We start from the raw sequence: 229,962 nt of genomic DNA on the forward strand, positions 1-229,962 counted from the left end.
CCGCTGTAGTGGCCGTAGTAGCGCGGCACATGGATATGCAGCATCGTCGGGCCGCCGCCCGCGCGAGCCCGCTCCACCGCCTCGCCCGCCGCGCTGTAGACGGCAAACACATCCGTTCCGTCCACCTCGATGCTGGGGATGTCGTAGCTTTCGGCGCGCCGGGTGAAGCTGCCGGCCGAGACAAGCGCATTCGCCGTCGCCTCGCCAAAGCCATTGTCCTCGATCGCGAAGACGATCGGCAGGTTCCAGATCTTGGCCAGGTTGAAGCTCTCCGACATCACCCCTTCGTTCATGGCGCCGTCACCGGCAAAGGCCACCGCAACCTGCCGGGAGCCAAGCAGCTTCATGCTCAGCGCCGCACCGCAGGTGATCGGTGCGCCCGCCGCAACAATCCCGTTCGCCCCAAGCATCCCTTTGCGAAGATCGGCAATGTGTTGAGATCCACCCTTGCCGCCGCAGGTGCCGCTGGCGCGGCCAAACAGCTCCGCCATCATGCCGTCGATGTCGACGCCCTTGGCGATGCAGTGACCATGACCACGGTGCGTCGAGGAGATGTAGTCCTCATCCTTGAGGTGGAAACAGACGCCGACCGCACTCGCTTCCTGGCCGGCATAAAGATGGGTGCTGCCCGGAATGTCGCCGGTCCCCATCTCCTCCATCACCCGTTCCTCGAACCGGCGGATCGTCCGCATCGTTCGATAGACCTTTAGAAGTTCGTCATGCGACAACTGCAACGCTGACATGGGTTCCTCGCCGATATTGTTTCGGTATAAGTGAGTTCAGGCCTTGGTTTTTCGCGAGCGTCGATATTGATCGACGGCGACCGCAAGCACGATGATGGTTCCCTTGATGACCTCCTGGTAATAGGAGCCCACCTTCAGGAAGGTGAAGCCAGACATCATGACGCCAAGGATGATCGTGCCGATCACCGTGCCGGTGATGCGTCCAACGCCCCCCGCTAGCGATGTGCCGCCGATCACCGCGGCTGCGATGGCATCAAGTTCATAGCTCGTTCCCATTGCAGCCTGAGCCGAGGCCGCGCGTGCTGCGGTCACTACTCCAGCAAGTCCCGACAGCAACCCGCAGACGACGTAGACCTTGATGAGATGGGCACCGATATTGATGCCCGATACGCGCGCCGCCTGCGGATTGGAACCGATCGCGTACGTGAACTTGCCGTATCGTGTGTATCGAAGCGCGATGTGGCCCAAGAAGGCGACGACAAGAAAAATTATCACCGGCAGCGGCAAGGGGAAGCCCAGGATACTGAAGCTGCGACCGAGCCAGGTGAACTCGGGACTAAGCAATGCGATCGGCTGTCCGTTTGTGTACCACTTAGCCAGGCCCCGAGCCGCAACCATGGTACCGAGCGTTGCGATGAACGGCGGAATGTTCGTTTTAGCGATGAGCGCTCCGTTGATGACGCCGATAAGCAATCCCACGAAAAGCCCGGCTAGGATCGGCCAAATTGGCCACAGGTCCGTAAGAGCCGGGTAAACGGCACGCATGTCCGTGGAGCTTTGTGCCAGAGACGCCGACGCCATCGCCGCAAGCCCAACTACCGAACCCGCCGACAGGTCGATGCCACTGGTGATAATCACCTGTGTCATTCCGACCGCAATAATCCCAATCACCGAAACCTGTAGGATGATGATCGACAGCCTTTGTTGGTTGGCAAGAAACGACGATCCAACGAAAATCCAGCCCAATACCTCAAAGATAAGGGCGATCCCGGCAAGCACGCCCAGGATGGACAGCTCGCTTGAAAGCTTTCGCCTTTTTGAAGCTTTGGCCACCGAGGTGGCGCTCTGGAGCAAAGTCATTGTGCTGCCATCTCCATAATTTTGACCTGGTTGGCCTCGGCCCGATCGAGAATGCCTGACATGCGGCCCTGACGAATTGTCATGACCCGATCGCTCATCCCGAGGATCTCGGGCATCTCTGAAGAGATCATGATCACCGCCACGCCTTGCCCGGCGAGGTCGGAGATCATTCGATGGATCTCCGCCTTGGCGCCCACATCAATGCCGCGTGTGGGCTCATCGAGGATGAGAATACGGGGCTTCGTCAGAAGCCAACGGGCGATCAACACCTTCTGTTGGTTGCCTCCCGAAAGGTTCAAAATAGGCTCGCCCATATCAGGCGTCTTGACGCGCAACGCATCCGTCATTGCCTCGCAATCGCGAGAAAGCCGCTCTTCTTCCACGAAACCGTGTCGAACATAGCCGCTGCTTAGCGCGGCCACTTGAGCATTCTCCTGGATATCCAGAAGCAGGAAGCAGCCCGTTTCCTTGCGATCCTCGGTCAGAAAAGCCATGCCATGCTGCATGGCGATGGCTGGAGAGGTCACGCAAACTGACTTGCCTTGAATTTCGATAGTGCCCGATGTAGCTGGAGTGACGCCAAAGACGGTTTCGGCGATATTGGACCGGCCTGCGCCTACCAGACCTGCTATTCCAAGTATCTCCCCGGCCCTCAGGTCGAAACTGATGCCTTCGAAAACCCCCTTCAAAGCAAGATCGCGCACGCTCAGAAGGACCTCGCCAATCGGCACCGTCTTCTTGGGAAACATCTGCGAAATCTCGCGACCGACCATCATACGAATGATTTCGTCGCGTGTCAGTTCGGCCGCAGGCTTCGTCGCGATATACTTGCCGTCTCGGAATACCGAAACCTCGTCGGCAATCTCGAAGAGCTCATTCATTTTATGGGTGATGTAGATAATGCCCTTGCCCTGGGCTTTGAGGGACCGGATGATTTTGAACAGATGCTCGACTTCGCGCTCCGTGAGCGCTGATGTCGGCTCGTCCATGATCAAAACATCGGACTCATAAGAAACCGCCTTGGCGATTTCCACCATCTGGCGATTGGCTACGCTAAGCTTCCCGACTTCGATCTCGGGATCGATTGGAATATTCAGTTGCTCGAACAGTGCGTCGGTCCGGCGCTTCAGCTCACGATGATCGATGAACCCGAAAGCAGTCTTCGGCTCGCGGCGGATCCAGATGTTTTCGGCAACTGTCATCGAATTCATCAGGTTGAGTTCCTGATGGATCATGGCAATTCCATTCTCCAGCGCATCGAGTGGCGATGAGAGGCTGACCTCCTGATTGCGCAATTTGAACGAGCCCGAGTCAGGCGTGTAGATTCCAGCAATGATCTTCATCAGAGTGGACTTGCCGGCTCCATTTTCACCCATCAGGGCGTGAACCGTGCCAGGCCTCAAACGCAACTCGACGTTGTCGAGAGCAAGCACCCCAGGAAATTCCTTGCGCACGCCCGTGACGTCGAGGAGGTATTCCGAAACGGGAACTGAGCCGCTTTCGCGCACCACCTGAGCTGTGGATGGACTGGGCATGGTTTTGGCCTTTTTTATCTCTGGCAGAGACAAGGATGATCCGCCACCCGACGGGGCATTCCCCGGGGTAGCTAGTTCTTACCCAAATAGTTCTCGGCGTTCAGAAGCATTGTCGGAGTCTGCGACTCCGTTCGGCCTTCTCTGACAGTGGCTAGAAAAAGAACTTTCTTCATATTCCATCCTCCTCCCATCTAATCTCTTCCTACTGCTTGGATGTCTCGATCCTGTGCATCACGACTCCTCGCTAGGCGGAGAGACGGACCTGCAGCTTAAAAGGCAAGATTATTTGCTGCTCCCGTTCATTCTCGTTCGGTTTGTCGATCAATGCCGCAACTGCCGGCCCGAAATCGAAAGCCGGTACCTTGACGGTCGTCAGCCAAGGGGCGAGCCATTCATTCAGTCGATTGTCGTCAAATCCGAAGATGACTAGATCCTCGGGGACACGGATGTTCAGCTCAGCTGCAGCGCGAAAGACGCCGTAGGCGATCATGTCATTGCCGCAGAACACTGAGTATCGGCGGCTGCGGTCAGAAAGAAAATTCAAGGCCTGATGATACCCGGCCTCCATTTTGTATGAACTTTCAAACTGGAGAACACTCGGACTTCCCAGACCTGCGAGGAACCCTTGCAAACGCTCTATGCTGCCCGAGAACGGCCGAGGGCCATGGATCGCAACGTAGTTCTGGTAGCCTCGCTCCGAGAAATAGCGGCCGACGGCAACGCCTGCGGCGTAGTTGTCAATTCCAACATATGGCGCGGAAATGCCTTCAGCCGGCCGGCGGTTGACAAAGATCAGGTTGTCATGGCGCGCAGCCATCTCGCGCAGTCGCGGCGTGTCAATTGCGCCTTGGAGTATGATGGCTCGAACACGAAGCCCCTCGGCATCGGCCAGCAGGCGATCCTGTAGATCGGCATTCTCCGAGGCATTGGCGAGCACCATCGAAAGTCCAAGACCATTGAGCGACTGCTCAACGGACGCCGCCACATCAGCCGTAAAGGGATTGGTCGCATCCGGCACCAGCATCATCACGACGTTGCTACGCGCCAGGCGCAAAGAACGCCCGATCTCTGAAGGCGTGTAACCCAGCGCCTGCGCAGCATTACGCACGCTCTCGCCAGTCTCTGGGGCAATCACGCTTTCCTTGCCAGAAAAGAAGCGCGACACGGTAGCTGTCGACACACCAGACAGGCGTGCCACATCGCGGATGGTAGGAGGCTTTTTGCTCATCTCGATCCACTCGTCCCCAGAGCAACTCCGAAAAGCGTTGAACGTTTTATCGAGAAGCAAAGCCATTGCGGCAGAGAGCCAATGTCAACGATTACACATGACGTGACGAAACGGTGTCGTTGCCAGGGACCGGCGATCTGTTAGCAGCATCGACGAGTGGCTTGAGATACTCGAGCGATACGCGCGCTACCCAATCGGGTTCGATGCCCCGCTGATGGAATCCACATTCCATCGACAGATACCCATCGAAGCCTGTTTCATGCAGCGCCTGGATCAGCGCAGGGAAATCGCCTCGTCCCTTGCCCGGCGGCAGACGGTTGTTGTCCGAGGCATGGATGTGGACCAGGTCCTTGCCCATGGCATAGACGTAGTCGCTCATCACTTCGTTTTCGGTGATGACGTGATGGCTATCAAACATCAAGCGCACGTTGGGTTCGCCGACGTCCTTCATCATGTCGATCGTGTTGTCGCACGTGTTGACGATGTTGCTGTCTTCCGGTGTGGGCTCGATGACGATTTCGACCCCAAGGTCCTTTGAAAACCTGGCTATCTCGCGGATTGCCTGCGCGGCCCAGTCCCACGCTTGCCGGTACGTCGTGCCGAAGATGTACCATCCCGGCAGGCAGATCAGCCGCTTGCCGCCCCAATCGGCCGTGAGCTGCGCCATTTCCTTGTAGTGGTCGATCGCCCAGCGACGTTCCTCAGGAATGGGGGACGCAACGTTATTGCCTGGCCCGCCGCCGTGCGCCGGCAGCATTGCTGCCAGGGCCATGTCGTAGTCCTTCAGCATCTGCCCGATATCCTTGCGGCGCTGCTTGCTCAGCGTCGGCGGGAAAACGTGGGGACTGGCGGCGCCGATCTCGATGGCGTCATAGCCGATCTTCTTGACGCGCTTGATGGTCTCTTCGAGCGTGTAGGCCGGCAACCAGGTCGGATTGCTCGCATAAGGCCAGGTATGCATTGCAAGCTTGATCGTCATAAATCGTCTCCAATCTTTGAAGCCGCCGCGCATTGCTGCACAAGGCGAAGCTTCGCTGAATCGCAAGGACTAGGCTGCTGGCTGCGGCACCTTTTCCCAGACGCCGCTTTCCCCCGAAATCAGGATTGCCTCCGCCACGCGCTCGATTTGCAAACCATCTTCGAAGTTCGGCGCAGCCGGCTTCTTTTCCGCAATTGCCTTGAGGAAATTGTACCATTCGATCGACTTGATATCGATGTAGCCTTGACCCATCCCTGCAACCGGCCAGAGCAGGTCGCCATACGGCTGGTTGGGCCCAGAATAGATGGTCCGAAAGCCAAAGGTATCGGGAGCGTCATCGGCGAAAGCAACCCGAAGCTCATTCAGACGCTGATAGTCGAATGCGATCGTACCGCGTGTGCCGACAATTTCGAATCCCAGCTGATTGTGATGACCGTAGGCGTTGCGCGTGACTTCGATGGTGCCAAACACGCCATTGGTGAACTTGATCATGGTGAGCGCATGATCATCGACGTCCACCTTACCCATTTCCTTTGACGCTTCGCCGCGCTGACCAAAGAAGTGCCCTGCAGGCAGCGGTCGCTCGGAAATGAAGGTCTTCACGATCGCGTTGACGGCCTCGACTTCGCCGACCAAGAGGCGGGCCGCGTCAATCACGTGCGTACCGATGTCTCCCAGTGTACCCGAGCCGGCCTTGGCCTTGTTGAAACGCCAAGAAAGCGGGGCCTTGGGATCCGCACCCCAGTCCTGAAGATAGTAGCCGCGGAAAGTCAGGAGTTTGCCAATGCGGCCTTCGTCGATCAATCGTTTGGCCATCTGGAGCGCTGGCGTATGCCGGTAGTTGTAAGAAACCATCGTGACGACGCCGGTTTTTTTGGCCTCGGCAAGCATCTCCTCAGCTTCGGCTACACTCATCGCCATCGGCTTCTCGCACATAACGTGCTTGCCAGCCTTGGCCGCGGCAATCGCTATCGCTGCATGCGTGTCGTTCGGCGTGCAGATGTCCACGATGTCGATATCAGGGCGCGCTATCACCTCGCGCCAGTCGGTGCTGTGCTCGGCGTATCCGTACTGCTTGGCGGCGTTCCGAGCGAGTGTCTCCTCGACGTCGACAACCACGCGGCGTTCGACCTCCACTGGCGCACCAAACAACATAGGCACCACCGCAGTCGCGATGGAATGGGCCTTGCCCATGAACCCTGTACCGATCAAAGCGATGTTTAGCTTTTCCAACGCATTTCCCCTGTCTGTCCGGGTGCAGTCCGCCTGCAGCGACCCATTTTGAACAACGCGCCTCCACAACAGCCTGCGCCGTGAGAGCCGTGTAAACGTGTACATCATATCAAAACGGCAATGTCAACGATTACATTTCCCACTCGGGGACTCTAGCTCCAACTCGCAAATCGCCATCGCCAGCGCCAGCCACAGCGAGGCGACGCATCATCGATAGCTGATCTCGATGCGACTCTTCTTCGCCAGAGACTGCCGTGCGGCATCCAAAATAACCGCCGAGTCATAGGCGTCATCCAGCGTGGACAAAGGTTGCTGGTTCTTTCCCAAACATTCGTTCAGGAAATAACTCTGTACTTGCAGGAAGCTATCCCAATACGTGGCGTCATCCCAAAATGGCAATACAGGTTCACCGAACTTCGTAACATCCCATGGAACGACCCCACTTCCTTCCATGCCGATGATCTTGAAGTAGCAGGACCACGGCTCCCGGCTTCGATCATCCGCAGAGAAGCTACCCCACAGATTTGCAATTTTGCCGTCTGCGTATTCGGCGGTTATCATGAGCTGGTCGTGAGCAGACGGGTCTTCGAAATGAACACTGGTTCCGGTCGCATAAACGTGGGAGGGCCGCCCGAGGAAGTAAAGCATACAATACACATGATGGATCATGAGCTCGCGCATCGTCAGGTCGGGCGCCCCGATCGAGGCATCATGCCGTTTGTTGTAGATCGCCCAGAAATTCACGATCTTGCCGAGCCGGCCATTTTTGATATGGGCATGCAAACGCCGCATGGTTTCCGCATAGATGTAATTGTGCGAAGGCATGCAAACGCGGGAATTGGCCCTGGCAATCTCGGCCAGTTCGCGAATCTGCGCGGGCGTTTCGCAAAGCGGCTTTTCCAGCAGAACATGCTTGCCTGCCTCCAATGCTCGCTTTGCATATTCAAAGTGCGAAGCGGTGCTTGTCGCAACCAGCACCGCATCAACTCCGTTGTCGGCCAACAAGGCGTCGACGCTCGCGTAGGCAAGGCCGCCAAAGCGCCTGCAGAACTCTTCTGCACGGGCAGATGAGCGATTCCATCCACCCACAAATGTTTCAGGGGCTGCCTGCTCCAATGCCTGAACATGCAGCTCGGCGACTCGCCCGAGCCCTACGATCCCCATTTTCATCTGACAGTCCCTTGATTTGAATAATGCTCGTAGTTGAGCAGCCGGCAAAACTAGGCCGGGATCTCGATCGGCCGGCCTTCTGTCCGAGATTGCGTCGCCGCATCGGCGATCAACTGGGCTCTCAGCCCATCATGGGCGCCAGGTATTGGTTTTTGTCCTTTAAGGACTGCATCGACAAAATGCTGCAATTCAGCAAGATACGCAGCACCGAACCGCTCGAGGAAAAAGGCCTCTGCCTTCGCGACAGTGAACCCTCCGCTTGTAGCGCTCTCGACCGAATTTTCTAAGATATTCATGGCACGCAGCATGCCCTTCGAGCCATGAACCTCAAGCCGTTTGTCATATCCGTACGTCGCCCTACGGGAATTGCTGATCTGGCAAATCCGGCCCGAAGCGGTCGTGAGAATGACTGCAGCGGTGTCAACATCCCCAACTGCCTCGATCGCAGGATCGACCAGGGTGGACCCGACGGCAAACACCTTTGTAGGCTCTTCTCCCAGCACAAAACGCGCCATATCAAGGTCATGGATCATCATGTCACGAAAGAGACCTCCAGATCCTTTCAAATAGGAAATCGGAGGAGGAGCCGGATCACGGGAAACGATCGAAACTATTTCGACATCGCCGATTTCGCCCTCGGCGACGCGACGCTGGAGGGCGCCAAAATGGGGATCAAAGCGTTGGTTGAACGCTGTCATGAAGGGAACACCGGCGTCCTCCACCGTCTTGATGCAAATGCGCACCTTTTCGGATGAGAGATCTATGGGCTTCTCGCAAAAGATCGCCTTCCGCTCGGCCGCTGCCAAGTGGATCATGTCGTAATGGGTGTTTGTAGACGTGGCTATTACAATGGCATCGATATCGGCCGCAGAAACGAGGTCCGATACCCCACGAACCTCTGCGCCGAAGCGCTCGGCACATGCCTGAGCTGCTTCGGATGAGGCATCTGCGACCGCAACAAGTTTGGCGTTGACGATGTGCTGGATGGAACTGGCATGGACCTGCCCAATTCTCCCACACCCGAGAATTCCAAATCGAACCATTTAACAAATGCCTCCAATGTCAGCCAAACGCCTTGCGAGCCCTCGCTCTACAAGAAATCCGCAGGTCTGGTGCCCACAGACCATTGCCAATACGGTGTGCCGGCGCGCGCAGTCTCCCTTCGCCCGCGCCCTGTCATCTCGCGATGTTAACGTTTACTATTGGCATGTCAACGTTTGCATTCTCACTCCGGTAGCCTGAAGCTCAACAAAAACACGAAGAAATATTCGTCGTCCTTTGATGTCGGCAAGCGCGCGGGCGTTTCACGCTGCGGTGTGTATCCGGACGCGCCCGCTTCGCGCCGCCGTGCGTCAGGATCGGTGCGGCAACTTTGAGCTGTCCGCTGCAACGACCAATCGCGGCCGCCTATCAGGGGCCCGCTCCGCAACATGCCCATTTGTAACAATGTTAACGTTTACTAGGGTCGTGTCTACGTTTTCATAAGTTTGGCGCCTTGATATGAATCGGATCGTTGACGTCATCGCGCAGGCGTTGAAATATGGGTTGGCCTAGGAGATTCCCGCGGTGGTGCAAATTGATTTCCGAAGGCAGCCGCCTCTCCGATGCTTGATCTCGTGAGGCTGCAGCCGGCAATTGAGAAGTCAAACCAGATCGATACCCGGAGAACGTCCTGTGTCAAAACCACCCACCGTTCACGACGTCGCGCGACTCTCGGGGGTTTCCACGGCAACCGTATCTCGTTACTTTGGAGGTAAGGCCAAGGCCCTGGCGCCTGAAACACTGGCTAACGTACGCAGGGCGGCGGAGACTCTCGGGTATACGCCGTCCGAAATCGGACGTTCGCTCCGGCTGGCTCGAAGTCGTGTTGTGGTAATGTTGGTCCCAGACGCAACGAACACGTTTACGACCGATGTTGCTACGTCAGTCGAGGAGGCACTGAATGGATACGAATTGTCCATGGTGCTTGCCAATTCCGCTGAAGACCCGGATCGGCAGGACCGCCTTCTGATGGATGCGCATGGGCTTCGAGCACGGGCAATCATTTTGCAGGGAGCCATCGATACGCCCCAGCTTCGTATTATGGCTGCGCGGCAGGAGAACATGATATTCGTCAACCGCCGGCCGGCGCCTGGCATTGTTGCACCCTATGTCGGCGTCGACAACTTCGCGGCCGGCCTGGCTGTTGGCCGCTACTTCATCGAGCGAGGGTATGAAAATGTCGTAGCTATTTCGGGCCCCCATCAATCCTCCGGCAGCAGCGAGCGTCTCGAGGGTTTTCTGGCAGGCCTCGGGAAGAAAAAGCCGGTGTTCCAGTTCGAAAGCCAGTTCACGATGGAAGGTGGTTATCAGATTGGTCGGAAGCTGCTCGCTGGCCGTCGACGCTACACTGTCTTTTGCGGCAACGATATGATTGCGTACGGCTTACATCGAGCCGCTACGGAGCGTGGCCTCAATGTGCCTGAAGACCTGCTCATTTTTGGATTTGACGACAACAGGATGAACGACTGGTTGGCTCCATGGCTGTCCACCGTCCAAGTGTCGGCTGCCGATTTTGGACCCGCGATCGCCAAACTGATTGGCTCGCCCTCACAAGAAGACAAGGGGGCGAGTTTTATATTGCCATTTCAATTGAAGCTACGAAAATCCGCATAGTATGCACAGATCCGCTTGCCTCAAGACCCAAGCGTGCCCTTTTGCGAGCAACCGCCAGAGGTCTGTAAAGTCAATGCGTAGCTCTTGACGGAATGAGCCGCAAAGACGGAAGGGGTGCTGCGTGCGGTCCCTATGGAGCCACACGCACCACTCACTAGCCATCTCTCAGGCGAGTTTCGAGCGGCAGTTTTGTGCTGTTAGAATAGGCAATGACCGACTGCCGCACTCCTCCACCTAGTTCTTGCCCAGATACTTCTCAACGTTGGTGGGAACCACCAACTCAAAAGGGATCCATACGGGGGACGAGACTTTCTCACCTTTGGCAAGCTTCATGGCCGCATCCACCGAGCCGGCCCCTTGCCCAATGGCATCCTGGAAAACGCTGACGTCTAGATCGCCACTCTGCATGTAGTGCATGGCTTCCTGCGTAGCGTCGATCCCGCCCACAACTACGTCCTTCATGTCCCATCCGGCGGCCTTCATCGAATTGATAGCGCCCAAAGCCATTTCGTCGTTGTTGGCGATAACCGCCGCTGGTTTGTATCCAGCCGTAATCCAATTGCTCATCAGGTCCTGGGCCTTGACCGGATCCCAATTCGCAGTCTGCTCATCGATAACCTTCATGAAATTGCAATCAGGCGTCGCAATAACATCGTGAATGGCTTTGCTGCGCATCACTGCGCTGTGCTGAGCCAAAATTCCCTGGATAATAAGAATTCCTGCGTCTTTAGTCTTTCCCTCATCTTTCAGGATGCGACAAATTTCCTTGGTTTCGATCGTTCCTGCCTCGATTTCGGCCGACCCAATAAATGCCGCCTTCGGGCCAAGGGCTTCAATATCGTCAGGGGTATTGTTCACGTAGATCAATGGGATTCCGGCTTCGGCTGCCATTTTTGTGATCGCCGGTGAAGAAGAGCTCTCGACGACATTGACAATGATCGCATCAACTTTTGAGGCAATGAAATTCTGAACCTGGGACAGCTGCTTGTTAACGTCAGCTTCTGCGAATTCGATCTGGAGTGCCTGATTGGTCTTGGCTGCTTCGCTTTTCATTCCCTCGACCATAACGGCCAGAAAAGAGTCAGTGTGAGAAATAGTCACGCCTATATCGCCAGCCAGTGCAGGCGACGCCGCTAACACCATCGCAGCACCAATGATCATTTGCTTCATTAGTTTCTCCCCTTCTTCACGGGTGTCCGGTGGCACCCGAGGTTTAGATCCGGACAGTCCTCTTGGTGGAGGACATCTGCATTCGGATAACCAAAAGCCCCTGTCTCGCCGGCCGGTTTTAGCGGGTCTCGAGAGGATGTTAACGTATACAACACAAGTTTGTGATCGATGTCAACGATTACATCATTGAGGAGGACGACCTGACCGACGCTGCACGGAGAGTCATGAGTTCGAACGCAATGGCCGGATTCGGCAGCCGGCGGTAAGTGCTATGAGAAGGCGCTCAGGCAAGTGTCCGCCCTTCATTCGGTCAATGGCCGGTGATCTCCTCGGCAACAGGTTTTCTGGCGGGGCTCGTCCCGGCCCAGAGAATGAACCGCTGGCAATGGTATTCCAATTCCTGTGCGCTGTTGCGGGCCATGACCGTGCACCGCTGAGCAGGATTCTGTGCTAAAGCGCGCAGAGGATCGAAACCCGTCCCGAGCCACATTAGGCGTCGAAACCGTTCCTCCAACAAAGTATTCGTTTGGTCGAGCGGATCAGTTATTGCTGGCAGGAACATTTCCGAGATGTGCTCTCCAAGGGATCGGTAAGCCTCGAATTGGTCCACGGTCGAATGATGGGGAAACGCCGGGTCATCGAGCTTAGAGCGCTTGAGATATTCGCCCTCGTTTCCGGTCAACGAAAGCTCATGTACCACAGGTGGCCGACCTCACGTGGTGAATCGTCTGGGCCGTGCGGGTAGAGAATTCGGCCGAGCTAGAAATGCGACCAGCTGTAGCCAACTTCTCCAACCAGATCCGCAGGCTCATGAAGGCCCTTAGTATGCGGTTTCCTTCTGCTGCGAGGCCCCTCTGGCGAAGTGTGTTCTAAACTTGGCGACGCTCGCACCAGCCGAAGTGGACAGCAGTCTCACATCACTGGCCACCGTCGTCATATCAAATCCCCATTCGATAGCGCGCTGAGCGTACTCTACTGCGCCGCAGTGGAGGCCAGCCCGAATGCCGCTTCTTTTACAAACCAACGCTATTTCCTGGAGGATACTGATCATCTCGGGTTCCTCCCTATCGAATCCCGGTGGGAGGCGGCCTTTCGTGAGGCTTAATGTGAGGTCCGCCGGTCCGACATAGATGCCATCGAGGCCGGGCGTGGCGGCAATTTCCTTGAGTTCAGCCATTCCCTGTGCTGTCTCAATCATCGCGAAAGCAAGGATTTCTTCGTTCGCCTCGCTGGCGTAGTTGCTCCCGGCCGAGAACGAGACGCGTGTTGGCCCGTAGCTCCTCTGACCAAGGGGCGGGTAACGCATGTAGCTGACAAATTCCGCTGCCTGAGCAGCGGTACTAATCATTGGGCAGATGATGCCATAGGCACCGGCGTCCAAAGCCTTCATGATGATTCCGGGTTCCATCCAGGGGACACGAACCATTGGAAAGGTGCCCGAGGCGAGCATTGCCTGAAGCATGGGAAGCATGTGAGAATAATCGAGCGCGCCATGCTGCGCGTCGATTGTTATAGAGTCATACTCTTGGTTCGCCATGATCTCGGCAACAAACGAGTTGCCGATCGAGCACCAGCCGTTGATGGTAGGCTTGCCTTCGGACCAGAGTTTCTTCAGTCGGTTCCGGATCATGGGATTAAACCTTGGATTAGCGAAAAAGTTCACAAAGGGCACTTTTGGCGGGCAATGTGCGCCGCCCGTGCGACGTGTCGACTTTTGGGCCGCCACCTCTCATCACGGACGAGGGAGGAGACCGCCTTTATCTGGCAAGCGACACCGACTTCATTCGACCTCGGCTTGCAGCACGATGATGCAGGGCGATTTGAACACGATCTCCGGTACGGGATACAGCATGCGGGTATGAAGACCCCGGTCGCCGAAAATGCCCTTCACCACTGCGGAAGCGCCATCCAGGGCCTTCGCCGTTTCGTTGATAAAGCCGGGTGCATAGCTGATTGTGCCTTCCAGACGCACAATGCAGCGCACGCGCTCCAGATCGCCGACCGCATCCTTGATCTGCGCAATGGAGTTCAGCGTAGCTTGCCTGCACGCTTCCGCCGCCTGCTCCACAGTAATTCCCGCGCCGATCGCACCTTCGTGGATCAGGGTCTTAGCGTCCTTCCATGGCAATTGCCCGGAAACGAGGATTGTGTTCCCGGTCCGTACCCAAGGGACATAGCCTGAAGTCACGGCTTTGGGCGGCTTCGGCAGTTCGAGTCCGAGTTCGGTGATGCGTTGCTCTGGGGTTGTCATTAGTACCGCTCCTTGGGTGAGATTATGCTCGGCGCCGGCGCTGGTCGACGACTACCGCGCCCACGATGATGGCGCCCTTGATGATGTCCTGGTAATAGGTGCCTACACCAAGAAACGTGAAACCTGAGGTCACGACACCCAGGATAAGCGTGCCGATGACGGTACCAACGATGCTGCCGGTTCCTCCGGCCAAGGACGCCCCGCCAATGACGGCGCCAGCGATAGCGTCCAATTCATAGCCGGAGCCCATGCCAGGTTGACCAGATGCAGCGCGGGCCGCTGTCACAACGCCCGCCAGGCCGGAAAGGACGCCGGCTACGGCATAGACTTTGATCAGGTGGCTGCTGATGTTGATACCCGAAACGCGAGCGGCCATCGCGTTAGCGCCAATGGCATATGTGAACTTGCCGTAGCGCGTATAAACAAGTGCAATATGGCAAATCACGGCCAGAGTTAAAAAGATGATGACCGGCATCGGTAGAGGGAAGCCGACGATATTGAAGCTTCTCGCCAGCCAGGTGAATTGAGGGGTCAGCATAGCAACGGGCACACCGTCCGTGTACCACTGGGTTACCCCCCGGACCGACACCATCATTCCCAGCGTGACGATGAAGGCGGGGATCTTCTCCTTGGCTATGATAATCCCGTTAATCGCTCCGGCCATCAGACCGACTGCCAGACCGACCAGAATCGGTATGAATGCCGGTAGGTCTGTCAGCGCAGGATAGACCGCCGCATCGTTGAATGACGCTTGTGCCAAGGAGGCTGCCACCATAGCGACCAGGCCCACGATCGAGCCTGAAGACAGGTCGATTCCGCCGGCGATGATGACTTGTGTCACGCCGATGGCAATGATGCCAACGACGGAGACCTGCAGGACAATGATGGAAAGTCTTGGCTTGTTGGCCAGAAAGGACTGGCCCATGTAAATCCAGCCCAGAACTTCAAACACCAGCGCGATGCCCAGCAGGACAGCCAGCATCGAGAATTCAACTGACAGCTCGCGCTTTTTCATGCCGATGCCAGCTCCATGATTTTATGCTGATCAGCTTCCTGCCGACCGAGAGTACCTGTCACGCGACCCTCGTGGACGACCATTATCCTGTCGCTCATTCCAAGGACCTCCGGGAGTTCGGAGGAAATCATAACGACGGCCGTGCCTGAACCAGCGAGCTTGGAGATGAGGCGGTGGATCTCGGCCTTCGCACCGACATCGATGCCGCGAGTGGGCTCGTCAAGAATAAGGATTCGAGGTTTCGTTAGCAGCCAGCGACCGAGAAGAACCTTCTGCTGGTTCCCCCCTGATAGGTAGACGATGGGCTGACGCATGCCTGGGGTCTTGACGCGAAGCGTTTGGACCATTGAGGCCGCGGCTTGCGACAGCTTCCGCTGTTGCACGAAACCGTACTTCACATAGGCGCCCTGGAGGGCGGCCATTTGGGTATTCTCCTGAATTCCCAAAACAAGAAAACATCCTGACGCCTTACGGTCCTCGGTCAAAAGGGCCATTCCATTCTTCATGGCCTCCTGGGGAGAACTGATCCTGACCGACTTCCCGGCTATTTCGATCGATCCCGAGGTGGCCGGCGAGATACCGAAAATCGTTTCAGCGATGTTCGACCGACCAGACCCCACCAAACCGGCGATGCCGAGGATTTCTCCGGCTCGGAGTTCGAACGAGATGTTTTTGAGGACGCCCGCGAGGCAGAGATCTTTCACGCGTAGAACGACATTGCCGATCGGTGCGGCCTCCTTGGGGAACATCTGCGTGAGTTCACGCCCGATCATCATGCGGATCACGTCATCCCCTGTGACGGCGGTGGAAGGCTTGGTGTCGATGTATTTGCCGTCGCGGAAGATGGACACTTCGTCTGCGATTTCGAAGAGTTCTTCCATTTTATGCGTGATGTAGACGATGCCTTTGCCCGTCGCCCTCAGCATACGGATGATCCGGAAGAGCTGAGCCACCTCACGTTCGGCTAAAGCGGAGGTTGGCTCGTCCATGATGAGGACATCGGAGTCGTATGAGACCGCTTTGGCGATCTCGACCATCTGCCGGCTTGCTATCGACAGCTTGCCGACCCGGACATCCGGGTCGATGTCGACTTCAAGCTGCCTGAACGCCCGAGCTGTCCTACGACGCATTTCGCCATGATCGATTAAGCCCAGCCGGTTCTTTGGCTCGCGGCGTATCCATATGTTTTCAGCAACCGTCATCGACTCCATCAAGTTCAGCTCTTGATGGATCATCGCGATGCCGCTCTCGAGCGCCTGGAGCGGTGTGGAGAGGCGAATGTCCCGACCCTTTAGACGAAGGGCGCCGGCGTCGGGCTGGATGATGCCAGCAGCGATTTTCATCATCGTGGATTTGCCGGCGCCGTTCTCGCCCATCAGGGCGTGTACTGTTCCGGGCCTTATCCGAAGCGAGACCCCGTCAAGCGCCAGCACGCCGGGAAATGATTTGCTAACATTGTCGATTTCCAGAATGTAATCCGACTGGCAGTGATCAGATGCCAAGGTCGCCATGCGGTATCTCCTCCCCGGCTCCGGCCTTGAGAGCATCGCCATCAAGAGCGTGCCTACCAAATCGCGCTCCGGGGTTGGCAGGTGCTATTTCTGAACGAAGGCACCCATGTTCGTCGGGGTAACCAGCTGAAACGGAATCCAGACCTTCGCGTCGACTTTTTCGCCCGTGGCGAGCTTCATCGCGGTGTCGACTGCAGCGCGACCTTGTCCTGCCGCATCCTGGTAGATCGTCACGTCCAGGTCGCCCTGCTTCATGTAGGAGAGCGCCTCGGCGGTTGCGTCGATGCCAGCAACGACCACATCCTTGGGATCCCATCCAGCCGCGGCCATCGCGCGAATGGCGCCAACGGCCTGGTCGTCATTGTTTGCAATCACCGCATCAGGCTTTACCCCCGCTGCAATCCAGTTTGTCATGAGATCCTGCGCCTTGACGGGATCCCAGCCGGGAGCCTGCTGCTGGATGACCTTCATGAAGTTGCATCCGTCCGTTGCAATGACATCGTGAATATCCTTTGTGCGCTGGATGGCTGCCTGGTTTCTGAGATCGCCCTGAATGATTGCTACCGTCGACTTGCCGCTTTCCTTGAGGAGGCGACAGACCTCCTTCGTCTCAAGCGTTCCGGATTCAGTCTCGTTGGAGCCAACAAATGCGCCCTTTGGCCCTAACTGGTCGATGTCGATGGGCTGGCTGTTGACGTAAACGATCGGAATCCCCGCATCCTGGGCAATCTTGGTCATCGACGCTGTTGTCGACGTGTCGATCGCGTAGACGATGATGGCGTCAACCTTTGCGGCGACGAAATTCTGGATCTGCGAGATCTGAGTGTTGACGTCGGAATTGGCAATCTCGACCGTCAGGGGTTGGTTTTTGGTTTTCGCCTCTTCTTCCATCGCCTTACGCATCTTTGTCAGGTACGTGTTCGTGAAGGCGATTGATACGCCGATGGTCCCCGCGTTTGCCGCCGAGGCAGCCAGCACGGAAAGCGCCACGCCAAGCAATAGTCTCTTCATTTCAAACCTCCCTTGTTGCTTGGGCACCACGCCGTTGGAATTGACCTCTGGCGTTTCAGAGGCGTCCCCTGAACTCCAAGCCCATTTCCGGTCTTTTGAAGCGCGTCTGCGGCATACCGGCTCTCATTTGCCGATTGCCCATTGCCCACTGTCGACAATGGTTACGAACGACGCCCTATTGTGTCAAGGCGAAAATTGCTTCTGCATGCGCCTCATAGCGTGGATCATTTCTTTGATCATCACACTTGACATGTTGTACATCACCGCTCTATGTCGGTTGTCGACAGTCGCCATACGGCAAAAAGTCTTTTGCGGCTTTTTTCAATGCTTCGGAGGAAGGCCATGTCCATTCACAGCTCAGCGGCGGCCAAAGACACGCTGCCGTTCAACACGGCGCGGCTCGACGCTCTAATGGACAATGCCGGCCTTGACGTACTCCTCGTCTGCTCCAAGCATAACGTGCAGTACTTACTAGGTGGATACAGATTCTTCTTCTTCGAATATATGGATGCAATAGGTATTAGCCGCTATTTGTCATTTTTCATTTATGAGAAGGGCCGTCCGGAACACGCCGGCTACATCGGAAATCCGATGGAGCGCGACGAGAAGGAGCGTTTCTCCCATTTGGTACATGAGAGCGACCTTGCTTCCTGGAAGAGCGTGGACGCAATGAACCGGGCCCTCGCCTTCATACGGAGAAACGGGGTTGCTGCCGGGCGCATCGGCGTGGAAACTGCTTTTCTGCCGGCAGACGCTTATAATGCGCTCCGTTCCGGACTCCCGAACAGCGAGGTCGTGGATGCGACGATTGTTCTGGAACGACTTCGGGCGATCAAGACCCCGGAAGAGCTTGACATGCTCCGCAACGCCTCGGAAAAAGTCGTGGATTCGATGGCAGCTGTCATCAAAAGCCATGGCGAAGGAGCCACCAAGAATGATTTGGTGCATGCTCTCCATCGCGAGGAAGTAGCGCGCGGACTGACGTGGCAGTTTTGCCTTATATCAATGGGACAAAGCTTCAACCGCGCGCCGTCGGAACAAATATGGCAGCCCGGCGATGTGTTGTGCCTCGATTCGGGAGGCAACTATAATGGCTGGGTTGGCGACATGGCGCGGATGGCCATCCTTGGCAAGCCGGATCCCGAGTTGCAGGATTTGCTGGGCGTGATCGATGAAATTCAGCAGGCCTGTCGGCGTTTGATACGAGCCGGTACGCTCGGACGGGACCTTTTCCCCGAAGCGCAGGCATTGGTCGATGTTTCGCCTCACAAGGGCTATTTGGGATTTGTCATACATGGCATGGGCCTCATTACACACGAGGCGCCTCGGCTGACCCCGAACGGATCCGTGCCTTATGAGGCCTCGGATGCGACTTTGCCTCTGGAGGAAGGAATGGTGCTGTCGGTCGAGACGACGATGCTCCACCCGCGGCGGGGCTTTATCAAATTAGAAGACACGATTGCGGTGAAGTCGGACGGTTACGAACCGTTTGGCGATGGGTATCGTGGATGGAACCAAGCCGGCGGCTGATATACGATCCTTCGTGTGAAGGGGAGACAGGTAAGATGACTGCAAACTTGGATGAAGAGTGGGGGCAGATCGAGAGAGGACAGTCCCTCTCGGAGAAGACCTACTCTCGGGTGAAAAACCTAATCTTGGCCTGCGACCTCAAGCCCAGGCAGGATATCAACGAATTCGAATTGGCTCGGCGGCTGGGGATAAGCCGGTCGCCATTGCGTGAAGCGCTTAGCAAATTAGCTGAAGAAAGTCTCGTAGAGCCTTTGGGACGCGGTATGCGCGTTACCCCCGTGACGCGCCTCAATGTGCTCGAGCTCTATCAGTTTCGTATGGTGCTTGAATCCTTTGCAGCGCGCAATGCGGTCGGCCGCATCACCTGGCAGGAAATCGAAGCCGCCCAGTCCGATCTGGAGTCAACTTTGCCGTCCCTGGAAGCAGGTGACCCTTGGCCGTTTAGCAACCTCGATTTCCAGTTTCACGATCTTTATGTCCGCAATTGCGGCAATAGTCTGATTGTTGACCGGCTGGCTCGTCTCCGAGATCAGCTGCGTCGGATATGGAAGCATGTCGGTATCTCTGCGGATGACACACTGTTGAGCTATCGCGAGCATGTGGAAATCCTCGAGGCCATCCGGCGGGGCGATCGTGATCAGCTACAGAGTGCGGTCGAGCGACACATCACGAATGTGGGCAATCGGGTTGCCAGCACGGTCAGGGAAACCGAGAGCGCTTAGGCGCCCGAGGACTTCCAGATAGGTCCGTACACTTACAAATACCCGCCGAACTGAAGTGGAAGGCCCCGGGCGACACGTCCATGGGGCATGACGTTAGAATATCGACGCAATTTACTCCGGCAAACGGAGGGCGTCCTTATTGAAAGGGTGAAAAAATGGAAACTTTGAATGCGGCTGTCATAGGGACCGGCTTCATGGGAAAGGCACACTCCGTTGCGATGGCGGTAGTCCCGATCATCTTTGAACCTTCAGTTGGAATTGATCGGACTGTTATCGTCGACATCGATGAGGCCGCCGTCAAAAAAGCGCAGGTCCAGTATGGCTTTCGCGAGTACGCGACCGATTGGCACCAAGTCGTCAATCGTCCGGACATCGACGTTATCGTCATCTGCACGCCCAATGATTCCCACGCCGAGATCGCCATCGCTGCCGCGAAAGCAGGCAAGCATATAATGTGCGAAAAGCCGATGGCATTGACCTCGCAGGACGGCGAGAAAATGCTGGCGGCGGCCAACGAGGCGGGCGTCGTTCATCAGCTCGCGTTCAATTTCCGCCACAGCCCGGCGCTGCAGATGGCACGGCGCCTTGTCGAGCAGGGCCGCATCGGCAAGATTCTGGCGTTCCGTGGCTATTATCTTCAGGATTGGAGCGCGGATCCAAGCACGCCGCTGTCCTGGCGCTTCAGCAAAGCCAAAGCCGGTTCTGGTGCGTTGGGAGACATCGGCAGCCACATCATCGACGCGGCTCGACTACTTGTGGGAGAGTTTGAGGCTGTCACCTCGGTCATGAAGACGTTTATTCCGGAGCGCCCGCTGCCGGAGGGCCGGTTCTTTGGGCACAAGGGCGCTGCGTCAGCCGAAATGGGTGTGGTCGATGTCGATGACACGGCCATCACTATGGTCAAATTCGCCAACGGCGTGCACGGAACCATCGAGGTTACCCGCAATGCCTATGGTCACCACAATCAGATGGGCTTCGAGATCAATGGAACGCGGGGAACTATAGCCTTCGACTATCAGCGCTTGAACGAGCTGCGCGTTGCTTTTGCCGACGATCCAGCAGATGCGTTCGGCTTTCGGACAATCTATTCCGGCCCCAACCAACCCTATGGCGACAAGCTGTGGCCGGTTGCCGGAATGGGGCAGGGTTATATCGATGTGAAGTCAATCGAATGGTACAACTTCCTGCAGGCGATCGCCGAAAACAGGTCCGCGTCGCCGAATTTTGAGGATGGCGTTAAGATTGAGCGCATCATCGATGCCATCCAGGCGTCCGCGAAGAGCACCGTCTGGGAACGCGTTGGTTGATAGGGCAGTGCTATGAAACTCAAAGACACATCCCGTGATTTCGGCCGGATGACGGAGGCACTCATGGCTATGGTTTTGAGGGTGGCATTCTACGACCGTCTCTATCGCGGCATCATAAATCGCGAAATCATCAAAAGACCACCTGGCCGGCGTAGTGACAGTGCTAGCAAAAGCCGAGAACGAAGCTCTTGAAGGACCCCTGTTTCCGCGGTGAGAACCGAGCCCGGATGCGTGCAAAACGACCCTCCCATTCCAGGACCGACTAGGAGGATCCCTCCAAAGGCTGGCGGGCACCTTGATTGAATTGGCTTTTGATGTCGCGGAGCTAAGGTAAATGCGATGACGAAACGGTGGCAGATTCGGCCCCCCAACTCGAACTGGGGCGAGTTCGGTGACGATGATCAGATCGGCCGTCTCAACTTGATTACACAAGAGTGCCGAAAAATGGCCCTCAAGGAGGCTGTTGAAGGCCTGGTGTTCTGTCTAAGCATTCCGCTTGATCTTCCTGGCGGCAACAAACTCGTCGAAAGTCGCCATCCGCCTCTGCGTACGGCCGCAAGAAAACGCGGTGGGCCAGTGGTGAATTACCCGTATTGCTGCGAGAACCCTTCTTGGAACGATGTTGTCTGCGACGATGCAGTGACGATTTACATGCAATATTCGACGCAGTGGGACGCGTTGAGCCATATTGGCTACGAATTCGATGCCGACAATGATGGGATCGCCGAGGTCGTGTATTATAACGGCTACCGCGGCGGCCGTGACATCGCGGGGCCAGACGCCGAAGGCGGCGCCGGCGCACGCAAGCTTGGCATTGAAAATATGGCCGAAACTTGCGTCCAGGGTCGCGGCGTGATGGTGGACCTGTTTTCACGTTTCGGCATGGAACGCAAATTCGTCGGTTACGACGACTTGATGCGGACAATGGATGAAGACAAGGTCGAGATCGAGACCGGTGATATGCTCTGTTTGCACACGGGCTGGGTGAAAGCGGTCGTCGACCGCAAAGACAATCTCGACCGTCAGCTTCTACATGGTAGCTACAGTGTGCTCGATGGTGCTGACGAGCAGCTTCTCAAGTGGATCGACACCAGCGGGTTGTCCGTAATCATTGCGGACAACTTTGCGGTAGAGGGCGTTCAGACCAGTGGCCCAGACGGCGATCAAAGCTTTCCGTCATTGCCGCTCCATCGCCGCTGCATCACGGAACTCGGTATCCATTTGGGAGAGCTTTGGAGCCTGACCCCGTTGAACAACTGGCTAAAACAAAACCGTCGCCATCGGTTTTTGCTTACCGCCCCTCCTCTAAGGATGCCCGGATCGTTCGGATCCCCTGTAACGCCGGTCGCCACGGTATAAGCGCGCCGGCTCGCATTAACGGCCAGCGGAAGGACAGGCTCCTAAGTGGCTCGCGTTTTATCTGAATCAGGATTCCCAAGAATGAGCAAATCAGTTTCGATGTTCTGACCGTTGGAGGTCGGGACTGATGGCGAAGCCTTATTCGATGGATCTGTCGGTGCGGCACTGGCCCGGCTTGAAGAGGGCGAGACGAGCCGCGAGGTGGCTGCGGCTCTGAAGGTGGCAGTGTCGAGCGTGATCAAGTGGGCCGCGCGCAAGCGTCGCCTTGGAAGTGCGGCACCTGGCAAGATGGGCGGTCACCGGCCCTATCTGAACGACAGGGAGCATCGTGCTATCGTCTTGGACGAGGTCGAGCCCAACGTGACACTTCATCAATTGACGGCGGCACTGGCTGAACGTGGTCTTACCATCCACCCTGCGAGGGTCGGTCGCTTTCTGCATTGCGAGGGCAAGAGTTTTAAATGGAACCATTCTGCCGGCCGAGCAACTGAAGCCAAAGCTGATGCGCCGGCGAGCGCAATGGATGCGCTACCAGACTCGCATTGACCCTACGCACCTAGTCTTCCTGGATGAAACAGGGGACCAAGATGGCGCTATTGCGCGGCTCGGCGTGCGCGGCAGGCGGCTGATGGCCCACACGCCATATTGTCATTGGAAGACGATGACCTTCGTCGCAGCGCTACGGCATGATCGGGTCAAAAGCGCCTTGGATCGTCGACGGACCCATCAATGCGCGAGGCTTAAGCGCCTATGTCGAAACCGAACTCATCGAAAGACTGAAGCCGGGGGACGTCCGTCGCGGACGGCTTGGCTCTTGTGAGAACCGAGATTGTCGAGAATGACGTCGTCAGGGCTGCTGGATCGCGTCTCTTTTCCTGCCGCCCTACAGTCCAGATCTCAATCCAATCGAGAAGCTGTTTGCCAAGCTCAAGCCCTCCATGCGACGTCACACCAAACGAATGCAACAGCTACATCGAAAGCGCTGGCTACAAGTCAACCTAGATGCCAACCGCCGCTCTAAAAGTTACGAACCGCAGTTTTTCGCGTGGGAGCACCGCGAATGGTGCTCCCACTCTTGAACATTTACTGCTTGCAAGGCCCGACCTGCGGCATGCCTTTACACACGGCTTCCTTGGTTACGGCACCGTCGTCGATGACCAGGTTCATGTTGTCGAGCGTGATAACATTGGGGGTGACCTGCGCCCATGGCACGTCAACCATCTCATTGTTCATCGTTGCCCCCTCGAAAAGATCGGCCGAAGGGGGCTCTCCCTTCAGGAGCGCCGCGACGATATCGGCAGTCTTGTTCGATTCGTCCTTAAGCGATCGCCATACCGTCATTGACTGCTTACCCTGAAGGATCAGCTGCAAGCTATTGAGCGTTCCGTCCAGGCCGGTCACCGGGACTTTTCCTGCGAGTTGCTGCCCGTCAAGCGCAGCTATGATGCCTCCCGCCATGCCGTCATTGGGCGATAGCACGGCGTCGACCCCATTGTTCGCCGCAGTCAGAATCTGTTCCATTTGAGCCTGAGCCTTCGACGGATCCCAAAGTGGCACCCAGGGGTCTGCAACCAGCACGCGACTTTTTTTGTCGAAGAGAGGTTGCAACACGCCCATGTAACCTTTTCTGAAGAGAAACGCGTTGTCGTCCAGTTTCGAACCGTTGACGATCGCGATCCGTCCACCTTCCTTGGTATTGTCAGCAATGAACTGCCCTTGGAGTTGGCCGATCTTCACGCCATCCACTGAAACGTAGTACGCGACCGGCGCGTTGTGAATGAGGCGGTCGTATGCGATGACCGGGACGCCCTGTCTTTTGGCGTCGTTCACGATGACGGCAGCGCCCTTCTGGTCGATTGCAGTAACCACCAAAACCTTTGCGCCGCTGGCGAGCGCTGCCTCAGCCTGTGCTTGCTGCTTCGATGGATCGTTGAGCGCATTTTCGACCTTCACCTTGGCGCTCGGATAAGCGCGCTTCATCGCCTCGGTGAACAGCGGCTTGTCTTGGCCTTCCCAGCGAGCCGTCACATTCTCGGGCAAAAGCATCACCACGAGCGGTGCGTCTTCAGATCGTGCAGGAACCGTTCCCACGGCGCCGGCGATGGCAAGAGCGGCCAAGCCCACATGGGCCCAGCGATTGATCAGTTTCATGTAAAACCTCCCAGACTGGCGATATTCGCCGTTGAACACCCCGACAAAGCTTGCCGGTGGCTTGCATAGCGCAGGCACATACAGTCGAGCAGTATCCTCTACTGCAGCGGCTCTTATGTCGTCAGGCCTATTAGCACCATCTATTCTAGTCTATATGCACGCTACACAACTATGATATACGTAATATTCGCGCTTTGTCAATAATATACTTATGAACACGCGTAAACTGTGATGGTCACGATCAAAACGAGCAGCATTATTGCACTATAGCATAATCTATAGCGCCTCGTTTATCGTAGTATACCTATCAATATATTCTCGGAAAACCTGTGGCACTGGTATATTCTTCTAGAGCATTTCTTTCCGCAGACGTTTCGCTCAATCCATCCGCGCCTGCCACGTCGCCTCAGCCAACATGACCCTTGACAAGGCGCCGGAGAGAAAGCCGACGACGAGAGCTTGAGTCCAACGTGACGGCGAGCAGCAGGATGGCACCCTCGACCATGTATTTGACGTCCGCGGGCTCACCGATCAGGTCAAGTCCGTTCGACACGCTGCCTATGACCAGCGCGCCGAGCAAAGCGGCCCAAACCCTGCCTCGCCCTCCGAATAGACTTGTCCCGCCGATAACCGCCGCCGCGATCGCTTCGAGCAGCAAAGTACCGCCGCCGGTTTGCGTGCTCGCCGCCTGAAGGCGCGCCGTCGATATCAAGCCTCCAGCCGCAGCAAGGAAGCCGGCGATCGCGAAGACACTTATTCGGATGCGTGCAACAGAGATGCCAGCCCGGCGTGCAGCCTCGGCGTGGCCGCCCACGGCATAGATGTGACGTCCAAAGGTGGTGCGGCGTGATATCCAGTCGAACACGGCAACGAGGACGAAAAGGAGCACACCCGCTGTCGGAACTCCGTAGGCGGCGTTAAGCATGGCCACAGCACCGAACAGGGCCACTGCGGTCGCGATTGCCTGCACAAGAAGGACTGAGGCCGACTTAGAAGTCATGCCTGCCCGTTGACGAAGCCCATTCTCCCTGAGCCGGGTGCCGCCGAACCAGAGGACTGCGAGCACCGCGAACACCCAGCCCCAGAGAGGCGGCAGGAATGTGGACGCGATGGCTGTGATGTGAGGATCGAACACGTTCAACGTGCCGGCATCACCAAGAACATGAAGCTGAACCCCGAGCCATATAAGAAGACCCGCTAACGTGACCACGAATGAGGGAACACCCAGAAGGGCATACCACGCACCTTGGATGATGCCGGTCAAGGTTCCGACGGCCAACATGACGATGATAGCCGCCCACCAGGGCCAGTCCTGATTGACCATCAGTACGCCGAGGACGGCTGCTGACGCACCCGCAACTGAACCGACCGACAGGTCGATTTCGCCCAGTAGCAGGACAAAGACCACCCCGATCGCGATCGTCCCCGACACTGAGATCTGGAGGACAAGGTTCGACATATTGCGGGGCGTCAGGAAATGCGCGTCCTGGAATTGAAAAAACAGCCAGATCAGCACAAGCCCAACCATGACGGGCGCAGCGCCAAGCTCGCCCCCGCGCAGGCTCTGTCGCAGGTCTGCCAAGAGGCCGTAACGGCCGGCTTTTAGGTTGTTCGGCACGGTGTCAACGATCGTTTGGTCTTTCACCCGACTTCCTCCTCCTGAAGCGTTCCGTCAGTTTGCCACCGAAGCGCCGGTAATAGCTGCAACCACCTCTTCAGGCGTGCTGGTTTCCGGCCGGAAGGTGGTGAGGCGTTTTCCAAGCCGCAATACAATGATCCTGTCAGACACTTCGAACACATCGCGCAGGTTGTGAGAGATCAGAACCACCCCCAGCCCCTGATCTCGCAGACGCTTGATGAGTTCGAGCACCTGATGGGTCTGTGCCACGCCCAAGGCCGCTGTCGGCTCGTCAAGCAGCACGACTTTTGAGTTCCACATTACGGCGCGCGAGATTGCGACGGACTGGCGTTGACCACCTGAAAGCGTAGCCACTGGGGCGCGGACGCTCCGAATTGTTGTCACGTTGAGACGCTTCAGCACTGAGAGCGCGCGTCGTTCCATTTCAAGTTCCGATAGTCGCCGAAGCGCGCGGGGTGGCGAAACGGATTCACGACCCAGAAACATGTTCGCCACGACGTCCAGGTTGTCGCATAGGGCGAGATCCTGATAGACGGTCTCAATACCAAGGTGCGTTGCGTGCCAAGGAGAGCGGAACTGGACTTCAGCGCCGTCAAAGTGAATGGTCCCGGTGTCAGGGGCGTGGGTGCCGGCAATGATCTTGACAAGGGTGGACTTGCCCGCCCCGTTGTCGCCGACAAGCGATACGACCTCGGATGGATAGACCTCAAAGTCCACCCCCGAGAGTGCGTCGACCGCGCCGAAACGTTTCCCGATCCCCCTCATTTCGAGGACAGGATTAACGCTCGCTGCCCTGTGAGCCACATCCGCTGGAGACGGGCCTGGGGCGGATGATCTGCCGGCGGCCGCGCTCATTGTGCGCCTCGGCAGCATGCTGCAACGGCTACCAGAACCAATTCGTGATAAAGATCGCGGTCCATCGTATCCTCCCAGTGGTGAAGTAAGGCGGCAACTGGCCGCCCCCCCGGGCCAGCGCCTTTCAATCGCGGCGTCAGGCCGCCTAGTCCTCGACGCTCAGCGGCGTGTCGGTCGATCCGTAAACGATCTGATCGAAGTCGATATTGGCGCCGGTCATCAAACCCGACTCGTCAGAGGCCAGGTATAGACACGCTCTCGCGATCTCGTCGGGCATTATGAGGCGGCCGAAGGGCTTGGCTTTTATGACCTGATCATACCAGTCCTTGGGAAGGCCATGATGTTCACGCTGAATGCGATCTTCACCGGGCGTGAGCGTCCAACCGACATTGATGCCGTTAACGCGTATACGATGGCTGAGCAGTGCGTTGGCGAGATTCAGCGTCAGGGTCAACAAGGCGCCTTTGGACGAAGAATATGCCGAGAGATAAGGTTGGCCGCCATGCACACAGATGGACTGGATATTGACGATCGACCCGTGGATGCGCTCCCGCCTCATGACCTTGACAGCCTCTTGGATCAAAAAGAACGGTGCACGCACATTCACGGCGAATATCTCGTCGAAACGCTCTTCAGTCGTGTCCAGAATGGTCCCGCGATTGGTTGAGCCGGCTGCGTTGATGAGGACGTCTACCCGTTTGAATCTCTCGTCGGCCGCCTTGATGACTTTGCGAGCGTCACTGACCTTTTGAAGGTCGGCGGTCACGAAGTGGGTAGGGCAACCGAGAGCATTAATCGCGTCGGCCACCTGCCGACCCTTTTGCTCATCCCTGCCGCAAATGACGACGCCCGCGGCTCCAGAAGAAGCGAACCTGCGCGCGATCGCCTCGCCCAGTCCCTGCGAGCCCCCCGTAACAACTGCAACTTTTCCCTCAAGCGTTCCTAAAGCCACGTCCTGGTCCTCCCTATGTTTGACCGCGCTAAGTATCCAAGAAGGTATTGGGGGGCGGTCTACATACCCTTCCCGATGGAGTAGCCCTGATCGACGACCATCAAGTGGGCATTCATCCCAGACGAAGCGTCGGACAAGAGGAAAGCAATCGAGTGGGCAACCTCGTCGGGACGTATGAAACGGCCAGACGGAATGTCTGCCAACCACAGGTCCCGAACCTCCGGCTTTTCACGACCGACCTGCGCCAGCATTTCCGTGTCAGTGTAACCAGGGGCAACGGCGTTTACCCGCACCCCTCGCTTGGCCCATTCGACGCCAAGCGATCGCGCCATATGCGCTACCGCAGCTTTTGAGACGTCATAGGCAACGTGGCGTTCGGGCCTGGCCACGATCAGAGCTGACATCGACGCGATGAGAACGATCGAACCGGACTTGCGCGACAGCATCGGCGCTGCAAAGGCCTGGGTCGAGAAGAACACCGAGTCGACGTTCAGATCCATCACCCGACGCCAGTCTTCGACGGTGTAATCTTCGGCGAATCGATCGCCCGCGATGCCGGCGTTTGCAACGAAGGCATCGACCTGTCCGTATTTGCGCAGTACAGCATCGACGGCGGCTTGGACTGCGGAATTGTTTTTCACGTCGAAGACGAGGTGATCAGCTCTAAGGCCTTCGGCGGCGAGGCTCAGGGCCGTCGCTTCTACGTTCGGATTTAGGTCTGTGAGGACAACCGTCGCCCCTAGCTCAGCTAGACAGCGAGCCGTGGCGGCTCCGATTCCACGTGCAGCCCCTGTCACCACAGCGACGCGGCCATTGAGGCTGAAACGATTACCAGACGGAACCATAGGGGTTAGTCCTTCCTGTTTGAGTGCAGGTTGTTCGGGTCACAGCGGCACGACGACAATGGCCTCAGGTCATGCATGACATCATCCTCCCAAACTCCCCCGGCAACAGCTATGCAAGGCTTACTTGACGAATGCCGGCTGTCGACAATCGACTATAAAAGCGCAAAACCCGCTGTCAAGGCCTATAAACGCTGAAACTCAACCCAGATTTTTGTCATTTTTGTCGACAGTCGTCGGCATACAATGCGCTTTGCCGCATTAGTAGAAACCAGAAATGTCCAACCCATCTCGAAAGCGTGTCGGTCTGCATCCCGGATGCGGCGCACCTCGATCGCCAGGACAAGGTCCTCCGAGATCCTCCCTGGAGCCCGTTCAAGGATCATAATAGGTATTAACGTATTTACAATAGTTGAGTTTGCGATTCACCTCAGGGGCTGCGATTCGTTACCAGCGGGCTGGCGAATTGCCCAGGAGTCAGTGCGATACAGGCGCGGTCGGCCGCTTGAAGAAGAGTTGGTCCGGCGCAAGTTCACCGTGGAAGATGTGGCCGGATGGCAAGTTTGCGAGGTTCGATCTCATCGGGCGTCAGCACGGCCATGGCTATCGCGTCGCTTGAGAACCCGGGGGCAAAGCAGTCAATGGTTGACATCACGTTCTTGACGAGGGTCGGTCGCTCGACTTCCTAGTTCGACGATTTCATGTCGCATGCGGCGTGCCCGCCGAAGATGTTGAGGACGTGCTTCCCAGCGAGTGCCAACTTGTCGTCGACGCGTCCAAAGGCGAGTTCGACGACAAATCGTGGTTCGACTCGGAACAGTGATTGGCACCACCGAACGAAAGAGCCCCTGCCTGGACCCCTTTCGACAATCATTTTACCGTGATGCGAGCCGCTTTGGCCGGAGAAGGCATCGCGCTACGATAGATCGGCACGGCAACGGAGTTCGTGCGCGCGGGACATCTGATCGAGCTGTTTGATGATAAGATTCAAGCCGATGGAGCCATCTACCTCGTTTCGCGGAAAACGTCACATTTTCCGCCGCGTCCAAGGCATTCAACTGGATAATTGCGGTGAGACACACCTGGCGTTGAGCTGAACTTTGAACCAAGGCACCAGGCTGCCCCAAGGTGGCCTGGCTGCGCACTTTCAAGTTCTGCAGGTGCTACCAGGGGCTCGAACTGGAGCTCGAGCGAGTAGCGTTTTCATCACAATCTCAACGTCCCACACGGCAATTGGCGAGCCAATCCTTGGTCACGCCCTCGGCCTGCGAGACCTGGCGGTGACCTTCTTACACCGTCGCCACCGGAGTTAGCGGAGAACCAAAGGAACCCGGCATCCTCAGGGGAGGAGCCGTCAACAAGAACCGAAACCGGTTATGCGCTTTAAGCCAAGCGCTCAGCGGCGACAGAAGCCACAGCTCGCCTAGATGAATGCCAAGTTCCGCGATGCAACGCCGGTGGAGCGGCAGCGCAGGGAAGCGCTTGCTTCCATCAGCACTGCTCGTCTGGAAGCCTTCAACGGCGAAATTGTCGGCGATGATTGCCGAAACGCCGCTAGAATCAATCCAGCGCAAGAGCCGTTCGTCGGAGCCATCGAGCACACTGTGGGATTCGTGCAGCAACTGAGCATCGAGATTGTCCTTGCGTTCCACCACGGCAGTGCTCCAGCCCGTATGAATGCAAAGCATGTCGCCTGGCTCCACAAAGACCTTGTCCTGATCCATGATCCGCATCAGATCATCGTAACCGACGAACTTGCGACCCGACCCGAAACGGGAAAACACGTCCACCATCACACCGCGGCCCTGAACGCAGGTCTCCGCCATGTTTTCGATGCCCAGCCGACGAGCACCTGCGCCGCCCTCCGCGTCCGGCCCAACTATATCATGACCGCCTCGGTATCCATTGTAGTATACGACCTCGGCGACGCCATCATCATCGGCATCGAACTCGTAGCCGATATGCCCTAGCGCATCCCACTGCGTCGAATATTGGGTATAGAGTGTCACCGCATCATCGCTGCCGATATCGTTCCAGTCGGGATTATCGCAGCAGAATGGGAAATTGACGAAGGGTCGTCCTTCCTTGTTGGCGATGGTGCGCTTTGGAGGAAGCCTGTTGGAGACCAGCAGGTTTCCCCCTGGCAGATCAAGTGGAACACTCAGGCAAAATGCCAGACCTTCGACCACTTCCTTGGCCGCGTTGCGCCTGCATTCGGGTGTGATGAGGTTGAGCCTACCAATCTGGTCGTCCTCACCGAAATCGCCCCAGGTCGAATTCTGAGGACGCACCTTCCACCGTTTTGTCATAGTAGCCTCCATTATTGTCGATCCAAGCTCGGTAGACTGTCAGGTTCCAACGCCCAGATTCCCGATCAGCTCGATTTGCCAGGCAAAGGCCGTATCAGGCACAGTTCGACTTCCGCATTCGCATTCCTCAATCGCTCTAGCTAGGCCATGTGGTGGAGGGCTTGGAGCAGGATATCGTCTTGCCCGTGCTTGCCGGGCTTGAGAAACAGCGAAATGGGATCGGGACCGGCGGTCACACAAAAACCCGTCCCAATCGGCCCTTCGGCAAACGCACGCACCGCGCTAATGCCAAGCGCCTTGACGACTGCGCCGGACGTTTCTCCGCCGGCTACGACGAACCGTCGGATGCCTCGGTCCCGCAGCGCGCGGGCGATCGAGGCGAGAACGTATTCTGCTTTGCGAGCGGCCCCGGTCGGCCCCAAAGCCGCCTGAGCCCGTTCGGCTGCACCTGCATCATTGGCTGTCGATATTGCAAATGGCCGGTCGCCGATATGCTGGTCGGCCCAGGCAAGCGCGTCCGCGATGACTGCATCGCCTTCGCGCGGGTCAAGAAGATCGAGCGAAAGCACTGGATAGACTTCGGCGAAGGCTTCTAGCTGCCGCAAGATGACCGGTCCCACAGTGCCCGCGAGAACCGCCGCTGGCCCATTTGCGTGGTGAGGGGCTGGCTTTTGTGGCCCTCGATTTGAAATCAGCATTTTGGTGTATTCCACAGCGAAAGGATCGCTAGCCACCACTACCAACTGGCGCTCGATCGCAAAGCGGGCGGCGATTTCGATGTCCAGGTCGTCGCTCATGTCGAAGAAGATGTGCCCGTTTCCGGCGCCCACCAGACCATCCGCAGCCAATGCGATCGCCTGCTGCCCCTCGCGCATCTGAATATGATTGATCAAGCCCACGCCGTGCCTGGTCTGACGAGATAGGAAGCGAACGAGATCCGGATCCGACATTGGCGTTAGGGGATCGAACCTCTTTATCGATTCCGATACCAGACGACCCCGGTAAAAAAGATAGCCTTGATGCGTCGTGATGTTAAATTTGGGAAATCCGGCCGCCATGACCACCGGACGAATCCCCTGACGATCTGCAAGATAATCCGCGGCTGGACCTATGTTACCATGCTCAGTAGAATCAAAACCGGCCGAGGTTTTGTAGACAAGCCGCGAACAGCCGGCCCGGCTCAAAGCGTCGGCCATCGCCTTGATGTCCGCCAAAGCAGCCTCGACCGTCGCCAACCTTGTGCGAGTGCCCGCCACGATTACCCGGGCCCCCGCGACTGTCGCTTCTGCATCAAATACAAGCGGAGCGTATATGCCGGATGCCTCAAGGTAGCATGCGACCATGAGCGCACCGGTGTAGTCGTCGGCAATTATACCAATCGAAGGTTCCAGGGCCGCATCAGACGAATTCGAGATTGGCATTGCGATAGGCCCAAAGGATTGAGGCAGCATCATCCCCTAACCAGCGTGAACTCAAACGCGTAAAGATCGGGCCGGTAACAATGATTGCCGGTCTCCGAAGCCTTCCCCAACGCATCGAAGGCCGTTCGTTTGGAGGTCAACAAGGCAGCGTGCGCTGGGAGGTCAAGCAGATCGGATTCCGCTGACGTAGCAAGGCGAGCCGTGACCGACTGGTGAGCGACCTGGATGGTTATACCGCGGCGCCCCAGAATCTGGTATAGACCGCGACTTGTCAGATCCTCCGCGGAGATGTCGGCATACTGGCCTGGCAGAAAGTTCTCCATGATCACCAGGGGAACGCCATTGGCGAGACGTAGCCGGCGCAAGTGAAGGACATCCTCCCCTGGTGCGATTCCCAGTTCGGCGGCGACATATGCGTCTGCCGGTATGACCTCGCGCTTCAGCAACTTGGTCGACGGGTTCTGGCCCATCTTAAGCAAATCGTCCCAGAGGCTGACCAGTTCCATTTTTCGCGACAGTGCGGGCGGAACCACGACTGTACCAATCCCTTGCCTGCGGACTACAAGACCCATCGCCACGAGCTCTTCGATCACCCGACGGATCGTGGGACGTGAAATTCCCAGTCGTTCACTGAGCGATGTTTCGTTTTCTAGACGCGCTCCGGGCGGCAATTTTCCCGACGTGATTGCTTCGGCGATCCGTGAGGCCAATTCACGATAGATCGGCACCGGCGAGGCTCGGTCGATCTCGAAAATCGAATCGGGAAGGTCGGCTACCGCTGGTCTATGCATAAAGGGGTCTCGGAAAGGTGACGATCAAGGAGCCTGCGTCCGCTCCGCCTGATCAAGCAGCCGCTGAATGTATAAGGCGCGCTTGATGTCTATCTCATGTGAGACGCCCGCAGCAACGGCTGCTGCGAACTCGGCCCTGATGGTCCCTGGTGCGCTCGGGTCGCCGTCCTTCCCAACGAAGTCCATGGTCAACTCTCCCTGGTCAGTAAAGAGCCGCACCCCGGTAATCTCCCTATCAGTGGGAGTGGTCAATGACAGAGTAGCTTGGCTGAGTGCGCCGTTCTGGTGGCGGGCCGTCAATGTGAACCAGCGTGTAGGGTTGCCTTGTCCCCAGACATTGACGATGGGGCCGAGGGCGGCATCGAAGATATCCAATACATGCGGTCCCAAATCCAGGAGTGCCCCTTTCTCGACTCGCCACGGTGTCGCGAAGTAGCCGCCTGGCAGACATGCTCCATTTATGTACGTCGCGATCGCGCCGAGTGCGGTCCGCTTTTGCGCCTCCTCAAGGAACGAGCGGACGATGCCGCTGAAGCGGTTGGTCAGCATGACCTGCGTGACGACACCCGTATCCAGGATGACGCCGGCAACCCGTTCTGCCTCGCCAAGCGACAGTCCCAGGGGTTTTTCCAACAGCAGCGCCTTCCCGGCCTTTGCGGCAACAGGGGCATACTCGGCCTGCACATTTGGCGGAACGGCAAAAACGACAGCATCACACCTATCAAGCAATGCCTCGAGTGAACCGACCGCAGTCGATTTATAGGCGACCGCCAACTCCCTGGCTGCCTCAGGTCTGCGCGCCCAGATGCAGGCCAACTCCGTCTGTGGACCCGCAGCTATCATCGGTGCGTGGAACGAATGAGCCCACGGACCCGCTCCAACAAGACCAACCTTCAACGCTGACATTTCAGATCACTTCCCTTCCCTGAAAAACATGGTTCTTGACGTCATTCCCTACCAATCCCGCCCTGAAACGATCGAGCAAACCGCAGGCGCGCCAGACCGCTTTCTGTTGCACGTGCGACCACCGCCGCTGTAGCGCGTTGACGAGCCCAATGGATCGAAGGTCCCCATGCTGGCCTAGCGCCCGCAAGGTCGGGACGGCTGGTGCAACCCGAAAAAACGCCACTTCCTTTTGTTCCTCCCGATAATTAGGCCGAGCAATCTTTCTGGCTTACGGCGCGCGGATTGCGTCAACCGACGACACCACGCTCGCTTGTCTGGGGCACGCTTAGCTGCTTCAAGCCCGAGACTTATAATATGTATTTACGTATTTACAATACCTGAAATTGGGGTAGATCTCGAGAGACAGTTTTCGCTCTCGGGCTGAATCCGACGGGACAAGTTCGGCCAAACCGTGAAAGTGACAAGCCCACTTGCGGTGCCGAAACCCGAACTAGGAAGGTCAGGTGAATGATGAAGAACCAAAGCGTCGACTTATCGGTGCTGAAGCGGCCGTCCGGGGCTTTCGCAATGCTTGCTCTCGATCAGCGCGAGACGATGCGAGCTATGTTCGCACAACGGCAGCAGGCACCTGTGACCAATGAGCAGATTGTCGCGTTCAAACTGTTGGCGCTCAGGACACTTTCTCCACTGGCGTCTGCCGTTCTCATCGACCGGGAATTCGCCTGGAGCCAAGCGATTCAAGAGGGTGCGGCCGCGCCAAATTGCAGCCTGATAGCTGCTGCCGACCGGTTCTACGCCAGCGACGATGAAATCGTGGCAGGAGTGGAGATCGATGACAGGATTGCGCCGGCTGAATTGCGTGAACAGGGTGCCAAGGCTCTCAAGCTCCTAGTGATATGGCGCCCTGATGAGAGCTCCGAAACGCGCGTGGCAATGGTGGACCAGTTTGTCAGCTGTTGCCGGCAGGCAGGTCTGATCAGCATTATCGAGCCTGTGTCACGTAAAGCGCGCGACGGACGCGCCACCGACACGCAAAAAGGTATCCTCGCAGCAGCACGCGAGCTCGGCAACCGAGGGCAGGACCTCTACAAGTCAGAGGTTCCGCTTCATGCGGAGGGTGAGGAAAATGATATCCGTCGCCAATGCGCGGAGCTCACTCGGCTGATCCGATCGCCGTGGGTCGTTTTGTCGTCAGGTGTGTTGCCTGATCGCTTTCCTATCGCTGTTCAATGGGCCTGCAAGGAAGGTGCCCGAGGCTTCCTGGCAGGGCGGGCAATCTGGAAGAACGCAATTGGAACCACTGACCCGCTGACCGCACTTCAAACTGAATCCTGCGAACGCCTGAAGCGGCTATGCGATGTCGTTGACGAAGCATGCTGATGCGCGGACCGTTGGTCGGGCTCATAGGCTTGGTCAGTCGTCTTGATGAACAACTCCTTGACGAGGTCGTGCTTGATGGCAGTCAGTTGGCTAAGCTCAAGCGCGCGGTGTTCTTTCACGAGCGCGGAGAAATCCGTGACCGGTCATTCGAGAGCCAAGCATTCCGCGCTTCCGGTCTCAATCTCGTCGTCAGCGCCATCGTCCATTGGAATACCGTCTACCTTGACCGCGCAGCCCCGCATCTGCGCTTGGCGGATCGGATTATCCCGCATGACCTGCTCAAACACGTCTCGCCGCTCCGTTGGGAACACATCAACTTCACAGGCATCTACACCTGGGATTCTGAGCCCCAGATGCCCGAAGGCTTTAAGATCGCTTCGCTTGCCAGCACCAATCCGACGAGCGGCATAATGTTCATGTTCCGATCGACCTTAGCGTACGATTTGGAGCAGCTGTTGTTCTGACCCCTTGTTGCAAGAACTCGCCAAGCTGGCGGAGCTCGACCTGAGCTGCGCCAGCCTGGCACTGTCGGTCAAAGTGCCGGCACGATCTGTGGGGAAGGCTCGCGAGCTTCGCGATACCCGCCAATGCCTGATGGGATGACGATTGCGCGCATTGCGACATAGTATACGACCGCTGCCAGGATCATGGTCGGAATGCCGGCACCCAGATAACCTGCATAGGCATTCATAGAGGCGGCCACCGGATCGTACATCCAAAGATAAAGCGCAATAGAACCCAGCGAAATGACAATCGCCACCCAGTTCACGCCACCCCAGAACCAGTAGATGTTACGTGGGTCACGCGAAAACAGATGCTCCGGTTCGAGCCGCTCCTTACGCAGAAGGAAGTAGTCGACAAGGGTAATCCCCGTGATGCCCACGAACATCACTCCGTTGATCGACAGCCAACTCATCACGGAGGCAATGACCCACTCCGTGTGAAACGCGACATAGACGCCAGGCAGCAGGATCAAAGCAAGAAGAAGGTCCCAGCGCAATCTTGTCAGAGGCCGGATCTGCTGGATGGAAACGCCGGAAAGATAGATCATGATGATCATGGTCGCGACATTGGCCAGCAGCACGAATGACATAATCGCCGTTCCAAATATCGGACCGCCGAGCTTGATCATCCATATGGTTGGATCAGGGGTTCCGGCCGACACGGCCGCCAGCGCCGCGACCATCGAGATGACGGCAGCGCCCAAAACTCCGACACCCACGACGGATGGGCCCATAATGTGGCGGCGCCTGCCGACAAGACGTGTCAGCCCGCCCATGACGGGCCACCAGGTCAAGGAATTTGATACGCCAAACTCGACCGCGAGCGCGAACCCTTGCGTCTTCGTCTTGACCAACGCCTGATCGATTGGAACATCAATGGCGAAAACGGCAGGCCCAAACTGATATAGAAGGATGCCCAGCATGATGATGGTCACAATCATGTGGCCGGGTGCGATGTAATTGCTCAGACGCTCGAAAAGCCAAGGCCCGCGGCTTGCAATTAGCCAAACCAGGAAAAGCGAGGCCAGTGCCAGTACTATCACCATGCCCTCGACAGGCCGATCGGTGGATTGCTCAAGGGTCTGGACAACATTGGCTGCACCACGGGCGGTAAGGGCAACCACGACGTAAGTCCAACCGACGAGCGTGGCCAGAAGGCCGAACAAGGGCAGCAGCACACCGTATGTGCCGAATGACGACTTGGCCGCGTCGATCGTGTCCACGCCGTATTTATAAGAAGGGACTGCGGAAGCCAGCGTCACCGCGGCCATTCCGATCAGCAATCCGGCCAGGTAGCCCAGAATACCGATGCGCGTGTCCCCAACGTAGGGAAGATAGCCTCCGATCAGGAACGCCCAAGTAGCGGCACTGAAAGCACAGCACGTCCAGGTGAACGACGAGTAGTTGTTGTAGATGCGCTCATGGCTACGAAGCGGGAGCCTCCCTGCCAGAGCCTCGCCTACAACCCGAGCCTGTACCCCTTTGACATCGCCGCTCATAGCGCACCTCTACCGATGACGATCAACGTGCCAACCCAGATCGCTGCACCAAGGGCGGCCCAGAGCAATCCTTCAATGATAATTGGCCTTGATGTGGCGAAGCAGTCCGATGATGCATGCGGCTCCATCCGGAGGCTCTGAAGTCGCAGCGCCAATTCCTTGTCGAGTTCGCGGGAGAGGTCCCCCGACGTTCCACCAGCACCAGCGCCGACGAGACCTGATAGCTCGGTCATAGTTGTGTTCCCCATTGCTGCACCAATTTGTTTTGCACGGAACGCTGGGTGCGTGGCTCCGCAACTTACTAAAAATCTACCATCAAGATTTCACTTTTGTCCACATAATTTGTAGCTTCTTTTTTCAAAACTTCACATTCGAACGCGGCGTGTTTGACAGGTCGGCACCGAAAAATCCGCGTCGGACGGTCCCTGCACAGGTTTGAGGTGATCGACGCCAGTCTGACTGCTGATGACCCGAGCGGCGTTGCATGTCGCCACCAACTCGATTGCCGCGCCGTGCTCGGCAAGGCCTTTTCAAGCCCTGAGATTTTGCCTGGATGGACAGCTCCCATCCGATCCGGTTGCCATATCGCTGTTGCTGCACCGTGGAGATGCAGTCATTAGATTTCACATTCGCAAATAGTCGCCGCGAGGCAGAACCTTTTGGTCCCACCAAAGTCAGAGAACGCTGCTTCCTTCCACCATGATTGAAGCATTCAGATCTGCAATCGTGGCTCTCGCCCAGGCCAGCAGGTGTCTTCGGGCATGACGGTCGGTCCATGCAAAATTCATTGGGGTGACGGAGGCGCGCCCCTCCGACAATGCCCGAACATCGGTACCGGCTTCCCCCTCGAAGACCGGATCTCGCTCAGTATGGGTAGCAAACAGAAGCCATCCGCGACCGTCCTCGGTCTCCACGACGGGTATTGTCGAGCGTTGCCAAACCCGCCGATCTAGTGAAGCCAGGACAAGGGATCTCGCTGGTTTGGCGGGCGCATTGAAGTTGAGGACTGAGCGCCCGGGAAGACGGTCGCGATCTTCCACCATTCGCTTGACCAACCGAGCCATCAGAGCCCCGCCAGGTTCGAAATCGTAGCCATCAAGATCAACCAACCGAAAACGGCCGTCACGCGATTGCTGGGAGGCGGCAAGTGACGGAAAGCCCAACATGGCGCCCTCAATTGCAGAGCCTAGCGTACTCGAATATGTCGCGTCGTCCCCAAGATTGGCCCCCTCGTTTATCCCGGAGACCACCGCATCGACGTCGTCGGTTAGCCCAGAGAAAACGGCCACCCGCACGCAATCCGTCGGCGTACCATTTGTTGAATAGACGGGGTTTGCATCGTCACCACCCACACGGTTCAAAACGATAGGTTTGCGGAATGAAGCAGATCTGGCCGTTCCGCTGCGCGGTCCGTCAGGCGCAACCGTGACCACTGACATGCCCGCAGCGATAAGTGCGTCGCGTGCGGCGGCTACCCCTGGGGAAAGATAGCCGTCGTCATTCGTGAGCAGGATTTTCACGTCAAGTTTTCCTTTGCTGGGAGAGGACTTTACGCTGCCTCCGGCAGCAGGGATGAGCGGTCCGGCAGGCATACCTCGGCCTGCGGCACCGTGACCGGCTTTCCAAGCAGCGCCCACTCAGCCGCAAGCGCGCCCAGGACAACGCCGCTGGTGATACCGACACCGCCAAGCCCCGCGACGACAAGCACGGAAGGATCCGCCTTATATGGTCCGACCTGGAACAGCCCATCGGCGCTCAACGGGTAGAGCCCGAACCATCCCGGGCGAAATCCCAAATCATCGACCTTCAGCCGCTCGCTGACCATCTGGGCAACCTTGAGAAAATTGTCGTCGCCGTCCGGGGGACTGAAATTGTCGGGATCATTGACCGTCAGACCCGGCACTGAATCATATGTATGGAGGCCGGCGATGAGCGAGTCTGGGCCGTCCTGGCGGAAATAGATTCCTTCGGCCGCCTGTCCTGGCATATAGAAATTGCACATCGGCACCGCGTAGCCGAGATCGCGCGGGAGCTTGACCCGTACCACCTCGTGAACCTCAGGATTCACGGCCACAGGGTGACCTAAAGTCCTGCCGACCTGTGGCGCCCAAGCTCCGGCGGCATTGATGATAATGTCAGCTTCGATCTCGCCGCTGCTGGTTGACAGGACGTGCACAGAGCCATCCTTGCGGTAGGAATTGAGTTGGGTGTTCAGAAGAAAACGAGCACCCTTCTCGCGCGCCTCCTCGACCATGACCGAGCATAGCAGATGGCCATCAAGATGGCCGTCATTGGGGCCGTAGAGAGCGGCGGTAACGTCGTCGATAGCGAGATCCGGGACCAGCTTTTGTATCTCGGCCCGGGAAAGGATTTGCGCATCAGTTGCCCCCAGGCTCCTTTGAAAGTTCAACGAATGTTCGAAGGCGCCCACATCCGCATCCTGTGTTGCAAACCGCAGGTTGCCGATGCGGGCAAGCGGCAGCCCGCGCTCGCGCTCGAAGCGAAACAGCAATTCGCGCTCGCGAACTCTGATCTCGATGTCCAGTGGACGAAGAGTCTGGGCGTTGAAGACGCCCGCTGATCGTCCAGAGGAGCCGGATGCCGGTGTGGACTTGTCGATGACGACAACATTTTTCGCGCCCAGTTCGGCTGCGCGGCGTGCAGCCCCGCAGCCGGCAACTCCAGCACCAATGATTGCGATGCGCGGACTCATGCTGGCTTTCCTCCAGTTTCCAGATTTGCAGCTTCCCTCGCTCGCCAGTCGACCGGCGCAATGGATATGAAGACCATTGCTGCGTCGCCCTGGTATTCGAGCTCGGTCCCTTCAGGAATCCACAGGACGTCGCCTGGCCCCAACTCGTGCACTTCGCCGGCGGACTTCAGCCGAAATTTGCCTGAGATTCCCGCGATCAGCTCATCGTAGTGGATGGTCCACCGCACGGAACGCCCGTCAAAGCGTGCCAAGTAGGCGCCCATTGTGGTCGAGTCCCCCGGCCCTACAAGCCGACTGATGGACGCCGCGCCCGGACCTTCACCGTAAGGGGCGAAGGTGACCTTGCCTGCTTCGAATTTGCGAATCCCGCCCATGGCCATTTCTAAATCTCATCCGTCAACCACCGAACTGATCGGCAAGTCCGCTAGTTGCCTTTGGTCGCTCCACCGGCCTTCATTCTCAATTGGCCAATCGAAACCCGCAGCGGCGAATTTGGTATCGCCACCGGGCATTTGGCTTTCGGACGTCATCGCCGTTGAGACTGTACAGCTAAATCCTGAGTGCTATGTCGCAGCTGGATTTGGCAGGCCGCACATCTAAGGTCACGCTTGTTCCTGTACTTTGGAAGAATTTGCACGACGAATGCGAGGTTGCGACTTTTCAGCCGTTCCAGGTCCATCCGCATTGATGAATTCGATTTTGTTGGCAGCAAAACTGGCGGCCAAAGCCGCATCGGGGGACCTATCGGCGACGATCGTATCGATTGCTTCGAACGAAGCGCACTTGAAAAGACAGCGCTTCCCGAACTTGCTGGAATCGATAAGCGCGATCGCCTGGCTGCCAGCTTCGATCATAGCCTGCCAGCAGGCCACTTCGTCGGCCGTGTCGCTTGTCAGTCCAATCGAGGCGTCGACGGCACCAACCGAGAAGAATATCTTTTCAGCTGAGTAACGTCTGATGTTTTCAACCGCGACGACGCCGACCGTCGATCCAAGATAGTCGTCCAGTCTGCCACCGACGGCATGAACTTCGTTCTCGCCTCGCGAACCCAAAATCCGTGCGGCATCCACGGAATTGGTGATGACCCTCAGGTTGCGATGGTCCCGCAGCGCCAAAGCGAAATAGCACGTGGTGCTTCCCCCTCCGATCATGATCGTATCGCCGTTGTTGACCAAGGCGGCCGCCGCCGCCGCTATTTTCCGCTTCAGGTCGGCATTGAGATTGAGGCAGTGCTGGAACGCCGCCTCGCGCAGAACATCAGGAAGCGTTGCACCGCCCCGTACGATTTCTACCACGCCCTCGTCAGCCATTCGCTTGAGGTCACGGCGAACGGTCTCGCTGGATATCTCGAGTTCGTCTGCTAGATCGAGCAAATTGACCCGCCCGGAGACCCGCAGGATGTCGAAAATGCGGTTTCGCCTGAGTTCGCTCATGATTTCGTCTCTGTACCTGAGGTGCCTCGAATATCGCTCAAACTAACAACGACACGCACTCCCCGCCACATTATTTATCAAATTTCGAGGAATCACTCCGCCACCTGCAGACGATGCCTCAATCAGGCTGCGCTGCGAGACCATCCGGCAACGGCCTTGATTTCGAGATACTCTTCGATGCCCCAGCGTCCGCCCTCGCGGCCAATCCCCGAATGCTTGTATCCGCCGAATGGGCTGCCGGGTCCGCGCGAAGCGCCATTCAATCGGACCACCCCGGTACGGATTTTGCGGGCAACCCGCTGTGCACGCAGGGGATCCCCTGTCTGAACGTAGGAGCTCAGGCCATAGACGGTGTCGTTGGCGATGCGAATTGCCTCCTCCTCATTGTCGAAAGGCATGACTGCGAGGACTGGTCCGAAGACTTCTTCGCGAGCAATTCGCATGTCGTTTGTGACATCGGCAAAGATGGTCGGCCGCGCGAAGTAGCCGTTGTCAAAACCTGCGGGTCTGCCGGCTCCTCCCGCGACCAGGCGCGCGCCTTCGCCAAGTGCAGCCAAAATCAGCTCCTGAACTTTATCGAACTGGGTCTTGGAGACGAGCGGTCCGATATGGCCACCTTCTTTTCGTGGGTCGTCAGGCTGCATTTCGGCTGCGACGGCGCGCGCTGCTTCGATGGCCTGCTCATAGGCCGATCTCTCGACCAACATGCGGGTCGGCGCATCGCAGGATTGCCCGGTGTTGGTGAAGCAACTGCGAGCGCAGCGCGCCGCGGCAGCAGCGACATCAAGGTCGTCGAAAATAATGTAGGGACTTTTGCCTCCGAGTTCGAGCGCAACGCGTTTGAAGTTGTCGGCAGCAGCACGAGAGACGGCGGCACCAGCTCGGGACGAACCGGTGAAGGAAATCATGTCGACATCACCATGCCGGGCCAGCGCCTCACCGGCTGTTGAACCATCACCATTGACCAGATTGAAGACACCCGCTGGATAGCCGGCCCGATCGACGAATTCAGCAAACAGCATTGAGGATAGCGGGGCGATTTCCGACGGCTTCAGGATCACGGTGCACCCAGCAGTCATGGCTGGCGCGGCCTTGAGACAAACCTGGTTCATTGGCCAGTTCCAAGGCGTAATCAAGCCGCAAACCCCAATAGGTTCGCGTATGATATGATCGTCGGGCGCCTGGCTGCTGAGCACATGCTCGAACTGAAAATCCTCGAACTCGGTGAGGAAAATCTTCAAATGTGATAGGCCTGAAGCCGCCTGTGCCGTTCTTGCGAGCGTGCGGGGCGCGCCCATCTCCGAAGAGATGGCCGCAGCCATTTCATCAATTCTGGCGGTGTAGATTTCGATTAACCGCTTGAGCAGTTCAATGCGATCTTGAAGTGCGATGTCGCTCCACAGAGGGAAGGCGCGGCGTGCGGCAGCAACGGCCCGATCTATATCTGCTGCGCTGCCCAGCGAAATCTGCGCCACGGCGAGTTCGCTGGAAGGGTCAATAACATCAAGCAGTCGCCTTTCCTGTGGCTCCACCCAACTGCCATCGATATAAAACTGTGTGCTTTGCATGATCAAATCCAGTTGCGGAGCTATATGCATCTCGAAATTGAGACAGCGGCCTTAGACGGGCAGCGATTCGTAGACGTGCAATGTCGCAAGCGTCCCGCAGTCGACCGGCACGTCGATGCCGGTGATGCCCGACGCCCGGCTTGAAGCGAGAAAACCCACGGCTTCCGCGACTTCCTTGACCTTGACCAGACGACGCATGGGCACTCGCTCAAAGCGGGTGAGCATGTAGTTCAGTGCCTCGGCGGAGACGAACTCTTCGATCATTTTTGTGTGGGTCCAGCCGGGACTGACCGAGTTGACCCTGATGTTGTGCGCAGCAAGATCCTTCGCAGCATTTTTTGTGAATCCCACAACGCCAGCCTTGGCAGCCACGTAGGACGACTGCGGTCCGTCCCAGCCATTGGCATCGATCGAAGCGATGTTGATGACGGCGCCGCCGCCGGTGTCCTTCATTCGTCGCGCGACGCGCTGCGTCATCAAGAATGTGCCGTTGAGATCAGTCCCGATCACCTCCAGCCACCTTTCGTATCGCACATCGAGAAATTCGGCCTGATCAACGATGCCGGCGTTGTTGACCAGAACATCGATCTTGCCATGTCGGGTCGCGATCTCGCTCAGCACCCGCTCGACATCGGCCTCGTCGGAAACACTGCCAAGATGGACTGAAACTGCCGGAGCTCCAACGGCTTCAACCCTTGCAACCGTCTCCTTCAAGGATTTGTCGGTCCGCCCCATGAGGGCAAGCGAGGCACCTTCGGTTGCCAGATGCTCGGCGATGCCTTGACCAATCCCCTGCCCCGCGCCAGTGACGACTGCCAGCAATCCATTCAGCATTCCCATCGTGCAACAATCCTTCGAGCTGAAACAATCGGGTCTAGAACAGAGCACCAGGCCGTACGGCAGCGGCGCGCACTGCCACCTCATCAAGCGGCGTGGCGGCAAGAAATCCTTTGGCCAATTCCATGTTTACCTCGCTATGGTGCCTGTAGCTCCAACCCGTGAGAAGCGTCGCTCGCTCGCTCATGCGCGGTTCGGCCATGGCAGCCCACGACGCCTCGCGCAGTGCATTTACGAAGCGCAGGATGCCGACACGGGCTCGCTGGCCGTCGTCAAGATCAGGGTCATAGAGCTGAAGAAAGTGCTCAGTTTCGTCCACGGTCATCTCGGCCTGGGATGTTGCTCCAGCCAGGTCAAGAGCCGTCAGCGAGTAGCCGCAGTAGTCGAAATCGACGAACTTGATCCCCTGCTCGCACATCAGGAAGTTTTGGGGAACCAGATCGCCATGGATGAAGCCCATCGGTGGATTTGAACGCACAAGCACGGCCTCCAACGCCTGAGCGGCCGTCCAACATTCATCAAAACCTTCTGGAAGCGACCCCTTGACGGCTTCGGCCCCGCGCAGGAACACGCGAACATCTTCAAAAACATCGAACCGCCGACGGCCAGGATCAGCTTTGTGCAATTTGCGCATGGCCTCGACCATTCGTGCCGCGTAAGCCTTTTCGCGGATCGCCGCCGGCCTCAGCGTTTCGCCTACGATGAACTCGGAAATGAAATCGCCGGTTGGGGAATAGGCATAAATCGACGGGGCGACGCCCAACCGCGATGCTTCGACCTGGCCGTGGATTGCATCGACCAACGCAGCATTGTTGAAGTGCTCGGCGCCGGGGTCACGAAGCTTTACGGCCCATTGCTTTCGACCGTCCGCGACCACCAGGTTTATGTTGTTTGCACCACCAGCAAGCGGATAGACCTCAAGCACCTTATCTTTGCCTATGCAGTCCCACTCTTCCAGACAGGCGACCGCCTTTTGGCGTATGGCATCAGGGACGTCATTCGAGAACTTGTAGCTATTCACCAAAAACTCCCTCTCGCGACCGGTTCCCTCGGTCTTCAGCCGCAGCCTACTCGTTGTCCGAGCCAGGAAATGCAACGCCAACAGCCTTAGTGACTTTTTGGTGGCAGCGACTATTTCGCATGTGATATTTTGACTGTCAATTCCCATCTTTTTGACAACTCTTGCCATTTTTGGATTTCGGCAGCGCCGGGCAACGCGCATGGCCTTATGCTCTGCTGGGTTTGTCCACGGATGATCGGCAGCCAAGGGTTCGACCGTGAAGACATCAAGAGCCGCGCCGTCTACGTCGCAGTCATTCTCGAAGCCTGGTCGCGCATGATCGTCGGCTACGCCATTGGCCGATCGATCGATGCGCGCTTGACGGTGGCGGCATTGAGAGCAGCGATTGAGCGGAGGACCCCGCCGCCAGGCTGCATCCACCATTCCGATCGCGGCCCCCGCCGCGCAGCTCTATCGGGAGACACTCGGTGCCAGCGGTTTGAACGGCTCGATGGGCCACAGAGGCAGTCCTTACGACAACGCCAAGGCGGAGAGCTTCATGAAGACGCTGAAGGTCGAGGCGGTCTACCCGATGGCCTTCGAAACCTTCGATGACGTCATTGATCACCTTCCCCACTTCATCGAGGACGTCTACAACACACGCAGGCTCCATTCGGCGCTTGGATATCTGAGCCCACAACAGTTCGAGGATCTACACATCCGGCAGACTGGCAAATCAGCAGCCTGATATCTGTCCACCCTCAGGGGCGCACTCCATTATGGGGTCAATTTTGCACGCCGATTCACAGCTGTCAGCCAAATGCGGGGCGATGGACCTCAAACAGGCCGGCCGCCCCCATTCCGCCGCCTACGCACATGGTCGCGACCACATACTTGGCATTGCGTCGTCGGCCCTCGATCAGGGCGTGTCCGACCAGGCGAGCCCCCGACATGCCGTAGGGGTGACCGATCGAGATGGCGCCGCCGTTGACGTTCAGCCGGTCATTAGGAATACCCAGCCGGTCGCGGCAGTACACGACTTGGACCGCAAAGGCTTCATTGAGCTCCCATAGTCCGATGTCGTCCATCGTCAGTCCATGCTGCTTGAGGAGCTTTGGCACGGCGAACACCGGCCCGATCCCCATCTCGTCGGGCGAACAGCCGGCAACGGCGATCCCACGATAGATGCCAAGCGGCTCCAATCCTCGGCGCTCGGCCTCACGCGCCTCCATGAGCACGCTGGCGGACGCGCCGTCAGAAAGCTGCGACGCATTGCCGGCTGTGATTACGTTGCCGGGATCCTTCAACCGCCGGCCTCCCGGGAACGCCGGTTTGAGGGCGGCCAGGCTTTCCAGCGATGTATCGGGGCGGTTGCCCTCGTCGCGCTCCAGCATCACCCGAACGTGCGTGGCCTCCCCGCTCGCCTTGTCGAGCTCGAGCTTGGTTGAGGTCAGCGGCACGATCTCGTCGTCGAACTTGCCGGCGGCTTGGGCCGCCGCGGTCCGTTGCTGGCTCTGCAGGGCGTATTCGTCCTGGGCTGCTCGCGAAACCTGGTAGCGGGAGGCCACGATCTCCGCGGTTTCAAGCATTCCCATATAGATGTCGTCGTGGTGCGCGACGAGCCATGGATCTTCCCAGCGATGGAGGTTCATGAACTGGTTTTGCACCAGGGAAATGGACTCCAGCCCTCCGCCCACCACTACCTGCATTCCGTCCACGACGACCTGCTTGGCCGCCACAGCGATCGCCATCATCCCCGAGGCGCATTGCCGGTCCAGCGTCATGCCGGCAACAGTCGGCGGCAGGCCGCCGCGTAACAGCGACGACCGGGCGACGTTCATGTAGGTGCTCCCCTGTTGGAGTGCCGCCCCCATCACGACGTCGTCGACGTCGACGGCATCGATCTTCGCCCGGTCGATGGCGGCCGCTATCACATGACCGCCCAATGATTGGGCTTGGGTTTCGTTGAAGGCGCCGCGGTATGCGCGACCGATCGGCGTACGCGCCGTGGAAACGATAACGGCTTCACGCATTGGCCACCTGTCCGAGCGAGAGTCCCAGGGCGTCCGATGCTAAGCGGGCAAACCTCTCTGTCTGCGCGAAGGCATTCGCCAGCGGTTGGCTGCCGGCAATATCGCTCAGCTCGGAAAATCGGCTGGCGATGTTTTCCGGGGTTCGCTCCGCCTCCGAGAAAAAGCATCCCGCCGATTCCACGATATGGGTGACTGCGAATGTGCCGCCGCCGGCACCGAGGATGACCTTGGAGGGCGACTGCTTGCTGACGAGAAAAAGGAGCCCTGGCGTGACGGCTTCCGGAGTGAGAAGAGCGATAGCCTCGGGCGAGAACAGATCTCTGGTCATCGCGGTTGCGGCGGCGGGGGCAAGGCAGTTGACCCGGCCTTCCAGGTGCAGCACGTTCATCAACCCGACCATTGCCGCCTTCGCGGCCCCGTAATTGGACTGGCCGAAATTGCCGTATATGCCAGACGACGAGGATGTCAGGACGATCCGGCCGTACTTCTGTTCGCGCATGAGCGGCCAGACCGCCTTGGTGCAATTGACGCTGCCCATCAAGTGGAGTCGCAGGACCAACTCGAAATCGGCAGGGTCCATCTTGGCGAAACTCTTGTCGCGAAGGATGCCAGCATTGTTGACGAGGATGTCAACTCGACCCCACTTTGCCATCGTCTTTTCGACCATCGCCTTTACTTCGATGAACGAGGTAACGTCAGCCGCAACACCCAGGGCTTCGCCACCGGCGGCTTCGATCTCGCCTACCACAGACTGCGTGGCAGCCGACGGTAGGCCGCCAATACCGATATCGCTCACCACCACCTTCGCGCCCCTTGCGGCCAGTCCGAGCGCGTGAGACCGCCCGAGCCCGGCAGCTGCGCCCGTCACTATGGCCACGCGGCCGTCAAATCTGATCTTCATGTCTTCTTCCATTCCCGCTAGCTAGCCATATGGAGACCGAGCCACTCTGCGCTGAGCGCAGGTCGCTCGACATTCTCGATTTCGATGGTTGCAACGTATTTTACGAGCGTGCCGCCGTCCTTGCGCTTTTCGACGGAAGCAACATCGAACCTCCCGCGGACACGCGAGCCTGTTCTGACAGGGGAGACAAACCTCACCTTGTCGAAGCCGTAGTTCACCGAGATGGCGACATCCCCGAGCTTGCCTTGGACATCCTCGAGCATCGTCGTCAGCAGGGAAAGCAGCAAGAACCCGTGCGCTATGGTGCCGCCGAACGGCGTATCGCTGGCAGCACGTTGCTCATCCAAGTGAATGAATTGATGGTCGTTCGTTACGTCGGCGAAGGCTGTGACCGAGTCCTGCCCGATCTGGATCCACCGCGAGGTGCCTAGCGCCGTACCGACCGACGTTGAGAGTTCATCGAGTGTCATGAGGTCCTTTCCCGGATAGGCGGAAGGCTGCCACGATCTCACGAGCCACTTGTGGCTGCGTAGCGGAGCCTGCAGTAGGCGTCAGCTCACCATCAGGCCGCCGTCGACGATGAAGGTTTGTCCGGTGACATAGGAGCCTGCCGGCGCCGCTAGGAATACGGCGCAGCCGGCAATCTCATCGGGTTCGCCGAGACGCCCCATCGCCGTCATCGCCTCGTATTTTGCGCGCGTCTCGCGCTCCTCCCAGAGCGCCTTCGCGAAGTCGGTGCGGATCAGGCCCGGCGCGATGCAATTGGCGCGGATGTTGTGGACGCCCAATTCGACTGCAAGGTTGCGCGCGAGTTGGATGTCTGCGGCCTTGGAAATGCTGTAGGCGCCAATTGTCGCTGAGCCCCGCAGCCCCTCGACCGACGACACGATGATGATCGAGCCGCTGCCGGCGCGCTTGAGTTCCGGAAGGGCCGCCTGGACCAGCCAGTGGTTGGACAACACATTGTTGTCTAGGGTCTTGCGGAACAGTTCGTCGCTGATCTGCGTAAGGGGCCCGAAATACGGGCTGGTGGCGGCGTTGCATACGACACAGTCGAGCCTGCCAAAACTGTCGACCGCGGTGCGCACGAGCGCAGCCAAATCCTCCTTCGAAGAGATGTTGGCTGTCGTAGCCACGGCCCGCGCCTCACCGAGGCGGGCGTTGATCTCGCTGGCGACGGTCTGGCAGGCAGCCAGCTTCCTGGACGATATGACGACACTCGCCCCAACATCCGCCATTGCCACAGCGATCGACCGCCCGATCCCCCTTGACGAGCCCGTCACGACGACAACCTTACCCGAGAGATCAAACAGCATCATTTTCCTCCACAGGGCGGCGACCTACGCATCGAGACGGCGCGCGATATTCCAACCGACTTCCGCCAGCGGGCGTGCCTTGGTTCCCATAGCCACCGCGTTGCTGCTCGAAGCGGTACCATCGAGCGCGCGCTTGGCTATTCCCTGACAAATCGCGGCGATGCGGAAGATGGCGAAGGCCAGGTAGAAGTCCCAGTGCTTCAAGGGGCCAGTCTCGGCGTGCGCCTCATACCAGGACCGGTAGATCGCTTCGTTGGGAATGCCGAGCCCAGCAAGGTCTTCGCCCGCCAGGCCGCGCAGGAGCTGCGGCGTCAGCCGCCACGCCGACATGTGGTAGGCGAAGTCGGCCGCAGGACTGCCGAGTGTCGACAATTCCCAATCAAGTACGGCAACGACCTTCGGTTCCGTCGGATGTATGATCAGGTTGTCGAGACGGAAATCTCCATGCACCAGTCGAGCGCCGTCGTCTCCCGGAACATTGGCTTCCAGGAAGCCAATGAGTTGCTCCATCGGTTCAATGTGTTCGGTTTCCGATGCGCGGTACTGCTTGGACCAGCGCGCGATCTGTCTCTGCAGGAAATTCTCCGGCCGCCCGTAGTCCGCGAGGCCGAGAGCAACGGGATCGAGTGAATGCAGCATCGCGATCGTATCATTGACCGAACGGAACAGCGTTGCGCGGTCCTCGATGGGTACTTGAGGCAAGAGCGGATCCCAAAACACCCTGCCCTCGACAAGTTCCATGACATAGAACGCAGTGCCGAGCACATGCGTGTCGCTACAATACGCGATGACCTTGGGAACAGGGAACCCGACGCGGGCAAGGGCTTCCATCACCCTGTACTCGCGGTCAATCGCGTGTGCGCTGGGAAGGGTGGCGCCGGCCGGCTTTCTTCTGAGCACGTAGGACCTCTTCCCGGTATCCACCCGGAAGGTCGGGTTGGATTGCCCACCCTCGAACTTGGTCAGCGCCAGCGTGCCCACGTCCCCGACATGGTCGGAAAACCAACGTTCGAGCCGTGGTGTATCCATCGATTCAGTTGCCGGCATGGCGCTGCAGTTCCATGCGAGCGATCTGGTTGCGGTGGACCTCGTCTGGACCGTCGGCCAGCCGCAGGACGCGAGAAATCGCATAGGCCATGGCAAGACCGAAGTCGTCACTTGTGCCGCCACCGCCATGCGCCTGGATCGCCCAGTCGATCACGCGGCAGGCCATGTTCGGCACAGCAACCTTGATCATCGCGATTTCGGTGCGGGCCGCTTTATTACCAACCCTGTCCATGGCGTGGGCGGCGTTGAAGGTCAGCAGCCGGGCCTGGTCGATGAGGATGCGCGACTCCGCGATGCGTTCCTGCGTCACCGTCTGTTCAGAAATGAGCCGTCCAAACGTGGCTCTCGACGATGTTCTGAGGCACATGCGTTCAAGTGCGCGCTCAGCAAGGCCGATCTGCCGCATGCAGTGGTGGATGCGTCCTGGGCCCAGCCGCCCCTGGGCGATCTCAAAGCCGCGCCCTTCTCCCAGCAGGATGTTGCCAACGGGCACGCGCACATTTGTAAACGTGACCTCCGAGGCCCGGTCGGGAACGCCCTCATATCCGAAGATGGGGATGGCGCGGACCACCTCGATCCCCGGCGCATCCATAGGGACGAGGATCATGGAATGCTGCCGATGCCGATTGTCGCTGCCGTCGCTTAGCCGGCCCATGAAGATAATGATTCTGCAGCGCGGGTCGGTGGCGCCGGTGGTGTACCATTTGTGGCCGTTGATCACGTAGCTGGCGCCGTCACGCACGATGGTGCTCTGGATGTTCGTCGCATCGGAAGAGGCAACGGCGGGCTCGGTCATTGCAAAACACGATCGGATCTCCCCGGCGAGGAGAGGCTTTAGCCAGGAGTCCTGCTGTTCGGACGTCCCGTAACGCGCCAGAACCTCCATATTCCCGGTATCGGGTGCGTTGCAGTTGAATATCTCTGGTGCGAGCAGCGACCGCCCCATCAGTTCGCAGAGCGGTGCGTAATCGAGATTGGTGAGCCTCGCGCCGCCCTCGTGCTCAGGCAAGAAGAGGTTCCATAGCCCCCGCTTTCGGGCTTCCGCCTTTAATTCCTCAACGACGGGATATACTTGCCAGGGACCATGATGTTTCGCCTCTGCAAAGTAGCGAGCCTCATTGGGGTAGATATGCTGCTCCATGAAGTCCGCGATCTCGGCATGGAGCTGCCGCGCGCGCTCGGAGATGTCGAACAGGAATTGGGACACTCTTTCAGCCACACTCAGCTCGTCTGGTCCAGTTTGGGCATGCTTTCCAGCACGTAGAGATTGGCCAGCAGTCCTCCGTCCACGGTTAGCCCGGTTCCAGTGATGCCGGAGGCGGCATCGGACGCAAGGAAGACAACGGCGTCGGCGACCTCCCGTCCCGTCACCACCCGGCGCATCGGCACTCTCTCGAAGTTCCCTTCCAGATAGGCACGAAGCTTCGGCGGCTTGGGAGACATTTCCGTATGCACATAGCCCGGATTGACCGCGTTGACCCGGATACCGAAGGGGGCAAGCTCTAGTGCCGCGCTGCGTACCAGTCCCATCAGGCCGGTCTTCGACACATGATAGCTGCTGTATCCGATCTCTGCGCCGTATGAGTCGATGGACGCGATGTGAACGATCGACCCACCCGATTGCTTGCGCTGCTGGAGCGCCACATGCCGTGTCGCGAGGTATGCTCCGCGCAGGTTGACGTCGAGTGTCGCGTCCCAGTCCGCCGCGGTCATCTCGATGAATGGCTTGTTTTTGGCTACGCCGGCGCTGTTGGCGAGCACGTCGATGCGCCCGCTCCTCGCGACGACAGTTTCGACCAGGCGGACAACATCCTCCTCGACGCTGACGTCACCCTGGCAGCACCAGGCATTGCCGCCCGCCGCCGCGATATGGTCCGCTTGCTGCTGGAGGCGGTCGGCACGGCGACCGAACAGCACAACCTCATAGCCTCCTTGTGCCAGTCGCTCCGTGATCGCGGCGCCGATGCCGGTAGCACCACCCGTTACGATGGCGACGTTCATGTCTTCAGACGTCATGACTACTCCTTGCGTCCCGCCGGGTCGCGATAGGCCCGCTCAAGCACGATCTGGCCATCGCGAAATTCGTCGAACAGGCTGCTTCTAATACGCTGTTGTCCAGAGCCGTCCCGGGCCGTCAGCAAAAGCTCTACTTCCGCAGCCACTCGCTGATCCTGCGCGACCAGGTTAACGATCGTAATGTCATCGATGCGCCAAGCCTTGAAGTAGCTGTCGAGGAAGCTCCGGAGACCTTGATGGCCCACGAAAGGATTGTCCGGTTCCGCCATATCGACAAGCCGGCAGTCCGCCGCAAAATGCTGAAGCACCGCCTCGATGTCGTTTGCCAGCAGAGCTGCCATCTGGCTTCTGAATATCATCTTGGTCTCCACGGTGACCCTCCATTTCCGGCCAGCATCAACCGACGAACCGTGCAGCGTTCTCGGCCGCAAAATCCGCGAACGAGATGGGCCGACGGCCGGTGACACGTTGCACCATGTCTGTCATCACCCCGTTCCGCCCTTCGGCTATATCGCTGCACAGGCCGACGATGAACTCGGCCGATGCTTCGCTACCGCCCCGCCCAAGGACACGTCTGCGGACTTCGTCGAGAGGCACTTCCGTCACCGTGATCGGCCTTTTGCAGACCGCGCCGATCATGGCGGCGACCTGCAGGCTCGTGAGCGCCTCCCCACCCGTCAAAGCGACATGGGATGGCATTGCCCGATCGCCCAACAGGGCGCCGACGGCGACCTCGGCCACATCGCGGGTGTCGATGTAACTCACAGGCTGCCTCGTCGAGGCCGTTTCGAGCTCGTCGCGCTCACGTATCTTTTGCGCGTATGAGCCCACCGTATAGTTCTGAAAGAACCAGTTCGGCCTGAGAATGGTGAAAGGGATCCCAGACCGTTCAACCGCAATCTCCGAGGCCCGCTGAGGCTCCGTGTCACTGTGCAACTCGCAGTTCAGCTCGGAGAGCATGACAACCCTCTTCAGATGCTGGTTCTCGTCGAGCAGTTCGGCAATCAGCGGCGCAGGCTCGTCGACTGGGGCTTTAACGAGAAAGAGCGCCTGGATGCCGCGCAACGCGGGGACCCATGTGGCGCGGTCGCTCCAGTCAAACCGCCTTTGGTCTACAAGAGACCGGCCCTCGACGGGAGTGCTTCGGATCCCGACCGCATGGGCATGGCCTCGATCTTGGAGAATGGACGAGATGTGGGCACCAACCTTTCCGGCTGCACCTGTAACCAGGAGATGAGATGTCATTTCGAATTCCAAACTGGCGGAAGCGTTGGCGGCGCGCGAACGCCCCGCCAGCGCAGACGACTATTCGATGAGGTAGATGGGGTCGGGAAGCTTCGTCAGTTCTTCAGGGAAGTGGTACTTCTCGAAGATGGCCTTGAGTTCACCGGAGGCGCGCAGCTTGTCCAAGCCATCGTTGATCACTTTGACCAGAGCGGCGTTGCCTTTTTTGATCGGGAAAGTGTTGAGGGCCGGCTTGATGCTCTGTTTGACGCGCTCGTCCGGCGGCGGGACCGTAACCTTGGCGTCGATGCTCATAAGCTTCAGTTGCGCAGGCGCCGACGCCGCGGCGTCGATCACGGCGTCCAGCCGTTCGTTCTTCAGATCGGTATAGACGCTCTGCTGAGATTGATACAACGTGAACGTCGAACCTATCAGCTTCTGCAGATCATCGTTCCACATGTTGCCCTGCAGCGTGCCCACGCGCTTGCCGACGAGGTCGCCGAGCGTCTTGAAACCCTCCCGCGAGACGATCGAAAGGTTGTCGACGTAAGCGGGATTGGTAACCTCCATCACCTTGGCCCGAGACTTCGACAGGTACCAATCGCCAGAGGCGACATCGGCCCGGCCACTCACCACGGACTGAATGACAGCGGCGATATCAAGGGCCATCGGGCGGGCTTCAAGACAGTTCATCTCCGCGATGCGCGTCAGGATTTCCCCATCGACGCCCACAAGCTTGCCTTCATCTATCCCAATGTAGGGAGGAGCCTGATAGGCGGCGACCGTCAGCGCGCCGTCGGAGACGGTTTGCAGTCCGGGGGTCGGCTTGCAGTTTGCGTTCTGGGCGGCGGCTATGCCGCAACTCGCCTGGACAAGCGCAAGGAACGTTCCGAGCAAGTAAAGCTTCTTCAATCGCATTTTCTCTCTCCCATTATTTGCATTGTTAAGTCGGAGTTACCCTCACTAATGCGGGTCGAGCCTGCGCTCGATGACCGCGACACCGGCGGATGCCGGGATGGCGATTGCTGCGTAGAAAATCCCCGCGAGGACGAAGACGGCGAGATATTCGAACGTCTTGCTGCCGTAGCCATAGGCCCGGCTCATGATCTCCGGCACAGTGACGACGAAAGCGAGAGACGTGGCGACGAAGACGGCAATGCCGATGCTCATGAGGGGCGGGATGGCGATGCGGATAGCCTGGGGAAGCATCACGTCTCGGAAGCTGTGCCAGCGCGACAGGCCGCACGCATCCGCGGCCTCCTTCTGGCCCTTCGGGATCGCCTCCAGGCTGGCCCTGAATACCTCGCTGCCATACGCTCCGGTTTGAAATGCCAGCGCCGCCGTTGCCGCTGCAAAGCCCCCCATGGTGATGCCTGCGTCGGGGAGGCCGTAGTAGAGAAGCTGAAGCAGAACCAACAGAGGCAATCCCCTGCCGAACTCGATCACACACAGTGCCAGCATCCGCGAGCCCTTGTGGGGCGTCATCACCCAGACAGCGAGCAGCAATGCCAGGAGATACCCGAAAAACAGCGCCACAGCTGTCAGCTTCATGCTGACCAGCAGACCGGCGAACAGGTCACCACTGGCGTTCTGGACGGTTTCGATGAAGCCATACCAATTCATGCCATCGAAAACCTTGCTCGCATGCGGCTGTCCATGTTCCGCGAGAGGTAGGCAAGCGGCAGGCTCAACAACAGATAGATGACACCTCCGAGGCTCAGAACCTCGATTGCATGCCCGGTGCGCTGGGCCTCCTGCAGTGCATTGAACGCGACCTCGGAAACACCAATGGTCGACGCGACAGCGGTGTCCTTCAGCAATCCGATCCCGTACGTGCCGGCGGGCGGAATGACGACGCGCGAAGCCTGAGGTGCAATCACATAGATGGCGCTGTCCACAGACCGGATGCCGAGCGCCTTGCAGGCGTCGAACTGACCTTTCGGGATGGCCAGCAGACCGGCACGGTAGGTTTCGGATAGGTAGGCGCCGGAGATGAGCGACAGGCCGATCAGAGCGGAGGGAAAGGCGTTCAGCGTCAAACCGAACTCCGGAAAGCCGAAGTAGATTAGGAACAGCCAGGTAATCGGGGGGATGGACCGCAGCAGATCGACCACGACGCGCGCCGTGAAGCGCGCGATGCCCAACGGAGCCATGCGGAGCAGCGTAATAGGAATCGCGAGCAAGGCGCCCAGGAGGAAGCTTAGCACTGTTAGAGCGACCGTGTACGGAATTCCGCTGACGATTGCGGTCAGGCTCTGATGTATCATCTGTCGAGCACCGCACGCAGGAACTGCCGAGTGCGTTCCTCCTGGGGATTGCGCATGATCCTGTCGGGAGGCCCCTTCTCGAGTATCTTGCCATCGACCATCACGACCACCTGATCCGACACGTCCTGCGCAAAATGCATCTCGTGAGTGACGACCATCATCGTCATGCCCTCGTTGGCGAGCTGGCGCATCACGGCCAGCACCTCCAAGCCGAGTTCCGGATCGAGAGCGGACGTAGGCTCGTCGAAGAGAATCACTTTCGGGCTCAAGGCCAAGGATCGGGCGATGGCCACGCGCTGCTGCTGGCCGCCCGAACACTGGGCCGGAAAACTCTCCAGTTTCGCGCCCACGCCCAGCCGCTCGAGCAGTTGGCGCGAGATCTCGTCAGCTTCCTGACGTGATCGTCCGAGCACACGCTCCTGAGGCAGCGAGACGTTGCGTAGTACCGAAAGATGCGGGAACAGGTTTATCGACTGGAACACCATCCCCACCTGGCCGCGGTATCGCGACAGCTGAGCCTTGGACGGCCACGCTTTACCAGCCGAGAACATGGTCTCCCCACCGAATACGATCTCCCCTCCCGTCGGCACCTCAAGCAGATTCACACATCGAAGAAGAGTGCTTTTGCCCGCGCCGCTTGGGCCGATCAGTGACACTACAGCCCCGCGCTCAATCGTCAGCGATACGTCGTGGAGAACCCGCAGCGCTCCGAACGATTTGGAGATATTCCGAAGCTCAAGCATGGGCGCGGCATGGGCCGGCTCCGTTTGACCCGCCTGGATTGGCTTGAGACTGCCTAGACTCACTCTGCCCTTGCTCCCATCGCTCGGCCTAACGCCCTCCCTCATCCTGCGGGATGGGAGCGGTCAGTCCTGCCAACTGGGGCGCACGCCCCAAAGCTTCCCCGACCGGGACGCAAGGACCCGGCATGCGCTTAGGCCACCCTTAGTCGCGCTTGCGCGTTCGGGTCGCTTCTCGTTTTTTGATCGCTGTGTTGGCCGGCATGGCTTTGACGGCCACCGGTTCGCGTCCGCGCAACATATCGAGCACGAAATCGGCATAAACCTGAGCGATATGCTCAGAACTTTGCGCTCCGTCCTTCGCGTACCACTTGGAGACCGAGGTGCACATCTCAATGGCCGCAAAGCTGGCAAGCTTGACATCGGCGACATGAAACTTTCCTTGCGCAACACCCTCCGAGATCGTGTCTCTCCACAGAGCGGCATACTGGTCGCGCAAGGCCACTATCTCATCGCGATTTTCGCCAGCCAGGGAGCGAACCTCGTTTTCGGTGACGAGGGCCTCCAGCTTGCGATCCGCCGTCAGCCGTACATGGCTGATGGCCAGCGCTTTGATGCGGGCCTCCGGCGTATCGGCGCTTTCGAACGCGGCACGCGAGACCTCGAACTGGTCCTGCATCGAGTCGTACATGAGCTCGAACAGAAGGTCCTGCTTGGAATTCAAGTAGTGGTACATTGCAGCTGAAGACAGCCCGGTTCGCCGCGCAATCTCCCTGATCCCGGTGGCCGCATAGCCAAGCTCTGCAAAAAGGGCGATGGCAGCCTCCCGCAATTCCGCCGGGAGAGGCGGGCGTATCTTTTTCGCAGTGGTCTGAAATCTCGCCATCGCATCCTTCTTTCTATCGAACGATCGATTAGCTACCAATAATTGATCGATCGATCGGTTGTCAATCAGCAAATTCGCTTTGCAAGGTGACTTCGCCTGTTTTTAACGCCAGAATGGCCGCTTCCGCTGACTTCACCGCCTGCCGACATGCCCAACGAGCCAAGCGAAAGGCGCTGAACAAGCGTCTAGGATTGCGCCGCGAGCTTCAGCGTTCGGTGGAGAGCGGTCGCACATCTTCCGAACATCACGATGCGTAGTCCGGCGACGACAGATCCAGACGCCGCTTCATCTCGTCGAAATGCGCGAACGCGTAGTCGCGCCCGTCCTCCTGCCAGCCGATCGCCGTCTTTTCGGCCACCGCATCGGAGAGAACATTGAGTGGCTCGCCCATGGAAAGTGCAAGCACCATGGTCTGGCATGCGCGCTCCAGGTGGTACATGCAGTCATAGGCTTCAGCGATGGTCTGCGCTGCGACGAGGACACCGTGGTTGCCCATCATCATTACGGAACGGTTGCCGAGCACCCGTGCAAGGCGTTCCCCTTCGGCAAGGCTGTTTGCCAATCCCTCGTAGTTGTTGTCGATGGCGAGGCGATTGAAGAACCGCGCCGTCGTTTGGTCGATAGGCCTGATCTCTGGTCGTGCCAGCGTTGCGACGGCCGTCGCATAGGGAGGGTGCAGATGCATGATGCAGCGTGCATGCGGCGCCCGCGCATGCAATCTGCCGTGGATGCACCAGGCGGTTATGTCCGGAGCGTCAGGACGCTCCATCGTGGAATCGTCTTCGCTGTCCAGCAACAGCAAGTCGCATGCGCGCAGTCCTGCAAAATGCTTCCAGCGCGGGTTCATGATGAACTGCCTGCCATCGTTCGATACGGCGAGCGAAAAGTGGTTCCCAACACCCTCCTGCCAGTTGAGCTTGTCCGCAAGGCGGAACGCCGCAGCGAGGTCAACGCGTTGTTGCCAGTGCTCGATATCGCCCTGGCTGGCCGGTGAACGTGTGGCAGTCCTGCTCATGTGAGTACCTCCAGACATCGTTGGCAAATTTACCGCCACATGGCGTGTAACGAGCTACTCCGGAACCAACATTGGCTTGCGAACATCGGCGTCAGGCATTCCCAGACTTCTCCGCGTCGAAGATCTCACCGGTCAGGTCGATCTGTCTGACCTTGTGGCGTTCCACGCGCTGGCTTGCCGTACGCGGGAGCTCTCCGATCCAGACATAGCGGGGAACCATGAACTTCGGCAGTTTCGCGCGCCCCCAGTCGAGAAGGTCCAAAGGACGGACGACGGCACCTTCGACGGGCTCGACCGCGAGCAGGATCTCCTCATCGCCCAATTCTGACGGCACCCCAACCACAGCAGCAAGCTGCACCTGAGGATGGGTGGCGAAAACGCCCTCGACATGAAAGCAGCTGACGTTCTCTCCGCGCCGCCGGACCACATGGCCAAGCCGCTCGATGAAGTAGAAAAAGCCGTCAGCGTCGCGTTTGACGAGGTCACGGGTTGCAAACCATTCGCCGACAAATGCCTCTCGGGTCTGTTCGACATCCCGCCAGTATCCGCGGAAGAGGCCATGCGGGTGACGGGATCTCAGTAGCAATTGACCCGAGACATCCGCCGGAACTTCCTCGCCAGCTTCATCCACGACTTTGGCGTCGAAATAGGCCGATGGACGGCCTATCGAGCCGTGCCGTTCGTCGGCAAGCGTCTGATAGATGGGCTGACAACACTCCGTCAGCCCATAGCCCTCCAGTACCTTGCAAGCGAAACGGCGTTCAAACTGCTCGATGTCATCCACCCGGACACCGCCACCAAGGCAGGCTCGCAGCTGATTGTCAGCGGGCCTGTTTCCGGGCGAGCGCAGAAGGATCGCGATAATCGCCCCGACATAGTCGAAGACGGTCGCTCCGACCTCGCTTGAACGCTGCCAGAAGGTGGATGCCGAGAACTTCTTTTCAAAGGCGTGTGGGGTTCCGTTGACGACGCTGCCGGCAAATGCCCAGAACGCATTCACATGATAGAGCGCCGTAACGCAGAACACCCTATCCACGGGACCGAGATTGGCCATGTGCGCGAACTCCCGGCCATAAAAGGCCAGGTAGCCGTGAGACAGGATGCACCCTTTCGATTTTCCAGTGGTGCCAGAGCTGAAAATAATCAGCGCGTTCGTAACGGGAAGGGGAAGCTTGCCCGCCACCTTCCCTTGCTGTTTCGATCGTCGAAGTCCCCTGAGCGAAGTAAATCGCCGATCGGCGACCGCTGGAATAATGTCGACCAGGACAATTCGGGGTTCTGTGCGCTCGATGGCATCGTCCAGCAATTCCTGGCCCAGCCCTGGATTAAGCGGTGCCACCGTGGCCCCAAGGCGCCACGAAGCAACGATTGCCGCGAAGAGATCGACATTGTTTTCCGCGATGGTGACAACACGATCGTCCTCGCCGATGCCGAGGTCCATGAGGGCTTCGGCGGTTTCCATTACAGCCGCCCAGAATTGGCCGTATGTGCTGCTTTCGTTATCCGGACCGATCAGCATCAACGCATCAGGCCGCTCCCTGGCATGCGTCTCAAGGATGGAAACGAGAGTCTCGTCAGCTCTTGCTTGCGGCATTGTTGCTTCGCGGTTGAGTGTATTCGGGAGCACGACCTGCGCCGAAAGCAGCCATGGCTTCACGGGGATCGTGAGTAGAAGCCAGCAGATAAGCGGTCATGATCTCAATTTCCCGGCTGTCATCCAGGGACATCGATGGAAGAATGTCGAGAAGCTTCTTCTGGAACTGGAGCGCCAACGGAGATGACTTCCGCAACTTCTTGAATAGCTTCACCGCTTCCGCGCGCACGTTGCCATCCGCGGCGAGCACGCTCACCAGACCAAGTTCCTCGGCCCGCTTGGCGGGCAGTTTCTCGTTCAACAGCAGCATGCGCCTCGCCCACCCCAGACCCAGCTTGTGGGTCAACAAATAGGTAGCGCCCATTCCGACATTCCATCCGTGCTGGGTCTCGGGCAGCCAGAAGGTGGCATCCGGTGCCGCGACGATGTAGTCGCATGCGATTGCGATCTCCAGCCCTTGCCCAATGCACCAACCGTTGACCGCTGCAACGGAATTAATGTGGGGGTGCCGGAAAATCCGCGCCAACTCGGTCAGGCCACGTTCGGATGCGATCAAGTCGTACATGCCGGAATCCCGGCCGGAACTCACCGACTCGACAAGCGCCTGATAACCATCGAGCGATGCTCCCGACGAGAAGTTATCTCCCTTGCCGTGTAGCACGATCCATCGGTAACCTGAACGCGACGCCTGATCCGCGGCTTCCACGATCCCCGTCACCATGATCGGGTCCATGGCGTTCAGCGACCTTGGCGAATTAAGGCCGATGAACACGATCTCGTCTTCGACCTCGCAGATTACCTGCCCGTCGCCGTAGGACTCTTGCATATCTTTCTCCATTCAACCCAGTGAATATCCGAAATCGTAAGTAAGACTTGAGCGGTCGATGCCGAGTTGCGCGATCATGGGGGATACCGGCCGGCCGGCCGCGAGATCGGCGATACCTTCGGCAGCGACGAGCGCCGAACTGTTCCCAAACGAGAAGCCGGCGGCGACGATCAGGCCTTGAGCGGCAGGATGCCTGTCGATGATCGGGAGATTATCCGACGTGAAGGGAATGCGACCGGCCCAAGTTTCCTTGAAGCCGCTGTTGGCGAGCCCGGGAAACAGGCGCGAGAACCGCCTAAGCAGCCTGCCAAGACCGTCGGCCTCGGCTTCCCAACTGAATCCAGCCTCGTCGACCGGACCACCGAAGATGTAGGATCCATCGCTCCTCTGGGAGATCGCGTCCATCATGGATTCACCAGACTTGGTGTCCCGCCAGTCGAAAAGGTTCGGCGAATAGCTCGGGAGTTCCCTGACGATCGGCGTGTAACTCGCCAGGCAGATGGCCCCGTAGAGCACGCACTTTAGTCGAGGAGGCTGAGGCGTAGTCGCAAAAAGCTGGTTGCGCATGCTCTTGACAGGAAGTTCCAGCGGGCCAGCGGTCGTGGTGATCCTCTGCCAAGGCCCGGTCGCCCAGACCACGATCGGGGCCTCGTACCGGCCGGCATGCGTCCGGATGCCGGTTATGCGATTAGACGACACCATTACTTCCAGGACCTGATGGCCCTCGAGAATCACGGCGCCGGCTCGCCGAGCAGCGGCCACCAAAGCACGAACGACAGTGGCCGTGCCGATCTGGGCGTCATCCTTGCAAAAACTCGCTCCCTGAACATTGTCGTGGACGTCAGGCGCCAATTCGAGCACCGCCTGGCGATCGATGTATTCGACGTTCAGTCCGTCGCGCGCTCGCGCCTCAACGAACTCCTTGAGCAGCGGCACCTGCTCGGGGCTCTCCGCGAGGACGAGACCGCCGTTACGGCGGTACTCAAAATCGCCGCCCATCTCTTCATGAAAGCTGTCGAGCAACACTCTGTTCTTCCGAGCGATCTCGAGTGACAAGCCCTTGCGGCCATGCTGGAAAACAAAGCCGATATTCCGGGAAGAGGCTCCGAAGCCCAGTGCTGCCTGCTCAAAAACCGCGACCTTCAGGCCTTCGAGCGCGAGCTTCCTGGCCGCTGCCGCACCGACGATCCCTCCGCCGATGATGATCGCGTCAAATTTTGAGCCATGCGAAACGTCTACCACCGGATCGTTCCCATCGTGGGCCTGATTTCGATCGATCGATCGATCACAACTTATCGACTGTTCGATAAGTCGTCAATCGCATTTCCTCTCTGAATATGTGAGCAACACGGCGTGTTTCGTTGCGGTGAACAGGGGGATCAGAGTCGCTGACTCGTGCAAAGATCTCTCCCGCGCTAGACAGGCTGCAGAGGGCGTTCCACTGAAGACGCAGAGATGGAGGTGACGGGCCAGATTGGGCTCGTTGCAACTAGCGTCCCGTGAGGCGATCGGCGAAGGCAGCAAGGCGAGAACTGCGCTTGAGGCCACGATGCTCGCGATTGTCCGCAAGCCGGTAAAGGCGGTACATACCGTGCACGCCCAGCCAGCGAAGCGGTTCGGGCTCCCAGCGCCGAACGGCGCGATTCACCCAGGGCAGACGCGCGAGCTCCGTGTCGCGCCCAAGGACCAGATCGCGCAGTGTCCTGCCGAAAAGATTAGAGCTGGACACGCCCATCCCGACATAGCCACCGGCCCAACCGATGCCAGATTGGGGATCCAAACCGACGGTAGTGCACCAATCCCGCGGGACGGCGAGCACGCCGCACCAGGCGTGATTGATGCGCAAAGCGCTCGTCTGCGGGAGAAGCCGCACCAGCATAGCATGCAGTTGATCAATCGTAGCCTGTTGCGTCAGGCCGCGAATGTCAGTCCTCGAGCCGAAGCGGTATGGCACGCCACGGCCGCCTAGGGTGATGCAGCCCTCACGGGTGCGCTGGGCGTAGCAGTAGGTGTGAGCTTTGTCGCTAAGCAGTTCGTGTCCTTTCCAGCCGATCTCCTCCCAGAGAGCTTGCGGCAGCGGCTCCGTGACGATCTGAGCGCTGTTGAGAGGCAGCCAACTACGCTCTTGTCCCGGCAATTCAGCCGTGAACCCTTCCGTCGCGCGGATGATGATCGGGGCACGAACGGAGCCGCGGTCAGTCGTGACTTTGCCCTTTTCGATTCCCAACACCGTGGTCTGCTCGAAGATCTGCGCGCCCATACGTCGGGCAGCCACCGCGAGGCCGCGCACCAACTTGGCGGGCTGCACGCGCGCCGCGCCATGCAACACCATCGCGCCGAGCACGTTTCGCACGTTAATGCGAGCCCGCGCCGCATCTGCCCCGATCAGTTCGACCGGGGCCGAGGCATCCCATCGCCGGGCTTCCTCGTAAATCGCCTTCACGCGATGAAGCTGGGCTGCATTCGTCGCCGCGTAGATGTTATCAACGCGCAGGATATCGGCGTCGATGTTCTCGCGCTCGGCAACGGCGATTATCTCGTCGACAGTGCCGGCCATAGCGTCCTGCATCGCCAAGACCTCTCGCCGCGTCGACGTCGCGAGATATTTTTCACGTGACCACGCGAAGCCGCCAACAAGCTGGCCGCCGTTGCGGCCCGAGGCGCCGAACCCCGCGAACTCCTTCTCAAGCAGGACAACCCGGAGCGAAGGGGCCGCCTGTCTGAGGTAATAGGCGGTCCACAATCCGGTAAAGCCTGCGCCCACAATGGCTACGTCGGCTTCCATGTCACCCTGTAAAGGTGGACCCGGTGCGGGAGGGCCACCGATGTCGGCATACCAAAAAGATATGTCGCCGTTGACCTTGGCTTGCATAACATTCTCCAGAGCGTCAGTCAGGTGAAAGGCATTGGAGCCAAATACAATCATGCACAGCAGTAGTTTTGGTTCTGTCGCACGACACAAGTCGTTGCGAAGACTCAGGTTATTCAGGATTAATGGGATTGGAGCAGGGCTGTACCAGTTGTGGCAGCCCTGCTGGGTTTTACCGACGGCCGCCGCGACTAGCGCTGAAGCCAAGCGTTGAGGCGATCGGTCAGCTCAGGAAGATGCTCTTCGTAATAGGCCGTGTCTTCCGCTATCGCGTTCTTGAGGTTATCGCCCCCAACCAAGTACTGCCTAACCTCGGCGGGATAATCATCCAATGAAAGTGCCTTAATATTGGTGGCATAAGGCAAGCGGGAAACGTAGTCGATCTGCCCTCGTTTGTCGAGAATCCACATGGCGATCGCCGCCTGACCCGCCTTGCTGTTAGGAGCGCCTTTCGGAACCGCCAAGACGGCGCTGCTGTAGAGTGCTTGATTCCACGACAGGCCAATCGGCGCCTTGTCCTCCTTTATCGCACTCGCGATGCGCCCATTCCAACTAACCCCGAACTGGCATTCTCCACTGGTGAGATATTGAATTCCTTGGGCTCCACTCGTCCACCAGACTATCTGATCCTTGATAGTGTCCAGCTTCTTGAAGGCGCGATCCACGTCCAGTGGATAAAGCTGATCGGGCTTCACGCCATCGGCAAGCAACGCAGACTCCAGGGTCGCCCCAGTCTGTGCACTCTTGTACATGCAGCGTTTGCCCGGAAATTTTTCCAGATCATAAAAATCCGCCCAGCTTTGCGGCTTCGGCCCCGATTCCGGAAACGCTTCGGTATTCCAAATCATCTGGATGCTATAGTTCATGATCCTGATGCCATATTCATCGACCGCTCCGGGATCGAGTTTGTCGAGCGGCACCAATGCCGGATCCAACTTCTCCAGATATCCAGCAGCCTTCGCCCGATTGAGTTCCGACGTACCAGGAAGCTCGATCAGCGACCACGGTGGAGGGGTCCCGTTCTGCATCCAGGCATAAAATTTCGTCGGATCGGCGTAAAAATCTGAACGAAATTGGACGCCGGTGAGCTCTGTGAACCTTCTGAACAAGGTCGTATTGCGCGCCTCTGTGGTCGGGCCGCCGCTGGTGTCGTAAAACAGCACCTCCCCGCTCAATCCCCCAAAGATCTTCTCAGGAAATGTCGCCTCGGGAAACTCGGCGCTGATACTCTGAGCTACTGCGGAAGAGCCCAGGCCCGCAGAGGTAAGAACTAGAAGAGACACTAATGCCACTACGGAACTCTTTCTGGTGTACATTGCTGCTTTCCTCCCTATTATATTGATCAAATACCGACGGGATAGGCCCGAGCCGATCCATGTGCCCACGATATGTCGACGATACTTCCCTCTTCGAACTCCTCGTCACGCGAGCCATCGAGCTCGGCTTCAATCTCCACCTGACCCGCTTCGATTTTTAGTTTCAGTCGATTCCCCAAGAACGTACAGGACCGGACGACACCGCGAACAGAAGATCCCGGATCATCAGCCGGCGCCTTCACCGCATCCTGGCGCTTTACGGCAATATGCTCGGGTCTGGTTATAACGATTACTGGAGACCCTACCGAAGTCGCTTGTTCAAGAAGGACGTTTATTGTGATGCTTCCAATTGTCACACGAGCGTCTCTTCCTGATACTTGTTGCGCCACGCCTTTCATTTGGCATGTTTCACCCACGAAATTGGCCACAAACAGGCTCGCCGGGTCCCGGTAGATACCTCGGGGGCTGTCGATTTGAAGGATTCTACCCGCTTCCATCACGGCAACCCTGTCGGAGAGTAAGAATGCCTCGTCTTGATCGTGCGTTACGTAGATCGAGGTCACCTTCGTGTCGCGCTGTATGCGCTTTAGCTCCACACCCAGTTGCTGGCGGAGACGACGATCCAGAGCTCCCAGGGGCTCATCCAGCAACAACAACTTGGGCGACGGGGCCAGAGCACGCGCGATCGCAACACGCTGCTGTTGACCACCACTCAATTCACCTGGAAACCGAGAGCCCAACGACGAAAGGTGCACAAGCTCCATCATCTCTTCCGTGCGAGCCTTGAGCTGATCGCCAGGATACTTTCTTATCTTGAGGCCAAAACCTATGTTGTCTCTGACATTCAGATGCGGAAAGAGCGCGTAGTTCTGGAAGACGAAACCTATATCCCTCCTTTCAATCGGCAGGCGCGTCACATCGCGCCCGGCGATCGACACAGTTCCTTCTGTTGGCTCTGTTAGACCCGCGATAATGCGCAATAGCGTCGTCTTTCCAGAGCCGCTCGATCCCAATAGAGTGAGAAATTCGCCCTTGTTAACCTGAAGGCTGACCTCATGGAGCGCAGTGTGGTGCCCGTATCGCTTCATGACAGAGTTGACAGCCAAGGCTGCGGGGTCTGCTTTCACAGCCTGTTGATTCCTGATCGTCACGATCTAGTCCTTTGGCGTGTCATCGATCCCCTCTTCCTGCCGCGTACCAAACCCGCACGAGGACGCCGAGCATCACCAGAGCGATCAAGATCGTCGCGAGCGCGGGGACAACCGGCTCGACGCCGCTCTGAATGTACGAAAATATCAACAAGGGAAGCGTCTTATCGAAATTGGTCTGGAACAATGCGATTACCGCTTCGTCCCATGAGGCAACGAAGCTGATTACAAATGCTCCCAGCAGAGGCCCTTTGATATTCGGAATTGTAACACTCCAAAATGCGCGCGTGCGCGTGGAACCGAGTGCTCGGGCGGCCGATTCCATATCCGGATTGACACCGTCGAGCGCCGACGACAGGACAGCAAACGCAAGCGGGATCGCAACGACCGCGTGCAGCGGCACGAGTCCGGCCATCGTATCCAGAAGCCCAAGACGGGCTTCTACGTCAAACATGCCGATCGCCAGTAGAATGATTGGCACTATCAGCGGTGAGTAGACGATTGTCTGTACGACCGAACGCCCCAGACTGGAGCCAATTCCAGAGACCGCACGCGCCAAACTCAAGGCCGTCAGAGTCGAGACTATTGCTGTCAGCATACCGACTGTCAGACTCTTGCCCAGAGCGCGGATCCAATCGGGATCCTGAAAGACCTTCCAATACCAACCGAGCGTCCATCCTCTTGGTGGAAAATGGATAATGCGAGATGCGCCAAACGACGTGAAGACGGTGACAATCAAAGGAAGCAGCAAGAAGCCGATCGAAGCGATCGCAATGATCCACAACAATACTGATACGAGCGACAACCCTAGCCGTTCCGCCCCGCTGGTGCCTTTCACTCCCGCAGAGGATGCGCCCATGAGCTGAGATATTCCGACCAGCCGGACCACGAAGAAGTAGCCAAGCAGGGAGATGACGAGCAACATAACCCCAACCGCACTCGCTACGCCCCAGCGAAAGACGGAAATTTGCTGTTGGATATAAAGTGCGACAGTCATACCCTTACCGCCCCCAAGAACGGCAGGGGTAAGAAAAAAGCCAAGCGACAATACGAAAACAAGCGTGCAAGCGCTCACAATGACGGGCCTGATCAGGGGCAAAAACACGTAAAAGAAAGCTTGGCGTGGTGTAGCGCCGGTGCTTCGAGCAGCCATAATGATGGCTTGGTCTACTCGCGTCATACCGGAGTATAGAATGACGATCATGAAAGGGAGCAGGTAATTCGTCATACCGACGATCGTCGCCGTTGTGTTGAACAGCAGGTCCCAGCGGCCTATTCCCATCCACGCTAAAGCTGAGTTAATTAGCCCGTCTCGGCCTAGGATGATCGTGAAAGCGAAGAGGCGAACGAGGATCGATACCCAGAACGGCAGAAAGATCAGCGCCGTCATGATAAGGGCCGACACCCGCGAGAGCCTTGAAATCAAGTAAGCGGTAGGAAATCCCAGGATAAGGCACGATGCTGTGGTATATCCAGCTATCGCGAAGGTTCGGACTACTACTTCACGTAGAACGGGACTTGAAAACACTTCGACGTAGTTTTCAATGGTTATCCCCTCTGCTAGCCCTGGGCCATCCAGCTTCAGACTTCGAGCCACAACAAGGACGAGGGGCAATACAAAGAAAACGATCGTAAGCGCCATATACGGAGCTGCCAGCATGAGCTTCAATGCCGCAGGCGCCGAAAATCGCGCTCTGCTCAAGAAACTTCCCGAATCGAAGGTTTGCGGTGGCCCGGACACAATCCGTTTCCCTCCAATTGCATGAATCAATCCCGGAATGCCGAAGAAGCAGCTTTCCCGTTTATCGTTTCCAGCCGAATGCGAACCTGCAGGCGTGAGCGAAGCAGCGCTTGCCCAGGAAACCTGCGATGCCGGACACCTAACGACGCAATTCGGGTCTTCTCTGGCTTCTCGCATGGTGGCTCTTATGCATCCCTTGCTTACAAAGCCCGCGCCACGTTTTGCGCGAGCATCACCAGAGGTCGTCGCCGAACTGTCCAAACCATTCGTGGCCACTTCCCAGCATTGGTGGGCGGGACATATTGAGCGCTTGAGTTAGGGCATGCTCACATGGGTTGCTTGTTGACTCAATGTAAATTATGTATGCTGATAGCAGCTAGTTGACGCTCTTTGCACTAAAGGTAGCTTCGAACCTCGATGAGTGGAATTTTGGCGAGGCTCCGCCTTATGAGCCCTGACCGGCATCGCGAGTATTGCGCTAACCTTCAGTTCTGCTGCGATCATTATCGCTCCGTTTCCGAAATCTGCCGGAGGTTGAACATCAACCGGCAGCAATTTAATCGCTACCTTGGTGGGACAGCGACACCTTCGAGGCACAACCACAAGAAGATCAGTGATTTCTTTGGGCTTGAGGATGAGGAATTATTCACTGCCCATGATGCTTTCGTTGCATCGTTCAAACGACGCACGGCAGCATCCCCATCACCTTTCGCTTTCGAACGTTTGGAGCCGCTCATTCGATCGATTTCAGGGCGCCACGCGGCGGCGTTGGAAGAATACGAAGGATTCTATTTTAAGTATTTTTATAGTTTCCTTGGAAGGCCAATTATAAAGCGCGAGCTAGTGTACTGGCGCTACGAAAAAGGAATGTTTGTTTCATCGACCAAGCAACGCTATCTGGGCCAGGACGAGACGAACACGGTGTCAAACCGTTATCTGACGTTTCGCGGCGTGGTCGGAGCGTTAGACGACCGTTTGTTTGCTCTCGACTTCGATCCAAGACCTGGAAGCGAGGTTTCGATGATGCTGCTTTACCCAAAGCGTCGGGTGCTTGAGCGTCTTGACGGCATGGTGATCGGATTGGGACACAGCTGGGATCGTCCCATTACATCGGCACGACTCGTCATGGTATACTTGGGTAAGAGTATCGATGTTCGGGCAGCATTGAGAATGCTTGGCGCTTTCGATCCTGACGACGTGGCCATTCCCGCCGTGGTCAAGCGGGCCATCAAGAATGACATAGTCGCTGACGAAACGCTCTTCCGCGTTCGAAATCCACCTTAAAAGCGGACCTGGTATGCGAACATGCGCCCATCGATTATTGACCGCCTGATCGATGGGCGCCTACAGACTGCTTTCCGTTGTTTATCAGACGTCAGCCGTTCTTATGAGAGGCGGAGCATTCAGCGGGTCGCAGTGAACGAAATTTCGATTAGTTCGCCCGGCCCCAATTGGGCAACACCGATGGTTGCTCTCGCAGGCAAGTCTACGGGGTCTAGCCACTCAGCCCAGGCTTGGTTCATTTTCGGCTTTTGTGCGAAATCGGTGACGTAAATGGTTGCCGAAAGCAGCTGCCGCTTGCTGGAGCCAGCGCTGCTCAGGATTGCGTCAGCCCTTTCGAGCAGGTCCTTTGTCTGTGCGTACATATCACCGCTCGTGTTTTTGGCGGTGATGCCACCCAGATAAAGTGTGCCGCCCTTCTCTACGACATTATGCATAATTTCGGATGGGCCAATGCGCTCGATAGCCATGCTCATGATTTCCTTTTGGTTTGGGGGATCTAAAGATGGAAAGGTGCTAGAAGAGGTGAAGCAGGCTCACCCAGAACCTGGCTGGCCAGCAGGCCCGCTGAATAGGGAGCAAGCGTCAGGCCGTTCGCGCCCATGCCATTGGCAACGAAAAGGCCATCAATCCCTGGTGCAGGACCTAGCAGCGGATTGGAAGTGTCGCTTACTGGTCGAAAACCAACCCTCGTCTCGATCAGGGTGGCTCCGGCCAGCCCTGGTGCGATGCGCAACGATTCTTTAATGACGTCGTGAACTCCGCCGGCGGTTACGCGGCAATCGAAACCAGAACCTGACTCGCGCGTCGCGCCCACGACCACGCGGGAATCGTCGAACGTCACCAGATAACTTTCGGCATCGGCCGGGTGCAACACTGGCCAGCTGGCCGTGTCTACACCGGGCAAGCGCAGATGAACAATCTGCCCGCGCTGTGGCTTCACCGGTAAGGCCACACCAAATCGTTCCAGCAATTCAGTTGCCCATGCACCAGCTGCCACAACAACTGCGTCCGCATGTAAGGTCTCGCCATCGACGACGACTCCTGTAGCACGTCCACGCTCGACAGCAAGATTGGCATCGCCCCGTCGCCATTCGGCGCCTCGACGAATCGAGGCTCGTTCCAATGCTCCTGACAAAAGGCGACCGTTCAAACGAGCCCCCCCAGAAAGATGAAGCGCCGCAAATTGTCTGTCGAGCGCTGGAAACAACTCTTGTGCCTGCACTGGATCAAGCCGCGAGATTTGACCGACTTCAGGGGCGCTGTCAGCGCGGCTACGAACCAGCGCCTCAGGTCCGGCTAAGGCGCCAGGCTCGATGGCCAGCAGCATGGCGCCAGTTCGCCGAAAGCCGAGTTCAGCCTCACCTTCCTCGGCCAAAGCTGGAATGAGATAATCATAATAGGCAGCTGAACGATAGGCGAGCTCATAGAAGGCTTGGCTATTCTCCCTGTCCAACCAGGGACAGACGATGCCTGCACCCGCTGACGTTGCACGGCCTGCATCACCACGCTCGATAACTATGACTTCAGCGGCCTTGCAGGTTAGATGATAGGCGATACTCGCGCCCACTATGCCTCCGCCGACAACCACAATCCTCATGACAACTCCTTTGATGGCCGGACAACGCCTGACCCTGAAAACTCGATGGCGCCAGGTGAGAGAACGACGACGGCCGTCTCGACCATGAGGCCGAGGTTGCGCGAAAGATAATCGCTGGACCCAGTATTGCTCAACGTAAATAGTGTGACCCTGTTTTAGCGACTTGCTGCTTTTACCGCGAAAGATCGTCGGTAAAGTGATCTCTTTGGCACCAAGTTGTCTGGCGGGGCTCGTCGCGGCCCAGAGCGTGAACCGCTGGCAACGGTATTCCAGTCCTGTGCGCTGTTGCCGGCCCTGACCGTGCGCCGCAATCTCCTCCCTCGACATCGAGATCGCCGGGACGGCGAATACAACCGTCGCCGAGAGGGTCGCGTAGGTCGCCAGACTGTTGCAGATTGAAGCCCTGCCCGACCGCAAACCGGCCAGCTTTCCGGCGGCCAGCGCCAGCGCGTGGCGATCAGGTGTACGCTCCTGCTCGATCTGCCTGTTCGAAATCTACCGTCACCCACGACGGGTTCGAAGCCCTAACCATGGCCGATCGCATCGCCGTCCCACAAGGACGAGGTCGCGCAATTGCTCACCCGTATTGGAAACGGGAGGCTCCCAGGTGCGTCCGTCGCTTGTCTCACAGAAACGGCTGGTCACCGACGCGCTGGTCTGGGTCGACGCCCCGGCAGGCGCTTCAGAAGCTCGGTATCGAGGAGGTCCGCTCTATAAAAAGACGTCGCCCTTGCTTCACCAGCGTGTTGCCAGCGGCAAGAACCGGAACGGTGCTAGATGTTTGATCCCGGGCTTTGATGGGGCACCCTTATCTTCCGAATCAAAGGATGCGCTATGGGCCAAGTTCTGCATGGGAGCGCCACAACGACAGAGGCAGTCCGTCGAGCGATACAGCATAGTCAAGAGAGCCTGTGGACGCTGGCCAAGCGTTACGGGATCAACCAGAAGACGGTTGCGAAGTGGAAGAGGCGCGTTTCGGTCGCCGATCTACCGACTGGTCCGAAGGAACCGAGATCGACGGTGCTCTCGATTGAGGAGGAGGCGGTCATTGTCGCTTTCCGACGCTATACGCTGCTGCCGCTCGACGACTGCCTCTATGCGCTTCAAGCGACCATCCCGCACCTGACGCGGTCTTCATTGCATCGCTGCCTGCAACGCCATGGCACCGGCCGGCTTCCCGATGTCGAGGGCGACAAACCGGCGAAGAGGAAATTCAAGAGCTACCCGATCGGCTACTTCCACATCGACATTGCCGAGGTCAGAACCGAGCAGGGCAAGCTGCATATGTTCGTCGCTATCGACCGCACCTCGAAGTTCGCCTTCGTCGAGTTGCACGAGAAGGCCGCCACAGCCATATCAAGAGACTTTCTACTGCGGCTGATCGCGGCCGTGCCCTACAACGGACCGACGACGAATACCTCGGCGCGTTCGATAACATGGTCCTTCATGAAAATTTATCTCGGTTGTTCAAACTCAGCTGGGGACGGGCAAGCCCGCCCCCAGCCCGGATACGTCAGGTCGGCTCAAGCCAGACTTTGCCGTAGTCCGCTTCGAACGTTGGATGCATGCCGTGGTTTTTCACGGCAGGGACAGAGCTGTTGTAGAGTTTGCGCCAGTAGGGCTGGATGATAATGCCCGAGTCCCGGAGCATCGTCTGGATGTCCTTCATGACGACCTTACGCTTGTCGGCGTCGGCGATCGAGAGGGCCTCGTTGACCTTGGCGTCGAACTCGGGGTTCGAATACGCGGTTTCGTTCCAGGCTTCACCGGTGCGGTACGCAATGGCGATCACCTGGATGCCGAGGGGCCGCATGTTCCAATTCGTCATGGAATAAGGATACTTGGTCCAATCATTCCAGAATGTCGAACCTGGCAGAACCGTGCGTTTGACCTTGATCCCAGCCTCGCGCAACTGTGCCGCGACCGCGTCACCGGTGTTCTTGTGCCAGTCCTCCTCGACGCTGATAAGTTCATGCTCGAAATCCGCCTGGCCGGCTTCAGCCATCATGGCCTTTGCCTTTGCCGGATCACGGGCGATCTTAGGGATTTCAGCGTACTCGGGATGGATCGGACATACATGATGGTTTTCGGCGGGCCTTCCAGCATTGCCGTAGCCAAGCTGCAGCACCGCAGCATTGTCCACGGCAAGCTGCAACGCGTTGCGCACCCGCTGGTCGTCATAGGGCTTCTGCGTCACGTTGGTGCGTGCCACGATGGTGGAGGCGGTAACGACCTCGGAGGTAACCGTACCGACACCCTCGAGAATCGTGACGAAATCGGCCGTGGTCTCGAAATTGGTATGGACCTCGCCGGCCTCGAACGCGGAAACCATTGCCGAAGGGTCCGTGCCGTAGTCGATGAATTCGACACCGTCGAGGTAGACGTCACCGTTCCACCACTTGCCATCTTCGCGCTTCTTGTAGACGACCTTCTGACCGACATCCCACGAAACAAGCTGGAAAGGTCCGGTTCCGATGGGGTTCTTGACCAAGTCCTTGCCCGTTTCCTCAAACGAGCGATGAACGATGATGGCTGGATAATCCGTAAGGTTGGGGATCAGGGCGATGTCCGACTTGCTCAGCTTCAGCTTGACGGTCATATCATCGACCTTCTCGATCGAGCCTTCGCGCAGCTTATTTGTCTTCTCGTCAACCAGCGTGCCGATACGGCCGGGCATGGAATTGCCCTCAGCCGATTTCTCGGCCCAGCGCGTGAAATTGAAAATCACGTCGTCCGCGTTGAAGGTATCGCCGTTATGCCACACAACATTCGGACGGATGTGGAGCGTGTATTCGGTCGCATCCTCGTTGATATCCCAGCTTTCAAGCAGATATGGCTGGAACGTGAAGTCGCGCGTGTATTTCACCAGCGGCTCGAGCATCTGGCGCTCGGCGTTGGCAATTTCGGACCAATCTGCGGTCCGCGGGTCCTTGGCGTCCTTCACGAACATGGCGACTTTGAGCACGCCCCCCGACTTCGGGGTTTCTTCCGCAAGCGCCTCGGTCGGCGCCGCCAGACCCATCAGACCGTAAGCCATTGCCGCCGACGCACCGAACACGCTGGCCATGGCCAGGAATTCGCGCCGGTCGACTGTGCCGGCCTTGGCCTGCTCCGCCATCCTGAGGATGTGCTCCGGAACCCGATCGCCGTTACTTTTGAAGATGGTCATCGATATTCTCCCATTTTTGCCTTGTTATGTTCACGACTGTTCCGCCGGCGCTCGTTCGAAGCGCCGGGGCATGCTCCGCCAATCGCCGCCCGTAGGCAGTCGGGAGGCGGGATGGTGAGGGCCGGCCGCGCCATGCGTCGCCTCACCAAACTCGTTTGCAGAAGCAGGACAGAGCCCGCTCATTCAGGGTCACACCCAGGCCCGGCGCCGTTGGCACGAGCACAGTGCCATCGCCCTGTATGTCGAGGGTCTCTTCGGTCGCCTGTGCGAGCAAAGGTGACCGGCTGAGCGAATATTCCAGCATCTCTTCCTGCCAATGCTGGGACAGGAACCCGAGATTGGCGGCGTTGAGGATATTGGACTTATAGCCGTGGGGAACGACGCGGCGGCCGTGCTGTCTCGCCAGGTCCGCAATCTTGAGGACTTCGGTCAGTCCACCCGCCATGGAAAGGTCGGGCTGCACGATGTCCGCTTTGCCCTGCAGGATCATCTGGGCGAATTCATACCGGGTGGTCATACCGAGATCGCCGCCGGCGATCGGCGTGCCCAATCCCGTAATGCGGGCGTGGTCGTCGAGGTTTTCGAGCGGGAACGGCGCTTCCAGCCACACGAGGCCTACCTCCTGCAGCAGCGGCATCAGCGGCAGGATCTCGTCTGCGGAATGCCAGGCGCCCACCGCGTCAAGCATCAGTTTAATCTCGGGGCCGATGTGCGCCCTTGTTTCCCTCAGCACAGCAGCGGCCTTGTCGAGGTTGAAGCGCCAGTCCGTTTCCGCACAGATCTTCAACGCCCGGAGTCCCTTACCAAGAGCCGAATCCAGCGACCGCCGAATGGTATCCGGCTCGGTTCCAAGGGGATAAACCGTCCCGTAGGCCTGGATCCTCGGGCGTCGGAGCGTGCCGCCCAGCAGGTCCGCCACGGGTTTGCCTTCGGCTTTGCCGCGGATGTCCCAAAGTGCCAGGTCGATGGCGCTGATTGCGTGGATCACGGCGCCGCGGCGGCCGTACATATAGGTGGCATCGTACATGCGGTCCCATACGCCGGCCGGATCGCAGGGATCACAGCCCATAACGACCGCTTTCAAGCCCATGGCGCGGCTATGGTAGGACGGCGTCTCAATGATCGCGCGAACGACCTCCGGCACGCTGTCAGCCTCTCCGATGCCGATCAGTCCGTCATCCGTGTGAACGCGGACGATGCAGGCAAATATCAGGGTCGATTGTCTACCGGCACCTGCTCGCCTCGCCTGAGATCCCACTGATCGTGACCTAGAAAATCCACAGCAAAGGGCGGCGCGCTGACGTCAGAAAGGTCTCCAAGCCCAACGATGTTGTTGTAGTCGGCTATGAGCGCCGCCTCCGATGTTGACATCTGCAACAGCTTTCGTGCCCAGCGCGTTTGCGTCAGCGCCGCCGGGCGATCGAGCTTCAGCACGAAGCTCAGATTTGGATCGTTCGCGGCCGCAAAGACCAGTCTTCCCGCTCCGGCTTCCCCCTCATACTGCGCCTGCGCGACGGCGTTGATTGCATCGAACATATCGCATTCAGCGAACCCGCCCTCGATGAATGGCGTGCGCATGAAACTGGCAGCTGCTCGCCTGATCACCTCCCGTCCGGAACGCATCGCATCATCGCCAATTTGTCGTCCCGGATCCGGCCGCATGAGGCCACGCCGACCCTCTTCAAGAATTTGGTTGATGCAGGAGTGGACGAAGCTCGCCTCATAAGGCTCGCGGTTCCAAACCGCGTCGAATGCCGGATGCTGGCGGAACAAGTGCTCGGGGACCTGCAGGGCGCAAACGACATCATAGTCGCCGACGCGGTAAGGCGTGCTGCAGAACGTGCGCCGGCCCTGCTTGCGTCCCTCAACATCAAGCCGACGCTGGACCTGCTCTGCAATCGTCAGACGCCGGATATTGTCCGGCTTTTCTCGCATGGATATGTCATCGCCATAGGACATCTGCTGCATGGGATGATCGGGGATGGCGTCTTGCACCTCGTCCGCAATTCGGTCGAACAGTGCCAACGGCCATCCGCCGTCCTCGGGCTCGATGCAAACGGGGTGCCCGGTCGAAAGCTCCGTTCCCCTCAGGCCTACCAGCAACACCTTGAGCTCGATACCGGCACCAATCGACTCGAAGACGCGTTTGGCCAGATATTCGAGGCGGAACCGAAAATGTAATTGGTACCCCCACATGAACAAATTGATAGTGCGCTGCGTCACTGCTTCACCCTCAAGAACTAAGGCCACAGCTCGAGCAGACCGCGTTCCGGAAACCGTCAGTAGTTGTTCCAGAAAAGTCTGAGGCTGGTTCGGAATTTTTCATAGTTTGCGGTCGACCAGCAAACGTCCTGGTAGTCGCGCACAAGCCAATGAAGCTCGTTCGCGCACGTCAGGTCGTCCCTGTTCGAGTTCTGAATGAAGTTAAGGCAGTTGGTCACCGACGTCAGGTGGCTGTAGCCGTACTGATTGTTTGGGACGTTATAGAGAAGGCCTTCAATGAAGTATGAGGGCGCTACCCCGGCGTCCAGATAGCCTTCCTCGACCATGCGGTTTCGCATGTTCTTGAAGACACGGACTGTCCTCTTCATCCAAGAACCCGTCGCTTGGTTCTTATTCGACAGGTTCTCCCGGTGCTGGCGCGGGTAGTTGACGATGCGACGGCCGCTCGCGGTCTCGAATACGATGCCTTCGTGATACTGCGGCCCCATGACCCCCGAATATGACGTGTAGTGCCGGTGCTCGGCTGAAACGAGCACATCCGCATCCCGACGGCTGCCGTTCCCGGGAATGAAAATCGCCTTGTTGCCTACGGTGACACCGGCATAGTGCCGCCTCAACCAGGCGGCCACGTCTCTCTTGAAGTCTGACAGCTCGTAGTCAGCGGGAACGCGGTTACGCTGGTATGCCGCCTGCTCGCCCGGCTGAAGGTCATCGGTATTGTGGTAGAACGTCGAAGTGAGGCGGATAACGATGTCAACGTCGCTGTCTGCGTAGATGTTCGTGTCGTTCGCGTATGATCCCTGAAGAAAGTCGTCGAATGACTTCAGGTAATACGGCGACTCGGTGCTGTTCAGAACGGTTCTGATAGCCTCGTGGGTGGCTTTGGACTGCGTCACTGAACCCTGATGGGACCACGTTTGCAGCTGCTGGTCCGAAATAGGCATGGGTCTCCGCTAGAGCAGAAGGGCCCGGATCGCTGTTTCCTGCTTGCCGAATGAGTCCCGGCCGCGGGTATGAATCAGGTCGAGCTTGGACAGGTCGTATTCGAGAAGGTCGGTTTCCATTGACGGTTCGGTGAATGCCTCGCTGACGCGGACGGTCTCAATGTCGGGAAAGAGGATGCGGCGAAGCTGCTCCATCGATTGGGCGTTGATGTTGAAGGTTTTCTGGATCAGCTCGGCTTCCTCCGCCCAAGAGATGAGCCATGCCTTCGTGAATTTCTTCACGCGTGGAACAGGATAGTCGCCCACGCCGACGTTCAGGACCTTGATGCGTTCGTGGGGCATCTTATACGCACGGACGGCATCTGCGATCGCGTACAGTGTCGGGTTGTTCGCGCAGAACCCACCATCCAGCAGCAGAAGCTCGTCCCCGTTGATTTTGAGCTGCCGCCTCATGAAGAAGGGGTAGGCAGAACAGGACGCCTGCACCGCGTCGCTTAGGGTGCAGCCGAACCCTGGAACGAAGGTCGCCGCGCGGCCGTGAGCCTGCTTTGGATCAGACTTGAATATGATAGGTGTTTCCATCACCCACTTGGTCGCGACCACACCCAAACCGGTCTTTACTGCATCGAACTTCTGCTCCTTGAAAACCTCGTCGCCCAGCTTTTTCAATGCCGCCGATATACTCGCCTTGTCCTTGGGCCGCATGACGTCGGGCACGTGTTTCCGGTAAAGCTCATGGATTTTAGAGACCGGCGTGCCGATGGCTAGGAGTGTGCCGATGATGCCGCCAGTACTGGTTCCGAAAATGAGGTCGAACGCCTCATGAAGGGGCTTGCCGAGCATGGCCTCGACTTCGTGAAGCACGCCCAGGGTGTAGAAGCCCTTCGCTCCACCTCCATCCAAGGTCAGGACGCGAAAGGGTTTATCGACAGCTAGGTCCGCCACGGATGCCCTCAAAGAAAATGATCATTTGATGTAGGAGCTCACGCTCAATAACAAAAGGGTATCAGCTAAACTTGGTTTTCTTTATCACTGACATTCTGCTGCACTGCAGCGAGGGCAGCCTCAATAATAGGCGCTTCATTGCGACAAGGTTGACCTCCACCACAGACAAGAAGGTGCGGAGCGACTCATATTCGCGTGCTTCAGCCGAAAGATCGGCTTTAAGATCGCGGAACCACAGAGGCCAATTCACTTATAAACAGGTTTCGCCCATAGAGTTTGCACGCCGCGATATTTCACTCTTGAGCACGATATGTTCCTGCAATAAGGCAGGAAGATATGAAGATTCTAAATTTGGCCAGCATCTGCAGAATCAGCAGAAACAAGGTATGTAAAAAGGCAATGGAAGCTGCTGAAAATACACCCTCCCCGGCAAAACCGTTCAGGGTCCTGTGTCTCGACGGCGGCGGCATGCGCGGCATCTACACTGCTGCGTTTCTCGACCGTTTGCTCGACCAATATCGCAGGATACGCGAGGTGGAACATCTCGACCTGGGCCGAGGCTTCGATCTCATCGCCGGAACGAGCACGGGCGCCATCATCGCTTGCGGCGCGGCCATCGGCCGCCCTATGAGCGACCTCGTCAATCTCTACCGGGACTGGGGTGGTCGAATTTTCCCGGAACGCATCACCGAGAGCAAAGGGACGCTTTTTGCTCGCATCGCGAAGGGTGGCAACATCGTCAGAGCCGGCGACGCGGCGCTGCGAAAAGCCCTCAGTGCGGAACTCGGGGACATCACCATGCTCGATGTCTATAGAAAGCGCGGAATTTCGCTCTCGATCCCCACAGTGGCCATGAGCACGCACCGGGCGTGGGTCTTCAAGAAGACAAAGACGAGCGGCGTCCGGGACGACAATTATAAGCTTGCCGATGTTTGCCTGGCTTCGAGTGCGGCACCGATCTACCGGTCTTTGGCAGCAATAAAGAATCCCGACAGCAAGCACGAGCAGATCGAGGTCTTTGCCGACGGCGGACTGTGGGCGAACAACCCGGTCATGGTGGGGATGCTGGACGCGCTTATGAACGCGGAAAATGGGCAGCCAATCGAAATCTTCTCCCTGGGCACCTGCTCGCGGCCTGAAGGCGAGGAGATTTCGCCGACAAAGGTTCATAGGTCGATGCTTCAGTGGAAGCTCGGCGCCGATGTCGCGCCGCTCAGCATTACGGCCCAAGAGTTCGCTTTCGACAACATGGCCCGCATGTTCGCCAATGTGTTGAGCAAATGCGGCAGGGACGTCCACCACGTCCGCTTCCCGCAGCAGAAGATCCCGGCGTCGAAACTCGAGTATCTCGGTCTCGACGACAGTAGGCCCGAGGCGATGAATGCCCTCATGAGCCAAGCCTCGACAGACGCCGACATGGTCAAGAGCGCCTGTGACGACGCTCGGAACCCGCAAGGTCAACTAATCCACAATCTCATGATGTCTCTGCCCACGATGCCGGAGACGGGCATACCCAAGGAGCTTTTCCAATGAGAGACTGCCATCTCCAGGTAGCGAAATACCAGCGCGAAGAAGTGCGGCTGCCGAACGAAGCCCGCAAAGACATCTTTGCAAGGGCAAAGACCAACCGCAAACGCCTGAAGGACGGCCTCGCCGCGAACGAAGATCCGACCCCAATCGGCCAGCGGACGCAGGGCTCCTACGCCATGCGCACGATGATCGTCGAGAAAGACGAGGACTATGACATCGATGACGGCGTCTATTTCAAGAAGGACGACCTCGTTGGGCCGAAAGGAGGCGATATGACGCCTCTAGCGGCCCGCGATATGGTGTGGGATGCGCTCTATGACAAGCGTTTCACCATTCCCCCGGAAGTCCTCAAGAACTGCGTGCGGGTCTACTACAACGAGGGCTACCACATCGACGTACCCGTCTACCGCCACGTCATCGTGAAGGACGCCTGGACGGGAAAGGAAACGGACCATTACGAACTGGCCAGTTCCAACTGGAAACGCTCGGATGCACTGGCGGTAACGTCGTGGTTCCAGGGCTTCAACAAGGAAAAATGCGCCAACGCATCCAAGGACGGCGACAAGGGGCAGTTCGTTGAGGTCGTCAGGTTGCTCAAGGCCTTCGCGCGCAGCCGGCCAAGTTGGAAGGGCAAGATTTCGAACGGTTTCGTTATTTCCAAGCTCGTGGCCGATCATTGGGCCGGGGTCGCCGACCGCGATGACAAGACGCTGCGTAATGTCGCCAAGGCGATCAGGGACAAGCTTTCGTGGTCGCAAGCAGTTAAGCACCCGGTTCTCGACGAGAACATCATCGAGGACGGGAATGCGAAGGCCAAGTTCCTTCACGACAGGCTCGATGAGAAGCTGAAGCATCTCGACGTTCTTGACGAGTGGGACTGCGACCACGAAAAAGCGATGAGCGCCTGGGACAATTTCTTCAACACGGACTGGTTCTCCCAGCAACCCGATCCGGACGGGGCGAAGTCGCTTACCCAGAAAGTTGGCCCAGCGATCAAGCGGGGTGAGACCCGGTACGCCTGAAGGCGCGACTCATGCTGACCATCGCCCAGGCAGTTGATGCCGTCTCAGCACTTTTCGAGACTTATCGGCCGGAGTACATGGGTTGCCGGGCCTGCGAGGACGGCAAGGGGCGGCCGACAGGCGGTCACCTGTGGCTGTTCGAGGTTTGGGGCCACGTTCTGTCCATCGTGGCCGACACCGCGTTCCCGTATTCGCGGCCGAACGCCTATATCGTCGACTATGATGCCTCTCGAAACCTGCCGCATGTCGAGCTTGATGGTCGCTTTTGCCTAACGAAAATCGAATTTTCGACCGATCCCGCGGACGCCGCCCGACAGGTGCTGGCGGAAGCTCTCGAACTCCTTGACGCGCATCAGACCGGCGCCGAAGACCACGATCTCCAGGAAGACTTCACCAACTACTGGAACCAGCGCGCCGACGTCGCCGGCCCGGCGCTTTCGTTGCTCTACCAGGAACGTGCTTCGAGTGGTTCCTATGTCCTAGCTGGCAACGAGGTCTTCGCCTTTGCCAGCAAGGAATTGATGGTCCGGTGGTGGGACAATCGGAACGGGGCGCCTCCTAGGCACACGAATGCCGCCTTCTTCGTCGACCTCAAACAGTTTCCTTTACCTTCGGAGTTCCCCGCGGACTCTAAAAGCCTTCTCGAGTTCCTCCAGACACACGCCGTCGATGGGGGAGAAGCAATGTTAAAGGCTTTGAGCATGGTCCCGAACGGGGTCATCCTGGTCCTGGTCGGCAACGCGCCTTCCGGCCACCGCCAGTTTGCTGGCATCCGGCTGCTGAAAACCCTTCTCCCCCATAAGGCTGGTTCGCGACGCAAACCTCAACTCAAGCTTCGACCCGGGGCCAAGATCGCCGTTGGCGACCTTCTCGGACACTACAACATTCAACGCTTGCACACGTCACTGCTTGACAGTTCGGCGTCCCGCAGCATCATCGCCCTGACCGACCTCGCCAAGAAGAGAGTGGTCGTGGTCGGATGTGGCGCAATCGGCGCTGGTGTGGCGCGCCTGCTTGCGAAAGCGGGCGTCGGCCGTCTTGATCTCGTTGATCATGAGAACCTCGGCTGGGAGAACATTCGACGTCACGAACTCGGTGGCCGCAGCGTTCGGCATTCGAAGGCGCAGTCCCTGGCGTCGGACCTACGGCAAGACCTGCCGGAAATCGTCCAGGTGAGGGCTTTCTCGAAAACCGTTCAAGACCTCGTCGTGTCCGGGAGCGACATACTAAAAGGCGCGGACCTTATCGTGGCAACTACAGGGTCATTGCACGCCGACGTCTACATCGCCGATCTCGCACGGCAGGAAGCTCCACCGATCGCCGTCGTGTTAGGCTGGATGGAGGCGTGGGGCGTGGCCGGGCACGCTTTGCTGCTGTCGGGAAATGGCGCTCGGTTCATGGACGGGTTTGAGAATGGTGTTCCTCGGCGCCCTGCCTCGCGAAACGATCGTCAGCCACCCAAGGAATGCGGAAACTCCACGACACCGTTCGGAGCGGTTGAGGTCGTCGCGGTCCAGGCGATGATCGCTGAACTGTGCCTCGATCGATTGCTGGAGCCAGGGTTGGCAGACACATGGCGGACATGGTGGACGTCGGATCGGAATCTTGCCCGCGCCGAAGGGCAATGGACGGAGGGGTTCATGGCGACGAAGCCCGTGGCATCGGTATCAGGAGTGATGGAGCAACAGTGGCCGTAATACTTGAAGGCACTTCAGTCATCGCACAGTTCGATCGCGTTACGGTCCGGTTCTCATCAAACGTCCTCGCAGTCTTCGACGCCCGTCGACAGACGGGTTGGTTCAGCAAGGAGGCCGGGGGACAGCTGTTCGCCGATATCAAGGCCGACCTTTGGCATGTGCTAGCGGCGACCGGCCCAAGGTCGGCGGATCGCCGGGGCCGTTTCCACTTTTGGCCGGACCGCAAGGCTGAGCAGAGGGAGATCGACCGGCATTTCGCTGAGGGACTTCAGTACGTGGGAGACTGGCATACGCATCCGCAGAAGATCCCTGTTCCGTCTCAGAACGACATCGCCAGTATCGAGAACGTAGTCAGGGAATCGACCCTTTATACTCCGGGCCTGTTGCTTTGCATCGTAGGTCTGGCACCGTTTCCAGATGGGTTACACCTATCTTTCCACGCCTGACGGCGGCTGATCTCTGGGACGCAAGCGTCAACGCTTCATCGCCTAACCCAATCCTCATCCCGATCGGAAAATTCGGGCATGATGTCGCCCGCCAGCAGCCTCTCCTTCGACAGCAGCCCGGCGTCCTCGAGCGCTTCGAAATCCGGCAGCTGGCGCAACGTGTCGAGCCCGAACTGCGACAGAAAATTTCTGGTCGTCACATAGGTATAGGGCGCCCCCGGCTGCGGGCTACGCGGCCCCGAGGCGATCAGGTCTTGCGCGCGCAGCACGCCGATCAGGTCGCGCGACACCTCCTTGCCGAAGAAGGACGACAGCTCGCCACGGGTGATCGGCTGGAAATAGGCAATGCACATGAGGACGAGAGCCTCCGACTGCGACAGCTCCTTTGTCCCCTCGCCCGCCGCCGTGCCGAAGGCGGCGTGGATGACTTCGCCAAAATCTTTTTTGGTCCGGTGCTGCCAGCCGCCGGCGACCGCGACCAGCTCGTAGGGGCGGCCGGCGAGCTCGGCGCGGATGTCGTCGATGATCAGCTCGAGATTGCAATTCCTTCCCACCACGCGCGCGAGGACACTACGTGTCACCGGTTCGCTGGCGGAAAAAATCACCGCTTCGACGCGGCCCATCCATTCGCGCCACCGCAGTTCTGGCGGCAGGTGATCGAGCTCGGTGTCAAGCAGCGGCGGCTGAACGTTCGGCTTTTGACGGGCGGAGGCTTGGCTCATCGCTACAACCCAAACAGCCGAAAGGTGCTGCGGCCGGAGAGCTCGCGCACGGCATCCAATTGTTGCAGCCGGTTGAACAAGCGCCGCGCTGCAAAGCGGGACAGGTTTTTGGTCGTCAGCGATCCAGAGACGGCGTCTTCGTCGAGCAGTTTTTGGATCACCTCGCTGGCGCCCTTGGCGCGCAGTTTCGGAGCCACCGACAGGAGCTTTTCGGCACGACGCGACAACTCGGCGGCCAGCCGGCAGGAGTCTGCCGCCGCCGTAACCAGCGCCAGGCAAACCGCGCGCTCGAAACTTTTTTCGCCGGGTCGGATGCGCCTGCCGCCACCGACTCCGGCGCGGAAGGCTTGAGCAAAAACCTGCGCCGTCAGCAGCGGCAGCGGCCGCGGCCAGCGCAGGCTTTGCGCCAGCACCAAGTCGGCCAGCCACCACGCAAGAAGCTCGCAATCCGGTCGCACGGTGACCACGTAAGTGGCGATCGCCGCGGCGGCGAATGGCGCCGGCCGCTGCGACTCCGCTAGGGTATTGACCTCCACGCAAAGCGCTGCGAGCGCGGCACCGTCCCAATGGAGTCCGAGCAGCTCGACGATCTTGGCCAAACGATCGGCGGTGGCGACGGGCGGCTGCAGCGCCAACTGCCGCCAGGCGCCAAAAATAGCGCCGGCGGGACCGGGATCGGCGCCGGCCGGACGCAGGTACCAGGCGTCGCGAAGGGCGGCCTCGTCTTCTGAGCGACCGGCGAGCCGCATGCTGGCGGCGGCGCAGCGAAGCGCCAGCCGCTGCCGCCAGGCGTCGGCCCAGCTGGTTCGCGTGCGGGCGAGCACGTCGAGCGCACCCAGCGCGGCGCCGGCCTGGAAGGCGGCGTCGGTGTCGCTGAGGGTGTAGGTGGCGAGCGCCCAGGCTGGCACGGTCGGTGGCGCAGAGGAACTGGCGGTCGCGGGATCGAGGCGAATCATGATTTGGAGAGTAAAGTGCTGGTGCGCTTTTCGCCATGATTTTCACACCAAAACGCACAACCTGTCGCCGCCATACAACGAATGATAATCTTGCATTATCGTTCGTTTTGAGATCTAGTGGATAAATGGCCCCTATCGTCGACCAGAACCCGGAAACTCGTGCCGAGGAGAGCTCAGCGCCGCCCCACAGCACGCCAGCAATCGCCGATTCCTCCTCTGCCCCCCGGTCGGCCGACGATTTGCCCGATATCGTCGATGTCGTCATGGAAATGGGGCAGGCACCCGAGGAGCCGCGAAACGCCCCTCCCTTGCCCGCACATCTGGAAAAGCTCGCCGATCGCGCCCGCGAGTATGTCGAGGCGGCGAGTTCAGCCAACACCCGTCGTGCCTACGCATCTGACTGGAAGCATTTTTCGGCCTGGTGCAGGCGTCAGCATCTTGATCCCCTCCCCCCAGATCCGCAGGTTGTCGGCCTCTACATCACCGCCTGTGCATCCGGTACGGCAGCCGCGGACAAGACCGCAAACTCGGTGTCGACCATCGAACGCCGGCTTTCGTCGCTCACCTGGAATTTTGCCGGACGCGGCCAGCAGCTCGACCGAAAGGATCGACATATCGCCACCGTGCTTGCCGGCATTCGCAATACCCATGCAAAGCCGCCGTTGCAGAAGGAGGCGATCCTGCCTGAGGATCTTCTGGCCATGCTGGAGACGCTCCATCGCGGCTCCTTGCGCGGTCTGCGCGACCGCGCCATGCTGCTGCTTGGCTTCGCTGGCGGCCTGCGCCGCTCCGAACTCGTGGGCCTTGATGTTGGCCGCGACCAGACCGAAGATTCTTCGGGCTGGGTCGAGATTTTGGACCAAGGAATTTTGGTCAACATACACGGCAAAACCGGCTGGCGCGAGGTCGAGATCGGCCGCGGCTCGGCCGACACCACCTGCCCAGTTGTCGCTCTGCAGATCTGGCTGAAATTGGCGCGGATTGGCCACGGACCGGTGTTTCGGCGCGTCACCGGCCAAGGCAAAGCCGTTGGCGCCGAGCGCCTCAACCCCCAAGAGGTCGCACGACTGGTCAAGCGTGCAGCACTTGCTGGCGGTGTTCGCAGCTATCTGTCCGAGGGTGAGCGCGGGAAAAAATTCTCGGGCCATTCGCTGCGCGCCGGTCTTGCCTCATCGGCCGAGGTCGACGAGCGTTACGTTCAAAAGCAGCTTGGCCATACCTCGGCCGAAATGACCCGACGCTATCAGAGGCGCAGAGACCGGTTTCGCGTCAATCTCACCAAGGCCAGTGGACTGTAAGCTGCAAAGGCTCCCTCCCCTGCCCTTCGGATCCCGAGAGCACCCTAAAGCCAAGACAGCTGATCCTTCGGCAGCCTGCCGCTCGGATCGAATACTGCCACCTTGTGGGGGAGATCTGGACCCCAGTCCCATAGGATCAGGTTGCGATCCTCAATCTCGGCCCCGGGCGCGAAGCTCGGAACCACAATGCCTGCAACATTTCGAGGTCGCAACCGATCGTAGATGGACCAGGAGACTGGGCGCTCTCCGTCGCTGAGAGCAGTCGCCCAGGCACAGGCCATCTCTTCGGGCGTCACAGAAAACTCTTCCCTCCCCTCTTCCGTTGTCAGATCCGCGATGTCATCACAATCGATCTCATAGGAGCAAAGCACGCATGGATCGATCCGCTGTGCGAAGCCCTGGTTGGCTTCCTTGATCGCAGTCATGATGGTCAGCGCCAGATAAAGCGCCGGCACGCCTTTGGGATTGAATCGGGCTCCTCGGATCGCCGCTCCTTCGCCGGAAGTCGGCTTGAATGCCCAACGCGGATCGTGTGCGCGGTAGCAGGTTCTGACGAACCTCACGCAAAACCACCAACGGCCATATGATCGAGATAATCACGGACCGCTGCTGCCTTGCCATCCTTCACCAGCGCTTCAGCAGTGCGTCCGCCAAATGCTGGAAGCGGCTGAGCCCGATACCAGGCCATCGCCTGCTCTTTGCCGCCCGCCCACTCCGTCACGCGGCTGATGATCTCAAGCATCTCCCGAAGACGACCTTGTGTCTTTACCGCAGCGCTGCGCTCCGAGCGATAAAGGGTCTCGCGAGCAAGACCAGCGGTTTGGGCCAATTGGCCCTTGGACATGCCAAAACCATCCGCGACCTGCTGGATCGCAATCTTCCCGTTGCGATCCATATAGGACAAGATGAGAGGTCCATTCTGCTCGGGGGTCTTGAGTGCATGGGCCACAGAATTCATCCTACCATATTGAAAGTCATATTTCTTGTGCAAAACATATGGCAATTCTCGACGGCTTTCAATCCCAGGACCGAACCAATCTAAGCTGCATCCACTCGAGCGCCCGCGGAACAAACCGCCCCTGCCCCGCAAATCCCTGCACCCCACACTTCATCCGGCCATCCTCGCTGTTGCCCCATTAGCTTTAAGCGCGGCCATCAGCATGGGTCCGACAGAGAACTCCCCTGCCCTCGCCTTTTCGGTCAGCACCCGCAGATATCCGCCGGCCGAGTTGATATGCTGCGCCCGCTGAAGGATGCAGGCGATCACGATCGCGGCTACCTCCTGGCCCATCACATGGCAGGCCTCCTCATATGCCGACGGTGATACGCCAAGGTAGCCTCGCACCTGGGCGGCGGTCATCATCAGGTCCCGCCAGCTTCCGATCCCGCTGACCGCATAGTCCGCAATTTCGGGGCAGGCCCTCAGCACCAACCCAATCGGGTAGCCTTTCAGCTTCTCGGCCGGAGCGGAGACTGGCTCGACCGCGGCCCTGCTTTTCTCTAAAGCCGGTTCAAATACAAAAGTGGAATCTGTGTTTGAATCAGATTGCTGCCGCTCAGTTTGGGACTCATTGCCGCTAGGATTCTTGGAATTTGTGAAGCTTTCCAGCATCCTATCCACTTCATCATGAAGAGTGGTCAGCTCAGCAACGAGCCCCTCCAACTCCGGCAGCTCAGCCCTGCGCGGAATTGCATCCACGATGGCCCGAAAACGCCTCCAGATGGCTCCCCAGTCTCCAGGAACGGCCTCTTCGATCGCGGCGTCGACAAGCTTGTGGATGTCTCGGCGGTGGAGCGTGATCCGCTCGCGCATCAATTTGAGCGCCCGATTGTCGGCTCGGACCTGGTCGGCCGCCTGTTGAAACTCCGCGGCCCGTGTCAGCAATGGCGCCAACGAGAACCCGAACGCTTCCACGACAGCCCCGCCCTGCCCTTTGCGGGCGAACCTTTTGCCATTGGCACTGTCGCGGCGGATAATCAGACCGCAAGTCACCAGCTCCGCAAGGTTCCTCCGCAGTGTGGAATCGGCCATTCCGTGTGCGCGCAGCGATAGCTGTGCGTTCGACGGAAAGACCATCAGGCCATTTTCTTCGCTGATCTGGTCATCCGGGTAGAACGACAATAGGCCACTCAGCACGGCCAAGGCACGATCGCCTACGCCGAGAACCGACTTGCCCTCACAGAGCCAACGATAAACCTGCCACTTTTCAACGTGAGATCCCTCAGGAATCTCCCGCGATGCCGTGTTCGCCTGCACCAGGGCAAGCGTCATCGGCCGCCGCCCGAAGGGCGTCGTTGCGTATCCACTCTCCATTTCCCTCGCCTTTCAATTGGGCAAAAGAAACCTGCTCGCCGAAACGGCGCCACGACTCTTGACAGTGATTCGGGGAAATGCGATTCTCAGCTTGCTACAGACCGAGAAGGGCTTCCGCGACGGCGACGTTCGGGGGCCTTTTTCTTTTGCGGTTTCAGTCTCCTGTTTTCTTTGCCAGTTCCGACTCCCGGAAAGCCTCGAAAAGCTCGTCGAGCTTGCCGGCGATGAACGCACCGAAGGGCGATGCCTCCTTGGATTTCAAGGCAAGTGTAAACATCTTTCCCGTGTCGGTGATCTTGGCGCGCACTGACTTATCCTGTGGCGTCCAAGCCCTTTCTTGAGGCTTCGCCGGAGTGCGGGCGCGCTTCGGAACAGTGCTCAAAAAATCAAACAGGCGCGTGAAGCGGGTATCGCTATCGGACGCCGCAAAGTCGGTGCCTTTTACATAGTCCGCTGCTCTGGACCGGTTTTCAGGATGCTCCATCAGCTTGGCGAGTTGCCACCAGCGATCGCGGCCGATGCCCTTGGCTGCTCCGACTTCCAGAATAATCCCCTCGGGAACGTTAGAGGTGACCGAACGCATCTTCGAAAATGTCGTGTCGTCTAGCGCCAGCGCCGACTTAACCGTCTCTTGCGAATGGCCCTGCCTGAGGATGCGGTCGGCAAACAGCGTCCGCTCGATGAAGGACAAATTGGCCCTGGCTGCGTTCTCCTGCCCCTGGGCGATCAGATGGTCCTGATCGTCCATCTTCTTGACGACAGCGCGAACGAGGCTGCCCAAATGGCGAGCAACCTTCACGCGCCGGTGTCCAAAGACGGTCTGGTAGCGACCTGGCGCCGACGGGTGAGGCCTTACCAGGATGGGAGAATCTTGCCCGCGCTCACGGATTGCCGCCATTAGCTGGCGAAATTCATCATCATCGTCGTCAATACGATCTGAAACGAATGAGCTGTCGACGAGGCTGGGGTCTAGATCGACCACCGAACTCTTGGACAGCTCTTCGAACGACTGCATGATCGAGCGCGAAGCGCCTCGAACTGCGTAGTTGGCGACGTCTCTCACCTCCGTGGGCGGAGCTCCCGCCCCCATAACGCTCCCGAATACATCTTTACGTGCCATTCAATCGCTCCGATCTGCCGCTAGACGACTGATTCTGCAGAAAAAATCACCGGTTTTTACTGCCGTAAAGTGGTCATTGATCACGACCTGCCCCATGCGCGATGAATGAGTACGGTAATTTCCGAGTTCACGGCATCAAGCGACTCGACCGCCCGGTCATAGGTCGAGCGCGTAAAGGCCGATTTTTCGACCTCATAAAGGGTCTGCTTGGTCAAACCGGCGTCCGAAATTGCCGTCGACTTGAGCATCGGATTCTCAAGGATCTGACCGGCAAGCATGGACTGCATGAAGCCGACCATCTGCGCTTGCGGAATGTCCGTGGGCTCGTAGCGGGTAATCAGATAGCGAAACCAATCCAGCTCGATCGCCGCACCGGCAGCCTTAATGGTCTTCAATATGCCGCCGAGCATGAGCAGGAACTGGCTCATCGACATCAGGTCGAGCATCTGAGGGTGAACCGTGATCAGAACCGACGTCGCCGCCGACATCGCCGTCAAGGTCAGATAGCCAAGCTGCGGCGGACAGTCGACGACGACGACGTCATAGCGGCTATCCACTTCTGATAGCGCCTTCGCGATTCTCGTGAAGAACTGCCGGCCCTCATTGGACGATTTGTCCTGCATGGCAAGCGGCGTGTCGTACTCGTACTCTTGGAGCTCGAGATTAGCCGGGATGATGTCCAGGCCCGGGAAATTCGTCGGCACGATGACGTCGGATATCGGCTTGCGCTCGTCATCGTAACGGATCGCCTCGTACAAAGAGAGGTTTTGATCCAGTTCAGGCTGGAAGCCATGCAGTGCTGAAAGCGACGCTTGCGGATCAAGATCTATGGCGAGAACACGATGGCCTGTCAGGGCCAGGTGTTGGGCAAGGTGAGCAGCTGTAGTGGTCTTGCCGCTGCCGCCTTTGAAGTTAACGACCGCCACGATCTGGAGCTTGTCTCCCGGCTTGCGATGCGGGACGTATTTCTTCACCTCGGTCCGGCCGTGGCGGTCCAGGAAATGGCGCAGCTCGAGCATCTGTTCGGCCGTGTAAGAGCGCCGGCCGGAGGGGACCTGGTCGGGAATAGGTCCTTTGCCCTCGAGATGAAGGCGCTTCAGATTGTTTTGAGAGACGTCTAGGTAGTGGGCGACCTCTGCCATGGAAAACGAGCGCAGGGTCTTCGTCGCGTTGGGTGGAAATTTCTCCATGCGCAGCTGATTGAGGCGTCGCGATATCTCGGCACCTTGTTCGAGAATTTTGTCATCGAACTCGAAGCGTGGTAGCCGCATGGCGATGTTCATTCTCGTCTAAACCCGAATTGGCGCTTTTTGCGATGAAACTATTCAACAACCGCCATTAAGCTCCGATTCGGCCAACCCCGGCAAGAAGTTTTAGGTTAACAGAAGGTTAACGGCGCCAGCCGGCTTCTTTACTGCCGGTTGCCGCTATTCTCACCAACACTGCGGTCTCGTAGCAGCCTCCAACATTTTCCTCTTCCACCTAAATGCATGTTTTATCTGCCACAAGGGCGCTTTTTTACGGCAGTAAAGCGCCGCGCGTCAGCGGATAAGAATTGCAAGTCCGGGGGAGGGAAGGGCACCACTCTATCAGTTATCGACAAGCGCGGTCCTCCTCGGGCCCACGCCGGACGGGCGCCTATAGCAGTAGCAACGCAACCAGGGCGCCGACCCGCCCTTCAACGCTCAGCGTCGTGGTCGAAGATGACCCCAGGGAGTTGCGCACCCGGCGCTTCCTCTTCGCGGCAGGCGCATCCTGCACGCCTTCCGCCTACGAAATGAGCCACCCGCGTGGGATTGCCGACCCTATGCGGGCTCAAATAGCGGCGTGTTGTCGAAGAGTTTGGATCGCCGCGAGCTACCGCGGACGCAGTTTGGACGCTCGGTCGCGATAACAGCTGGTATCGGGAAGGGGAGGGGACAGATCTTCTGACGAAGCCGACGCGGACAAAATCGCAAACTACAAGGCGGAATTCGCATTTCTTGTCGCTTGGCACGGAATCCCGCTCGCCCAGGTGACCCGTGACGGCTTCGAATGGCGATAGCGACCCGTAGATCGGAAAGAGTAGCCCACCACTCATTCGCCAGACGATACCCGGCAGACTCTGCCGACGTTCATCGAGCCGCTCTTGCCGGATGGGTGGCTCGCTCAGGTCTTGCATCAGCGCGACGTGCTCAAATCGGGCAGGCGCGATATGTCGAACATCGCTTTCGTCAAGAATCGAGAGAACTAGCCGGGCTCCCCGCTGACATTCTGCAAGGGGAGCTCGCGGTTTTTGAAGCCGGCCAATTCAGCGGCCGTTATACAGGGCGGGCGCGGAGCGAGATCGAAGATACGTTTGAGCAGAGCCTGACTGGCTGTTTGCCAATAGCCAGACGCCACGCTATCGGGGAGTCCAGATCAACGCACTTATGTGTTTGATGCGGGCAGGTGCGCTGGTGCCAGCGGTGGAGCAGCCTTTCACTCATATTCTTAAGCCTTCGGGCACGGCGGGCTTCGAGACACTCCGCATCGTCGAGTGGCTTTGCCTGGACCTCGGCAGGGCCGCAGGATTTGAAGTCCCCCGCCGCGTTGATCGAGATGCTCGATTGGATGCTGCCGGCGCTCGTGGTCGAGCCCTTCGACATCCGACGTCGCGCTGGCGATCACCGGACGTTGGCGATGGAGGATTCCTGTTCACTCCTTAAGCTTCCGCCTCCGCCAAATATGACGGTGCGATCGAGCGCATGGCGCGGGGCTTCGGCCGCTGTCGACAGATCCATTGAATGATCTCGACATCCCGTTTCGAAGTGCCTTGTTTGCCTGGTTTAATGCCGACGGCGATAAGCATCTGCAAAAACTGGCGCTGCTAAAAATTGGCAGGGCCCGGATCGCATCAGTTCAAGACGATACGATTTGCATCGCTTTGCGTTCGGGCAGCGTCTTCGGGGGGTGGTGATAGAGCCCCCCGAAGACACTGCGGCACGCGCGAACTATAACCTTCGCGGTCCTTAGGTATTATCTTCAATTAGCGAGCAATGAAGCGCCAGATCGAGTATTGACAAAAAATAACAAGGAGTCCGTTGCGATCGAGATTGGGAGGTTACTCGATAAGGGCCCTCACTCCATCCCGGTAATTTATGGACTCACTGTGCTGGTTTGCCAGAGGGAACAGACCGGTTTACCCGATCACTCCCTCGAATAATTGACCATCAAGTGGCCACGACCCGCCAACTTTGCGAAGGCTTACCATCTGCCAGGCCAGGGAATGTGGTGCCCCTTCCTGCAAATCGATAAGCGGTGATAATGGCCAAGGGCATCTGCATTGCTCCTTCCCTCGCCACGGTGCTCCTGGAAGGATTGGGCGCACAAAGGCTGGGGCAAATGACACGAAGCTGACGCTGAGCAGGTAGGGCGGAGCCAGCAGCAAAGCCGCGGAAGGCACCGAAACTCGGCCCATCATGGCGACTGACGGCCGCTTTCACCATAGCTTGATAACTCTGGCAGGCGCGAGCGATCGTCGGCCGGGATTGAGCCGGACCGCTTGACCGTACCTTTCGCGTCGATCCTCGCTTAACCGGTGAGCGACCTTGCAATGCGGCCGGCGATGTCGGCCGACGCCTCGTCAAATCCGAGGTATCGGTTCTTTCGATAGGACAACCCCTGCCTTATCGACTTCTCATGCTCGACGATCGTCACTATTCGTAACAATCTTGGTAACTGCCGAGCATGCAGCCATGGACATCAGGAAACGTGCAATGCTGGAAAAAGTGGAAGCTGCTACAAAACTGAGGCTGGAAAGGCCCTCGCTGCTTCGAGAGGCTGCCTATGTTGCCGGCGAATGGGTGCAAGCAGCGGGGCAGGGCATTGCCGTCACCGATCCGTTCGACAATTCCACGCTTGGCTATGTGCCTGATCTGGACGCCGCCCACGCGCGCGCAGCGATCGACAAGGCTTACGATGTTCAGAAGGACTGGGCTCGCCGTACGGCCAAAGAACGGGCACGGATTCTCAGAAGTTGGTTCGACCTCGTCGTGGCGCATGCGGACGACTTGGCGAAGATCCTGACGGCTGAACAGGGCAAGCCGATCGCGGAGGCGAAGGCGGAAATCATTGGCAATGCCGGCTATCTCGAATGGTTTTCGGAAGAGGCCAAGCGCATCGAGGGGGATGTTTTGCCCGGCGCGTCGGCCAATCAGCGCATCGTGGTGTTAAAACAGCCGGTCGGCGTCTGCGCTGCCATCACACCGTGGAATTTTCCGAACGGCATGATCACACGCAAGGCTGGCCCGGCGCTGGCTGCTGGCTGCACGATTATCCTCAAGCCGGCAGCTCAGACGCCGTTCTCGGCAATCGCTCTTGCGGTGCTGGCTGAGGAAGCGGGGGTGCCAAAGGGGGCATTTTCGGTCATCACCGGCAACGCCCGACCGATCGGAGAGGAATTTTGCGACAACCAGAAGGTTGCCAAGATCACCTTCACCGGTTCCACGGCGGTGGGTCGCTGGCTGATGTCGCGTGCCGGCAACAGCATCAAGCGGCTCTCGCTGGAACTTGGCGGCAATTCTCCCTTCATCGTCTTCGATGACGCCGATCTCGACAACGCCGTGAAAGGCGCGATGGATTCAAAGTTTCGCAATACAGGTCAGACCTGCGTCTGCGCCAACCGCATCTTTGTCCAAGAAGGCGTGGCCGATGCATTTCTGACAAAGCTTGAGGCAGCTGTGGGACAGTTGCGTCTCGGCTGTGGTACCGAAAGTGAGACAAGCCAGGGGCCGCTCATCGACGAGAAGGCAGTGCTGAAGGTCGAAGAACATGTTTCCGACGCGCTCGCGAAGGGGGCACGCCTCATCATGGGCGGCAAACGTTCTTCCCTGGGCGGTACATTCTATGAACCGACGATCCTGGCGGATGTCACTGCCGAAATGCTTGTCACCAAGGAAGAGACCTTCGGTCCCCTGGCCCCCGTCATCACCTTCAAAGACGAGGCCGATGTGATAGCCATGGCCAACGATACCGAATATGGCCTTGCATCCTATTTCTTTTCTCGCGATGTCGGCAGGGTCTGGCGCGTCGCCGAGGCGCTGCAATGCGGCATTGTCGGCGTCAATACAGGACTTGTCTCGACCGAGATGGCGCCGTTCGGCGGCGTCAAGCAATCGGGGCTCGGACGTGAGGGTTCCAAATACGGAATCGGTGAATTTCTGGATATTAAATATGTCTGCCTTGGGGATGTCTGATGCGGTTCGATCCTCCAGCAATCCAGACCAGTGCAGGCTTCCGGGCGAAGTGCCCCGGGCGCGGTCTTGAGCCGAGGTGTGCATGACGCAAACCGGATTTGACGCGATAGTCATCGGGGCGGGCCACAACGGACTCGTCTGCGCCAACTACCTGGCACGAGCCGGGCTGAAGGTTCTGGTTCTGGAGGCGCGCAAGATCATCGGCGGCGCGTGCACGAGCGAGGAACTCGTTCCGGGCGGTCTCTTTTCTTCCTGCTCCTACATCCAGATGATGCTGCGAACCGAGGTCGTCCAGGACCTCGAACTCGCCAAATACGGACTGCATTCGACAGCGCCAGACATGCTCGAAATGGGCCTGTGGGAAGACGGCGACCATGTGATGATGTGGCGCGACGTGGACAGGACGCTGCGCTCGATCGAGCGGCACAACCGCAACGACGCCGCCAGTTTCATGCGTTTCGCCAGCCGGCTGCGCCGCTTCGGTGAACTCTCCGGCTCTTTGTGGATGAGCGATCCGCCAGCGGCGGACGAGATGCGCGAGATTTTCCGGAAGGCGGGAGAGGATGAACTTTTTGAGGAGTTCGTCCTCAAGTCGGCCGAGGACCTGCTGGCGCGCTATTTCGCAAGCGACCGCCTGCGCGGGTTCATGATGTTCATGGGCATGGTTTCGACCTGGGGTGGGCCCAAGACGCCAGGAACCGCCTATGTCTACGGCTATCACGCACAAGGGGAATTCGAGGGAAACTACGGGCAGTACGGGCTGCCGCGCGGCGGCATGGGAGCCATCGCCAGCGCAATGTCGAACGGGCTGCTGGAACATGGCGGCGAGGTTCGCACGTCCACGCCGGTGCGCCGCATCCTTGTCGAGGATGGCAAGACCCGCGGCGTCGAACTCGAAAGCGGTGAGACGATCAGGGCGCCGCTGGTCGTGTCCAATGCCGATCCCGTAAGGTCGCTGGTCAAGTTCTTGGGAAACGATCTGCCTACCCCAGCCCGAATGAATGCCTCAAAGATCGACACGCGCGGCTCGATGGCCCGCATTCACCTTCTGGTTGATGCGCTGCCCGACTATGTCGGTTTCGAGCCTGGCAAGATGGGTCCCCAACACCAGGGGCTTGTCATCATGGGCGCGGCACCAGCACTCTACGAGGCGGCTTGGGAAGCCCAACGCAACGGCACCTTCCCGGACGACTTCGTCATCGAGGCCCTCATTCCCTCTGTGACGCATCCTGATCTGGCCAGGCCGGGAACCCACACGCTTTCGCTGGGCGTTCAGCAATTGCCGTTTAAACTTGCCAATGGAGATTGGCATAGCCGCAAGGAGGAATGGGCCGACAAGGTGATGGAGGCCTACTTCCGTTATGCACCCAACATCCGCGATCATATCCTTGGCCGGCATGTCATAACGCCGCTTGACCTTGAGGAGACCTATAACATCACCGGCGGCAATATCTTTCATTCCTCCATGGTCGGCACCGAGAACAATTTCGATCACCGCCCCATTCCCGAGGCCGGCCACTATCGAACGCCGATTGCCGGCTACTATCTGTGCGGCTCGGGGAGCCATCCGGGGGGCGGGGTGTCCGGCGCACCAGGGCACAATGCGGCCCGTCGCATCCTTGCCGACCGCGCCGGCAAAGGCGATCTCAGAATGCTGCGCGCCGACGCGGCGCTAACCGCCTCGCCGTTTGTTAATGCCATGATGAAGCTGCCGTTCGGCGAAGCGATCAGCTACCGGGTCGCCCGCAGCCCGTTCTTCCGCGAACTGACACGCCGGCTGAACCGCACCGGAAAATAGGGATGGTGCGCCTGTTAGAATCGGCACTGCGGTTCACACAGATAGTCGGCAAGCACCAGCACGAGTCACGCCGGCGCGAAAAGGAAACAGGTTTCGGTGGCGACAAAAAGGAGCGATGATCAAATGCGCATTCTCACGATGTTGGTGGTCTTCTCGGGTAAGGGCGAGCAGATCGGGCATGCCGAAGGCTTCATCGCATCCGCAGCGGATGGCATCGTCGTCGAGCCCGCGAGGACGCTGAAGGGCGATGAGAGCCTCGAGGCGCCCTGCGGTACGGCTCGGTTCGAGACGGTCGTCATGGCCCGCAACGGACGCACCGTGGAAGCGGGCCGGGTGTTCTTTCCGGAGATAGACAGTTACCTCGACGTCCACACGCCGGAGACGGGTCTCGTCGTCGATCTCGGCGAAGGAAGGGAGATGGGTTCGATCACCTGGCATGTGCGCAAGGGCGGTGGCCGCTTCGAAGGCGCGCGCGGTGTGGTCACCGGCAACTTCACCGCCAGACCGGACGGCACATTCACCGATCACCAGGTCTTCAAGCTCGTGCTTGCCGATCACGGTCCCGAATGACACGTTCCTATCGCATCGCGGTCATTCCCGGAGACGGTATCGGCAAGGAGGTCATGGCTGAAGGCACGAAATGCCTCAACGCTGTCGGCCGGCTGTTCGACATTCGCTTCGAGCTCAACCATTTCGACTGGAGCTGCGAAACTTACCGAACGACGGGCCGAATGATGCCGGCTGACGGGATCGATCGCCTGCGCGACCACGATGCCATCCTTCTTGGCGCCGTCGGCTTTCCCGGTGTGCCCGACCACATCTCGCTCTGGGGGTTGCTGTTGCCGATCCGGCAACAGTTCGATCAGTATGTGAACCTGCGGCCGGTGAGGGCGCTTCCTGGCGTTCGCTCTCCCCTCCGGGACGAGATCGCGCGAAAGGTGGATTTCTGGGTGGTGCGGGAAAATACAGAAGGGGAATATTCGCAACTCGGCGGTCGTATGTACGAAGGCACCGAGCGCGAAGTCGTACTGCAAACGGCGCTTTTTTCACGACGCGGCACGGACCGGATTCTTCGCTACGCGTTCGAGCTGGCCCGCAAGATCGGTCGACCGCATGTAAGCTCCGCTACGAAGTCGAATGGCCTGTACCATTCGATGCCGTTTTGGGATGAGCGGTTCGCCGAGATGGCCAAAACCTATCCAGATGTTCGGGCGGACCAATATCATGTCGACATCCTGGCGGCACGCTTCGTCATGTCGCCGGAGCGGTTCGATGTCGTTGTCGGTTCCAATCTGTTTGGGGACATCCTGTCCGACCTGGGGCCGGGCTTGACAGGCACAATCGCCGTGGCGCCGTCGGCCAACATCAATCCGGAACGGGTCTGTCCATCGATGTTCGAGCCGGTCCATGGTTCGGCACCCGACATCGCCGGGCAAGGCATCGCCAATCCCGTCGGACAGATCTGGTCGGTCGCCATGATGCTCGACCATCTGGGCGAGGTGGAAGCTGGATCGGCACTGATGAAGGCTATCGAGAGGACACTTTCACGGGCCGATGCGCCGCTTACCCCAGATCTCGGTGGCAAGGCCGGCACGTCCGAACTCGGACAGGCAATTGCTAAGGCCGTTCTTCGGTCAGTCAACCCGGCATAGCCGCGCCACAGCTCCATCCTTTTGTATGGGTATCGGATTTTTGCAAAACCGGTTCCCACTTTCGGGTCCGATGCTTTAGCCTCGAACGAAAGCCTGCCGGCTTCGATACCTGCCCGATTTATCTCGTATCGGGACAAGTGATAGGTTCAGGTCGGTGGCATGCCGGTGGAGAGACGCCATGAACCTGACGCTCCGTCAGATTTCCTACTTCGTCCTGACTGCGGAGACTGGATCAGTGTCGGGCGCAGCAGCTGCGGCGCGCATATCGCAATCGGCAGTCACAGAGAGCATTCGCGCCCTCGAGGCCCAGGTCGGCGTCATCATGTTCGTGCGTCATGCCCGCGGTGTCGCCCTGACCTATGAGGGCCACCGGTTCCTGCGACACGCCAAGCTCATATTGTCCACGGTCGAGGACGCGGCCATCGCCTTCTCAAACCGCGACAAGCATTTTTCGGGCGTACTGAATTTGGGCGTTACAAGCCTGGTGGCTGGCTATTTTCTGGCTGACATGCTTGCGCGCTTCCGCCGCGTCTTCCCAGATGTCGAGGTCAAAGTTTTCGAGGATGACCGACGCTACATCGAACATCTGCTTATCAGCGGCGAACTCAACCTTGCGCTGATGCTGACGTCGAACCTGGAAGACGAAATGGCCCTTGCACACGAGACCCTCGTGCGCTCCCGCTACAGGCTCTGGCTATCGGCAAAGCATCCTCTGGTCGACAAGAGTCTGGTGCAGCCGGAAGATTTGCGCGCCGAGAACCTGATCGCTCTCGACATTGACGAGTTGCTGGAATCGATCACCAGTTGGCTGCACTCTGTAGATCTCAAGGATCGAGTGGTGCTGAAGACGACTTCGGTCGAGGCTGTACGCAGTCTCGTGGGTACGGGGGCCGGGGTGGCTATTCTTCCCGATATCGCGTTGCGTCCCTATACGCTCGAAGGCGATCGGCTGGAGGCGCGCCCCGTGAAAAGCCTTTCGCTCACACTCGACGTGGGCCTGGTCTGGCGCGCCGGATCCACCACCAGCGCACAGGTCGACGTCTTCCGGACACTGGCCCTGGACTTCAAGAGCAACCGCTAGGTCAAGCCATCGCCAGAACCGATACCCTTGGGCAAGTATTTCGTATTTTCCAACTCCAAGTGCGCCCGGCTACGATGCCAGAACTGAACGTCGCTGGGAAAAGGCGGCGTGGCAAGCATCCCGGAGGTATGAGACATGGACGCAAAAGCGACGCCTACATTTTCGACACAGCTTCTCATTGGCGGAAAATTTGTCGACGGCCAGGGACCTATCGAGAAGGTGCTGAACCCGGCGACCGGAGACGTGATCGCCGAGGTGCATGAGGCGTCGAGCGAACAGCTCAATCAGGCGGTCGATTCCGCAGCAAAAGCGTTCCGGTCGTGGAGTTTGAGAACGCCGCGCGAGCGTGCCGAGTTCCTGCTGCAGGTTGCCGATCATCTCCAGGCTGAGAAGGAGGGCTATGCGCGCATCGAATCGCTGAACGGCGGCAAGCCCTATCTCTCCATGCTCAATGACGAGATGCCGGCGATCATCGACGTGATACGGTTCTTCGCCGGCGCCTGCAGGGTTCTCTCCGGCAGCGCGGCAATGGAATACGTCCCGGATCATACGAGCATCATACGTCGTGACCCCCTGGGGGTGATCGGTTCAGTAGCGCCCTGGAATTTCCCATTGCAGATGGCGGCATGGAAGATTTTCGCTCCGATCTCGGTCGGCAATACTGTGGTCGTGAAGCCTTCCGAGCAGACGCCCCTCAGCCTGCTCAAACTCGCTCGTTTTCTTGCCGACCTGTTGCCGCCGGGCGTTGTCAACATCGTCACCGGGCGCGGGGAAACCGTCGGCTCGAACCTTGTTTCGCATCCCGACGTGGCCATGGTGTCGCTTACTGGCGATATCACGACCGGCCAGAAGGTTCTGCAATCTGCCGTCAAAACACTGAAGCGGACCCATCTCGAACTCGGCGGCAAGGCTCCAGTCATCGTTTTCGACGATGCCGATATCGATGCTGCGATCGCCTCCATAAGGGTCGCGGGTTTTGCCAATGCGGGCCAGGATTGCTGCGCCGCGTGCCGCATCTATGTGCAGGCGGGCATTTACGACAAATTCGTCGCCAAGCTTGAGACCGCGGTGAAATCGATCCGCTCCGGCGCGCCCGAGGATGAGACGACCGAACTTGGACCACTGATCAGCCAGCGGCAGCGAGAGCGGGTGGCCAGTTTCGTCGAGCGCGCTTCCATGGCCAAGCATATGGAAATCGTTACAGGCGGCAAAGCCGCTTCCGGTGGCGGATTCTACTATGAACCGACACTTATCGTCGGCGCCCAGCAGGAGGACGAGATTGTGCGCCGTGAAGTGTTCGGCCCGGTCGTTTCGGTCACGCGCTTCGAAGATAGCGACCAGGTTCTCGAATGGGCTAACGACAGCCGCTACGGGCTTGCCGCGTCGGTTTGGACGCGCGACAGCAAGACGGCACTCAAGACCGCCGCGCGCATGATGTATGGCACGGTCTGGGTGAACCAGCATTTCACCCTGATCAGCGAGATGCCACATGGCGGTCTGCGTTCGTCAGGCTATGGCAAGGACCAGTCCATCTACAGCCTCGAGGATTACACGGCAGTCCGCCATGTAATGCTGAATTTCTCCTGAAGTGAAAGCGCAGGTCGTCGACATACAGAAGCTGCAACCCGCTTTCCTAGCTGGATGACCGATGCTCGGCAACAGTCTCAATCCGTCGGAAGTGATGGCCCGGTTCGACGGCGGCATGGCGGGAAGTGTTTGTCCAACGCCCCGCGCGGAAGTGGACGCCATCTTGGCCCGGCATTACGGATTGGCGGGGGCGCTCCAACCGTTCGCCGCCGAACGTGACGAAATTTTCGGCGTTCGGACCGCCGAAGGGCAACGGTTTGTACTGAAGATCCACAATCCGCTCGAGAAATCCGCGCTGGCGGATCTGCGGCTGCAGGCAATGAAGCATGTCGAGAGGGTCGATCCGACCTTGCCGGTGCCCCGGATCATAACTTCCGGCGATGGCGATGCGCCGGTCGTGCACATCTCCGACGGCAGCGAGCGGATCGTTCACCTGATGACGTTCCTGGACGGAATGCCGCAACATACCCTGCCCAGGAGTCCCAGGCAGGCCTTCAACATCGGGGCGAAGCTGGCGCGAATGGCGGTTGCGCTCTCAGATTTCGCACATGTTGCCGACGAGAGGTATCTTGCATGGGATCTCGCCAATGCCGCAGATCTGCTTGCGCTCCTGCCGCACGATGCAAGCGGCAGATGGAACTTCGTGGCCCGAACGCTGCACAGGTTCGAGGATGAGACCCGCCATCGCCTCGCGATGCTTCCTCGCCAAGTGGTCCACAACGACTTCAATGCACACAACCTGCTGATGGGCGCGAACGAACCCGAACGCGTGATCGGTGTGCTCGACTTCGGCGATGTCGCTCGCACTCAACGCGTCAGCGATCTCGCCATTGCGGCCTGCTATCAGTTGCGATTTGATGAGAGCGGCCTGGCTGGGGCGACGGATGTCGTGGCCGGCTACCTTTCCGAAAATGCCCTGCGGGACGAAGAGACCGATATCCTGTTCGACTTGATGGCGGTTCGACTGTCTATCGCCGTTGCCATCACGAAATGGCGCGCGGCACTTAATCCGGACCGTGCCGAGGCTATTCTCAAGAACACTGGCTATGCTTGGCGTGGGCTCGATCGTCTTGCGGGTATCGACCGCGCGACTACCACCGGCATGCTGTGCAGCACCCGCAAAGGAGGTTCACCGAAATGAACAAGCCGCTCATGATCAACGCCTTCGATCCGAAGGCGGGCACCGGCCTCGACCACGAGACAGAAGCGCTTGTCGCCCGCCGGCAGAAGGTGCTTGGTCCGTCTTACAAGCTTTTCTACGAAACCCCTGTGCACGCCGTGCGGGCCGAAGGTGTCTGGATCCACGATGCACAGGGGCAGCGGTATCTTGACGTGTACAACAATGTTCCTTCGGTCGGGCATTGCCATCCAAAGGTCGTGGAAGCCGTTTCGCGGCAGATGGCGGTGCTGAACACGCACACCCGTTACCTTTATGATGCCGTGCTTACTTATGCGGAACGCCTTCTGGCGACGTTCCCCGCCGAACTGTCCAATGTGATGTTTACGTGCACCGGTAGCGAGTCCTCGGATCTTGCGATGCGTATAGCCAAGACGCATACCGGAGGTGCCGGGATCATCGTGACGGAAAATGCCTATCACGGCATAACCGAACAGATCGCGTCGATGTCCCCCTCACTTGGAGAGGGCGTCCCCCTCGCGCCGAACGTGCGCGTCGTGCCGGCGCCCGACGCGTATCGGCTGGGCGAGGCCAATGTCGCAGCCAAGTTTGCAGAATCCGTGAAAGGCGCCATCGCCGACCTTGAGCGACATGGCTTCCGCCTCGCGGCGATGATGGCGGACATGATCTTTTCCAGTGACGGTATCTTCTCGCATCCGGCCGGGTTCATTAAGCCCGCGGTAGAAGCTGTGCGCGCCGCCGGTGGTCTCTTCGTTGCCGACGAGGTGCAGCCGGGCTTCGGCCGCCTCGGCGACGGCATGTGGGGATTTGCCCGCCATGGCGTCGTCCCTGACATCGTGGTTATGGGAAAGCCGATGGGCAACGGCCTGCCGATCGGCGGTGTTGTCGCGCGCCCGCAAGTCCTTGGTGAATTCGCGGCCCGCGCTCGTTACTTCAACACGTTCGGTGGAAATCCCGTCTGCTGTGCGGCCGGGCTGGCGGTGCTCGACGTCGTTCAGGACGAGGGCCTGATCGAGAACGCCAGGCAGTCAGGTGAAAGGATCAAGAGCGGGCTGCGCGACATCGCGCGCACCGTGCCGTCCATCGGTGACATACGGGGAGCCGGGTTGTTCATCGGCGCGGATTTCATCACGCCCGGCCGGAACAAGGAGCCCGACGGCCGCCTTGGGCTCCATGTCGTCAACGCCTTGCGCGAGCGGCGCGTGCTGATCAGCGCCTGCGGCGTCGAGGGCAATGTGCTCAAAATCCGGCCCCCGTTGCCGTTCAAGGACGAGCACGTCGACCTCTTCCTTGATCACTTCGCGGCGGTGGTCGCCTCCGATGGCTTCAGGCGCCTCGCGGAGGCCGACAAAACTTGCTGATCGCGGCCATCGGAAATTTCGACAACTCTCGCCTCGGCGTCGCTCGACGGATCAAGCTTGGCTTTCGCGACTCCTGGTCCCGGGGCGTAGAAACGGCGACCAGAACTCAATTTCCGTCAATTGGCATCGGCCGCAGCTCCTTTGTAGCGCGCAATCGACCCCTCATTTTAGGGCCGTGGCGCATGGAACGGCGTTCTTCCGAAAGAATGCCTATTCGGCGGGCAGATCGGAAAACCCGATACCTCATCGAATGCAAATTGTATTTCTCATGGCTTCTCAGTCTCGATAGCATTTTCAATGCAAGGACTGAACGCGCTCTGATGACATTCGGAAATCGGATGGGCGCAGCGAAAAGTGCGAGGCACAGCTGATGGGCGCGGTCGAGATCCGTAATGTGACGAAGTCTTTTGGCGCCTTCTCGGTGGTGAAGGGCATCAGCCTCGAGGCGCGGGACGGTGAGTTTCTGGTTCTCCTCGGACCCTCCGGCTGTGGCAAGTCCACCTTGATGCGGATCATTGCCGGGATCGAGGCGCCCACCTCAGGAGAAATTTTCATCGATCGCCAGTGCGTTACCGATTTTTCGCCGCGCGCCCGAAACGTTGCCATGGTCTTTCAGACCTACGCACTCTACCCGCATTTGACGGTGCGACAGAACATTGAGTTCCCGCTGAAGAAAATGGGCACGTCGCGCGACAGGACTGCCCAGCAGATCCTGTGGGCCGCCAACATGTTCCGCATCGCGCATCTGCTCGACCGCAAGCCCAAGCAGCTTTCCGGAGGCGAGCGCCAACGTGTGGCCCTGGCGCGCGCTATGGTCCGAGAGCCATCCCTGTTCATGCTCGACGAGCCGCTTTCGAACCTAGACGCTAAACTGCGAACATCTGCGCGCGAAGAAATACAGCAGTTCCAGCGACAGACAGGCACCACCACGATCTATGTGACGCACGATCAGGTCGAGGCCATGGCGTTGGGAGATCGCATCGCGGTGCTGAGCGATGGCGTGGTGCGCCAGGTCGGTCGGCCGGAGGACATTTACAATAGCCCAGCCGATACGTTCGTTGCGACCTTCGTGGGTTCGCCGACCATGAATCTGGTCGAAACGGACAGCACCATCATCGGCTTCCGACCGGAGCAGTTCTTGCCCGCCGATTTTTTGCCGGGCAACGAAGCGCGCACTGACTTTCCTGTGGTGATCACCCGGATCGAAAAGCTCGGCTCCTCGCAACTCGTCTATGGCGAACTGCAGGCGCCACACCCGGCAACGAAGGTCGTTGCCGAAGTGCCCGCCATCGCGGCCATGACATTCAATGTAGGAGAGCAGCGGATATTTCAGGTCCGCAATACGCATGTGCTGCGCTTCGACAAGGAGACGAGAAAACTGATGGCAGCCTGAACTGCCCGCCTGACAAATCGCGAACAAAAAAGGGGAACTGCGATGAAATTGATCAAACAACTGAAGGCAGCGCTGGTCGTTGCAAGTGCATTGCTCCTCGCCGCGCCGGCTCACGCGCAGGAGGTTCTGACTCACTCCAATTGGCGCTCGACCGAAATGCCCGACATTTTCACGGGCGTATTTGAGCGCTATCGCAAGAGCCATCCCAACGTCGACCTCAAGGTCGAGGAGATCGGCTTCCTTGAATACATCAAGAAGATGGAGCTCTCGGGTCAGGCTGGGGCCTTGCCGGACACGTTCGAGCTCTGGGTGCCCACGCAACTAGCGCGCTTTGTCGAGGAAGGCTGGCTCATGCCTCTCGACGATCTCATCGCCGCCGACAAGGCCAAGGGCGACGATGTGATGGCCGCATTCGAGCCTTGGGCCGATACAAGCTACAAGGGACACACCTATGTCCTGCCTTCGCTCGGTCTGACGAACGTTCTGCTTTGGAACAAGACGGCCTTCAAGGCAGCCGGGCTGCCCGACCGTCCGCCGCAGACCATCGAGGAGATGGTGGAATTCGCGCGCAAGCTCAACAAACCGAACCAGATGTACGGCCTCGGCCTCGACGGCAATGGTTCCGAACTCTGGCTGACATTGGCCTGGCTCTTTTACGCCAACGATACTCGTATCGGCCGGGTCGGGGGAGACATTCAGATCAACAAGCCGAAGGCGGTCGAGACCGTCCAGCTCATCGCCGACCTGGTCAAGGAAGGGCTCGTTCCTTCATTCACATCCACCGACACTGAAAAGATGCGCAGCGAGTTCGCGGCCGGGCGCCTCGCGATGATGCCGGACTGGAACGGGGTTCCCGCCGTTATCGCCGGATTGAAGCCGAACTTCGAATGGGGCATCGCTCCGCTGCCGACCGGAAAGACCTCTGGCGCCATGCTGAGCGGCGGCGACTCGACCTATGCCATCAGTGCCAATGCCAAGGATCCGAAGGCCGCCTGGGAACTGATCAAATTCCTAACCGGTTACGAGACACAAAAAGCCATCGTCGATGCATGGCCCTTCTTCGTGACCCGAAAGCAAATCTGGAAGGAGGTCGAAGAGGGCAAGGTTGGCACGTCGGACAGTTTGAAGATTGCCTTGGAACAGTCGCGGCGTGCAAACTCCTACGACCCCTATACCGAGATGCCGCCGCAGCTCCTGCAGGCTGTTGATATCTTCCGCACCGAATTGCACGGCATCGTCGCCGGCCAACAGACGGCGCAACAAGGGATGGATAAAGTCGCCATCAAGTGGCAACAGCTCTACACCGACTGGGACGACCAGTATGGTGAACTGGGCGACCGCTACACCCGCTAGCAATAGCGAGTTCGAAGACGCCACCGGGCAGCATGCACGGTGGCGTATCGCACATCAGGCAGTGGGGTGTTACCTTGACCGCTTATTCGACATCGACCGACGACATGGCGGAAGCTGGAACGGCTACGGGAAGGCGCAAAGCACCGAAGCGCCGATGGCTGATCTACGGCGTCCTTACCCTTGCGATAGCCATCGTCCTGCTGCCGATCGCGTATATGGTCCTCATCGCGATAACGCCGAAGGAATTGCTGTTCCAGTCGATCATTCCCGGGCGGGTGACCTATGCCAACCTGCTGGAGGCCTTATCGACGCCAGATCTCGTGCTGCCGTTCCGCAACAGCGTGGGGATCTCCACGATAACCGCGTTCTTCACACTCCTGCTGGCCGCTCCGGCTGCCTATGGGCTTTCCCGCTATCGCGTCGGCTTCTCTGGCGTTCTGGTCGTGCTGCTTCTGTTTAGCCAAGTCATTCCGGTCGAAATCCTTGTCCTCAGCTACTTCCCCTTCATGCGCAGCGCCGGACTGATCGATACCTGGGTCGGACTGATCTTCCTCGATACCACGCTGACCGTTCCGTTCTGCACCCTGATCCTAAAGTCGATGTTCGACGGGATCCCGCGCGACATAGAAGAGGCAGCCCGCATTGATGGCTGCAACTCCTTCGAGTGCTTCTACAAGATCACGGTACGCCTGAGCTGGGGCGGCATCCTGGCTGCGTTCATCTTTGCTTTTCTGATGGCATGGCAGGACTTTCTTTATGGGTTGACCTTCACCGCCAGCCTCAATGCCCGACCGATCACCGTGGCGCTCAATCTGCTCATTGGCCACTACACGATCAGTTGGGAAGCCCTGATGGCGGCGAGCTTTCTCTCGGCTCTGCCCCTGCTTGTCGTGTTTGCCGTCTTCCAGGGCGTCTTCATCCGCGGGATGATCGCCGGAGGTGTCAAATGAGCATTGCCACTGCATCCGACACAAAAGGTCGGCGCCTCATATCTGCCCACCGGGCTTACCAGATCGAATGGGCCCTGTTCGTCATCCCAGCCTTTGCATTCCTTGTCATCACCGGCATCTTCCCGTTGCTGGCGAGCCTGTGGACCGGGTTCTTCCAAGTGCGAAGGGGTGACAGCGAATTCGTTGGAATGAAGCACTACCAGTGGGTGCTGCAAGACGACGTGTTCTGGAAGTCGACTCTCAACAGCTTCATCTTCACAGGCGGCACGGTCGTCGGCCACCTGCTTATCGGTCTCGGTTTCGCGCTGCTGCTCAATCAGAAGATACGCCACCTGTCGGTTTGGCGCGCCCTGCAGTTCATTCCGTGGTTGTTTCCGCCGGCTGCCGTCTCCATCCTCTGGATTCTGATCTACCAGGGCCAGTACGGCCTCATCAACTCTGGCCTCAGGGCAGTCGGCCTAGGCGGATGGGCGATGAATTGGCTCGGCGAGCCATCAACGGCGCTGGCGGCGGTGACAGTTGCAAGCATCTGGAACTGGTACCCATTTCTCACACTGACGCTGCTGGCAGCGATGCAAAATATCCCGAGCGAACTGTATGAGGCTATGGACGTGGATGGCGGTACGTCTTGGGACAAGTTCCGCAACGTTACGCTGCCTCACCTGACCCCCGTCATGCTGACAGTGTGTCTGCTCGATTTCTTCTGGACTTTCCGCTTCTTCGACATGACCTGGATCATGACCAAGGGCGGGCCGGGAAAATCGTCCGAGGTCTTGGCAACCTACCTCTACAAACTGGCCTTTCAGGAGTACCGTTTCGACAGGGCGGCTGCTGTGGGCGGTTACATCATGCTCATCATGGCGTTGCTGACGGTCGTTTATCTGTTCGCATATCGGCGAGCAGAACGTGCCAGCGGGCTGTGAGAGAGGCCCATCATCAGAAGGCCGGTGGCGGAACGGATGCCGGTCACTTTGCTGCTGGGGACCGGGCTTCAGTTCGGCGATCCCTTTCTCGATCCCGCTTTAAATAATTCACAAATGTTGCGGCCGAACGATACTTTTGAGATGACCCACCACCAGATGGACGCCTGTCAGCGTTCGAGAACGCCACCAGAATCCACGTCTAGCGGGCGAAAAGTAAGTCAGCTTTTACCCTAAGTGGACACTTCGCCTCTTAGGTCGAAGCCCACCATCATCGCTCTCCACGACCCAGCTGCCTACGACGCCGGGCGGATCGATAACATCCACCATGGGCAATTTTGTCGTCCTGAAGATCGCTGTGCAGAAAAGCAGCCAGGTCAGCATCTCCTCATAATTCATCGATTGAGCGAGGTGGTCGATTGCCATCAGCCCGGCATCGTTGCCGGCGTCGTCGACCGGTTCGAATTCGATCTCCCAGACTTTTGTCAGCTCGCTCCTGCCGTCGATGAAGTAGATCACGCCGCCTCCGACCCCGCGTATCGCCGGTATCGCCAGCTCATCGGGACCATGGCGTTGTTCAAAGGGCTCGGCGCCCAATGCACGAGCGCGGGCCACGGTTGCGGCCGCATCGTCGACCTTCAGTCCGAACGCATAGGCACAAGCGCCGTGAACGAGGTACGAGGAGTGCGCCAGCCCTTCTTTTTCGGTGTTGACGACAATGTTGATGCCCCCCTTGGCGAAGCAACCGCGTGGTGGTGTTCCCGACGCTGCTGCCGCCCTCCACTGCGCCTGCCCGCTGTTGCAAGGTTTGTCGAATGCAGCCAGTTGATTGCCAAGCTGGCTTGCATTACTAGACTTATCGAGGCGCGCCACAGCGGCGCGCCAGCGTCGGATGGTTCACGAGGTCCTCTTTGAAGGCAAGGATCGGCGAGATTGAGAATACGGCGGTTGCAGGTGAGGCGTTTCATGACGCGGCTGCGCGGCCCCTTCATTCGGAAAGGCACTGTTCGGTCAGAAAGACTGTTGAGATCGTGCTCGACAGTTGGACCTTCTTGATCATTCGAGAGGCCTTCTTCGGCGTGCGCAGCTTCGACAGATTTCAGCGTCGCCTCGGCATTCCGCGCCAAACGCTTTCGACGCGACTGACCATGCTCACGGAAAACCAAATACTGGTTGTCGGCACCAAGACGGGAGAACGCGGGAACAGCTACTTCCTCACGGAACGTGGCAAGGATCTCTTTTCGACGATGCTGTCGTTGATGGAGTTCGGCGACAAATGGCTGACGCGGGGCGAGGCGCCGCCGCTTAAGCTTTTCCACACCGCCTGCGGCTGCGAGTGCCACCCGACCACTGTTTGCTCCGAATGCAAAGAGCCGGTCACTGCGCACGACGTTTCATTCCGGGACGGTCCCGGCGCGGGCTATTCGCCCTACGAATTGAAGCTGAAAAGCCGCAGGAGTTCGGATCCCGCCCTGCTGGAGCGGGTCCGGCCATGCTCCGTGGCCCGCAGCTTGCAGATCATCGGCGATCGCTGGAGCTTTCTCATCCTGCGCGAGGGGTTCTTCGGCGTCCGGCGCTTCGACGAGATGATGGAGAAGCTTGGCATCGCAAGCAACATCCTGACCGATCGCCTGACCCGACTGGTCGAGAACGGAGTATTCCGCAAGGAGCGTTACGGGGTCAACGGCGACCGCTTCGAGTATCGGTTCACCGAGATGGGCCGCGACCTCTACAAGCCGATGATCGTAATGATGCGGTGGGGCGACCGCTGGCTGTCGGACGGCAAGCCGCCTCTCAAGCTCCGGCATCGTCAATGCAAGGCGGATTTCGAGCCGCTGGTCGTGTGCGACCATTGTGGACAGGAAATAGCGGCGAACGAGACCGACTACGAACTGCGCTATACGCTTGACCAATAGGGGCTGACCGCGCCTTGCGGGGTCGGTCAGTGCTCCTCCGATCCCGATGTCCGCGAGGCGCCGAACCGGGCTTGCAGTTCGCCGAATATTCCGCGACGAAACACCATCACGCAGGCGACGAAGATCGATCCGACGATGAAGGTGATGGGCAGGCCGCTAGTCGAAAGATAATGCTCGAGCGCCACCACGAACGCGGCTCCCACCACCGGCCCCCCCAGGGTTCCCAGCCCGCCGAGCAAGGTCATGAGGATGACTTCGCCCGACATCTGCCATGTGACGTCGGCCAGCGACGCAAGCTGGAAAGCGATGGCCTTGAGTGATCCGGCCAGCCCCGAAAGCGCGGCTGACAGGGTGAACGCGATCAGCTTGTAGCGATCCACGTTGAGGCCGAGGGAAATGGCGCGCTGCTCGTTTTCTCGGATCGCCGCGAGCGCGTGGCCGAAGGGTGAGCGTATGGTCCGCCAGAGCACGACCAGGCCGAGGGCCGTGAAGCCGAGCACGACATAGTACATCGACGTGACATCGCGCAGATCGACAAGGCCGAGGAACATGCCGCGCGGCACCGCCTGAATGCCGTCCTCGCCGCCGGTGAAGGGCATCTGAATAGCCAGAAAATAGATCATCTGCGCAAGTGCGAGTGTCACCATGGCGAAGTAGATTCCATGGCGACGTATCGCCAGCAACCCGAACACGAAGCCGAGCAGGGTTGCGAAGAGGACGCCCGACAAGATCGCCAGTTCGAAGGGAAATCCCCATACCTTGGCGGAATGCGCCGCGATATAGGCAGCGCCCCCGAAGAATGCAGCATGGCCGAACGATAGCAGGCCGGCATAGCCAAGGACGAGATTGAGAGCGGAGGCGAACAGGATGAAGCAGAGGACCTTTACCAGGAAAAGAGGGTAGACCAGGAACGGAGCCGCTATGGCGGCCACCACCAGGAGCGGCAGCAAGAGGCGCCGGGCGGACCCGGCGACGGGCGTGGAGGTATCAGAATTCACGGTTCTACCTTTCCTTGCCGAAGAGACCGGAGGGTCGGATCAACAGCACCAGCACCATGACGATGAACACGGCGATCGATGAAGCGGATGGCAAGAAGACCTTGGTCAATCCCTCGACAACACCGAGTCCGAGCCCGGTCACGACTGCGCCGATGATGGAGCCCATGCCGCCGATCACGACGACAGCAAATACGATGATGATGATGTTGGAGCCCATGCCGGGGCTGACCTGATAAAGCGGTGCTGCAAGTGCGCCGGCAAAACCCGCCAGCCCAACGCAGAAGGCATAGGTGAGGGTCAGCAGCACCGGCACGTTGATACCGAAGGCCTGCGCAAGCGAGGGGTTCTCGGTGGCGGCTCGAAGATAGGCACCAAGCCGGGTCCGTTCGATGGCATACCAGGTGCCGAGGCAAATGATCAGTGAGGCGCCGATGACCCACGCCCTGTAGACGGGCAGGAACATGAAGCCCAGATTGAGGCCGCCGCTCAGTGACGGCGGTAAGGGGTAAGGTTTACCTGCCGATCCGAAGACGTGCCGGAAGAGGCCTTCGAGCATAAGGGCCAGGCCGAATGTGAGAAGGAGGCTGTACAAGTGGTCCATCCGATAGAGATGGCGCAGAAACAGCTGCTCCACGACCACGCCGAAAAGCGCAACGGCCAAGGGCGCAAGGATCAGTCCGGGCCAGTAGCCGATGCCGAAGGTGTTGAGCAGCAGCCAGGCGGCGAATCCGCCCAGCATGTAGAGGGCGCCATGGGCGAAATTGATTACGTTCAGCATGCCGAAGATGATCGCCAGACCGAGGCTCAGAAGAGCGTAGAACGAGCCGTTGATGAGGCCGAGCAGGACCTGCCCAAGCAGCACGGCGACAGGAACACCGAATATCTCAGCCATTTCGCGGCTCCTCTCGTCTCGATCGGGAGATCACGCTCAAACTCCGAGATAGGCGTTGAGACGATCAATATTCGCCTCCAGCGCGTCATTGGCGAACTCGTCGATCACGACACCTTGTTCCATGACGTAGTGGCGGTCGGCGATGGATGCGGCGAACCGCAGGTTTTGCTCGACCAGCACGATGGTCAACCCCCGCTTCTTGAGAATCCCGAGCGCCTCGGCGATCTGCTCGACAATGACGGGCGCGAGGCCCTCCGTCGGTTCGTCCAGCAGGATGAAGTCGGCGCCGGTACGCAGGATTCGGGCCATGGCGAGCATCTGCTGCTCGCCGCCCGAAAGCCGGGTTCCCTGGGTGTGGTCGCGACCGCGCAGATTGGGAAACAGCGCGTAGATTTCCTCCACGCTCATGCCACCCGGCCGCGATACGGGCGGCAGCATCAGGTTCTCGATGACGCTCAGGGAGGAGAAGATGCCGCGCTCCTCGGGCACGTAACCTATGCCGAGGGGCGAAACCTTGTGGGGCGCCAGCGCCAGAATGTCCGCCCCGCGGTAGCGGGCGGTTCCGCGGCGCTTTCGCACCACGCCCATGAGGGTTCGCAATGTCGTGGTCTTGCCGGCGCCGTTGCGCCCAAGCAAGGTTATGATCTCGCCGTCGCCGACATTGAAGGTCACGCCGTGAAGCACATGGCTTTCGCCGTACCAGCCGTGAAGATCCGACACATCGAGCCTGATTGCCTTATCAGACATGCGCGGCCCCCATATAGGCTTTGCGGACTTCCTCGTTGGTCGAGACTTCCGCGTAGTTTCCCTCCGCCAGCACCTCGCCGCGACGCAGTACCGTGATCGTGTCCGAAAGGTCGGCGACCACGCCGAGATTGTGCTCAACCATCAGCACCGTGCGGCCCTTGGCGACCGTGCGGATGAGCGCTGCGGTACGGCCGATGTCCTCGCGCCCCATTCCCGCCATCGGTTCGTCGAGCAGCAGGATCTTGGGATTGAGCGCCAGCGTGGTCGCCAGTTCCAGGGCGCGCTTGCGGCCATAGGGCAATTCGACCGCCGTGCGTCGGGCCGCGTCCGCCAACCCGACGCCTTCGAGCAGCTGCATGGCCTCCTCGTCGAACCGCTTCAGTCGCGCTTCAGAGCGCCAAAAGGCGAAGGTGTCCTTTTCCCGGGCCTGCAGCGCGATGCGAACGTTTTCCCGCACGCTGAGGTGAGGAAACACCGACGAAATCTGGAATGAACGAACCAGGCCAAGACGCGAAATTTCCGATGGCCGCATGGCGGTGATGTCGCGCCCTTTGAAGAAGATGTGGCCGCTGCTTGGCGACAGGAACTTTGTCAGCAGATTGAACAGTGTGCTCTTTCCGGCGCCGTTCGGGCCGATCAGCGCGTGAATGGTCCCGCCGTGGACCTTCAGATCTACATTGTTGACGGCCACGAAACCGTTGAAGGCGCGCGTCAAGGCGCGGGCTTCCATGATGGGTTGATTGTCCGGCACGAGTCCTCCCAACCGGATTGCGCTTCTTTCGCTGGCTTCCACCCCGCCTGAACTTTTTTCGCGTGAACCAGCTTGACAGGAGTTAAACATATGAAGTCTAATAATGCAAGTTACTATTTGGAATTGAGTTGCGCTTGTGTCCACGTCAAACTTTAGATTCTAGCCATTGGGCGAGGCGAGACGCGACAATCCAGTATGGTATCGCCAGTTGAATAGATGAGGGTACGCGACCAGGGATCGTCTCTTGTCGTGTCTACTCAGGGAGGAAACAGAAATGTGCAGATTCAGCATATTGAAGGGCGCTGGCGTGGCCATCGCGCTTGCCGCAAGCACCGCGCTTGTCTCGATAGGGGCGGCGTTTGCCCAGGAGTCCCGCCCGGTCAAGATCGGTGTCCTGACAGACATGAGCGGCCAGTTCTCACACGAGTCCGGCGAGGGCTCGGTGACAGCGGTCAAGATGGCCGTCGAGGACTATGGCGGCAAGGCTCTCGGCCAGATTGTCGAGGTGGTCGTGGCCGATCACCAGAATAAGCCGGAAGTGGCCGTGTCGACGGCGCGCGAATGGTATGAAGCGCAGGGCGTCACCATGATCGCCAACCTCATCAATTCCGGTATCGCCCTGGCCGTTGCCCAGGTGGCGAAGGATGAAAACGGCATCGCCATTGTAAACGGTTCCGGCTCGTCGCGTCTCACTGGCGACGGCTGCACGCCGAACAGCATTCACTATGCATATGACACCTACGCCCTGGCAAACGGCACGGCGAACGAGCTGATCAAGCAGGGTAAGAAAAGCTGGTATTTTTTGACGGCTGACTACGCATTCGGCCACGCGCTCGAAGGCGATGCTTCGGCGATCGTTAAGAAGAATGGCGGCGAGGTTTCCGGCGCCGTGCGTTACCCGATCGAAACCTCCGATCATAGCGCGTTCATGCTTCAGGCGCAGTCTTCGCCCGCCCAGGTCGTAGCGATTGCCGGGTCAGGGACGAGCTTTCTCAATGCGGTGAAATCGGCCAAGGAATTTGGCCTCGCCTCCTCGGGCAAAACCCTGGCGGGCTTGCTGGTCTGGGACACCGACGTGCACGCGCTCGGTCTCGATACCGCACAAGGCATGATCCTGACCAATGGCTTCTATTGGGACCGGGACGACGAAACGCGAGCCTTTTCGACAAGGTTCGAGGCCAAGATGGGCCGCAAGCCGCATATGGGTGACGCCGGCGACTATTCGTCGACCATGCACTATCTCCAGGCGGTCGACGCGGCCGGCACCAGCGATGCGCAAGCGGTGATGGCCAAGATGCGCGAACTGCCGATCAACGACTTCTTCGCCAAGGGCGGCAAGATTCGCGAGGACGGCCGCATGGTGCATGACATGTACGTCTATCGCGTCAAGTCGCCTGAGGCATCGAAGAGCGAATGGGATCTCTACGACCTCGTCTCGGTCATTCCCGGCGATCAGGCCTTCAGGCCGCTTTCGGAAAGCGCCTGCCCGCTTGTGAAGAAATAAACCGCGCGTCCTCCCGCGCCGGAATGCGCGGTGAAGGCAATGGGACCGTGCCATCCCTTCCGCCGCGCATTCCATCATTGTTGGCGGCCAGCTCCGCAGTCAGATGAGTGAAGATATGGAACTCAGGGATTCAGTCAGGATATCGCAGGATCGACCGAGCGTCTGGCGGGCGTTGAACGACCCCGCCGTACTAGAGCGGGTGATCCCCGGATGCGAGGAACTGGTTCAGCTTTCGCGCGAACGCATGACGGCGAAAGTCGTGCTCAAGGTCGGCCCGATCAAGGCGAAATTCGCGGGCGAGGTCACCTTGAGCGAGATCGAACCGCCGCTCAGCTACGTTCTGACCGGCGAGGGCAAGGGCGGTATCGCCGGCTTCGCCAAGGGTGCCGCGCGGGTGTGGCTCGAAGAGGATGGCCCCGATGCGACCGTGCTCCACTACGACGTCACCGCCGATGTCGGCGGCAAGATCGCCCAGCTTGGCGCGCGTCTTCTCGATTCCACCGCTAAGAAACTCGCCCGGCAATTCTTTGACGACTTCAACAACATCGTCAGTGAAAACACGGCCGCAGGGACCTGAATCGTGAGCGAAATCCTGTGCACCATCAAAGACGGCATCGCGACGGTCACGCTGAACCGGCAGGCCCAGCGCAATTCGGTCACCTATGCCATGTGGCGAGAGATAGGTGAGGTTTTCCTGTGCCTCGACCGGGACCGGTCCGTGCGGTCCATCATCTTCACGGGCGCGGGCGAAGACTTTTCGGCCGGCGCCGACATTGGCGAGTTTGCGGCGACGCGCGACGATCATGCCCAAAGTGTTGCCTATGAGGAAGCGGTGGACTTTGGCTGCGCGGCGATTGCCAATGTCGGCAAGCCGGTCATCGCAGTTGCAAAGGGCTATTGCCTCGGTGGCGGAGCGCATCTTGCGATGTCGTGTGATTTCCGCTTCGCCCACGAGAAGGCCATCTTTGGCATTCCCGCCGCGCGGCTTTCCATCGTCTACGGCGTTCAGGCGACACGGAAGCTTTCCGCCCTTGTTGGCTTCACCGAGGCCAAGCGGATTCTCTATTCCGGCGAGCGCTTCGATGCACGTAAAGCCCTGTCGATTGGTTTCGTAGACGACGTTTCCAGCGACCCGCTTGAAGCAGCCAGACACTATGCAAACACGCTCGCGGCGAGTGCACCGCTAAGCATAGCGGGCGCGAAATACATTCTGAACGGAGCAGCGCTCGGCACATTCGATGCGGCGGAAGCCGACCGTCGGATCGATCACGCCAGCGCCAGCGCCGATTATCGTGAGGGGCGCGCGGCTTTCGCCGAAAAGCGCGCGCCCCGATTCACCGGCGACTGATGGCGGCGATGTTGAAACTGGGTGCAAAAAGATGAAACCGGCATCGTTCGACTATCTTGCCGTGACCACCGTCGAGGCGGCGGTTCTCGCGCTCACCAGCGCGGACGCAAAGATCCTCGCGGGGGGACAGAGCCTGGTGCCGATGATGAACTTCCGGCTAGTCCAGCCGGAACTTGTCGTCGACATCAACCGCATCGCCGGGCTTGCCGGGATCGAGGAGACCGAGGCCGGTTTGAAATTTGGCGCGCTGGTGCGGCATGTCCAGTCGCTGAATTCTGCGCTCGCGCAAAAGCACTTTCCAGTCATCTCTGAGACCATGCATCACGTCGCCCATGTCGCGATCCGCAACCGCGGCACGATTGGTGGCAGCCTTGTCCATGCCGATCCAGCTGCCGAATGGCCGCTATTGGCAATGTTGCTCGACGCCGAGTTCGAAATCCATGGACCGAACGGCACGCGAAGAACCGTTGCGAACGAATTCTTCATCGCGCCACTCGCTACCGATCTCGGTGATGGCGAGATCCTGACGGCTGTCCACTTGCCTTTCCTGCCTCTGGGCGCTGGAACGGCCTTCGACGAGATCACCCAGCGCGCAGGCGACTTCGCGATCGTTTCTGCGGGCGCCGTCATTGTTGTTGAAGACGGTGTGATCGCCGAGGCGCGGCTGGCGCTGGGCGGCGTGGCCGAGACGCCGGCGCGGGCACAGGTGGCGGAAGAACTCCTCCTTGGCAAGCCCGTTTCTCCGCATCTTCTAGTCGAGGCTTCAGCTCTTGCGGCGGAAGGCCTGGAGCCCAATGCGGACCTGCACGCCTCGTCGGAATATCGGCTGCATCTGGTTCCGGTTATGGCTCACCGCGTGCTTGCCAAGGCCGCGTCGCGCGCTCGCGGAGGCCTCGCATGAACGGCAAAGTGGATATCGAGATGACGGTCAATGGCGAAGCGATCGTCGAGACAGCCGAGCCGCGCTTACTGCTGTCGGACTTTCTGCGCGACACACTCGGGCTGACAGGCACACATGTCGGCTGCGAGCACGGAATCTGCGGGGCTTGCACGATCCGCGTCGACGGCGTGTCAGTGCGCTCATGCCTCATGTTCGCCGTCCAGGCGAATGGCGCCACTCTCGAAACTGTCGAGGGCCTGGGAACGATCGCCAGCCTGCACCGTATCCAGCATGCTTTCCGCAAACATCACGCGCTGCAATGTGGTTTCTGCACGCCTGGTTTTCTGATGACGATAAAGGACCTGCTCGAAAGCCATTCGCTAAAGACGGATGACGACATTCGCGACGGTCTTTCAGGCAATATCTGCCGCTGCACAGGCTACGACCACATCATCAAGGCGGTGCGCGAACTTGTGGACGAACGCGACCGGGTGATGGCATGAGAATGCACGTCCTGAGCGGCGGTCGCCTGCGTATGAAGAAGCGTATCTACGCGCCCGAAGCCGAGCGGGACGAGACAATCGAGCTTCCCGTCGCGGCGCAACTGTTTCGCCACCCGGCCGGAAATGTGCTGTTCGACACGGGGTGCCATCCGTCGGTGGAGGCCGACGCCGAGGCGCGCTGGGGCGGGCTGGCCAAGGTGATGACCCCGATTGCTCTGCCGAAATCGGACGTTGTGTCCAGTCTTGCCGGCATCGGGCTCAAGCCAGGCGACATCGACCTTGTTGTAAATTCGCATCTGCATCCAGATCATTGCGGCTGCAACGCCTTCTTCCGTAGAGCGACTTTCATCTGTCATGAGGCGGAGCTCTCGGCGGCGAAATCCGACGGCGCGACCGCGCAGGGCTATTTGCCGGCGGAGTGGGATCATTCCATGCCGATCGAGGCGGTCGATGGCGCTCGCGACATTTTCGGCGACGGCAGGCTGGTGACGATCCCGCTGCCCGGCCATACGCCGGGCACGATGGGGCTGCGTGCCGCATTGGAAAAGAGCGGCACGTTTCTTTTGGTTTCAGACGCCGTCAGCCTGCGCCGCAACCTGGACAATGACGAGGTTCCCCGCAACGCCTGGAACGCCGAGCTGCTGCTCAAATCCTATAGCGAAATCCGCACGATCGAGAAGGCGGGAGCCACGGTGCTGTGCGGCCACGACGACAGCCAATGGCAGGCGCTTAAGAAAGGGGTGGACGCCTATGAATGACGCCCCAGCTGTTATCGGCGCGCACGATCCTTCGGACCCGCAAGACGACGTGCTTGCCACGGCACGGCCGAAATATGTCGGCAAGTCAGTTCAGCGGCTGGAAGATCCTCGCCTGCTGACGGGCGCCGGCCGCTACGTCGCTGACATGAAATTCGAGCGCATGGTGCATGTCGCCTTCCTGCGCAGCGATCAGTCCCACGCGCGCATCGTTTCGATAGATGCCGGTGCCGCCAAGGAAATGCCGGGCGTGATCGGCGTCTTTACGGCAGTGGATTTCCCGGCCCTCGAGCCGGTTCGCGCTACCTCGCGCATGAAGGACTACCATTCGACCGCCAATCCGGCGCTTGCGATCGACAAGGTGCGCTATGTCGGCGAGCCGGTGGCAGTGGTGGTGGCCAGGAGCCGTTATGTCGCCGAGGACGCGCTGGCGTTAATCGAGGTGGACTACGAGCAGCTTGAAGCGGTGATCGATCCAGAAAAGGCCGCCTCTTGTGAGGCCGCGCTGCTTCATCCGGAATTGGGCACAAACGTGCTTTTCGAACGTGTGTTCAAGACGGGCGAACCTGCCGAAACGCTAGCCGCCGCGCCGTTCAGCGTGAATGGCCGTTTTCGTTTCCACCGCAAGTCACCGCTGGCCATGGAGAACCGCGCCTATCTCGCCGACTACGACCGCGGTCGCGATGCGCTGACGCTGTACTCATCGACACAGATACCCGGGATCGTGCGCGATGCCCTGGCAAAGGTCCTCGATGTTCCGGGGCAGAACATACGGGTCGTTGCGCCCGATGTTGGCGGCGGGTTCGGCGGCAAGGGCTCGCTCTACCAAGAAGAGATCGTCGTGGCAGCGCTGGCGCGCAGACTGGCACGGCCGGTCAAATATGTCAGCGACCGGATGGAGGACTTGGCCTCGACCAGCCAAGGTTTCGACGAACTCGTCGAGGCCGAGCTAGGTTTCGATGCCGACGGTCGCTTCCTTGCGCTAAGTGGCGAGGTGCTTGGCGATGTTGGGGCCTATTCGATCTTTCCGTGGACTGCGGCGCTTGAACCGGTGCAGGTGGTGAGTTTCCTGCCCGGGCCCTACAAGATCCCGCACTATTGGGGGCGGGTTCGCGGCGTGGCGACCTCGAAGGCCCCGACCGGTCCCTATCGTGGCGTCGGCCGTCCGACGTCGGTTTTCGTGCTCGAACGGCTGGTCGACATGGCCGCAAAAAAGCTCGGCATCGATCCCAAGGCGCTACGCGACAAGAACCTGGTGCAGCCGCACGAATTTCCGCATCGCATTGGTTCGGGCATCATCTGGGACCGGTCGAGCTTCGTCGAATGCCTGGCGAAGGCCTGTGAGGTCGTCGGCTACGACAGATTGCGCGCGCAACAGAAGGAGGCGTGTGGCGTCGGCCCCTGGATGGGCATCGGGATCGCTACCTATGCGGAACTGACGGGCATCGGCTCGCGCATCTCGGTCGCGCCGGGCATGCCCATCAATACGGGCAGTGAATCCGCCACGGTGCGCATCGATTCCTCCGGCGCGGTGACGGCCATATTCGGCCTTGCCTCGCATGGGCAGAGCCTCGAGACGACGCTCGCGCAGATCGTGGCAGAAGAACTCGGTGTGCGCCCGCAGGACGTGCACATCGTGCAGGGCGACAGCGCCGCGACGGCTCATGGCACCGGCACCTATGCCAGCCGCAGCGCGGTCATCGGCGGCGGAGTCGCGATCCTGACCAGCCGCAGCCTGCGCGACAAGGTCAAGCGCGTCGCCTCGCACCTGCTTGAGGCCTCGGTCGACGACATAGAGACCGGAAATGGACAGGTCTATGTCCGCGGAACCGACCATCGCATCAGCTTCGCGGAACTGGCGCGCGCTGTCTATTCCGACATGACCACACTGCCGCTCGACAAGCGGGAGCGGCTGGAAGCGACCGAAACCTACGACCCCTATCTCGGCACGACCACCACCGCGACCCATCTGGCGGTCGTCGAGATCGATCAGGAAACCTATGCGGTCAAGATCAGGCGTTTCGTGGTCGCCGAGGATTGCGGCCGGATGATCAACCCGCTGGTGGTCGACGGACAGGTGCATGGTGGGGTGGCGCAAGGCATAGGCGCGGCCCTTCTGGAGGAACTGGTCTATGATGCGCAGGGCCAACTGCTCACCGCCAGCCTTGCGGACTACATGGTGCCCACGGCGATGGAAGTGCCTGCCATCGAGGTGGCGCACTTGCAATCGGTGCTGCCTGACAATCCGGGCGGCTTTCGCGGCATGGGCGAGGGCGGCACAATCGGCGCGCCGGCAGCCGTCGCCAATGCGATCGCCGATGCGCTTTCGCACATGGACATCGAGATATCGGAACTGCCCGTGACATCGGAACGACTGTTCCGGCTGATCAGCGCGGCAAAACAGAATTCATTCGCGGAGAGATGACATGGATTTCGGTCTGAGGGGAAAAGTCGCACTGGTAACGGGCGGAGGCCGCGATGTCGGTGGCGATATCGCCCGGGCGCTTGCAGCGGAAGGCGCAAAGGTCGCTGTGAACTATCGCAGCTCCGAAAGCGAGGCGGCGAGCGTGGTCGACACCATTGTCGCCGCGGGCGGCGAGGCCCGCGCCTACAAGGCCGACGTCAGCGATCATGCGCAGGTCATGGCAATGACGGACGCAATCGTCGCCGATTGGGGGCGCATCGACATACTGGTCAACAATGCCGGCTACGTGAAATACCAGAGATTCGTCGATTCCGTGCCGGACGACTGGAAGGCGCAGATCGATGTCTGCCTCTACGGCGCTCTCAACTGCTGCCATGCGGTGGCGCCGCACATGATCAGGCAGAACGGCGGGCGCATCCTGAGCCTTGTCGGCGACAGTTCGCGCATCGGCGAGGCGAACCTGGCGCTGGCGGCGGCGGCGCGCGGCGGAACGATTGCACTCGGCAAATCGCTGGCGCGGGAACTGGGGCGCAACAACGTTACGGTCAACACGATCTCCCTTGGGCTGGTCGAGACCGCCCATTCCGATGCCGATTTCCTCGAGAAGAACCGTGAAAAGATCGTCAAGGCCTATCCGCTGCGCCGCATCGGCAAGCCCGGCGACATCGCTCCGATGATCGCGTTTCTGGCATCGGAAGGTGCGTCCTGGGTGACCGGGCAGGTCGTTAGCGTCAATGGCGGCTTCAGCATGGTTTGACGGCGTTTGAGCAGCGCCTCGGGAGGAAAACGATGATCAGGACCGACCTCATAGCACCGCTGGCGGAGCTGCTGAAACGGCAAGCGGAACGCTTTGCGAACAAGATCGCCTATGCCGACGCGAACCAGGCGATCACTTACGCCGAGCTGCTCGATGCGGTGAGCAACCTTGCCACGCAGTTTCGCGCCCGCGGCCTGGGGGCTGGTGCAAGCGTGGCCCTGTGGCTGCCGAATTCCGTGGACTGGGTGGTCGCCTGCCTGGCGATCGTGCGGGCCGGCGGCGTGTCGGTGCCGATCAGTTTCGACGCCACGCAGGGTGAGGTCGCATACCGGCTGGAGGATTCCGGCTCTCAATTCATCATCACCAGTCCCTGCCGGCTCGACCTGCTCGGCAGGATTCAGGCAGGCGCACCTATGCCGTTCACGACTGTGCTGGCCGGAGAACAGGCCGCGCAGGACGGCGCCCTGTCGTTCGCCGAGCTTTGTTCCAGGGCGGCGCCTGGCGTGGTGCTCGAGCCAGACGACATCGACCGCGCCTCCTACATCATCTACACGTCGGGAACGACGGGCCGCGCCAAGGGCGTATTGCTGACGACGCGCAGCATGCTGTGGGTGACGGCCGCCTGTTGGGCGCCCATCCTGGGGCTCGGCGAGGACGACAAGGTGCTGTCGCCGCTGCCGCTTTTCCACTCCTATGCGCTAAACATTTCCGTGCTCGGTATCTTGGCGACCGGCGCCAGCGAATACATCATGGAGAAATTCTCCACCCAGGGCGCGATGGATCTGCTTGGCAAGGGCGGCTTCACCCTCGTGCCCGGCGTGCCAACGATGTTCCACTATCTGATGCAAGCCGCGCAGGCGAGCGGCGCCAAGCCCTTCGCCGGCGTGCGCCGCTGCGTATCGGCCGGCGCCATTATGCCGGGCAGCCTCAACCATCAATTCGAGGACTATTTCGGCGTCGAGTTGCTCGACGGCTACGGCATCACCGAAACCTCCACCATGGTGACGATGAACTGGCCCGGCAAAGATCGCGTCCCCGGCTCCTGCGGCCTGCCCGTTCCGGGCCTTGCCGTGCGCATCATAGACCCGGTGTCGGGGCTGGACGTGGTGCAGGGCGAAGAAGGCGAACTCATCTGCCGCGGTCCGAACCTCATGCTTGGCTATCACAACAAGCTGCGCGAGACCGATGATGCGCTACGCAACGGTTGGTATTTCACCGGCGATCTCGCCCGCGGTGACAAAAGCGGCTTTCTGACCATCACGGGGCGGCTGAAGGAAATCATCATCCGCGGCGGCCAGAACATCGCGCCCGCCGAAATCGAGGAGACGATCCTGCCGCTCGACGGCGTCAGGGATTGCGCGGTCGTGGGCATTTCGCATCCCACGCTTGGCGAGGTGCCTGTCGCTTTCGTGGTCGCCAGGGAAGGCGCAGTGATCGAGAGCGAGGCCGTGATCGCCTGCTGCCGGAGCACTTTGTCAAGCTACAAGGTTCCCGCTGCAGTCCACATCGTCGCGGAAATCCCGCGTACCGGCTCGGGCAAAATCATGCGCTTCAAGCTGCGTGATCAGATTGAGAAACCGGCGGCCTGATCCTAAGAAACATCCGCCATAGGAGTCCGCCTATCATGCAGTCTTTCGTCTTCAACACCACGCCGTCGCTCATCTTCGAATATGGTTGCGCAAGGCGTCTCGGCGCGCTCGTCCTCAAGCAATTGGGGGCTTCGGTGCTGTTCGTAACCGACCCCGGCCTGCGCAGGATCGGACTATGCGATGGAGCACTCGCCTCGCTGAAAAGCGAGGGTGCGACGGTCACCGTCTTCGACGCGGTCGAGGCCGACCCCTCGCTCGCCACGCTGCTGAAGGCAGTGGCGGCGGGGCGTTCGGCAAAGGTAAGCGGGGTCATCGGTTTCGGCGGCGGATCGTCGCTCGACGTCGCCAAGCTTTCGGCGCTGCTCATCGGATCCGGCGAGGATATCGACGGTGCCTGGGGTGTCGGCAATGCCGTCGGGCCGCGGCTGCCGCTGGTGCTTGTGCCGACCACGGCAGGCACGGGCTCTGAAGTCACGCCGGTTTCTATCATCACGGTTGGTGACGAAGAAAAGCGCGGCGTATCGAGCGCGCTGATTTTGCCGGACATCGCCGTTCTCGATCCCGAACTAACGCTCGGGCTGCCGCCAGCGATCACCGCCGCCACCGGCGTCGACGCCATGGTTCATGCGATCGAGGCGTATGCCTCCAGGAGCCCCAACAACAATCCGCTGTCGAAAATGCTGGCCCGGCAGGCGCTGCAATTGCTCGGCGCCAACATTGAGAAGGCGGTCTTCGAGGGCAACGACATTGCGGCGCGGGGCGCCATGCTGCTTGGCTCGATGCTCGCCGGTCAGGCCTTCGCCAATTCGCCGGTGGCGGCCGTTCACGCACTGGCCTATCCAATCGGTGGCACCTTCCATGTGCCGCACGGCCTGTCCAACGCGCTGGTGCTGCCGCATGTGCTGCGCTTCAACGCGCCGGACGCGGCGCATCTCTATGCCCAGATCGCACCAGACGCCTTCCCGCATCTGGCGAGCGAAGAGAGCGTCCAAGCGCGCTGCGCGGCGTTCATCGAGGAGCTTGCCGCGCTGGCGGCGCGGCTCGGCATGCAGACGCGGCTTCGCGAGGTTTCCATCGGCCAGGAGCACCTTGCCAAAATGGCAGCCGATGCGATGAAGCAGCAGCGGCTTCTCGTCAACAATCCGCGTCAGGTCAACGAGGCCGACGCGCTTTCGATCTACCACGCCGCGTGGTGAATAAAATGGCCGAACGCCTCGCCGCATCGTCGCGCGCTGACTATCGCACCTTCCGCACGATCACCACCCGCTGGATGGACAACGACATCTACGGGCACCTCAACAATGTGGTCCACTATTCGCTCTTCGATACGGCGGTGAATGGCTGGCTGATCGCACAAGGCGTGCTCGACATCCATGCGGGCGACCAGATCGGTCTGGTGGTGGAAACGGGCTGCCGCTACTTTTCCGAACTCGCTTTTCCCGACATCGTGACGGCCGGCATCCGCGTGGCCAAACTAGGCTCCTCATCCGTCCGCTACGAAGTCGGCCTGTTTCGCAATGACGAGATAGTGGCGGCAGCTGAGGGCTTTTTCATCCATGTCTATGTCGACCGCCATACCCGCCGCCCGAGTCCGCTTCACGATCGGCTGCGGATTGCCCTATCCGAGATCGCCTTAGGATAACGTTCAATCTCGGCGAGGATGCTGATCACTATGTTACCGCTGATCGCGTCGCCACACCCGGGGCCGGCTGTGGAGCAATTTGCACCGTTCGCACCTGAAGGTCGAAAGGTGTTGGCGTGGCCAAGCGCCGGGAGTCTCTCACAGCATGCCCGGCTGCGGTGGATGAGGCGCTTGGCGCAGGAAAGTCGGTTTCGTCCAGACAGTGGCTGGCAGGCGCACCTAGTCTAGGAAAGTGCCAACATCCCCTCGCAGAATGTCAGATTAACAACAGTAACCCTTTCGACTGAATGGCAAGCACCCCTTGGGCATAAGCCAGTTTAAACATGAAAACTTCCTCGATCTTTTGTTGTTTTGTTAGTCTGTACCGTTGCGCTATTGCAAGCGGCAGAAAAGCCGCTTGCTCGGGGAAATCAGCCCATCTTCGGCATCGAGCAGCACAAACCAGCGGTCACCCGCAACGCCGGTTATGTGATCATCGCTCTCTCTTGATGTTGAAAAACGAGTGCACCCGACATGCACCGTTCCCATGCTGTGAAACTGCATGAGACCAACTCTCAATCAGGGCGGACGCGCGCGGTGCGCATCCGCCCGTCTACTCATGTCCGGGCGATGGCGTCGAATATCCGCTCAGCGCGACCGAGTTTCTCGTAGAGGTCTTTGCGATTGAACTTGTAATGGGCCGCAAGACCTGCACCCAACACAAAGACCCCGATCAGCACGAAAATGATCCAGTTGTTTGCATCAGGTTCGCCGCCAACAATGAAGTGGAGGTGGAGCGCTGTGAAGATCGCGACACTGAGAAGTGCTGCCCCCGCAATAGCCGGCGCGATAAACACTTTGAAGGCGTTCTCGCCCTTCGGAACTCCGGTCTTGGCAAACCAGCCGATCACAGCGACGCAGACCAATCCCATCAAGAAGATGACGCCAATCGAGCCAATGCCGACCACCATGCCGTAGAGCAGGCTGCCGCTGATGCCAGTCATGTAACAACCAAGCAACAGCAGACCAACGACGACGCCAGCAGCTGTCGAAGAACGGTGTGGCGAATGGTGCCGACTATGAACCGCCGCCAACGATGACGGCAGCGCTTTATCGATGGCTAGGTTGAAGATGTAGCGCGCAAGCACGTTATGGATGGATACAATCGCGGCGAAGGTGGACAACGCTACCGAGCAGCGGGCGATCTTGCTGAAAAGCGGGGAGACGAAAATGCTGCTTGAGGCTGCAAACATTCCTGTGGGGTCATTTTTGGCCGCATCCCAGGCTCCGGCGCCAAACGCCGACGTCATTGCGTAGCACGCCAATGTGTAGAGCAGTCCGATGAGGATGACCGCACCATAGGTAGCGCGCGGGATCGTCTTGTCAGGATCGCGGACTTCGTCGCGAAACAATGCAGTCGCCTCGAATCCCATGAAGACGAGGATCGCGTAAAGCATCGTCACAGCCATGTCGCCGTCAGAGAATGCCTTTAAGGTGAAAGGCACGGAACTTAGCCCTTCCTTGCCGCCTGCAGCCAGCGTGAACAGGCTGTAGACCACCACGATGATCACCTCGATCACCATCGACCAAGTCAGGATTTTCGCAGAAATCTCGATATGTAGATAGCCCAAGGCCGACACCGCCAACCAAGCTGCGATTGCCCATGGTACCCATGAGGTCTCCGGCCCCCCAAAGGCCGTAATCACCGAGGCCACGCTTAGTCCGCAGAATATGGTACTGCCGGTCAACACGCAGAGATAGGAGAAGACAGCAAGGAATGCTGCACCGAGACCCGTGATGCGGCCCAGTCCGGAACTGATGAATGCATAGAAATCGCCTGGTTTAGGAACATGGCGCGCCATGGTCACGTAGCCGATTGCAAAGAGGCCCAGAACGATCGACGCAAACACAAAAGCAAGCGTCGCCCCAGGTCCTCCGAAATAGATTGTGAATGGGATGAACCCATCGACAACCGCCATCGGCGCCGAAAAGGCAAGAACCGTCAGCATCAGCGCTGTGGTGGTCATCTTCCCTGTCAAACGTATATCGCTGTTGGGTCGAGATCCGGTCACCCCGGAACTGAATGTTGTGTCTGTCATTGCGTTCCCCTGTTGTTTCTTCAAAACGATTTTGGTTGGCCGTTTTCAACAAAGCGCGATGCTTCTCCACGTTCTGCGAACCCGACCGGCACGGCGGACGTTACTGCTCGTTCAGCATTTTTTTCTTGGCCGAATTTTTCCATTCGGCAGGCCTCTATAACTAACATTCGTTAGCTAAATTAGAGCGCAGATGCCACTTCTTTGGCGGCCGGACGCGTCATCGACCAGAGCGATTACTTGTGCATCCTTTCGGGCTTCACAAAATAATCGACCCAGCATAAAGCCACTATGAGTCCTCCAAAGATTGCATTCGCCAGCTTCTTCTGCGTTATTGTTTGAGGGAAAAGTCACTTCCCGATCCGAAGAACTGTGACAAACACTTCCACTTTCCGTCGGTCTTTGTCCAAATTAGTTGAATCTTGTAAGCGAGAATTTCTTCAGTCGCGTCGACAGGGACGATTGTGCCAACCAAAAATTCTGACACGACATTGTCCGATAACTGGATAAGGCTCTCGCGATCGTTCTTCCAGCGATACTTACCGACGATGTCGCGGTAGAGTGAGACCATCCCGCTCCGGTCACGCCATGTCATGTCGGCACCGCCAACAACCCAAGCATCCTCGGTAAAAAATTCGTCTCCGAGTAGGGCTGCGTCGGCGTTTTCGTACGCCAGGCGCATCAACTCATGCTGTGCATCAATAGCTGCGATGATTTCTTTGCTGATATTCTGATTTGAAGTAGCCATCGCTTATTCCCGTTGGGGCTTGTTTCAGTTATTTATGCCATCTCAACTGACGAGGCGCAGTGGCAATCGGAGGTAGCGCGCTGAACGGTCATCATGTCCGTAGATTGGCGCTCCGCCGAGTTCAATCCGCTGCACGCGCGCAGCCAACGTGTTGAACACCGCTGTCGCTTCCGCCTGCGCAATGACACTTCCAGGGCAGGAATGCGGACCTGCCCCAAAGCTGATGTGCGGCACAGTGTCGGCTGGGCGGTCCACCCGGAACTCATGAGGATTATCAAATGCTTCTGGATCGCGGTTCGCACTCGCAATCAGGAAACGGATATGGCCATCCGCAGGGATAGTGACGCCAGCGATTTCGAGCGGCTCGGTGGTGAACCGTTCAAAGGACATTTCTGCGGTGTGAAGACGCGCAAGCTCATTCAGAATGGCATGGTGCTTTTCTGGAGCATCGCGCCACATGGCGAAGAACTCGGGCCGACGCGCAAATAGTTCCAGGCCGCCCGCGATAAGATAGGCCGCATTTGGCGTACCTGTCGCCCAGAAGAGGATCAGCGCTTCGTTCAACTGGACTTCGGTCATCTCACCAGCGACGACCAGTTCAATCCAATTGGAAAGTGCGCCAGGCTGCGGATTCTTTCGCCCATTGGCAATATGGTGATCGACCCGATCCTGCAGGAAAGCAAAGGCCGCCACACAACGCTCTTCCTCTGCTTCGGTCACGGCCGCGCCGAGTCCGATCATGGCGTCGCGCATATAAGCCGAGCCCGCATCGTAACCGTCGTTAGGCACACCCAGCGCTTTGCACATGGCATGGTGCGCGGGCATCAGGGCAAGGTCGCGAAAGCCTTCCACCATGCCATTGGGACCGAGATCATTTATCACCCGGTTGACTTCGGCTATGCTGGCTTCGATCCATTGCGCCGCCATTTTGGGTGTGAACCACTTGTTCGACAGCCGACGCAGCGCAGTATGTTCAGGAGGGTCTGTGACGATTATCGAATCCTTGAACCTGCCCCATGCCCCTTTCTGGATCCAAGCCGGCGCGTGCGATGTCAGAGAAGAGTGCTTTCCGAATTTTGCCACATCGGCGTATCGAGAGACATTGTAGGTGTTCGATCCGTTGGGATCGAGATAGACGGGCGCCTGTTGGCGCAAGACATCGTACCACGGGTAAGGATTGGCTCGAAATTGCAGATCGGTCCAAGGCAACAAGGTTTGCGGCACGGTGGAGGTTTGCATATTCATCAGTCGTCCTCGATCTTGGCGTCAGTTGGCGAGGGCTGACATCAGCGCGCCACTCCAGCGCACCGCGGCATCAGCCAAGGCTTCGCATTTCGCCGCGTCGTGGCGGCCTTTTACGCCAATTTGTTTGGCACCCAGCACGGTCATCGGCTCAAACCCGGATCAGCCAGTTCGCGCAGATCTCTATCGCCATGCGTTGAGGTAATCGCCACAATTAGGTTGGGAGCCCGGAGCCCTGCGACGTCAGCATCTTTCATCGGCACGATTTTCATCGACCTCCCACGCTGCTGCACGGCCGAAGCGATGGTGGTCGGACGTCGTCTCGCAACTCCCCGCTGCGCGATCAATCCTCCACGACGCATCCAAGGCACGCTGGATGATGCGAGAACATAGGACCAAATAGCGCCAGCCGCGCGCCAAATCTTGCCAAGAAATACGTCGAAGAAGACAAACTTCCGCGCTAGACACCGGCGCAAACCGTCGGCGCGCTTACCCTCATGGCATACGTATTTCCCTTGCTCTGAAGCCGCCAATCTAGGACAGCCCTGGCCCGCGCGGAAATGTTCAAGTGGACCGCCAAGAAGGGGTGGGACTGCCGAGCCGCTGTCTCAGACACCTTCGCCAGACACCTTCGTCGGCTGGCGATTTCGGTTATGCGATTGGCAGTTGCTGCCCGGCACAACAAGCCGTTGAGGTGCTTGCCACCTGGCAAATACGTTTTCTGCGAACGCCCCGTCGCCGCCCCTACGAACGAGCCGCGGAAATGGCCCAATCAGCGTAAAAGTTGGCATTCAATCATAAGCAGGGGCAACGACAACTCTCTACTCTTCCAACGGTGAGGACAGCGCCACACGTCGCCCAAGACCGCCTCGTCCAATAACGCGCCAAGCAACGACGGCAGCGATCGGATCGAAGAGAATGTGCGGGCCGATTTGTTTCACCGGGCAAGCCGGTTCACCTAAACCAAACAGAGTGCCCAGGAGGAGTTCGGGTAATGTCGCAAGCAGCAATTAATCGCCACCTTATCATCGAAGCAATCACCAAATACGCATGGGGTTTTGATGAGAACAATTTCAACCTCGTTGCTGGGGCTTTCGCGCAAGAAGCGACAAGTCGGGGAAAGGTGGCCGGAACTGATATCGCATGGGGTCCGATGAATGGACGAGATCAAATTGTTTCGACCTTTCAGGAAATTCGGAATGGGCAAACTGACCGCCGTCGTCATTGTTTGAGTAACTTCTTGTTTGTTGATCAAAAGGCAATGGAGGCGAGAGTCCAGTGTTACATGGTCCTGGTCTCTGCAAATGACGGCAAGTTGACCATAGTAACATCCGGCACTTTTGATGTGGACGTCACGAAAACTGGTGCCGGAGAGTGGTTGCTGACGAGGCTGGACATTGAACTGGACGCGCCATTCTGAGGCCCACGTCGTGGGCTTCGACTGGCGATGCGCCCGTATCGTCTTCACGGATGTTTGCGGGCGGCTCAAGACCTGTCGCTTTCCGGCTCACCCGCCGCTGGTGGCGGTGGGCCACATGCTCGTTCAGACCGTTGTCATTTTTGCCGTACAACTTGGCACTTTCCGCAGCGCAAGTGTGGAAAGTTTGCCCTATGAGAGATGGCTGTTGGAGGGATGGGCGCGCTCAACGCCCTGAGGAGGGCGCTGAGGAGCTTATGAGAACCGCGAGTCAGCCCGCCAGAGGATGTCCTGTCGCCCGGTTCAAGCCGAACGGACATCCAGGAGAACTGAACAAGTGTTTGTTAGCGCACCCAAATAATGCTAACTTACGTTAGTTCATAGTCTGACAAGGGGAACCAAGTGCATTGTGACCGAGGCGAATGGCCGTTATGCGATGCTGACGCCAATTGCCAAACTGGTCATAATCTTCGTACGTCTGGAAATCGATTACGGTCCGTCCTGTAGTTCGAATTATCGAATAATAGTAGGGAACTTGTACAAATGATCACAGTCCTCTTTGGCACAGAGAGCGGTAATTCTGAAATGGCGGCAGAGGATATCGCGAAGTTCATTCGAGACAAGGGTGAAGACGTACGGATTATCCCCATGGAAGATTGTGACGTTGGTCAATTGTCACAATCCGGCTCGGCAATCATTATCACTTCCACCTACGGTGAAGGTGAGCTTCCGGAGACGACTCAACCCTTTTACGATTCCCTCAATGGCACTCGCCCAAACCTGGCCACGCTGAGGTTTGGAGCGTTTGGTCTGGGAGACAGCACGTATGAGACATATGGAAACGGGATTGACGTCGTTTCTGCCTTGTTACGCGATCTGGGAGCGCATCAGGTCGGTGTTACAGGACGTCATGACGCGGCCAAAGGCACGCCTTTGGCCCAAGCCGCGGTCGATTGGGTGGATCGACTGCTTCCAGCGCTAAGCCACCAAGAAGCTTGAATGCAGACGGGCGCCTAGCAGGGCAGGTCACAGGCAAGCTGCCCAGGGCCCGGACCGATGGCACTAGCCTGCGATAGCACGACAAGCTCCGCTTCGAAAACCTAACGAACGTGAGTAAGGTAGATGAGCAGGAATAGCGATCTAGACGCTGACGTGATTATTGTCGGAGCCGGATTATCTGGAATGACCGCCGCCAGGCAGCTCGATGGCAGCGGTCTGAAAGTCCTTCTATTCGACGGCAAAACCCGCGTCGGCGGGCGAACCTGGTCCGACAGCCGATACGAAAATGGAGCGTGCGACTTCGGTGGCATGTTCATTGGCACGACGCACGAACGCTCACAGCGTCTGGGGAAGGAAATGGGCCTCGAAATGGTGAAGGCCCGCCCCGCCGGCAAGATGGTTTGGGATCTCGGCGAAGAAATTGTGATCGCCGAAGACGGCAGCTATCCGGAGAAGGTGACAAGCGACGGCAGCGACCTCAAAGAGGCGCTTTCGAGGACATTCGCCGCGATCGACGAACTCGCAAAGAAAGTTGGCAAGGACAATCCGTGGGACGTCCCTGAAGCTGCCGAACTCGACTCCAAGACCATGGCCACATGGCTGGAAGAAAACGTCGCGGATCCGTTGGTTCGAAAGATAGTCGGTACCGACATCACGATCATCACCGGCGCAGACCCGTCAGAAATTTCGTTGCTGTTCTTTGCATTCTACGTCGCGCAATGCGAGGACATCTATGCGTTGCAGGTGACTGCAAACGTGATGCTTTGGATTGGCGGCGCTCAGCAGATTTCTCTTCGGATTGCCGAAAAGCTGCCGACCGGCAGCATCCATCTCAACGAGCACGTTATCGCCATAGCGCATGGTGAAGAGACCGTTGAAGTGCGTACTTTGAAGAGAACGTACACAGCCAGACGAATTATCATGGCGCTTCCTCCCTCGGCTGCCGCTCAAATTTCCTTCGATCCGCAATTGCCGTCAGCACGCCGCCAGATCAATCGGCGCACGAATTTTGGGCGCTACATGAAACTGCAGCTCCGCTATGAGAAGCAATTTTGGCTTGAAAGCGGACTCTCAGGCGAAATCTTCTCACTTTCTCCGGGCTTTTTCGCCTTAGACGTAACACGCCCAGGAGATACGGCTGCGACGCTTGTCCTGTTCATCGGTGGCTCGAATTATGACCGCTGGTTCAGTTTGGGCCTCGAACCACGACGGACTGCGATGCTGGCTTCAGTAGCTCGTTGTCTCGGCGAAGAGGCGCTGAGACCGCGGGGCTATATCGAGACCAATTGGAACGACGTTGAATTCACGATGGGGGGGCCTGTTTGCCACATGCCGCCGGGCCTGATGAGCACGTGCGGCCATGCGTTGCGTGAGCCAATAGGACGAATTCATTTCGCTGGAACGGAAGCCGCTCCCTCTTGGACCGGTTACATGGAAGGCGCGGTTCAATCCGGTGAAGCCGCAGCAGAACAAATCAAAGGGATAATGCTCAATGACCGCGAAGCAGCCTAAAGCCGTCGTACCGACCCGCATGGAAAGTTTCGGGCCAACTTATGGCTTTGCGCCGGGACGAATCTCGAATGGCATACTCCACATTGCTGGACAGATCGGCGCCGACGAAAACGGACTTGCAGAAACTGCGGAAAAGCAGGCGTCGCTGGCCTTCCAGAACTTGGAACTCGTCTTGAACGAAGCTGGCTGCACCTTTGCCGACGTCATCTCAATGACGACCTACCATGTGGGTGACTGCACCACCGTCAACGAATGGTTCTTGCCGCTTAAGAAAGATATCTTTCCCGCGCCGTATCCAATTTGGACTTCCATGGGCGTTACGAGCTTGGCAATCCCCGGGGCCTTCATCGAAATATCGGCGGTCGCCGAGATACCGAGCAAGTAAAAAGCCGCTTGGCCTAAAGGCTGTGGCGTCTTTCGCGAGGGAGCGGCGCCCAAAACCAACTCATCAAATATGCGCTACCCATGTCTGTACCGATGAAGGTCAAACGCATCGGAATGGCCCACGTTAAGGCCACCAAAATGCTGGATCTGGAGAAGGCCACGATTACGGAGCGAGGAATTGCGGGTGATCGCAACTTCATCTTGCTGGACAAAAATGGCGCCCCGCTGCCCGCGGGTCGGCATCGGCACTTCTTGCCGCTGCGGTTTGACTATGATGCCTTCTCTAACCTGCTCAAGCTGACCTATCCGGACGGTCGGTATGTCGAGGAGGAGTGCGTAACGAATCTGGTTTCGTTCGGTCTCAACTATATGAACATGCGCAGCATCCAAGTTCGGAAGGTTGAAGGCGAATGGGCCAGGCGTTTAAGCGCGTTTGGTGGAGCTCCGGTGCGCATTGTTCGTGTGGTCAATACAGGCGACGGAGTCGACGTCCTTCCGATCACGCTGTTCACGACAGCCTCGCTTCGGAATCTCAGTCTGCGGATGGGAACGGAGGTAGACTATCGGAGGTTTCGCGCCAATCTCATCATCGAATGTGACGAACCATACGCAGAGGATCGCTGGAATGGCAGGAGACTACAAATTGGCTCCTGCCTTCTAAGAGTGCGCAGCTCAGTCCCGCGTTGCGTTGTAACGCAACTCGATCCGGACACGGGCATCAACAATGTCCGCACCATCCCGATGCTCGTGCAATATCGTGAAAAAGTGCGCCTGCCGGATGGTCTAATGCCGCACTACGAGACGCCAGGATTTGCATCCTATGCCGAGGTTATCCAACCCGGGGAAGTCGCAGTTGGTGACATGGTGATGTGTGAATAGGTCGCGTTTTGGTCAACCCGAAAAGCTGATCTGGAGCTCGAGCTGATGGACTACGAGGACAAAGTGGTTGTGGTTACCGGCGCCGGTTCAGGGATGGGGCGCGCGATGGTTGGCGAATTTGTCAACCGCGGCGCCCGCGTTGCCGCTCTCGGCCGCACGAAAGCCAAGGTGACCGAAACGGTTAGCCTGCTTGGCAATGTGGTCAAGGCACACGCATTTTGTGCCGATGTATCGGTCGAAACCGACGTTATCAAAGCGATCGACGCGATCGTAGCACAATGGGGCGGCATAGATGTTCTGGTCAATTGTGCCGGTGTTCTCGACAGCTACGAGCCGGCGCACACGATTGGCCTGGCAGCCTGGGCGGAAGTGATCGCCATCAACCTGACCGGTCCGTTTCTCATGTGCAAATACGCAATTCCGCACATGCTGGTGCGAGGTAAAGGCGCAATCATAAATATAGCGTCGCTTTCGTCCTTTAGCGCAGCCGGGGGCGGAACGGCTTACACAGCATCTAAACACGGGCTTCTCGGTCTCACTCGGCAACTATGCTTCGAGTACGGGGCAAAAGGTATCCGCGTTAATGCCATCTGCCCAGGCGCCACGGCGACGCCGATGGCGCAACATGGCGGAACGGATGCGCTTCCCGACATGGACAGTGGAGTTCTCAGGACACCGGCGCAGCGTTGGTGTCGGCCAGAGGAAATTGCACGTCTAACCGCGTTCCTGGCTGGAGACGATGCCGACTTCGTACATGGCAGCGCGTATGTCATTGACGGAGGATGGCTGACCGCAGCGCGCGAGGCATTCTAGCGGCGTCGGGACTGGGCTCCTGCCGTTGAGCCGACATGACATCGACCCAAACAGATAAAATGAGGAAAACATGGACGTTCGCGCCGCCGTAGCCACGCGGGCCGGAAAGCCGCTGGAAATCATGACCGTGCAGCTCGAGGGTCCGCGCGAAGGCGAGGTGCTGGTCGAGATCAAGGCGACCGGCATCTGCCATACCGACGAATTCACTTTGTCGGGCGCCGATCCCGAAGGCCTGTTTCCGGCCATCCTCGGCCATGAGGGCGCCGGCGTGGTCGTCGATGTCGGCAAGGGCGTCACTTCGGTCAAGAAGGGCGATCATGTCATCCCGCTCTACACGCCCGAATGCCGCCAGTGCCCGTCCTGCCTGTCGCGAAAAACCAATCTGTGCACGGCGATCCGCGCCACGCAGGGACAAGGCCTGATGCCGGATGGCTCGTCGCGCTTCTCGATCGGCAAGGACAAGATTTTTCACTATATGGGCTGCTCGACCTTCTCGAATTTCACCGTTCTGCCCGAGATCGCGCTGGCCAAGGTCAATCCCGACGCCCCCTTCGACAAGATCTGCTACATCGGCTGTGGCGTCACCACCGGTATCGGTGCTGTCATCAACACGGCCAAGGTCGAGCAAGGGGCGACTGCGGTCGTCTTCGGCCTCGGCGGCATCGGGCTGAATGTTATCCAGGGCCTGAAACTTGCCGGCGCCGACATGATCATCGGCGTCGATTTGAACAACGACAAGAAGGCCTGGGGCGAGAAATTCGGCATGACGCATTTCGTCAATCCGAAGGAGATCGACGGCGATGTCGTGCCCCACCTCGTCAACATGACCAAGCGCGGCGCCGACCAGATCGGCGGCGCCGACTACACATTCGACTGCACCGGCAGCACCAAGGTCATGCGTCAGGCGCTGGAAGCCTCGCATCGCGGCTGGGGCAAGTCGGTCGTCATCGGCGTTGCGGGTGCTGGCCAGGAGATCTCGACGCGGCCGTTCCAGCTGGTCACCGGACGCACCTGGATGGGCACCGCATTCGGCGGCGCGCGCGGCCGCACCGATGTGCCAAAAATCGTCGATTGGTACATGGACGGCAAGATCCAGATTGACCCGATGATCACCCACACTCTGAAGCTCGAGGACATCAACAAGGGTTTCAACCTGATGCTTGAAGGCAAGTCGATCAGGGCTGTGGTGGTTTACTGAAGATGGCACGGCCGAAGGGCCAGCGATTGAAATTGCACAAGTTCAACCAAGGAGGAAGAAATGCCGGTGGAACTGCATCCGAAAATCGACAATGGACTGCCCAGGGAGAGCGCAAGCTTTGCCGGCGGCACACTGGTCTGTGCGTGCACCAGCAAGCCGGTCAAGGTGAAGGTCAAGGGTCAGATCGCCCACAACCATGCCTGCGGCTGCACCAAATGCTGGAAGCCGGACGGCGCGGTATTCTCGGTGGTTGCCGTTGCCGGCACCGGTGACGTCACCGTCACCGAGAACGCCGACAAGCTCAAGGTGGTCGACCCCTCGGCACTGATCCAGCGCCATGCCTGCACCGGCTGTGGCGTCCACATGCACGGACCGGTCGAGCGCGACCACCCGTTCAAGGGCCTCTCCTTCATCCATCCCGAGCGCTTCGTCGAGGACGGCTGGTCGCCGCCCGGCTTCACCGCCTTCGTCTCGTCGATCATCGAATCCGGTGTCGATCCGAAGCGCATGGACGGCATCCGCGCGCAGCTGAAGTCAATCGGCATCGAGCCCTATGACTGCCTCAACCCAGGCCTGATGGACTACATCGCCACATGGACGGCGAAGAAAAATAAAGGGAACTAAGATGGCTGGAAGGATAGAAGGAAAAGGCGTCATCGTCGTCGGTGGTACCAGCGGCATGGGTCTCGCTCAAGTCAAGCGGTTCATTGCGGAAGGAGCCAGAGTCGTCATCGCCAATCGGAATGCGACACAAGGCGAGGCCGTGGCTAAGGAGGTCGGCGAAGCCGCCATCTTTGTTCAACTTGACGTTCGCAATGAAGATGAGTGGGGAAATGTTATCCAGCGTGCGGAGAAACACTTTGGTGGTCCCGTCAACGCTTTGGTCAACAACGCGGGTCTTCTGGTAGAGGAGGGTATCGAGCAGACCAGCATCGAAACCTTCCGCCATCTGGTCGACGTAATGCAACTGGGCCCGTTTCTTGGGATGAAGGCGGTCATACCGTCGATGCGACGCGCTGGTGGTGGCTCGATCGTTACGGTTTCTTCAACAGCGGGGATAGTCGGCTACCAGGGCTTCTTTGCTTACACCGCCACAAAATGGGCGGTTAGAGGGATGACAAAGGCAGCGGCACTCGACCTCGCTGCCGCAAACATCCGCGTCAATAGCGTTCATCCCGGCGATACGGAAACACCGATGATCGAAGGCCGCGGCTACAACGCCGATCTCGTCCCGCTCAAACGCTTCGCCCGGCCGGAGGAAATCGCTTCACTGGCGTTGTTCCTTGTCTCGGATGAAGCTGCCTATATCACTGGTGCTGAGCACATAATCGACGGCGGTTATACAGCTCAGTGAATTTGCACGAGCCACCCTCTGCAAGCGGTGTAAGCCTCTCTCATGGGCGCGCTGCGCCAACTGCTCGCTCAATGACTGGATGATCCCTATGTGGGCGCGCGACAGGGTCGGGCGCCCACGGTCGGGTGCGATCTATGCTTGGCAAATTGTAATGCTGCGCCAGCAGGTCGGTGTCGCTGGGATCGGTCAACTGTGGGGCCGGCTCGGTGCGAACTTCGCGAAGTTGCCAAGCCAACTCGCTGCCACTCTATGCCCTCCCGCGCGGTTGTGTGCGTCAAGTTCTGCAAAACCGGCCATGGTTGGTGGTCATGTCGCTTGGCGCAGAGCGAGCATCTTGGTCGAACTCAGCCCGTTGCCGATCTGTTTTGGCCAAAACGAAGTAACACGACGTCATTTTGGCAGGTTTGGCGTAGCACTTGTCTGCTCATGCGACGCCGGCGCCCCCGCGAGCGGATAAGTTGATCTCAATCCGCCGCATGTCCGATTGCCAACAATATGTTCGGCCTGCGGCACCTTAGAAAGATCAATTGTCGGAGGATTGAGAGTGAGCGGCAATACTATCAATTGGACTCGCGTAGAGCAGCGGGTGAGCAAAGAGGGCGTTCGGACTTACTGGCGCCCGTATGCGGCACCTACGATCATGTCGGCGGAAAACAGTCTGATCTCCGGCGCTCCGCAAATGCCCCGATGGCAGGCTCCTCCGAAGGCGGCTGTTTCTGTAGCGATCAACGGCGCCTTTTTCACCAAAGCCGAAAATCCCAACCAGGCCCAGACGCCGGAGGAAATCATTCGATCAGCAAAGGAGTGCATCGAAGAAGGTGCGCAGATCATCCATATCCATGTTCGTGACGATGGTGGTCACAATGTCCTTGATGCCGACAGATTCGGTGATGTGATTGGACGGCTGAAATCCGATCATCCAGACATTGCGCTTGACGCGTGCCTTGTTGCCGTAAACGACACGGAGTGCAAGGCAATGCAGCAGGTGATCGATCGGATGCTGGTAAGCGCCGTTCCGGTCAATACCACTGCACTGATCTTGGGCGACAATCTGTTCGTCAAACCACCGCATGCGATCATCGAGAAGACGCGTATGATCGTCGACGCGGGGCTCGTTCCCCAGTTGGCCGTCTACACCGACGGCGATGTCGACAACGCCCGTAGGCTCCTGATCGACAGCGGGCTTGTAAAGGGGCCGTTGACCTGGCTGTTGCTTGCCGGTCTTCCGGGCTGCACGCCTATGTATTCCCCCCAAAGCATGATCGACGGACTTGTCCGTCAGGTCGGCCTCATCCGTCAGGTCGATCCCGGCGCCAACATCATCGTTTGTGCGGGCGGTCGTGCGAGCCTTCATCTGGCAAACCTCGCAATTCTGATGGGCTTGCATATCCGTGTCGGCATGGAAGATACGGTTTGGAAATGGCCACACCGCGACGACTTCATCGAGCGCAATGTCGACGCGTTCCGCATCGCGCGAACCATGGTCGAGTGCCTTGGGCGCGAACTTATGTCGGCGCAAGAATTCCGTGAACTTTGTGGCATTTCCTCTAGCGGCCTTGGCCGCGCGGGCTCTGTAGCCGCTGCCGAGTGAGGCAAAAGCTATGCCGCAGGAAAAGCAAGGAATCGACGGCGTCCCCGCCTTGGGGACATTCGACCCCATCGCCAGCCGGGATCGGTGGAATGTTCCTATTGGGGCCTTTGATGGGGGGCGCTGGAAAGTCGATGAAAGTGTCAACAAGACGATCCAGGAGCCGGGCCGGCTCCACGTCCGCTATGCTTCCCGGCCGGAAACTTACGACGCGATGTTCCGCGCTACGGTATCAAAGTTCCCGGAGCGGGAAGCCATCGTTTGCGGTGACCGCAGGGTCAGCTACCGGGAGTTGGACGAGCTCGTCGAGAAGACGGCGTATGGCTTGATTCACTGCGGACTCAACATGGGCGACCGCGTCGCTGTCATGTTGGACAATCGTCTGGAGTATTTCGTTGCTGTACTTGCCTGTGTGAGAGCGGGTGCGATAGCCATTCCGCTCGGTACCCGCCTTGGACCTTCCGACGTATCGTATGTCGTCGGTGACGCTACGCCGATATTTGCCGTTACAGCTCAGCAATGGATCGAGAAATTCCCTGCTACTGGAAGTGTACGTCGGATCTTTCTCGTCGACGCGGAACCAGCTTCGGCGAACCATTTCGAACACCTCGCCAAGGCATCGCCAGTAGTCCTCCCTTCGTTGGAGGCAGAGCGGCTGATGATGATAATCTTCACCTCGGGCACGACAGGCAAGCCAAAAGGCGCGTGCCTGACGCACACCAACTTCGTTCATACCTGCCTGCACTACCTCTACGCACTGGCGATCGACAGACCCCAAAAGAGCCTGATGGCTGTTCCGGCCACGCACATTGCAGGGTTCGGTCCGCTGGCTTCGGTGACGCTGGCATCCGGCGGCACACTCGTCATGGCGCGCGAGTTCAAGGTGGCTCCAGTCCTCGATCTGATGGTGCGCGAACAGATCACTTATGCAGTTCTGGTACCCTCGATGTACCAGTTGTTCGCAATGGCGCCGAACATCCACGAATACGACCTGTCGTCTTGGAAATATGGCGTCTATGGCGGCGCAATCATGCCCCCAGCCGTTATCAACCGCTTCCGTCAGATCGTCCCCGGGCTGCGGATGATAAACGCCTACGGCGCTACAGAGACCTGCGCGGTTTGCACCATCATGCCGCCGGAGTTGACGTCATCCGCGCTGGCCAGCGTGGGTCTGCCGCTAGAATGTGACGAAATCATAATCGTCGATACAGACGGCCAACCCGTGCCTGACGGCCAATCCGGGGAGTTGTGGATTCGAGGACCAAACGTAAGCCCCGGTTATTGGAACAACCAAACGGCCACCCAGCAATCCTTCGAAAACGGATTCTGGAAGAGCGGCGATATCGGGAAGCGGGACACCTGCGGACTGATCTATGTCCATGACCGCCTCAAGGACATGATCAACAGGGGCGGCTTTAAGGTGTTCAGCGCGGAGGTCGAGAACTCCCTGATGGAGCATCCTGATGTTGACGAATGCGCCGTCGTAAGCGTGCCGGATTCTGTTTTGGGCGAGAAGACATTTGCTTTCGTCAAGCGCAGGGCGAGCAGTCTGACCGACACCTCATTGCGCGCCTACCTCCTGAGCAAAATCGCCGATTACAAAGTCCCGGATTTCTGGCTGATCGGTGATGAGGCGGTGCCAAGAAATCAAAATGGCAAAGTCCAAAAGGCTGAAGTGAGAGAGCTCGCGAGGAAGCTTTACGTATCGTAGCAATAACGTGGCTTCTTGCCGCGATTTATAGTTGATATCAAGAGAAAACGGAGGAGATCTTTCATGTCTGGTTCAGTAAAGGACAAAGTTATAATCGTTACCGGCGCGGGGCGCGGGTTAGGCGCCGGTATCGCCGGAGATCTAGCTCGAAACGGCGCGCGGGTGGTGGTTGCCGACCTGAACGCTGAAAACGCGGTCACTGTCGCCGAGCAGATCAAACAGGCTGGCGGCGACGCATTTGCAGTTGGCGTGGACGTCAGCGACCGCAAGCAGGTCAAGGAAATGATCAGCAAGGTCGTCGAAAAATATGGCCGCCTCGATGTTCTTTTCAACAACGCCGGCATCAGTCAAACCTGCCCGTTCATGGAGGTCACCGAAGAGGATTTCACTCGGATCTACAAAGTCAACACGCTTGGAGTCCTCATCGGCACCCAGGAGGCAGTACGCCAAATGATGTCGCAGGGGCATGGTGGCAAGGTCATCAATACTGCTTCGATCGCCGGTAAACAGGGCTGGCCCGACTATGCACACTACTGCGCATCCAAGTTCGCGGTAGTCGCACTCACCCAGGCTGCGGCACGCTCTTTCGCAAGCCATGGCATTACCGTGAATTGCTTCGCCCCAGGCGTCGTGGCCACGGAACTTTGGAAGCAGCTCGATGACGAGGCCATCCAGCACGGCATCACGTCGAAGCCCGAGCAGCTCATCACCGAATTTTCGGCGAACGTTCTTCTGGGCCGCGTCTCAGTTCCCAAGGACATCGTTGGCCTGACCACTTTCCTTGCCTCAGACGGCTCTGACTACATCACCGGCCAAACGATGATGGTCGATGGCGGCATGGTCTTAATCTAACGGAAATTTTCACCGCTTGGCTTGCCCATGGGGTGGTGAGCCAAGCCATTTGGGAGGACTGTATGATGAATTTTCGATCTACCGTTGCTGCTGTAGCCGCCGTCAGCTTCGTGCTTGGTGTCAGCCAAAGCTTCGCCGAGACAGGCGAGGAATTGATGAAGAGCCGGTTGGGCACGACGGATGTGGATCCGGCGATTGCCAAATCGCTTGAAATCGCAGCCAAACCTCTGACCCCTGAGCTTCAGGCTAAAGCATTGGATTGCTGGAAAAACGATGTCTGTGAAACCGGAAGCGGCGGAAAGCTGACGATCGCCTATGCGGATGGATTCGGAGAAAACGTCTGGCGTCGCGTCACGAAGATGGAATTCATCCAGCAAGCGCTTGCATATCCCGAGATTGGAAAGATCCAATACTCATCAGCGCGAGGAGATGTCTCGAAAGCAATTGCCGATCTTAACGCCTTTATCGCTCAGGGTGTGGACATCATAGTTCTTTACGCAGATGCCGGTCCGGCCCTCTTGCCGACAGTCCGTGAGGCAAAGGAGGCTGGCATCAAGGTCGTTCTCAACAATGGACAGGAAGTCGGTACGGCCGGCGAAGACTATGTAAGCACCGTCCACGAAGACCTTTGCGTTCTCGGTCAGGAGATGGTGAAGACCGTCGCTGCCGACAAACCCAATGCCAAGGCCATTGTTGCGCTCGGAGGAACCCCCGGCAACACGCTCAGTGCGACCTGGCAAGATTGCGCACAAAAGCAAGCTGACGCGTCGTCGATCAAGATCTTGGCCAAGATGGACACCAACTGGACGCAAGAGGGTACGTTTACCGCGGTGTCGGCTGCCCTTGCCCAATACGGCGACTTCGACGGCTGGATCTATGAGTATGCGGATGGCTTCCGCGCAGCAATGAGAGCTTATCAGGCGGCCGGGAAAGCGGTGGATACCGTCGTTGCACTTCGTACAGATGAACAGGGCCTGTTCTGCGATTGGGAAGCAGCTAACAATCCCGAGTTTCGGATTTACTATTCTGCTTCTGGTTCCACGATCACGGCGCGCTTTGCCGTAACGGCCGCGATGATGGCACAGGCAGGTGATACGGTTTCAACTTGGGTGAAAGTGCCGTTTTCGATGAAATCGGTGAAAGTCGGGCTTTGTGACAAAAGCCTTCCCATGGAGACGCCGGTTTCTACCATCGTGAACGCTGAAACGCTCAAAGCGATGTTCCCGAACTGAGACACCTCCAAGCCGGCCGGCGCTTGGCGCTGGCCGGTTGACTTGTGATATTTACCACGGAGGCCGCGATGAGCTTACCTGTTTTGAAACTCGATGGAGTTTCAAAGACATATCCCGGCGTACGTGCTCTGGATCAGGTGAGTATCCAGTGTTTGCCAGGGGAAGTTCACGCCATACTGGGCGAAAACGGCTCGGGCAAGAGCACGCTCATGAAGGTTGCGAGTGGTGTCGTCAAGCCCGACAGCGGTACCGTCGAGATAGCCGGCGAAAGACTGTCCGGCGCGGACCCGAGAATACCCTCCAGCCTTGGGCTCGCCACCGTCTACCAGGATAACTCTCTGGTGCTTGAGCTATCCGTTGCCCAAAACCTTTTCATGGCAATCAGAAAGGGTGCTGTGCCGTTCAGCGATATGAATTCCTGGGCGGCCGATAGATTGTCCAGGTACGGGTTGGCCATTGCGCCGGAAACGATTGTCGGCGATCTGTCTCCTGCGCTGCGACAATTCGTCGAGATTGTCAAAGCGTTGCAGTCGGAGCCGAAAGTACTTCTCCTCGATGAGCCGACGGCAACTCTGGACGCCGACGGCGTTCGAAAGCTGTCGGGCATCATCCGTGATTTGGTGGCCAAGGGGACGGGAATTATCTACGTCAGTCACCGATTGCCTGAAATTCTGGAATTGGCCAACCGCATCACGGTTCTCCGCGACGGCGTCCATCGGGGTACATTTAATGTCACAAGTGATCTTTCAGAACGTGACCTCGTAACATTGATGGTCGGGCGTGAGATCGATGTCGAGTATGGCTCGAAATCCACTGACTTGTTAGGTGCGCCCATCTTTGTCGTCGACAAGCTGTCAAGCGACGATTTTCAAGATGTTTCGTTCACCGCCCACGTTGGCGAGATCGTCGGATTTGCGGGTGCGGAGGGCAACGGCCAACGTGAGGTTTTGCGCGCTCTTGTCGGCCTGGAGAAGGCCGATGGGGTCGTTGAATGTTCCGGCACTCCAGTTTCCCTCAAATCGCCGCGCCTGGCGCTCGAAAATGGCGTCCTGTTTTTAAGTTCGGATCGCAAGGGCGAGGCTATTTTTCCGGAGCTTGGTGTCGGGAAGAACATGGTCGTGTCGCTTCTCAGTGCTTTCAGGCGGCTTGGCATACTTTCGCGCAAGCACGAGAAAGCAACCGCTACCGCGATGAAGCAGGATTTTGATGTCGTCGCAGCAGACCTCGACATGCCCATCATAAAACTCTCAGGTGGCAACCAGCAGAAGGCCGTTCTGGCGCGCAGCTTTCGATCCGGCGCCAGAGTATTTCTCATCGATGAACCGACACAGGGCGTCGACGCCGGCGCACGCTTTGAGATTTACAAAGCGATCCGGGAAAACATTCGCGACAGAGGAACATGCATCGTCAATTCTTCTGACGCTCAGGAACTGGCCGGCATTTGTGATCGTGTCCTCGTCTTCTCTCGTGGCCGGATTGTAAAAGAGTTAGCCGGCGCGTCCGTGACCGAAGAGAACATCGTTTCCAGCTTCATGACCGCCCGGGATGCAAAGACGACAAAAAACGACCCATCAGGCAACGAGCTGCCCGCCATCCTTGCGCAGCTGTCGAAGGGGAGTGCGAGTTTGTGGGTTCCGATGATCTTCCTCATGGGTTTGATTTGTCTGGTCGGCGCTTATGCGTCCATCAGCAGCGACGTTTTCCTGAAGTCTATCAATTTTCGTCATCTCCTCCTCGCACTGACCCCGGTTGGCTTCGTGGCAATGGCACAACTTCAAACACTTCTTGTGCGAGGTATCGATGTCTCTGTCGGATCGGTGATGAGTCTCACCGTCGTCGCGATGTCGTTCTTGATCGGTGCACAAGCAAGTCCTTCGGCTATGGCAATCGGTGTTCTTGTCTGCCTTGCGGTAGGGGGTCTTGCAGGGCTGACAAATGGAGCGTCGGTGCGCTATGGGCGCATCAATCCCGTCATCGCCACAATAGCGACGCTGAGCATCGTGCAAGGACTGGCTCTGGTGGGCCGGCCAACGCCAGGTGGCCTCCTGAACGGTGAATTCGCGTCGCTTCTCCGGACCTGCATAGGGTTCATGCCGGTATCGACAATGGTGCTTGTTGTCGTGGCGTTCATCGGGGACTACTGGCTTCACCGTACGAAATCCGGTCTGTTTGTGAAGGCCGCGGGTTTTCGCGAGGAGGCAGCTCTAAGGAACGGAGCGCCAGTGACCTGGATCCACATTCGCGCGTATGTGCTTGCTGCCGTCACGGCTGCCGTTGCAGGGCTATTCCTAGGCGCCCAAGTGGGAGTGGGTCATCCAACTGTTGGGCAAAACTATGCTCTGTCCAGCATCGCTGCAGCAGTCTTGGGCGGAGCCGCGCTCAGCGGAGGCCGAGGATCGTTTTCTGGTGCGTTTCTCGGAGCGTTTTTCTTTACTTTGATGACCAACGTCATCTCTGTGCTGGGGTTGAATTCGGCTTTCGGGGTGATCGCGTCAGGATTGATGACGCTCGTTGCAATCCTGCTTTACACCGGGGCTTCCGGATTCGACCGAATGTTCCAGACCTTTACCAAATCTCGGCGGACGGCGGGGGCGTGATATCGTGACCGAAAATGCGGAACGGTACCATAATGCCGCATTGGAGCGTGACCCGGAGCTATCCGGCCGCGGCGATGCACCGGCAAAATTCCCGTCGAGAGGAACTCTGGTCCCTAAAGTCGAGGGGCGATTTCTTGCAATCTGGATCGCGCTTGGAATCTTGCTGATCGTGGATGGTGTTTTCCTGCCCAGGAGCCTCGAGCGCTCGACGCTGCTGGCGATGTCGCCCTTCGCGGCCTTTTTGGCAATCACCGCGATCGGACAGTCCATCGTCATTATGGCGCGTGGTATCGACCTCTCCGTTCCCGCGATTATTTCATTGTGTTGTTCGATACTCATTGGCGTGTCGGGAGGAAATGACGCCCATCTGGGGGCTGCGATGGCTGCCGCACTTCTCGCTGCAATGCTTGTCGGCGCCGTCAATGGGTTCCTTATCGCCTACCTAAAGCTCAATGGGCTCATCGTTACCCTTGCAGTCGGCGCTGTCGTTGCCGGAGCAACCATATGGTATCGCCAGAACTTCGGAGCTGAATCGCCAGTGCCGGCTAGCCTGGCTGATTTCGGAAACGGACGCATCATTGGCATTCCGACAGCCGTCGTGATCGCGATGACTGTGACTTGCATTTCGGTGCTGCTCTTAACCAAGACCGTGATGGGTCGCAGGTTTGAGGCTGTCGGATGCAATCCCGAGGCCGCGCACGTAGCTGGAATTAACGTCAAGTTTTATCAAATCGGGGCGTATGTCAGCGCAGCCTTTATGTACGGCGTCGCAGCAATTCTGCTGGCCGCCTTCATACGCAATCCAACGTTGGATGTAGGAAATCCATACTTCATGGCGCCCGTCGCTGCGGCGGTCCTCGGAGGCGTCGCTATGAGCGGTGGGATCGGGAATATGATTTCCGTCACCATTGCTGCCGTCTTTCTGGTTCAACTTGACCAATCCCTGAAAATGGTCGGCCTACCCACGTCTTGGCAACTTGTCATCCAGGGATTGGCAATTGGTGCCGGCATGTGGCTATCCGAGATGCGCTCGTCTTCGAGGAGAGACTAGAGCGAAGCCGGTATTTGAGTGCATTGCTCTAAACGACAACGTGCAATCAGATCCCGTGGCAATTCCCAATCAGCGGGGTTCACCTTTTCGTCGGCAATATAAAAAACGCTTTGACAAGAGGCTAACGAACGTTAGTATGCACGAAACATCCTACTTCGTAAAAAATCCAAAGGGGAACGCGAAGTATGACTCCAAGCATAGCGGTTATCGGCAGCGGCCCATCGGGTTGCTACGCTGCCCAGTTTTTCAGAAGGAAATGGCCGGATTCGGAGATAGTCATCTTCGAAGCGCTGCCGGTTCCCTACGGACTGATCCGATATGGCGTTGCTCCCGATCATCAAGGGAATAAATCTGTCATCCAACAGTTCGATCGCCTTTTCGAGCGCGAGGGCGTGCAGTTCGTTGGCAATGTCACGATCGGTCGCGATATTCCCTTTCAAAAGCTGCAGAACAGTTTCGACATCGTCGTCCTGGCGACGGGGTTGGAGGATGATCGCCGACTGGATATTTTGAATGATGCGGGGGACTGTCCGATCATTGGCGCCGGTTCTCTGATCAAAGCGTTAAATGGCCACCCCTGCATCGATATTCCGAGACAATCGGACGCTGCAACGGGGCTTTTGGGGAAAAGGGTGGCGGTCGTCGGCAATGGCAACGTTGCCATGGATGTCGTTCGCCTGTTGTGCAAACGCAACGAACACCTCGCCGGATCTGACATAGCCGACGACAGGCTTCAATATCTGCATACAGAGGCAATTGAGCGGATAGACGTGCTTGGGCGCTCGCCCGCACCGCAGGCGAAATTCGACCTTTCAATGCTCAAAGAAATCGCTGCGCTGCCGCATGTGAAAATTGTGGCGACCGGCGTCGACCTTGACGCGCAGGATCTCGTCAGCGCTTTACTCGTGAACAAGATGCAAGGTGCATCAGATGGTCCGTCGGGTCAGGCTCGGGGCCAAACTTCCTCCGTCACCGTGTCTTTTCATTTCTGTGCTCAGCCAGAGGCAATTCGCAAGGTTGACGGTGTAAACAGGTTAACGGTCCGTCAGGCAAACACACCAGGCTATGCGGAGCTCGAAGTTAACTCAGTCGTTACGGCGATCGGATTCGAGAACATCGCTTCGCATCGCGAGGACTGGAGCGGCGACAATATTTTCAAGGTCGGCTGGCTAAATAGCGGCGGCAAAGGTGCCATCGCGGCAAACAGGCGGGATGCCAAGCAAGTAACGGACGAAATTGCCCGCCGTTTTGAGGCCGGAATGCTTTGCTCAGGAGCCGGCAAGGGCATTCACAATCTGTCCGAACTGGTCGCCAACAAAGCTGTGCCGTTTCACGGGTGGCGGAAGATCGATGACTGGGAACGGGCGAATGCGGCGCAGGAGCGCTGCCGCCAAAAAATTCGAAGTGTCGCGGAAATGATTGCAGTCGCCACGACCTAGCAGACTTGGAAGATTCATTCGCTCGACGTCATGGCATCACTTTGAGGACAGAGAGCATGGCATCAACGTTAAGGGATAGGTCGATGGGAGCAGCAACTGCGATCCAGGATGAATATCTGCCCTGGGCAGATGAAAATTACCGGAAGGATCCATACCCCTGGTACGAGCGGTTACGCAAAGAGCGGCCCATCTACAAGATGTCCGATGGCACCTACGTCGTCTCGCGTTATGATGATATCACGAAATACGGCAAGCTGCCGATCATGGCCATCGTCGATCCTGAATGGGTGCCGAAGGGGCCTTGGGCGGCTCTTTCCAAGACCGTGCTCGGCGCCGATCCGCCGGTCCATACGGGCCTTCGCAGGCGGACCAACAAATGGTTCACGCCAAAGCTCGTGCAAACCTGGGTCGAAGCTGCGGCAAAAGCTGCCAACGATGCACTCGACCGCGCTGAGCCGGGAACCGTCGTCGAGGCCAATCTGGAACTTGGCGTCTTCCCGACCCATGCCGCCATGTGCAGTGCGCTTCAATTGCCCACCGACAATGTCGCTCCTGTCCATGCCGCCATGCTGAAAGCGATGGCGGCCTTGAGTTCAGTTGCTTCCGCAGAAGACGACGAACGCGCCGCCGAGGGCTTTCGCTATTTGCGCGAACGCGTGGAGGAACTGCTCGCCTACAAGCGAGCAAACCCCGGCGATGGACTTGCCGACGCCCTGATCGAAGCGGTCAGTGCCGGTGAAATGACTGAGGATGAAATCATTCAAACGATTTCCCTCTTCTGGGGGTCTGGTGGGCACAATCCGTCATTTTTTGTGAGCGCTGGTATCGAGTATTTTGCGCGCAACCCCGATGTCTATTCAATGTATCGGGAAAGACCGGATTTGCGCGCCGGTATTCAGAGCGAGCTTCTTCGGCTTTATCCCCCGGAGCTTTCCTTCGTTCGCTATCCCACCGAGGATGTTGAGATTCGCGGCATGCATATCAAAGCCGGGGAGCGCATCAGGTTTCTTCTTGATGGCGCAAATCGCGACCCCGAGGTTTTCCCGGATCCGGATAAACTCGACCCGTATCGACCGCTCGATGCTGCCCAAAATCTCAGTTTCGGAATTGGTCCGCATGCCTGTGCCGGCCAGATCATCAGCCGTGCAGGAGCCGATACGATCTTCCAAGTGATAAGCGCCCGAATCCAGCGAATCGAATTGGCTGGCACGCCGAAATATGACGTAACCGACAGATCGCGGGCTTACGTCGAATTGCCTGTGACGCTCCGCTAACCAGGACGGCGAGTTTCAGCGAGGTTTTTGCCTTGAAACGACATCGGCCACCCCGGTGGTAATTCCGCGGACAAACGAGGCTAAGGGGAGCCTCGACAGCCTTCGCCACAACTTTGCGGCGAAGGCCATCAAGTCAAGATTTCGGCGCCATAGGGAGGAACCATGATGCCAAATACGAAGGATGCCGTGAAGTACATCGCCGTTCGCGAGATGGCTTGCCATAACGGTCAGTTCGTGGAGCCGCACTGCCATCGGCGTGGGCAGCTGATCTACGCCATCTCAGGGGTGATGGAGGTGGTTGTAGGAAGTAGACTTTGGTTAGTCCCGCCGCAACGGGCTGTTTGGATGCCTCCCAGTGTTGTCCACCAGATGCGAGCGCGCGGGGCGGTGGAGTTGAGAACGGTGTACTTTTCGCCCGATGCGGTCCCTCATACCTTCCCAGCTCAGCCTACGCTTGTCTCGGTCAGTACTCTGTTGCGGGAACTCGTATTGCGCAGCCTTGACGCCCCCACGAACCACGATCCATACGATCTCAAGAACGGAATCCTGTCGCTCATCTTGGATGAGTTGGGGGTGCTCGTACGCGAAGCAGAGCATTCTCTCTGCCTGGAATTACCTGTGCCTCACTGTCAGGATCGTCGATTGACCAAGGTTTGTACGGCGATCCTGGAAGATCCGGGTTGCCCTCGAGGTCTCGACGAATGGGCTCACTTTGTCGGAGCATCCAAGAGGACACTCGCACGTCGCTTTCAGTCGGAATTTGGAATGTCGTTCTTGGCATGGAGGCAACAGGTCAGAGTGGCAGCCGCTTCATCGCGCCTGGATCAGGGCGAGCCGGTCACGATTGTCGCGGGCGATTTGGGGTACGAAACCCCAGCCGCGTTTTCCGCGATGTTCAGACGGGTGACAGGCGTCACCCCAAGTGGATACGTCGCCCATTCGCCGGCCCACAAAGTCGAGGAAATGTATGCAGCACCCTGTTAGCAAGGAAACAGAAAGGTTGTGGGCTCAGGCGGCGGAGTGTAACCGTTCATCCCTGTCGAAGGGGCGAACTGTGGCGCTGTCCGAAAAAGTTGTGGCAATCCTTGACGAGTTGCGCGTCAGCATGACGGCGTTTGATTTCTCAGACGTCGGCAGCAAACGTTTGGCGATCCTCAATGTCTTCATGAGACTTGCTGCCGCGCGAGGGTATGGGGCAGTTACCATGCGCTCTATCGGTGCCGAATTGCGTATCAAGGCGCCGAGCATCTACTCTCATTTTCCAGGTGGGCGTGAAGAGATCACCGAATATTCCCTCCGGTGGCAGTCGCGCGACTATGGTGAGTCGCTATTGAGAGCTGTAGCAACTGTTCAAGATCACAATGAAATGTGGGACACGTTGGTCCGAAATCATTGCCTGCAACAGCTTGATAATCCGAACAACCGCCTGTGGGACATGATAGTCGCATCCGATCGCGTGGGAAGATTTCTGCCGTCAACCCTCAGGACCGATATGGACGAGCGGCTGAACCTGTTCATCAGGCTCTATGCAGCGGTCGCAGAGGAACTTGGCTACGCCAATTCATATCAAAAGGCGCGGGCAGTCATGAGCCTGATGGACTGCGTAGGGGTGTGGTGTGATTGGCCTTCTGAGGCTGGTCTTCAGGAAACATCACTTGATAGGGCGGTCGCTCTTTCCCGAGGCATTCTTGCCGCAGACTTCGACACTGGAACCGCCAGGCGGTCAAAAAGACAAGCTTGACCAGTCTGCGCCATTCCGAATATCCGGAACCAAGGGCGGCGTTTCATCACCAGAAGCTGGTGTAACGTTCCCATTGAGGGCCGTAAGACCTTAAGTGTGTCTGATAACGACTAAATCTAGCGTCGTTCTCGACCTCGCTCCGCCTGGCCGGTCGCGAGACCAAGCCTTCGAATGGCCGGCGAGCACACAGACCCAAGATGACTTTTGTGGCGTAATATTTGGCATACCCGAACGCGCGGCCTCACCAGCTATCGTCTAGGCTTCCATCAGTCGACGCCGCCGGTGGCAAACCCATGTGAGGGCTGTCATTGCAGATTATCGCCTTTGGAGAACCAGCGTGGAACAGAAAGTCGAATTCAAGAGCAATGGCCACACCCTCAGGGGCGTCCTGACCCGTCCAGAGGGTAAGGGCAATGTTCCGCTGGTCGTCATGGCGGGTGGATGGTGTTACACGAAGGAAATCGTACTTCCCATTTATGCCAAGAAGTTCCACGACATCGGATGTGCTACTCTGGCTTTCGACTACAGGAACTTCGGCGAAAGCGAAGGCACGGTTCGGCAGGATCTCAACCCGTGGGAACAGATCGAAGACATCCGAAATGCCGTTTCGTTCGCCGAAACACTCGATGGCATCGATCACAAGCGCATTGGCCTGATGGGCATTTCCTACGCCGGTGGTCATGCGATCATCACCGGCGCGATCGAGCCGCGTCTCGCATTTGTTATTTCAGCCGTCCCTGTGATTGACGGATATCTTAGCCTGCGGCGATGCCATGGCGAGATGCGGTTCGAGGAGCTTCTGCAACTCGTTGCAGCAGACCGAAAGAACCGTTACGAGGGCAAGCCGAGCGGCATCATCCCTCAATCGCCAAAGGAAGATCCAAGCAAGGAGCTTACTGCTTGGCCGTTCCCTCATATCTATTCTGGCTTCATGGGAATCAAAGAGAAATCGGCTCCGTTGCATGAGCACTGGACGACGATTGAATCCGTTGAATGGCTGCTTCGCTATCAAGTTAAGCCATATGCCGAACGGCTCTACGAAACGCCTGTTCTCGTTGCCATCGCCAAGGGTGACAACATCACATCGGCCGACCTGGAAATTGAAATGTTCAACGCCATCCCCAATCCGAACAAGGCGTTTGTTTCGGTGGGTGGCGTAGACCATATGAGCCTCTACACGAAGGCGGATCACCTGGAGAAAATTGGCCAGGCTTCCGCTGATTGGCTCAAGCAAACACTTTCCGCGCTCTGATCCCGGTGTGCCACAGCCGTGTGCGCCGATGGGTCGAATGAAAGATCCGAGCAAGTTGTCCTTCTGCCAGGTGGCGATCGCCGTATTCGCCGCACGAACCTTCGTGATCTCGGGTGAACAACATGACCAAGATCTACCCGAGTGCTGGAAGAGCGCTTGAAGGGCTGCTCTTCGACGGCATGACTGTCGCAGCGGGAGGCTTCGGCGTTTGCGGCATTCCCGAACTGCTCATCGCCGCCATTCGCGAAAGCGGCGTGAAGGAGCTGACCGTTGCCTCCAACAACGCGGGCATCGATGACTTTGGCCTTGGCCTTCTCTTAAGTTCGCGTCAGATCAGGAAGATGATCTCATCGTACGTTGGAGAAAATGCAGAGTTTATGAGACAGTTCCTGGCAGGTGAACTCGAAGTCGAATTCAATCCGCAGGGCACTCTGGCGGAGAGGATGCGGGCGGGCGGAGCGGGCATTCCCGCTTTCTACACGCCGACCGGCGTCGGAACGATGATCGCCGACAACAAGGAGCACAAACACTTCAACGATCGAGTGTACATTCTAGAAACTGCCATCATTGCCGACGTGTCGATCATCAAGGCTTGGAAAGCGGATCCATCCGGCAACCTCATTTTCCGCAAGACTGCCCGAAACTTCAATGTCCCTGCCGCGACCTGTGGAAAAATCTGCGTTGCTGAGGTTGAGGAGATCGTTCCCATGGGGGACCTCGACGCAGATCACGTCCATCTGCCAGGCGTCTATGTTCACCGGTTGGTTAGCGGGCATCACGAAAAACGAATCGAGCAGCGGACGATACGCAGCAAGGAGTTCGTCTGATGCCTTGGGATCGCAACCAAATGGCGGCTGTCGCCGCGCGCGAATTACGCGACGGCTGGTATGTCAATCTCGGCATCGGAATTCCCACACTGGTTTCGAACTACATTCCGGCTGGAATCACCGTGACGCTGCAGTCTGAAAATGGAATGTTGGGCATGGGCCCGTTTCCTTACGAAGGCGAAGAAGATCCCGATCTCATAAACGCGGGCAAACAGACGGTCACCGAACTTCCCCATACTGCTTACTTCGATTCGGCCACCAGTTTCGGCATGATTCGTGGCGGGAAAATCGCGATGGCTATCTTGGGAGGCATGGAAGTTAGCGAAAGAGGTGACCTTGCCAACTGGATGGTTCCGGGAAAGCTCGTGAAGGGAATGGGCGGCGCCATGGACCTGGTTGCCGGCGTCGGTCGTGTCGTGGTCGTAATGGATCACACCAGTAAAACCGGGGAATCGAAGATTCTGAAGCAGTGTACTCTGCCACTGACCGGCAGGGCGGTCGTAAATCGCATAATTTCAAATCTCGCCGTACTGGATGTCGTGGCTGGAGGTCTGAGCGTTGTCGAACTGGCTGACGGCGTGACTGAGACCGCGTTGCGAAACGCGACCGAGGCGACAATCGTTAGTTGGCCGTAGCCACTGAAATCGGACAAAGTCTGTCCTTCACCGCCGCCGAGGTGTGAAGGGCCATCTGGGGGATTGGCTCACGTGAAAATAGGTGTACCGCGGGAAATAACCGGTGCCGAGGCGCGCGTGGCGATGACGCCCGACAGTGCGCGCCACCTACAGAAACTTGGCTATGAATGTCTGATCGAGACCGGTGCGGGTAGAGCGGCCGGCTTCTCTGACGATTCCTACAAGGCCGCTGGCGTGACAGTTGTCGACAGCGCTGATGCCCTTTTCGCCACAGCTGACGTGATCGCAAAGGTTCGCCCCCCGGAGATTGCCGAAGCGGAACGGCTGGCGCGGGGAAAAACCCTGATTTCGTTCTTTTTTCCGGCGCAGAACAAGGACCTGCTGGAGCTCTGCAAGGTTACAGGTGCGAATGTCATTGCGATGGACATGGTGCCGCGTATTTCACGTGCACAGAAGATGGATGCACTTTCGTCCATGGCCAACATCGCCGGCTATCGAGCCGTCATTGAGGCTGGCAGCAATTTCGGCCGCTTCTTCACTGGCCAGGTGACGGCTGCCGGCAAGGTGCCACCGGCCAAGGTCCTGGTTATCGGCGCAGGCGTGGCCGGTCTTGCCGCGATCGGGACGGCGACAGCGCTCGGCGCTGTCACCTATGCCTTCGACGTTCGCCCGGAGGTGGCCGAGCAGATTGAATCAATGGGGGCGGAATTCGTCTTTCTAGATTTCGCCGATCAGGTCCAGGACGGCGCCGCGACTGGCGGCTATGCCGCTCCATCCTCGCCTGAATTCCGCGAGAAGCAACTTGCCAAGTTCCGCGAGTTAGCACCCGAGATCGACATCGTCATCACCACGGCGCTGATCCCGGGCCGCGACGCGCCGAAGCTTTGGCTTGCTGACATGGTGGCCACGATGAAGCCCGGATCCGTTGTGGTCGACCTTGCCGCGGAGCGCGGAGGCAACTGCGACCTGACAATGCCAGATCAGAAAGTCGTGTCGCAGAACGGTGTGACGATCATCGGCTACACCGACTTCCCAAGCCGCATGGCTGCCCAGGCCTCGACACTTTATTCGACCAATATTCGTCACATGATTGCGGACCTGACGCCGGCCAAAGACGGCAAGGTCATCCATGATATGGAAGACGACGTCATCCGAGGTGCCACGGTGACCTTGGAGGGTGCCGTAACCTTCCCACCGCCGCCGCCGAAGCTCCAGGCAATCGCTGCCGCCAAGCCGAAGGAGAGGGCCACAGAGCTGACCTTGGATCAGAAGCGCGCCAAGGAAAAAGCCGCCTTCAGGGGGCAGACGCGCAGCCAGGTCGGCCTGCTGGTGATCGGCGCAGCGCTGATGGTACTGGTCGGGGCCTATGCGCCATCAGAGTTCATGGCCCATTTCATCGTCTTCGTGCTCGCCTGCTTCATCGGCTTCTCGGTTATTTGGAACGTTAGTCATTCGCTCCACACGCCACTCATGGCCGTTACCAACGCGATTTCCGGCATCGTTATCCTCGGCGCCCTGCTGCAGGCCGGTTCGGGAAGCCGGCTGGTGGTCATCCTGGCGGCTCTCTCGGTCTTAATTGCCACGATCAACATCGTTGGCGGCTTCCTCGTCACCCGGCGCATGCTTGCCATGTTCCAGAAATCCTGATCGGGAAGGGTTCAAAACATGACGCCCGGTATCGTATCTGCCGCTTACATCGCTGCAGCCGTTCTTTTCATCCTCTCGCTGGGCGGCCTGTCTGGCCAGGAGCGCGCCAAGCGCGCCGTCTGGTACGGCATCACCGGCATGGGTCTTGCCGTTGCCGCGACCGTGTCCGGGCCGGATGTCGGCAACTGGTCCATCGTTCTCCTCATGATCGCCGGCGGCTCCGTTGTCGGCTACTATGTCGCGAGCCGCGTGCAGATGACCGAGATGCCGCAGCTCGTTGCGGCACTGCACTCCTTCGTCGGTCTGGCGGCCGTGTTCATCGGCTACAATGCCGAGATCGAGCTTGGCCGGGTGGTCGCAACCGAGGAGGCCGCCCGCCAGGCACTAACCGGCTTCGCTGCCGTTCTGTCGCACAAGCTGACCGATCCCACCGGGACACTGGTCGCCATCCTGAAGGTCGAGGTCTTCCTGGGCGTGTTCATTGGTGCCGTCACCTTTACCGGCTCGGTGATCGCCTTCGGCAAGCTGGCGGGCAAGATCGACGGCAAGGCGAGGAAGCTGCCAGGTGGGCATCTGCTCAATGCGGCGGCTGCCCTTGGCTCGCTGGTGCTGCTGGTGATGTTCTTCAGCGGCGCGGGCATCTGGACGCTGAACCTGATGACGCTTCTGGCCTTCTTCGTCGGCTATCACCTCATCATGGGCATTGGCGGTGCCGATATGCCGGTGGTCGTGTCGATGTTGAACAGCTATTCGGGCTGGGCGGCGGCGGCGATCGGCTTCACGCTTGGCAACGACCTGTTGATCGTCACCGGCGCGCTGGTCGGCTCCTCGGGTGCGATCCTCTCCTACATCATGTGCAAGGCGATGAACCGCTCCTTCATCTCGGTTATCGTCGGTGGCTTCGGCACGTCGACGGGACCCGTGATGGCAATCGCGGGCGAGCAGGTGTCGATCGACGCCGAAAGTGTGGCGGCCGCGCTCAACGAAGCCGACAGCATCATCATCGTCCCTGGCTACGGAATGGCGGTCGCACAGGCCCAGCAGGCGGTTTCAGAACTGACCCGCAAGCTGCGCACTGCAGGCAAGAAGGTGCGCTTCGCCATCCACCCGGTGGCTGGTCGTCTTCCAGGACACATGAACGTCCTGCTCGCCGAAGCCAGGGTACCTTATGACATCGTGCTTGAGATGGACGAGATCAACGAGGACTTTCCAGACACAGATGTCGTCATCGTCATAGGGTCGAACGACATCGTCAACCCCGCGGCACAGGAAGACCCGAACTCGCCGATCGCTGGCATGCCGGTTCTCGAGGTGTGGAAGGCCAAGCAGGTATTCGTCTCCAAGCGTGGTCAGGGCACCGGCTATTCCGGCATCGAGAACCCGCTCTTCTACAAGGAGAACACCCGCATGTTCTACGGCGACGCAAAGCACTCTGTTTCTTCTTTGCTGTCGATAGTTGCCTAGCAGAAAACGCTGGATTTCGCCCACGACGAGCTTGCGACAGCGTGCATCAGGTCTCTCTGGCGTCCGACCAACCTTACGTCTGTTCGTTAGCCGCAGAGGGAAGGATGTCGCGTCGTCAGCGGGGTTCTTTCGGTATTCAGAAGATCAAGAAACTCGACACACTTTCAGCCGAACGAATTTTAACAGAAGGAGAATGGGATGGACGGCAATATTCCGGTCAATTCGATGGAAGCACGAGACATAAAATACATGCTCCATCCACACACAAACCATGTGAAACATCGTGAAGTCGGGCCGTTCATTATTGAGAGAGGCGAGGGCGTCTTTGTCTATGACAATGCCGGCAACCGTTACCTAGAAGGGATGTCAGGCATGTGGTCTGCCGGCCTCGGCTTTAGTGAAAAACGCCTCGGGGAGGCCGCCAAGAAGCAATACGATGTTTTGCCATTCTATCATACATTCGTGCATCGCTCGACACCACCGATTATCGATCTTGCCGAGAAGCTGGTCGAGATGTCGCCCGTGACGATGAGCAAGGCATTCTTCACCGCCTCGGGATCTGAGGCGATCGACACCGTTGTCAAGCTGCTATGGCAACGTTCAAATGCCATGGGAGAGCCGCAACGAAAGAAGATCATCGCGCGTAAACGAGCCTATCATGGTGCGACAATCGCATCCAACAATCTGACTGGTCTGGACGCGAACCATTGGGGTCATGACTTGATCATGCCGGTCGTTCGCCTGACCTGCCCACATTTCTATAGAGAAGGCCTTGCGGGCGAGACCGAGGAGGAATTCGCAACGCGCCTTGCCAATGAACTTGAAGACAAGATCCTGACCGAAGGCCCCCAGACAATCTGCTGCTTTATCGGCGAGCCAATTATGGGTGGCGGCGGGGTCATCGTGCCGCCAGCGACCTATTGGGAAAAAATCCAGGCTGTCCTTCGAAAATATGACATTCTCTTCGTTGCCGATGAGGTCATTTGCGGTTTTGGGCGAACTGGCAGCATGTTCGGTTCCCAGACCTGCAATCTTCAACCCGACGTATTGGTTTACTCAAAACAGCTCACCTCTTCGTATATCCCCTTCGCCGCGTTTGTAATGAACGAAAAGGTATTGGGACCAATCTATGAAGCCAGCGTGAAATACGGCGGCATGTGGCACGGCTTTACGACTTGCGGGCATCCGGTCGCCGCTGCGGTCGCTCTCGAGACCATCCGCATCATCGAAGAAGAGAGCCTCCCCAACAATGCCGCGAAAATGGGTGAGCGCCTTCTTGCGGGATTCCGCAAATATCTCGATCATCCGCTCGTCGGCGAAGTGCGCGGCGTTGGTCTGCTCGCAGGTGTCGAACTTGTCATGGACAAGGAGAAGAAAACGGGGCTCGATATGGTCGGCCAACTTGGTTCGCTGGTGGCCCAGCGAATGGAGGCGCATGGGGTCATTACGCGCCCGACCGATGATGCTGTCCTGTTCTCACCGCCGATGATCATCAAGCCCGAGGAAGTCGATTTGATTATCGATGCCTTGGGAAAGTCATTGAACGACGTAGCTGCTCAACTGGGTGTCAAGGTGGCCTAACCTGGGGTCGCTCAACACGCTGCGCCGCGCCGTCTCTCTCGAGGACGACGGGGTGGTGCGGCATGTCGGGCGCGCGACGTTTCCTGACCGTCCCGATCCGGGTTCGATGGCTGTGGTCCGTCGGCCGGATGGAAGGCACCACGGCGTCCTTTGCCGCCACCAACGCCACTGTCATGGACGTTCAATGGCTGCGCGAGGCGCACAAAGGTCGCCTGTCAGTCGCAGGATATACCGACCTTCGAGCGCTGGGATGCGGAATTCCACCAACGCAGCTCTGCTTGCGCGCGCGACGAGGTCCTCAAGGAGCCCTGTGATCTCGCCAAATTGGAACACTTTTTTCCAAAGTGAGCGCCGGCTCATGTCCGCACCGGGCAGGCGTCAACCGCAGTGACCCCAATCGATCAATCACAGGATTGGCTGCACCCGTAATGCTGTCCCGAGCTAGTCGACGTCTTTCTTGGCGCGAGCCGGAGGGGACGTGTGGCTCTCCAAGGCGTAACCGCCGAGCCTGACAGTTCGAATGACGTCCCTGTGTGACGACTGCTTGAGCGACTGTCGCAACCGGCTGACATGGACATCCACCGTGCGCGGGCCGACATAGACGTTGCTTGGCCAGGCCACGGCGATCAGTTCGTCGCGGCTGTGTACCTTCTCCGGATTTTCCAGCAAATGGCGCAGCAGTCTGAACTCGATCGGCCCCAGAGCGATTTCATTGCCGTTGCAGCGTACGTGATGCGTGTCGATCCGCATTTCGATGTCGCCATAGTTCAATGTCCTGGCACCATCAGGTCGCTGCCCGGGTTGTCGTCCGGTGCCAAGTCGCGAATGCAGGTAGGCAAGCAGCTTGGCCGGCGCCGATGGCCTGACGAAGCTTTCGTCGATCCCGGACTTGAGCAACTCGATATGCTGGCTTTCCGCACCGGGAGCGATCAACGCGACGACGGGGACGTTGCTGGCTCGGGGATCCTGCCTGAGCCGGTTGCAGCTGGCCGCCATCTGGTTGTCCGGCCGGCAGTCCAGGACCCAAGCCTGAACCGGCGTCTCGGCTGAGAGCTCAAGCATTTCGTCAACGTTGCTGGCCAGGGCACTGGTGAAGCCATCCACGGCAAGGATGTGGCTGAGTACCAGATAGAATTCCGCGTCATGCGAGCATATGACGACCAGTGGCTTCATCGGTGCAGTTCAAATCTCTCAGGCGGCGCGACGGAAAACCACATCTCTTGGCACACCCCATTCATCAGGCAACTCCGGATTTCCGAAAGCCCCGCTTTCAGCCGATCGGCTTCGCGCCACTGCATTCACCAACCGCACGGGCGAGCACGACTGCCAGCCCTCAATTGATGACTGGCATTCGTTCCGGAGAAAGTTCACTCAGAAACTCGATGCCTGTCTCGCGAACATAGATCACTTCCTCGAACTGGAAGACGGCGCCATCGATTTCCAGCTTGGGCTCCAGGTGTAGAATCATGCCCGGTCGTATGACTTCGGGATTGTCCTTGGAGATGGATGGGGGCTCGGTGACGTCGAGGCCCCCGCCGTGACCAATTCGAGAGACAAGACCGTAGGCGGGTGGCAGGCCTGCGTCGCGCCAAAGCCGCTCAAAGGCTGCAAAGACGTCGCCACAAGTCATCCCTGCCCTGACGCCGTTGGCGAGGGCCGCCGTTAGAGCACGAGTTCGTTCGTACGCGTCGACCTCCCAGCTTTCTGGCGGCCCACCACGTGCAATGCGGTTTCTATCCGCAGGATAGCCACCATAGGTGGAACGAAAATCCGTCCAGGCATACTGGCCAACTTGCAATGGCTGCATGCCAGGCGGGCGGCCATAGTTGAACTCGCCCCTGCAGAATGTCATCGCGATTGGATCAGCCCTCTCGGCCCCATTCATGATGATGCGGGCCTGGATCTGCCGACAAAGCTCGATCTCGGTAATGCCCAGCCGTGCCTGAGAAACGGCATCGTCAAACGCAGCATTGACGATCTCGAAGGAGATGCGCTTGAGCTCAGCCTCGAATGGCGATTTGATCACGCGGGTTCGCCACAGCACGTCCGTGGCGCTTTCCAGGCGGCCGCCGCGCGCGCTCAAGCCTCCGACGATTTCCAGCGAGCCGCGGCCAGACATATCCTGACCATAGTCGATCGCGACCTTTGCCGTGGCAACGGGATCGCGAACGGAAACTTCCTGGACGATGGCGCGCGCGCCTTCCGCAAGATAGCCCGCATAGTAGACGATCGAGAATGCCCTCGGCCTCGATTCAAGGTTTCTGGTTTCGATCTTGTTGGCGACGATGAGGATGTCCCGTTGGTCAATCACCAGGAACAAGGGACGCGAATGGTAACCCCAGGACAATGTCCGAAAGTCGGTGAAATACTCGATGTTTTTCTGGTCGGTAAGGACCAGGAAGGCAATGTCATCCTGGGCCATCTCGCGGCGGACCGCGGCGAGCCGCATGGTTAGCTCGCCAAGAGGCACGTCGGGTGAGGGTGGTGCTGGAAGCATGCTCGTCTGCTCCTGGAGTTTGATCGCTTGGCCGCCGTCGCACACTATTTTTTGTGCCTGGTGCCTTTGTGACCCGCGTCAAGTTCCACCACGCAAGCCAGGCGGTCGAAAGGGGATTCCGTCACGCCGAACACTGAGAAAGACCTGTCGGTCGTATTCAATCGATAGAGGCGACGCAGCATTGGATATCCGTTGCGGATGGCGAACGTCTGTTGTGCCTGCTCGGAGGCCGGCGCAGCATCGATCAGCAACTTGGTCTTGGTGAATTGGGTCCCGTGATCGCGCAGCGCATCACTGATGAATTTTTCCCCAAACTCATCAACCACCTCGTCGCTCAACGAGCGGGGCAGGTAGGAGGTGTCGTACATGATCGGAGTGCCGTCTGTGAAAATCACCTTACGAACACACAACATCAGCCCATCTGGCGCCTCAAGCGCATCAAAGGCCGGATCGCTTATCTTTTCCTGCGTCAGCGAGACGAGGTGAATCGAGGGCTTCAGGCCCAGCCGAAGAGCGTCCTCATGCGAGGTAAGGGAGAAATCGAGATCCCGAATAAACCTTCGTTGGTCCCTGACAAAGGTCCCGAGTCCTGGCACCGAACGCAAGATCCCGGCAGGCTGGAGGTCGCGCAAAGCCCGCTTGACAGTGATTGCACTGACCCCGAATTCCTCTGCCAAAGCCGCGGCGGAGGGCAGCGCCTGCCCCAAGGCATACTCTCCGGCGCGCACGCGACGCATGATTTCCAGCCGCACGTTTTTGTGCAGAGCGGTCCCGATCTGTCCGTTCATGTGAGCTCCGCCATAAGGTATACCAGGAATACCTACAGCATCGACGATGCTATGTCTATCCCAAGCGGGGTGAGGCCACGCTCGAGGCGAACGCATTCACAAAAAACAAACGCGGACTTTACAAAACTTTGATGAACCTGTTATACCTGGTCTACCTTACTAGCTCGTCAACTCCCGAGGAGAATAGCATGGCAAGCGCGTCCCGGCTCTTGGAGACAATGACTGTGATAGCAATCGTCCTGCTTGCCGCCACGGGCGTTTTGAGGGCTGACACGACACGCGAACGCGTCTTGCATGAAGGCAAGATTGTCATCGGCATCTCCAATGGCGCTCCTTGGGGGTTTCGCGACAAGAATGGCGAACCTGCCGGCTTCCATCCAGAACTTGTCAGGGCTGCATTTGAGAGCCTTGGGGTCAACAAGGTGGAGATCGTCGTCACCGAATTCGGTGCGTTGATACCGGCACTCACCGCGCAGCGTTTCGATGCGATTGCCGCCGGACTCTACATCACACCGGAGCGGTGCGAACTCGTCGCCTTCAGTGACCCCGACCTCAAGCTTGCGGACGCAGCCCTCGTCATCCAAGGCAATCCGAAGAATGTTCACAGCTACGCTCAAATCGCGGCAAACCCGGAGATCAAATTCGGCGTGGGACGCGGCAGCACAACGGCGAAGAATGCGGCGGCCGCAGGGGTGGTCGAGGAGCGCATGCTGCTTTTCCCCGACATTCAGTCAAATGTTTCCGCGCTGCTCACAGGCCGGATCGACGTTGCGGCATTTTCAGCGCCGACAGTGGCCCGCATTCTCTCTGACGAGAATGTCCATGGGATCGAGCGCACATTGCCCTTCGAGGGCTTGCAGGAAAACGGAAAGGAACGGTTCGGCTATTCGGCGATTGCGTTTCGCAAGGAGGATGGCGACCTTCGCGACCTGTACAATTCCCGGCTCAAGGCGCTCAAGCTCGACGGCACGGTCGCGCGCATCATGGCCAGGAACGGCTTCAGCGATCAGGAGAAGGCACCGGATTTGACCGGTGACCAGGTCTGCAAAGGGCAGGACTGACCGGCTGCAGGGCAGCGGGCAAAGGTCGTTGCGTGAGGCTGGACACCCTGCATTCCGAAGGCCAAGGCCCGAACGCGTTGTGGTCAGCAGAGCCCAACGTATGACGAACGAACGCTTCAGTTGCATTTAGGCGTTCAGGATCAGGGACGTTCAAGCGTGACCATCGTTGAGATATTCGTCGGCATTCTCCAGGGTTTCCGCGTCACGGCGACCGTCACCGCGTTGGGTGTACTGTATGCCGTGCCCTTCGCCTTGATCTTTGGCGTGGCGCAGTATCTGACCGAGGGTGCGGCACGCATGGCGGTCACCGCGATCATAGAGTTCTGGCGCAGCTCCGCGGTGATTATCCTGCTCTTTGTCTTCTACTATGTCCTTCCAGTCCTCGGCATCCATCTGTCAGCCGTCACCGTGAGCGCGATGGTGCTGGGCTTGAATGCAGGCGGATATGGAAGCCAGGCCGTCCGGGCCGGTCTCCAGTCGCTCGATCGGGGGCAGATCGAAGCCGCGTCTGCGCTCGGGCTGCCGCGCCGGCATATCCTCACCCTGATCGAGCTGCCGCAAGCCCTCACCAGGATGGCGCCGACCTTCATCAACCAGTTCATCCAGTTGATCAAAGGCACTGCGTTGGTCTCTCTCGTAACTCTCACGGACATGACGTTCCGGGCAAAGGAAATCGCCGAACTCGAATACAACCCTGTCGGCGTCTATACGTCGCTTCTGCTTGCCTATTTCGTCGTCTGTTATCCCGTCACGGTGTTAGGCCGATGGGTCGAGCAGCGCATTGGCGCGGGGAGGAGCCTGACAAATGAATTTTGATCTTGCCTTTGCCGCCTCTACCGTTCCGACGATCCTGGCCGTCATTGGAACCACGATCGGCGTTGCGCTGCTGAGTTGCGCCGGCGCCTCAGTGCTTGGGTTCAGCTTTGAGATCGCTCGGCGCGCGGGGTCGGCACCGGGCTATCTGATGCGTTTCGTGATCGACTTCATCCGGTCGACACCGGTGCTGGCATGGCTCTATTTCCTCTATTTCGTCCTTCCTCATTGGGGTTTCACGCTGCCGGCGCTGGTGGTCGGCATACTGGGCCTGAGCATCTATTTCAGCGGATACCTGGCCGAGGTGTTCAAGGCTGGCATCGACGCCATTCCAAATGGCCAAGCCGAGGCCGCGAAGGCGTTGGGATTGAACCGGATCGATACCGTGTTCTTCATCCTGGCCCCCCAGATGCTCCGCAATGTCGCGGCCCCTGTCGGGAACTACTTTGTCTCGATCCTGAAAGCCACGCCCTATCTGGCCGTCATCGCCGTGCCGGAGATGCTGGGCAGGGCGCTCGACATTGCCTCCGACACCTATCGCTATGCAGAGCCGCTAACTGTCGTCGGCATTGTATTTCTCGTTCTGGCTCTGACGATCGCGCAGATGGTCAAGCTTCTCGAACGCAAGTTGCTGGGGTCAGGAAGCCGATGAACGACCTTGTTTATGCAATGCGGCATCCGACTCCCGGGCTGGCGGAAATCGAGCAACGCAACAACTCGAGCCGGCCTGATCAACCGGCAGTGGAAATCTCCGCTCTGAACAAGTGGTTTGGCAGCTTCCATGCGCTGAAGAACATCGATCTTGCCGTGCCGCAGGGCACCCGGATTGTGATTTGCGGTCCGTCAGGATCAGGGAAATCGACCTTGATCAGGTGCATGAACGGGCTGGAGAGCTTCCGCAGTGGCGCTATTCGCATCGGCAGCGTCGATCTCACCCGCGACCAGAAACAGCTGCAGAAAATTCGACGCGAAGTCGGAATGGTTTTCCAACAATTCAATCTGTTTCCGCATCTAACGGTCATGTCCAACTGCACCCTGGCCTTGAGACGTGCCTTTGGCAAATCCAAGGCTGAGGCTGCCGGCGTCGCGCTTCATTATCTCGAGCGGGTACGGATTCCGGAGCAGGCGCACAAATATCCTGGCCAACTCTCCGGTGGTCAGCAGCAGCGCGTTGCAATAGCGCGCGCACTCTGCATGAGCCCGAAGATCATGCTCTTTGATGAGCCGACATCTTCGCTTGATCCGGAGATGGTCAAGGAAGTGCTCGATGTCATGGTCGACCTCGCTGGGGACGGCATGACGATGCTTTGCGTCACGCATGAAATGGGGTTCGCCCGCAAGGTCGCCGACCAGGTGGTGTTCATGGATCAGGGAAGCATCGTCGAGATGGCTTCACCCGCCAACTTCTTCGCCGCACCAAGCCAGGAGCGGACGCGGCTCTTCCTGGACAAGGTGCTTCGTTGAATAAAGAGGATGGATTATGACTGGTGAAACACGGATCTGGACGCCGATCGACTATGAGGCCGACGGAAAGCAGTCGGACTGTCTGAGACTGCCTTATTCGTCCGACCTGTCGGCCTATGGCTGGATACCCATCCCGCTGGTGTGCATCAAGAATGGCTCCGGGCCGACGGCGTTGCTGGTCGCCGGCAACCATGGCGACGAGTATGAGGGCCAGATCGCCCTTTCCAATATGGCCCGAGAGATCGCGGTGCACGAGGTTTCGGGTCGGCTCCTCATCCTGCCGGCACTCAACGCACCAGCCGTGGCCGCAGGACGTCGCGTGTCCCCGCTCGACGAAGGCAATCTCAATCGGCTGTTTCCGGGCAGCGCGAGCGGATCCCCGACAGAGATGATCGCCCACTATGTCTGCAGCGTGTTGATCCCGATGGCAGATGTCGTCGTCGATCTCCACTCCGGCGGCCGTTCGCTCCATTACGTGGCAAGCGCGCTGGTGCGTCCGGGGCGGTCCCCCGACGAGCATACAGCACTGCTGAGGCTAATGGACCTGTTTGGCGCGCCAATCAGCTTCGTAAGCGACGGAACCGGCGGCGGCGGCCTTACGACACTGGCAGCAGCCGCACAGGAACGCGGGGCGCTGGCGCTGACCACCGAACTTGGCGGTGGCGCAACATTGTCCAGATGGGGGCTGTCGCTTGCCGAGGCAGGACTAAAGCGCCTGTTGAAAGATCAGGGGATCCTACGCGATGTCGCTGTCGAACCCGCTTCACCCACGCGCCTCATGACGGTCAGGGGTCATAGCGCATTTGTCTATGCGCGCGATCGAGGCGTTTTCGAGCCGGCCGCGAATATAGGCGATGAGGTTGTGACCGGCCAGCTCGCGGGCCGCATCCACTTTCCGGATTTGCCGACGCGCGAACCTGAAACGCTGTTGTTTGAATCGTCCGGTCTGGTGGCGTGCCGCAGGGTTCCATCGCTCACGAACCGCGGTGACTGCCTCTTCAAGCTCATGGCCGATATCGACGTCAGCGCGGATCACGCCCTGCATGCGTAGTCCGTTGCCGAGGCTCAATCCGCGTGTGATTGGCCTGCGCTGCATTCGTTGTCGAGCTATCTTCGCGATCGCGGACCACTTCGAAGGTTGCCCCGCCTGCCTGAGCCAAGATATGCCGGCCAGCCTCGCCATCGAATATCAGAATTTCCCCAAATCCTTGACGCGCCTGGCCGACTGGCAGGTCTATCCTGACCATCCAACGCTTGGCGAAGGCAACACACCTCTTGTGCCACTGGAGGGGCTCGCGAAAGAGATCGGCGTTCGCGCGCTTTTCCTCAAGAATGAGGGCGCCAACCCGACTGGATCGCACAAAGACCGCATGAGCAGATTCGTTGTCCAACGGGCGTTGGAGATCGGCGCATCGACGGTAGCCGCGGCCTCAAGTGGCAATGCCGGTGTATCGCTGGCAGCCTATGCGGCTCATGTCGGGCTGAGCTGCGTGATCGTGACCACGCCTGACATGAACCCAAACTGGCGTCGTGCGATCGAGATGCACGGGGCGACACTGCTCGCAACAGAAACCCCCGAACGCCGCTGGCAGGTGCTCGCCGAGCGCGTCAGGGCCGGAGACTGGTATCCGGCCACCAATTTTGCCATCCCGCCAGTCGGCAGCAATCCTTTCGGGGTGGATGGCTACAGGTCGCTTGCATTCGAGATATTGCTCGAGCTGGGCGCCACCGAATGCACCGATATCTTCGTCCCGACATCGAGAGCCGATCTGCTGTGGGGCATCGCAAAAGGATATTGCGACCTGCAGACGGCCGGACTTATCGAAGAACGGCCCCGCATTCATGCCGTTGAGCCATTCGGTCGAATATCAAGAGTGCTTGCCGGCGAGGATTATCGCGGCAATTTTGCAGGCAGCTCGGCTTTGACTTCAATTGGTGGTTCTACCGTAACCTACCAGGCACTGGATGCGATTGCCTCTTGCAAGGGATCGGCGGTGGCCATTGACGAGGCGGCAGCGCGCGACGATCAGAAGCGGTTGGCGCGTTGCGGGTTTTATCTCGAACTATCGAGCGCGTCGGCTTTGACCGGCCTGCGGAAACTTGTCTCCCAGGGTGAAATCGCCTCGGACGCCTCTATCGTGCTTGTGGGCACGTCCAGCGGCTTTTCCGAATTCCAGACCTTCTCGTACCCTATTGCCGCAATCACCTAGCCCGCCTTTGAAACGTGGCTTTGGCTCTGCGCTCAAGAAGATCGTCATCGACTAGGCCACGGCGCACTTCGACAGTATCTGCTTTGGGAATCCATTGCGGGCCATTCAGTTTCAAAGTTGTATGACGCGATCTGATCCAAGGGTGACCTTCATTGTCCGCATTGCGAATGGCAGCAATGCACAGCATCTCGGTCGTACAGGTGGCCTTCGCGACTTCGAAAAAGCCGTCGTTCCACTGAGGAGCCGCAGAGGTCTGCAATGGTGGTTTGCGGACCAGCGGCTATTGATGGCTTAGGCGGACTGGCGGACGCTGGTTGCTCAGCAAATCACGGAAGCAGGCTTGGTATCCCTTTGGCGGCCATGCCGCCAAAGGGATGAGGCATCATTTCCACTCGGGAATCATGCTGGGCATGGCGTAGCGGGCGCCGGCTGCGCCTTCCGGCAGAATCTCCGCGATGCGGGCCAGGTCTTCGGCGGCCAGATGGAGGGCAGCCGACCCGATATTCTCAGCAAGGCGCTCCTTGCGGCGCGTGCCCGGGATTGGAACGATGTCATCTCCCTGCGCCAGCAACCAGGCCAGAGCAAGTTGGGACACCGTGGCGCCCTTGGACTTGGCCAGCACGGTCAATTGTTCGACCGCCTTCTTGTTCGTCGCGAAATTGCCCGGCTGCCAACGAGGATCGCTGCGACGCATGTCGTTTTCGGCATAGTCTGCAGCCGGCTTGACTTCGCCCGTGAGGAAGCCGCGACCAAGGGGAGAATAGGGCACAAAACCGATGCCCAGTTCTCGCAAGGTCGGGAACACAGATTCCACTTCCCGCTCGAACACCGAATATTCGGTCTGCAGCACGGTCACCGGCTGCACAGCGTGCGCGCGACGGATGGTTTCGGGGCCGGCTTCGCTCATGCCGAAATACTTCACCTTGCCGGCGTTGATCAGGTCCTTCACCACGCCGGCCACATCTTCGATCGGCACGTTGGGATCGACCCGGTGCTGGTACATGATGTCAATGCGGTCGACACCCAGATTGCGCAGGCTCTTGTCGGTGAGTTCGCGGATGAACGCCGGACGGCTATCGACACTCCAGTCCTGCGTGTAGCCAAATTTGGAGGCGATCACGATCTCGTCACGAAAGCCTTTGACGGCGCGGCCGATGATCTTTTCGTTCTCGCCCCAACCGTACACGGCGGCCGTATCGAAAAAAGTGACGCCCTGGTCGAAGGCGTAGCGGATTGTCTCGATGCTCTGGGCCTCATCACTATCGCCATAGGCAACGGACACGCCCATGGCGCCGTAGCCAATTGCCGAAACCTCAGGACCGTTCGTACCGAGTTTGCGCTTTTGCATGACTATTCCTTCCTTCTTGCTTGCCTCATACCTAGGGTCCTCGTGTCGTCATTACGTGCCGAAAACTCCTAGATGATTGCCTATTCCTCCTGATGCGTTGCGTGGGACCGCTTGGTCTGATTAATGTCCCCGGATGAGCACCACCACAGAACTGAAGCACCTTACCCAGCCATATGCCCTGCAGCCGAAGACGGTGACATCGATCGCGCGGCTGGAAATAATGCGGCTGGAACACCCCACTGCGTTGCAGCCCGTGATCTACGAACCTGCCGTTTGTCTTGTGTTGCAGGGTGCAAAACGCGCCGTCATCGGTGAAAAGGTCCTTGCCTATGGCGAGGGCGACTACTTCATCGCCGCAGCCGAGGTAGCAGCCCTTGGCCAGATTTCGGAAGCCACAAAGGACCAGCCGTATCTGGCCCTCAACCTACTACTCGACCCGCAGCTGATCGCCGGCGTGCTGCTGGACTTGCCGAAACGAACTGAGCCCGCGGTCTCGTCTGGGTTCTTCACCAGTACGGCGGACAGCAAGCTGCTCGATGCCTGGCTGCGCCTGGTGAGTGTCCTTGACCGACCTGACGAGGCAGCGGTGCTCGCCCCCATGATCGAGCGCGAAATCCTGTTCCGGCTGCTGCAAGGCCCCAGTGGCGTTCTGCTGCGCCAAATCGCGGGTCGTGACAACCGGCTGTCCAGTATCAGGAAGTCGATGGCGTGGCTGCGGCGGCATTACACCGACCCCATCAGGGTCGAGCAACTGGCCGCAATTGCGGGAATGAGCCCGTCAGTGTTCCACAAGCACTTCAAGAATGTGACTGCCCTGTCCCCCATTCAGTACCAAAAGCAAATCCGGCTGCATGAAGCGCGTCGGCAACTGTCGCAGGCACCGCTGGACGCAGCCGGCGTGGCCTTTTCAATAGGCTATGAAAGTGCCTCCCAATTCAGCCGTGAGTATAAACGCCTTTTCGGTGCCTCCCCGGTGCAGGATGCCAAGCAGTTGCAGGCGCTTAACGTCTAGGCCATCGCTGGATTCGCTAATCGGACCAGGCATGTCATAAGGTCGATGAGATTCAAGGCGGTTATCGATGCGGTCTGTCGAAGGTACGGTTTCAGAATAGTGCGTACCGAGGGCGAAGGGCCGAGATGGGGTCGGGAGTTGCTATTGAAGAGCACGCTCGATCAATTGGATTCTATTGTCGCTCTATATCGGGAGTTGGGCCTTGATGGCGGCATTTCGTTTCAAGGCCTCCAGGAAATGCCGAGCTATTCGGATTACTATTCCGAGCAACTGACCGGCGAAATCCTTTCGCAGAACGAGAAACGCACTTTGGGGCAGTATCTGGTGCGCTTCCTGTCGGATACGACGATCAACAGAAGCGGCAGCAATGTCGGCTTCTATGCGCGGCTTTTCGCCGAACTCCCAACCCGGCCGAACACGTGCCCGTGGTTGTCCAACGCTGGTTAGGTATCGGCCGAAGGCGAGATGATGCCGTGCTGCCACATCAAGAATACCAAGTGGTCTTTTGGACGTAGAAGAAACGGATAGGGAAACGCTTATCGGTCGCCGAGATGCCATGGGCCGTCAACTCACCAACGGTATTGTCCCCAAGCCTTGCACCGGCTGCTGGGTTTTGCCTTTTCTGAGTCAAGCCTTTGCGCATTCGTCGACTGAAGACCGCACCAACAGCAGATAAGCTTGACGGCAACTTTCTAGCGAAATGCGGACCGTCCGCTGTCGGCCACTTCGTGACGGTCAGATCCTCGGCATGCCTTTGGGCCTCAGTGTTCGCTTCTGGGCAGCAATGCGGAACGAGGCATTGGCTGCCCCGTAGCCTCGATAGCCGCGACGCTCGACGATCTCGAAGAAGAAACCCTCGCCGTAGGTCTGGCTGTAGAGCTGGAAATAGTCACCGCCCTCATCGCGATCGAAGAGGATGTTGCGGGCCCGCAACCGGTTGGTGAATTCCGGTTCGAGCCCGAGGCGTGCTTCGAGATCGTCGTAGTAGTTCGTTGAAATCTCCAACCCCTTGAAGCCGATCTCGGTCAGGCGGTCGGCGGTCTGGAAGATATCGCGGCTGGCGAAGGCCAGATGCTGCACGCCCGAGCCGAAGCTCTCGGCGATAAAATGGCCAGCCAGCGTCCTGCGGTTCTCCGCACCGTTCAAAGTAAGCCGAAGCCCGCCATCATCGCTCTCCACGACCTGGCTGCGCACGACGCCGGCCGGATCGATCACATCCACCATGGGCAATTTTGTCGTCCTGAAGATCGATGTGTAAAAAAGCAGCCAGGTCAGCATCTCCTCATAGTTCATCGATTGAGCGAGGTGGTCGATTGCCATCAGCCCGGCATCGTCGCCGACGTCGTCGACCGGTTCGAATTCGATCTCCCAGACTTTTGCCAACTCGCTCCTGCCGTCGATGAAGTAGATCACGCCGCCTCCGACCCCGCGTATTGCCGGTATCGCCAGCTCATCGGGGCCATGGCGCTGTTCAAAGGGCTCGGCGCCCAATGCGCGAGCGCGGGCCACGGTTGCGGCGGCATCGTCGACCTTCAATCCGAACGCATAGGCAGAAGCGCCGTGAACGAGGTATGAGGAGTGCGCCAGCCCTTCCTTTTCGGTGTTGACGACAATGTTGATGGCGCCCTGGCGAAGCAGCACCACATCTTTGTGCTTGTGGCGACCGACCAGCGAGAACCCCATGGCACGTAGCAGCAGCACCAACTCTTCAGCCTCGGTCTCGTTTACGGCGAACTCGACGAACTCGATGCCGCTGACCGCGACACGTTCCGGCAAAGCCGGCACGTCGATCGCGATGTCCGGCTCGGCGCGTGCAACCTGATCCATGAGGTAGACCAGGGACCTGTGCCCATCGACCGCGATAGACCTGGGCGATCCACCGCGGAACTGGTCGTTGAATATTTCGAGCGACAATGGCCCGCCGTAGCCTGTTGCCGCGACCGCTCGCATGAAGTCGACCACCGGCAGGTCACCTTCGCCCGGCATGTTCCGGAAATGGCGGCTCCAGTACAGCAGGTCCATGTCGATCAGCGGAGCGTCGGCAAGCTGGACGATGAAGATGCGATCGCCGGGGATGGCGCGGATCGTCTCGACATCCACCCGCCGGGCCAGGGTGTGGAAGGAGTCAAGGATCAGTCCGATGTTGGGATGGTTCGCCCGCCTGACAATCTCCCATGCGTCGCGATGGTCACTGATATGCCGCCCCCAGGCGAGCGCCTCGTAGCCAACGCGCAGGCCTCGTTTCGCCGCCAACTCGCCGAGCGCGTGGAAATCGTCGGCGGCACGGTCGATACCGCCGAGTGCGGCGGGCGAGATGTTGGAACACACCAGCATCAGGTCCGTGCCGAGTTCTTGCATCAGGTCGAACTTGCGCTCCGCCCGATCGAAGGCGCGCGAACGTTGCTGTTCGGGCATTCCCTCGAAATCGCGGAAGGGCTGGAACAGTGTGATCTCCAGGCCGTGATCCCTGATCATCCGCCCGACTTCGGCAGGGCTGCCGTCGTAAGCAAGAAAGTCATTCTCGAATATTTCCACCCCGTCGAAGCCGGCCGCGGCGATGGCCGCGAGCTTCTCGCGGAGGTCACCGCTGATCGAGACGGTGGCGATCGAGGTTTTCATCGCTGAGGTCCAAGCCATGTTCCTTGGACTTGGCCAAGTCCAAGGAGCAGACAGCATCTGTGAACGGGCGTTCCTGGTTGCATCAAAGAAGCGCGATGACGCGGGTGGGCCCGCCGGTCGCGCCTTTCACCTTGGGAATCCCGAGGAAGAGATGTGCTCCGGATTCAGGGATCGCGTCGAGGTTCGCCAGGCACTCCACGCCCCAACGACCGCTGCCCAACCATTCGTAGTGGACGGGAAACGCCCCGCCCGAATTGAGCCCTGTGTCCAGTGAAAGCGTGTCGACACCAATCCCCTTCACCTTTCGCTCGCCAATCAGGAACTGCGCGGTCTCGATATGAAAACCGGGGGTGTGATTTCTCTTCTCATTGTCATTGCCGGTGAACTTCGGGTCGCCGACCAGTTTGTGCCATCCGGAGTTCATCACCACGCAACAGCCTTCCGGGAGGGGTCCGTTCTTTGACTCCCACGCCTTGATGTCATCCGGCGTCAGCGATGTGTCCGCGTTCTCGGCGGCGCGCGCCGCGATGCTGATGACGGCGACAGGGACGATCAGATCCGAGATCGGGATCATGTCGGCCGTCAAACCGTCGGCGGAGAAGTGGATAGGCGCGTCCATGTGGGTGCCGCTGTGCTCCACGATCGTCCAACGATTGAGGTTCACCTTGTCCTTGGCGAAGGTGACGAGATGCTCGACCGTGAACCATTTCTCGCCGCTGAAAGTTGGAAACCCTTCATAGAGCGCGTGAGAGAGGTCGACCGTGTCGGTAAAACTCGTCGCCGCCGCCTGGGCTCGCTGCACAGTTGGAAGCGTGGCTGCCGCTGCCGCGCCAAGGCCGAGCGTAAATCCGGCTTTCAGCAGTCCTCTGCGGGTGGCGTTTTCGCAGATCGAATGAAGGCATCCTGGAGGACACATGTGGCTTTCCTTCCCTTCCTTGTTAACTCCCGTAAAAACTAGAGGCGCGCTGCCTGGCGAGATCGCCGACCATCGCTATTCGTCGGCCAACTCCCTCAACGATTTCACGGCGGTGGCATATCCCCGAGGCCCGAGGCCGGCGATGACTGCGGTCGCGATCTTCGACACAAGCGATCGGTGGTAGATCTCCTCGCGCCTGTGAATATTCGAGATGTGGAGCTCGACGATCGGCCCGGAAAACATCTTCAGCGCGTCTAGGATTGCGATCGACGTGAAGGACAGACCGGCCGGATTGATGACGATCCCGGCTCCCTCGTCGATCGCTTCGTGGATCCAGTCGATGATCTGGCCTTCGCTGTTCGACTGGTGGAAACGGACGGGCGTGTCGCCGGCCGCATCGCGGCAGATGGCCTCGATCTCGGCCAGCGTCGTCGTGCCGTAGATTTCCGGTTCGCGCTTGCCGAGCCGGTTCAGGTTCGGGCCGTTGATCACGTAGATAGGCTTCGCCATGACGGCTCCTTTGTCTTCGATCAGCCCTGGTAACCCAGCAGCCGGGGCAGCCAGAGCACGAACTCCGGGAAAAAAGTGATGAGAGCCAGCGCAGCGATCATCGCCCATAGGAACGGCAGCACGTCGCGGACGATGTCCTTCAGCGGCACCTCGGCGATCCTCGTCATGATGAACAGCAGCAGACCGTATGGCGGCGTCACCAGGCCGAGCATGATGTTGACCACCACCGTCACCCCGAAATGCACCATGTCGATGCCGAGCGCGCGCGCCGTCGGGATGAGGACGGGCACGATCACGAGAAGAATCGTGGTGCCTTCGAGCACGCAGCCAAGCAGCAGGAGGAGGATATTGACGAGGATCAGGAAGCCGGTGGGCGACAGATCCCAGCTTGTGAGAATGGCCTTGATAGATTCAGGGATGTTCTCGACGGTGACCACATAATTGAAGACCAGGGCGCCGGCGATCAGCATGCCGATCGAGGCCGAGGTGCGCGCGCTGGCCAGCACGGAACGGTAGAAATCGGCGAAGCTGACACTGCGGTAGAGAACGACGGAGATAATCAGGGCGTACGCCGCAGCCACGGCCGCCGCTTCGGTCGGCGTGGTGACGCCGGTGTAGATGCCGCCGAGCAACACGACCGGCATCATGAGCGAGGGGAAGGCACGCCAGGTAATGCCCGGCAGTTCGCGCAGCGGCGTTGGCGCCTCGACTGGAAAGTTGTTGCGCCGCGCCTGATAGGCCACGATCCCCATCTGCGCCGCTGCCATCAGCAGGCCGGGAATGACGCCGCCGAGGAACAGGTAGCCAATCGAGGCATCGGACACGAGCGCATAGATGACCATGGGGATCGACGGCGGGATGATCGGGCCGATGACGGCAGTCACGGCCGTCAGCGCCGCAGCGTAGCTCGGCGTGTACTTGCCGTCCTTGGTCATCATCATCTGCATCATCTTGCCGGTGCCGGCGGCATCGGCGATGGCCGATCCCGACATGCCCGCAAAGATGATGCTCTGGACGATGTTGACGTAGGCAAGGCCGCCCCGGAACCGGCCGACCACGGCATCGCAGAAGCGCAGCAGGCGCTCGGTCATCGAGCCGATGTTCATCAGTTCCGCGGCCAGGATGAACAGCGGCACGGCGAGGATGATGTAGTTGTTGTACATCCCGTTCAGGAGCTGCTCGGCCGCCGTCCCCATATCGAGCCCTGCCAGCAGCAGATAGAGGATCGAGCCGGCGATCATGGAGTGCCCGATCGGCAGCCCGAGGAAGGCAAGCACGGTGATCGCGACGACCGAGATCGAGAATGGGCTGGTGAGATTCATACCCCCGATCCCGCCTTGGTAGGATCGAACTCCTTTGGCGCCTTGCCGAACACGGCCTGCCAGGACAGCCAGAGGTAGCGCAGAATGATAGCCACGACGAAGAGGATGTAGATCGAGAACAGCCAGTCGAAGCGGATCTTCAGATAGGCGGTCTTTTCGACCTTCATGAATGTCACGTAGTCGAGCACGGCAGGAAACGAAATCGCGTAGAGCGCGATCAGCGATGCGGCCGCGATGAGGAACATGATGCGGCGAACACGCGGTGGTGCCGAGGCGTAGAAGAGGTCGAAGCGGATCTCCTCCTCCTCGCGCACAACGAAGGCCCCACCCCACAGCACCAGCCAGATCCACAGGATCACGCTGATTTCGTTGGTCCAGCCGATCGGCATGTTGAGCAGATAGCGAAAGACGATCTGCAGCAGGAAGGCCGCGAACATTGCCGCCAGCATGACGGCGAGGACGTTCTCGGCGCGCCGGTATAGCCAGCGGCCAAGGTTTCGGAGCGAAGGGTTCACGCGGGCTTCTCCGCCTGTGAAAGCCATTTCTGGAATGAGAGGCGCGGCGCAAGCAATCCCCGCCGCACCTCCGGCTTAGAGCGCGTTGATCTTGTCGACCATGCCGGCCGGCCAGTCCTTGGCGAGGTCCGACGACAGGTATTTCTCCTGAGCGTATTTGCGGAACGCGGCGATATCGGGCTCGTAGAGCTTGAGGCCCTTGCCCTTGAACAGCTCGACCAGCTCCTTCTCGCGCGCTAGGTGCTTTTGCGTGCTGAATTCGATGGCGGCGTCAGCGGCGGCCTGGAACTTCGCCTGTTTGTCGGCGCCCATGTCATCCCACACCTTCTTCGACACGGTCAGCAGATCGAAACCGACCAGGTGCGAGGTCAGCACGATCTGCGACATGACCTCATAGAACTTCATGTTCTCGACATTCGGCAGCGGATTGTCCTGGCCGTCGATCGCGCCAGTCTGCAGCCCGGTATAGACTTCGGCATAGGCCATGGCGACGGGATTGGCGCCGAGTGCGGAGCCGAGGAACTGCCAGGCGTCACCGCCCGGCATGCGCAGCTTGATGCCCGCCATGTCGGCGGGAGTGGTGATCTTCTTGTCCGGCTTGAGGCCGATCTGCCGGGCGCCGAAATAGGTCGGCCCGAGCACGCGCACGCCAAGCTGGTCCTCGGTCATCTTCTTCATCTCCGCGCCGAGATCGCCGGCGAAGAAGGTTTTCAGATGCGCGGCGTCGCGGAACAAATAGGCGGCGGTGACGATCGACCACGCCGGGATCTGCTTGGAGATATCCTGCGGTGCGATGTTGCCCATCTCGAGATTGCCGCGCTGCAAGGCGACGAGCTCGGTACCCTGCTTGAACAGGTTGCCGCCGTAGTAGCCCTCAAAGACGAAGTCGTCCTTGATCGCGTCGGCGAACATTTTCATCATGTCGGCGCGGATGTCTTGTTCGGAGAACACGGCCGAGAAGCGCAGCTTCGGCTTGTCCTGGGCGAGCGCCGGAAAGGCTGCCGTCGTGGCGAGCGCGCCCGCCCCAACCAGGAGTTCCCGGCGTGTGGCATTGAAAGTCATGGTCTTTCCTCCCTATTGGCTAGTGTCCAAGTCCTATGTCGGCTGGATCACGGACTCTCCCAAAGGCGGCAAACGCCGCCTTCATCCGTTCAACATCGGGCGCAAGCCCGGTGAAAAGTTCAAAAGCCCGCACGGCCTGGAACACGGCCATTCCCTCGCCGCTGAGCGTGCGGCAACCCCGTTGCCGTGCCTCCCTGAGCAGTTCCGTTTCGAGCGGCAGGTAGACGATGTCGGCGACCCAGCACTCCGGCCGCAACAGATCGGCGGCGATCGGCATGCCGGGCAACTTTGCCATCCCGACCGGCGTCGCGTTGACGATGCCGTCTGCGCGAGCCGAGGCCGCAGCGAGGTCCGAGATGACCTCCACCTTTTGCGTGCCGCCGGCCGACCCGAGCCGCGACGCCAGCGCTTCGGCCCGATCAGCCTGCAAATCGGTCACCAGCAGCGTCTCGACGCCGCTTTCCAACAAGGCTTGGGCCACGGCAGCGCCGGCACCCCCGGCTCCCAGCAGCAGCACCTCCCGACGCTTCTGTCCGGCCAGCCCGTGGCGAAAACTCTCCTTGAACCCCCACTTGTCGGTGTTGTGACCGATGCGCCGGCCGCCCCGGAACACCACGGTATTGACCGAGCCAAGGATCTCGGCCGCCTCGGAAAGCTCGTCGAGCAGCGGGATGATTTCCTGTTTGTAGGGGAATGTGACGTTGAAGCCGGTGAAGCCGAAGTGCCCGGCAAAGGCGATGAGATCACCCAAAGGAGGGGCAGTCTCGCCCATGGTTTCGGTATCGAGCAGCGTATAAACACAGGAGAGCCCCTGGGCGCGGCCTTCCGCCTCGTGCATCGCCGGCGTCCGGGAAAGTTGAATTCCACGCCCGAGCAAGCCGACCAATATGCGGCGCGAACTGGGAGGCGTCTCCCATTTTTCCGCAGCGGTGGCGGCAAGCAAGGCCAAACGATCCTCCCAAATCGAACTGGGCGCAACTTTGTACCAGTCAGTTAATTTCGTCAACTACTTTGTACTATTCGGTTAATTTGCTAGATTCAGATGCCGGTGCCACGATTGCGAGGAGCGGACATGAGTGACGAGATGATGCTGAACGAGAAGGCGGCGGCGGGCGGCCGCAGCGGGTGGAAGCAGGATCCCGCCGGCGTTCAAAAGAACATACTCGCGGTGGCGATGACCGAGTTTGCCGCAAACGGCCTGTCGGGCGCGCGCATCGACGAGATCGCGGCAAAGACGCATACGTCAAAGCGAATGATCTACTACTATTTCGGCGACAAGGAACGGCTCTACGGGCGCGTCCTCGAGGAAGCCTACCGGCAGGTGCGAACGGGCGAGCAGGAGCTGGAGCTTGATCATCTGTCGCCGGTCGAGGCACTGAAGCGGCTCACTGAGTTCACCTTCGATCACCACAGCCGCCATCCGGATTTCATCAGGATCGTGATGATCGAAAACATCCATCATGGCGTGTATCTCGAACAGTCTGAACTGATCAGGCTGTTGAATGCAGGGGCTATTCAAAAGCTTGAGGCGATCTGCCGGCGCGGGCGCGCGGATGGTCTTTTCCGTGAAGACGTGTCCCCGCTCGAACTGCACTGGCACATCAGCGCGTCGAGCTTCTTCAACGTCTCCAACCAAGCCACCTTCTCACGCATTTTTGGCAGCACACTTTACACCGTGGACGGTCAGCGCTCGCTCCGAGATCATTTGGTGGAAATGATCGTCGGCCTTGCGCTGAAACCCGAGCGTCCGAAGGCGCGCACTCGTGGAGCCGCCCGCTCCTGATCGTTGTGCTTTCCTGATATTCAGTTTGGGAGCTGAGAGGCTGTTGCGGACCCAGCTTCAGACCTTGGTCCCATCGGCCTGAGCGTCCCCCATCGTTCCTCGGATGCCAAAAGCCGCCAATCCGCCTACGGCCCAGACCGGACATTGTTGGAGACCATAAAAGCTGACGTCGGACAAGAGCCCAGCTTAACCGAATTGACCAACGTCTTTCCCGAATACAAAGGAGCTTCACCTCCAATGAAGTTTCTAGATTTTGTAGAACCGTTCCGCGTTTGCGCGAAGCACGGCAATGCGCTCCTGCTCAGACAGCTGCCCAACGGCGGCATGGATCGCAGCGATGATCTTTCTCGGGGAGGCAAAGAGCAGGTCCACCGGAATGTTGGTTCCCACCATCGTGCGCCCGGCGCCGAATGCTTCCAGCGCGTGGTCGAGCAGCGGCAGCGTGCTTTCGACCGTCCAGGCGGGGTCACCGAGACCGAAGCCGCATAGCTTGACGTTGATGTTTGGCGCTTGCGCCAGCCGTCTGATCGCAGAGCGCCAGCGGGAAAGCCCTTCCACGCTCCGATCAGCGACCATGCCGAAATGCTCGAGCACGATCAGGGTGTCCGGGAAGGCCCTCGCGAGCGCCAGTGCGCTATCCATCTGCGGCCAGTAGAGCTGGAGGTCGAAGCTCAGCCCGAGCGGTGCGAGGCGGGCAAAGCCACGCCGCCATTGCGGGCTCTCCATGAGATCTGGGCCGGGCGCGCTGCGCAGGCGCGGCTCGTCGTGCCAGTTCAAGATTTGCCGAATTCCGCGTAGGCGTGGGAAACCGGCAAGGGCCTCGAGAAGCCGCTCGGCATCCGGCGCGGCCAGATCGGCATAGGCGACAATCGCATCCGGCATGCCCTCCCGCCTCGCCAGCGCGCTCAGCCAGCGCGTTTCGTCGAGCGGAACGTGCGGGTTGCGGCCGTTCTGCACATGCACCGTCTTGACGATGCCGAGCCGATCCATGTCGCGGCGGTAGTCGGCCGGCAGATAGTCGCGGCGGATGGGCGAGAGATCGCCCTCCAGCGGCTCCGGCCTGTCGGGATCGAGCCACGGATAGGCGGCGTCCGAAAGGCTCTGGAAATGCTGATGCGCATCGACGATCGCCCAGCCTTCGTCGGCCGGCATCATCAGCGCTTGCGTGTCCACTGGTCGGCGAACACGGCGAGGATGACGACGACGCCCGAAGCAACATACTGCCAGAAGGACGGAACGTTCATCAGCGTCAACCCGTTCTGCAGGCCCCCCAGGGTCAGCGCTCCAACGAGCGAGCCAAGCGGATTGCCGACGCCGCCAAACAGGCTCGCCCCGCCGATCACGGCCGAGCCGATCGCCTGCAGCTCGAAACCGCTGCCGCCGATCGGTTCGGCAGCACCGATGCGGGCGATCAGCACGAAGCCGGCCAGGCTCGAAAGGACCCCGGAGATCGTATAGACGGTGATTTTCACCCTTTCGATGTTGATGCCCGAGAGCCTGGCAGCTTCCTCGTTGCCGCCGATGGCGATGATCTGCTCGCCCAGCGCCGTGTAGCGGACCAGCAGATAGGCAAGGGCTGCCACCGCCAATGCCAGAAGCACGGGCGTCGGGATGTCGAGGACGCGGCCGGCGAAGATGGCGCGGAACTCCTTGGGCAATCCGTAGATCGGCTGGCCGTCGGTGTAGATCAGCGCGGCGCCCCGGAAGATGCTGAGCGTGCCGAGCGTGACGATGAAATCGGGCAACTTCAGCCTGGCGATCAGCACGCCGTTCAGCAGGCCGCAGACGAGCCCGACAAGAAGCCCGGCGCCGATGCCGGCCAGCAGCCCATGCGAGAGCATGTCGGCCGCGACCATGCTGGACAGGCCGACGGTCGAGCCGACCGACAGGTCGATGCCCTTGGTCATGATGACCAGCGTCATGCCGACCGCGATCACCGCGTTGATCGAGGACTGCAACATGATGTCGATGAGGTTCGACGGCTGGTAGAAAGTGCCGTTGAGCACCGAGAAGACCAGGAAAAGCGCCACGCAGCCGATCGCCACGCTCGCTTTGCGCAGCGTATCGCCGCGTCGCGACACCGTAGGACTCTTTCTGTCGGCCACTTCCGTTCGCGGTAGGGAACTGAGTTCGGTCACGGATTCTCCTCTCGGGCGGCAAGCGCGATCAGCCGCTCCTCGGTCAGGCTGGCGTCGTTGTCGACAATGCTGCGCAGGCGCCCGCCGCTGACGATGCCGATGCGATGGCAGATCAGCAGGAGTTCCGGCAATTCCGACGACACCACGAACAGCGCTGCTCCATCGGCGGCGAGGCGACGCAGCAGCGCATAGATCTCCGCCTTGGCGCCGACATCGATGCCGCGGGTCGGCTCGTCGAACAGGAACACGCGCGCGCCCGTCGCCAGCCAGCGAGCGATCACCACCTTCTGCTGGTTGCCGCCCGAAAGGTTGCGCATCTCGGTGCCGATCGAAGCGGGGCGGATGTGCAGGTCATCCACATAGCGCCTGGCGGCCTGTTGCCTTTCCGCGCCCTTGATCACGCCAAGCGATGCAAAGCGGTCATGATTGCCGAGGCCGAAATTGCGCTCGACATCCATCATAGGCACGATCGCATGGCCCCTGCGGTCCTCGGGAATCAGGGCTACGCCGGCCCGCATGGCGTCTGCCGGCTTGCCGAGGGTCACGCGCTTGCCGGCGATGCTGATCTCGCCGGCCGAGAGCGGATCGATGCCGAAACAGGCGCGCAGGACGGCGGAGCGTCCCGAGCCGACCAAGCCCGACAGCCCGACGATCTCTCCGGCGCCGATCGACAGGTTGACGTCGCTGATGCGGGCGGTGGAGACGCCGCGCAGCTCGATCAGCGGCGTGCTGTCGACCGGCGCCGGCTTTTCGGCACTCATCTCGCGCGACAGTTCGCGGCCCGCGATCAGCTCATTGAGCTTGGCCTCGGAATAGTCGCCGATCGGGCCGGAAGCGACGACCTCGCCATCGCGCAGGATGGTCACACGATCGGCTATGGCGCGGATTTCGTTCATCCGATGCGAGATGTAGACGATCGCCTTGCCGGCCGCCTTGAGGCTCCGGATGACAGCGAACAGGCTTTCCTGCTCGGCAGGAGTCAGGCTGGATGTCGGCTCGTCGAAGGCGATGATGCGGCCGCCGCGGGCGAGCGTGCGGCTGATCTCCACCAGTTGCCGGTCGGCCATGCCGAGTGCCGATACCGGCGTGTCGGTATCGAGATGCGGCGCCAGGTCGTCGAGGATGGCGCGCGCCTGGCGGCGGAAGCCGGCGCGCGGAACGAGCTTTAATCCGCGTGTCCGGCCGAGGAAGATGTTCTGGGCAACGTCGAGTTGCGGTACGAGGCTGAGTTCCTGGCTGACGAGGCCGATGCCCATGGCCAGCGCGTCGCGCGGCCCATCGATGCGCACGGCGCCGAGCGGATCGAGCGCGATGCGCCCTTCATCCGGTTGCACGATGCCGAACATCACCTTCATCAGTGTGGACTTGCCGGCTCCGTTCTCGCCCAGAAGGGCGTGAACCTCGCCGCCGCGCAAATCGAGATCGACGCCTTTCAGCGCCTGGACGCCGGCGAAGCGCTTGGCGATGCCGGTCATCCGAAGAGCGGGAGGACGGCTTTCGCCGTCCTCTGGATTGGTGTTTCGACCAAGCACCTGCGGTGCCTCAGTTTGTCTTGGGATCGGGAAAATCCTTGACGTTGTCCTTGGTGATAACGGCCTGGGGCGACAAGATCCACTGCGGAATGGCCTGACAGCCGAGAAGCCGCAGCGCCATTTGGACGCCGAGCTGACCCTCCTCGAAGGGGAACTCCGCTACGGTCGCGCGCATCTCGCCGGCGCCGACCGATTTCTTCGCTTCCCGGATGCCGTCGGTACCGACGACGGCGACCTTTTCCAGGCTGCTGCCGCTGGTGACGGCTTCGACGACGCCGAGCGCCATGCCGTCATTGTTGGCGTAGATGCCGGCGAGGTCCGGCGTCTGGCGCAGGATGTTCGAGGTGGTGTTCAACGCCGTCAGCCGGTCCCAGTTGCCGGGCTGGCTCGCGACGAGCTCGAGATTGGTGTATTTCTTCAGCTCTTCCTTGAAGCCCTGGATGCGCAGGCGCGCATTGGGCGAACCGGCAGCCCCCTCGATCTGGGCGACCTTGCCGCCGTCCGGATAGGTCTGGTGCAGGAAGGCGGCTGCCTTGGCGCCGATCGAGACCTGGTCGGTGCCGATGTAGGTGCTGGCACCATCGGTGCGCGCGTCGTCAATGATGATGGTGGGGATGTTGGCGGCGCGGGCCGCTTCGATCACCGGCGCCAGATTGGAATCGGATTGCGGTGACAGCAGCAGCGCGTCCGGCTTCTGCGACAGCACCGTCTGCGCCAGGTTGAGCTGCTCGATCATCGAGTTCTCGTCCTTGGCGGCCTGCACGTCGACGCTGATCTTGTACTTCGCCGCCTCGGCCTTCGCGCCGGCCGCGACGTCCTGCCAGAACTCGTTGATCAGCGTCTTGGTGACATAGGCAAAACGCAGCTCCTTCTTGGGCGCCGGCACCGCGCCGAATTCCGCCTCGACGGCCGTCGATTCGATCTTGTCCATCTTGGCTGTCGGATAGGCCGGGCAACTGTCCTCCGCGAAAGCCGGGACTACGCTGAAAAGGGCCAGTGCCGTCGACGCGGCGAACAGGCCGCTTGTCCGTAACTTCATCGAAATTCCTCCCATTGGGTGCCGGATCAGCTCCGGAGCTTCCTCTTCCCTGTAGACCCAAGCGCGGGCCAGATCCTCACGCCCTCACGCGCTCTGGCTGTTCACGACTTCACCGTGTTGCAGCAAGTTGAAAACTAGATCATTCAATCTGTTAGATACAAATTAGAAGACCTATCCGATCTATTAGCCAGGCTAAAAGAAAAATGCTATGGAATGGGCCGGCCAAACGGGGTGGAAAAGGCATGCAGATACCGGTCAAGGCGATTTGGGTTTTCCATGCCGCTGCCCGCGCCGGCAGCATTTCGCGGGCCGCCGAGGAATTCGGCGTGACACCGTCGGCGGTGACCCAGCAGATCCAGGCGCTCGAGCTTCAGCTCGGGGTGAGCCTGCTGACCAAGATGGGCCGCCGCGTGGTGCTTACGGAAGCGGGCGAACGCTATTTCGCGACCATCACCGACGAGATCGAGCGCATATCCGAGGCCACCAGCACGATCCGCGGCTACCGCTCTGTGACGATGCTGACCGTGCGGGCGACACCGACGCTGTCCAACAAATGGCTGCTGCCGCGCCTTGCCTCCTTTCTCGACCAGAACCCGGAATTGGAAATCCGCCTCGATGGAACCAATGAGCCGACCGATTTCAATCGCGAGCTCGTCGACCTGGAAATACGCCATGGCGATGGGCGCTGGCCCGGCCTTTTCGTTGAGGGTATGGCCGAAGAGACGTTCATTCCAGCCTGCGCGCCGGCTCTGGCGGCGGCGGGCAGTCTTCGCGCCGAGGACCTGACGCGGTTTCGGCTGATCCATTCGGTGAAGTCGCAGGCCCAATGGCCGGCCTGGTTCAAGCTCGCCGGCGCGCAGCCGGCGCACCGATGGCGCCGCATCCTGTTCGACCGCAGCCACATGGCCATTGACGCAGCCCTCGACGGGATGGGGATCGCGCTCGAAAGCAGCATGATGATGGAACGTGAACTGCGCGACGGCCGGCTCATCTGCCCCGTCGCCGATCCTCCTTCGGTCCGCATCGTGACGCAGTGGATCGTCTGTCCGCGCGATCATCTGCGGCAAAAGAAGGTGCGGCTTTTCCTGGACTGGCTGCGCGCAGAGCGCGACCGGATGCCGGACCAGCCGGCACCGAAATAGTCATCCGCGGAGCGTGATTGGGTCGGGCGCGGTGTCCAGCCCGTCCACTTGATAACTTTACGACTTTCTGTATTTGTGTGAAAAATCTGAAAGCCGAAGGTTTCTTATGCTGTCCCGTTTCGCCACCCGATTGAACTCTTTCGCGTCCGCTCCGCAGCTGCAATGGCCGGACCTTTCCGGCAAGCCGAGCATGATGCAGATGGTCGAGCGCGCCGCAACCGTGCGTGGCCTTACCGACCTCGACCTGAACTTCCCCGATCATGTTTCGGGGGAGCCTGCGGCAATTGCCCGGCGGATCGGCGATCTCGGACTGTCCGTCAACGGCCTTGCCATGCGCTACTACACCAACCCGGCATTCAAGCGCGGAGCCTTCACCAATCCGGACGAGGTCGTGAGACGCGAAGCCATCGACCTGACCAAGCGCGGCATCGACGCGGCGCGCGCCATGGGAGTCGATCTGATGACGATCTGGCTCGGCCAGGATGGCTTCGACTACAACTTCCAGCTGGATTACGCGCAGGTCTGGGATTGGGAGGTCGCCGGCATACGCGAAGTGGCCGAGCATGATCCGGGCTGCCGCATCAGCATCGAATACAAGCCCGACGAGCCGCGCGCGCAGTCGCTGTTGCGGGACGCGGCGACGACGCTGCTTGCCGTTGCCGAAGCGGGGGCGCCCAATCTCGGCGTCACCATCGATTTCGCGCATGCGCTCTATGCAGGCGAGCAGCCGGCCCTTGTCGCGCATCTGATCCATCGCCGCAGCCGGTTGCTGGGCGTTCATCTCAATGACGGATATGCCAAGCGCGATGACGGGTTGATGGTCGGCGCAGTGCATATTCGCTCGACCCTCGAATTGCTCCACCAGATCCGCCGTGACGGTTTCGACGGCGCGCTCTATTTCGATACCTTTCCCGATACCAGCGGGCTCGATCCGGTCGCCGAATGCGAGGTCAACATCGCCACCGTGCGGCGCCTGCTGGAGATTTCCGAGGAACTGGCTGGCGACAACGGCCTTGCCGACGCGCTGGCCCGTCAGGATGCCGTGGCCAGCCAGAGGATCGTCAACAGGGCCTTGATCGGCGCGTGACTGGCGTTCGCGAGTGCCGCAGGAGACGATGATGCCGAGGAAGAAAGCATGAGCCTGCCGCTTGGCGATCCGAGGACGATCGGGCCGCGCATTCGCATGATGATGCCGCACCTCACACCGCTGGAGGGGCGGGTGGTCGACATGATCCTCGGCCGGCGCGATTTCGGCGAGGCTACATCGCTGAAGGCCGTGGCCGAAGACGCCGGCGTGTCGGAGGCGATGATCGTCAAGGTCGCCAAGAAACTCGGCTTCGACGGTTTCAAGGATTTCCGGGCAGGCCTCGCCGGCTACAACCGCCTGCCGACCGCCGAGCTGCATGAGGAGCTTTCGCCCGACGACACCGATGCCGAGATCGCGCGCAAAGTGTTCCGCACTTCGGTGCATGCCTTGGAGGAGACGCTTGCCATTCTCGATCCGGAGGCGCTGGAGCGGGCGGCCGACCTGATCTTCGGCGCGCGCCAGCGCGATCTCTACGGTCTCGGCGGCTCGGCCCAGATCGCGCGCGACGTCGCGCACAAGCTCTTGCGCATCGGCGTGCGCACCAGCGTGTTCGACGATACGCATATGATGCTGATGTCGGCTTCGCTGCTGGGGGAGGGTGATGTCGCTATCGCCTTCTCGCATTCGGGTGCCAGCACGGCCGTGATCGAGGCCATCGAGCTGGCGCGCCGGCGCGGCGCTCGCACCATCGCTCTCACCAACTATGCGACCTCGCCGCTTGCCTCGGTCGCCGATGTGGTGCTGTGCTCGACCGCCCAGGGTTCGCCGTTGCTGGGAGAAAATGCCGCCGCACGCATTGCCCAGCTGATCATCTTCGATGCCGTCTTCGCAGCGGTCGCGCGGCGCGACCTCAAGGCGGCCGAACGCAACCTCGCCGCGACCATGGGTGCGGTCGCCGGCAAGCGGCGCGGCGCATGACCGCCTCGTCCAGCCCAGTCGTCGTGGTGGTCGGCAGCCTTCACTACGACATCATGGTCGACGCGCCCGACCGCCCCCGCAAGGGCGAGACGGTCACCGGCTTTGGCTGGCGGCCGAAATTCGGCGGCAAGGGCGGCAATCAGGCGGTCGCGGCGGCGAAGGCCGGCGCCGACGTGCGCATGGTGGGCGCCGTGGGCGACGATGATTTCGGCCGGTTTCTCCTCTCCAATCTCACTGCCGCCGGTGTCGACACGTCCCGTGTCGCCCGCATCGACGGCTGCGGCTCAGGCATGAGCGTCGCCATAACCGATAGTAGCGGGGACTATGGCGCCGTCATCGTTACCGGGGCGAATGCCGCAGCCGATCCGAAGGGCCTGAGCGACCCAACGCTTTGGCGAGACGCTGGCGTGCTCATCCTGCAGAACGAGATGCCCGACGCCGTCAATCTCGCCGCGGCGAAAGCCGCGAAGGTGGCCAGGGTGCCCGTGTGCCTCAATGCCGCGCCGTACCGGCCGCTGGCGGACGAACTCATCGCGCTGGTCGATATACTGATGGTGAATGCCATCGAGGCCGAACAGTTCTCAGGCTGCCCGGTCGGGGACATTGCTTCGGCCGTTGGCGCCGTCAGGCTACTCTCCAGCCGCTGCGCCACTGTCGTGGTGACGGCGGGCGGAGACGGCGTGGCCGGCATGCTGAGCGGCCAGGATCCTGTCGTGGTTCCCGCCATTCCGGTCCGGCTGATCAGCACGCATGGCGCGGGCGATGTCTTCGCAGGGAGCTTTGCCGCTGCACTGGCCGCGGGCCACGCCTTTGCGCAATGCCTCGACGTCGCGAACCAGGCCGCCGCCATCCACGTCTCGACCTGACGGCATTTCAATCTTTAGCCCAGCTAAACAATCGAGCTCGCCTTCTAAATTGCGCTAACAGCTTTCTCGCCATACGAATGAGCGCGTCCGGCAGGCACTGGCCGGACCATCGGCGGCTTGGCCGGCCGGGGAGGTAGCAATGTCACTGCGGGAAGGCGTCGGACGCCTTCGTTGCGTGTCCCGGTCAGCCGGAGCACGGAAGCCTTTGCATGCCTCGCCGAAGCCGACGCCGTGCTCGAAAATTCGGTCGTGCGAAGGAAACAGACATGAACCTCTACACTTTGCTTGCCGCGCGCGCGGAACGTGGTCGTCCGGTGCGGGTGGGCCTGATCGGCGCCGGCAAGTTCGGCTCGATGGTGCTGTCGCAGGCACAGCGTATCGCCGGATACCACATGGTCGCGGTTGCGGACCTGAATGTTTCCAAGGCGCGGGACTCTTTGCAGCGCGTGGGCTGGCCGGCGGAGCGATACCAGGCACAGGATGCCGGCGAGGCTGTGAAGAACGGCACGACCTTCGTCACCGATGACGTTGCAGCCCTGCTTGCCTGCGAAGAGATCGAATGCGTGATCGAGGCGACAGGTCATCCCATTGCCGGGACGCGCCATGCACTGGCGGCGATCGAAGCCGGCAAGCATGTCGTCATGGTCAATGTGGAGGCCGACGTCATGGTCGGTCCCATCCTCGCCGAGAAGGCGCGCCAGAAGGGCGTCGTCTATTCGATGGCCTATGGCGACCAGCCGGCGTTGATTTGTGAGCTGGTGGACTGGGCGCGAGCGACCGGTTTCGAGGTGACGGCGGCGGGCAAGGGGATGAACTTCGAGCCGCGCTACAGGTATTCCACTCCTGACACAGTCTGGGGCTTCTTCGGCTGGACCGAGGAGGAAGTGGCAAAGGGTGACTTCAATCCGAAGATGTACAACTCCTTCACCGATGGCACCAAGGCAGCCATCGAGATGGCCGCTGTCGCCAATGGCACCGGTCTGGACTGCCCCGACGACGGCCTGGCCTTCCCACCCTCGGGCCTGCACGATCTGGCCAAGGTGTTTCGTCCGATCGCCGATGGTGGCCGCTTGGCGCGCTCCGGTCTGGTCGAGATTGCCGCCAGCCAGGAGCCGGATGGCCGTGAGGTCTTCAATAACATCCGCTATGGCGTCTTCGTCACGTTCAAGGCGCACAACGAATACTCGCGCGCCTGCTTTAAGCAGTACGGACTGCTGACCGACCCGTCGGGCTGGTACGCCTCGATGTGGCGGCCCTTCCACATCATCGGGCTGGAGACCTCGATCAGCGTGCTGTCTGCCGTCCTGCGCAACGAGCCGACCGGTTCATCGAAGGAGTTCCGCGGCGACGCGGTGGCGACGGCCAAGAAGGACATGCAGCCGGGCGAGGTGCTGGACGGCGAGGGTGGCTTTGCGGTCTGGGCCAATGCGATCCCGGCTTCGATCAGCCTTGAGCGCGCCGCACTTCCCATCGGGCTGGCGCACAATGTGCGGCTGAAGCGTGCCGTCAAGAAGGACCAGATTGTCAGCTTCAACGATGTCGAGCTGGTGAACGACCTCGATGTCGTGAAAGTGCGCCGCGAGATGGAAGAGCGCTTCCGCCCGACGCCGAGCGTGGCCGCCTGATAGCACGCGGAGGGGAGGAATGTCATGGCTGAACAAAGTGCGCCACGCTTCGTGGTGATCCCCGAGTTTCGCGTCGAACCTGAAGTCAAGGCAGCGTTTCTCGACGCTGCCCTGGACGATGCCCGCCATTCGGTTGCCGATGAGGCCAAGTGCCATCAGGTCGATGTCATATGCCCGGAGAACGCCCGAGGACACGGTGGTGTTCTATGACGTCTACGAGGATCGCGCCGCATTCGAGACGCATCTGCAAGCGCCGCACCTCGGGCGCTTTCAGTGGGCAATGAAGACGCTCGACATAGAGGAAACGATCGTCCGCCTCGCGGCCCTCAAGAATTCCTGAGCAAAGCATCCGAGCGTTGGGAGGCGTCGGAATGACCAGCAACAACAAAACACGCATCGGTTTCATCGGAACCGGCATCATGGGCGGCCACATGGCCCGCCGGCTGGCGCAAGCCGGGTTTGCCGTGACGGCATGGAATCGCGGCTCCGACAAGGCTGATGCACTGGCGCCTTTCGGCGTTGGCGTTGCCGCTGACGCGGCACAGGCGGCACGGGATGCTGACATCGCGATCTGCATGCTGAGCTCAGGACCGGTCTGCGACGAGGTTCTGTTCGGCGCAAACGCTGTGACCGACGCCATGTCTTCGGGCTCCACACTTGTGGTGATGAGCTCCATCCCGGTCGAGACCGCGCGCAAGCAGTCAGGTCTGGCAGGGCAAAAGGGCATCCGCTATGTCGACGCCCCGGTCTCGGGCGGCGAGAAGGGCGCTCGTGAGGGCACGCTGGTCATCATGGCTGGTGGAGAGGCAAGCACCATCAATGCGCTGGAGCCTGTCCTTGCTGCACTCGGCCGCGTCACCCATGTCGGCCCGGCAGGCGCAGGCAGCCTGGCGAAGCTCGCGAACCAGCTGATTGTCGCCTCCAACATCTGCACGGTCGCAGAAGCGCTGCTGCTTGCCGAAAGGGGTGGTGCGGATCCTGCGCGGGTGCGTGAGGCTCTGCTTGGCGGCTTTGCCGACTCGACGGTGTTTCGGCTGCACGGGCAGCGCATGATCGAGGCCGATTTTACCCCCGGCGGGCCGGCAAAATACCAGATCAAGGACACCGGCACGGCGCTGGCGCTTGCCGCGTCGCTCGGATTGAGACTGCCGGTCGCAACGGTGGTCGACCGCATTTTTCGCGGCCTCGTCGATAATGGCGGCGGCGATCTCGACCACAGCGCGGCAATCGTCGAGCTGCGGCGCATGAACCCGCTGACAGGGGACGCATAGATCGAATTCGCTTGCTGGAGGGCGGGCGAAAACAATTTTGAATGGAGGAAGAACCTATGAAGATGAAACTGATCGGCTCTCTCGTGGGAGCGCTGTTGCTGACCGTTGGCGCGAGCAGGGCCGAAACCCTGACCCTGTCGACGCCCGATGCCGATACGTCCGAGATCACCCTGGCGGCCAAGCACTTTGCCGAGCTGGTCAAGCAGAAGACCGCTGGCGAGATCGAGATACGCGTATTCCCCAACGGCACGCTCTATGGCGGCGACCCCTCGGCGGGCGTCAAGCAGCTTGCCGGCGGCTCGCTCGACATGTTGCTCAACGCAACCTCGCTCTATGCGACCTTCAATCCGAAGTTTACAGCCATCGCGCTGCCTTATCTGTTCGACGACGTGTCGCAGCTGCGTGCCTATCTCGACGGCGAACCAGGCAAGGAACTCGTCGCCGAACTGGACAAGATCGGCATCAAGGGTCTCGATCTTTGGTCGCGGCCGCTGCGCCAGATCACCAATTCGAAGCACCCCATCACCAAGCCCGAGGATCTCGCCGGCCTGAAGTTGCGCGTGCCGAACAACCCGCTCTGGGTCGAGTTCTTCGGAGCGATGGGAGCGGCTCCGACGCCGATGGCCTTTGCCGAGGTGTACAACGCCCTCCAGCTCAAGGTGGTCGACGGCCAGGAAAACCCGGTCAACGTGCCCGTCAGCGCCAAGCTCTACGAGGTTCAGAAATATCTCACGATCAGCAACCATATCGCCGACGCGTGGGTGGTGGGCATCAATCCGGCGCGGTTCGAAGGCCTGACGGAGGCGCACAAGCAGGCGTTTCAGGAGGCCGCGATCGAAACCGAAGCCTGGAAAGCCGACAACGACGCGGCCGACATCGCAAAGTCGATCGATACGCTCAAGCAGAACGGCATGGAGGTCAACGAGCTGACTCCGGAACAACGCCAGGCTTTCGTCGCCGTGGCCACGAAGCTTGCGCCGACATTCGCAGGTCTCGTCAAGGATCAGGCCTTCTTCGATCGCACCATCGCCTTTGTGCGCAAGAACTGATGGGGGCGTGGGCACACCTGCTGCCGAGGGCCCTGCCCCTATCGGGCGGGCCCACATTCCGATCTTCGTCGCGGGGCACGTCTCGCATCCGCTCACAAGGACCAGTGTGATGAACCTTAAGCGTCCGTCGTTCAGCCGTGTCGTGGAGCTCGTCGCCGATGTCGCGGCGGGCACCGCCTGTGGCGGCATACTGGTCATCGTGCTCATCCAGGTGAGCGGGCGCCTGCTCGGCAAGCCTCTGCCCTGGACCGAAGAAGCCGTGCGCTTCCTGTTCATCTGGATGGTGTTCCTCGGCCTCGCGGCGGGGTTCCGCACGGTGGAATCGGCGCGCGTCGTCGTCTTCATGGCGATGGCGCGAAACCTCTTCCGCCACATCGCGGTGCCCATCTATGTCGGCTCCTCGGTCGCGTTCTTTCTGGTCACCGGCTGGACCGGAATCACCCTGGTGCGTCAGCAGATGATGATGAACGAGGTCGCGGCCACCTTGCCTTTGCCGATGTGGGTCATCGGCCTGGTCATGCCCGTGTCCTCCGCTATCGCCATCCTGGCCATCATCGAATCGTTGCGCAGCCGCCGCGATTTGATCGCATTGCCAGAACCCGGCCTACCGCCGGGCGAGCTGGCCCATGCCGATGTCAGCATGACAGCGAGGAAGCAGTCATGAGCATGAGCCTTTTCCTTCTCATTTTCTTCTTCGCCATGAGCATGGTCGGCGTGCCGCTTGCGGTGGCGTTGGGACTTGCCGGCGTGGTGACGCTGCTCTTGTTCACGCCGATGCCGTTCGACCTTTTGACGCAAACCATGTTCTCGTCGATGAACTCGTTCCTTCTTGTTGCCGTGCCGCTGTTCATCCTCGTCGGCGCGGTCATGGAGCGCGGCAAGGTGGCCGAGCGCATCTTCGATTTCGCCGAGGCGATCGTCGGCTGGCTGCCCGGCGGCCTGGGACATGTGAACGTCATTTCCTCGGTGATCTTTTCCGGCGTGTCCGGCTCATCCGTGGCCGATATCGCCTCTGTCGGCGCCATCGAGATCAAGGCCATGGAACGCCACGGCTTCCCGAAGGGCTATGCCGTCGGCATGACGCTCTGCACCGCGACCTTGTCGTCGATCATCCCGCCGTCGATCCTCGTGGTCATTGCCGGATCGATCGCCAATGTGTCGATCGGCACGCTGCTGGTCGCCGGCTTCGTGCCTGGCCTGTTCATCGCCTTTGCCTTCATGGTGTTCAACCACTTCTACTCCGTGCACTATGGCTACAATCCGCCTTCGCCTTTCGTGCTCCGGACTGCGATCGTGACCGGTCTGCGCGCCATCCTGCCCATGTTCACACCGGTCATCCTGGTGGCCGGCATCGCCAGCGGTCTGTTCACGCCGACGGAGGCGGCGGCGATCGCCGTCGTCTATGTCATGGTGCTGGCGTTGCTGGTCTACCGCTCGATCCCGCTCTCCGCCGTCCCCGAAATCCTGATCTCGACGGCGCGCATGTCCGGTACCATTCTCTTCATCGCCGCGACCTCGCAGCTGGCCGCGTGGATCTTCGCTTTCGAAGGTCTGCCCGACAAGGTCGCGGTGCTGCTCGATGCGGTCAGCGCCGGTCCTGTCTCCGGCCTGCTGGTCATCTTCGTCTTCCTGCTGATCATCGGGATCTTCATGGAAGCCATTCCGGCTATGTTCATCCTCATTCCGGTGCTGATGCCGCCGGTGGCCTCGCTCGGCATCGATCCCATCCACTTTCTGGTCGTCACCGTGCTGACGCTCACCCTTGGCCTCGTCACGCCGCCGGTGGGCGTGTGCCTGTTCGCGGCTGCCCAGGTGGCCAACATGCGTGTCGAGGACGTGATAAGGGGTTCGCTGGCGCCGATGACGGTCCTTACCGTCGCGATATTCCTGTTGGTGCTTTTCCCCGTCCTGACGCTGGGGCCAATTCGCTTGATGGGCCTCTATCCATGAACGAGCGGGAGCAAGAGCCGACGCCAGCCCAAGCGCTGTCGGCCAACCACGTTCCTGAGTTTCTTGTCGTGATGGGCATAGCCGGCACCGGCAAGACCGAGATCGCACGGCGCCTGGCTCGCGCGCTCGGTGCGTCGTTCGTGGAGGCCGACACCTTCCACAGCCCAGCCAATGTCGAGCGCATGCGCAACGGCGTCGGATTGACCGACGATGACCGCTGGCCGTGGCTGAACGCTGTCTGCGATGCTGCGCTGGCGCAACGTCGACCGGTGATCATCGCCTGTTCGGTGCTGAAGTGGCGCTATCGCGACCTGTTCCGGCAGCGACTTGGCGCCGTACGCATACTCTTCCTGCACGGTCCGATCGGCCTTATCGCCGCTCGTCTGCAAGCCCGCAAGAATCACTTCGCTTCCATTTCTCTTCTCGAAAGCCAGCTTCAGGCTCTCGAACCACCGACGCCCGACGAGCAACCGATTATCCTCGACATCGCGCAGACGCCTGAAGCCATCGTTGCCGAAGCGCTGAAGGCGTTCGGCACGCACGTGCCTGCCAGCGCGACAGACAGCCTCTAGCCTGCCGATCCAATTCGGCTGACAGCAGCTGGCCGTGCCGACAGGCAGGCGAGCAGCGGCGCGATATCGCCCTGCCTTAGCAGTGACACCGACTGGATGAGGTTCCCGATGTCGGCTTGCGAGAGGGTATCGCGCCCGAGGTCGTGGAGTTTGTCCTCGACAGCGGATTGCCCCATTGGATTGTCGGCGTCGCCAAGCGGCCGGGGTATATCCACGGCGATCTCGCGCGCGCCAACAGCCATGGTCACGCGGGCCGGCGTGCGTTGCGGGAATATGCCGGCAAATTCGTCGGGGTAGCGGATTTCCACTCTCCCCGCGAGGTCCACGACCTCCGGGTCTGAAAGCGAGTGAGGACGCAATGGCCGGAACGCCTCCGCTCCTCGCAGCGCTGCAAGTGCGGCAGCAAATGGTACAGAAAACTGCCCGCCTTCGAGCGACTTCGGCGTGCACTCGTTGGGCAGTTTTCGCGCTTCAGGGAAAATGTCGACCACAATTCGGCCAATCGGTTCATCTTGGCCAAGGTCGGTAACCAGAGCCAGCACGGCATCGATGACGGGATGTGTGTAGCGGCAGGATGCATAGGGCTTGAGATAGGTCTCGCTGATCAACCAGCGGCTTCCGAGTTCGGCGGTGATCGCCTGGACATCGTAGGCATGAACGCGGTCCAGCATGTCGATCGAACCGCTCATGCCGCAGCCGGCCCGCTCGACAGCGAACCGCGCCGCCACCGTCGACCAGGGGCTGCTACCCTTGACAGAACTGGCCCGGCAATCGCCTTGCGGCAGGTTTTGCGGTGCATCGGCACCCGCTATGGCGATTGCATGGGCGAGCTGATCGGCGCGCATCCCGCGTAGCCACCCGATAGCGGCCGCCACGCCGAAGCCGGTCCATTGGCCACTGGCAAAGCTCATCGTGTCGGAGAAGCGCCGGGCCGCGGCGATGCGCAACGCAACGTCATAGCCGATCGCGGTAGCGGCCAGCACATCATGGCCGTCACGGCCAAGATTTGCCGCTTCCATCAGGACGGCGGGAATGATGGCAGCACCTGGATGACCTGCCGCGAGACAATGGCCGTCGTCGACATCGAGGGAACTTGCAGCCGCGCAATTGGCGAACAATGCGCCTAGGGGATGCAACCGGGCTTCGGTGAACCAGGCGTGTGCCGAGCCGGGTCCAAAACAGGCGCGCGCGGCTATGCGCGAGAGCCTGGCATTGTCGGTTGGCACGCCACCGATGAGTGCTGCGAGCGTATCGAGAATGGCCCGCTCGGTCTTTTCAGTGACGACATCCGCAAGGTCCTCGTAGCGTAGGGCACCTACAAAGTCGGCCAGCTGTTCGGTGATAAAAGGCACTGCCTGCTCCTGATTTAAGTATACCTGGTATACCTATCGTCAGCTATAGCCCAGTTCCGTGAGAGCCGCAATGGTTTCCGCACGAGATAGGATCAGCCCCCGAGCCGCCTCACTATGATCGATCGCAAGTTGAGCAACTGCGGAGCGGGCAGCGTGAGCCAGAAACGGCTTCAGTTGCACCAGACAGGAACGGGCGGCATCAAAGACAGCGCACCTTGCTGCGCTCAGGCAGCCTCACTGACCATGACGGTCCGCGGCCCTACTTGAAGGCGTCGTTCAGAACGTTGGCCAGTCTGGCAGCTGCAAGCGCTGCCTGGCTTCTGGCCAAGTTTCGCGCATCGGTTTCGTATATGCGGGTCAGTACGGCCACGGTGTTTTCGCTCAAGACAGGTTCGGCATAGGCGAACTTCTTGCCGAGCACGAAGCTCTCTTGGGTCCAGGCATCTGGATCCAGCACCTTGGCCTTTGCGCTGTCGACCTGGAGCTTCGAGATGCCGGCCTTGTCGGCGGCATCGAAGATGGCGCCGGGCACCGAAACGTATCCTCCGAACATCCGGTCCCAATAGGCATGCAGATCGACAATTTCACTGGTCGCCGGCGTCACGTTGACCTCGTTGCCGCCGCGATCGCCATCGGTGTTAATTGCAGATATTCGCTCCGTCGCGTGCAACGGCTGGTGAATGTCGCCGACGAGATGCAGCAACCAAACCATGTCGTAGGAACGGATGTCATCGGTTGCGGCAGACGTTGCCGGCAGCGCTGCTATGAACAGTTTCATTTGCGAGACGGCGTTGATCGGATCGGCGTCCGAGAATGGCGTCCCGTCGGTTGAAAACCTGATGTCCTTGAAATGCCAATAACGATGCATGTTCTTGTCGGCATAGCCGATGTTCTGCCCCGTCGGCGTGTCGTCGTCCTTGGTGTAGCCGTGGGCAGGGTCTTTGATGTCGTCCGCCCAGACAGCTGCGTGAACGAAGGCATATTGCGCCTTCTTGTCATCCGGCACGCCGGCAATCCAGCTCTGATAGTCGGGATTCAGCTTAATCAGGGCATCGGCTTTGGCCTTCGCCTGAGGGGTCAGTTTGGAGTAGGCCACGGCAGCGATCTGCATGTGGCCGCCGTCCCACCAGGCCAGTGCAGGGGCCGATGACAGGATCAATGAAAGAACGGAACCAAAGACGAGCGCGACACGCATGTATTCCCTCCCCAGAGCCAGCATCGCCGATCTATCAACTGTAGACGACACGGCAATGACGACAATGGCACCTTCACGGAACGTGGAACCTTTCTGGATTCGACAGCAAAGGACAAATAGCGCATGATCCTGCTGGGGTTTGGGGGAATTCATTCATGCGCGTGCGCGAATTTTCGTGCGTGTTGTCCGCATTGCTCTTCTCGGGCTGCGCAGCCGACTACTTGAACCACTACGATACGGTGACGCTCGCGGCCGGAGATGCGTACCATGCAAACATGCTTTTGCAGACGGTCGATCCGTTCAACCCAAATAGCCAAAACACCCACATAGAGAGCGATGGCCTGCGCGTTGCTGGTGTTGTCCAGCGCTATCGGGGAGTGGCCAATGCCGCCGCGGCCCCATCGGGTGGCAATTGCCCGACGGACGGCAGCATGGCGGCCGACGGTTCGCGGTGCGGCGGGCGTTCGGCTGAAAGCCGTCCAGGCGGGGCACCGTGATGAGCTTCCGATTTCGTCGCAGCTTCAAGATAGCCCCTGGCCTCAGGCTGAATGTTGGCAGGAAAAGCGTGAGCGTTCGGGCCGGTGTCAAAGGTTTTGGACTAACATCGGGGACGGCCGGCAGCCACATCAGCGGCGGGATTCCCGGCACCGGTCTCAGTTACACGAAAAGGATCAGGGGCAAAGGTTCTGGGTCGGCGTTGGAAGCGGATGCCGTCGAGACACCCAGACCTCGAAGTCTTTTGGTTCGGCTGATTGTCGGGGCGTTCGAAGTGGTCGCTGGCATATTGCTCCTTGGCCTCCTCGCACGCTTGTTTGGCTTCTGAGGGGGCGGGAGCTTGGACAGATCCCGTTACGACAATCGGTCTGATCAATGGCGCAAACTGATTGGCGCCAAGCTGCGGCGTATGCGCCGACCGGCGGGCATTCCGAAGCGGCTGGTCTTCGTGATGCTGGCAGCGATGCTAGCCTTCGTGACGCAATTCGCCATGCAGCACAGAGATCGCGTCCCCGATTTCAACCTGTCCAACTGGATCGGGCCGACACCGGCGCCGATCGCCGGCGTTGCCTCAGTCATCGACGGCGACACGATCGAGATCCGCGGGCAGCGCATCCGCTTCAACGGCATCGATGCGCCCGAAAGCCGGCAGTACTGCGACGACGCGAAGGGTTTCGAGTATCCGTGTGGGCGGCGCGCCGCCGACGCTTTGGACACCTTCCTGGCCACCTCGCGGCCGGTGCAATGCAGGTTCGTCACATGGGATCGTTACGACCGCTTTGTCGGCGATTGCCGTCGCGCGGATGGCGCCAGCGTTGCAGCCTGGATGGTCGAGCACGGCCAGGCGCTGGATTGGCCTCGCTACAGCCACGGCGCCTATGAAAGTCAACAAGCGAAGGCTAAGGCGGCGAAGCTCGGCTTGTGGGCCGGAACGTTTCAGACGCCCTGGAATTGGCGCGCTCAGCACACCGAAAATACGCCGCCGGTGGCAAGCCAGCCACTCGGCATCATCAGTCGCCGGCAGGTGGCTCAAAGCTATTTCGTGCCAGCCGCGGCGAACCTGCTCGCAAATCGGTTCGTGCGACGAAGCCCAATGGTATCGCAGCAACTGCTCCTGGGGCGGCAAGCTGGATCGCGATGGCGACGGTGTGGCGTGCGAAACTCTTTGCTGAACGATCGGTATTCCAGATGTCGAAGCCCATAGTTCACGGGGCAGGGTTAACTCCATACGGGATTTATCTTTTGGCGGAATCCTATCGCGCTGCCGGCGATATGCTCAACTCACTTCACGACCGCCATTCGCGGTTCTCTGATCACCCGCGGCGGCTCCTCTACTTCCAGGCGCTCGAAAATTATCTTCGCAGTTTCCTCAGGCTGCATGGCACGGAGCCGGAAGAGCTCCGCCGCTACAATCACGATTTCGCTGCCATGCTGAATGACAGCAAAGCGATCGGCATGCACCTTTCCAAGGATGCGGAACTCTTGGTGCGGTCGAGCGCCTTGAGGGGCGACTACGTCCGAATCCGATACGATTACAATTTGAGCGATCCGAGTGGCCGGCGAAGAAAACAACCGTCAATGAAGTCCCTTGAGAAGGCCGTCTTCGAACTGGAGAACACCGTTCGATCGGCGATAGAGGCAACTGGGATCGAAGTTAGTCCAAAACCGGTCTGACGCCGCTTCGAATGTCCTGGCAGAGCTGCAGCTTGAACGGTGTCGAGTGCCGCAGGTATGGACCGCGTGAGCAGACACTCAACCAGGTGGGATTTGAAGTCTCTAACTGACGCGGCCTCGACCTCGCGCACGGGCATCGACGATGTGTGCTTCTGGGATGCAGCGGGGCTGTTTGCCACGGCCGAGATGAGCGCGAGGCTGACCGACTCCTTATAGGGGCGCGCGCGACATGCCGGACCCGCGCGCGTGCAGGTGTAGTGCGCGGTACACGGCCGAATGTCCCGGCGTTGTGACGCCGAGTTTCGTCCCTAGTTCGTGCATGCGACCGGAGAGCCATGCGACCTCAATCGGCTTTCCGCGATCTAGGTCGTTGGCCATGGAGGATTTCGTCTCGGGAGGGAGCACTGTCCACCGCTCGCGCGCACGATCGATGAAGTCCTCGGGCATCGGATGGCCGGCCGCAGCTGCCACCGACATTCCCTCGTCACGCAGCTGCTCAATAAAAAATCGCGCTTCGGAATCCGCGAGAATTGGGCCTATCCCCGACCTCATGAGGGCCGTTCCACCCGAAAAGGCGGAGAGCGTTACGAACTTTTCCCATAGAACGTTGTCAATGTCTTCGATCGAGCGAATGCCGATGCCTTTTGCTCTCGCGCCAACCTCTTCGAATGCCCTAATGAGAGGATCGTGATACCCCCCGACGAGAACCTGCGGCATGCCGCCCGCATGAACGATCTCGCCGGGCCTGGCAACAAAGGCCGAGAGGTAGGTTGCCCCACCGATGACTTGATCCGGAGAAACATAGCGGCCAAGCGTCTCGACACTGTCGACACCGTTCTGCAGCGTCACAACGCGCGTGCTTCGCTTCATGAGTGGCTCGAGAGACTGAGCCGCCTTCTCGCTGTCATAGGTCTTGACTGCGAAAATGACGACGTCGACGGGACCGATCTCGGCTGCGCTTTCGCTCGCCATCACTTTCGAAAGGACAACATCGCCCTGAGGGCTCGCGATGGTAAGGCCTCTCTCGCGCATCGCCTGAAGATGGGCGCCGCGTGCGATGAAGCTGACATCCGCACCAGCTTCTGCCAGGCGCGCGCCGATCAAGCCGCCGATGCCACCGGACCCCACCATCGCAATGCGCATGACCATCCCTCGCACAGAGCCCCGGCGCTGCGCTCACATTAGCACATTCTAAGGCCGCGTTCACCGTCGCCGAGAACTTGCAATGAGCGTCGGGCGACGGCAGGTAACTCGCGCCATTTGCAAGCCCGGACGACCTCCAAAGTCAGGCGTGGTGGAACCCGCAACAACGAGCCGTGCATAAGGCGAACCTGACCTTGAAGGCCAGTCCGATTCCTGCAAAGTATCGACCATTCATTGGAGGGAGCACCCATGGCGCACAAGTTCGAGATTTACAAGGACAAGGCTAGTGAATACCGCGTTCGGTTCAAATACAACAGCGAAGTGATATTCTCGACGGAGGGCTATTCAAGCAAAGCCAGCGCTCAGAATGCAATCGACTCTATAAAGAAGAATGGCCCCAATGCGCCAGTCGAAGACAACAGCTGAAACGCAAGTACGACGTTTTCTTCTTCGAGCAGAACATTCCCCTCGGAGGCGCGTGCACCCCCGCTCAATTTAGCGACCGGTCGACAAGGGTCGCCAACGTGGTTGACGATCTGCTGCTCGACTTGATGAGTTTGGTTTCTTGGTCGAAGTGGGCCGAGAGACGCATTAGAACTCTGCGCGCCGACTGGCACAAATTAGCCTCATGAAGCTCAAACTGGTGCTGACCTAGCGGCTGTCCGCAAGCTCGATGGATTGTTTGCTTTCGTGCGAGCGCGATCGCGAGGGCATGGCTGGGCGAAGCACGGTGGGGTTACTGGGGATTCCTGTGTGAAACGGCCGCCATGGGCGGATGGCGTGTGGATAATCAGCACGTGCCTATTGCCGATCCCGCCAGAGAGACCACTCTCACCATTATGGTTGCGGAGCATGTTGAACTGGCGTTGTTCGAGCAGACGTTGGGCAATGGTGACGGCATGCATCGGCCATTTTACGATCGGGTGGCTGACGCCGCAGAGAAAACCGCAGGATCGGTTTTGTTCGATATTCGCGTCGACGGCGATATGCACATTCAGCGAATGGCGGCGATTGGATACGGCAAAGCCACCACGGCTATCGTCGTGATGGAGAAGAACGGACAGCTTCGATGCGCGTCGGTAAACGCGGACACCGACCTTCTGGTAGCAGACCTAGCGGCGTGGTCAGCGGCGCCGCTGAGTGAGCAAGCGCGTGCTGATTATCATGGTACGGCCGTAATCCTGCTGGCCAAGCTGCGTAGCATGGGCCACTTTGAGGGAGCGCTGGAAACATGAGTGCCGTACCCTTCGTCAGCCGCCGTAGCCCGGAACCTCGACATTCAGGATATGCTGGTCACCAACGGGCCCCTGAAAGACCTCCCCGGTGTCGACGAAACCAACTCTCAGATAGACCGATTTCGCGAGCACATTGCGGGCGTTGACCGCAAGCATCAGCTGCCTGACGTCGGGACGGTTCTGCCGCACCCAGGAAATGGCCAAACCCGCGCCCGCCTTGCCATAGCCTTTGCCCTGGCAGGCGCGGGAAATCCGGAAGCTGTGCAGCGTGACTACACCGCGAGGCGCCCAATCGGGCATGGCCTGCTTCTCGCGCAGGATGAAGAAGCCTACCGTCATTTTGGAAACGACAATCGCGAAAGCATGTTCCAGGTCGGGATGCAGACTGTTTTGCAGCCCATCGAAGACCGCATCCACCGAGCCGGCGAACTGCTCCTGGTCTGGATCGAGCACCAGCATCTTGATGGCCGCGCGTGCTGAGGCTGTCACTCGGCGCAACTCGACCTGATCTGGTTGGGCCGTCTTTGAAGATGCCGAAGCATCCCCAACCCTGCCGGCTTCCGATCGCGTCGTCATCGATCCGGCCTTCCCTCAACGAGCCGGCCAGTGGAGGGGCGGTCCGGATCGGCATGATCATCGCGACACCGTGCGTGCTCAGCCGCTGCCGAGCGCCTTTGCATCCAAAAGATGCCAACGCTCCCGCAGGCAAACGCGCTGGCAAGACCGAGGAAGATGTCTCGGACAGGAACACCCGAGGCGAACGTCGGAATAAGGTAGATGAAGACAGCGACCAGTCCGATGGCAGCGTCGATGTTGCTGCGAACCCGGCCGACCATTCGGCTTGATACGGTCTTCAGTATCGTCACATCGCTTCCGGCCCGGACCATCATGAAGGACAGGCCAATGAGGCCTTGCCACAGCACGGCCTCAGCCATGGTTTGAGAGCTCGAAAAGCCAGCAGTGGCCGCAGCGAGAAGGATAGTTCCGGCGGCAATGATGATCCTTTCTTTTGCGAAACCGGAAAGCCACGCCAAGGTGACGCTGCCGATCAAGCCGCCACCCGAATACATCGCCGCGAGCCAGCCGTAGGATTCGGATGACAGCTTCAGATCGTAGTGCGCGAAACCGGCCAGAAGTGCATTGGATGCGTGCGCCGAGGCGTAGGCCAGCAAGAGGGCGCAACCGGCGATCCTGAGGCGAGGATTTCGCACAGTCTCAAGAAGACCGCCGATCAGGTCCTGCAGGTGATGACTGCGATAGATCGGGGAGGCGCGGTCTTCATGTCTGACAAGGCCAGCGAAGGCGGCAGCCAGGAAGGAAAAGGCCGCGCACACCGTCAGACCGCTGGCCAAGCTTGCAACCGCAAGGCAAAGACCGCCTACCGCGGCACCGACAATGTTTCCAACCTGGCTGGAAAGAATGCCCCGCGAAACGGTTCGTGCCAGCAAACGCGCACCGGCTAGCTGCAGCAAGGCCTGGCTGCTGGGATAAGACAGCAGCGAGCCGACGGAGACTAAGCTGGCCGTGGCGTAAAGGACCGAGATCGGCGTGCGCTCTGGCGAATAGCACCAGGCGATCAACGCCAAGAGCCCGACACCGGCAGCATGGATCATCTCTCCCATTGCGAACATCAGCCCCCGGCGGGAGCGATCTATCAGCGGTCCGATGAAGGGCCCAACGGTCAAGGCCAGCAATTGCCAGCAGATCAGGACCTTGCCGACCGAAGCGACGTCACCGCTGATCTGTAGCGCAAACCAGGAGACCAGCACGATGTACATGCTGCGCGCGCATTGCATGGTGAAAAGCATCGCGTAGATCGGCAAAGGGGGCCGGCAATGACAGAGCGTCCTTGGATGCTGAAGCATTGGCCACTCTCCTCGACAGCCTGACCGATTACCCGCCCTCGAACTGATCGCGGGTCGTCGGGCCGAAGCCCCGTTATCGACGTCAGACCAAACGTCGTTGCAGGAGCGCCGCGATCGCGCGCGTCTTTTCCAGTCCGGACCCCTCTAGCTGCCGGCTCCAACACCAGTCCCATTGCTGGCATGGGCCAGCACATCATCGAGCGTTCTGCGCTCCCAGAAGAACCGCGACCATCTCGACATCGGCGCCTTCGGTGTGCTGACCGTCATGGGACCTGCGGGTGGTGGTGGTTCGCCCCAGCCTGCAATTGCCTTGAGCCATTCCTGATCGTAGACCGTTTCGACATATCGGTGCCCCTCGTCGGGAAACAGCGCGACGACTGTCTTTCCGGGATTGGCCTCAGACCACCATTGCGCGACCCGGTAGGCAGCACCACTGGTCGGACCCATGAAAAGACCGTGCTGGCGATGAAGATCATGCGTGGCATGGAATGCCTCGGCCGGGGTTAGCCAGTGAACCTCATCGAACTGGCTGTGATCGACATTTCCCGGGAGAATGTTTCCACCAAGGCCGCTCAGGTTGAGCTTGCCGCTCGGCTGGCCGAACAGGACGCTGTTTGGTGTGTCGACACCGATCGCGTAGAGGTCGGGAAACAACGTTCGCAAATAGCGAGATGTCCCGCTCACGGAGCCACCCGAACCGACAGGACCAATTAGGCAATCCACCTTGCCGAGCCGGTCTATCAATTGTTCGGCGACCTTGGCGTAGGAGAGGGGATTATCGGGATTGTAGTACTGCGAAGGCCAGTAGCTGCCGGCAATCTCGCGCAGGTGAATCTGCAGGCGGTCGAGCCGAGCCTGCTGAAGGCCTCCTGAGGCAGCTGGACTATCGACGATGGTAACGTCGGCGCCGAGCTCGATCAAACGTCGATGAAGATGGCGATCGAGCGCCCAGTCGCTGACGAGGATCAGCCGGTACGCCTGCTGAACCGCCAGCATGGCCAGGGCAAGGCCAAAGGTCCCTGACGAGGATTCGCAAATTGTCGCTCCTGGCTTCAGCAGTCCCTGTTGGGCGGCGCGCTCGAGCATGAAGCGGGCCGGCAACAGCTTCATCAAGAAGAAGCTGGCGCCGAAGAAGTTCTCGCTGAGCGGCACAAGGCGCGGGCCTTCGAAATCTTCCAGTTTTCGCATCAGCGCACGGGTCGACATGGGCTTCTCCTGCGTGCCAGATTTTCAATGGCGGAAGATCGTCGGCTCGAAATCGGAGCGTCTCAAAGCGCCAGCCGCGCGATCGATGTTTGCGGTCGCGTTCTGGTCTCTTGCATCGAACATCAGTCCGACGACCGTGCCGCTGTGAGCGACCTGAGTGCCAATGGCGCCAAAGCGGTCGCCGATCGTTTCGATCTCTCTCAGCCGTGGTTTTGGAAGAAACCGTTCGTTGATCCGCGCGCTCGCCGTCGCAACCCTGCCCAGCATGCGGGCGTCGGCATTCTTGATGGCTGTTCGCAACAGACTGCGAAGCGGCCGAAAGGTCTCGATCTCCAGCTGATCATAGCGCGCCGGCTCGAATTCCAGCGTATCGACTGTGACGTCGGGGGTTGTGTCAATGCTGATGAAATCGATCGGCGGCAGCGGCCTGCGGAAGGATTCCATGACGAGGCCGTCACGGTGGGCGAACAGCACCGCCTGCTGCCTGAACAAAGTGGAGTCGCAAGCCGTTTCCGCACCGACCGCGAGCTGCATGACGTCGTCCGAGCCGGCATCGATCTCCAACCAGTTCAAGACCGCCAGAATGCTTGCCAGAACGTCGGCGGTGGAGGAGCCCATGCCCCGGCCAATGGGGATGTTGCTATCGATGGCGAGAGCGCCACCGGCTCCGGGCCGACCGAATGCATTAACAGTCAACTCCGCCGCGCGCCGAGCTTTCTCTCGCGAGACGGGCCAGACTGTCACGTGATCGCTATCGTTCGCGGTAAACCTGGCCTTGGATCTCAGCTGACGGCAAGGCAGCGAGACCAGCGCGCGCCGCAACTGTGCGCCCTCGTCCTCAAACAGGCCCTGGACCAATTCCCCGTGATGGCCGATGGCTTCAGCGTACCCTGCGACCATAGACATGAACATCTCCTAAATACTTTAGAAACATCTTATGTATCTAGGATAATACTTTCGCAGGCTACGCCGAGCACAGCAACAAACAAAGTAATAATCTTTTGTATTGTGATAATTACGACTACATGACGCAAATTTATTTCGTCTTACACATCGGTCACAAATGCAAGACCCTGAAAAATCGGACCAAAGGCCGGCCAAGCGGCCGCGGGTTAGACGCCGGGCGTTGCTTGGTCTGGACTGTGGAAGTGATTAGCCCGACTTGTCCTCGAGCGCGTAGCCGACCAGCCTGATCGTGCGAATGGCAACGCAGCGCGATGACCTTCTGAGTAATTTTCGCAACTGGCTTATGTGAACATCGACCATGCGCGCGCTTACGCCGGTGCTATTTGGCCAGGCCACCGCAATCAGCTCATCGCGGCTGAGCACCTTCTCCGGATACTCCAGCAGGTGGCGCAGCAACTTGAACTCGATTGGCCCGAGCGAGATCTCCTTGCCGGCGCAGCGAACGCGATGGCTATCGATCTGCATTTCGACATCGCTGTAGGCCAGCGATTTGCTGCCCTGAGGCCCTTGTCCTGATGTTTGGCCGAGGGCCAGCCTGGCGCGCAGGTACTCGAGCAGCTTGGCGGGAGCAAACGGCCGGACAAAGCGTTCATCAACGCCAGACCTCAACAGCTGAATGTGTTGAGCTTCCGCGCCGGGCGACACCAGAGCGACACAGGGGAGGGCAGCTGTGCGGGCATCCTGCTTCAGTATTGCGCTTCCAGCCGCCAGTTGATTGTCCGGTCGACAGTCCAGCACAACGGCCTGGACCGGCGTCTCAGCTGCAAGCGCCAGCACGTCATCGATGGAGCCGGCCAGTGCGCCGGTGAAACCGTCGACCACCAGGATGTGGCTGAGGAGCATATAGAATTCCGCATCCTGCGAGCAGATCACGATCAATGGCTTCATATGCGCAGCTAGGCCTTTCAGCTGCCCCTCAAGACGGACCGATATATGCCGAATCCCGCATGGTGAGACGTCAGAATGTCAGAACAGGCCAACTATAACAACAAAACCCAGATGGGGGCTGTTTCGGATTCAAGCCCGCGAATCCAGTACGCTAAAGGCAGCGAGAATACGAAAAACTGCGACGGGCTTTGGATGCGCCCAGCTGTCGGATCTGCTTCCATGCGGAGAATACCTGCGGTAATCTCCGCACATGATGCGGAGATTACCGTTTGCGCGTGCGGCGAATATGGCGCATAATCTCCGCAGGAGATGCGGAGATTATGGCAAAATACGTCCACCAGCTGAAAGAATGGCCAAAATTCATATGGCACTCTGAAAAGCTAACCAGTCAGCTTGCCGCCGTCCGGCATCGGCAGGGCAGACTGTTTGGTCAGATGCAAGCCCTTGGCTTCACCCTGCGACAAGAGGCGATCCTGAGGACGCTCACAGAAGACGTTCTGAAATCCAGTGAGATCGAAGGCGAGATTCTTGACAAGGAGCAAGTCCGCTCGTCAATCGCACGGCGCCTTGGCATGGAGGCTGGCGCGCTTTTGCCTGCCGACCGCAATGTCGATGGCGTTGTTGAAATGATGCTCGATGCTACCCAGAAATACAAAGACCCACTGACGGATGAGCGCCTGTTCGGGTGGCACGCGGCGCTCTTTCCCACCGGGCGCAGCGGCATGAGCAGGATCATTGTCGGTGCATGGCGAGACAAAAAGTCGGGGCCGGTGCAAGTGGTCTCTGGCGGCTATGGTCGCGAGCGTGTTCACTATGAGGCGCCTCAAGCCGATAGGCTCGAGCGAGAGATGAAGGCATTTCTCGACTGGTTCAATGCCAAGGGCGACATCGATCCCGTCCTCAAAGCCGGCCTTGCCCATCTTTGGTTTGTGACGATCCACCCGTTCGATGATGGCAATGGCCGTATCGCGCGTGCGATTGCTGATATGGCGTTGGCGCGCTCCGAAGATAGCGCGCAGCGCTTTTACAGCATGTCGGCGCAAATCCGTCTTGAGAGAAATCAGTACTACGAGATCCTCGAGAAAACCCAGAAAGCCCCGGACCTCGATGTTACGCCCTGGCTGCAATGGTTTTTGCAGTGCCTCGACCTCGCCATTGATGGAGCAGAAGAAACGCTGCAGAGCGTCTTCCGCAAGGCTGATTTCTGGAAGCGGCATGAAGCGCTGCCAATCAACGACCGCCAGCGCGATATGCTCAACAGGCTGCTTGATGGCTTCGAGGGAAAGCTGACGTCGTCTAAATGGGCAAAAATAGAGAAGTGCTCTCCTGATACGGCCTTGCGTGATATCAATCAGCTTGTGACGTCTGGCGTTCTGAGTAAACAGGATAGCGGCGGGCGCAGCACAAGCTACTATCTGGCAGACTGGACGGTCACAGAGGCGTCTGAAGGATAGGCTCATGCATTGCACATTCTACCAGTGGCAATGCACCGTGCGTCGCGCCACTTCAGCGTCCCACCCTGAAGTGACCACCACTTCTAACATTCGGGACAAGCCCTGATGAATGAACCTGCGTTCGGCGGCAGCCGGGCGCTCGCAGGAGAAGAGGGCGTATAAACCGCAATCCCGCGTGCGCCCGCAATGTCGGGCAAGCATCGCGCGCGGGATGGAGGAAATTCGCCTCCGCCGTGGCGGTGAACGGGACAGCCGTAGGAGCGTTCTCTAATTGCGAGCCCAGGGTCAACCGCTTTCTAGCCTTTCCATATCCGGGACGTGCAGGGTGACCTTCACGCAGCTCCTCGGCGGTCAGCCTACGGTGCTGACGTGTCCACAGACCTAAATAACCGTTCACGCCCTTCATTGGCGGATCGTTCTAGCAACACGTCGACCGCCAGATAAAAGTTTCTACTGGCCCTTGGACGAATGACCTGCCTCCTGCCGGTTTCAGCGTTCTCTTCGTGGTCGAACAGTGCTCGCCACAGCATGGCATCGGACGCCGCGGCTCCCAATGTCAGCAACGCAGTCCGCTCCGATGGAAGGGCTGCATAGCTCCTGGCGGGTTTGCCGCTGCTCGTCCCGGCAAGGGACAAGATTACCGTCGAGCGACGGATTTCTTCGGGTTCACCTCCATCTTCATGCGACTGCCTCCGCTTCAGCGGCCGACCATCGGAAGGATACGCCATCCACCCACATGCGGTGCATGACTACTGCTAGCTTTCGTGCGACGGCGATCTTTGCCTTTTTCAAGCCGCTCCGCTTGGCGATCCGCAGGCCCCAGGCTTTGAGCGCCGACCACTTCTCGACCCTCGTCAGGAGCGTGCCGGCGGCCTCAAATAAATAGGTACGGACAAGACCGTCTCCGCATTTTGAGATGCCCCTGTTGCGATCGATTTCACCCGACTGATAACATCGCGGTGTCAGGCCGAAGTACGCGCCAACGCTGCTGGATTTCGCAAACTTGGACGGATCATCGACCGCTGTCACGAACGCAAGGGCCGTGAGGACGCCCACGCCAGGAATGGCCATAAGCTGCCGGCACACAGCACTCCCTCGAGCACGACTCATCAGTTGGCGGTCAAGCTGCCGAATCTGCTCCTTCAGGCAGGAGTGGACGCACAGCATCGACCGCACGGTTTGATTGAGCATGGGGTCGCTATTGTCGCACGCCTCATCCACGAGCCGTTCGAACGGCTCGCCCGTTCGTCTTGACAGAACGACGCCAAAAGTTTTGAGAATGCCCCTGATCTGGTTGGTGACCTCTACCCGCATTCCGACGAGTTGAGCTCGTGCTCCAAGCATCGAGCGAACCGCGTGGCTGTCGAGACTCTTTACCCCGACCTCCCGATACCAGCCCGTCTTGACGATCTGGGCCAATCCATATGCATCATTCTTGTCGGTCTTGTTTACCTGGCCACTCATGGTCGCCTGCGCATGGCGGGAATCAAGACATAGCACCGGTAGCCCCATCGCCTTCAACGCGTGCCAGTGCCAGGTGGACAGGGGACCGCTTTCGAGCCCAATGCGCAGAACATCGGGTGCTTTGGATCTGATGTTTCCGGCTATGTCTTCTGGCGTCGATAGGCACTTTCCTTGCCAGACAAGCTTACCGTCGCTGCCGATAACGCAAAGGTGGGTCATCTCCTGCGAGACGTCTAACCCAACAAATTGGTCCATGGTGGCCTCCATGAGAATCATTGACGGCGAAGAATCTAGCATCGCCCGCAATTACCCCATGTCAGCATAGCGACGGCCAAAGGCCGGGACGCGGGACCGACTGTCCCCGCCACGGCGGTCCGCAGACTGCATGATGGTCGAGGTGGACGCCCAAAACCACCAGGCCCGATCGCCGGGAGCGCGATTTTGCCAGTCGAGTTTTGGCTGCCTTCAACACGCAGTGGTTATCCCTCGGCATACCGTTGCAATGGAAGTCGTCGACGAAACGGAACCCATCGCCCCATCGCAAATTGACTCCCGTTCGATCTGGGGAGGCATGCATGCAGGATCAAAGGTTTGAAACCCCGGTGCGCGTAGCGCTCGGCAGATCGAGGAACACAGTCTACACCGTTGAGCGCGTAGCCCAGGCTGCGGATATCCTGTTGAACCGGTGGCCGGTGATGACCGGCAAGAAACATGTCGCCGCCCGGAAAGCCTGCCTTGGCGTTCTAGAAGGGCTGAAAGAAGCCCGTCATGCTCGCAAGGCCTTTGTTGAGGCGGCAATGGAGGCAGATATCCTGGTTGAACGGGATTCGTTCAGTTGAGCGGCGGTCCGCTTTTCATCGTGCCCCGGATTGTCCAGGTCCGGAGCCTCTCATGTGCAACGATTATGAACAGCATGTAGTGTGGGCTGAATATTGCCGGATGATGGCGTCGCTGGCGCTAAAAGTCCCCACCCACCAAACCGAACTCGATTTGCCTCAGGCGGATGATGTCCGCATCAACGACCCGGCGCCAATAATGCGCGCCGCCGGTGACGCCATCGAACTGGCATCGATGACGTTCGGATTTCCGCCGGCGGGACCGAAGGGCGGACCGGTTTTCAACTTCCGCTCCGAAGGCCGGCAATTCGCAAACAGCAATCGCTGTCTCGTTCCGGCGTCCGGGTTCTTCGAGTTCACAGGCACGAAGTATCCCAAGGCGAAACATCGCTTCACGCTTAACGGATCCTCGTTCATGGCCATCGCAGGGCTTTGGCGCGAAGCCGTCGGCAACAAGCCGCCGACCTTCACCATGCTGACGACCGATCCCGGCCCGGATGTCGCGCCGTATCACAATCGGCAGGTCGTGGTGCTTCAGCCGGAGAATTGGGCCGCCTGGATCAACCTGACGAAGTCCGAGGCTGAGCTTTTACGGCCGCTGCCGGCGGGATCGCTCGCGGTTGAGACGGTGCGCCCCGAAAGCTCCTAACACGGCATCGAGCCCGACGACTATTCCATGTCGGGTACGTCACCGCTGACGAAAAGCGTTGTAGGCGGGCCGTAGTCACCAAGCGCTGGATCGGCATCGCGGCTCCATGCGATGACGCCGACATATCTGGAAGCCAGCGCCTTGGCTGTACGAACTGCGCGGTCCTCGCTTTGCTGATCTGTCGGGCCGTAGGCGGTAAACAGATCGCCCTCGTCGCCACGATCAAATGCGACGACGACAATCAGCTTTGGCTTCTTCTGGCCAGGTAGGACATGGTCGGACATCATCTCTCCTGGGCGTCAGTGCGATGTCGGCTTCTCCGTCGCCGCCTCAAGCGCATTGATCGCGTCGTGCACAGCATGGCGCTTCGGTTCGATCGGCTCATCGGGATAAAAGTGCGCAAGCTTCAGGGCTGTGAACGCCACCGTAATGCCGGTAACGAGATCGCGCATTTCGGGCTTGTTCTCGAGATCGGCTGCAACTCTCCATGCCAATATGCCATCCGACCCGTCGAACCCACCCTGTTTGTCGTCCTCAACACGTTCGCGCAGCATGGCCAACGCCGTGGGACGATCGGCAAGCTGGGTTTCGGGATTGATCAGCAGCTCCAGGCTGACCGCGGTCGGCTTGCGGTCGTCGGGCCAGCCGGCGCAACAGGCTTCCAGCGCCGCGCGGTTGGCTTGTCCCCAAGCGTCTGCGGCGCCGCAATCCCAATCGTCCAATCCATCTTCCGGGGCACCATTCATGTCCCAGCCTTCGACTGCGAACGCCGCGTCTGCTGCCTGTTCCGCGGTGAAGCCGGCGCGTTCCAATGCCTGCTGCGCCGCAGCGATGCCGCGTGAAATTTCCTCCGGCGACGCGCCCGGAACTGACAATAGCAGGTCCATGTCTGTCTCCTGTGGGCTGTTTTAGCCACAGTGAACGAAAAGAGAACAAACTGTCAAGAGTGCCCTTGACGAGACAGGAATATGTTCCTTATTCCTGAATGCCATATGAGCAGGAAAGGGCCATGGGAAAGCGCCAGAACGGGCCGTCCGGCGAAGCTATGTCCGGATTGGAAAAGGTTGCTCATGAGGCCATCACCGCGGCCGGCGGCGACGCCATGGTTGCGTTGCTGAATGTCCTTGCCCGGAACATCGACCTTGAACGGGAACTGGCCTTGTTGCGGGCCGCGGTCTCGAATGGCTATTCTCGCGGCTGGCACAAGGCGCGCCTCTAAATGGCGAAGACGGCGGAGGACAATTTCCGGATCGAGGTTTGGGATCGAGAGGAGAAAACGCATCTCGAAACCATTTGCCGATCTCCCGACGCGATGGTCAGCCAGGCGGCCTGGCAGGCCGCCATTCGACGCCGGCCCGGCATGCTGCTGATCCACTACAACAGTCGCCACGTCATGGAAAAGATCATCACGCCAGGTGAGGTGAAGGTCCCGCCGCAGACGATCATCAACGGTAGCATTCATGCGGGTCTGGACGTTTCACTTGGAGATCTGCGCGAATGGCACAAATTGCGGGCCTGGTGCACAAAATGCTCACATCATGCCGAGGTGAAGCCAGCCGGGCTGATCCGGCGATATGGCAAAGGTGCGCTGTTCAGCTCCGTCGAGAGGGCGCTTTTCTGCACCAACTGTGACAGAGGCGGGCCGGTAAGATTGGAGATTCACAAGCTGCCGCGAAACTGAACAGGCTCCTATCGAGACCGCAGGAGAAAACGCCGAAGGTGTTAGTGTTCCCTGCGCCAATTCCACGGCTTGTCGAATGAGCCGGCCCACATGCCGCGCTTTGCGGTCCTGGCTCCCTGCTCGGCCCGAACGTAGAAGCCAGCGCTATATCTCGGCCAATCAAGCGCATAGCCCTGCTTGACCATCCATTCGCCGATATCGATGCCTGCGGCAGTGCAGACAGCGACCATGCGCCTGTAGAGATCGCGGTCGACTTATGCACGACGTTGGGCGATGCGCCTGAAGAAAATCCGCCAAGGCGAGCGATGCCTGCTGCCCGCAACGGTATTTCTTGCCAGAGGCACCGACGCAAATCTGGGCACTCTCCGGCGCGTCTATGCCATTGAAGCGAATGCGCTGCCCATGAATTTCGATCGTGTCGCCGTCGACGACAGATGGAATACCCACCAGCGGTTCGGCCACCGCAGGCAAGGTGAAGGAGAGCCAGGCGACCGCCAAGAAGCAGACGCCAAAGAAGGGAAAGCGCGTCATGAACCACAACTTCGGTCAGACATCACACGCGCAGTCAGGCGCCTTGAGGCATCGTTTTTCTCGCGAGATGCAGCTATCGCCACACGCCTGACCGGTCAAACAAGTCTTGCAATATCCTCAACGGAATAGTCGACCAAGGCACCGGCGTCCCGGCGCCTTGGCCAGATGCAGCGAGCTAGGTTTTCGCGGGTGCCTTTCGCGCCTTCTTCGGCAGTGACTTGACTGATACCGCACTTGCCGTCGCCGCTGCCGCACGAGCAAGTCGTTTTGGCTTTTCTGACGCGGCAGGTGTGGGCACCACGGCCTTGCGCCCGAGCCCTATTGATTTGGCCAACGCCGAGCGAGTGGCCGTGTAGTTCGGTGCGACCATCGGGTAATCGGCCGGCAGGTTCCATTTCTGCCGATATTCATCGGGGGTCAGATTAAAATGGACTCCGATATGCCGCTTCAGGGATTTAAACTTCTTCCCGTCTTCCAGACAGATGATGAAGTCTGGCGTCACCGACTTCTTGATCGATACAGCCGGTTCCTGCTTGACGACCGGTTCGGCCACCGGCGTTCCGATGCCTTTCAGAGCGGCATGGATATCCCCGATCAGCTTTGGCAACTCGCTGACCGGCAGTGGATTGTTCGACACATAGGCGGCGACGATGTCGGCCGCTATCGACACGGTAACCAGTTGGCCGTCTTGTTCGGGAGCAGTGGTCATATAGTTTTCCTCTAATAGTATCGGACGAATTAACCGAATTTGATTTCCCCATACCGCCAGCGAGACAAATAGTACGTTTCTTTCTACGATTCACATCCCTTTTCGACATTGTAAAGGTAAAATTCGCCATCATCGTTCTGATCGACTGCAGATAACCTCCACAGGTTCCGTCAATCTCATTTCAACGACGGCGGCCCAATCCAGATGCGAACCTCCCTTAAGACGAAACCCCTCCGGCCTGAACCATCCGGGCGGCGTCATGATGTGCTGTCGCACTGGATTGGTGCGCGGCTGAACGCTGCGCTCGAGCCGACGGAAGTAGCCCTCTCGCAAGTGCGAGAAGGTGTCCATATGTTCAAAGTTATGCACCTAGAACAGCCACAAATTGAACATTGCGACCGGGATCCGGCGCATTGCCGTTCGGCAGCATTTGGCCGGAAGCAAGCTGTCTGCTCCCAGGCAGCGATAAACAGCCCAACAGGCTTGACATCAAACGGCAGGAACCTGGCAGCCTCGTTGTTAGCGTTCCCGCACAATCCTGGGAGCGCCGTCCAATTTCGTGAGGTCAAGTTCAAGTTCGACACCATGGGCCGGGATCCATACACCGAGCGTGAACCCGCCCCAGACGGTCACTGCCAACTTCGCCACGCGAGCCTTAAAATTCGTGGTCTTGAGTGGTGGATTGAAACTGTCGTGGAGATGGAACTGGACCTCCTCACCATCGCGGCCAGGTCCCTTCACGCGCAAAACGATTCGCACCCAATTCTTCGAGATGGTCTTCTCGAACTCGGCGGAAGCCGTAAATCCCCCACGGCTCGCATTGCCTCCGAACCTGCCCTTCTGCAGGTCGTTTTTGTACCGGATGCGACGCGCGAGGCCAGGCGCTTGCTCGCTTGAGCCGCTCGTAGTGTCTGGGACGTTCGAGTCCGAAGTCAACGACAGCGCCGACGCGGCCGCGACGTCGAGCGCTGCGCTCGTGTTCAGGAGCCGCTTTCGAAGCAGGCGAGATGGCAAGCCCAGCGCAACTGCCAGATCGGTGATGGTGCTGGCCGACACGGTTGTCGCGTTTGGCAATACGAGTTGCATTGCGCGCAGCGCAGTCGCTTGGATCTCGGGACTTAGGGCACCGAGCCCCTTGGCGAGTGTACGACGCAGGCCTTCGGGTTGGACAAGGGACGCGACCTTGTCCGCGACCTGAACTATCAGCGACGGCAAATCTTCCACGGCAGGCCCGACGGGCTTGAACTTCGCCTTCGCCGCTGCCAGTTGCCAGCAAAGCCATGGCAGACTGCCACCAGCCGATCGCGCGGTGGCGACAATCGCCGACCCCCGCACGGCGTCAGGGCGTTCAACGCTTTCTTCGATCGCCCATCGCCAGGCGCATTCGAGCATCGGCGGCGCTTCAATGCGCGAGGGCCGTTTCGCCGATTTGTCCGTGTCGAAGGCGTGCGGATTAAGGCGCTGCAGCTCCCAGCCGGCAGCAGTTGCGTCGGTTGGCAATCCTCGCTGCGATGGGTCGGCGATCCAATCGCGAAGGCGTCCGATCCAGGATTGGTCCAAGGTAGGTGAACGGCCGCCCTGCGGAGCTTCGCTCGCTATAATCGACCCGCCGCGCTCCAACGCAGACAGGGCGACAAGGGCGCCATAGAGCTTGAGGAGCGGGTCGGTCTTGATGTCATCAAGCACAGCCACCACGTCGGCGGAGAGCGAGTTCGTGCCATTCGCAAGATCGAACAGCATCAAACCGGCCAACCGCACGCGCTCGCGAACACGGACGTCATCCTCGTCGCCGCGTACCGTCACGATCGCAGTGCGCGCTGGATCGATCCCAATGCTGTCCTCTTCGTGGAATTCGTCGCCATCGGCCACGATCAGTTTCGTACGCGAGACGGTGAGGAAAACCAGCGTCTGTCTGCCCGCGAGCGCGGGGACGCTCTGTCCCAGCCGTTCGCCAAGGATCGACAGGAAGCCGATGTGGTAGCGTCCCGGTCGGACGCTGTAGCAGTGCGCACGCTCCCCGCCGCCGAGCTTCAGATTCGGCGCATCGTTGGGATTGATCTGCATCGCGACCTGCTCGCGATCGTAGAGCCGCAAATCGAGATGTCCGACGCCTTTGAGCACATCAGCTTCACCTGTTACGACAAGAACGATCGTGGTTTTATAGCTTTGCGCGGACGGCCTGACCGCGCTGTACACAGCATCTACGAGCGCGTTGCGATCGCTCGACCTGGAGCCAAGTGCTACTGCGGGGTTCAAATCCCTCGGATCGAATGTGACGTCGACCTTGTCCTGGCTGCCGTCGAGACGCACGATCGTCTGCGACTGCTGGCCGGCAGAACTCCATTCAACGAGATAGAGGCCCTGAGCCAACTCTTCTTCGAAACGTTCGGTGCCGCGGCCAATCTCTGCGAGTGCCCCGTCGAGCACTCGAATCACGATCCCCGGGCGCGCGACCAATGAGAGATTAATTCGGGGCCGCGGCGGCAGGCTTTCAGCCGACATAAACAGGCTCCGCGCTTGGATGCTTGAACATTGCATAGCGGCCACTGCCGTCGGCAACCTCGATCGAATAGAGGCCCGGCGCGAGCGGCGGCGTTTCTATTGTGGGGCCGGCAACCACGAGCAGCGGAATTCCGAGCAGCGGCATGTTGCCTCCACCCTTGAGGATGAGCTGAGTGCCGTTGGGAAGAGCGTAGACATTGATGACACGGCCGGTTGGCATCGCCGCTCCGGCAACGTGGCCCTGGACGATAAGCGGGCCATCTCCATCGGGCTGAAACCACATATTGGGCTTCTGACCCGAATCAGTGAAATCCTTGATGTTATCAAGGACATATTGTTTGAGCGGCGCGGCGTAGAGCTCGCTCAAAGCACCCGTCCGGTGCGTGCGCAAACCGCGCATGAGCACGCTTGAAAAGGCACCCCGAACCGGCTGCTGAGCGGTTTCATGCGCCAGCATGTCGTCCTGCGCGGCGTAGGCAATGCTGTGCGACTCGGTCGGTTGGCCGCTATAGTCGGATACGGGCTGAGCCATCAACGTTGAACGGGCCGTCTGCTTGCGACAGCAATCGGTGAACAGTATTGCCTCGTTGAAGCGGTCGTTAAGGAGCGCCCTCCGGAAGCTGTCGCATGGAACGAGACCGGCGGCGAGATTGCCGTTATTGATCGGCCTGAAGTCACCGGCGAGGAAGCAGGTTTCCTCACTGCGGTCGACAGTCTTAGCCCGAATGCCATGGCCAGCCAGAAACACGAAGACGCGACGCGTTTCGGCATTGCCATCTTCCATGGCCTGTGCACGAAGCGTGCGTCCAACGCTCTCGATCGTGGTGGTGATTTCGAACGCGTTTGGCGCGCGCGTTTGATCGGGCGCAGCCGAGCCTAGATCAACATTGTACCATTCAGGCGGCCCGCCCGCGATATAGGCCTGAAGCCGACCTTGGGGTGCTGCAGGCCACGGATATGTCCAGAAGAAGAGGCACTCCTGAGCAACGTTGCCACCGGCCGGGTCCAGTGCCCAATCGGCAAAGTCGCAAGCGTCGGCAACTGCACCGTGCAAAGCCTCCTGCTTCGCCAGCGGGGGATATTCATTGATTCCGACAACGATTGCCCAGCTACCCATCGCCCGGCGGCCTAAAAAAGCGCACGGACGGTCGCGAGCGTCAAAGGCTCGTTGTCGAAGTCACCATGGCTGTCGGCCACGGACACGCCGGGTGTTGGCGATGAGATGATGCCATGGCCCGCCCCCTGGAAGAACGTCGCGATTGACTTAGTCGCGGCCTGTTCGGCGGCGTCGAGACCCGACAGGTTGGAAAAGCGCTGCATTCCAAGAATTGGTGCGTCAGGATAGGCCTTGGCGTTCATCTCCTCAAACATTCCCGACACCAGATACAAGAGCGAGCTTGGATAGATGTAGCCCCTATCGTGGCCGAGCACCGCATCGGCTCGCTCAAGCTCATCTGTCATAGTAATCATGCGACAGCGTTCGATCATGCTGCCGGCAGTATCGAGCACCTTGGCAAAGAGGGTCTCGCGAACAGCCGGCGCAAGCAGAAATAGCCTGACTTTTTTCCCGAGGCCCGCCGCCGTGGCAGCGAGCAGAAACTGCGACGCCCAGATAGACCCAGCGCTGTGGCCGCTAATGACAAAATCCTGGGGCGTATGCGCCTTAATGATGTCGATGAGTGTGCTTCCAAGCTTACCTGGCCCGAAATGGTCGGCAGCGTCCTGCGCCATCATACCCCACACCTTGGCGCCGACCAGGTCGCCGTAGAACTCGCTGCACACCTCCTCGACGATCGTAGCATGGAGGCCGTGGTCCCGGCCGCTGCGAAAGCGTTTGAAGCACCGGATTGCGACCTGACCAGCGTGAGAAATCAGGAAAGTGCCGACAGAGATGATGCCGCGAGGCTTGCCTCCTACTGCAGGAGGAGGGGTGACCTCTCCTTGAATGTCGTCATCCAGTCGCTCCAGCATCTTCTGGCCCTCGGTAATGTCAGCGCCTACCGAGGGTGCGCGTGCCCCACTGGGCACATTGACCGCCTCATCGATATCGGCGGCAACGCTCTGAAAGGAACCGTCTTCTGCTAGCTCCCTCTGGAATTCGATCGCGAGTTCGCCATTGGTCTGCGCGGCCATGATCGTTGCCCGCGTGCCCGGTGGCAGACCAGGTGCCATGTGAACGTCGACGTCGTTGAAAGGCCGCTCGCCAGCCTTTCCCGTCAGTCGCCGGTGGATCTCTGCCTCGTTGATCGAGAAGGAACCCGGGCCACGTGCGCCAAGTTCAGGCACGCCAAGCTTCTTGGCAACGAAGCCGATGAGCTTACGCAGGATTGTCTGATAGAGCCGATCGTCGTGGACAAGATTGGTCCAGTTGGTCTTGATGGTTTCTAATGCTCCGGTCCGCCAGATTACATAGACCTGCGTCCATTCAGGCCCGAGTTGCCAACTATTTTGACCACTCCCGGAGAGACGCTCGGCTGCAGCCAACCCCGAGGCTTCATCGACCAGACCTCCGTGGAGGTGGAGCAGTAGTTTGGCGTTGGGTTTCTCGAGCTCGGTGGCAAGATCAGACAGCATCTGCTCTTGTCCTGGATCAGCAGTGCCATTCCGGGTCAAAATTTTGAAGACGGTCATAGCGGCGCTCCCCCTTACAGCGCTGCAACGGTCGGTGGAGTGGCCTCTCGGTTCCGTCAACCGCCACACTACAATAAAAACGAGCGAATAGAAATCAGCAAACTGCAGAAACGCGGCGGTAAAACTGTGTGAACGTAGAGGTAATGTCGCCGAGACAGATCAGATACATCCAATTCGGCGTACTCTCATAGTACAGACGGCGGAAAATTGGCCCGCCTCGCTTCAGACGTTCCAGTCCCAAATCGCTGGAGACCAAGGCCGTCGCGCCGAGCGGTTGAGGCTCTAGCCACTCCATGAACGCGCTACTCGCGTGGCAGGGACTGAATTTTGCGCATTCCTTGGGAGACCATCACCTTTTCGGCGCTTTGCGGAATGCACATGGGGCCGGCGAAATAGCCGGCCTTGGCGCATATCGCTGGTGTCGTGCCAGCCATCGCGCCGTCCGCACATGCCTGACACATGCGCTCAATGGCGGCACGCACCTGCAAGGAATAATCCAGGGCTGCAACAGCAGGCGGATTGGCCGGCTGGAATACCTCACCCGGCTTGATATTCCTAAACCAAAGATCGATGTGCGCAGCAACCGCTGCAGCGTCGCTGAGATCAACTGGATTTTTGCCTGGCTTCGCGATGCCCACTGTCGCAAGCGGCAACCGTGCCGCTGCGTGGCAAGAAAGGCAAGACGAGTTCAAATTGTCGGCCGGGCCATTAGCGCGTCCCTGGAAGCCGAGGAACGGCCGCTCTTTCCAGCCAGACAGCTTCGCGCTTATGGCCGGATTGATCCAACTTTCTTTGATATCGTCACTAACCACACCCTCGTCGTTGGCCCACAACAACACCGCCGGCACAAGATTGTCGAACAGGCCATCGCCTTTGAGCGGACCCATCCAGACAAAGGTGCCGAACACCCAGCCTGTCTTGCTGGCATTGTGGTCGCGAATGGCGATGTCGAGTTGAAGCATGTTAACATCGCGTGTCTTGCGACCGCTGGTGTCGGCGGGAAAGCCGATGCCTTCGGGATCGATATGGGCCTTGTAGACGGGCCCCCCATTCAGATAGTCGACTTGACCCGCGAATTTGCCCAAATTCGCGTCGGTAAACAGGAATTTTATCGCGACGCTTCCCTCGGCGAACAGCAGTTTTTCAGGCACTGCCGGAGAGCAAGGATCGGCAAAGACTTGGTGGAGCGTAACCGCACCAGGTTCATTGTAGAAGTTGACGGCCCACACTTGCGAACCTGTTTGCGATGTTTGCGAAAGCTGATGCGTTCGAGGCGCCAATTCCTTAGTCAATCCCATTAAGGGCTCGCGTCCGAACTTGTCGTAGTCCATCCATTCCGACATCCACCAAGGCTCACTGCCGGTGCCGACCAAGCTGTTAGCTTTGAAATGAAAAAACGGACGTACCGAGTCCAGAACAGCCGCCATATAGCGCTCGGGTTCGGTCGCAAATGGAATTGTGTTCCATGCCGGCGCACCGGCCGACGAGGACGCCGGGTAGTCGGTGCGCCACGCGGCGACCGGCGAGATGCCGGCGTCGTACATGGTGCTTTGCGAAAAAGTCTTGCAGCGAGCTGTGGCCGTGCCAGATGACAACGCAAGCATACCGGCAATGAGAAAGATGGTGATGGGTATCCGCATGTCAGTGATGCTCCAAAAGCGCGGCCATGCCTCTACGCAAGCGTCCTTCGACGTTGTCTATCAGCGGAATGCGCCGCATCGTGTTGACCGGATAGCTGCCGTCCAAAAGGAACTTCATTTCGAAGGAGGGCTCAATTTGCCTCAGTTCTCGCAAGGCACCGCGAAAGCCCAGACCGTCGTCGGTGGAGGCCTTCAACGCGACAAGGTAGCGACGCGGCGGTGCAAAATTCGGGGACAGCTGGGCAGCCGCTCGCGCATGGCGCATCGCCAACCAGTAGTCCCCCAGGCCAGCCGCAGCGATGCAGCCATAGAACTCGAAAAAGTACGCGGCCCGGGTTCCGGCGCTCAGATCGATTGCGCGACGGGCTGATCCGTATCCGGCTCCATAGTCCGACGTCGCGGTCTGAAGATTGGCCAGTGCTGCCCAAGCCAACGCATTCAGCGGATTGGCTTGGAGAGAGCGCTCTGCAAGGCGCAATGCCTCCCGGGTGTCACCGCCGAACAGATACTGCGTATGGGCGCCAACGCACTGCGCTAGCGGGTCGTCTGGAAACGCGTCGAGCGCCCGGGCCGCGAACGCGGCGCCGCCTTCGGGGCAAGGCAGGTAATCGCAGGTCATGTGTTGAAAATGGCTGATTTGACGAATGAGACCGCGCCACGCCAGCGGCCCGCCGCGTGGGGATATCTCAAACGCCGCCGCGCACTGGCGATCGGCGAGTGCGAGGTTCTCTTTGTCGAGTGTCATAGCGAGGAGTCGCGCGCTGTTGAAAAGCCCAAGCGCCAAATCGTGTCCATCGGCTGGGCCGTTGCCGCGCGCCAACACATCAACCACTGCATCCGCGGCACGCGAGACCAATGAGCAGAATTCGTAGGATGTCGCGGACTCATCGGCGTTCAATACCAGTTGTGCGGTCTCGGCCCAAAAGACGCAGCCGCTGCTTGCGTCGCCAATTGTTATCGAGAGCCCGCTTCTCGAAGAGCCATCCCGAACGACGATGCGCATAGCAACCATCGGCACCGAACGCTCCAATGCCTCGCATTCGGATACGGTGCCGGCCTCACAAAAAGTCACTGAATCGACCTCGGCGCCGACGGCTTTCGCGGTCAAATCGAAGAATTTGCTGGCGAGTTTCCGGGCTGGCCGGCTTTCGCCGCAATCGGCTATGAACGCAACTGTCCTACGACGCTCCAACATCAGGCCAGGTTTCGCGGGACGGTGGTCGGCCGCGTTTAGATAAGATTTTGGGCCCGCAAGACGCCGCCCACGAAGCCAGTCGTTGAAACGCGGGTCGGCGATGACCAAGTCCTCGAACAACTCAGTATCCATCAAAACTGAATCCGACGACGATGGCCGCTCAAACGAGATCCGGAACAACGAAGCGTCGAGGGCAACAGATTGCCTGTCGCAATGCAATGTGGGGCAATTCGGTCCGAGCTGTCGCCTTATATCGCTGAGAGCTTGGCGAAGGCTGGCAGCGGCCTGATCGTTGCCCCGATCGCTCCAGAGCTTGTCCTGCAGCCAGGCTCTGCCGCGCGAAAATCCCGGCGAAAAAGCCAACAAGGCTATGAGCCCGCGAGCTTTTTGGGATCGCGGGCTATGATCCACTCCAATTGCATCCAAGAGTCTAAATCGCCCGAACGCACGCAGCGTCAGCATGCCCGCCCCCCCACGCAACATCGAACTCTACTTTGCGAAGCTATGCCCACCGCCGGCATCACCGACACCGGCTACAGAAAAGGTAGCAACAGCTTGGTCAATTGGGAAGCGCTTACTGGGGTTCGACCCTTCAAATATTTTTGGAAGCTAATGAACTCATGGGAGAGGAAAGATTGCCGATTTTTCGAGGGTGGCATCGATCGTGCCATTAGTTTTGGATCGACTTTCGCAGATGGGATCCTCCAAGAGCCGAACTGCCATCAATTTCACGATTTATTCACGCGCAACAAATTCGACGGCGAGCTATCGTCGCTAATCAATCCATGCCTGCACAATCAATAGGATAGACAGGAGGAAGTTATGCAGTCGCGCGTCTATTCTGTCGACGAAGTCCACGTCGAAGGCCTAATCGTAATCCCTGAAAACCCTCCCGCCATCGCCGTGTCGGCTAGAGGGACCGTGCCCACGACGGGATGGACTGGGCCAGATCTTGCGCCTTGGATCTACATAGTTCCACCAAAGGACGGGATTCTGGACCTGGATTTCGTTGCAACCCAGCCAACGGGCATAGTGGCGCAGGTGGTCTGCCCCATCGCCGTAACCAAGGCTTTCGCAATTCCCGCTTGGGTCGTGGGCGTGCGTGTCCACAGCTCGACGAACACGGTCGAGGCTAAGCTTTCTGGCAGCAGGAAGTGGAGCGAGGCAGAGAAAGCAGGGGAGGGCATGCCATCGCCGTGGCCGTTCCCGTTCTGGGCGCCTCGCAGCAAGTGATTTTGATCGCAGGACGGCCGGCCGCGGGACAGCCCCTTGGCCCGACCAATGCCGGAGACAGATGATGGACCTCCCAAATTCGATATCTATAAGAAATCTGGACAAATTGGTTCCCAAGGCAGTTGCCTCGGCTCTCAAGAATTCCAGCCTCAAAGGGATAAAGGCAGCGCCGACATTTCTTCCAGGGCATGGCATCATTGGCTTTGTCGTGAGGGATCTCGATACGAAGCCGTTCGACGCGGCAGCAGCCCATGCACTGTCAAGCCAGGTCGCCACCACGATTGGCCAGGGCGCCATTCCGGCGACGCTGTTGTTAGGCCCCGACATAGTGGTTGGCTTCTTCCCGGCCGAACCCATCTGAAGGTGCGGCTATGTCGCAAGGCTCCGGCTCCGCATCGCTATGCCCAAGCGCACAGCCGCAAATGAAGGATGCCATGGTCTTGGGTGTCGTCCTTCCGACCGAGACTGCGAACAAAGTTGCCTACTTGAACGAGGCGCTCCCAGCCAGCGAGGAGGTTCTGGCAACCGCTGCACCGGCGCCCCCAACGCAGATCTTCCGGTTTTCGGCGATCTGCGAAGAGCGCAAATGCCTGCATTTCGACGGCGTCGAATGCAACCTGGCCTCTCGTATTGCCAGGCAGCTTCCGGCAGCAGTCGACAAACCACCCCCCTGCACCATACGCCGCTCCTGCAGGTGGTTTGCGCAAGAGGGATGGGCTGCATGCTTCAGATGTCCGCAAATCGTTACAGCCGGATTTGCAGGGGATGCCAAGGTAGCCTCCATAGCCATGCCTGAGAAAAGGCTGGGTAACCCCGGTCCAACACCTGTCGGACCAGCCGTGCCGATGAAGTGATGCTCGGCATCACCGCATCTACGGCGGGTGCCAACGTGAAGAGTTCAAGCCCGCCCAGGGGAGATGTGATGGTCAGGTCACTCATCGAATTAAACGAGGACGGGCAAACGGCTTTGGCCGCGCGGCAGTCAGACTCGCACCAGCTTGGCGCTGGCGCGGCCGCCAATCCCTGCCAGGTGTCCTTTCGCGAGGAGACGCGGCGACTTTTCGTCGATGTGGTGCAAAGGCACTTCATAGCCTCAGGCGAGCGCCCTGCGCCAAGGCCGGTATTCCGGAAGCTTCACGGCATCGCGAAGGGAACTCTTCGTATTGATTCCGAAATTCCGGAGCGGTTCAGGCAAGGCCTGTTGTCCTACCGCGAGTTTACCGCCTGGGTTCGATTCTCGAGCGACACTTCCCCCGATACGGCCGACGCAGCTCGATCGACGCTTGGGATAGGCATCAAACTTTTTGGCCTCAGATGTGAGACGCTGGACGCCGACGATCCGAACGCCGGAACGGCCGACCTGGTGATGCAGAACCATGACCGGTTCTTTGTCGATACGGGAGCAGACTTCTGCGCGTTCACTGATGCGGCATTGCACGTTGCTTTCGATGCCTATCTTGCCCAGCATCCGGAAACGAAAGTCGTTCTCGATGAAATGACGAAGAATGAAAGCAGCGTGTTGAGTGCTACCTACTGGAGCGTGCTCCCCTACGCTTGTGGACCGGAAGCCATCGTGAAGTATCGGCTCCGGCCGATGACGTCTTCAGGCCAGCCCGCGCCGGGAACCGATCCCAATTTTCTGAAAACAGATCTCACCCATCGCCTCTCGTCAAACGACGCAGTCTTCGAATTTGCTATCCAGCCGTTCTCGACAGACGCGGAGACGCCAATCGATGCAGCCACGCGGCGCTGGCAGACACCGTTCGTGCCAGTTGGCACGCTCGTCATCGAACGACAAGACGTCAACCGGGCAGGACAGGAATCCTACGGCGACAATTTGTCCATCAACCCATGGCGCACGCCAATTGCCAATCGTCCGTTGGGATCGATCGCCGATTCCCGACGCATCACCTACCGCTCGTCGGCGTATGTGCGGCGAACGACGAACGGGGTTCCGGCTGTCGAGCCAGGAAGGCCGCGCTGAAGCGGGCGCCACCACGCTCAATGCGAAGCAAGATATGAGGGGGAAAAGTCCAAATGGTGTTCATTGACGTTCCAACCCCACGCCGGCGCTGGAAGGTATCGGGCAGCCCGCAGCCGGGCGGAATCGGGCTCGAGGTCCTGGGATTCGAAGTCACGCAGGCGATCCAGAACATGGCGCACGCTGTACGGCTGATTGCCGGAAAAACGACAGTGGTAAGGGTGTACGTCCAGCCCCGAGGATTGACTTCCAATATGCGGGTGCGAGGTGAGATCGTGATTTCCACCACGCCCGGGGCTCCCGGGTCGTACACAGCTTCGGCCAACGAGATATCTCTTCGGGCAACGCAGCATCCGACATTGGCCGAGCAACGGCGCGACGCTGCACTAACATTGAATTTCGTTCTGCCGTCGCCTCCTGTCGGCCCCATCAGCATCAGACTGAAGCGGATCCAACCGGTCTTGGGAGGTAATGATTTTCCAATACTGCCAGCCGATGAAATGAAGGTGGAATTCGCAGCAGCGCCCATACTGCGCATGAGAGTGCTTGGATTTCGCTACACTGACCCGAAACAAAATCCGCCTCAGAAGTTTGCGCCAGACGCCACCCATTTCGATCATCTGAAATCCTATCTCACACGCGCTTATCCGTCACAGGGCTTGGACTGGAGCCAAGCGGTCGTTGACGCGCCTACGAACTTTGTTCCGCCGTTCTCGGGGCAACAGCTGCCGGATGGATCCGATCCGCTCTGGTGGGCGCTCTTGGGGATCTTGCACCAGCAATTGCTGACCATACGGCAGGCCGACATCGATGCCGGCTGGGATCCGCGCACCCATTACTATGGCCTGGTATCGGACCATTCCGGGTTTTTCCGGGGAGCCTCCAACGATGTGCCGACCGCGCCCGCGCCCAACACGATTGCGGTTGGTCCGTGCGGCAAGGCCGGCGCCGGCTTTTGGGACGATGACGGCTCTTATGGCGACTGGTATGGCGCACACGAGTTGGCGCATACCTTCGGCCGGTTCCATCCGGGATTTTGCGACCAAAGCAGCGACGACCCGCATTTTCCGCATCCAGGTGGAGCGCTCTCCGACGCGGGCCAGGATTGCGTCGGTTTCGACGTCGGCGATGCCTCGCTAAATCTACCGATGCGCGCCTATCCGCGCGAGAACTGGAACGACTTCATGACCTATTGCGACAGGCAGTGGGTTTCCAAATATACCTATGACGGGCTCTTTGACAGGCTGGTTGCCGAAGATAGCCTGTTTGCTCCTAAGATCGCCTGACCGCACCGAGGAGGTCCGACATGGTACGCAAAATGGAATATGGCGACTGGGCTCAGATTGTCGGAACCTACGACATTGGCGCACGCCGCGGCGCAATCTTGTCGATGCTGCCAACCAAGGTGGCCTTCGCCTCGAAGGAGGGAGGGGACGATCGCGTCCGCCTCAAGGGGATCGATGACAAACAAAAGGTTATCTTCGATCTGGCCGTTAACCCGATGACCGCTTCCTGCGGTACGCCTGGAAGCAATCGGATGTTTGAGGAGTTTGTTCCTGTCACTCCATCGCTGCAACAGGTCAAGTTGTTCGTAGATGGCGTCGAGGCATCGCAATACGCGCCTGGCAGCCCCGTCCCGAAGGGCCAGGTAGAGCTCGCCCAACCTGTCAAAGGTCGAGAACATCATATTCCTCTGGCGGGCGATGCTCCAGCCGAACCCAACGTTTCTTACATGCTGCAGGTCCGTCCCCAAGGTGACGACCGCTGGCATACCATGGCCGTGGGACTTGAACGACCCAATGTTGCCGATGTCGATGTCAACCAATTCGCCGGGGCAAAGGCGATAGATGTGCGTGTACTGCGCAGCAATGGTCTTGAGACTGTTGAGATCTTTCAAGAACGACGCGATTTCTGAATGGGCTTAATTCGCCCTTCTCAAGTCGAGTGGCGAATGATCGGATCGGGTGGAGTAAATGACCAACACTGTCGTTCGTGCAGCGATTCATCCAGCGATCGGAATTGCTCGATTGGGCAGCAGCCCCGACGACTATCTGCTGGCGCCACAGGTCCCTCATCCGCCTGCGAGGCCGGTGGATGGTTCCCATGACAGCAGTGGCCGTCTCAAGCGCGAAGCAGTCGAATTTCGCATCTACGGCTATGACAAAGATAACAACGTTGTCTGCGAGCTCACTGCAGACAATGCAGATATTGTCTGGGCAGTGCATGTCGCCAACTCCAAGGCCGCCTGGTTCAAATTCCGCCATGCAATGGATTTGACGACGCTGAGCGACACGGTGGTGGAGCGGAGGAATCCAAAGATCACTGACCCCGGTGAGCGCCGGACACTGTTGATCGATCCGGGCAGCCGGTCGATATCTGGTCGCAATCAGGGCTGCCTGTTCGACACCGGTACTTTCAAGGGCGTCCCGGTGACCCTCGGCGAGCTCCGCACGACCGATCGCGGACGCCTGCTCTTCCTGGCAGGCCATGGCGTTTCAAACTCGCCCGGCGGGGCGCCGCCATATGTGGAGACCGACATCGACGCATTCGGGAATGCGGAAGATTGGCATGACGACGTAGCTGATGGGCCGGTGGATGCGAAAGTCTCCATAGACGGTATTGATGTACCGACCGAGGGCGCCTGGGTAACATCGGCGCCTCCCAACTATGCACCAGATCTCAAATCCTGGCGCTCGCTCTACGACGTGCTTGTCGATCTTTACGTCAAAGCCGGGTGGCTTCCTCAAAAAGCCAGCGTTTCATTTACTGACGACATCTATCCGGTACTCGACCGTCTCAGCGGCCTGCAGTGGGCAAACAAGGCTTTCTCAGCTGTGTTTGGCCACAACTCTCCATTCGATTTTCGTTCTGAAGGCAGGATAAGCCAGCTCAATCACATTCACGGCGGGGCAACCGTTGACGCCTTCAAGCCGCTGCGCATGGCGATATTCAAGATCTTTCGCGAACAAACCGATCACCTGTCCGACCCAGCCGCATGGCCTTGGCTCTATGGGGATTCTTACGGCACGGGACCGAACACGGATCCCTATCAGAATCTCGCCCTTGACGGTGAGCGACTACGCCACCTCAAAGTCTGGAGCGACGGCGATTTCATCGCCGATTGGGGCAAGGTCGCCGCTGCCGCAACCGAGATCGACAAGGTTCCCCTTGCCGATCAACCGACGACGCTTGATCGGGCGGCACTGGAATTTTGTGCGGCCGACGCGTTCCACCCGGGCATAGAGCTGACATGGCCCATGCGCCACCTCTCGATCTACTCCAAACCCTTCCGGATCATGCGTTCGACGACAACAGAGCCCGATTATGGGCCTCAGCTGGATGTCTCCACGGTGCTGGGGGCACAAGGCCCGCTTGGCGGGCAGTTTGCTGGCTCTCTGTCCCGCTGGATGCTGCTGCCCTGGCAAATCGATACCGGCGGCTGCCTTGCCGGGTATGATGACAGGCTCGAATTCGACGCGCCAAGCTTCTGGCCGTCGCGCGTGCCAAACAACGTTCTGGCACACGAGGACTACAAGAAGGCAATCGACACATCCGCGCCGCGTGAGGAGCGGGTGATTGCCTTCCTGACAAGACGAAGCTGGTTCTTCCCATTGGGCAGCCCCGCCCGGCAATGGGGTGAGCGCCTGATAACGGAATTCGGCAATATGGGCGTCCTCGAAGCGTATCCTGGACCCATCGGAGATCCGGAGATCCCGTCCACAATCTATGTCGAGACCCATCCCGCCACGAAAGACAAGATTATTGCCACCACCGCTGGCGCGGCTCCACCCAGGCCGATCTCGGAAGCAGATCAGCGAGCGCAATCGGCAGGTTTTGCCAGCGAGGCCGACAGGGCAGCGGTGCGCAGGATGCGCTTTGGCCGATGATCCCGTCAATGCCACGCATTGCGCGTATCGTTGGCGACGGGCCGGCCGCATTGGTGGCAGGGACCGTGCTGGCGCGTTGCGGTTGGAGGGTCACCCTCACCGGGCGTCAACGCCGACGCCCGCGTTCGGGTCGGATCGACTTGCTGGGCGGATCGGCACTCGCGACATTGTCGAGGCTCGGAATCACGCAAAGCGATGTTTCGACAGTGGCCAAAGAGTGTCCCGGAACGTTGTCGCTGTGGGATGGCCATGGCCCTCATGGTCATGACTATCTCACGACGCTACACGGCTCGGCGTGGGCTGTTGACCGCGCCGCTTTGGAAGCGCTGCTCGGCCGACGCGCCGAAGACGCCGGTGTCGTACGGACGTTCAGCGATTGCCTGTCAATATCGGGAAGCGAGACATCCGCTCCATACCAGGACGTTCCTGGCGAAGGATGGTGCATTCTCGCATCTGGACGCCTGGGTGTCCGATCCCGATTATTTGGGGGCTCAGCATACGACGACAGGCTGATCGCAATTGTAGCGGTCGGCGAAATCGATCATTCGCGGCCCGTGGACGGGCGATTGATCATTGAGGCCACCGAGGATGGATGGGCTTATGCAATTGCCGGACATAAAAACCGTATGTGCATAGCTGTCGTCACGGATGCGCAGGAACTGTCCGGTCAAACACCCAGAGGATTTGCTCTAAGGACAATCGAAAAGACAGACCAAATCGCCCGTATCGCAGATCGGTTGCGCCAACCGGTCCTTTTCCAGGCGGTTCCGGTTCCGTGTCGCTGGTTGCCGTTCAATGCCGGCCCAGGGATCCTGCGAATCGGCGACGCGCAGGTCAGCTTCGATCCCCTTTCGGGACGCGGGCTCTGGGAAGCCATTCGTCGGTCGGAAGAGGTGGCCTTGGCACTCGATAGCCGCATTGGCGAGCTGAGACTCCTCGAAGCGAAATCACGGTCGGCCTACCGGCGCTATTTGACCGAACGCCTAGGCTACTATCGTTCGGCTCGAGACAGATTCGGCACAGACTTCTGGTCGCGACGCCTGCGCGAACGTCCATCAAGGCCAAGCCAACCTGGCGGCGAACTGGCGCCTCCGCCATTTTGAGCGAGTGGCCTTCAAGTGCAAAATCTTATTCGCAACAAGGGGTAAAGCATATGGCTCAGACGTTTCTTCCACCCGCATTGCTGAAGGATTTTGACCGCTCGGCAGCACGCGCCCAATTGTACGATGACTGGCACCAGGAGATGGATCAACTGGCTGGCGTTGGCGCTCAAAGCTACCCAGCTGCCTTCAGCGCAATCAATCCGCCGGCCGGAAGCAAGCCGAAGCAGGCTAGCCCTGAGTGGACCGGATTGCCGCGAACCATCAAGCGTATTGTTGGCCCCTCGATCGCCGCTGCGGCTCGGCTGGTGGACGAGCCGCGACCGATCGGCGTCATGGATCCCGTCGACATGACAGCTTACGATCCTTTCAGGGACGCTGCCGGCGCGCCATACCAAGGACCGCTCTATAGATCGCAGGATGAGTATCTCGAGTGGGCCGTCCGTCGCGATGCAGATGGAGTGATTGAAGAGGTCGTCTTCACCTGCGAGGGTCCCGAGTATTGGGACCGGATAGCGAGCGACGAGAAACTGCTTGTGGCTCTCTATCGCGAAATCTGTGAAGACAAATCGGTCGTCCTCGACGATCTCGTCTTTGACCGGGATCTTACTTGGCGCAATCCGTATGGCGGCGGTGCGGCAGACAAATACCGCAAAGGTTCCTACAACAGATTCAATCGCTGGAACGCGGCACATGCGGTGCATCTAACGCATCCCGCCAACACACTGGGTGCCGAGATTACGCTCGCCCTTGAGGCCACCAAGCCGTATGGCAACCCGACCCCTGTCACCAGCGATCCCGACCTGATCTGCTGCGCGGCGTACGGTGGCATCAACAGGATGAGCGATCCCACGATCGGCTCTGGCGTCAACACGCAAGTGGTTCAGCTCAAGCGTCGCGTTGCCCTGAGGAGTCCGATCGGGTTGTACATCAAGGACATTCAGCCAACTGTCTTCACGCTGCCGGATGGGACGCCATTCGAGGGACAGCCGGATTGCTGGACAGTGCTGCGGCCCGATCCAAAGGACGTGACAGACATGATCGTGCGCGCACGATTTCGCGTTCCCGACGGCGTTACGTTGAAGGGTAAGCAACTGCGCGTGGGCGATTTGCTACTGCATGGCGAGCAAGTCGTGACCGGCGGACAGATTGCCGACGTCATCACGATG

General features: G+C 59.2%; 216 protein-coding genes and 5 pseudogenes (1 of these 221 only partly in view). 110 read left to right on the forward strand and 111 right to left on the reverse strand.

What is annotated here, in order from left to right; genetic code table 11:
- The 8 genes from AC1DYO_RS02260 to iolG all read right to left on the reverse strand — a co-directional run.
- Positions 1-743 (reverse strand): thiamine pyrophosphate-dependent dehydrogenase E1 component subunit alpha (locus tag AC1DYO_RS02260; protein WP_477259887.1); only part of this gene is annotated, 743 nt, incomplete at its 3' end.
- 36 nt (positions 744-779) lie between these two features.
- Positions 780-1,823 carry an ABC transporter permease gene (locus AC1DYO_RS02265; RefSeq protein ID WP_477259889.1) on the reverse strand — a complete coding sequence of 348 codons (1,044 nt, stop codon included), beginning with the start codon at positions 1,821-1,823 and terminating at the stop codon, positions 780-782.
- Complete coding sequence (locus tag AC1DYO_RS02270) at positions 1,820-3,358, reverse strand: sugar ABC transporter ATP-binding protein (protein ID WP_477259891.1); 1,539 nt, start codon at positions 3,356-3,358, stop codon at positions 1,820-1,822. The genes AC1DYO_RS02265 and AC1DYO_RS02270 overlap by 4 nt, the downstream gene beginning before the upstream one ends.
- Positions 3,359-3,602: 244 nt before the next feature.
- Complete coding sequence (locus AC1DYO_RS02275; RefSeq protein ID WP_477259893.1) at positions 3,603-4,586, reverse strand: LacI family DNA-binding transcriptional regulator; 984 nt, start codon at positions 4,584-4,586, stop codon at positions 3,603-3,605.
- A 91-nt stretch (positions 4,587-4,677) separates the two neighbouring features.
- On the reverse strand, positions 4,678-5,565 hold the full coding sequence (locus AC1DYO_RS02280; protein WP_477259895.1) for a sugar phosphate isomerase/epimerase family protein: 888 nt from the start codon (positions 5,563-5,565) through the stop codon (positions 4,678-4,680).
- Between the two features lie 69 nt (positions 5,566-5,634).
- Positions 5,635-6,798, reverse strand: a complete 1,164-nt coding sequence (locus AC1DYO_RS02285; protein WP_477259897.1) for a Gfo/Idh/MocA family protein — start codon at positions 6,796-6,798, stop codon at positions 5,635-5,637.
- 207 nt (positions 6,799-7,005) lie between these two features.
- Positions 7,006-7,968 (reverse strand): Gfo/Idh/MocA family protein, encoded by a 963-nt coding sequence (locus tag AC1DYO_RS02290; RefSeq protein ID WP_477259899.1) that lies wholly within the window; start codon positions 7,966-7,968, stop codon positions 7,006-7,008.
- A gap of 50 nt (positions 7,969-8,018) precedes the next feature.
- A complete protein-coding gene (gene iolG / locus AC1DYO_RS02295; protein WP_477259901.1) occupies positions 8,019-9,011 on the reverse strand; it encodes an inositol 2-dehydrogenase in 993 nt (330 codons plus the stop codon).
- 631 nt (positions 9,012-9,642) lie between these two features.
- Between iolG and AC1DYO_RS02300 the strand changes: the two genes are divergently transcribed.
- Positions 9,643-10,623, forward strand: a complete 981-nt coding sequence (locus AC1DYO_RS02300) for a LacI family DNA-binding transcriptional regulator (protein ID WP_477259903.1) — start codon at positions 9,643-9,645, stop codon at positions 10,621-10,623.
- A 234-nt stretch (positions 10,624-10,857) separates the two neighbouring features.
- Here the strand turns inward: AC1DYO_RS02300 and AC1DYO_RS02305 are convergent, their stop codons facing one another.
- The 7 genes from AC1DYO_RS02305 to AC1DYO_RS02335 all read right to left on the reverse strand — a co-directional run bounded on the left by AC1DYO_RS02305 (position 10,858) and on the right by AC1DYO_RS02335 (position 17,581).
- The gene (locus tag AC1DYO_RS02305) at positions 10,858-11,793 is read right to left on the reverse strand and encodes a substrate-binding domain-containing protein (protein ID WP_477259905.1); all 936 of its coding nucleotides are present in this window, start codon (positions 11,791-11,793) and stop codon (positions 10,858-10,860) included.
- Between the two features lie 310 nt (positions 11,794-12,103).
- Positions 12,104-12,475 carry a hypothetical protein gene (locus AC1DYO_RS02310; protein WP_477259907.1) on the reverse strand — a complete coding sequence of 124 codons (372 nt, stop codon included), beginning with the start codon at positions 12,473-12,475 and terminating at the stop codon, positions 12,104-12,106.
- Positions 12,476-12,613: 138 nt separating this feature from the next.
- Positions 12,614-13,423: an HpcH/HpaI aldolase family protein gene (locus AC1DYO_RS02315; RefSeq protein ID WP_477259909.1), complete on the reverse strand. Its 810-nt coding sequence runs from the start codon at positions 13,421-13,423 to the stop codon at positions 12,614-12,616.
- Between the two features lie 150 nt (positions 13,424-13,573).
- A complete protein-coding gene (locus tag AC1DYO_RS02320) occupies positions 13,574-14,044 on the reverse strand; it encodes a RidA family protein (protein WP_477259911.1) in 471 nt (156 codons plus the stop codon).
- 22 nt (positions 14,045-14,066) lie between these two features.
- Entirely contained in the window at positions 14,067-15,059 is a 993-nt protein-coding gene (locus AC1DYO_RS02325; RefSeq protein ID WP_477259913.1) for an ABC transporter permease, read from the reverse strand.
- Positions 15,056-16,570 (reverse strand): sugar ABC transporter ATP-binding protein, encoded by a 1,515-nt coding sequence (locus AC1DYO_RS02330; protein WP_477259915.1) that lies wholly within the window; start codon positions 16,568-16,570, stop codon positions 15,056-15,058. Before AC1DYO_RS02330 ends, AC1DYO_RS02325 begins: the two co-directional genes overlap by 4 nt.
- Positions 16,571-16,654: 84 nt before the next feature.
- Positions 16,655-17,581 (reverse strand): substrate-binding domain-containing protein, encoded by a 927-nt coding sequence (locus tag AC1DYO_RS02335; protein WP_477259917.1) that lies wholly within the window; start codon positions 17,579-17,581, stop codon positions 16,655-16,657.
- A gap of 342 nt (positions 17,582-17,923) precedes the next feature.
- Here AC1DYO_RS02335 and AC1DYO_RS02340 point away from each other — a divergent pair, with 342 nt between their 5' ends.
- From AC1DYO_RS02340 to AC1DYO_RS02365, 6 genes are all read left to right on the forward strand, one after another.
- Entirely contained in the window at positions 17,924-19,111 is a 1,188-nt protein-coding gene (locus tag AC1DYO_RS02340; RefSeq protein ID WP_477259919.1) for a M24 family metallopeptidase, read from the forward strand.
- Positions 19,112-19,146: 35 nt separating this feature from the next.
- A complete protein-coding gene (locus tag AC1DYO_RS02345) occupies positions 19,147-19,833 on the forward strand; it encodes a GntR family transcriptional regulator (RefSeq protein ID WP_477259921.1) in 687 nt (228 codons plus the stop codon).
- A gap of 155 nt (positions 19,834-19,988) precedes the next feature.
- Entirely contained in the window at positions 19,989-21,140 is a 1,152-nt protein-coding gene (locus AC1DYO_RS02350; RefSeq protein ID WP_477259923.1) for a Gfo/Idh/MocA family protein, read from the forward strand.
- Positions 21,141-21,479: 339 nt separating this feature from the next.
- Positions 21,480-22,499, forward strand: coding sequence for a cyclase family protein (locus tag AC1DYO_RS02355; RefSeq protein ID WP_477259925.1), 1,020 nt, complete (start codon positions 21,480-21,482; stop codon positions 22,497-22,499).
- 201 nt (positions 22,500-22,700) lie between these two features.
- Complete coding sequence (locus AC1DYO_RS02360) at positions 22,701-23,045, forward strand: hypothetical protein (protein WP_477259927.1); 345 nt, start codon at positions 22,701-22,703, stop codon at positions 23,043-23,045.
- Positions 23,046-23,359: 314 nt separating this feature from the next.
- Positions 23,360-23,578: a transposase gene (locus AC1DYO_RS02365; RefSeq protein WP_477260517.1), complete on the forward strand. Its 219-nt coding sequence runs from the start codon at positions 23,360-23,362 to the stop codon at positions 23,576-23,578.
- Between the two features lie 4 nt (positions 23,579-23,582).
- Here AC1DYO_RS02365 and AC1DYO_RS02370 read toward each other — a convergent pair whose 3' ends face one another.
- The 9 genes from AC1DYO_RS02370 to AC1DYO_RS02410 all read right to left on the reverse strand — a co-directional run bounded on the left by AC1DYO_RS02370 (position 23,583) and on the right by AC1DYO_RS02410 (position 34,365).
- Positions 23,583-24,650, reverse strand: coding sequence for a sugar ABC transporter substrate-binding protein (locus AC1DYO_RS02370; RefSeq protein ID WP_477259929.1), 1,068 nt, complete (start codon positions 24,648-24,650; stop codon positions 23,583-23,585).
- Positions 24,651-25,056: 406 nt separating this feature from the next.
- The gene (locus AC1DYO_RS02375) at positions 25,057-26,295 is read right to left on the reverse strand and encodes a sugar ABC transporter permease (protein ID WP_477259931.1); all 1,239 of its coding nucleotides are present in this window, start codon (positions 26,293-26,295) and stop codon (positions 25,057-25,059) included.
- 27 nt (positions 26,296-26,322) lie between these two features.
- Positions 26,323-27,144, reverse strand: coding sequence for an ATP-binding cassette domain-containing protein (locus AC1DYO_RS02380; RefSeq protein WP_477259933.1), 822 nt, complete (start codon positions 27,142-27,144; stop codon positions 26,323-26,325).
- 145 nt (positions 27,145-27,289) lie between these two features.
- Positions 27,290-28,096, reverse strand: coding sequence for an SDR family oxidoreductase (locus tag AC1DYO_RS02385; protein WP_477259935.1), 807 nt, complete (start codon positions 28,094-28,096; stop codon positions 27,290-27,292).
- Positions 28,097-28,155: 59 nt separating this feature from the next.
- Positions 28,156-28,941, reverse strand: a complete 786-nt coding sequence (locus AC1DYO_RS02390) for an SDR family NAD(P)-dependent oxidoreductase (protein WP_477259937.1) — start codon at positions 28,939-28,941, stop codon at positions 28,156-28,158.
- A 1,286-nt stretch (positions 28,942-30,227) separates the two neighbouring features.
- On the reverse strand, positions 30,228-31,247 hold the full coding sequence (locus AC1DYO_RS02395; RefSeq protein WP_477259939.1) for a cyclase family protein: 1,020 nt from the start codon (positions 31,245-31,247) through the stop codon (positions 30,228-30,230).
- A gap of 140 nt (positions 31,248-31,387) precedes the next feature.
- A complete protein-coding gene (locus AC1DYO_RS02400) occupies positions 31,388-32,701 on the reverse strand; it encodes a four-carbon acid sugar kinase family protein (RefSeq protein ID WP_477259941.1) in 1,314 nt (437 codons plus the stop codon).
- Positions 32,698-33,459 carry a GntR family transcriptional regulator gene (locus AC1DYO_RS02405; protein WP_477259943.1) on the reverse strand — a complete coding sequence of 254 codons (762 nt, stop codon included), beginning with the start codon at positions 33,457-33,459 and terminating at the stop codon, positions 32,698-32,700. Before AC1DYO_RS02405 ends, AC1DYO_RS02400 begins: the two co-directional genes overlap by 4 nt.
- 24 nt (positions 33,460-33,483) lie before the next feature.
- Positions 33,484-34,365 (reverse strand): Gfo/Idh/MocA family protein, encoded by an 882-nt coding sequence (locus AC1DYO_RS02410; protein WP_477259945.1) that lies wholly within the window; start codon positions 34,363-34,365, stop codon positions 33,484-33,486.
- A gap of 507 nt (positions 34,366-34,872) precedes the next feature.
- Here AC1DYO_RS02410 and AC1DYO_RS02415 point away from each other — a divergent pair.
- On the forward strand, positions 34,873-35,745 hold the full coding sequence (locus tag AC1DYO_RS02415; RefSeq protein WP_477259947.1) for an aldolase: 873 nt from the start codon (positions 34,873-34,875) through the stop codon (positions 35,743-35,745).
- 95 nt (positions 35,746-35,840) lie between these two features.
- Positions 35,841-36,156, forward strand: a pseudogene (locus tag AC1DYO_RS02420) (Tn3 family transposase); the annotation flags it as partial.
- A 121-nt stretch (positions 36,157-36,277) separates the two neighbouring features.
- Here the strand turns inward: AC1DYO_RS02420 and AC1DYO_RS02425 are convergent.
- The 8 genes from AC1DYO_RS02425 to AC1DYO_RS02460 form a co-directional block, all read right to left on the reverse strand.
- The gene (locus AC1DYO_RS02425) at positions 36,278-37,747 is read right to left on the reverse strand and encodes a cytosine permease (RefSeq protein ID WP_477259949.1); all 1,470 of its coding nucleotides are present in this window, start codon (positions 37,745-37,747) and stop codon (positions 36,278-36,280) included.
- Between the two features lie 674 nt (positions 37,748-38,421).
- Entirely contained in the window at positions 38,422-39,267 is an 846-nt protein-coding gene (gene surE, locus AC1DYO_RS02430) for a 5'/3'-nucleotidase SurE (RefSeq protein ID WP_477259951.1), read from the reverse strand.
- Positions 39,268-39,296: 29 nt separating this feature from the next.
- On the reverse strand, positions 39,297-40,460 hold the full coding sequence (locus AC1DYO_RS02435) for an NAD(P)/FAD-dependent oxidoreductase (protein WP_477259953.1): 1,164 nt from the start codon (positions 40,458-40,460) through the stop codon (positions 39,297-39,299).
- Complete coding sequence (locus AC1DYO_RS02440; protein ID WP_477259955.1) at positions 40,457-40,840, reverse strand: cupin domain-containing protein; 384 nt, start codon at positions 40,838-40,840, stop codon at positions 40,457-40,459. The genes AC1DYO_RS02435 and AC1DYO_RS02440 overlap by 4 nt, the downstream gene beginning before the upstream one ends.
- 222 nt (positions 40,841-41,062) lie before the next feature.
- Positions 41,063-41,893 carry a DeoR/GlpR family DNA-binding transcription regulator gene (locus tag AC1DYO_RS02445; RefSeq protein WP_477259957.1) on the reverse strand — a complete coding sequence of 277 codons (831 nt, stop codon included), beginning with the start codon at positions 41,891-41,893 and terminating at the stop codon, positions 41,063-41,065.
- A 122-nt stretch (positions 41,894-42,015) separates the two neighbouring features.
- A complete protein-coding gene (locus tag AC1DYO_RS02450; protein ID WP_477259959.1) occupies positions 42,016-43,491 on the reverse strand; it encodes an aldehyde dehydrogenase family protein in 1,476 nt (491 codons plus the stop codon).
- A 21-nt stretch (positions 43,492-43,512) separates the two neighbouring features.
- Complete coding sequence (locus AC1DYO_RS02455; protein WP_477259961.1) at positions 43,513-44,301, reverse strand: SDR family NAD(P)-dependent oxidoreductase; 789 nt, start codon at positions 44,299-44,301, stop codon at positions 43,513-43,515.
- 34 nt (positions 44,302-44,335) lie between these two features.
- Positions 44,336-45,319, reverse strand: a complete 984-nt coding sequence (locus AC1DYO_RS02460; protein ID WP_477259963.1) for a phosphotransferase — start codon at positions 45,317-45,319, stop codon at positions 44,336-44,338.
- 315 nt (positions 45,320-45,634) lie between these two features.
- On the opposite strand from AC1DYO_RS02460, the pseudogene AC1DYO_RS02465 reads away from it, so the two are divergent.
- Both AC1DYO_RS02465 and AC1DYO_RS02470 read left to right on the forward strand, forming a co-directional pair.
- Positions 45,635-45,700 (forward strand): annotated as a pseudogene (locus AC1DYO_RS02465) (hypothetical protein); the annotation flags it as partial.
- A 4-nt stretch (positions 45,701-45,704) separates the two neighbouring features.
- Positions 45,705-46,046: a transposase gene (locus AC1DYO_RS02470; RefSeq protein WP_477259965.1), complete on the forward strand. Its 342-nt coding sequence runs from the start codon at positions 45,705-45,707 to the stop codon at positions 46,044-46,046.
- A gap of 64 nt (positions 46,047-46,110) precedes the next feature.
- On the opposite strand, the gene AC1DYO_RS02475 is transcribed toward AC1DYO_RS02470, so the two are convergent.
- The 22 genes from AC1DYO_RS02475 to AC1DYO_RS02580 all read right to left on the reverse strand — a co-directional run bounded on the left by AC1DYO_RS02475 (position 46,111) and on the right by AC1DYO_RS02580 (position 68,156).
- A complete protein-coding gene (locus AC1DYO_RS02475; protein ID WP_477259967.1) occupies positions 46,111-47,331 on the reverse strand; it encodes an acetyl-CoA C-acyltransferase in 1,221 nt (406 codons plus the stop codon).
- On the reverse strand, positions 47,324-48,232 hold the full coding sequence (locus AC1DYO_RS02480; RefSeq protein ID WP_477259968.1) for an SDR family NAD(P)-dependent oxidoreductase: 909 nt from the start codon (positions 48,230-48,232) through the stop codon (positions 47,324-47,326). Before AC1DYO_RS02480 ends, AC1DYO_RS02475 begins: the two co-directional genes overlap by 8 nt.
- Positions 48,233-48,249: 17 nt before the next feature.
- A complete protein-coding gene (locus AC1DYO_RS02485) occupies positions 48,250-48,702 on the reverse strand; it encodes a MaoC family dehydratase (protein ID WP_477259970.1) in 453 nt (150 codons plus the stop codon).
- Between the two features lie 81 nt (positions 48,703-48,783).
- Positions 48,784-49,551, reverse strand: a complete 768-nt coding sequence (locus tag AC1DYO_RS02490) for an SDR family NAD(P)-dependent oxidoreductase (protein ID WP_477259972.1) — start codon at positions 49,549-49,551, stop codon at positions 48,784-48,786.
- A 21-nt stretch (positions 49,552-49,572) separates the two neighbouring features.
- Positions 49,573-50,595 (reverse strand): phosphotransferase family protein, encoded by a 1,023-nt coding sequence (locus AC1DYO_RS02495; RefSeq protein WP_477259974.1) that lies wholly within the window; start codon positions 50,593-50,595, stop codon positions 49,573-49,575.
- Positions 50,582-51,790: an acyl-CoA dehydrogenase family protein gene (locus AC1DYO_RS02500; protein ID WP_477260518.1), complete on the reverse strand. Its 1,209-nt coding sequence runs from the start codon at positions 51,788-51,790 to the stop codon at positions 50,582-50,584. The genes AC1DYO_RS02495 and AC1DYO_RS02500 overlap by 14 nt, the downstream gene beginning before the upstream one ends.
- Positions 51,791-51,816: 26 nt before the next feature.
- On the reverse strand, positions 51,817-52,611 hold the full coding sequence (locus AC1DYO_RS02505; RefSeq protein ID WP_477259976.1) for an SDR family NAD(P)-dependent oxidoreductase: 795 nt from the start codon (positions 52,609-52,611) through the stop codon (positions 51,817-51,819).
- A 2-nt stretch (positions 52,612-52,613) separates the two neighbouring features.
- On the reverse strand, positions 52,614-52,982 hold the full coding sequence (locus AC1DYO_RS02510) for a nuclear transport factor 2 family protein (protein WP_477259978.1): 369 nt from the start codon (positions 52,980-52,982) through the stop codon (positions 52,614-52,616).
- A gap of 25 nt (positions 52,983-53,007) precedes the next feature.
- Complete coding sequence (locus AC1DYO_RS02515) at positions 53,008-53,856, reverse strand: NAD(P)H-binding protein (RefSeq protein ID WP_477259980.1); 849 nt, start codon at positions 53,854-53,856, stop codon at positions 53,008-53,010.
- Between the two features lie 60 nt (positions 53,857-53,916).
- Complete coding sequence (locus AC1DYO_RS02520; protein ID WP_477259982.1) at positions 53,917-54,753, reverse strand: substrate-binding periplasmic protein; 837 nt, start codon at positions 54,751-54,753, stop codon at positions 53,917-53,919.
- Between the two features lie 45 nt (positions 54,754-54,798).
- Complete coding sequence (locus AC1DYO_RS02525) at positions 54,799-55,458, reverse strand: ABC transporter permease subunit (RefSeq protein WP_477259984.1); 660 nt, start codon at positions 55,456-55,458, stop codon at positions 54,799-54,801.
- Complete coding sequence (locus AC1DYO_RS02530) at positions 55,455-56,102, reverse strand: amino acid ABC transporter permease (RefSeq protein ID WP_477259986.1); 648 nt, start codon at positions 56,100-56,102, stop codon at positions 55,455-55,457. The genes AC1DYO_RS02525 and AC1DYO_RS02530 overlap by 4 nt, the downstream gene beginning before the upstream one ends.
- The gene (locus tag AC1DYO_RS02535) at positions 56,099-56,845 is read right to left on the reverse strand and encodes an amino acid ABC transporter ATP-binding protein (protein WP_477259988.1); all 747 of its coding nucleotides are present in this window, start codon (positions 56,843-56,845) and stop codon (positions 56,099-56,101) included. The genes AC1DYO_RS02530 and AC1DYO_RS02535 overlap by 4 nt, the downstream gene beginning before the upstream one ends.
- Before the next feature lie 202 nt (positions 56,846-57,047).
- On the reverse strand, positions 57,048-57,800 hold the full coding sequence (locus AC1DYO_RS02540) for a TetR/AcrR family transcriptional regulator (RefSeq protein ID WP_477259989.1): 753 nt from the start codon (positions 57,798-57,800) through the stop codon (positions 57,048-57,050).
- Positions 57,801-57,972: 172 nt separating this feature from the next.
- Positions 57,973-58,743, reverse strand: coding sequence for a class II aldolase/adducin family protein (locus AC1DYO_RS02545; protein WP_477259991.1), 771 nt, complete (start codon positions 58,741-58,743; stop codon positions 57,973-57,975).
- Between the two features lie 91 nt (positions 58,744-58,834).
- Positions 58,835-60,337: an AMP-binding protein gene (locus AC1DYO_RS02550; protein WP_477259993.1), complete on the reverse strand. Its 1,503-nt coding sequence runs from the start codon at positions 60,335-60,337 to the stop codon at positions 58,835-58,837.
- Positions 60,318-61,163 carry an enoyl-CoA hydratase/isomerase family protein gene (locus AC1DYO_RS02555; RefSeq protein ID WP_477259995.1) on the reverse strand — a complete coding sequence of 282 codons (846 nt, stop codon included), beginning with the start codon at positions 61,161-61,163 and terminating at the stop codon, positions 60,318-60,320. The genes AC1DYO_RS02550 and AC1DYO_RS02555 overlap by 20 nt, the downstream gene beginning before the upstream one ends.
- 12 nt (positions 61,164-61,175) lie before the next feature.
- Entirely contained in the window at positions 61,176-62,405 is a 1,230-nt protein-coding gene (locus AC1DYO_RS02560) for an NAD(P)/FAD-dependent oxidoreductase (protein WP_477259997.1), read from the reverse strand.
- Between the two features lie 247 nt (positions 62,406-62,652).
- Positions 62,653-64,035: an NAD(P)/FAD-dependent oxidoreductase gene (locus AC1DYO_RS02565; RefSeq protein WP_477259999.1), complete on the reverse strand. Its 1,383-nt coding sequence runs from the start codon at positions 64,033-64,035 to the stop codon at positions 62,653-62,655.
- A 188-nt stretch (positions 64,036-64,223) separates the two neighbouring features.
- Positions 64,224-65,348 carry an extracellular solute-binding protein gene (locus AC1DYO_RS02570; RefSeq protein ID WP_477260001.1) on the reverse strand — a complete coding sequence of 375 codons (1,125 nt, stop codon included), beginning with the start codon at positions 65,346-65,348 and terminating at the stop codon, positions 64,224-64,226.
- A gap of 26 nt (positions 65,349-65,374) precedes the next feature.
- Positions 65,375-66,499 (reverse strand): ABC transporter ATP-binding protein, encoded by a 1,125-nt coding sequence (locus AC1DYO_RS02575; protein WP_477260003.1) that lies wholly within the window; start codon positions 66,497-66,499, stop codon positions 65,375-65,377.
- A 19-nt stretch (positions 66,500-66,518) separates the two neighbouring features.
- On the reverse strand, positions 66,519-68,156 hold the full coding sequence (locus tag AC1DYO_RS02580) for an ABC transporter permease subunit (RefSeq protein WP_477260520.1): 1,638 nt from the start codon (positions 68,154-68,156) through the stop codon (positions 66,519-66,521).
- A gap of 615 nt (positions 68,157-68,771) precedes the next feature.
- Here AC1DYO_RS02580 and AC1DYO_RS02585 point away from each other — a divergent pair.
- Positions 68,772-69,521, forward strand: coding sequence for a hypothetical protein (locus AC1DYO_RS02585; RefSeq protein WP_477260005.1), 750 nt, complete (start codon positions 68,772-68,774; stop codon positions 69,519-69,521).
- Between the two features lie 119 nt (positions 69,522-69,640).
- Here AC1DYO_RS02585 and AC1DYO_RS02590 read toward each other — a convergent pair whose 3' ends face one another.
- Positions 69,641-69,988, reverse strand: coding sequence for a RidA family protein (locus AC1DYO_RS02590; protein WP_477260006.1), 348 nt, complete (start codon positions 69,986-69,988; stop codon positions 69,641-69,643).
- Positions 69,989-70,017: 29 nt separating this feature from the next.
- Entirely contained in the window at positions 70,018-71,118 is a 1,101-nt protein-coding gene (locus AC1DYO_RS02595; protein WP_477260008.1) for an NAD(P)/FAD-dependent oxidoreductase, read from the reverse strand.
- Between the two features lie 834 nt (positions 71,119-71,952).
- Here AC1DYO_RS02595 and AC1DYO_RS02600 point away from each other — a divergent pair.
- Positions 71,953-72,519: pseudogene (locus AC1DYO_RS02600) on the forward strand (transposase family protein); the annotation flags it as partial.
- Positions 72,520-72,631: 112 nt separating this feature from the next.
- On the opposite strand, the gene AC1DYO_RS02605 reads toward AC1DYO_RS02600, so the two are convergent.
- The 5 genes from AC1DYO_RS02605 to AC1DYO_RS02625 all read right to left on the reverse strand — a co-directional run bounded on the left by AC1DYO_RS02605 (position 72,632) and on the right by AC1DYO_RS02625 (position 78,399).
- Entirely contained in the window at positions 72,632-74,287 is a 1,656-nt protein-coding gene (locus AC1DYO_RS02605; RefSeq protein ID WP_477260010.1) for an ABC transporter substrate-binding protein, read from the reverse strand.
- 142 nt (positions 74,288-74,429) lie between these two features.
- Positions 74,430-75,545: a mandelate racemase/muconate lactonizing enzyme family protein gene (locus AC1DYO_RS02610; protein WP_477260012.1), complete on the reverse strand. Its 1,116-nt coding sequence runs from the start codon at positions 75,543-75,545 to the stop codon at positions 74,430-74,432.
- Positions 75,497-76,510 carry a hypothetical protein gene (locus tag AC1DYO_RS02615; RefSeq protein ID WP_477260014.1) on the reverse strand — a complete coding sequence of 338 codons (1,014 nt, stop codon included), beginning with the start codon at positions 76,508-76,510 and terminating at the stop codon, positions 75,497-75,499. The genes AC1DYO_RS02610 and AC1DYO_RS02615 overlap by 49 nt, the downstream gene beginning before the upstream one ends.
- A gap of 56 nt (positions 76,511-76,566) precedes the next feature.
- Positions 76,567-77,454 carry a nucleotidyltransferase domain-containing protein gene (locus AC1DYO_RS02620; protein ID WP_477260016.1) on the reverse strand — a complete coding sequence of 296 codons (888 nt, stop codon included), beginning with the start codon at positions 77,452-77,454 and terminating at the stop codon, positions 76,567-76,569.
- Positions 77,455-77,463: 9 nt separating this feature from the next.
- A complete protein-coding gene (locus AC1DYO_RS02625; RefSeq protein ID WP_477260018.1) occupies positions 77,464-78,399 on the reverse strand; it encodes a patatin-like phospholipase family protein in 936 nt (311 codons plus the stop codon).
- Between the two features lie 336 nt (positions 78,400-78,735).
- Here AC1DYO_RS02625 and AC1DYO_RS02630 point away from each other — a divergent pair, with 336 nt between their 5' ends.
- From AC1DYO_RS02630 to AC1DYO_RS02645, 4 genes are read left to right on the forward strand one after another with little or no spacing between them, the layout of a single operon-like run.
- The gene (locus tag AC1DYO_RS02630) at positions 78,736-79,932 is read left to right on the forward strand and encodes a patatin-like phospholipase family protein (RefSeq protein WP_477260020.1); all 1,197 of its coding nucleotides are present in this window, start codon (positions 78,736-78,738) and stop codon (positions 79,930-79,932) included.
- On the forward strand, positions 79,929-80,951 hold the full coding sequence (locus AC1DYO_RS02635; RefSeq protein ID WP_477260022.1) for a cyclic GMP-AMP synthase DncV-like nucleotidyltransferase: 1,023 nt from the start codon (positions 79,929-79,931) through the stop codon (positions 80,949-80,951). The genes AC1DYO_RS02630 and AC1DYO_RS02635 overlap by 4 nt, the downstream gene beginning before the upstream one ends.
- Positions 80,952-80,962: 11 nt before the next feature.
- Positions 80,963-82,648 (forward strand): ThiF family adenylyltransferase, encoded by a 1,686-nt coding sequence (locus AC1DYO_RS02640; protein ID WP_477260024.1) that lies wholly within the window; start codon positions 80,963-80,965, stop codon positions 82,646-82,648.
- Complete coding sequence (locus AC1DYO_RS02645) at positions 82,639-83,094, forward strand: Mov34/MPN/PAD-1 family protein (protein ID WP_477260026.1); 456 nt, start codon at positions 82,639-82,641, stop codon at positions 83,092-83,094. The genes AC1DYO_RS02640 and AC1DYO_RS02645 overlap by 10 nt, the downstream gene beginning before the upstream one ends.
- A gap of 35 nt (positions 83,095-83,129) precedes the next feature.
- Here the strand turns inward: AC1DYO_RS02645 and scpB are convergent, their stop codons facing one another.
- Together scpB and AC1DYO_RS02655 are read right to left on the reverse strand one after the other, a co-directional pair.
- On the reverse strand, positions 83,130-83,816 hold the full coding sequence (scpB, locus tag AC1DYO_RS02650; protein WP_477260028.1) for an SMC-Scp complex subunit ScpB: 687 nt from the start codon (positions 83,814-83,816) through the stop codon (positions 83,130-83,132).
- Between the two features lie 2 nt (positions 83,817-83,818).
- The gene (locus AC1DYO_RS02655) at positions 83,819-84,772 is read right to left on the reverse strand and encodes a DUF1403 family protein (protein WP_477260030.1); all 954 of its coding nucleotides are present in this window, start codon (positions 84,770-84,772) and stop codon (positions 83,819-83,821) included.
- Positions 84,773-84,897: 125 nt separating this feature from the next.
- On the opposite strand from AC1DYO_RS02655, the gene AC1DYO_RS02660 reads away from it, so the two are divergent.
- Positions 84,898-86,070: a site-specific integrase gene (locus AC1DYO_RS02660; protein WP_477260032.1), complete on the forward strand. Its 1,173-nt coding sequence runs from the start codon at positions 84,898-84,900 to the stop codon at positions 86,068-86,070.
- A gap of 44 nt (positions 86,071-86,114) precedes the next feature.
- Here AC1DYO_RS02660 and AC1DYO_RS02665 read toward each other — a convergent pair whose 3' ends face one another.
- The 5 genes from AC1DYO_RS02665 to repA form a co-directional block, all read right to left on the reverse strand.
- Positions 86,115-86,633 carry an RES family NAD+ phosphorylase gene (locus tag AC1DYO_RS02665; RefSeq protein WP_477260034.1) on the reverse strand — a complete coding sequence of 173 codons (519 nt, stop codon included), beginning with the start codon at positions 86,631-86,633 and terminating at the stop codon, positions 86,115-86,117.
- Positions 86,630-87,028 (reverse strand): MbcA/ParS/Xre antitoxin family protein, encoded by a 399-nt coding sequence (locus AC1DYO_RS02670; protein ID WP_477260522.1) that lies wholly within the window; start codon positions 87,026-87,028, stop codon positions 86,630-86,632. The genes AC1DYO_RS02665 and AC1DYO_RS02670 overlap by 4 nt, the downstream gene beginning before the upstream one ends.
- Positions 87,029-87,178: 150 nt before the next feature.
- The gene (repC, locus tag AC1DYO_RS02675) at positions 87,179-88,384 is read right to left on the reverse strand and encodes a plasmid replication protein RepC (RefSeq protein ID WP_477260036.1); all 1,206 of its coding nucleotides are present in this window, start codon (positions 88,382-88,384) and stop codon (positions 87,179-87,181) included.
- 154 nt (positions 88,385-88,538) lie between these two features.
- Positions 88,539-89,504 carry a plasmid partitioning protein RepB gene (gene repB, locus AC1DYO_RS02680; RefSeq protein ID WP_477260038.1) on the reverse strand — a complete coding sequence of 322 codons (966 nt, stop codon included), beginning with the start codon at positions 89,502-89,504 and terminating at the stop codon, positions 88,539-88,541.
- Between the two features lie 80 nt (positions 89,505-89,584).
- Entirely contained in the window at positions 89,585-90,787 is a 1,203-nt protein-coding gene (repA, locus tag AC1DYO_RS02685) for a plasmid partitioning protein RepA (protein ID WP_477260040.1), read from the reverse strand.
- A gap of 1,478 nt (positions 90,788-92,265) precedes the next feature.
- Here repA and AC1DYO_RS02690 point away from each other — a divergent pair.
- The 13 genes from AC1DYO_RS02690 to AC1DYO_RS02750 all read left to right on the forward strand — a co-directional run bounded on the left by AC1DYO_RS02690 (position 92,266) and on the right by AC1DYO_RS02750 (position 107,956).
- Entirely contained in the window at positions 92,266-92,442 is a 177-nt protein-coding gene (locus AC1DYO_RS02690) for a hypothetical protein (protein ID WP_477260041.1), read from the forward strand.
- Between the two features lie 829 nt (positions 92,443-93,271).
- A complete protein-coding gene (locus AC1DYO_RS02695) occupies positions 93,272-94,720 on the forward strand; it encodes an NAD-dependent succinate-semialdehyde dehydrogenase (protein WP_477260524.1) in 1,449 nt (482 codons plus the stop codon).
- A gap of 82 nt (positions 94,721-94,802) precedes the next feature.
- Complete coding sequence (locus AC1DYO_RS02700; protein ID WP_477260043.1) at positions 94,803-96,518, forward strand: phytoene desaturase family protein; 1,716 nt, start codon at positions 94,803-94,805, stop codon at positions 96,516-96,518.
- Positions 96,519-96,641: 123 nt separating this feature from the next.
- Positions 96,642-97,088, forward strand: coding sequence for a hypothetical protein (locus tag AC1DYO_RS02705; RefSeq protein WP_477260045.1), 447 nt, complete (start codon positions 96,642-96,644; stop codon positions 97,086-97,088).
- Positions 97,085-98,170 carry a tartrate dehydrogenase gene (locus AC1DYO_RS02710; RefSeq protein WP_477260047.1) on the forward strand — a complete coding sequence of 362 codons (1,086 nt, stop codon included), beginning with the start codon at positions 97,085-97,087 and terminating at the stop codon, positions 98,168-98,170. The genes AC1DYO_RS02705 and AC1DYO_RS02710 overlap by 4 nt, the downstream gene beginning before the upstream one ends.
- A 178-nt stretch (positions 98,171-98,348) precedes the next feature.
- The gene (locus tag AC1DYO_RS02715) at positions 98,349-99,251 is read left to right on the forward strand and encodes a LysR substrate-binding domain-containing protein (protein WP_477260049.1); all 903 of its coding nucleotides are present in this window, start codon (positions 98,349-98,351) and stop codon (positions 99,249-99,251) included.
- Between the two features lie 135 nt (positions 99,252-99,386).
- Positions 99,387-100,838: a gamma-aminobutyraldehyde dehydrogenase gene (locus tag AC1DYO_RS02720; RefSeq protein ID WP_477260051.1), complete on the forward strand. Its 1,452-nt coding sequence runs from the start codon at positions 99,387-99,389 to the stop codon at positions 100,836-100,838.
- Between the two features lie 61 nt (positions 100,839-100,899).
- A complete protein-coding gene (locus AC1DYO_RS02725; RefSeq protein WP_477260053.1) occupies positions 100,900-101,979 on the forward strand; it encodes a phosphotransferase in 1,080 nt (359 codons plus the stop codon).
- Entirely contained in the window at positions 101,976-103,337 is a 1,362-nt protein-coding gene (locus tag AC1DYO_RS02730; RefSeq protein WP_477260055.1) for an aspartate aminotransferase family protein, read from the forward strand. The genes AC1DYO_RS02725 and AC1DYO_RS02730 overlap by 4 nt, the downstream gene beginning before the upstream one ends.
- Positions 103,338-103,707: 370 nt before the next feature.
- A complete protein-coding gene (locus tag AC1DYO_RS02735; RefSeq protein WP_477260057.1) occupies positions 103,708-104,730 on the forward strand; it encodes an ABC transporter ATP-binding protein in 1,023 nt (340 codons plus the stop codon).
- Positions 104,731-104,820: 90 nt separating this feature from the next.
- The gene (locus AC1DYO_RS02740) at positions 104,821-106,083 is read left to right on the forward strand and encodes an ABC transporter substrate-binding protein (RefSeq protein WP_477260059.1); all 1,263 of its coding nucleotides are present in this window, start codon (positions 104,821-104,823) and stop codon (positions 106,081-106,083) included.
- A 74-nt stretch (positions 106,084-106,157) separates the two neighbouring features.
- Positions 106,158-107,033 (forward strand): carbohydrate ABC transporter permease, encoded by an 876-nt coding sequence (locus AC1DYO_RS02745; protein ID WP_477260061.1) that lies wholly within the window; start codon positions 106,158-106,160, stop codon positions 107,031-107,033.
- On the forward strand, positions 107,030-107,956 hold the full coding sequence (locus tag AC1DYO_RS02750; RefSeq protein WP_477260063.1) for a carbohydrate ABC transporter permease: 927 nt from the start codon (positions 107,030-107,032) through the stop codon (positions 107,954-107,956). Before AC1DYO_RS02745 ends, AC1DYO_RS02750 begins: the two co-directional genes overlap by 4 nt.
- A 255-nt stretch (positions 107,957-108,211) precedes the next feature.
- Here AC1DYO_RS02750 and AC1DYO_RS02755 read toward each other — a convergent pair.
- A pseudogene (locus AC1DYO_RS02755) lies at positions 108,212-108,694 on the reverse strand (3-keto-5-aminohexanoate cleavage protein); the annotation flags it as partial.
- Positions 108,695-108,864: 170 nt separating this feature from the next.
- Here AC1DYO_RS02755 and AC1DYO_RS02760 point away from each other — a divergent pair.
- On the forward strand, positions 108,865-109,869 hold the full coding sequence (locus tag AC1DYO_RS02760; RefSeq protein WP_477260065.1) for a winged helix-turn-helix transcriptional regulator: 1,005 nt from the start codon (positions 108,865-108,867) through the stop codon (positions 109,867-109,869).
- A 26-nt stretch (positions 109,870-109,895) separates the two neighbouring features.
- Here the strand turns inward: AC1DYO_RS02760 and AC1DYO_RS02765 are convergent, their stop codons facing one another.
- From AC1DYO_RS02765 to AC1DYO_RS02780, 4 genes are read right to left on the reverse strand one after another with little or no spacing between them, the layout of a single operon-like run.
- Positions 109,896-110,867 (reverse strand): branched-chain amino acid ABC transporter permease, encoded by a 972-nt coding sequence (locus AC1DYO_RS02765; protein WP_477260067.1) that lies wholly within the window; start codon positions 110,865-110,867, stop codon positions 109,896-109,898.
- 4 nt (positions 110,868-110,871) lie between these two features.
- Positions 110,872-111,759 (reverse strand): branched-chain amino acid ABC transporter permease, encoded by an 888-nt coding sequence (locus AC1DYO_RS02770; protein WP_477260069.1) that lies wholly within the window; start codon positions 111,757-111,759, stop codon positions 110,872-110,874.
- Positions 111,760-111,795: 36 nt separating this feature from the next.
- Positions 111,796-112,506 carry an ABC transporter ATP-binding protein gene (locus AC1DYO_RS02775; protein WP_477260071.1) on the reverse strand — a complete coding sequence of 237 codons (711 nt, stop codon included), beginning with the start codon at positions 112,504-112,506 and terminating at the stop codon, positions 111,796-111,798.
- A complete protein-coding gene (locus AC1DYO_RS02780; RefSeq protein ID WP_477260073.1) occupies positions 112,499-113,257 on the reverse strand; it encodes an ABC transporter ATP-binding protein in 759 nt (252 codons plus the stop codon). The genes AC1DYO_RS02775 and AC1DYO_RS02780 overlap by 8 nt, the downstream gene beginning before the upstream one ends.
- Before the next feature lie 274 nt (positions 113,258-113,531).
- On the opposite strand from AC1DYO_RS02780, the gene AC1DYO_RS02785 reads away from it, so the two are divergent.
- The 11 genes from AC1DYO_RS02785 (at position 113,532) to AC1DYO_RS02835 (ending at position 124,660) form a co-directional block, all read left to right on the forward strand.
- The gene (locus AC1DYO_RS02785) at positions 113,532-114,761 is read left to right on the forward strand and encodes an ABC transporter substrate-binding protein (RefSeq protein WP_477260075.1); all 1,230 of its coding nucleotides are present in this window, start codon (positions 113,532-113,534) and stop codon (positions 114,759-114,761) included.
- A gap of 115 nt (positions 114,762-114,876) precedes the next feature.
- A complete protein-coding gene (locus AC1DYO_RS02790) occupies positions 114,877-115,338 on the forward strand; it encodes a CoxG family protein (RefSeq protein ID WP_477260076.1) in 462 nt (153 codons plus the stop codon).
- Between the two features lie 3 nt (positions 115,339-115,341).
- Positions 115,342-116,109 carry an enoyl-CoA hydratase-related protein gene (locus AC1DYO_RS02795; RefSeq protein WP_477260077.1) on the forward strand — a complete coding sequence of 256 codons (768 nt, stop codon included), beginning with the start codon at positions 115,342-115,344 and terminating at the stop codon, positions 116,107-116,109.
- Between the two features lie 31 nt (positions 116,110-116,140).
- On the forward strand, positions 116,141-117,010 hold the full coding sequence (locus tag AC1DYO_RS02800) for an FAD binding domain-containing protein (protein ID WP_477260526.1): 870 nt from the start codon (positions 116,141-116,143) through the stop codon (positions 117,008-117,010).
- Positions 117,007-117,492, forward strand: a complete 486-nt coding sequence (locus AC1DYO_RS02805; protein ID WP_477260079.1) for a (2Fe-2S)-binding protein — start codon at positions 117,007-117,009, stop codon at positions 117,490-117,492. Before AC1DYO_RS02800 ends, AC1DYO_RS02805 begins: the two co-directional genes overlap by 4 nt.
- Positions 117,489-118,250, forward strand: coding sequence for an N-acyl homoserine lactonase family protein (locus AC1DYO_RS02810; RefSeq protein ID WP_477260081.1), 762 nt, complete (start codon positions 117,489-117,491; stop codon positions 118,248-118,250). The genes AC1DYO_RS02805 and AC1DYO_RS02810 overlap by 4 nt, the downstream gene beginning before the upstream one ends.
- Entirely contained in the window at positions 118,243-120,672 is a 2,430-nt protein-coding gene (locus AC1DYO_RS02815) for a xanthine dehydrogenase family protein molybdopterin-binding subunit (RefSeq protein ID WP_477260083.1), read from the forward strand. The genes AC1DYO_RS02810 and AC1DYO_RS02815 overlap by 8 nt, the downstream gene beginning before the upstream one ends.
- Before the next feature lies 1 nt (position 120,673).
- Positions 120,674-121,429: an SDR family NAD(P)-dependent oxidoreductase gene (locus AC1DYO_RS02820; RefSeq protein ID WP_477260085.1), complete on the forward strand. Its 756-nt coding sequence runs from the start codon at positions 120,674-120,676 to the stop codon at positions 121,427-121,429.
- A gap of 32 nt (positions 121,430-121,461) precedes the next feature.
- A complete protein-coding gene (locus tag AC1DYO_RS02825; protein WP_477260086.1) occupies positions 121,462-123,018 on the forward strand; it encodes a class I adenylate-forming enzyme family protein in 1,557 nt (518 codons plus the stop codon).
- Positions 123,019-123,053: 35 nt separating this feature from the next.
- Positions 123,054-124,214, forward strand: coding sequence for an iron-containing alcohol dehydrogenase (locus AC1DYO_RS02830; protein ID WP_477260088.1), 1,161 nt, complete (start codon positions 123,054-123,056; stop codon positions 124,212-124,214).
- A 5-nt stretch (positions 124,215-124,219) separates the two neighbouring features.
- A complete protein-coding gene (locus AC1DYO_RS02835) occupies positions 124,220-124,660 on the forward strand; it encodes an acyl-CoA thioesterase (protein WP_477260090.1) in 441 nt (146 codons plus the stop codon).
- Between the two features lie 596 nt (positions 124,661-125,256).
- Here the strand turns inward: AC1DYO_RS02835 and AC1DYO_RS02840 are convergent.
- From AC1DYO_RS02840 to AC1DYO_RS02860, 5 genes are all read right to left on the reverse strand, one after another.
- Positions 125,257-126,666 carry an APC family permease gene (locus tag AC1DYO_RS02840; protein ID WP_477260092.1) on the reverse strand — a complete coding sequence of 470 codons (1,410 nt, stop codon included), beginning with the start codon at positions 126,664-126,666 and terminating at the stop codon, positions 125,257-125,259.
- Positions 126,667-126,758: 92 nt separating this feature from the next.
- On the reverse strand, positions 126,759-126,881 hold the full coding sequence (locus AC1DYO_RS02845; RefSeq protein ID WP_477260094.1) for a hypothetical protein: 123 nt from the start codon (positions 126,879-126,881) through the stop codon (positions 126,759-126,761).
- Between the two features lie 185 nt (positions 126,882-127,066).
- Positions 127,067-127,483: a nuclear transport factor 2 family protein gene (locus AC1DYO_RS02850; protein WP_477260096.1), complete on the reverse strand. Its 417-nt coding sequence runs from the start codon at positions 127,481-127,483 to the stop codon at positions 127,067-127,069.
- Between the two features lie 42 nt (positions 127,484-127,525).
- Complete coding sequence (locus AC1DYO_RS02855) at positions 127,526-128,728, reverse strand: cytochrome P450 (protein ID WP_477260097.1); 1,203 nt, start codon at positions 128,726-128,728, stop codon at positions 127,526-127,528.
- Positions 128,729-128,749: 21 nt separating this feature from the next.
- Positions 128,750-128,872 carry a hypothetical protein gene (locus AC1DYO_RS02860; RefSeq protein ID WP_477260099.1) on the reverse strand — a complete coding sequence of 41 codons (123 nt, stop codon included), beginning with the start codon at positions 128,870-128,872 and terminating at the stop codon, positions 128,750-128,752.
- An 847-nt stretch (positions 128,873-129,719) separates the two neighbouring features.
- Between AC1DYO_RS02860 and AC1DYO_RS02865 the strand changes: the two genes are divergently transcribed.
- From AC1DYO_RS02865 to AC1DYO_RS02985, 25 genes are all read left to right on the forward strand, one after another.
- Positions 129,720-130,145 (forward strand): nuclear transport factor 2 family protein, encoded by a 426-nt coding sequence (locus tag AC1DYO_RS02865; protein WP_477260101.1) that lies wholly within the window; start codon positions 129,720-129,722, stop codon positions 130,143-130,145.
- A gap of 540 nt (positions 130,146-130,685) precedes the next feature.
- A complete protein-coding gene (locus AC1DYO_RS02870) occupies positions 130,686-131,141 on the forward strand; it encodes a flavodoxin domain-containing protein (RefSeq protein WP_477260103.1) in 456 nt (151 codons plus the stop codon).
- Positions 131,142-131,264: 123 nt separating this feature from the next.
- Entirely contained in the window at positions 131,265-132,653 is a 1,389-nt protein-coding gene (locus AC1DYO_RS02875; RefSeq protein WP_477260105.1) for a flavin monoamine oxidase family protein, read from the forward strand.
- Positions 132,634-133,038, forward strand: a complete 405-nt coding sequence (locus AC1DYO_RS02880; protein WP_477260107.1) for a Rid family hydrolase — start codon at positions 132,634-132,636, stop codon at positions 133,036-133,038. Before AC1DYO_RS02875 ends, AC1DYO_RS02880 begins: the two co-directional genes overlap by 20 nt.
- Before the next feature lie 80 nt (positions 133,039-133,118).
- Entirely contained in the window at positions 133,119-133,916 is a 798-nt protein-coding gene (locus AC1DYO_RS02885) for an MOSC domain-containing protein (RefSeq protein WP_477260108.1), read from the forward strand.
- 45 nt (positions 133,917-133,961) lie between these two features.
- Complete coding sequence (locus AC1DYO_RS02890; RefSeq protein WP_477260110.1) at positions 133,962-134,729, forward strand: SDR family NAD(P)-dependent oxidoreductase; 768 nt, start codon at positions 133,962-133,964, stop codon at positions 134,727-134,729.
- 70 nt (positions 134,730-134,799) lie between these two features.
- Positions 134,800-135,927 (forward strand): S-(hydroxymethyl)glutathione dehydrogenase/class III alcohol dehydrogenase, encoded by a 1,128-nt coding sequence (locus tag AC1DYO_RS02895; protein ID WP_477260112.1) that lies wholly within the window; start codon positions 134,800-134,802, stop codon positions 135,925-135,927.
- A 60-nt stretch (positions 135,928-135,987) separates the two neighbouring features.
- Complete coding sequence (gene gfa / locus AC1DYO_RS02900; protein WP_477260114.1) at positions 135,988-136,551, forward strand: S-(hydroxymethyl)glutathione synthase; 564 nt, start codon at positions 135,988-135,990, stop codon at positions 136,549-136,551.
- A 1-nt stretch (position 136,552) separates the two neighbouring features.
- The gene (locus AC1DYO_RS02905) at positions 136,553-137,281 is read left to right on the forward strand and encodes an SDR family oxidoreductase (protein ID WP_477260116.1); all 729 of its coding nucleotides are present in this window, start codon (positions 136,553-136,555) and stop codon (positions 137,279-137,281) included.
- A 544-nt stretch (positions 137,282-137,825) separates the two neighbouring features.
- Positions 137,826-138,872 carry a beta-keto acid cleavage family enzyme gene (locus AC1DYO_RS02910; protein ID WP_477260118.1) on the forward strand — a complete coding sequence of 349 codons (1,047 nt, stop codon included), beginning with the start codon at positions 137,826-137,828 and terminating at the stop codon, positions 138,870-138,872.
- A gap of 10 nt (positions 138,873-138,882) precedes the next feature.
- Positions 138,883-140,580 (forward strand): class I adenylate-forming enzyme family protein, encoded by a 1,698-nt coding sequence (locus tag AC1DYO_RS02915; protein ID WP_477260120.1) that lies wholly within the window; start codon positions 138,883-138,885, stop codon positions 140,578-140,580.
- A 63-nt stretch (positions 140,581-140,643) separates the two neighbouring features.
- Entirely contained in the window at positions 140,644-141,432 is a 789-nt protein-coding gene (locus AC1DYO_RS02920; RefSeq protein ID WP_477260122.1) for a glucose 1-dehydrogenase, read from the forward strand.
- Positions 141,433-141,494: 62 nt separating this feature from the next.
- Positions 141,495-142,664 (forward strand): substrate-binding domain-containing protein, encoded by a 1,170-nt coding sequence (locus tag AC1DYO_RS02925; protein ID WP_477260124.1) that lies wholly within the window; start codon positions 141,495-141,497, stop codon positions 142,662-142,664.
- A 68-nt stretch (positions 142,665-142,732) separates the two neighbouring features.
- Positions 142,733-145,261: an ATP-binding cassette domain-containing protein gene (locus AC1DYO_RS02930; RefSeq protein WP_477260126.1), complete on the forward strand. Its 2,529-nt coding sequence runs from the start codon at positions 142,733-142,735 to the stop codon at positions 145,259-145,261.
- 4 nt (positions 145,262-145,265) lie between these two features.
- On the forward strand, positions 145,266-146,312 hold the full coding sequence (locus AC1DYO_RS02935; RefSeq protein WP_477260128.1) for an ABC transporter permease: 1,047 nt from the start codon (positions 145,266-145,268) through the stop codon (positions 146,310-146,312).
- A 185-nt stretch (positions 146,313-146,497) separates the two neighbouring features.
- The gene (locus AC1DYO_RS02940) at positions 146,498-147,751 is read left to right on the forward strand and encodes an FAD-dependent oxidoreductase (protein WP_477260130.1); all 1,254 of its coding nucleotides are present in this window, start codon (positions 146,498-146,500) and stop codon (positions 147,749-147,751) included.
- 83 nt (positions 147,752-147,834) lie between these two features.
- Positions 147,835-149,025, forward strand: coding sequence for a cytochrome P450 (locus AC1DYO_RS02945; RefSeq protein WP_477260132.1), 1,191 nt, complete (start codon positions 147,835-147,837; stop codon positions 149,023-149,025).
- A gap of 162 nt (positions 149,026-149,187) precedes the next feature.
- Positions 149,188-150,009: a helix-turn-helix domain-containing protein gene (locus AC1DYO_RS02950; RefSeq protein ID WP_477260134.1), complete on the forward strand. Its 822-nt coding sequence runs from the start codon at positions 149,188-149,190 to the stop codon at positions 150,007-150,009.
- A 70-nt stretch (positions 150,010-150,079) separates the two neighbouring features.
- On the forward strand, positions 150,080-150,766 hold the full coding sequence (locus AC1DYO_RS02955) for a TetR/AcrR family transcriptional regulator (RefSeq protein WP_477260136.1): 687 nt from the start codon (positions 150,080-150,082) through the stop codon (positions 150,764-150,766).
- A gap of 337 nt (positions 150,767-151,103) precedes the next feature.
- A complete protein-coding gene (locus AC1DYO_RS02960) occupies positions 151,104-152,018 on the forward strand; it encodes an alpha/beta hydrolase (protein ID WP_477260138.1) in 915 nt (304 codons plus the stop codon).
- Positions 152,019-152,140: 122 nt separating this feature from the next.
- Positions 152,141-152,845, forward strand: coding sequence for a CoA transferase subunit A (locus tag AC1DYO_RS02965; RefSeq protein ID WP_477260140.1), 705 nt, complete (start codon positions 152,141-152,143; stop codon positions 152,843-152,845).
- Positions 152,845-153,480 (forward strand): 3-oxoacid CoA-transferase subunit B, encoded by a 636-nt coding sequence (locus tag AC1DYO_RS02970; RefSeq protein WP_477260142.1) that lies wholly within the window; start codon positions 152,845-152,847, stop codon positions 153,478-153,480. The genes AC1DYO_RS02965 and AC1DYO_RS02970 overlap by 1 nt, the downstream gene beginning before the upstream one ends.
- 72 nt (positions 153,481-153,552) lie before the next feature.
- Positions 153,553-155,127, forward strand: coding sequence for a Re/Si-specific NAD(P)(+) transhydrogenase subunit alpha (locus tag AC1DYO_RS02975; RefSeq protein ID WP_477260528.1), 1,575 nt, complete (start codon positions 153,553-153,555; stop codon positions 155,125-155,127).
- An 18-nt stretch (positions 155,128-155,145) separates the two neighbouring features.
- The gene (locus AC1DYO_RS02980) at positions 155,146-156,591 is read left to right on the forward strand and encodes an NAD(P)(+) transhydrogenase (Re/Si-specific) subunit beta (RefSeq protein ID WP_477260143.1); all 1,446 of its coding nucleotides are present in this window, start codon (positions 155,146-155,148) and stop codon (positions 156,589-156,591) included.
- A gap of 198 nt (positions 156,592-156,789) precedes the next feature.
- Positions 156,790-158,172: an aminotransferase gene (locus tag AC1DYO_RS02985; protein WP_477260145.1), complete on the forward strand. Its 1,383-nt coding sequence runs from the start codon at positions 156,790-156,792 to the stop codon at positions 158,170-158,172.
- Between the two features lie 441 nt (positions 158,173-158,613).
- Here AC1DYO_RS02985 and AC1DYO_RS02990 read toward each other — a convergent pair whose 3' ends face one another.
- From AC1DYO_RS02990 to AC1DYO_RS03000, 3 genes are all read right to left on the reverse strand, one after another.
- Positions 158,614-159,276, reverse strand: a complete 663-nt coding sequence (locus tag AC1DYO_RS02990; RefSeq protein ID WP_477260147.1) for a response regulator transcription factor — start codon at positions 159,274-159,276, stop codon at positions 158,614-158,616.
- Between the two features lie 229 nt (positions 159,277-159,505).
- Positions 159,506-160,669: a M24 family metallopeptidase gene (locus AC1DYO_RS02995; protein WP_477260149.1), complete on the reverse strand. Its 1,164-nt coding sequence runs from the start codon at positions 160,667-160,669 to the stop codon at positions 159,506-159,508.
- A gap of 44 nt (positions 160,670-160,713) precedes the next feature.
- A complete protein-coding gene (locus AC1DYO_RS03000) occupies positions 160,714-161,457 on the reverse strand; it encodes a GntR family transcriptional regulator (protein ID WP_477260151.1) in 744 nt (247 codons plus the stop codon).
- A 218-nt stretch (positions 161,458-161,675) separates the two neighbouring features.
- Between AC1DYO_RS03000 and ehuB the strand changes: the two genes are divergently transcribed.
- From ehuB to AC1DYO_RS03030, 6 genes are all read left to right on the forward strand, one after another.
- Positions 161,676-162,518 (forward strand): ectoine/hydroxyectoine ABC transporter substrate-binding protein EhuB, encoded by an 843-nt coding sequence (gene ehuB, locus AC1DYO_RS03005; RefSeq protein WP_477260153.1) that lies wholly within the window; start codon positions 161,676-161,678, stop codon positions 162,516-162,518.
- A 156-nt stretch (positions 162,519-162,674) separates the two neighbouring features.
- A complete protein-coding gene (locus tag AC1DYO_RS03010) occupies positions 162,675-163,334 on the forward strand; it encodes an amino acid ABC transporter permease (RefSeq protein ID WP_477260155.1) in 660 nt (219 codons plus the stop codon).
- The gene (locus AC1DYO_RS03015) at positions 163,324-163,983 is read left to right on the forward strand and encodes an amino acid ABC transporter permease (RefSeq protein ID WP_477260157.1); all 660 of its coding nucleotides are present in this window, start codon (positions 163,324-163,326) and stop codon (positions 163,981-163,983) included. Before AC1DYO_RS03010 ends, AC1DYO_RS03015 begins: the two co-directional genes overlap by 11 nt.
- Entirely contained in the window at positions 163,980-164,795 is an 816-nt protein-coding gene (locus AC1DYO_RS03020; RefSeq protein WP_477260159.1) for an amino acid ABC transporter ATP-binding protein, read from the forward strand. Before AC1DYO_RS03015 ends, AC1DYO_RS03020 begins: the two co-directional genes overlap by 4 nt.
- 16 nt (positions 164,796-164,811) lie before the next feature.
- On the forward strand, positions 164,812-165,846 hold the full coding sequence (locus tag AC1DYO_RS03025) for a succinylglutamate desuccinylase/aspartoacylase family protein (RefSeq protein WP_477260161.1): 1,035 nt from the start codon (positions 164,812-164,814) through the stop codon (positions 165,844-165,846).
- Positions 165,839-167,005, forward strand: a complete 1,167-nt coding sequence (locus AC1DYO_RS03030; RefSeq protein WP_477260163.1) for a threonine synthase — start codon at positions 165,839-165,841, stop codon at positions 167,003-167,005. The genes AC1DYO_RS03025 and AC1DYO_RS03030 overlap by 8 nt, the downstream gene beginning before the upstream one ends.
- Positions 167,006-167,387: 382 nt before the next feature.
- Here AC1DYO_RS03030 and AC1DYO_RS03035 read toward each other — a convergent pair whose 3' ends face one another.
- Positions 167,388-168,353: an aldo/keto reductase gene (locus tag AC1DYO_RS03035; RefSeq protein ID WP_477260165.1), complete on the reverse strand. Its 966-nt coding sequence runs from the start codon at positions 168,351-168,353 to the stop codon at positions 167,388-167,390.
- Positions 168,354-168,486: 133 nt separating this feature from the next.
- On the opposite strand from AC1DYO_RS03035, the gene AC1DYO_RS03040 reads away from it, so the two are divergent.
- Both AC1DYO_RS03040 and AC1DYO_RS03045 read left to right on the forward strand, forming a co-directional pair.
- On the forward strand, positions 168,487-169,365 hold the full coding sequence (locus tag AC1DYO_RS03040) for an AraC family transcriptional regulator (RefSeq protein WP_477260167.1): 879 nt from the start codon (positions 168,487-168,489) through the stop codon (positions 169,363-169,365).
- Between the two features lie 144 nt (positions 169,366-169,509).
- Positions 169,510-169,812: a hypothetical protein gene (locus AC1DYO_RS03045; protein ID WP_477260169.1), complete on the forward strand. Its 303-nt coding sequence runs from the start codon at positions 169,510-169,512 to the stop codon at positions 169,810-169,812.
- 288 nt (positions 169,813-170,100) lie between these two features.
- On the opposite strand, the gene AC1DYO_RS03050 is transcribed toward AC1DYO_RS03045, so the two are convergent.
- The 7 genes from AC1DYO_RS03050 to AC1DYO_RS03080 all read right to left on the reverse strand — a co-directional run bounded on the left by AC1DYO_RS03050 (position 170,101) and on the right by AC1DYO_RS03080 (position 177,258).
- Positions 170,101-171,984, reverse strand: coding sequence for a bifunctional sugar phosphate isomerase/epimerase/4-hydroxyphenylpyruvate dioxygenase family protein (locus tag AC1DYO_RS03050; protein ID WP_477260171.1), 1,884 nt, complete (start codon positions 171,982-171,984; stop codon positions 170,101-170,103).
- 82 nt (positions 171,985-172,066) lie between these two features.
- A complete protein-coding gene (locus AC1DYO_RS03055; protein WP_477260173.1) occupies positions 172,067-172,786 on the reverse strand; it encodes a cyclase family protein in 720 nt (239 codons plus the stop codon).
- Between the two features lie 189 nt (positions 172,787-172,975).
- Positions 172,976-173,410 (reverse strand): type II 3-dehydroquinate dehydratase, encoded by a 435-nt coding sequence (locus AC1DYO_RS03060; RefSeq protein WP_477260175.1) that lies wholly within the window; start codon positions 173,408-173,410, stop codon positions 172,976-172,978.
- Between the two features lie 20 nt (positions 173,411-173,430).
- A complete protein-coding gene (locus AC1DYO_RS03065; RefSeq protein ID WP_477260177.1) occupies positions 173,431-174,732 on the reverse strand; it encodes a TRAP transporter large permease in 1,302 nt (433 codons plus the stop codon).
- A complete protein-coding gene (locus AC1DYO_RS03070) occupies positions 174,729-175,247 on the reverse strand; it encodes a TRAP transporter small permease (RefSeq protein ID WP_477260179.1) in 519 nt (172 codons plus the stop codon). The genes AC1DYO_RS03065 and AC1DYO_RS03070 overlap by 4 nt, the downstream gene beginning before the upstream one ends.
- Before the next feature lie 75 nt (positions 175,248-175,322).
- Positions 175,323-176,309, reverse strand: coding sequence for a TRAP transporter substrate-binding protein DctP (gene dctP, locus AC1DYO_RS03075; RefSeq protein WP_477260181.1), 987 nt, complete (start codon positions 176,307-176,309; stop codon positions 175,323-175,325).
- A gap of 19 nt (positions 176,310-176,328) precedes the next feature.
- Complete coding sequence (locus AC1DYO_RS03080; RefSeq protein WP_477260183.1) at positions 176,329-177,258, reverse strand: shikimate dehydrogenase; 930 nt, start codon at positions 177,256-177,258, stop codon at positions 176,329-176,331.
- Between the two features lie 123 nt (positions 177,259-177,381).
- Here AC1DYO_RS03080 and AC1DYO_RS03085 point away from each other — a divergent pair, with 123 nt between their 5' ends.
- On the forward strand, positions 177,382-178,092 hold the full coding sequence (locus AC1DYO_RS03085; RefSeq protein WP_477260185.1) for a TetR/AcrR family transcriptional regulator: 711 nt from the start codon (positions 177,382-177,384) through the stop codon (positions 178,090-178,092).
- 246 nt (positions 178,093-178,338) lie between these two features.
- On the opposite strand, the gene AC1DYO_RS03090 is transcribed toward AC1DYO_RS03085, so the two are convergent.
- From AC1DYO_RS03090 to AC1DYO_RS03105, 4 genes are read right to left on the reverse strand one after another with little or no spacing between them, the layout of a single operon-like run.
- Complete coding sequence (locus AC1DYO_RS03090) at positions 178,339-179,247, reverse strand: amidohydrolase family protein (RefSeq protein WP_477260187.1); 909 nt, start codon at positions 179,245-179,247, stop codon at positions 178,339-178,341.
- Complete coding sequence (locus tag AC1DYO_RS03095; protein ID WP_477260189.1) at positions 179,247-180,230, reverse strand: ABC transporter permease; 984 nt, start codon at positions 180,228-180,230, stop codon at positions 179,247-179,249. Before AC1DYO_RS03095 ends, AC1DYO_RS03090 begins: the two co-directional genes overlap by 1 nt.
- Positions 180,227-181,762: a sugar ABC transporter ATP-binding protein gene (locus tag AC1DYO_RS03100; protein WP_477260191.1), complete on the reverse strand. Its 1,536-nt coding sequence runs from the start codon at positions 181,760-181,762 to the stop codon at positions 180,227-180,229. The genes AC1DYO_RS03095 and AC1DYO_RS03100 overlap by 4 nt, the downstream gene beginning before the upstream one ends.
- A 10-nt stretch (positions 181,763-181,772) precedes the next feature.
- On the reverse strand, positions 181,773-182,801 hold the full coding sequence (locus AC1DYO_RS03105; protein WP_477260193.1) for a sugar ABC transporter substrate-binding protein: 1,029 nt from the start codon (positions 182,799-182,801) through the stop codon (positions 181,773-181,775).
- A gap of 242 nt (positions 182,802-183,043) precedes the next feature.
- On the opposite strand from AC1DYO_RS03105, the gene AC1DYO_RS03110 reads away from it, so the two are divergent.
- The 12 genes from AC1DYO_RS03110 to AC1DYO_RS03165 all read left to right on the forward strand — a co-directional run bounded on the left by AC1DYO_RS03110 (position 183,044) and on the right by AC1DYO_RS03165 (position 193,281).
- Entirely contained in the window at positions 183,044-183,943 is a 900-nt protein-coding gene (locus AC1DYO_RS03110) for a LysR substrate-binding domain-containing protein (protein WP_477260195.1), read from the forward strand.
- A gap of 106 nt (positions 183,944-184,049) precedes the next feature.
- Positions 184,050-185,030 carry a sugar phosphate isomerase/epimerase family protein gene (locus AC1DYO_RS03115; RefSeq protein ID WP_477260197.1) on the forward strand — a complete coding sequence of 327 codons (981 nt, stop codon included), beginning with the start codon at positions 184,050-184,052 and terminating at the stop codon, positions 185,028-185,030.
- A gap of 48 nt (positions 185,031-185,078) precedes the next feature.
- A complete protein-coding gene (locus AC1DYO_RS03120) occupies positions 185,079-185,948 on the forward strand; it encodes a MurR/RpiR family transcriptional regulator (protein ID WP_477260199.1) in 870 nt (289 codons plus the stop codon).
- A complete protein-coding gene (locus tag AC1DYO_RS03125) occupies positions 185,945-186,814 on the forward strand; it encodes a PfkB family carbohydrate kinase (protein WP_477260201.1) in 870 nt (289 codons plus the stop codon). Before AC1DYO_RS03120 ends, AC1DYO_RS03125 begins: the two co-directional genes overlap by 4 nt.
- 266 nt (positions 186,815-187,080) lie before the next feature.
- Positions 187,081-188,439, forward strand: a complete 1,359-nt coding sequence (locus AC1DYO_RS03130; RefSeq protein ID WP_477260203.1) for an NAD(P)H-dependent oxidoreductase — start codon at positions 187,081-187,083, stop codon at positions 188,437-188,439.
- Positions 188,440-188,463: 24 nt separating this feature from the next.
- Complete coding sequence (locus AC1DYO_RS03135; RefSeq protein ID WP_477260205.1) at positions 188,464-188,649, forward strand: hypothetical protein; 186 nt, start codon at positions 188,464-188,466, stop codon at positions 188,647-188,649.
- Positions 188,639-188,779, forward strand: coding sequence for a hypothetical protein (locus AC1DYO_RS03140; protein ID WP_477260207.1), 141 nt, complete (start codon positions 188,639-188,641; stop codon positions 188,777-188,779). The genes AC1DYO_RS03135 and AC1DYO_RS03140 overlap by 11 nt, the downstream gene beginning before the upstream one ends.
- Before the next feature lie 31 nt (positions 188,780-188,810).
- On the forward strand, positions 188,811-189,710 hold the full coding sequence (locus AC1DYO_RS03145) for an NAD(P)-dependent oxidoreductase (protein WP_477260209.1): 900 nt from the start codon (positions 188,811-188,813) through the stop codon (positions 189,708-189,710).
- 56 nt (positions 189,711-189,766) lie between these two features.
- Positions 189,767-190,759, forward strand: a complete 993-nt coding sequence (locus AC1DYO_RS03150; RefSeq protein ID WP_477260211.1) for a DctP family TRAP transporter solute-binding subunit — start codon at positions 189,767-189,769, stop codon at positions 190,757-190,759.
- Between the two features lie 109 nt (positions 190,760-190,868).
- Positions 190,869-191,423, forward strand: coding sequence for a TRAP transporter small permease (locus tag AC1DYO_RS03155; RefSeq protein ID WP_477260530.1), 555 nt, complete (start codon positions 190,869-190,871; stop codon positions 191,421-191,423).
- 2 nt (positions 191,424-191,425) lie between these two features.
- Positions 191,426-192,709 carry a TRAP transporter large permease gene (locus AC1DYO_RS03160; protein ID WP_477260532.1) on the forward strand — a complete coding sequence of 428 codons (1,284 nt, stop codon included), beginning with the start codon at positions 191,426-191,428 and terminating at the stop codon, positions 192,707-192,709.
- Positions 192,706-193,281 carry a gluconokinase gene (locus tag AC1DYO_RS03165; RefSeq protein ID WP_477260213.1) on the forward strand — a complete coding sequence of 192 codons (576 nt, stop codon included), beginning with the start codon at positions 192,706-192,708 and terminating at the stop codon, positions 193,279-193,281. Before AC1DYO_RS03160 ends, AC1DYO_RS03165 begins: the two co-directional genes overlap by 4 nt.
- Here the strand turns inward: AC1DYO_RS03165 and AC1DYO_RS03170 are convergent.
- Positions 193,278-194,633 carry an MmgE/PrpD family protein gene (locus tag AC1DYO_RS03170; protein ID WP_477260215.1) on the reverse strand — a complete coding sequence of 452 codons (1,356 nt, stop codon included), beginning with the start codon at positions 194,631-194,633 and terminating at the stop codon, positions 193,278-193,280. The genes AC1DYO_RS03165 and AC1DYO_RS03170 overlap by 4 nt on opposite strands.
- 259 nt (positions 194,634-194,892) lie before the next feature.
- Positions 194,893-195,981 carry a S1/P1 nuclease gene (locus tag AC1DYO_RS03175; protein ID WP_477260217.1) on the reverse strand — a complete coding sequence of 363 codons (1,089 nt, stop codon included), beginning with the start codon at positions 195,979-195,981 and terminating at the stop codon, positions 194,893-194,895.
- 2 nt (positions 195,982-195,983) lie between these two features.
- Between AC1DYO_RS03175 and AC1DYO_RS03180 the strand changes: the two genes are divergently transcribed.
- From AC1DYO_RS03180 to AC1DYO_RS03200, 5 genes and pseudogenes are all read left to right on the forward strand, one after another.
- Entirely contained in the window at positions 195,984-196,325 is a 342-nt protein-coding gene (locus AC1DYO_RS03180; protein WP_477260219.1) for a hypothetical protein, read from the forward strand.
- Positions 196,325-196,651 carry a DUF4236 domain-containing protein gene (locus tag AC1DYO_RS03185; protein WP_477260221.1) on the forward strand — a complete coding sequence of 109 codons (327 nt, stop codon included), beginning with the start codon at positions 196,325-196,327 and terminating at the stop codon, positions 196,649-196,651. Before AC1DYO_RS03180 ends, AC1DYO_RS03185 begins: the two co-directional genes overlap by 1 nt.
- A 162-nt stretch (positions 196,652-196,813) precedes the next feature.
- A pseudogene (locus AC1DYO_RS03190) lies at positions 196,814-197,239 on the forward strand (thermonuclease family protein); the annotation flags it as partial.
- Positions 197,202-197,495, forward strand: coding sequence for an excalibur calcium-binding domain-containing protein (locus AC1DYO_RS03195; protein ID WP_477260534.1), 294 nt, complete (start codon positions 197,202-197,204; stop codon positions 197,493-197,495). The pseudogene AC1DYO_RS03190 and the gene AC1DYO_RS03195, both read left to right, overlap by 38 nt.
- Positions 197,496-197,565: 70 nt before the next feature.
- Positions 197,566-197,997, forward strand: coding sequence for a hypothetical protein (locus AC1DYO_RS03200; RefSeq protein WP_477260223.1), 432 nt, complete (start codon positions 197,566-197,568; stop codon positions 197,995-197,997).
- A gap of 210 nt (positions 197,998-198,207) precedes the next feature.
- Here AC1DYO_RS03200 and AC1DYO_RS03205 read toward each other — a convergent pair whose 3' ends face one another.
- Positions 198,208-199,140 (reverse strand): ketopantoate reductase family protein, encoded by a 933-nt coding sequence (locus tag AC1DYO_RS03205; protein WP_477260225.1) that lies wholly within the window; start codon positions 199,138-199,140, stop codon positions 198,208-198,210.
- Between the two features lie 249 nt (positions 199,141-199,389).
- On the opposite strand from AC1DYO_RS03205, the gene AC1DYO_RS03210 reads away from it, so the two are divergent.
- Both AC1DYO_RS03210 and AC1DYO_RS03215 read left to right on the forward strand, forming a co-directional pair.
- On the forward strand, positions 199,390-199,566 hold the full coding sequence (locus AC1DYO_RS03210) for a YegP family protein (RefSeq protein WP_477260227.1): 177 nt from the start codon (positions 199,390-199,392) through the stop codon (positions 199,564-199,566).
- Between the two features lie 413 nt (positions 199,567-199,979).
- Entirely contained in the window at positions 199,980-200,375 is a 396-nt protein-coding gene (locus tag AC1DYO_RS03215; RefSeq protein ID WP_477260536.1) for a hypothetical protein, read from the forward strand.
- Between the two features lie 15 nt (positions 200,376-200,390).
- On the opposite strand, the gene AC1DYO_RS03220 is transcribed toward AC1DYO_RS03215, so the two are convergent.
- From AC1DYO_RS03220 to AC1DYO_RS03240, 5 genes are all read right to left on the reverse strand, one after another.
- Positions 200,391-200,951 (reverse strand): GNAT family N-acetyltransferase, encoded by a 561-nt coding sequence (locus tag AC1DYO_RS03220; RefSeq protein WP_477260229.1) that lies wholly within the window; start codon positions 200,949-200,951, stop codon positions 200,391-200,393.
- Complete coding sequence (locus AC1DYO_RS03225; protein WP_477260230.1) at positions 200,948-202,240, reverse strand: MFS transporter; 1,293 nt, start codon at positions 202,238-202,240, stop codon at positions 200,948-200,950. Before AC1DYO_RS03225 ends, AC1DYO_RS03220 begins: the two co-directional genes overlap by 4 nt.
- 144 nt (positions 202,241-202,384) lie before the next feature.
- Positions 202,385-203,446 carry a pyridoxal-phosphate dependent enzyme gene (locus AC1DYO_RS03230; RefSeq protein WP_477260232.1) on the reverse strand — a complete coding sequence of 354 codons (1,062 nt, stop codon included), beginning with the start codon at positions 203,444-203,446 and terminating at the stop codon, positions 202,385-202,387.
- A gap of 24 nt (positions 203,447-203,470) precedes the next feature.
- Positions 203,471-204,352 (reverse strand): GHMP family kinase ATP-binding protein, encoded by an 882-nt coding sequence (locus AC1DYO_RS03235; protein ID WP_477260234.1) that lies wholly within the window; start codon positions 204,350-204,352, stop codon positions 203,471-203,473.
- 246 nt (positions 204,353-204,598) lie between these two features.
- Positions 204,599-205,300 carry a winged helix-turn-helix transcriptional regulator gene (locus tag AC1DYO_RS03240; protein ID WP_477260236.1) on the reverse strand — a complete coding sequence of 234 codons (702 nt, stop codon included), beginning with the start codon at positions 205,298-205,300 and terminating at the stop codon, positions 204,599-204,601.
- A gap of 320 nt (positions 205,301-205,620) precedes the next feature.
- Between AC1DYO_RS03240 and AC1DYO_RS03245 the strand changes: the two genes are divergently transcribed.
- Positions 205,621-206,754 (forward strand): Fic family protein, encoded by a 1,134-nt coding sequence (locus AC1DYO_RS03245; RefSeq protein ID WP_477260238.1) that lies wholly within the window; start codon positions 205,621-205,623, stop codon positions 206,752-206,754.
- Positions 206,755-207,432: 678 nt separating this feature from the next.
- Here AC1DYO_RS03245 and AC1DYO_RS03250 read toward each other — a convergent pair.
- Complete coding sequence (locus tag AC1DYO_RS03250; RefSeq protein ID WP_477260240.1) at positions 207,433-208,473, reverse strand: IS110 family RNA-guided transposase; 1,041 nt, start codon at positions 208,471-208,473, stop codon at positions 207,433-207,435.
- A gap of 320 nt (positions 208,474-208,793) precedes the next feature.
- Between AC1DYO_RS03250 and AC1DYO_RS03255 the strand changes: the two genes are divergently transcribed.
- Positions 208,794-209,057: a DUF982 domain-containing protein gene (locus tag AC1DYO_RS03255; RefSeq protein ID WP_477260242.1), complete on the forward strand. Its 264-nt coding sequence runs from the start codon at positions 208,794-208,796 to the stop codon at positions 209,055-209,057.
- A gap of 52 nt (positions 209,058-209,109) precedes the next feature.
- A complete protein-coding gene (locus AC1DYO_RS03260) occupies positions 209,110-209,703 on the forward strand; it encodes an SOS response-associated peptidase (RefSeq protein ID WP_477260244.1) in 594 nt (197 codons plus the stop codon).
- 20 nt (positions 209,704-209,723) lie between these two features.
- On the opposite strand, the gene AC1DYO_RS03265 is transcribed toward AC1DYO_RS03260, so the two are convergent.
- Together AC1DYO_RS03265 and AC1DYO_RS03270 are read right to left on the reverse strand one after the other, a co-directional pair.
- On the reverse strand, positions 209,724-209,987 hold the full coding sequence (locus AC1DYO_RS03265; protein WP_477260246.1) for a hypothetical protein: 264 nt from the start codon (positions 209,985-209,987) through the stop codon (positions 209,724-209,726).
- 15 nt (positions 209,988-210,002) lie between these two features.
- Entirely contained in the window at positions 210,003-210,590 is a 588-nt protein-coding gene (locus AC1DYO_RS03270; RefSeq protein ID WP_477260248.1) for a hypothetical protein, read from the reverse strand.
- 122 nt (positions 210,591-210,712) lie between these two features.
- On the opposite strand from AC1DYO_RS03270, the gene AC1DYO_RS03275 reads away from it, so the two are divergent.
- A complete protein-coding gene (locus AC1DYO_RS03275) occupies positions 210,713-210,922 on the forward strand; it encodes a hypothetical protein (RefSeq protein WP_477260250.1) in 210 nt (69 codons plus the stop codon).
- Positions 210,923-211,384: a hypothetical protein gene (locus AC1DYO_RS03280; protein WP_477260252.1), complete on the forward strand. Its 462-nt coding sequence runs from the start codon at positions 210,923-210,925 to the stop codon at positions 211,382-211,384.
- Positions 211,385-211,425: 41 nt separating this feature from the next.
- Here AC1DYO_RS03280 and AC1DYO_RS03285 read toward each other — a convergent pair whose 3' ends face one another.
- Positions 211,426-211,614: a thermonuclease family protein gene (locus AC1DYO_RS03285; protein WP_477260254.1), complete on the reverse strand. Its 189-nt coding sequence runs from the start codon at positions 211,612-211,614 to the stop codon at positions 211,426-211,428.
- A gap of 43 nt (positions 211,615-211,657) precedes the next feature.
- On the opposite strand from AC1DYO_RS03285, the gene AC1DYO_RS03290 reads away from it, so the two are divergent.
- Positions 211,658-212,044, forward strand: coding sequence for a hypothetical protein (locus AC1DYO_RS03290; RefSeq protein WP_477260256.1), 387 nt, complete (start codon positions 211,658-211,660; stop codon positions 212,042-212,044).
- Positions 212,045-212,090: 46 nt separating this feature from the next.
- Here AC1DYO_RS03290 and AC1DYO_RS03295 read toward each other — a convergent pair whose 3' ends face one another.
- The 6 genes from AC1DYO_RS03295 to AC1DYO_RS03320 all read right to left on the reverse strand — a co-directional run bounded on the left by AC1DYO_RS03295 (position 212,091) and on the right by AC1DYO_RS03320 (position 221,054).
- On the reverse strand, positions 212,091-212,624 hold the full coding sequence (locus AC1DYO_RS03295) for a Ros/MucR family transcriptional regulator (RefSeq protein ID WP_477260258.1): 534 nt from the start codon (positions 212,622-212,624) through the stop codon (positions 212,091-212,093).
- Between the two features lie 519 nt (positions 212,625-213,143).
- Entirely contained in the window at positions 213,144-215,126 is a 1,983-nt protein-coding gene (locus AC1DYO_RS03300) for a pYEATS domain-containing protein (RefSeq protein ID WP_477260260.1), read from the reverse strand.
- Positions 215,116-216,243 carry a caspase family protein gene (locus AC1DYO_RS03305; protein ID WP_477260262.1) on the reverse strand — a complete coding sequence of 376 codons (1,128 nt, stop codon included), beginning with the start codon at positions 216,241-216,243 and terminating at the stop codon, positions 215,116-215,118. Before AC1DYO_RS03305 ends, AC1DYO_RS03300 begins: the two co-directional genes overlap by 11 nt.
- Positions 216,244-216,254: 11 nt before the next feature.
- A complete protein-coding gene (locus tag AC1DYO_RS03310; protein ID WP_477260265.1) occupies positions 216,255-217,757 on the reverse strand; it encodes a hypothetical protein in 1,503 nt (500 codons plus the stop codon).
- A 302-nt stretch (positions 217,758-218,059) separates the two neighbouring features.
- On the reverse strand, positions 218,060-219,397 hold the full coding sequence (locus AC1DYO_RS03315) for a hypothetical protein (RefSeq protein WP_477260267.1): 1,338 nt from the start codon (positions 219,395-219,397) through the stop codon (positions 218,060-218,062).
- 1 nt (position 219,398) lies between these two features.
- Positions 219,399-221,054: an AfsR/SARP family transcriptional regulator gene (locus AC1DYO_RS03320; RefSeq protein ID WP_477260269.1), complete on the reverse strand. Its 1,656-nt coding sequence runs from the start codon at positions 221,052-221,054 to the stop codon at positions 219,399-219,401.
- 360 nt (positions 221,055-221,414) lie between these two features.
- Between AC1DYO_RS03320 and AC1DYO_RS03325 the strand changes: the two genes are divergently transcribed.
- From AC1DYO_RS03325 to AC1DYO_RS03360, 8 genes are all read left to right on the forward strand, one after another.
- Positions 221,415-221,825 (forward strand): hypothetical protein, encoded by a 411-nt coding sequence (locus AC1DYO_RS03325; RefSeq protein WP_477260271.1) that lies wholly within the window; start codon positions 221,415-221,417, stop codon positions 221,823-221,825.
- 106 nt (positions 221,826-221,931) lie between these two features.
- Positions 221,932-222,186 carry a hypothetical protein gene (locus AC1DYO_RS03330; protein ID WP_477260273.1) on the forward strand — a complete coding sequence of 85 codons (255 nt, stop codon included), beginning with the start codon at positions 221,932-221,934 and terminating at the stop codon, positions 222,184-222,186.
- Between the two features lie 492 nt (positions 222,187-222,678).
- Positions 222,679-223,809: a catalase family protein gene (locus AC1DYO_RS03335; RefSeq protein WP_477260275.1), complete on the forward strand. Its 1,131-nt coding sequence runs from the start codon at positions 222,679-222,681 to the stop codon at positions 223,807-223,809.
- A 53-nt stretch (positions 223,810-223,862) separates the two neighbouring features.
- Entirely contained in the window at positions 223,863-225,092 is a 1,230-nt protein-coding gene (locus AC1DYO_RS03340; RefSeq protein ID WP_477260277.1) for a hypothetical protein, read from the forward strand.
- Positions 225,093-225,112: 20 nt separating this feature from the next.
- Positions 225,113-225,721: a hypothetical protein gene (locus AC1DYO_RS03345; RefSeq protein WP_477260279.1), complete on the forward strand. Its 609-nt coding sequence runs from the start codon at positions 225,113-225,115 to the stop codon at positions 225,719-225,721.
- A gap of 58 nt (positions 225,722-225,779) precedes the next feature.
- The gene (locus AC1DYO_RS03350) at positions 225,780-227,693 is read left to right on the forward strand and encodes a LodA/GoxA family CTQ-dependent oxidase (RefSeq protein WP_477260280.1); all 1,914 of its coding nucleotides are present in this window, start codon (positions 225,780-225,782) and stop codon (positions 227,691-227,693) included.
- A 566-nt stretch (positions 227,694-228,259) separates the two neighbouring features.
- Entirely contained in the window at positions 228,260-228,796 is a 537-nt protein-coding gene (locus tag AC1DYO_RS03355) for a hypothetical protein (RefSeq protein ID WP_477260282.1), read from the forward strand.
- 50 nt (positions 228,797-228,846) lie between these two features.
- On the forward strand, positions 228,847-229,962 hold the 5' portion of the coding sequence (locus AC1DYO_RS03360; RefSeq protein WP_477260284.1) for a hypothetical protein. The gene runs 267 nt beyond the window's last position; 1,116 of the gene's 1,383 nt are visible here — the first part of the coding sequence; its start codon is at positions 228,847-228,849; its stop codon lies off the right edge, out of view.

It is taken from the genome of Mesorhizobium sp. P2_F5, assembly GCF_056403715.1.

What these genes read in the sequence shown, in the direction of transcription:
- AC1DYO_RS02875 (WP_477260105.1), top strand. Translation starts at nt 131,265, where the DNA reads ATGAGCAGGAATAGCGATCTAGACGCTGACGTGATTATTGTCGGAGCC.
- AC1DYO_RS02965 (WP_477260140.1), top strand. Translation starts at nt 152,141, where the DNA reads ATGACCAAGATCTACCCGAGTGCTGGAAGAGCGCTTGAAGGGCTGCTC.
- AC1DYO_RS02550 (WP_477259993.1), bottom strand. Translation starts at nt 60,337, where the DNA reads ATGCCGCAAGCAAGAGCTGACGAGACTCTCGTTTCCATCCTTGAGACG.
- AC1DYO_RS03110 (WP_477260195.1), top strand. Translation starts at nt 183,044, where the DNA reads ATGCAGATACCGGTCAAGGCGATTTGGGTTTTCCATGCCGCTGCCCGC.
- AC1DYO_RS02410 (WP_477259945.1), bottom strand. Translation starts at nt 34,365, where the DNA reads ATGTCAGCGTTGAAGGTTGGTCTTGTTGGAGCGGGTCCGTGGGCTCAT.
- AC1DYO_RS02450 (WP_477259959.1), bottom strand. Translation starts at nt 43,491, where the DNA reads ATGCATATAGCTCCGCAACTGGATTTGATCATGCAAAGCACACAGTTT.
- AC1DYO_RS02555 (WP_477259995.1), bottom strand. Translation starts at nt 61,163, where the DNA reads ATGCAAGAGTCCTACGGCGACGGGCAGGTAATCTGCGAGGTCGAAGAC.
- AC1DYO_RS03210 (WP_477260227.1), top strand. Translation starts at nt 199,390, where the DNA reads ATGGCGCACAAGTTCGAGATTTACAAGGACAAGGCTAGTGAATACCGC.
- AC1DYO_RS02390 (WP_477259937.1), bottom strand. Translation starts at nt 28,941, where the DNA reads ATGGTTCCGTCTGGTAATCGTTTCAGCCTCAATGGCCGCGTCGCTGTG.
- AC1DYO_RS02860 (WP_477260099.1), bottom strand. Translation starts at nt 128,872, where the DNA reads ATGACCGTGCTGGGTGCCAAACAAATTGGCGTAAAAGGCCGCCACGAC.
- AC1DYO_RS02890 (WP_477260110.1), top strand. Translation starts at nt 133,962, where the DNA reads ATGGACTACGAGGACAAAGTGGTTGTGGTTACCGGCGCCGGTTCAGGG.
- AC1DYO_RS02400 (WP_477259941.1), bottom strand. Translation starts at nt 32,701, where the DNA reads ATGATGCTGCCTCAATCCTTTGGGCCTATCGCAATGCCAATCTCGAAT.
- AC1DYO_RS03175 (WP_477260217.1), bottom strand. Translation starts at nt 195,981, where the DNA reads ATGAATTCCCCCAAACCCCAGCAGGATCATGCGCTATTTGTCCTTTGC.
- AC1DYO_RS02425 (WP_477259949.1), bottom strand. Translation starts at nt 37,747, where the DNA reads ATGAGCGGCGATGTCAAAGGGGTACAGGCTCGGGTTGTAGGCGAGGCT.
- AC1DYO_RS02345 (WP_477259921.1), top strand. Translation starts at nt 19,147, where the DNA reads ATGACTGCAAACTTGGATGAAGAGTGGGGGCAGATCGAGAGAGGACAG.
- AC1DYO_RS02495 (WP_477259974.1), bottom strand. Translation starts at nt 50,595, where the DNA reads ATGCCGGCAACTGAATCGATGGATACACCACGGCTCGAACGTTGGTTT.
- AC1DYO_RS02340 (WP_477259919.1), top strand. Translation starts at nt 17,924, where the DNA reads ATGTCCATTCACAGCTCAGCGGCGGCCAAAGACACGCTGCCGTTCAAC.
- AC1DYO_RS02355 (WP_477259925.1), top strand. Translation starts at nt 21,480, where the DNA reads ATGACGAAACGGTGGCAGATTCGGCCCCCCAACTCGAACTGGGGCGAG.
- AC1DYO_RS03260 (WP_477260244.1), top strand. Translation starts at nt 209,110, where the DNA reads ATGTGCAACGATTATGAACAGCATGTAGTGTGGGCTGAATATTGCCGG.
- AC1DYO_RS03345 (WP_477260279.1), top strand. Translation starts at nt 225,113, where the DNA reads ATGGTACGCAAAATGGAATATGGCGACTGGGCTCAGATTGTCGGAACC.
- AC1DYO_RS02530 (WP_477259986.1), bottom strand. Translation starts at nt 56,102, where the DNA reads ATGATACATCAGAGCCTGACCGCAATCGTCAGCGGAATTCCGTACACG.
- AC1DYO_RS02290 (WP_477259899.1), bottom strand. Translation starts at nt 7,968, where the DNA reads ATGAAAATGGGGATCGTAGGGCTCGGGCGAGTCGCCGAGCTGCATGTT.
- AC1DYO_RS02640 (WP_477260024.1), top strand. Translation starts at nt 80,963, where the DNA reads ATGCTGACCATCGCCCAGGCAGTTGATGCCGTCTCAGCACTTTTCGAG.
- AC1DYO_RS03270 (WP_477260248.1), bottom strand. Translation starts at nt 210,590, where the DNA reads ATGGACCTGCTATTGTCAGTTCCGGGCGCGTCGCCGGAGGAAATTTCA.
- AC1DYO_RS03290 (WP_477260256.1), top strand. Translation starts at nt 211,658, where the DNA reads ATGCGCCTGAAGAAAATCCGCCAAGGCGAGCGATGCCTGCTGCCCGCA.
- AC1DYO_RS02520 (WP_477259982.1), bottom strand. Translation starts at nt 54,753, where the DNA reads ATGCGATTGAAGAAGCTTTACTTGCTCGGAACGTTCCTTGCGCTTGTC.
- AC1DYO_RS03220 (WP_477260229.1), bottom strand. Translation starts at nt 200,951, where the DNA reads ATGACGACGCGATCGGAAGCCGGCAGGGTTGGGGATGCTTCGGCATCT.
- AC1DYO_RS03155 (WP_477260530.1), top strand. Translation starts at nt 190,869, where the DNA reads ATGAACCTTAAGCGTCCGTCGTTCAGCCGTGTCGTGGAGCTCGTCGCC.
- AC1DYO_RS02630 (WP_477260020.1), top strand. Translation starts at nt 78,736, where the DNA reads ATGAAGATTCTAAATTTGGCCAGCATCTGCAGAATCAGCAGAAACAAG.
- AC1DYO_RS02595 (WP_477260008.1), bottom strand. Translation starts at nt 71,118, where the DNA reads ATGAGGATTGTGGTTGTCGGCGGAGGCATAGTGGGCGCGAGTATCGCC.
- AC1DYO_RS02565 (WP_477259999.1), bottom strand. Translation starts at nt 64,035, where the DNA reads ATGCAAGCCAAGGTCAACGGCGACATATCTTTTTGGTATGCCGACATC.
- AC1DYO_RS02985 (WP_477260145.1), top strand. Translation starts at nt 156,790, where the DNA reads ATGGACGGCAATATTCCGGTCAATTCGATGGAAGCACGAGACATAAAA.
- AC1DYO_RS03030 (WP_477260163.1), top strand. Translation starts at nt 165,839, where the DNA reads ATGCGTAGTCCGTTGCCGAGGCTCAATCCGCGTGTGATTGGCCTGCGC.
- AC1DYO_RS02335 (WP_477259917.1), bottom strand. Translation starts at nt 17,581, where the DNA reads ATGAAGAGACTATTGCTTGGCGTGGCGCTTTCCGTGCTGGCTGCCTCG.
- AC1DYO_RS02790 (WP_477260076.1), top strand. Translation starts at nt 114,877, where the DNA reads ATGGAACTCAGGGATTCAGTCAGGATATCGCAGGATCGACCGAGCGTC.
- AC1DYO_RS03350 (WP_477260280.1), top strand. Translation starts at nt 225,780, where the DNA reads ATGACCAACACTGTCGTTCGTGCAGCGATTCATCCAGCGATCGGAATT.
- AC1DYO_RS03145 (WP_477260209.1), top strand. Translation starts at nt 188,811, where the DNA reads ATGACCAGCAACAACAAAACACGCATCGGTTTCATCGGAACCGGCATC.
- AC1DYO_RS03320 (WP_477260269.1), bottom strand. Translation starts at nt 221,054, where the DNA reads ATGCTGACGCTGCGTGCGTTCGGGCGATTTAGACTCTTGGATGCAATT.
- AC1DYO_RS02455 (WP_477259961.1), bottom strand. Translation starts at nt 44,301, where the DNA reads ATGGGAATGCTGAATGGATTGCTGGCAGTCGTCACTGGCGCGGGGCAG.
- AC1DYO_RS03050 (WP_477260171.1), bottom strand. Translation starts at nt 171,984, where the DNA reads ATGAAAACCTCGATCGCCACCGTCTCGATCAGCGGTGACCTCCGCGAG.
- AC1DYO_RS03285 (WP_477260254.1), bottom strand. Translation starts at nt 211,614, where the DNA reads ATGGTCGCTGTCTGCACTGCCGCAGGCATCGATATCGGCGAATGGATG.
- AC1DYO_RS02855 (WP_477260097.1), bottom strand. Translation starts at nt 128,728, where the DNA reads ATGAATATGCAAACCTCCACCGTGCCGCAAACCTTGTTGCCTTGGACC.
- AC1DYO_RS03015 (WP_477260157.1), top strand. Translation starts at nt 163,324, where the DNA reads ATGAATTTTGATCTTGCCTTTGCCGCCTCTACCGTTCCGACGATCCTG.
- AC1DYO_RS02820 (WP_477260085.1), top strand. Translation starts at nt 120,674, where the DNA reads ATGGATTTCGGTCTGAGGGGAAAAGTCGCACTGGTAACGGGCGGAGGC.
- AC1DYO_RS02800 (WP_477260526.1), top strand. Translation starts at nt 116,141, where the DNA reads ATGAAACCGGCATCGTTCGACTATCTTGCCGTGACCACCGTCGAGGCG.
- AC1DYO_RS02490 (WP_477259972.1), bottom strand. Translation starts at nt 49,551, where the DNA reads ATGATGCTGTTTGATCTCTCGGGTAAGGTTGTCGTCGTGACGGGCTCG.
- AC1DYO_RS02725 (WP_477260053.1), top strand. Translation starts at nt 100,900, where the DNA reads ATGCTCGGCAACAGTCTCAATCCGTCGGAAGTGATGGCCCGGTTCGAC.
- AC1DYO_RS03215 (WP_477260536.1), top strand. Translation starts at nt 199,980, where the DNA reads ATGGTTGCGGAGCATGTTGAACTGGCGTTGTTCGAGCAGACGTTGGGC.
- AC1DYO_RS02700 (WP_477260043.1), top strand. Translation starts at nt 94,803, where the DNA reads ATGACGCAAACCGGATTTGACGCGATAGTCATCGGGGCGGGCCACAAC.
- AC1DYO_RS02895 (WP_477260112.1), top strand. Translation starts at nt 134,800, where the DNA reads ATGGACGTTCGCGCCGCCGTAGCCACGCGGGCCGGAAAGCCGCTGGAA.
- AC1DYO_RS02275 (WP_477259893.1), bottom strand. Translation starts at nt 4,586, where the DNA reads ATGAGCAAAAAGCCTCCTACCATCCGCGATGTGGCACGCCTGTCTGGT.
- AC1DYO_RS02570 (WP_477260001.1), bottom strand. Translation starts at nt 65,348, where the DNA reads ATGTACACCAGAAAGAGTTCCGTAGTGGCATTAGTGTCTCTTCTAGTT.
- AC1DYO_RS02440 (WP_477259955.1), bottom strand. Translation starts at nt 40,840, where the DNA reads ATGGCCATGGGCGGGATTCGCAAATTCGAAGCAGGCAAGGTCACCTTC.
- AC1DYO_RS03040 (WP_477260167.1), top strand. Translation starts at nt 168,487, where the DNA reads ATGAGCACCACCACAGAACTGAAGCACCTTACCCAGCCATATGCCCTG.
- AC1DYO_RS03250 (WP_477260240.1), bottom strand. Translation starts at nt 208,473, where the DNA reads ATGGACCAATTTGTTGGGTTAGACGTCTCGCAGGAGATGACCCACCTT.
- AC1DYO_RS03295 (WP_477260258.1), bottom strand. Translation starts at nt 212,624, where the DNA reads ATGACCACTGCTCCCGAACAAGACGGCCAACTGGTTACCGTGTCGATA.
- AC1DYO_RS03310 (WP_477260265.1), bottom strand. Translation starts at nt 217,757, where the DNA reads ATGACCGTCTTCAAAATTTTGACCCGGAATGGCACTGCTGATCCAGGA.
- AC1DYO_RS02735 (WP_477260057.1), top strand. Translation starts at nt 103,708, where the DNA reads ATGGGCGCGGTCGAGATCCGTAATGTGACGAAGTCTTTTGGCGCCTTC.
- AC1DYO_RS03185 (WP_477260221.1), top strand. Translation starts at nt 196,325, where the DNA reads ATGAGCTTCCGATTTCGTCGCAGCTTCAAGATAGCCCCTGGCCTCAGG.
- AC1DYO_RS02305 (WP_477259905.1), bottom strand. Translation starts at nt 11,793, where the DNA reads ATGAAGCAAATGATCATTGGTGCTGCGATGGTGTTAGCGGCGTCGCCT.
- AC1DYO_RS03225 (WP_477260230.1), bottom strand. Translation starts at nt 202,240, where the DNA reads ATGCTTCAGCATCCAAGGACGCTCTGTCATTGCCGGCCCCCTTTGCCG.
- AC1DYO_RS03305 (WP_477260262.1), bottom strand. Translation starts at nt 216,243, where the DNA reads ATGGGTAGCTGGGCAATCGTTGTCGGAATCAATGAATATCCCCCGCTG.
- AC1DYO_RS03280 (WP_477260252.1), top strand. Translation starts at nt 210,923, where the DNA reads ATGGCGAAGACGGCGGAGGACAATTTCCGGATCGAGGTTTGGGATCGA.
- AC1DYO_RS03035 (WP_477260165.1), bottom strand. Translation starts at nt 168,353, where the DNA reads ATGCAAAAGCGCAAACTCGGTACGAACGGTCCTGAGGTTTCGGCAATT.
- AC1DYO_RS02980 (WP_477260143.1), top strand. Translation starts at nt 155,146, where the DNA reads ATGACGCCCGGTATCGTATCTGCCGCTTACATCGCTGCAGCCGTTCTT.
- AC1DYO_RS02435 (WP_477259953.1), bottom strand. Translation starts at nt 40,460, where the DNA reads ATGAGTCCGCGCATCGCAATCATTGGTGCTGGAGTTGCCGGCTGCGGG.
- AC1DYO_RS02525 (WP_477259984.1), bottom strand. Translation starts at nt 55,458, where the DNA reads ATGAATTGGTATGGCTTCATCGAAACCGTCCAGAACGCCAGTGGTGAC.
- AC1DYO_RS02835 (WP_477260090.1), top strand. Translation starts at nt 124,220, where the DNA reads ATGGCCGAACGCCTCGCCGCATCGTCGCGCGCTGACTATCGCACCTTC.
- AC1DYO_RS02535 (WP_477259988.1), bottom strand. Translation starts at nt 56,845, where the DNA reads ATGCTTGAGCTTCGGAATATCTCCAAATCGTTCGGAGCGCTGCGGGTT.
- AC1DYO_RS03205 (WP_477260225.1), bottom strand. Translation starts at nt 199,140, where the DNA reads ATGCGCATTGCGATGGTGGGGTCCGGTGGCATCGGCGGCTTGATCGGC.
- AC1DYO_RS03130 (WP_477260203.1), top strand. Translation starts at nt 187,081, where the DNA reads ATGAACCTCTACACTTTGCTTGCCGCGCGCGCGGAACGTGGTCGTCCG.
- AC1DYO_RS03025 (WP_477260161.1), top strand. Translation starts at nt 164,812, where the DNA reads ATGACTGGTGAAACACGGATCTGGACGCCGATCGACTATGAGGCCGAC.
- AC1DYO_RS02605 (WP_477260010.1), bottom strand. Translation starts at nt 74,287, where the DNA reads ATGACCATCTTCAAAAGTAACGGCGATCGGGTTCCGGAGCACATCCTC.
- AC1DYO_RS02840 (WP_477260092.1), bottom strand. Translation starts at nt 126,666, where the DNA reads ATGACCACCACAGCGCTGATGCTGACGGTTCTTGCCTTTTCGGCGCCG.
- AC1DYO_RS02660 (WP_477260032.1), top strand. Translation starts at nt 84,898, where the DNA reads ATGGCCCCTATCGTCGACCAGAACCCGGAAACTCGTGCCGAGGAGAGC.
- AC1DYO_RS02515 (WP_477259980.1), bottom strand. Translation starts at nt 53,856, where the DNA reads ATGACATCTCATCTCCTGGTTACAGGTGCAGCCGGAAAGGTTGGTGCC.
- AC1DYO_RS02670 (WP_477260522.1), bottom strand. Translation starts at nt 87,028, where the DNA reads ATGAATTCTGTGGCCCATGCACTCAAGACCCCCGAGCAGAATGGACCT.
- repA (WP_477260040.1), bottom strand. Translation starts at nt 90,787, where the DNA reads ATGAACATCGCCATGCGGCTACCACGCTTCGAGTTCGATGACAAAATT.
- AC1DYO_RS03245 (WP_477260238.1), top strand. Translation starts at nt 205,621, where the DNA reads ATGGCAAAATACGTCCACCAGCTGAAAGAATGGCCAAAATTCATATGG.
- AC1DYO_RS02825 (WP_477260086.1), top strand. Translation starts at nt 121,462, where the DNA reads ATGATCAGGACCGACCTCATAGCACCGCTGGCGGAGCTGCTGAAACGG.
- AC1DYO_RS03000 (WP_477260151.1), bottom strand. Translation starts at nt 161,457, where the DNA reads ATGAACGGACAGATCGGGACCGCTCTGCACAAAAACGTGCGGCTGGAA.
- AC1DYO_RS02320 (WP_477259911.1), bottom strand. Translation starts at nt 14,044, where the DNA reads ATGACAACCCCAGAGCAACGCATCACCGAACTCGGACTCGAACTGCCG.
- AC1DYO_RS02920 (WP_477260122.1), top strand. Translation starts at nt 140,644, where the DNA reads ATGTCTGGTTCAGTAAAGGACAAAGTTATAATCGTTACCGGCGCGGGG.
- AC1DYO_RS02445 (WP_477259957.1), bottom strand. Translation starts at nt 41,893, where the DNA reads ATGAGCGAACTCAGGCGAAACCGCATTTTCGACATCCTGCGGGTCTCC.
- repB (WP_477260038.1), bottom strand. Translation starts at nt 89,504, where the DNA reads ATGGCACGTAAAGATGTATTCGGGAGCGTTATGGGGGCGGGAGCTCCG.
- AC1DYO_RS03275 (WP_477260250.1), top strand. Translation starts at nt 210,713, where the DNA reads ATGGGAAAGCGCCAGAACGGGCCGTCCGGCGAAGCTATGTCCGGATTG.
- AC1DYO_RS02270 (WP_477259891.1), bottom strand. Translation starts at nt 3,358, where the DNA reads ATGCCCAGTCCATCCACAGCTCAGGTGGTGCGCGAAAGCGGCTCAGTT.
- AC1DYO_RS02865 (WP_477260101.1), top strand. Translation starts at nt 129,720, where the DNA reads ATGTCGCAAGCAGCAATTAATCGCCACCTTATCATCGAAGCAATCACC.
- AC1DYO_RS02880 (WP_477260107.1), top strand. Translation starts at nt 132,634, where the DNA reads ATGACCGCGAAGCAGCCTAAAGCCGTCGTACCGACCCGCATGGAAAGT.
- AC1DYO_RS02905 (WP_477260116.1), top strand. Translation starts at nt 136,553, where the DNA reads ATGGCTGGAAGGATAGAAGGAAAAGGCGTCATCGTCGTCGGTGGTACC.
- AC1DYO_RS02815 (WP_477260083.1), top strand. Translation starts at nt 118,243, where the DNA reads ATGAATGACGCCCCAGCTGTTATCGGCGCGCACGATCCTTCGGACCCG.
- AC1DYO_RS02850 (WP_477260096.1), bottom strand. Translation starts at nt 127,483, where the DNA reads ATGGCTACTTCAAATCAGAATATCAGCAAAGAAATCATCGCAGCTATT.
- AC1DYO_RS03335 (WP_477260275.1), top strand. Translation starts at nt 222,679, where the DNA reads ATGCTCGGCATCACCGCATCTACGGCGGGTGCCAACGTGAAGAGTTCA.
- AC1DYO_RS02635 (WP_477260022.1), top strand. Translation starts at nt 79,929, where the DNA reads ATGAGAGACTGCCATCTCCAGGTAGCGAAATACCAGCGCGAAGAAGTG.
- AC1DYO_RS02945 (WP_477260132.1), top strand. Translation starts at nt 147,835, where the DNA reads ATGGGAGCAGCAACTGCGATCCAGGATGAATATCTGCCCTGGGCAGAT.
- AC1DYO_RS02325 (WP_477259913.1), bottom strand. Translation starts at nt 15,059, where the DNA reads ATGAAAAAGCGCGAGCTGTCAGTTGAATTCTCGATGCTGGCTGTCCTG.
- iolG (WP_477259901.1), bottom strand. Translation starts at nt 9,011, where the DNA reads ATGGTTCGATTTGGAATTCTCGGGTGTGGGAGAATTGGGCAGGTCCAT.
- AC1DYO_RS03325 (WP_477260271.1), top strand. Translation starts at nt 221,415, where the DNA reads ATGCAGTCGCGCGTCTATTCTGTCGACGAAGTCCACGTCGAAGGCCTA.
- AC1DYO_RS03180 (WP_477260219.1), top strand. Translation starts at nt 195,984, where the DNA reads ATGCGCGTGCGCGAATTTTCGTGCGTGTTGTCCGCATTGCTCTTCTCG.
- dctP (WP_477260181.1), bottom strand. Translation starts at nt 176,309, where the DNA reads ATGACTTTCAATGCCACACGCCGGGAACTCCTGGTTGGGGCGGGCGCG.
- AC1DYO_RS02710 (WP_477260047.1), top strand. Translation starts at nt 97,085, where the DNA reads ATGACACGTTCCTATCGCATCGCGGTCATTCCCGGAGACGGTATCGGC.
- AC1DYO_RS03105 (WP_477260193.1), bottom strand. Translation starts at nt 182,801, where the DNA reads ATGAAGTTACGGACAAGCGGCCTGTTCGCCGCGTCGACGGCACTGGCC.
- AC1DYO_RS03235 (WP_477260234.1), bottom strand. Translation starts at nt 204,352, where the DNA reads ATGTCTATGGTCGCAGGGTACGCTGAAGCCATCGGCCATCACGGGGAA.
- AC1DYO_RS02770 (WP_477260069.1), bottom strand. Translation starts at nt 111,759, where the DNA reads ATGGCTGAGATATTCGGTGTTCCTGTCGCCGTGCTGCTTGGGCAGGTC.
- AC1DYO_RS02620 (WP_477260016.1), bottom strand. Translation starts at nt 77,454, where the DNA reads ATGCCTATTTCGGACCAGCAGCTGCAAACGTGGTCCCATCAGGGTTCA.
- AC1DYO_RS02720 (WP_477260051.1), top strand. Translation starts at nt 99,387, where the DNA reads ATGGACGCAAAAGCGACGCCTACATTTTCGACACAGCTTCTCATTGGC.
- AC1DYO_RS02940 (WP_477260130.1), top strand. Translation starts at nt 146,498, where the DNA reads ATGACTCCAAGCATAGCGGTTATCGGCAGCGGCCCATCGGGTTGCTAC.
- AC1DYO_RS02580 (WP_477260520.1), bottom strand. Translation starts at nt 68,156, where the DNA reads ATGCTGGCAGCTCCGTATATGGCGCTTACGATCGTTTTCTTTGTATTG.
- gfa (WP_477260114.1), top strand. Translation starts at nt 135,988, where the DNA reads ATGCCGGTGGAACTGCATCCGAAAATCGACAATGGACTGCCCAGGGAG.
- AC1DYO_RS03265 (WP_477260246.1), bottom strand. Translation starts at nt 209,987, where the DNA reads ATGTCCGACCATGTCCTACCTGGCCAGAAGAAGCCAAAGCTGATTGTC.
- AC1DYO_RS02480 (WP_477259968.1), bottom strand. Translation starts at nt 48,232, where the DNA reads ATGAAGATCAGATTTGACGGCCGCGTGGCCATAGTGACGGGCGCAGCT.
- AC1DYO_RS02995 (WP_477260149.1), bottom strand. Translation starts at nt 160,669, where the DNA reads ATGCTTCCAGCACCACCCTCACCCGACGTGCCTCTTGGCGAGCTAACC.
- AC1DYO_RS03300 (WP_477260260.1), bottom strand. Translation starts at nt 215,126, where the DNA reads ATGTCGGCTGAAAGCCTGCCGCCGCGGCCCCGAATTAATCTCTCATTG.
- AC1DYO_RS03160 (WP_477260532.1), top strand. Translation starts at nt 191,426, where the DNA reads ATGAGCCTTTTCCTTCTCATTTTCTTCTTCGCCATGAGCATGGTCGGC.
- AC1DYO_RS03255 (WP_477260242.1), top strand. Translation starts at nt 208,794, where the DNA reads ATGCAGGATCAAAGGTTTGAAACCCCGGTGCGCGTAGCGCTCGGCAGA.
- AC1DYO_RS02870 (WP_477260103.1), top strand. Translation starts at nt 130,686, where the DNA reads ATGATCACAGTCCTCTTTGGCACAGAGAGCGGTAATTCTGAAATGGCG.
- AC1DYO_RS03135 (WP_477260205.1), top strand. Translation starts at nt 188,464, where the DNA reads ATGGCTGAACAAAGTGCGCCACGCTTCGTGGTGATCCCCGAGTTTCGC.
- AC1DYO_RS03195 (WP_477260534.1), top strand. Translation starts at nt 197,202, where the DNA reads ATGAAAGTCAACAAGCGAAGGCTAAGGCGGCGAAGCTCGGCTTGTGGG.
- AC1DYO_RS02805 (WP_477260079.1), top strand. Translation starts at nt 117,007, where the DNA reads ATGAACGGCAAAGTGGATATCGAGATGACGGTCAATGGCGAAGCGATC.
- AC1DYO_RS02845 (WP_477260094.1), bottom strand. Translation starts at nt 126,881, where the DNA reads ATGGAAAAATTCGGCCAAGAAAAAAATGCTGAACGAGCAGTAACGTCC.
- AC1DYO_RS03340 (WP_477260277.1), top strand. Translation starts at nt 223,863, where the DNA reads ATGGTGTTCATTGACGTTCCAACCCCACGCCGGCGCTGGAAGGTATCG.
- AC1DYO_RS02885 (WP_477260108.1), top strand. Translation starts at nt 133,119, where the DNA reads ATGTCTGTACCGATGAAGGTCAAACGCATCGGAATGGCCCACGTTAAG.
- AC1DYO_RS02715 (WP_477260049.1), top strand. Translation starts at nt 98,349, where the DNA reads ATGAACCTGACGCTCCGTCAGATTTCCTACTTCGTCCTGACTGCGGAG.
- repC (WP_477260036.1), bottom strand. Translation starts at nt 88,384, where the DNA reads ATGGAGAGTGGATACGCAACGACGCCCTTCGGGCGGCGGCCGATGACG.
- AC1DYO_RS02970 (WP_477260142.1), top strand. Translation starts at nt 152,845, where the DNA reads ATGCCTTGGGATCGCAACCAAATGGCGGCTGTCGCCGCGCGCGAATTA.
- AC1DYO_RS02930 (WP_477260126.1), top strand. Translation starts at nt 142,733, where the DNA reads ATGAGCTTACCTGTTTTGAAACTCGATGGAGTTTCAAAGACATATCCC.
- AC1DYO_RS02950 (WP_477260134.1), top strand. Translation starts at nt 149,188, where the DNA reads ATGATGCCAAATACGAAGGATGCCGTGAAGTACATCGCCGTTCGCGAG.
- AC1DYO_RS02330 (WP_477259915.1), bottom strand. Translation starts at nt 16,570, where the DNA reads ATGGCGACCTTGGCATCTGATCACTGCCAGTCGGATTACATTCTGGAA.
- AC1DYO_RS02370 (WP_477259929.1), bottom strand. Translation starts at nt 24,650, where the DNA reads ATGAAACTGATCAATCGCTGGGCCCATGTGGGCTTGGCCGCTCTTGCC.
- AC1DYO_RS02280 (WP_477259895.1), bottom strand. Translation starts at nt 5,565, where the DNA reads ATGACGATCAAGCTTGCAATGCATACCTGGCCTTATGCGAGCAATCCG.
- AC1DYO_RS02545 (WP_477259991.1), bottom strand. Translation starts at nt 58,743, where the DNA reads ATGAGCAGGACTGCCACACGTTCACCGGCCAGCCAGGGCGATATCGAG.
- AC1DYO_RS03230 (WP_477260232.1), bottom strand. Translation starts at nt 203,446, where the DNA reads ATGTCGACCCGTGCGCTGATGCGAAAACTGGAAGATTTCGAAGGCCCG.
- AC1DYO_RS03120 (WP_477260199.1), top strand. Translation starts at nt 185,079, where the DNA reads ATGAGCCTGCCGCTTGGCGATCCGAGGACGATCGGGCCGCGCATTCGC.
- AC1DYO_RS03165 (WP_477260213.1), top strand. Translation starts at nt 192,706, where the DNA reads ATGAACGAGCGGGAGCAAGAGCCGACGCCAGCCCAAGCGCTGTCGGCC.
- AC1DYO_RS02750 (WP_477260063.1), top strand. Translation starts at nt 107,030, where the DNA reads ATGAGCATTGCCACTGCATCCGACACAAAAGGTCGGCGCCTCATATCT.
- AC1DYO_RS03150 (WP_477260211.1), top strand. Translation starts at nt 189,767, where the DNA reads ATGAAGATGAAACTGATCGGCTCTCTCGTGGGAGCGCTGTTGCTGACC.
- ehuB (WP_477260153.1), top strand. Translation starts at nt 161,676, where the DNA reads ATGACTGTGATAGCAATCGTCCTGCTTGCCGCCACGGGCGTTTTGAGG.
- AC1DYO_RS02730 (WP_477260055.1), top strand. Translation starts at nt 101,976, where the DNA reads ATGAACAAGCCGCTCATGATCAACGCCTTCGATCCGAAGGCGGGCACC.
- AC1DYO_RS02925 (WP_477260124.1), top strand. Translation starts at nt 141,495, where the DNA reads ATGATGAATTTTCGATCTACCGTTGCTGCTGTAGCCGCCGTCAGCTTC.
- AC1DYO_RS03020 (WP_477260159.1), top strand. Translation starts at nt 163,980, where the DNA reads ATGAACGACCTTGTTTATGCAATGCGGCATCCGACTCCCGGGCTGGCG.
- AC1DYO_RS02315 (WP_477259909.1), bottom strand. Translation starts at nt 13,423, where the DNA reads ATGATCCGGAACCGACTGAAGAAACTCTGGTCCGAAGGCAAGCCTACC.
- AC1DYO_RS02395 (WP_477259939.1), bottom strand. Translation starts at nt 31,247, where the DNA reads ATGACAAAACGGTGGAAGGTGCGTCCTCAGAATTCGACCTGGGGCGAT.
- AC1DYO_RS02485 (WP_477259970.1), bottom strand. Translation starts at nt 48,702, where the DNA reads ATGACACTCGATGAACTCTCAACGTCGGTCGGTACGGCGCTAGGCACC.
- AC1DYO_RS02775 (WP_477260071.1), bottom strand. Translation starts at nt 112,506, where the DNA reads ATGTCTGATAAGGCAATCAGGCTCGATGTGTCGGATCTTCACGGCTGG.
- AC1DYO_RS03115 (WP_477260197.1), top strand. Translation starts at nt 184,050, where the DNA reads ATGCTGTCCCGTTTCGCCACCCGATTGAACTCTTTCGCGTCCGCTCCG.
- AC1DYO_RS02505 (WP_477259976.1), bottom strand. Translation starts at nt 52,611, where the DNA reads ATGACGTCTGAAGACATGAACGTCGCCATCGTAACGGGTGGTGCTACC.
- AC1DYO_RS02350 (WP_477259923.1), top strand. Translation starts at nt 19,989, where the DNA reads ATGGAAACTTTGAATGCGGCTGTCATAGGGACCGGCTTCATGGGAAAG.
- AC1DYO_RS02915 (WP_477260120.1), top strand. Translation starts at nt 138,883, where the DNA reads ATGCCGCAGGAAAAGCAAGGAATCGACGGCGTCCCCGCCTTGGGGACA.
- AC1DYO_RS02655 (WP_477260030.1), bottom strand. Translation starts at nt 84,772, where the DNA reads ATGATTCGCCTCGATCCCGCGACCGCCAGTTCCTCTGCGCCACCGACC.
- AC1DYO_RS02810 (WP_477260081.1), top strand. Translation starts at nt 117,489, where the DNA reads ATGAGAATGCACGTCCTGAGCGGCGGTCGCCTGCGTATGAAGAAGCGT.
- scpB (WP_477260028.1), bottom strand. Translation starts at nt 83,816, where the DNA reads ATGAGCCAAGCCTCCGCCCGTCAAAAGCCGAACGTTCAGCCGCCGCTG.
- AC1DYO_RS03240 (WP_477260236.1), bottom strand. Translation starts at nt 205,300, where the DNA reads ATGAAGCCATTGATCGTGATCTGCTCGCAGGATGCGGAATTCTATATG.
- AC1DYO_RS02405 (WP_477259943.1), bottom strand. Translation starts at nt 33,459, where the DNA reads ATGCATAGACCAGCGGTAGCCGACCTTCCCGATTCGATTTTCGAGATC.
- AC1DYO_RS03065 (WP_477260177.1), bottom strand. Translation starts at nt 174,732, where the DNA reads ATGAATCTCACCAGCCCATTCTCGATCTCGGTCGTCGCGATCACCGTG.
- AC1DYO_RS02830 (WP_477260088.1), top strand. Translation starts at nt 123,054, where the DNA reads ATGCAGTCTTTCGTCTTCAACACCACGCCGTCGCTCATCTTCGAATAT.
- AC1DYO_RS03090 (WP_477260187.1), bottom strand. Translation starts at nt 179,247, where the DNA reads ATGATGCCGGCCGACGAAGGCTGGGCGATCGTCGATGCGCATCAGCAT.
- AC1DYO_RS02415 (WP_477259947.1), top strand. Translation starts at nt 34,873, where the DNA reads ATGATGAAGAACCAAAGCGTCGACTTATCGGTGCTGAAGCGGCCGTCC.
- AC1DYO_RS03125 (WP_477260201.1), top strand. Translation starts at nt 185,945, where the DNA reads ATGACCGCCTCGTCCAGCCCAGTCGTCGTGGTGGTCGGCAGCCTTCAC.
- AC1DYO_RS02785 (WP_477260075.1), top strand. Translation starts at nt 113,532, where the DNA reads ATGTGCAGATTCAGCATATTGAAGGGCGCTGGCGTGGCCATCGCGCTT.
- AC1DYO_RS02705 (WP_477260045.1), top strand. Translation starts at nt 96,642, where the DNA reads ATGCGCATTCTCACGATGTTGGTGGTCTTCTCGGGTAAGGGCGAGCAG.
- AC1DYO_RS02475 (WP_477259967.1), bottom strand. Translation starts at nt 47,331, where the DNA reads ATGCGTGAAGCCGTTATCGTTTCCACGGCGCGTACGCCGATCGGTCGC.
- AC1DYO_RS03085 (WP_477260185.1), top strand. Translation starts at nt 177,382, where the DNA reads ATGAGTGACGAGATGATGCTGAACGAGAAGGCGGCGGCGGGCGGCCGC.
- AC1DYO_RS03315 (WP_477260267.1), bottom strand. Translation starts at nt 219,397, where the DNA reads ATGCGGATACCCATCACCATCTTTCTCATTGCCGGTATGCTTGCGTTG.
- AC1DYO_RS02590 (WP_477260006.1), bottom strand. Translation starts at nt 69,988, where the DNA reads ATGGCTATCGAGCGCATTGGCCCATCCGAAATTATGCATAATGTCGTA.
- AC1DYO_RS03060 (WP_477260175.1), bottom strand. Translation starts at nt 173,410, where the DNA reads ATGGCGAAGCCTATCTACGTGATCAACGGCCCGAACCTGAACCGGCTC.
- AC1DYO_RS02265 (WP_477259889.1), bottom strand. Translation starts at nt 1,823, where the DNA reads ATGACTTTGCTCCAGAGCGCCACCTCGGTGGCCAAAGCTTCAAAAAGG.
- AC1DYO_RS02380 (WP_477259933.1), bottom strand. Translation starts at nt 27,144, where the DNA reads ATGAGCGCGGCCGCCGGCAGATCATCCGCCCCAGGCCCGTCTCCAGCG.